The sequence below is a fragment of the Devosia limi DSM 17137 genome, from assembly GCF_900128975.1.
GTDB classification, from domain to species: domain Bacteria; phylum Pseudomonadota; class Alphaproteobacteria; order Rhizobiales; family Devosiaceae; genus Devosia; species Devosia limi.
Genome location: NZ_FQVC01000001.1, coordinates 114,947 through 345,632, shown reverse-complemented (window position 1 = coordinate 345,632; position 230,686 = coordinate 114,947). Strand labels below are relative to the sequence as shown.

Below are 230,686 nucleotides of genomic sequence, written 5' to 3'. Positions count from 1 at the left end.
CCATCGCCACCGGCTTCGGCCCGATCATCAAGCTGGCCGGCGAACTCTTCGCCCGCGTGCTCACCCTGTCGGGCCCAATCTCCGCCAATTCGCTGGTGGTCGCTGGCGGCATCGAGGATGAAGCGGCCTTCCTGCCGCTGGTGGTCGAACGCTTCGAGCGTCAGGTCATGGCCCTGCGTCGCCTCGCCGCGCTCGAAGGCATCCTCGCCGCTCAGGCCATGGACATCTCCGGCGATCGCCCCGGCAATGTCCCCGGCATCATCTACAATCTCGTCCGCACCCACGCCGACTTCTACGTTTCCGACCGCCCGCTCTCATCGGAAGTCGAAGCCGTGGAACTCGCGCTGGGGTCGGAGGCTTTAATGGATGAACTCATTTCACACTCTAGCATCATGGAATTAGATGAGTTTTTCGCTCTGGGTCCGCTGATGTAGAATTTCGGGCCTCGCTCAAATCTGACAAGACGTTACGGTAGGGATAGCCGGGTCACCAATCCGGACAACAGGGAGAATACCATGCGCCTGACAACCAAACTCCTGAGCGCTGTCGCTGCGCTCGCTCTGACGGTAACTGCGGCCAATGCGCAGGTCGTCGTGTCCTCCAAGATCGACACCGAGGGTGGCGTTCTGGGCAATATCATCCTGCAGGTCCTGCAGAACAACGACATCCCGGTCACCGACCGTATCCAGCTCGGCGGCACGCCGATCGTGCGCGAGGCCATCACCGCCGGCGAAATCGACATCTATCCAGAATATACCGGCAATGCCGCCTTCTTCTTCGAGAAGGCCGATGACCCGCTGTGGAACAACGCTGAATCGGCCTATGCCGAAGCCAAGAAGCTCGATTACGACGCCAACAAGATCGTCTGGCTGGCCCCGTCCCCGGCCAACAACACCTGGGCCGTCGCCGTCCGCAACGACGTTGCCGAAGCCAACAATCTCAGCACCTTCAGCGAATTCGGCGCCTGGGTTGCCGGTGGTGGCGAAGTCAAGCTCGCCGCCTCGTCCGAGTTCGTGAACTCGCCGGCCGCGCTGCCCAAGTTCGAGGAAGTCTATGGCTTCAAGCTCTCCCCCGAGCAGCTGATTACCCTGTCGGGTGGTGATACCGCCGCCACCATCGCCGCTGCTGCCCAGCAGACCAATGGCGTCAACGCCGCCATGGTCTACGGCACCGATGGCGGCATTGCCCCCTCGGGCCTCAAGGTTCTCGAAGACGACAAGGGCGTGCAGCCGGTCTACCAGCCCGCGCCGATCATCCGCGAAGCGGTGCTGACCGAATATCCGCAGATCGAAGAACTGCTGGCCCCGGTTTTCGCCAAGCTCGATCTGGTGACCCTGCAGACCCTCAATGGCCGCGTTCAGGTCGGCGGTGAAGCCGCCTCCGCCGTGGCCACCGACTTCCTGACCACCAATGGCCTGCTGAAGTAGGTCCTCGGATCACACGGTCACCGTGGCAGAATATCGCCACACGCACCGGACGGCACCTCCCCCGTGACGGGGGAGGTTGGGAGGGGGCGCCAGGAATTCTGGCCCGGAACCACCTCCCTGACCCTGTCGACTTCCGCATCGCTGCCTAGGCACCAGCCGTCCATGGCAACCCCCGGAGCCAGCATGAGCATCGCCGAAACCGCGCCCACCACCACGACACGACCCGCCTGGCTGGCGCTCGACAAGATCGGCGTCCTCATCGCGCTGGTTTCTGCTGCCGGCGCCGCCTTGCCCTTTGCCCTGTTCCGGGCCAATCGCATCGTTCTGGGCGAGCCAAAGTCATTGCTCGCCGCGCTGCCGGCCCCCGAAACCACCATTCTCGTCGCCGTCCTGCTGCTCGGCTTTGCCGCCGCCCTGCTGCGCTTCTCCGCCCGGATCAAGCTGACCATCGGCTTTCTGGTCCTCGCCGTGCTGTTCATATTCATGGGGTGGTCGGCTAGCTACCTGACGCCCGATGGCGATACCTTCGCCCGCGTTTCGCCCGGTGCCGGCTTCTGGATCCTCGCCTTTGCCTTTGCCCTGCTGGTCGCCGATGCGCTGACCCGGCTCAAATTCGGTCCCTGGCAACGCATTGCCATCCTGTTCGCCGTGGCCGCCGCCCTGGCCCTGCTGCTGTGGAGCGGCAGCTGGAATGATCTCTCCATTCTCAAGGAATATTCCACCCGCGCCGCCGCGTTCTGGAATGAGGCGCGCACCCATCTGGCGCTGGCCTTTGGCTCGGTGGCCATTGCCATCGTTGTCGGCGTGCCGCTGGGCATCCTCTGCTACCGCGTCAAGGCCGTGCGCGCCGTGGTGCTCAACACCCTCAATATCGTTCAGACCATTCCCTCGATTGCCTTGTTTGGCCTGTTGATCGCGCCGCTCGCCTGGATAGCCGCCAATGTCGCCGGCGCTTCGGCAATCGGCATCTCCGGCATTGGCACCGCGCCGGCTCTGGTGGCCCTGTTCGCCTATTCGCTGCTGCCCGTCGTGTCCAATACCGTCGTCGGCCTGCAAAGCGTTTCGCCCGCCGCCATCGATGCGGCCAAGGGCATGGGCATGACCGGCCGGCAGCGCCTGTTCGGCGTCGAACTGCCACTGGCCTTCCCGGTGATCCTCACCGGCATCCGCATCGTCCTGGTGCAGAATATTGGGCTGGCCACCATCGCCGCGCTCATTGGCGGCGGCGGTTTCGGCGTATTCGTGTTCCAGGGCATTGGCCAGACGGCGATGGATCTGGTGCTGCTCGGCGCCGTGCCCACCGTGGCTCTGGCATTCGCTGCAGCAGTGGTGCTCGACGCACTGGTTGAAATGACGTCGCGGGGAGGCAACGCGCCATGATCGAAATTGACGGCATCACCAAAATCTATGGCGAGACCCCGGTGGTCGATAACGTCACCCTGACCGTTGATCCCGGCACGATCTGCGTCGTGGTCGGCACCTCGGGGTCCGGCAAGACCACCCTGATGCGCATGATCAACCGGCTGGTCGAGCCCACCTCCGGCACCATCCGCATCGATGGCGAGGACACCCGCAACGTCCCCGCCTATGAGCTGCGCCGCCGCATCGGATACGCCATTCAGGGCCATGGCCTGTTCCCGCACCGCTCGGTTGGCCAGAACATCGCCACCGTCCCCAAGCTCCTCGGTTGGGACAAGCCGCGTATTGCCAACCGCGTCGACGAGCTGATGGACCTGTTCCAGCTCGATCCCGCCCAGTTCCGCGATCGTCTGCCCAATGAGTTGTCGGGCGGCCAGCAGCAGCGCGTCGGCGTTGCCCGCGCGCTTGCCGCCGAACCCAATATTCTGCTCATGGACGAACCCTATGGCGCGCTCGATCCGGTGATCCGTGCCAAGGCGCAGGAAGACCTTCTGGCCATCCAGCGCCGCTTCAAGACCACCATCGTGCTGGTCACCCACGACATGGAGGAAGCCATCCATCTCGGCAGCAAGATCGCGGTGATGGATAAGGGCAAGCTGCTGCAATATGACGTGCCCCAGCAGATCATCGCCCGCCCGGCCACGCCCTTCGTCGCCGAACTGATCGGCACCTCCGAGCGTCCCTTCCGCCTGCTGTCTCTCGGCAGGGTCGCCGACCATATCGAGCCCGGCGAAGCCACGGGCACCCCACTCGATGCCGGCGTCTCGCTGCGCGATGCCTATGCCGAATTGCTCTGGTCCGGCCGTCCGGCCCTGCCGGTCACCCGCGATGGCGCCGTGGTCGGGCAGGTGACACTGGCCCAATTGTCGCGCCTGGCGGCGCGTCCGCAATGAAGATCGGCCTCGTCGTCCGCCTGATCGTCCTGCTGCTTCTGCTGGCCTTTCTGGTCAGCCCGCAATCCTTTGCCGGCTTTTTCACCCTCCTGACCAAGAACAACCAGCCCCCCATCTACAATCAGGGCAGCCTGCTCGATCTGACGCTCAATCACCTGGCCATTGTCGGCATCGCCACCCTGGCCGCCACCATCATCGCCGTCGGCCTGGCCATTCTGGTCACCCGCCCCTTCGGCGCCGAATTCCTGCCGCTGTCGCGCTCGCTGGCCAATATCGGCCAGACCTTCCCGCCCGTGGCCGTTTTGGCGCTCGCCGTCCCCATGCTCGGTTTCGGCACCGCGCCAACACTGGTGGCGCTGTTCCTCTATGGCCTGCTGCCAATCTTTGAAAACACCCTGACCGGCCTCTCCAATCTGCCCTCCGCCGTCACCGACGCCGCCAAGGGCGTCGGCATGACCGGCTGGCAGCGCCTGCTCAAGGTCGAATTGCCGCTGGCCCTGCCGGTGATCCTCGCCGGCATCCGCCTCTCGGTGGTCATTTCGCTGGCCACCGCCACCATCGGCTCCACCGTCGCCGCCCGCACCCTGGGCGAAGTCATCATCGCCGGCCTGCTCTCGGGCAATACCGCCTTCGTGCTGCAAGGCGGCCTCATCGTCGGCGCCCTCGCCGTCCTCATCTACGACGCCCTCTCCGCCCTCGAACGCTTCCTCATGGCCCGCACCGGCCAAGCCGGGAGAGCCGCCGCGTGACGAATTCATCCCCGTTACCGCAGTCATCTACTGTGTTCACTCGCGACTTCGGTCCACTAGCGCGGACATCGCTCCTTTCGCCTCCCTCCCCCTTGAGGGGAGGGACCGAGGGTGAGGGTGCTGCGCCCACCCCCCGCTCGGCGTCCTGCCGGCCCCTCAGCCCCCCAGCCCCCCACCGGGCCGAAGAGGCCGGTGTCGGGCTCGCTGCAGCTGCCTTAGCAACTCACCGGGTCATCCCGGCGCAGGCCGGGATCCATTCTGAAGGCCATCCACGACACCCAGCCTGCAGAGCGATCAGTCCCGGTCTCGCCCCGGCCGTCCTCCCAGCTCACGACGTCATCCCGGCGAAAGCCGGGATCCAGTTTGCCGAACCATCCCGAAACTGGATTCCGGCTTTCGCCGGCATGACGGCGGTGGATGTGACCATTCCTGTGAAAGCCTGCAGCCATGTCTGATTTCGATCTCGTCCTCGCCGGCACCGTCGTGCTGCCCGATCTCATCGTCGAAAACGGCTATGTCGCCGTGCGCGATGGCAAAGTCGTTCATGTCGGCGAAGGCACGGCGCCCAGCGCCCACGAACGCCACGACCTTGGCAATGCCCTGATCCTGCCCGGTGCCATCGACGCCCAGACCCATTCGCTGAGCCAGAAAAACCAGGAAGACTTTATCTGGTCCACCCGCTCGGCCGCCGCCGGTGGCGTCACCACCATTGTCGATATGCCCTATGATGAGGGCAATCTGGTCTGCTCGGCCGAGGCCGTGCGCTCCAAGGTCGCCCACGCCTCCGGCCAGGCCCGCGTCGATTTCGCGCTCTACGGCACCATCGACCCGGAGGAGGGCGCTGCCCGCATTCCCGAGCAGGTCGAGGCCGGCGTCGCCGCCTTCAAGTTCTCGACCTTCGGCACCGATCCCAAGCGCTTCCCGCGCATTCCACCCGCGCTGCTCGAAGAGTGTTTCGCCGCCATCGCCCCCACCGGCCTCACCGCCGGCGTCCACAACGAGGACGATGAAGCCGTCCGCGCCGCCATGGACAAGGTCAAGGCGCTCGGCATCACCGATCATCGCGCCCACGGCCTCAGCCGCCCGCCGCTGACCGAATTGCTGGCCAGCCTGCAGATCTACGAAACCGGCGCGCTCACTGGCTGCCCGGCCCATGTCGTCCACTGCTCGCTCGGCCGTGGCTATGACATCGCCGCCAGCTACCGCGCCCAGGGTTTCGACGCCACCATCGAATGTTGCATCCACTACCTGACGCTGGATGAGGAGCACGACGTTGCCCGCCTCGGCGGCAAGGCCAAGATCAACCCACCGATCCGCTCCCGTGCCGAAGTCGAAAAGCTCTGGGAGCATGTCCGCAAGGGCAATGTCACCATGGTCTCGACCGATCACGTCTCCTGGTCGGAAAACCGCAAGACCAATCCCGACATGCTCGCCAATGCCTCGGGCGTACCCGGCCTCGAAGCCATGGTGCCGCTTTTCGTCAAGGGCGCGCTGGAGCGCGATATCTCGCTGACTTGGGCTGCCAAGCTGCTGGCAGCAAATCCTGCCCGCCATTTCCGCCTGCACCACCGAAAAGGCGCCCTGACTGCAGGCAAGGATGCCGACATTTCCGTGCTGTTCCCACGCCCCAAAATCTATGACGCGGCCGAGAGCGGCAACAATGTTGTCGGCTGGTCGCCCTATAACGGCATCGAACTGCCCTGGACCGTCGGCATGACCTATTTGCGCGGAAAACTGGCCTTTGACGGGGCTAATGTCATCACCGCCCCCGGCTCCGGCCAGTTCGTTCGCCCCGAGGTATCGGCATGATCCGCAACTTTTCCATCAGTACGGCCCGCATCGGCAGGGACATCGATGCACTGGCTTTGATCATCGAGCCCGACCGTCCATTCACCCGCCGCGCCTTCACGCCGATCTTTCTCGAAGGGCGGGCGTGGCTGCGGCAAGCAATCCAGCATGCTGGTTTTTCCAGCCATGTCGACGCGGCCGGCAATCTCATCGCCACCATCCCCGGCAAGCGCCCGGAATTGGGCTCGATCATGCTCGGCTCCCACTCCGATACCGTCCCCGATGGCGGCCGCTTTGACGGCATTGCCGGGGTCATCGCCGCCCTCGAAGTCGCCCGCACCCTCAGCGACCGCGGTATCCAGCTGGACCACACTCTGGAGATCGTGGATTTCCTCGCCGAAGAGGTCTCGATCTTCGGCGTTTCCTGCGTTGGCAGCCGGGGAATATCCGGCACGCGGCCGGCCGAATGGCTCTCCCGCCGCAGCGATGGCATCACGCTGGATGAGGGCATTACCCAGGTCGGCGGCAATAGCGCTACCGATGCGAAGCGCAGCGATATCAAGGCCTTCCTTGAACTCCATATCGAGCAGGGCCCGGTTCTGCAGGATGAAGAGCTCGAAATCGGCGTCGTCACGGCCATTGCGGGGATAACCCGGCTGGAGATCATCGTCGAAGGCCGTGCCGACCATGCGGGGACAACTCCGATGGGCTCGCGCAAGGATGCCCTCACCACCGCCGCCTGGATCGCCCTTGGCGTCGAGGAATTGGCCACCGCTCTGGCCGCTGGCGACGCCCATTTCGCCGCCACTGTCGGCGAGTTCGTCATGGAGCCAAACGCCGCCAATGTCGTCCCCGCCAAGGTCCGCATGCTGATCGACGCCCGCGCCGAACGCCGCGACGACATGGAACGCTTCGTTGAGGAGCTCCAGGCCGGCATTGCAGCCATTTCTGCCCGCACCGGCGTACCCGTCGGCCAGCCGCGCATTGTCTCGGACAATCAGCCAACCCCTTGTGATCCAATGCTTTTAGAGGTTCTGGACGCTGCCTGCGACAGCGCCGGCGCCACCCATCGCCGCATGGCCTCCGGCGCCGGCCACGACACCGCCTGGATGGCCCGCATCACCCGCAGCGCCATGATTTTCGTCCCCTGCGTCGATGGCCGCAGCCACTCCCCGGACGAGTTCGCCGCCACCGAAGACATCGCGCTCGGCGCCGCAGTCCTGCTCAATGCAGTGATCGCGCTCGACCAAAAACTGCAGAAGGAACAATAACATGGGTCGCATTCTGACCGAAAAGGACGTCGAGGCTGCCGTCAAGGGCGGCTCCGTCTATGCAGCGGGCGGCGGCGGATGGGCCGATCATGGCCGCATGCTCGGCTACGCCGCCGTCAGCGTCGGCAAACCCGAACTGGTTGATATCGACGAACTCGACGACAATGACTGGGTCGCCACCGCCGCCGCCATCGGCGCCCCGGCCTCCACCACCCCCTGGGAAATGCAGGGCGTCGACTACATCAAGGCCGTCTCGCTGCTGCAGGACGCCCTGGGCGAGAAGCTGACCGGCCTGATGGTCGGCCAGAACGGCAAGTCATCGACGCTAAATGGTTGGCTTCCCTCGGCAATTCTCGGCACCAAGGTTGTTGACGCCGTTGGCGACATTCGCGCCCACCCCACCGGCGACATGGGCAGTATTGGCATGGCCGGCTCGCCAGAACAGATGATCCAGACCGCAGTCGGCGGCAATCGCAGCGAAAATCGCTATATCGAACTGGTCGTCCGCGGCGCCACCGCCAAGGTCTCGCCCATCCTGCGCACTGCCTCCGACCAGTCCGGCGGCTTCATCGCCTCCTGCCGCAATCCCCTGCGCGCCAGCTATGTCCGCGACAACGCTGCGCTGGGCGGCATTTCGCTGGCCCTGCGCCTCGGCGAAGCGATCATCGCCGCGGAGGGCAAGGGTGGCACCGCCGTCATCGACACTATCGCCAAGACCACCGGCGGCACGATTTTGGTTTCCGGCAAGATCACCCGCAAGGCCGTGACCTATACCAAGGAAGCCTTCGACATTGGCACGGTGACGCTGGCCAGCGGCGACGTGCTGCATGTGATGAACGAATATATGGCGGTCGACACCAGGGACGGGCAGCGCGTCGCTACCTTCCCCGATGTGATCACCACGCTCTCGAGCGACGGCGAACCACTCAGCGTCGGGCAATTGCGCGAAGGCATGGAGATCTTCGTGCTGCACGTACCCAAGACGGTGATCCCGCTCAGTTCTTCGGTGCTTGACCCTACGGTCTATCCGTTTGTCGAAGAGCGCATGGGGATTGAGCTGGCCAAATTTGCGCTGGGGTAATCACCAGGCCGTCCAACAATTGGGAGCCACCTCCCGCATAGACAAAATGAGGTTCTCCATGCCCACACCCAATCCACGCCATCCCGATTTCCCAATTCCCGGCGGCCCCGAGCTGCGTGCCAAGGGCTGGCGCCAGGAAGCCTTGCTGCGCCTGCTGGAGAACGTGCTCAGCGTTGGCGAGAACCCGGATGAACTGATCGTCTATGCCGCTCTGGGCAAGGCCGCGCGCAACTGGGCCAGCCACAAGGCCATCGTCGAAACCTTGCTGCGCATGGACGAGGACCAGACGCTGATCATCCAGTCCGGCAAGCCCATCGGCCTACTCAAGACCCATGCCAGGGCACCGCTGGTCATCATGGCCAATTGCAACATTGTCGGGCAATGGGCCAAGGCCGAAGTGTTCTACGAACTGGAGAAGAAGGGCCTGATCTGCTGGGGCGGGCTGACCGCTGGCGCCTGGCAATATATCGGCAGCCAGGGCGTCATCCAGGGCACTTATGAGATTTTCATGCGCATCGCCGAGAACCGCTTCGGCGGCGACCTGGCGGGCCGATTTATCCTCACCGCCGGCCTCGGCGGCATGGGCGGCGCGCAGCCGCTAGCCGGTCGCATGGCCGGTGCAGCCATTCTCTGCGTCGATATTGACGCCGACCGGGCGCAGAAGCGCCAGGAGATCGGCTATCTCGAGGCAATCGCGCCGGACCTCGATACCGCACTGGCCATGATCGACAAGGCCGTCGCCGAAAAGCGGGCCACCTCGATTGGCCTCGTCGGCAATGCTGCCGAGATTTACCCCGAGATCGCCCGGCGCGGCATCGTCCCCGATATCGTCACCGACCAGACCTCGGCGCATGATCTGGTCTATGGTTACGTGCCCAAGGGCATGTCGCTTGACGAGGTAAAGCGCCTCCGCGTCGAAGGCCCCGGCCAACTCATGGCCGCCAGCCAGGCCTCCATCGTCGACCACGTTCGCGCCATGCTGGCCTTCCAGCAGGCCGGCTCCGAGGTCTTCGATAATGGCAATCTGATCCGCACCCATGCCAGGGCCGGAGGCGTTGAAAACGCCTTCGACATCAAGATTTTCACCGAAGCCTATCTGCGTCCGCTGTTTGCCCGCGCAATCGGCCCATTCCGCTGGATGGCGCTCTCGGGGGATCCGCAAGACATTGCCAAAATCGACGACAAGCTGCTCGAAATGTTCCCCGACAACAAGATCGTCACCAACTGGATCGCCTTGGCCCGCCAGCATGTGCCGTTTGAGGGCCTGCCGGCGCGGATTGCCTGGCTGGGACATGGCGAGCGCACCGCTTTGGCCCGCGCCGTCAACGCCATGGTGGCTGATGGAACGCTGGCTGGGCCGGTGGCTTTCAGCCGCGATCACCTTGATGCCGGGGCGATGGCGCATCCCAATATCATGACTGAGAACATGAAGGATGGCTCCGACGCCATCGCCGATTGGCCGTTGCTGGACGCGATGCTGCTCTGTTCGTCCATGGCCGATCTGGTCGTGGTTCACTCCGGTGGCGGCGGCTATGCGGGCTATATGACCTCGGCTGGTGTGACCGTCATTGCTGACGGTACGCCGGGTGGCGATGAGCGGCTGGAACTGTCGCTGACCAACGACACAGCCCTCGGCGTCATGCGCTATGCCGATGCAGGATATGAGGAATCTCTTGATGAGATCGCGATCAAGGAGATCGGGCATATCGCGGTAGGATAGCAGACGCCCACCGGGTCATTCCGGCCAAGGTCGGATTCTGTGTCCCCACGAGCGCCGCGATGGCGGGGATGGCCTTCAGCATGGACCCCGGCCTGCGCCGGGGTGACACGGTGGCGTTCTAACCTTCATTCCGCCAGCTGAATTGCGGTGAATAGCCCAGCATGCGCTTGGCCTTCTCGATGCTGAGCAGGGTGCTGTTGGCAGCGATATTTCCCTTCTGCGGGACGTCCGGAAACACCTCGGCGAGCAGCGACATGTTGGACCGGCTCATCACCGTATCGGCATTGGCGATGATGAAGGCTTCAAAACCGGTGAAATCGGCCTGGATGGCACGACGGACGGCCTGGGCGCCGTCGCGAGCGTCAATGTACCCCCATAAATTCCATTTACGGGTCAATGGGCTGGCGTCAAATGCCGGAAAGGCCTTGTAGTCCTCTGGGTCCATGACATTGGAAAAGCGCAATCCGCAGATGCGCAGGCTCGGGTCCCAGCGGCAGAATTGGGCCGCCATGGTTTCGTCGAGCAGCTTGCCGAGCGAATAGGCGCTTTCGGGGCGCGCAAAGTAGTCTTCATCGACGGGCACATAGGGCGGCGCAGTGTCGAAGGGCAGACCAAGCACGGTTTCGCTGGAGGCGAATACGATGTTTTTGATCCCCGCCAGCCGGCACGCCTCAAACACATTGTAGGTAGTCGGTACGTTATTGGCGAAGGTGCGGGCATTGGCGGCAAGGCCTGGCGCCGGGATCGCGGCCAGATGCACTACGGCATCGAACGGCCCGCCGCGTTCATCGACCCCACCCAGTATGGCTGATGCAACCTCGCCGAAATCGGTGAGGTCGATGCGTACTGTCTTGCAAATAGGGTCCGGCAAACCCTGCTGGTCGATGTTGAGAACACCGTAGCCATGCGCCACCAGATCGCGCAACACGGCGCGCCCCAGCTTGCCGCTGCCGCCGGTAACCAGAACCTTGGCCATCGAAATCTCCTCCAGTTCAGGCACTTGGCCGCGCCCTTCCAAAGCCAGCGTGACACAGCGCCATGCCCCTGCCAACCGGGTTGCTGGGCGGGTTCCGTCGGTTAACGGCTGATGAATGCGGCGCTCAGAGGCGGTTCAACGCAGGAGGGGCATAACTCTGGTCAACACCGGCCAAAACGGTCGGTAGCCAAACCGAGGAGAACCAAATGAACAAGCTGACATCAATCACCCTTATCGCCGGCCTTGCCACCGTGCTGACCACTTTTGGCGCCGCCGCTCAGGTTGCCGGCGGCCCAAACCGCTATCCGACGGCGCCATCGAGTGAATCGGAAGAGTTCTGCACCGAGGGGATGGGCTTCATGCGCAGCGTGTCGAAGGCCGACATCCAGGCTATCGGCAACCAGCAGCGCATCGCACTTGTCCCGGTCTGCGAGGACGGGTTGCGGGCCAGTCGCGAGCATTATGGAACGCTGTTCCTGGACGGCAATGTCAATCACCTGCGGGTGCAGATGGCGCACAACCCGGCGCTGATGACGGCGCTCAAGGCCCGCAACTACGACGAGCAGGATGTGATCTCGTTGCGCTATGGCGGTGGCAACACCATCATCCTCTACGTCCACCAGCGCGACCTGCGCTGAGCCTGAGACGGGGCTTGCCGGTAGATGAACGGATCCTGAATGGGGGTCTCAGGACCCGTTCAAGGCCGGGCGGGCAAGCTCCTCCCATCAAACGAACGCATTGCCGGGGAACACTGAAATGAACAAGCAACAGGAAAAGGTATTGGTCGCGGCACTCTGTGGCCTGGTGATCACCGCCGCCGGCGCCTTTGCAGTGCAGCCCGCCATGGCTGCCGGTTATCAGATGGACGTGCTGGCCAAGGTCAGCAATGTCGCCGAATGGGACCATCTCAATGTCCGCAAATGGCCAGCCTCCTACTCGCAGAAAGTCGGCGCCTTCCAGCCTGCGACCCATGTCTGGGTGGAGCGGTGCATCGCGGTCAAGAACAGTGCCGACTGGTGCCTGGTCGACCGCGGCCCGCTCAAAGGCTGGGTCAACTCCAGATTTTTGACCGTGGTTTCCAACTACGGCAACTAAGCCTTACGTGCCTGCCTCCGACCCATGCTGTGTTGACTTTTCCGGTCCGGTGCTGTTCGCAAGACAGTCTGGACCGGAGTTTTTGATATGACTGCCAATCCCATTCTGGCTGAAGTCGTGCGTGGCAATTGGGTGGAGAACCTGCATCGCGGCGCTTTTGTCGTCGTCGACGCGAACGGTGCCATCATTGCATCAGCAGGGGATATCGAGCGGGCAGTGTTCCCCCGTTCGGCCATCAAATCCATGCAGGCATTGCCGATCTTTGCGCAGCACGCCGACGAGAAATTCCACCATTCCGATGCAGAACTGGCGCTGGCCTGCGCGTCCCATCATGGCGAAGACGTGCATGTGAACGGCGTTGCCGGCCTGCTGAGCCGGCTGGGCCTTTCGGTTGCGGATCTGGAATGCGGCGCGCACGCGCCAACCAATGCGGCGGCACGCGACGCGTTGCGTGCGGCGGGGGTGGAGCCAAGTCCCCTGCACAATAATTGCTCGGGCAAGCATTCCGGGATGCTCAGCGTGGCGCTTGCCATGGGCGTCCCGACCGCGGGCTATGTCGGGCGCGAACATGCGGTGCAAAAGCAGGTCCGCGCTGCGGTAGAAACCGTGATCGGCGAACCGCTGAGTGAAGGTAAATGCGGTACGGATGGCTGCTCTATCCCCACCTTTGCTGCGCCGCTGCGGGCTTTCGCCTATGGTTTTGCGCGCATGGCGACCGGAACCGGTCTATCGCCCGAATATGCGGCGGCAGCCCGCCGCCTGTTCGACGCCGCCACCAAACACCCCCATCTCGTGGCTGGAACCGGCCATGCCGATACGCGGATCATGGAGGCCTTCAACGGCCGGGTGATGCAGAAGATCGGCGCGCAGGGCGTGCAATGTGGCGCCATTCGCGACAAGGGCTGGGGCTATGCGATCAAATGCGACGATGGCGACATGCACGCCTCGCAGGCCATGCTGGCGGGGCTGCTGCTGGCCATCGCCGAGCCCGATGCGGCGCAGCGCGAAGTGCTCGCCCGCTATGCCAATCAAACAATCAAGAGCGTGCGTGGCGCCGAGGTCGGGGTGCTGCGGGTGACCATGCCGGCCTGATCGTTCCGGCGGCGGAAATGCAACAGGCGCGGCCGGGGATGGCCGCGCCTGTTGCTATCAGCCCTTCGTCTGGCGCTTAGTGGCCGTGATGGCCGCTGGCGCCTTCGCCCTCGGGCTTGCGGACGAAGAGAGCCGCGACAACCGAAAACATTGCAATAACGGCGCCGACGGTGAAAGCCAGTCGAATGCCCCCGGCCAGCGCCTCTACGGTCCCTGCACCGCCAGCAACCAGGCTGGTACTCTGCAAGGTCATCAGCGCCACAAACAGGGCTGTGCCGGCGGCGCCGGCGACCTGCTGGGTGGTGCCGATCATCGCTGAGCCGTGCGAGTAGAAACGCGGCTGCAGCGAGCCCAGGCTGGCCGAGAACAGTGGCGTGAAGATCAACGACAGGCCGACGCTGAGCACCAGATGGGCGGCCAGCAGCCAATAGAACTGGGTGTGCTGATCGACAAGGCTCAATCCCCAGAGCGCCAGGCTCACCAGCGCGGTGCCGGGCACGAGCAGTACCGTCGGGCCGTGCTTGTCATAGAGCGAACCGACAACTGGCGCGAACAGGCCCATGACGAGGCCGCCGGGCAGCATCAGCAAGCCGGTCTGCAACGTGGTCAGGCCCAGTACGTTCTGCAGGTACATCGGCAGCAGGATCATGGCGCCGAACATCGCCATCATCGCGATAGCCATCAGGGCCACCGAGATGCTGAAGTTCTTCGAGGTCAGGGTACGCAGGTCGAGCAGGGCCCGATCCTGCTTCTGCAGCGCGAGCTGACGGAGCACGAACAGGCCGATGACGACGATGCCGATAACCAGCGGGATCCAGGCCGGAACAGCCGATGGATGCGAGGCGGCCTCACCGAGACCCGACAGGCCATAGACGAAGCCACCAAAGCCAACGGCCGAAAGCAGGACCGAGAGCAGGTCTAGCGGTGCCTTGGTGGGGGTGGTGACATTCTGAATGCGGGTTGCCCCCAGGGCGAGGCCACCCAGCGCGATCGGCAAGACCAGCAGGAACATCCAGCGCCAGTCCAGCACCGCCAGGATCAGGCCGGAAATGGTCGGGCCGATGGCGGGGGCCACGGAGATGACGATGGAGATATTGCCCATGGTCTTGCCGCGCGATTCTGCGGGCACCAGGTTCATCACGGTGGTCATCAGCAGCGGCATCATGATGGCGGTGCCGGAGGCCTGCACGACGCGGCCGGCGACGAGGAACGCGAAATCGGGCGCGATCGCGCAGATCAGCGTGCCGGTCGAAAACAGCGACATGGCCAGCATGAAGACGGGGCGGGTATTGAGGCGCTGCAGCAGGTAGCCGGTAATCGGGATGACAACGGCCATGGTCAGCATGAAGGCGGTGGTCAACCATTGTGCAGCGCTGGCGGTGATGTCCAGGTCGGCCATCAGGTGGGGCAGGGCGACGCCCATGATGGTTTCATTGAGAATCACAATGAACGCCGACACGAGCAGGATGGCGATGACCAGCTTGTTGCGCGAGGCGGTGTCCGCGTCGATGGCGGGCGCGGTGAAATTGGCGGTGTCGGTGGTCATGATATCCTGCAAGCAAGGTCGAAAAACAGTGGCGCCGTCGTGCGCCCGTGACGTGACGGACGCGAAGGCTCAAAATCTAAGACGGATGGGCACGCGTCAAAACGACAGGCCGACGCGAAATGCTATGCTGAGTTAAGGGAGCGCTCGTGCACTGACAAGAGCTTGTTCGGCATTTGGGCTATGCGTTACGGCGCAAGACCCACGCTATTGCCGGAAATGCTGACATTGTCGAAGCGGCCGGCATTGGTCGCAAGATCGGGTTCGACGATATCGGTCCAGGCAAGTCCGGCAATGGCATGCTCGGTGGCGTGGATGAGATTGCCGCTCACCTGCACCGGGCCGGTGCCCTCGACGACGCTGACGCCGACGCCAATGCGCGTGGCGGAAACCACGTTGTTGGCGACCAGAACATTGCGCAGGAACGCCCCGTAACCCGCAGCAATGCCGACGCCGGGGACGGTCTGGACGGTGTTGCCGGTAATGGCGGTATCGGCTTCGGCGAAGATGCCGACCGGCATGGTGTCGGGATTGACCGGCGAGGTGGGCGTGATGTTGCGCACGATATTGCCGGTGCAGGTGGCGAGGTGCCCGCCGCTATCGAGATTGGTGATGGAAATGCCGGTGGCGGCGCCATCAATGAGGTTGTTGGCGATCACCGAGCCGGAAAACGCGAACTCGGAAAAGATCGCTACTTCGCCCGAGCGCAGGCAGACATTGCCGCTGACGATGGTGTTCCTGGTTGTATTGAGGCGCACGGCAGTGAAGGCGCAATCGGACAGGTGATTGTCGGCTACGGTGACTTCGTCGGCCCTGAAGATATTGATGGCATTGCCATTCTGGCCATTGCCGCCGTCGCGCCAGTCGATATTGGCGATGCGGTTATTGCTGACGATGGACCGGTCCGGACCGGTCTGGGAGCGCCAGATGCGGATGCCGGCATTGCCGCAATAATCGATGCGGTTGCCGGTGATCAGCAGGCCCCGGCTGTCCATGGCATGAATGGCGGCGTCGTCCAGCTCGCTGAACCGGCTGTCCATGATAGTGACGCCCGAATCGGTGATGGCGACGCCGATGGCGCTATTGCGGAAGCTGCAGCGCTCCAGCGCAATGTCGTCGCTGAACTCAATGATCAGTCCGTTATTGCCGCCGGCAAAGTCGATATCGCGCAGCACGACATTGCCACGATCGGCTATGACAGCGGCATTGGTGTCGACGGGGGCCGTCAGCCGAGTGCGACCGGGAACACCTTCGACGATGATATTGCCGGGAACTTCGATATTGCGGACGCTGATGACGCCCGGGGGCAGGCGCAATGTCTGGCCAGCCGCAGCTGCCTGTTGCAGCGCCAGTTGCAGGGCGGGGCTCTGATCCGCGCCACTATCGCCGACCACGCCCAGACTTGTCGCATCAAGGCTCGATTGCGCCTGCGCCAGACGCGGCGCAAAGACGGGCAGCGCGAGGAGGGCGGCAACGATATGGCGGCGACTGGGTCGGGATAGCTGGCTCATGACGACCATTGTGCCGCGCCGAGACGGTCGTGGCCATTGGCAATGGAAAACAGAGTTACGAGTTGTTCCTGAGGGATGCGGACGGTAATAAGAACCAACACAAAAAGGGTCGCGCCATGCTAGCTGACGACAAGATCTTTCTCGGGGCCAGCACGCAGCCCGAATATCTCGCGCTCAAATATGGCAATCGCCATGGCCTCGTCACCGGCGCGACCGGCACGGGCAAGACGGTGACGCTGCAGGTGATGGCCGAAGGCTTTTCGGCTGCTGGCGTGCCGGTCTTTGCCGCTGACATCAAGGGCGACCTGTCGGGCGTCGGCAAGATGGGCAAGGCGCAGGGCTGGCAGAGTGAGCGGGCGCAGCTCATCGGGTTCGATGACTATAAGGATGACGTGTTCCCGGTGATCTTCTGGGACCTGTTCGGTCGCCAGGGGCATCCGATCCGCGCGACCATTTCGGAAATGGGCGCACTGCTGCTGAGCCGCATGCTCAATCTGAACGATACACAGGAAGGCGTGCTCAATATCGCCTTCAAGCTGGCCGATGATGAAGGCCTGCTGCTGCTCGATCTCAAGGATCTGCGGGCGCTGCTGGTAGAAATCCAGGAACGCTCCAAGGAAATCTCGACGCGCTACGGCAATGTTTCGGCCGCCTCTATCGGCGCCATCCAGCGCGCGCTGCTGGTGCTGGAACAGCAGGGCGCCGAGAATTTCTTTGGCGAACGCGCGCTGGAAATTGCCGACCTGATGCGGACGGACCGCGACGGCAAGGGCTTCATCTCGATCCTGGCCGCCGATGAACTGATGCGCTCGCCGCGCCTCTACGCCACATTCCTGTTGTGGCTGCTGAGCGAATTGTTCGAGGAATTGCCGGAAGTCGGCGATGTCGAAAAGCCCAGGCTGGTGTTCTTCTTTGACGAGGCTCACCTGCTGTTTGATGATGCCCCCAAGGTGCTGATCGACAAGGTCGAGCAGGTGGTGCGGTTGGTGCGGTCCAAGGGCGTCGGTGTCTATTTCGTCACGCAGAACCCGGTCGACATTCCCGAAACCGTGCTGGCGCAGCTGGCCAACCGCGTGCAGCACGCATTGCGGGCCTATACGCCGCGCGAGCAGAAGGCCGTGCGCGTCGCTGCCGAAACCTTCAGACCCAATCCAGCCTTCTCGACCGAGGACGCCATTACCCAGTTGGGGATCGGCGAGGCGCTGGTGTCGGTGCTGGAAGCCAAGGGTATTCCCTCCATGGTCGGACGGACGCTGATCCGGCCGCCATCGGCGCAAGTGGGGCCGCTACTGCCCGAGGAGCGTCGCGCCATTATCGCCAATTCGCCGGTGGCGGGCCTCTATGACACCGTGATCGATCGGGATTCGGCCTTTGAAGTGCTGGCGAGCAAGGCCAGGGCCAAGCAGGAAGCCGAGGAACGCCAGCGCATCGAGGACGAGCGCAACAAGGCCGCCGAGCGCAGGTATCAGGCGGATCGCCCGACCACGACGCGTCGCTCGACGCGGCAGACACCGACCGAGGCCGCGATGAATTCGCTGGCCCGCACCATGGCCAATCGCCTGGGAGACGCGCTGGTGCGCGGTATCCTGGGTGGGTTGAAGCGCGGACGATGAGCATGATGCAAGCTGAAGCGCCGGTTCTTGCCGTATTCGCCTCCGACAAGGGCCCCGGAGATCCCGAACGCTCAAGCATCATGAGCCAGGCCGGCACCTATCTGGCCAAGCGTGGGGCGCGGATCGTTTGCCTCGCCGAAAGCGGCGTCGTACCGGTGCCGCTGATTACCGCGGCGCGGGCGGCGGGTGGCGACGTGCTGATTATTGCCGACGCAACCGTCATGCTGCCACAGGCGCTGGCGGGGGTATCGATGGAGGTTGTTGCCGATCGAGCCGAACGTATGGCGCGGATTGGGCAAATGGCCGACGCCTATGTGGCGCTGCCGGGGTCATTGGCGTCGGTTTCGGGCCTGTTTGGCGCCTGGGCCGCCGGCAGGGCGCTGGGCAAGCATGCGCCTGTGGTTATGCTCAACCGGCACCGCGCTTACGATGCCGTGCGTGGCTTCGCAGCCGATGTGCTGTCCCACAGCCTGGCCGGACACGAGCGCGCCGTGCAGTTCTCCGACTCGATCGAGGATATGTGGAGTCGCGTCAGCCGGCTGGTGCACGAGGCGCGATAGGGCTGCCTGCAAGATGCGGACTGGCTCCCGCTGGCGTTGGCATGACACCGAAGACTGTGTCGGAACGCGCGCCTTAGCCTTCGACGTGATCCGGGAACAGCTGCACCACGTTGTCGGTGAAGCGCCGATTCGGGATGGGCATAGGCGGATACATCGGCAGGCGGTTACGGCGCTCGGGGCCGCGATAGCCGCTGGGGGGCGAGATCGATGGGCGTGGGATCAGGCGGGCTTGGACACGGCCAAGCAGGTGGCGCGGCGACATTGGCTTGATGATCACTTCGTCGATGCCGGCGCTGATCGATTGGTGGCGCATTGGCGGCGTGATGGCGCGGGTCAGTGCGATGACCTGCACGTCTTGCGAGATGATGCTGTAGTCCAGCCGGATAGCCTCGACCATTTCATAGGCAGGGCGACCTTCGCGGTCGAAATCGCAAACGAGGATATCGACCGGGGCCGTGCGCATATAAGCGAAAAGCTGCGCTTCATCATCGAACAGGTGCACGCGCAACCGCATGTCGCCGGCCAGGACCATCGTCAATATGGACGACAGGGCCGGTGTGGCGGCAATTACGGCGACAACCTTGCTCGTTTCGGACAACAGCGTTTCCCCAATAGTAAACAACCCGCTAACATGATCCGGGTCGCCAGATAAAGAGGCGTAGCTGGATTTGGACAGGAAGCCGGGGAAATCGGCTGCATAGAAAAGCCCGCCGACGCGAAGCGTGGCGGGCTCAATGGCTGGAAGCGTTTAGCGGGCTTCTTCGAACAGCAGTTCGACGTGTTCCCAGTTCACCAGATTGTCGAACCAGGCTTCAAGGTACTTGGGACGGGCGTTGCGGTAGTCGATGTAATAGGAGTGTTCCCAAACGTCGACGCCCAGCAGCGGATGCGCATTGTGAATCAGCGGCGACTCGCCATTGGCAGTCTTGGAGACTTCCAGCTTGCCGTTCTTGAGCGAGAGCCAGGCCCAGCCCGAGCCGAACTGGGTGGTGCCGGCGGCGATGAAATCAGCACGGAACTTGTCGAATCCGCCCAGATCTTCGTCGATCTTGGCCGCGAGCGCGCCCGGCAGCTTGTTGCCGCCGCCATTTGGCTTCATCCAGTTCCAGAAGTGCACGTGGTTGTAGTGCTGGCCGGCATTGTTGAACAGGCCGGCATTCTTGCCATAGGATTCCTTGACGATGTCTTCGAGCGCCAGGATTTCCAGGCCTGAACCTTCGAGCAGCTTCTCGCCATTGGTCACATAGGCCTGATGGTGCTTGTCGTGGTGAAACTCGAGGGTTTCGGCCGACATGTAGGGGCCCAGGGCATCATAGGCATAAGGCAGGGGCGGCAGGGTGAACTTGGTGGACATGAGTAGCCTCCGTTATGGGGTCGTCACTGAAAATTTCCGCGCAAAGCTATAAGCCGATTGTGACGACAGAACAATTCGTTACACCAATGATCGTTCCCGGGCGGCCGCACATAGAGCTAGGTTTTTGCAGCGCCGCCGGGAATGTGGACCTCACTTTTGGCACATACCCGCCGACGGTTGGCCGGCAGGGCGCGCTGAACGCCACGGGCTGCGGCCGCGCGGCGGACGAAGTGCGGGTCATGTCTCTATCTTAATGACCGTTCGTCCGCCGGGGCAATTGGGAGATCAGGCCTTGAGGCCGACGGCGTGGAGCGCGAAAGCATAGCACATCGCGGTTTCCTTCAGCCGGTCGAAGCGACCCGAGGCGCCACCATGGCCCGCGCCCATATTGGTCTTGAGATAAAGCGGGCTGGTGCCGCTCTTGGTGGCGCGCAGCTTGGCCACCCACTTGGCGGGCTCCCAATAGGTCACGCGCGGATCGGTGAGCCCCGCCAGCGCAAAGATCGGCGGATAGTCATGCGCGCCGACCTGCTCATAGGGCGCATAGGCGGCGATGCGGGCGTAATCTTCGGCCGAAGCCAGCGGATTGCCCCATTCGGGCCATTCCGGCGGGGTCAGCGGCAGGGTCTCATCAAGCATGGTATTGAGCACGTCGACAAATGGCACCTGGGCGAGGATGCCGCCCCATAGATCGGGACGCATATTGGCGATGGCGCCCATCAGCATGCCACCGGCCGAGCCGCCCTGAGCAACGACCTTGCCCTTGGACGTGTAGCCCCGCTCGATCAGCATTTCGGCCGCGGCAATGAAATCGGTGAAGGTATTGGGCTTGTTCTCGCGCCGGCCCTGGACGTACCAGCGGTAGCCCTTTTCCATCCCGCCGCGGATGTGGGCGGTGGCGTGGACGAAGCCGCGATCGACCAGCGACAGCGCCGAGATCGAAAAGGCCGAGGGCATCGACATGCCATAGGCCCCATAGCCGTAAAGCAGGGCCGGGGCCGAGCCATCCAGCTTGGTGCCCTTGCGGTACAGCACGGTGACCGGCACCGTCTCGCCATCGGGCGCCGTGGCGAACAGGCGCCGGGTCTCGTAATCGGCGGGGTTGTGGCCAGAGGGCACTTCCTGCTCCTTGAGCAGGGTGCGCGTGCCGCTGTCGAGATCGAGATCGAGATCATAGGTGCGCGACGGCGTGGTGGGCGAGGAATAAGTCAGGCGGAATGTCGCCGTGTCGAATTCGTACCCGACGGACATGCCGAGCGAATAGGCCTCCTCGTCGAAGCGAACGGTCTCCTCGGTGCCGGTGCGCAGGTCGCGCACGATGATACGCGGTAGCCCTTCATGGCGTTCGAGGCGCAACAGGTGGTTCTTGATGACGGTGCTGTCCAGGATGAGCACGCCCTGTTCATGGGCAACCAGATCGACCCAGTTCTCGTGGCTGGGCGCAGCGACTGGCGCGGTGACGATTTTGAAGTCTTCGGCACCATCGGCATTGGTGCGGATATAGAGCAGGCCATCGCGCTCATCGATATCGTATTCGCGGTCGACGACCCGCGGTGCGACGAGGCGCGGAGCCCCGCCGTGCTCGGCATCGATCAGCCAGCATTCCGACGTCTGGTGGTCATGCGCGTCGATGACGATGAACCTGTCCGAAAGGGTTCGCCCGACACCGACAAAGAAGCCGGGGTCCTTTTCTTCGAAGACGATGGCGTCATTGGCCTGGTCGGTGCCGATGACATGCAGGCGCACCCGGTAGGGGCGGTGATTGTCATCATACTCGGTGTAGTAGATCGCCTCGCTGTCATTGGACCAGACATAGCTCCCCGCGGTCTCGGTGATCACTTCGGCGCTGTCGATCCCGGTATCGAGGTCGCGGATGACGATGTCGTAATATTCCGAGCCGGCGCGGTCGGCGGCCCAGGCCAGATAGCGGTGCGAGCGGTCATGCTCGGCGCCGGCGAAGCCGAAATAGTCGTCGCCCGCTTCGATATTGCAGTCCAGCAGCACCGTCTCGGGGCCGCCATCGCGCGGCGTGCGCACGATCAGCGGATATTGCTTGCCCTCGAGCATGCGCGAATTATAGGCCCATGGACCATCGGGGCTGGCAATGCCGCTATCGTCTTCTTTGATGCGGCCGCGGATCTCCTTGTAGATCGTATCCTGCAGCGCCGCGGTGGGCTTTCCGAACTCGGCCTCGAAATAGTCGTTCTCTGCATCGAGATAACTGCGGATCTCCGGATCCAGCGTCTCTGGCTTCTGCATCACCTCCTGCCAGTTGTCCGCCCGCAACCAATGCCAGGGATCATCACGGACGATATTGTGGAACGTGGCAGAGTGCGGCTTCTGGGCCGCAAGTGGCGGAGTGGACTTGGACATGCATCGATCCGAATTGGTGTCAGGCGCGGGCGACCCTAATAGGGCGCGACGCGTTTGGGGAGGGCTGGGGAAGATGTAAGTGGTGGTGGGGGTGAATGCGAGGGGTAGGGGCGACTGAGTCTTTAGTTGTACGTGGGCGTTGGGCGCGGGATCGGCAGGGCGCCGGACCGAGCGATTGCCAGTGGACGGGCGTCGGTTTTGGTCCGTTTTGGCTTGTTCCCACCCTCCTGATGGTTAAGTTGGCGCCATCAAAACGGAGCCGGCCTGAGAGTCGGCAATGACTGGAGCGAGCGAGCCCATTGGGACCTTCCCTTGACGCAAGCATAGCACTGGCCGCACTCGGGCCTTTCCTGGCGGCAGCCCTTGCCCCCGTAGTACACCGCTTCGCCGGGCGCTATGCCGGCTGGGTGCTGGCTGTGGTGCCAGCCAGCATTTTCATCTTCCTGCTGGGCTTTATCGAGCCCATAGCATCGCGTCGCTTTGTGCAGGCGTCGTTGGAATGGGTGCCATCCTATGGGCTCAACCTGTCATTCTTCATTGATGGCCTGAGCCTGACTTTTGCACTGACCATTTCGGGCATTGGCGCGCTGATCATCCTCTATGCCGGCTCCTATCTTGCCGGCCATCCGCACCAGGGGCGTTTCCTCGGTTTCATGCTGGCCTTCATGGGCGCCATGCTGGGGCTGGTGCTGGCTGACAACATGCTGGCACTGTTTATGTTCTGGGAGCTGACTTCGGTCACCTCCTTCCTGCTGATCGGGTTCGATCATGCCCGCCAGGCGGCGCGACGCGGCGCCATCCAGGCACTAGTGATCACCAATATAGGTGGTATGGGCCTGCTCCTCGGCGTGATCCTCGTGCAGCAGTTGACCGGTACCTGGGAGATCAGCGGGCTGCGCGGCCTGGGCGATGGGATGCGCGAGCATGGGCTTTATCCGCTGGTGCTGATCCTGTTCCTGATGGCCGCTTTCACCAAGTCTGCGCAGTTCCCGCTGCATTTCTGGTTGCCCAATGCGATGGAAGCGCCGACGCCGGTGTCGGCATTCCTGCATTCGGCCACCATGGTTCAGGGCGGCGTTTACCTGCTGTCCCGGATGACGCCGTTTCTGGGCGGCACCGACATGTGGACGGTCACGCTGGTTTCCTTCGGTGGCGTAACGCTGATCTGGGGTGCCCTGGGCTCCATCCGCCAGACCGATCTCAAGCAAATGCTGGCACAGACCACCATTGCTTCGCTGGGTCTGCTGGTGCTGCTCATCGGGCTCGGCAATGAAGCGGCGATCGCCGCCGTGGTGGTCTATTTCATCGCTCATGCGCTCTATAAGGCCGGCTTGTTCATGGTCGCTGGCGCCATCGATCATGAAACCGGCACGCGCGACATTACGCTGCTGAGCGGGCTGTCCGACAAGATGCCGCTGACCTTCATCGGCGCAGCGCTGGCCGCGTTGTCCATGGTTGGCCTGCCATTGACTCTCGGCTATCTGGGCAAGGAAGAAATGTATCTGGCGCTGGCCGATGCTGACTGGCGGAGCTGGCTGCTGCTGGCAGTTCTGGTGATCGGCAATGCGCTGCTGGCCGGGGTGGCCATGGCGCTGGCGATCAAGCCGTTCCTGGGGCCGCTGGCGACAACGCCGAAATCGCCGCATGAAGCACCGATCGCCATGCTGATTGGGCCGCTGGTATTGGGCGGTCTTGGCATCGGCGTGGCGGTGATGACCGACTGGTTTGCCCATGACATTGTGGTTCCGGCGGCTTCCACCGTGCTTGATGTCGCGGTCGAGAGCCACCTGTCCCTCGCGCTGAAGCCCACTTCGATTCTGTTCTGGCTCTCGGTGCTGACCTGGGTGCTGGGCGTGCTGGTCTTCCTTCAAATGGCCGCTATCCGCACCACGCTGCGGCGCCTGGATGCGGCCATTGGCTGGACGTTGGATCAGGGCTTTGACAGCGTGATGTTCGGGCTGATCCGGTTTTCCGGTGCCGTCACCCGGTTCTTCCATCACGGCAAGCTCGAGCTTTATCTGGTCGTGGTTTTTGCCGGCCTGGCGCTGGCTGTCATGGTGCCGGTTCTGGGCATGGGCGGCATGGATGTGCTGCTGCCGACCCATGAACTGGGCGACTGGTCGGCCAAGCTGAGCTGGCCTGACCTGAGAATCTACGAATGGGGCGTCATCGCGCTGGCAGTTCTGGGGCTGGGCGCTTTGCTGACCGCGTCGAGCCGGCTGGTGGCAATCCTTGCGCTGGGCGTGCAGGGTACGGCGGTGGCCCTGATCTTCCTGCTGTTCGGGGCGCCCGACCTGGCCTTCACCCAGTTCATGGTTGAAATCCTCTCGGTGGTCATTCTGACCCTGGTAATGACGCGGCTACGATTGGACGAACGCGACCATCGCCAGTTCGAGGACTGGGCCCGCGACGGGACGCTCGCGATCGTCTGCGGTGCCGGCGTCTCGCTGCTGCTGATGGTGGTGCTGTCGGGGACACTCGATCCGCGCATGTCGGATTTCTTCACGGCCACCAGCGTGCCGATTGCGCATGGCCACAACATCGTCAACGTCATTCTTGTCGACTATCGCGGCTTCGATACCTTGGGAGAAATCTCGGTGGTCATGGCTGCCGGTATCGCCATCCTTGCCTTGATCCGCGGGAAGAAGAAGCCCGGCACACTTGCCCCCGACGTGGCCAAACGACAGCGCAAGAGCGCACTGAAGGCGGCAAAATGAACACGGTTATTTTCCGCACCATCGCGCCGCTGATCGTCTCCATCATGCTGGTATTCTCCGTCTATGTCTGTCTGCGCGGGCATAACGAACCGGGCGGAGGCTTTATCGGCGGACTGATTGCAGCCTCGGCGATTGCCATTTTCGGCATGTCGAGCGGAGTGGAGCGGGTCCGCGCCGCGATCCGTGTCGATCCGCTGTCGATTGCCGGGTTTGGCGTCTTCATCGCCGGGCTCTCGGGTCTGATGTCGCTGTTCACCGGCTCGCCTTTCCTGACCAGCATCTGGCTTTATCTCGACCTTGGCGAAACCGTGCTGCCGCTGTCGACACCCATGATCTTCGATATTGGCGTGTATCTGGTGGTTTTCGGCACCATTTCGGCCATTGCGCTGGCGCTGGAAGGCGAGGGGGGCGACATCTGATGGATTTTGTACTCGCCATTGTGGTTGGACTGTTCATCGCTACCGGCAGCTATTTCCTGCTGTCGCGCTCGCTGATCCGCATGTTGCTGGGGCTGACCGTATTCGGAAACGGGGTTAACCTCTTGATTTTTACCGCTGGGCGCCTGACCCGCGAGGTTGCGCCGATCGTGCCCACCGGTCTCGATCAGCCCGATGGCCCGATTGCCAATCCTCTGCCGCAGGCGTTGATTCTGACTGCCATCGTCATCGGCTTTGCCATGTTTAGCTTTCTGCTCGTGCTGGCCTATCGCGCCTATCAGTCTCTCGACGCCGATAATACCGACACCATGCGCGTGGCCGAGCCGGAAGACTCGCCGCGTCCGCCACTGAGTTACTGACATGGCCACTGCAACACCCTCCGTCGATCTGTCGGAAGCGATGATTACCACGGTCACGCCAGCAGCTGACTGGGTGATTGTTCTACCGCTCGTGCTGGCGCTGATGGGGGCAGCGCTGCTGCTGATGCTGCGCCAGAAGCGCGGCATTGCCCCAATCGTCGCCATGCTTGCAGTTGCTGGCATCATCGCCTGCGAGGTGATGCTGCTGGCCAAGGTGCTGCAGGTCGGCCCGGTCAGCATGACCATGGGCAAGTGGCTGCCGCCCTTCGGCATCAGTTTCACCGCTGATATCTTTGGCGCCGGCTTTGCATTGGCGGCGTCGATCGTGACGCTGATCCTCTTGGTCTATGTCCAGGGCGAGCGCGAGCCGGGCGATGGCAGCGACGGGTTCTATTCGCTGGTGCTGCTGCTGCTGGCCGGCGTCACCGGTTCGTTCCTGACCGGGGACCTGTTCAACCTCTATGTCTGGTTCGAGGTGATGCTGATTGCATCCTTCGGGCTGATCGTCATTGGCGGGCAGCCAATCCAGCTCGATGGCGCGATCAAATACGGCTTCCTCAATTTCCTGGCGACGTCATTCTTCCTGCTGTCGCTCGGCCTGACCTATGGCTTGCTGGGTACGCTCAACATGGCCGACATCATTCTGGTGGCGCCCTCGGCCAATCCGGCGGCGATGGCGGGTGTCGCGGGGCTGCTGCTGCTGGCCTTCGGGATGAAAGCAGCGGCATTTCCAGTCAATGCGTGGCTGCCGGCGTCCTATCACACGCCGCCGGCAGCGGTTTCGGCCTTGTTCGCTGGACTGCTGACCAAGGTTGGCGTCTACGCCATGATGCGGGCGCTGGTCGTGCTGCTGCCGGCCAGTCGCGATCTGCTGGAGCCGTTGCTGGCCAGTATTGCCATCGCTTCGCTGCTGATCGCGCCATTGGGCGCCATCGCCGAAACCAATCTGCGCCGTGCGCTTGGCTTCTTCGTCATCGGCGGCATCGGCGCCGTGATTGCCGGCATTGCCTTGCCATCGCTGCACGGCATTGGGGGCGCGGGTTTCTATATCCTCCACGCCATCCTGACCATGACAGCGCTGTATCTGGTGGCTGGACTGATCGAGCGGCTGACCGGGCAGACCGATAGCCGCCGCATGGGCGGAATCTATGCGGCCCATACACCAATCTCGATCCTGTTTTTCGTCCTGATGCTGGCAGCTGCTGGCGTGCCGCCGTTCCTGGGCTTCTGGCCCAAGCTGCTGTTGCTGGAGGCAGGGCTGGCCCAGTCCGGCCTGCGCGAAGGCGGCGCTGTCGATTATCTCAGCCTCGCCATCGTCGTGGCGCTGCTTGCCAATGCGGTGCTGACCCTGATCGCTGGATCGCGGCTATGGGCGCATATCTTCTGGCGGGCTGGGCCGGAAGGCGAGCTATCCGAACATCGCAGCGGCAAACTGCAACCGCTGAGCCTGCGTGAGGCACGGTTTGGACTCGGCGCAACAACCGTGCTCGTGGCGATTGTGGTTCTGGCGGGGCTGATGCCGGAGGACCTGTTTACGGCAGCGCGGATGGGTGCGGGCGATATGATCGATCCCTCGCGCTACATCGCCGCATTTGGACTTGCGGGAGGCACGCCATGAATCTGTTGCTGCTGACGATTGTGCTGGCCCTGATCTGGGCCGCCATCAGCGGATCATTCTCCGGACTGAACCTGCTGCTGGGGACCGCCATCGCCATCGTCGCACTGTACCTGCTGCGCGACTTCGTCACCAAGCCGCGTGCATTGCGGCAATTGCGGCGCATCGCCTCGCTGGCTCTGCTGTTCGTCTATGAGCTGGTCGTGAGCGCCATCCGGGTGGCTATCGTGGTGCTGACGCCCAATCTGCGCGCAGCGTTGCGGCCAGCCATCGTGGCAGTGCCGCTGACCGTCAAATCGGATGCGGAGATTACCCTGCTGGCCAATCTGATCACTCTGACCCCTGGCACGCTTTCCATCGACGTCTCGAAGGATCGCTCAGTGCTTTATGTGCATGTGCTGACCCTTTCCACCCGCGAGGCCCTGATCGCCGACATTGCCACCGGCTTTGAAGCCAAGGTGAAGGCGGTGTTCGCATGAGCGGTGCTGCATTCATGGATTTGGCGACTTCGATCGCGCTGGTCATGCTGGGAGTGGCGTTGCTGCTGAGTGTGATTCGCATCGTCATAGGTCCGACGCTGCCGGACCGCGTGCTGGCGCTCGATCTGCTGACCGTTGTCGCATTGGCCTTTGTGGGGGCGATTGCTATCCGCACCGGGCTGATGCTGTATCTCGATATTGCCATCGCGCTCAGCCTGCTCGGCTTTCTGGCGACTATTGCCTTTGCCCGCTACATCATGACGCGGCCCGCTCCGGGCGCGGCCGACCGGGAGAAGACGAAGTGATCGACGTCATGCTCTACCTCGGTGCGTTCCTGCTGCTGTGCGGCTCGGCCTTCACGCTCCTGGCTGCCATCGGAATTCTAAGGCTACCAGACCTTTACACTCGCATGCACGCCGCGTCGAAGGCCGGCGCTGTTGGCGGCGGCATGGTGTTGTTGGCTGTTGCTTTGGTGTGTTTTGAAGGTGCTGTAGCCCTCCGGGCAATCATCGGCGTGCTGTTTCTGCTGCTGACAACACCTGTTTCAGCACATCTTCTGGCCCGTGCAAGTCATCGTGCCGGATATATTCCGAACAAAATTACCGTGCTGGATGAAATTCAGACTATAAAGAAGTCACAATCTGGGCCTTGAATGGTAGTAATTGGTAACATGTTAATTCCAGTGGATCGGGTTGCATCTGCCAATAAACGGCCATAGGAGTTCACTAAGGCTGCGACTGCCACGTCATGAGCCTGAAAAGAATAATGAAAGGTTGAACTATGAACGAGTCCGCTGGCGCGGCGACAGGCTATGAGACCGACTTGATCGAGCTCAGTACCGAGATTGTTTCCGCCTATGTGAGCCACAATGCCGTAAGCCCGACCGATCTGCCCAAGCTGATCGCCGAGGTTCACGGCGCCCTGCGTGCTCTGTCCAACAATGAAGTCCTGGCTCCGGTCGAGGAACTCAAGCCCGCTGTTCCGGTGCGTAAATCGGTGGCCGCCGACTACATCATCTGCCTCGAAGACGGCAAGAAGTTCAAGTCGCTGAAGCGCCACCTGCGTACGCACTATAATCTCTCGCCAGAAGAATATCGCGAGAAGTGGGGCCTGCCGGCTGATTATCCGATGGTTGCGCCAAGCTATTCTGCGACCCGGTCCAAGTTGGCCAAGGATAACGGGCTAGGCCGCAAGGCCGTCTAGGCCCCATTACACCACGATACGTCGCGCTCGGTTTCGGGCCCCGGCGACAAAGCAAATTCAAACGGCCGCTCCCAAGAGCGGCCGTTTGAGTTTTCGGCCGGTTTTCGGCGATTTCACCACCTCTCCATCCGCACTTATCCCCCTCTGGATTTCGCCGTCGCAATATGTAGGAATAAATTCCTTGATTGCGGTGGAGAGAGACGATGTACAAGGCGTTGGAGACGCGTGGCGACAAGTGCAATACGCGCAGTCGGGCGCGGCGGAAGCGGACTGCGGCCGGCCATGACTGGGCCTGCGATCACGTGATCGCCCTGGTGGCACGGGAAAAATCTGTTTCGATACGCCTGCTTATGCATCGGTCTCGCTGCCGCAATGCCACTGCGCGGGCACGGCAATTGGCTATGTATCTCTCCCATGTGGTGCTAGGGCGCAGCCTCAAGGCGGTGGGCGACGCATTTGGTCGAGATAGGACAACAGTCTCACATGCTTGTGCCCTGATCGAGGATATGCGTGACGACCCGCGCTTTGACGATGAGGTTAGTGCCCTTGAACTGCGCATCGAAACGACTGTAGCCGGTCTGGAACGGGAGAGCTGCGATGCCTATTGAGACACGCACCCTGCGCTTCGTGCGAATGCTGCTGCCAGACCATGCGGCAGAGCGGATCGGTACGGGCTTTGAATTGCGCCGGGCCGATCGGTCGGCCCGGCTTGGGCTGGCGGCGGTCGCTGCCCTGGCGGGGGAGGGCGTGCTGATGGTTGGTGGTGGTAAATGCTGCGCTGGTCCGCGGGCACGCGATTGGCTCAAGGCCAATGGTGGGGTTGGCAGCGGCACCAAAGTGGCTGCGGCCCCCTTGATCGTCAGTGACGAAAGCCCGCTGGCGCGGCTGGCAGCCTCGGTTGATGGCGCGGCGCCATTCCTGCTCCCTCATCAGGTGGAGGCCGGCGAGCGGCTGCGGCGCCTGGTGGAGCGAGCCCGTCTCGGCCCGCGGGTCACCATGTCCTATGACCCCGCCCGCATTGCCAGCCGGGCAGCGTCGGGAAGCGGTGCGCCCGACCTGGCCGATAGCGCCATCGATGCGCGGCGCAAGCTCGATGCCATTGCGCAGTCGCTGCCGGCAGAATGCGGTGGGGTGCTGTTCGATGTCTGTGGCCTGCTCAAGGGATTGCAGGTTGTGGAGACCGAGCGGGGGTGGCCGCGACGCAGCGCCAAGCTGGTGCTGCGGATCGGGCTGGAACAGTTGGCGACCCATTTCGGGCTGACGCAGGTGGCGCAAGGGCGCCCCAGCGGGCGCACCCGAAGCTGGCTGCATGAGCGCTTGCCGCTGGACTAGCCGGGCAGCGGCGTTAACGACATCCGCAAGCGTAATGGCGGGCCTGACGCAGGGCATGATAATTACCGGGACATGCGGCACAAATTCATCTCGATTCAGTATTTGCGCGGGCTGGCGGCCATGCTTGTGCTGGCGTCCCACGCCCTGCTTTACCCGCTGGCCGATGAACAGCTGGGCTTTGGACGTCTGGGATGGCTTGGGGTGATCCTGTTCTTTGCCATCTCCGGTTTCATCATGGTGGCGGTGACCGGTGATGGGCGGTTCTCGGCCCTGGAATTTCTGCGGCGCCGGGCCATTCGCATTGTGCCGATGTATTGGGGCGCCACGTTGCTGGCAGCCATTCTGGCACTGCTGGCACCACAGATCTTCAAGACCACCGTCTATGATGGTGCCGAGCTGGTGATGTCGCTGCTGTTCATCCCGTTTTACAATCCGAGCAGCGGCGGCATCCATCCGCTCTACAAGCTGGGCTGGACCCTCAACTATGAGGTGTTCTTCTATGTGTGTTTTGCGCTGCTGGCGTTCCTGGGCGCGACGGCCCGGGTCGTCTGGCTGACCCTGGCTTTGGGGTCTCTGGCCGTCATCGGATTGGTGTTCCAGCCGCAAGGCGCGATCCCGCAATTTTATACCAGCTTCGTCCCCCTGGCCTTCTGCGCCGGAGCCTGGATCGGACTGGCGAGCTTGCGCGGTTGGCCGGAGCGGATCCCTGCGCACTGGCTTCTTGCGGTGCTGCTGTCAGGCGTGGCGGGTTTTGCCGAGGGTTTCTTGTGGGACCGCGGGCTGGTCGAGGACGGCGTGGCGTTTATCGGTTTTGTCGCGTTCGCGGTGGCGCTGATGCTGCTCGGTCTGCGGCTTGAGCCGCGAATGCCGCGCATCGCTCTGCTGGAGCGGATCGGAGACGCATCCTACTCGATCTACCTGGTGCACATTTACGAGGTGGCCGTTCTCTCCGGTGTCGCGTTCCTTGTGCTGGATCGCGCCAACATCTGGGCTGACTACCTCGTGGCTGCAGCCTCAATCGTCGGCGGTACCCTGGTCGGGCTGATGCTGTTTACGCTGGTAGAGCGGCCGTTGCTGCAAAAACTGTCGCAGTATCGTCAGCCGGCATCTGCCGAGCTGGCCGGCAAGCCGCTCAGCTGAGCGCCTTGCCTTCGCTGCGAATGCGGTTGACCATGGCGATCAGGCCATTGGAGCGCTGGGTGGTCAGGTGCTCGCGCAGGCCCATCTTGTCGAACAGGGCAATCGCGTCGGTCTCTGCAATTTCGGCAGCGGGGCGACCGGAATACAGCGCCAGCAAGATCGCCACCAATCCCTGCACGATCATTGCGTCGCTCTCCCCGCGATAGGTCAGAATGGTCTTGCCATCGCTCACGTCGCTATGGGCGGCGAGCCAGACCTGCGAGACGCAGCCCTGCACCTTGTTGACATCGGACTTCTCGGTGTCGTCGAGCCGTGGCAGCGCCTGGCCCAGTTCGATCAGATAGCGATAACGATCTTCCCAGTCATCGAGATAGGACAGGTTCTCGGCAATATCCTGGAAGGCTGGGGGCAAGGCTTGGGTGTCGGTCATGGACCTTACCTAGTGCAACTCAACTCAGTTTTCCAGCGCCGCGCGGCGCGGTGGCGGTTGAGACAGGATATGGGCGCGAAACTGACGGCCTCAGCAGTCGCAATCCGCCGGGACGCCCTCCACCTGACGGCTGAATGAAAAATGCCGCAAGCACGGGGCAGCGTGCTTGCGGCAGGGACCAGGGTCTGGAGTAGCGTTCCTGGGGTTAGGACCGCGACCGCTGGTTTTCGTTCGAGCGTTTGCGGCGCTCTTTATCCCGCCCGGCCCAGCCGTGGCATGGGGTAGGGGACCACGAGGACTGCTGGCGCGTCATGCATGGGAGAAGTGCCGGCGGACGGGGGAGTGGGAAGCACCGCGGCAAGAACAGCCTTGCCGCCGATGCACTGTATGGTGTCGCATTCGATGGTCTGAACCTGTTCGGCAACGATCTGCTGGCCGGCGGCCACGGCCTGGCCTGACAGCGCCGTAGCGGCATCGTGGAAATCCACGCCCGGCTTGATCACCACATAGGCGATGGTCAGCCAGAATATCGAGCGGAACAGGAGCATCGTCTCATCCAAAATTGCCTGGGCCATGTCTTGGCCTGCAATCGAGACAATAGGCGGGGCGGTTTAAGGGCGGCTGGCGCGATTGTGTAAAACTTTAATCAAATGCCGCCGCCGACCTTCATCAGGGCAACGCCTTGTTTACGCTAACCCCAGAAAGGACCTCCCCACATCACACGGCAAGGCGCTGCGGCAGCATGGTTTAATGCTGTCTTAGCTCTTGGGCCGCAGGGTGGGGCCAACAAAAACCTGAAGCCCATTCAGGCGGATGCGGTTCCAAACCGCCTGTGCCTGATGTCGTCGGCACAGCCCCAACCGGCGTCGTGGAAGTGAGTATTGCGTATGCGTAGCCTGTTCTCTTTCAGCGCAAGCAAAGAGATGTCCCTGGCCATGGCCGGGTCAGGTCATCGGCCTGAAATGCTGCGTCGCAAGACTCTTGCCAACAACGCGCGGCTGGTCATGCTGGCCAGCGCCCTGCTGATGCCGCTGGCCATGTATCTGCTGGTGGGCGGGGCAGCCTTGCCTTTCGTCATTGCAGCCATGGGGCTTGCCAGCGGCATGATCACATTGGCCCTGCATCAGCACGCCATGTATGAAGAAGCTGCGGCAGGCCAGGTCTATTCCATCATGGCAGTCGGCCTAGTGCTGACACTGGCGGATCCAAACCTGGCAGATATGGGGTTGGCCATCGCAGTGCTGGGCCCCGTGCTTGCTTCGCTGCTGGCCCGCGGGCCGTTGCGTCGGCAGGGCTGGCTGCTTCTGGGCGTGATCGGCGTCCTGGCAGTCGTTGCATCTTTGGTGCCGATGGCCAGCATCTCCATCAACGATCTCACGCTCAAGCTCGTCAGTGGCCTGACTTTGGCCGTGGTGGCAGGGATTGTTGCCCTGTCGGCCAATCGCATCCGCGGTGCCTATGACGTCTATGACAAGGCGCAGATGAGCGCCTATCGCCATCTGATCGAGCATGTGCAGGACGCGGTAATCCGTTTTTCCAGCAATGGCGAACTGTTGCTGGCCTCGCGCTCCTCCGAATCGCTGTTTGGCTGCCGGCGCTATGAGCTGAGCGGCGCCTCGCTGGGGGAGCGCCTGCATGTGCTGGACCGTCCCGCCTATCTGACCGCTTTTGCTGACGCCAACCAGGGCGGCAAGTCGCGCACGATCGAAGTGCGGATGCGCCAGGACGATCCAGTGGCCGGCGTGCGGGTTCCGCACTTCATCTGGGTCGAGATCAGCTTTTCGCCGGTGCTTGATGCCGCCAAGGGCGAACTGCGCTACGAGGTGGTGGCGCTGTTCCGTGACGTTACCGAGCGCAGGGACCAGCAGGCAGCAGTCGAAGAGGCGCGGCGCGTGGCCGAGGAAGCCTCCAATGCCAAGTCGCGCTTTCTGGCGACCATTGGCCATGAACTGCGTACGCCGCTCAATGCCGTTGTCGGCTTCTCCGAGATGATGAGCTCGGGCATTGGTGGCGATCTGTCGCCAACGCATAAGGAATATGCCGGTCTGATCCACCAGAGCGGCAAGCACCTGCTGGAAGTGGTCGGCATGCTGCTCGATATGTCCAAGATTGAAGCGGGCAAGTTCGAACTGCAGCCCGAGCCCTTCCTGCCCGATACGCTGGTCCATAATTGCTTCCGGTTGGTCGAAAACCTGGCGCAGGAACGCCAGATTCGGCTGGTCGGCGACATTTCCCGGCACCTGCCGATGCTGGTGGCCGACGAACGCGCCTGCCGACAAATCCTGCTGAACCTGCTCTCGAATGCCATCAAGTTCAGCCACGAAGGCGGCACCGTGACCGTAACGATGAAGCGCCAGGGCCAGTGCGTCAACATGAGCGTGGTCGACAACGGCATCGGGATGGCCCCCGAATCGCTGCAGCGCGTGGGCGAGCCGTTCTTCCAGGTTCAGGATGGTCTCAACCGTCGCTACGAAGGTACCGGTCTCGGCCTGTCCATCGTCAAGGGGCTAGTTGACCTGCATGACGGCACTTTGCGGGCGATGTCCGAAATTGGGGCAGGTACAATGGTCACCGTTCTGCTTCCTATAAACGGTCCAGCAATAAAGGTGGTGGAGACTGCGACAGTCACCCCCCTCCATCGCGAGCCCGCCCCCATCCAAGTTACCCCATGGCACGACGAAAAAAGAAAAGCGCAATGACGGCCACAACCTTCACGCGGCTGCCTCTGTTGGCAGGTAGCGCCGTTGCGACCTCGTTGGGTCGCTTTGGCATCTGGACCTTGACGCACTACATGCGCGCCCCGCTCGCCTCGACCGGCCTGCTCGCCATGGTGACGCTGACGGCCTTGGCCGGCAGTAATGCGCTATACTTTCAAACCGCGCGCCACCCCGCGCCGATGTTCGCGCCTTCGCCATTGGTGCCCGAAGCGGCAACGCTCGCGGCGCCGCAGCAATTGGTGTTGCCGGCCCCGGTGCCGATGCAGCAGACCGCCGTCACCCAGATGGTCACCAGCGAAACCACCGGCAGCGTCAAGCCGGCAGCGGTCCCCAGCAAGCCGGTGGGCAACAAAGACGTGTTCGCAGTGCAAAAGAAGCTGACAGAGATGGGGCTCTTCAGCGGCACCGTCGACGGCTATTACGGGCCGATGACGGCGCAGGCGATCCGCGCCTTTGAGGAACGCAATGGCATGACGCCCATGGGCGCAGTCAGCCGCGAGGTCATCGACGCCATTCTGCGAGCCGATGCGACCGGCATGCTTCCCGTGGTGGTACAGGCGGCCGCCGCGACGCCGCAACCGGCTCCCGCGCCTCGGCCCGCCGCTGCCCCGGCGCGGGCTCCTGATCGGGTCGTCGCGCGCCTGCCGGCGATCAGCCCGGCCGAGAACGTGATTGATACCGTCGGCAACGCGGCTGCCCAGACGATCGATTCAATCGTTGCAGCCGTCGATGGCGGACGCGCGACGCCGCCCCCTCCGGCTATCAAGCCAGTGCCAGCCATGCCGGTGATGGCGACCAATGTCCAACCGATGCCAGCGCCGGTGCAGCAGGTGGCATCGCTCGAAACCATTGTTCCCAAGCGTGAAGCAGCGACGATCGTGCCTGATCAGGTGCGCGCGGCCACTGTCAGGCCGGCCAATGACACCCAGTTGGTGTCGCAGGTGCAGCGCGGGCTGGCGAGCCTGGGCTTCTTCCATGCCCCCATTGACGGCAAGACCGGGGAAGCCACGGCAAAGGCCATTCGCTCGTTTGAAGTGTTCCACAATTACCAGATGACCGGTCAGGTTACCCCTGAACTGCCGGGCCTGTTGCGCGCTGCCGGCGCCGATATCTAGTGACTCGCCTCCGCTCCGATATCTGGTGCGGCGTCTTCGTGCGGCGGCACAATGACCTGGGCAATATGTGCGTCGTCTCGCGCCGGGGCGATCCGGTTGCCGGTCAGGTCTATGTCGAAATCGACCACCTTGATGGCACCGTGTCGTTGTTCACTCCAGCGCCCATGGTCAGCCGCAACGAGGAATCAGCCAATCTGGTGTTTCAGCGGCGCTTCAGCCATGTCGAACCGGCCATGGTGCGCGACCGCATTGTCCGGGAAGTCGAGTTTGACCCCGATCTCTGGGTGATCAGCCTCGATCTGCGTGGCGATGATCCGGGGATTGAGGTTGTCGCCTAGGGGCCGTTGTTCGCCCTGTTGCTGAGGTCCACCCGATAACCATGCTACTCACGCGCTGCCCGCAGACCTGCCCCTTGTCGTCGCGCCTCGAGGCGAGGCGCGACGACAAGGGGCAGGGCCTCCAGCCTTAGCTGGCGCGCTTGATCCCGATGCGGGCGAGGGCTTCAATGGCCTCTTCGACGATCGGGTTGTGGGTATTTTGCAGCGGAGTGCGACGGCTGTTTTCGATGAACGGCCGGTATTCGGGCTTGGCCAACTCCAGCAGGTTCACTTCACCGCGCCAGGCGCTCATCAGGTAGGCCATCGAATCGGCGGTGACATTACCGAACAGGGTGGCGAAATCGGCAAGGGCCTGGCTGCGCTCATTGTCATGGGCGGTGGCGTGGATCAGCACCTTGAGCCCGTCATAGGCCGAGCAGCCAAAGGCGCGGAGCACCACGAACAACGAGGCGCCGGTGACGTCATGGGCGATCTGGCCGCAGCGGACTTCATCAAGGCCGGTGATCTGACTGAGCAGCTTGGTGACTTCGGGACGACGGTTCTCGGAAAACAGCTTCATCAGCGCGCGGGTCAGTTCCTGATTGGCGACCGAGATCTGTTCGATGGTCTTCTTGATTGGAGCAAGTGGGGTTTCGCGATGAGCGAAGGCATGGATGACCTTGACCCGATCCTGATCGGACAGGTCGAAAAAGGCCGGGGCCAGCAGGGCAGCGTCGAAATCGCTGCGCTTGGCCAGCGACTCGGCGACGATATGATCCATCTGTGCCGACCGAGCGAGTGCGCTGAGATAGGCACCGCGCGGTACGATCGAGGTATTGTCGGCTAGCGCGCGATAGACCTTGCGCGAATTCATCTGGAACAGCTTGGCGAGAACCACGTTGGTCAGGTCCTGGCGCCGCGCCAGCGTGGCGGCGGCGGCGACGTCATAACGCGCGATAATGTCGAGCATGGTGGCTTCGGACAGCTCGGGGGCTGCTTCCAGAAACCCGATAAGGTCTTCACCGATATGGGCGACGACGAGGCCTTCGAGCAGGGGGGACAGCGTTTCGGCGCGGCCGAGAAGGGCGGCACCCTTGGCGCGCGCCTGGGCCCCGGCAACCGGGAACAGGCGGGCAGCCAATGTCTCGAATTGCTCCATTTCGGGACTGGTTGGCTTGCCGCGCCGCGCATAGGCATCGCAGGCAGCTATCAGCAGGGTGTTCGTGCGGTCCACGCCACCGGTCTCGATCAGGAGGTTGAACGTCTCGTAAGGTTGAAAACCGAGCATTTTTTGGGAACCGTCGACTCGCAAAGCGCCGGAATCTGGCGCGCCCCTACTCTTGCCGGCAATTCGTTAGCAGACTGTTAACCTTGACGATCTCTTAATGCACTCAAGCGCGAGGGGCGTCGCGCCGACTGATTTGCTTATGGAATGCTGCCCCCGTTGGGATGGGGGAGCCGCACAGAATTGGAGGCCAGCTTGGGAAAGCTCGTCAAATTCGATCGAGGGGGACACCCCATAGCCGCAGTGGCGAAGCCGCCCGGACCCGCCCAGATATTGATGTTTACCGGGGTGCGTTATGAACGCGGTACACCGCCGACGCCGACAACTCGCCTCGACCCGACGCGGCCAAAGCGCAAGCGTGGGTAAGTTATTTGCTGTTCTCGCCGGCACCGTGGCTCTTGCAGCGGTGATGGCTGGTTGTGTCGCACGGCCAGTCGGCGATTTCGGCCGGGCCCGGCCCAGTTTCACCCATGACGTGGCCATGCCAGCCGTGGGCGCCAGACTGGCTGCCTCGCGCGGCGAGCCGGTTTCGAACTTCAACCAGACCGATCAGGAAAAGCTCATGCATGATCGTGTATGGCGGTTCCTCGTGGCCGACCACGCCAAGGACTGGTTCTACAACTCTGCCGTCGAACTGCAGCGCACCCGCATCACCGCTGCGACCGACATGACATTTGCTATCGACCGCTATTATGGCTGGTTGAAACAGACGCATTTTCAATCGTCGACCGTTCGCTACTCACGGGTGGGACGCGATATTGCGGCTGATCTCGATACCATCCCTGCCACCTTCGCAGCGATTTGCGCCGTAGAGGAAATCGACCGGCAGCGCGCGCAGGCGCTGGCGGGGTTGAGTGGTATCGAGCCCGCAGTCGCGGCCAATGCGCGGGCGCGCCGGACCGAGAACGACATGCGGATCAATTGGTTCGCTCGGGCGCTGACCTATCGTTTCCAGTCCTATGACTATGCACTCGATCACTTGCTGGTGGAGACGCCCCATGATCAGTCGCTGGCCGTGGACGCCGCGCTGTCGCGGCTTTCCAATTATGTGAAGCAGGCGAATAGCCGCGATTTCTGCGCTCGCAAGAGTGGTCCGGGCTGGGCCGGCGAGATTGTGCTTCCCTCCCGCTATCAGACCAAGCCCATCGATACCGAAATCATCGATCAGAAGTAGATATCCAACTGGGTCGCACCGGTCGCCTGCTACAAGGCGGGGGGGCCGGAACACCTAGGGTTGGCGGGTTCCGCATTCGACGGCAGCCAGGGCCGCCTCGAAGCGCTGGCGCATGGCGTGGTGGGGCGGGGCGAGGCGGACGAGGATCAGCAACTCGTCCGATGCGCTCTCGACCACGAGGAGGCCCTCGGCGATGTCAAGTTGCTGCTGGGCAAGCAGGCGAGTCTGCGCAGCGTTGAAAATGCCCATCTCCAGGGTCTGCCCAATGCCGTCGCGATTGGTGGTCGAATAAGTGACGATGCCCTGCCTGTTGAACAATGCCACCGACCAAAAGGCGTCCGGCATGACGCCGCTGACATAGGCGGGGCCTTCGGCCAGATCGACGCGGCACAGTCCATAGGCAAGGTCCGGATCGAGGCCGAGTGGATTGGGCGTGCCCGGCTCGACCGGTGGCAGGATGAACATGCGGCTCTGTGCATCGAGATCGGCAACGCGGTCCCAGGCCGTTTCTTCGGCCAGCATCGGCAGGGTGAGGATCACCACGATATGGATGATGCCGCCAAGGATGAGGCCGCCCAGCAACCAGAGCAGGGTACGCATCATGCGCAATCTCCGCGCACGATGGCCGGCATGGCCTCGCGGGCCGTGCTGAAGCCCGAGAATGCCGTGGTATCGTAGAGCGTCAGCACCAGCTTGAACGGGCCGGTGCCGCTGAGTTCCAGCCAGTTTCGCGGCATCAGGCGCGTGCCGACATGGATGGCGATCGAACCATCATTGGGGCGGGCGAGACTGGTCGAGCGCATCGCGGCATCGCCGCCCGGGCGCGCGAGATTAGCCCCATCGGGATCAAGCGCGACCAGCGTCCAGAAGGTGGCGAGCGGTGTCTGTCCATTGACCGAATAGGTGCAGGCCAGCGTGAGCGGCTGCCCGCTGCTATCGGTGGAGGCGGTAAATTGCAGGCCTTCGCTCTGGCCCAGCTGCAAGCCGGCGACGCGGGTGAGGTGGCCGCGCGTATAGGGATTGGGCGCGGCAGAGCCGACATCGGGCCAGGCGGTCCAGGGGCCGACCTGTGCCGCGCCGAACAGGCGGCCATCGGTCAGCGCATAATAGCTCAGCCCGAACCCCACGCCGAGCGCGACTGCAATCATGAGCAGGAGATGGATGACGAAGCGCAAGGATGACCCGCCCGATTATGTCGATTTTGCCATGAACGAGCGGCCCCAGCGCAACTCCGTCCCTTGGCTATAGCAATGGGGGCCGGAGGGTGAAAGCGGAGATTGGGTTTCGCCACCAGGACCAGGATGCTCAGAGCCCAGTGGTTACAGGTGGGGTAGCCGTGCTGGCCTGATCGGAAACCGGGGTGGAACCGCGCAGGGTGGACTTGAGGCGGTCGGCGACATCGATCAGCTTGCGCGCGGCTTCGGGGGTCAAGGTCGGCGGGCGCTGGTCGGCCACATCGGGGATGGCGGCCGGATCGGCATCGGCGATGATGACCGGCTCTGGCGTGAAATCGACACCAAATACCGGCATGATGTCGATATTGGTATGGGCATAGGCCATGAACTTCTGCCAGGCGATGGTGGGCAGAAGTCCGCCGGTCAGGTTCTTGGTCGGACGGTAGTCGTCATTACCGAACCAGACAGCGGCCACGTAATTGCCGGTAAAGCCGCAGAACCACGCATCGCGATAAGATGTTGTGGTGCCGGTCTTGCCGACAGCAGGGACGCCCACGACATCGGCGCGCCTACCGGTGCCGCCGGTCACCACGGTGCGCATCATGTGGTTCATATTGGCGACGGTGGTTTCGGACAGGATGCGCTCGCGGGCCATATCGGTATCGGCCTCGAATATCCGCTCACCGGTGAGCGTGGTCACGCGGGTAATGCCATAGGCGGGCGTCTTGTAGCCGCCGCTGGCGAAGACCGCATAGGATGAGGTCATGTCCAGCACGGACACCGATGCCACCCCCAGAGCCAGCGAGCGGGTGACGGGATACTCGTTCTGGATGCCCATGCGGTGGCTGAGGTCGGCAATGGTGTCGCGGCCGGTCTTGATCGACAGCGTTACCGGGACGGTATTGATCGACTGGGCAAAGGCGCTTTCCAGCGAAACCTGGCCCTTGTAATTGCGGCCATAATTCTGCGGGCACCAATCACCGATGCAAACCGGACGGTCCGAAATGGTGTCGGACGGTTTGAGGCCGAGTTGCTCGAAGGCCTCGGCATAGACGAAGGGCTTGAACGCCGATCCGGGTTGCCGCGTGGAGACGATGGCGCGATTGAACTGGCTCTTGCCGTAATCGGTGCCGCCGACCATGGCGCGAATGGCGCCGTTGGTGTCGGTGACCACCATGGCGGCCTGATCGACATTGTACCGCTCGCCCTGTTCGCGCACGACAGAGACGATGGCGTCTTCGGCGTAGGTCTGCAGGACCGAGTCGATGGTGGTGCGGACCACGAAATTGTTGGAGCTGTGGTTTGACGCCTCGATGATCTTCTTGGTTTCGCTAAACGCCCAATCGAGGAAGTAGTTGGGGGAATTGACGTCTTCGGTGCGATCGATGGGCGAGGCGGGGTGGCGGCGGGCGGCAGTGACCTGGCCTTCGGTCAAAAATCCGGCGGCAACCATGTTGGAAAGCACCAGATTGGCGCGACCGCGGGCGGCGGCCAGGTCATTGTGGGGGGCATAGCGGGTTGGAGCCTTGAACAGGCCGGATAACATCGCGGCTTCGGCCAGATTGATGTCCTGAACCTTCTTGCCAAAATAGTAATCCGCGGCTGCGGTGACGCCATTGGCACCGCCACCCATATAGGCGCGGTCGAAATACAGCTTGAGGATCTCGTCCTTGCTGTAGTGCCATTCGAGCCAGATGGCGAGGAAGGCCTCGTTGATCTTGCGCTCGAGATTGCGCTCGGGGGTCAGGAACAGGTTCTTGGCCAATTGCTGGGTGATCGAGGAGCCGCCCTGCGTGCCGCTATCGCCTTGCGCATTGCTCATCAGCGCGCGCAGCGTACCGACAATATCGATGCCGAAATGCTCGTAGAACCGGCGGTCTTCGGTCGCCAGGGTGGCCTTGATCAGATAGTCGGGCATGTCGGCGAGCGGCACGCTGTCATCGGAGCGGATGCCGCGATGGCCGATCTCGTTGCCATATCGATCGAGGAACGCCACCGAATAGTCTTCCGCCTTGTTATACTCGCCCGAGGCAGTGGCATCGAAGGCAGGCAGGGCCAGGGCCGTCATCAGCACGGCGCCGATGGCACCGAAGGTGAAGGCATCCGAGGAGATTTCGACGACGAACCGCTTTATCCCCGAAACGTGGAAAATGGACATGAAGTCCTGAAAACGGGTATAGCCTCGGCCGAGCCACTGGCCGAATTCGTAAATCGATGAATCCAGCCAGGCGTCGGCAGCCAGCATGCTGGACTTCTTGCGACGCTTTTCTTTGGTGTAGAACGGATCCGACAACTTCGCCCTCGGCACTGGTTCGTGGACTGTTGGTCCGTTCACCCCGGCAACGCAACTCACTCGCTGGAATATGATCGACTATGGGCCGGCACAAGTGGGATTTCGGCCCTATAATTAAGCATTGCAAGGGTTAAGATGGCCTTCTGGGAAGACAAGACGCTCGATCAAATGTCCGAGACAGAGTGGGAATCGCTCTGCGACGGTTGCGGCCGCTGCTGCCTGATCAAGCTCGAGGACGAAGACAGCGGCATCCTGATCACCTCGGATGTGCGCTGCAAGCTGCTGGATGGCGATAGCTGCCGCTGCACCGATTATCCCGGACGCAAGGCCAAGGTGCCCGACTGCATCAAGCTGACGCCGGAAAATGTCACCGAGATAAAATGGATTCCCACCACCTGCGCCTATCGCCGCCTGGCCGAGGGCAAGGGGCTGGCCTGGTGGCATCCGCTGGTCTCGGGCGATCCGCAGACCGTGATCGATGTCGGGGTCTCGGTGAAGGGGCGGACGTTCCTTGAAACCGATGTCGAGCCTGGCGAGTGGGAAGAGCACGCTGTCGACTGGCCGGAATGGGAACCACCCGAGACGATCTAGGACCGCGCCAAGTCGCCTGGTAACCATCGGTTAACCATGTTGTGACCTGATTGGACGGTAAAGCGGCCCAAAGGCCGGCCCAGAACAGGCGTCACCAATGACCGATACCGCAATCAGCAAGGACGGCAGCGATCCGTTCTGGTCCCGCGTTCGAACGGCCCTTGGCGTGCTGCGCCCGGTGCGCCAGCAGCGTGAACGCGCGCCAGCCTATGGACAGGCGGCGATTGCACGGACGCTGGGGATGCGGACGCGGCTCGGCGCCAAGATCGACGAGGAACTGGCGCAATCCTGGACCCGTTCGGCCGAGCGCAATGTGTCCCTGAGCCTGCTGATCATAGAGATGGACCGCTCCAAGGAATATTTCACCGCCTACGGCAAGGCCTCGGCCGACGATTGTCTGTCGGCAATGCAGAGCGCCATCCGCCATTGCCTGCCGCGCGAGGGCGATAAATGCCTGCGGCTGGGGCGGAACGGCTTCGTGGTGGTGCTCCCCGACTTTCCGGCGCTGATGGCCCGTTCGATCGCGGCCCAGATTGCTGCTGCGGTGCGCAGCGAGGGCCTGGCGCATAAGGAAAGCCATGCCGGGATCGTCACCGCCTCCATCGGTGTGGCGGTGAGCAATCCGCAGGGCGGATACGACAAGAAGTTTTTCGAGACCGCGGCTGAAGCGCTGAAAAAGGCGCAGCGGCGGGGCATCGGCCGGATCGAGGCGGTGGATTTGCGGCCGGCCCAGCAGCGCAAGCGCAAGGCGGGATAGGGCGCGGTAACGCGCCTGCTCTCATTTAATCATCATGGGACGGCCCGCGGACTTGATCCGTGAGGGTGCTCTTCCTGCGTGCCGGGTTGAGAATGGCCCACGGGACGAGCCCATAGGCAGCGGGTGAGTGGGCGGGTGCTGCGGATCGGTCCCTTCGACTCTGCTGGCGAAGTGTGCTCCTGAACCTTCAACCATCGCCGGGCTGCCCACGGACTTGATCCGTGGGCCTCTCGTCGCGCGTGCATGGTTGAGAATGGCCCACGGATCAAGTCCGTGGGCAGCGCGGTGGGGGAGGCGAGATTGGGAGCGGAAGTGAGGCTTGCACACTTGCCCTGGTGCCCACGGCGTTATCCCGGCTTTCGCCGGGATGACGGCGAGTGAGGGGAGGGCGTGGTGAGATGTCGCCGCACCTATTGGGGGCTTTCCTCGCATCAACATAGTCGTTATGAGGGCCGTCCTCTCGCGCGCCGCAGGTCGGCGCAGCACTCGACGGAATCCGATCATGACCCTTGCTTGCGGCCTCGACTTTGGCACGTCCAATTCGACCATGGGAATTGCCGACGCGACCAACGCGCCGGCGCTGCTGGCGCTGGAGGATGGCAAGCCGACGATTCCGAGTGTGTTGTTCTTCAGCTTCGAGGATGACGCCATCCATTTCGGCCGGGCCGGCGTGGCTGAATATGTGACGGGGGCAGAGGGCCGGTTGATGCGCTCGCTCAAGAGCGTGCTGGGCACGGCGCTGATCGGCGACACCACAAGGGTCAAGGCCAGGACCTATGGCTTTCTCGATATTCTGGGCATCTTTGTCGGCGAAATGAAGCGGCGGGCCGAGACGGAACTGGGCGCGCCGGTGGATAGCGTCGTGGTCGGGCGGCCGGTGCAGTTTGTCGATGATGATCCGAAGGCCGACGCCGAGGCCCAGCGGCAGCTGGAGCAGGCCGTGCGGGCGCAGGGCTATAGCCGCATTGATTTCCAGTTCGAGCCCATCGCGGCAGCGCTCGACTTCGAGCGGCAGGTCGGCACCGAGAAGCTGGCGCTGATCGTCGATCTTGGCGGTGGTACCTCGGACTTTTCGGTGGTGCGGGTGAGCCCGGAGCGGGCGCGCGCCACCGATCGCAGCGGCGACATCCTGGCGACGGCGGGCGTGCATATCGGCGGTACCGATTTCGACCGGCTGCTGTCCATGGCCAAGGTGATGCCCGAACTGGGGCTGGGGACGATGACGCGCGACCGCAAGCGCTATCTGCCGGTGGCGCCCTATTATGACCTGTCGACCTGGCACCGGATCAACCGGCTCTATACCGCCAAGACCATTCGCGACCTGAGCAGCACCCGCAACGAGGCGCAGCGCCCCGAAATGGTCGAGACGATGATCGCGGTGGTCGAGCACCGGCTGGGGCATCGGCTGGTCGGGGCGGTGGAAGCGGCCAAGATCGCGCTGTCGGATGCCGATCTGCATCAGTTTGATTTCGATATCGAGGGCGTGCGGATCACCACCGAGATTTCGGTTGATGATCTCGGCGCGGCGCTGGAGAACTCGGTGGAGCGGATTACCGCGACCATCGGTGAAACGCTGCAGCGGGCCGGGGTAACAGCGGGCGATATCGACAGCCTGATCCTGACCGGTGGCTCGACGCAGGTGCCGGTGATCGTGGAGCGGTTGCGGGTGCTGTTTCCCGATGCCGAGATGGTGCGTACGGACGTGCTGGGCAGCGTGGGGCTGGGACTGGCCATGGATGCGCGGCGCAAGTTTGGGTGAGGGCTGATTTCAGCGGGTGGCGGTGATGGGGTAAGCCCGTTCCTGGGGACAGGGGCGGGCGTTTTTGTTTGCCGATACACGGGCTGCCCTGGGGCTTGACCCTAGGGCCACTCGTCGCGCGTGCCAGGTTGGGAAAGACCCACGGGTTACGCCCGTGGGCAGCGCGGTGGGTGGTGAGAGTTGGGTGGTTGGTGAGTAGGGCGGCGACGCGGAGCTGCTACCGACGCATGATCCATCACTGGGTCATTCCCGCGCAGGCGGGAATCCATTCTGTGGGTGGTGCGGATACCCCCACCTAACCTCCCCCTGACAGGGGGGGGGTTGCATCGGGTATGAGGCGGGATTCTACAGAGAACGCCGGCCACGCCCCTCCCCCTGTCAGGGGGAGGTTGGGAGGGGGTATCCGCGTGGAAAAGCATGGACTCCCGCCTGCGCGAAAATGACTCCGTGGGCGTAGTTTTCCTAAGCCATTGAACCCATTCCGCAATCCAACAACCTATCCTTCTAATCCCCGCGTGACGCTGGTCTGGTAGAGTTCTGGCATAGTCGAGAAATTGGGTCGGGATCGCAGCGAGCGGCGGTGGCAGGCGTTTCACGGCTCGCCTCAAAGCCCTATCCCGATGGACTGCCTGTGCGACAGGTCGCGCCGGGTGCAACGCGTTCCGCAAGGAGAGTTGGATGAAAAACGACCTGCGGGCAGCGCGGCTGGCCCGGGACTGGCCGACGATTCGCGACGCCTATGAAAACGGCACCGACACCATTGCCACGATCTGCGCGACCTTCGGCGTGACCAAGGGCTCGCTCGAGCACCGGATGCGCCGGGATCTGTGGCTGCCGCGCTCGGCCCAGTATGCGAGCAGCCGATCACTGCTGATGGCGCGCATCTACCGGGTAATGGACCGCCAGGTGCAGTGGCTGGAAAGCCTGGAACCCAACCAACAGACCGAAAAGGAAGCACGCGCTTTGAGCATCATCGTCAAGACACTCGAAAACCTGACCGACATGCAGCCGACGGAAACCGTTACGCCACCGAAACAGAAGAAAGACATGCGTGACCTCCGCGACAAGCTGGCCAAGCGCATTGACCAGTTCAAGCAGCGCTGAGAGCCGCGCCGAAGTCGCGGCGCTGTCCGACGAAAAGGTCGAAACGGAATATTACAAATGGAAACGCTGGGCCCATGCGGCGCAGCTGCCGCCTGAGGGCGACTGGACCACCTGGCTGTTCATGGGCGGGCGGGGCGCGGGCAAGACCAGGGCCGGCGCCGAATGGGTGCGCTCGCTGGCCGCCGAGCGGGTTTCGCCGATTGCACTGGTCGGCGAGACCATGACCGAAGCCATCGCGGTGATGATCCGCGGCGAAAGCGGGTTGTTCAATGTGCATCCTGACGACGATCGGCCCGTGCTCAAGGGCACGACCCTGATCTGGCCCAATGGGGTGGAGGGGATCGTGCTGTCGGCCTCCGATCCCGACCGGTTTCGGGGACCGCAATTTGCGGCGGCGTGGTGCGACGAGGTGGCGAAATGGCCGGACGCGGAGGCGGCGTGGGACATGTTGCAATTCGCGCTGCGGCTGGGGGATCGGCCGCGCCAGCTGGCGACGACGACGCCCAAGCCGACGCGTCTGCTCAAACGCCTGCTCGCCGATCCGCTGACCGCGGTGACGCGGATGAAGACGGCCAAGAATGCCATGCATCTGGCGCCGGGATTCCTCGAAACCGTGGTCGGGCGCTATGCCGGATCGGTGCTGGGGCGGCAGGAGCTGGACGGCGAAATGATCGAGGATCTGCCCGATGCCTTGTGGCAGCGGACGATGTTTTTACCGGCGGGACCGGAGGCACCGCAGCGCATTGTCGTGGCGGTGGATCCGCCGGTGACGGGGACGGAAAAGTCCGACGCCTGCGGCATCATCGTGGCGGGCCGGGTGGGTGATGGCGCAGTGGTGCTGGAAGACCGGACGCTGAAACCGGCCAGTCCGCTGGGCTGGGCAAAGCGGGCCGTGGCGGCGTTTCATGCGCACCAGGCCGACGCCATCGTGGTCGAGGTCAACCAGGGCGGCGATCTCGTGCAATCGGTGATTGCGCAGGTGGACGCGACCGTGCCGGTGCGCCCGGTGCGGGCCAGCCGGGGTAAGTGGCTGCGGGCCGAACCCGTGGCGGCGCTCTATGGGCGCGGACTGGTGCGCCATGTGGCGGGGCTGGGTGCCCTGGAGGACGAAATGTGCGGCTTTGGCAGCGATGGCAGGAGCGGTGGGCATTCGCCGGACCGCGTGGATGCGCTGGTGTGGGCGCTGACGGAATTGCTGCTGTCGGAGGGTACGCCACGGGTGCGGGGGATTTAGGGGCTTGTCGACACGGACAATCTGAGCACCCCGCCAGTGGATGTTGCAGCACCCCCACCCCGACCCTCCCCTCAAGGGGGAGGGCGGTCGACTGATGGCGCGGTGCGTAGGGGATAGGGATCAGGAAACATGCCGAATTGGGTCAGCCGCCTCCTGGGTGGGCAGATAAACACGCCTGCGGAAAAGAAGGACTTTGCCGGGCACAGTGTGCTCAGCCTCAGCCAGCTGGGAGCGCCGAACTGGAGCCATCGCGGCTTTGCCAGCCTGGTCAATCAGGGCTTTGCCAGGAACCCGGTGGTGTATCGATGCGTGCGCCTGATTGCCGAGGCGGCCAATCGGGTGCCGTTGACGGTGGTGGACCATGGCAGGCGGGTGGATGAGCATCCGCTGGCGGCGCTGCTGGGGCGGCCCAATGGGCGCCAATCGGGCGGGGAAATGCTCGAGGCGGTCTATGCCTATCTGCAGACGGCGGGCAACGCCTATCTGCAGGCGGGGCTGGTCGAGGGCGAGGTCAAGGCGCTGTTCTGTCTGCGGCCGGACCGGATGAAGGTGGTGGCGGGCGCCGATGGCTGGCCGATTGCCTATGATTATAGCGCCGGCGGGCAGACGCAGCGTCTTCGCCAGGATGGCGGGGCGCTTCCCGGCGTGCTGCATATGGCGCTGTTTCATCCGCTCGACGATCACTATGGCATGGGGCCGCTGGAGGCAGCGCAGACCAGCCTCGACATCCACAATGCCGCCGGGGAATGGAACAAGGCGCTGCTCGACAATGCGGCGCGGCCATCGGGGGCGCTGGTCTATTCCATGGGCGGCGGCAATCTGACCGCCGAGCAGTTCGAGCGGCTGAAAATCGAGCTGGAACAGGGCTTTGCCGGGGCAGCCAATGCGGGGCGGCCGATGGTGCTGGAGGGCGGGCTCGACTGGAAGACCATTGCGCTCAGCCCGCGCGACATGGATTTCATCGAGGCCAAGCATGCCGCGGCGCGCGATATCGCGCTGGCCTTTGGTGTGCCGCCCATGCTGCTCGGCATTCCCGGCGACAATACCTATGCCAATATGGCCGAGGCCAATCGCGCGCTCTGGCGGCAGACGCTGATCCCGCTGGTGCGGCGCGTCGCCGATGATTTGAGCAATTGGCTGTCGCCGGCCTTTGGCGGCGCGGTGATCGTGCCGGACTTCGATGCGGTCGAAGCCCTGGCCGAGGACCGCGCAGCGCTGTGGGAACGGGTGAGCAATGCCGGATTTCTGAGCGACGCCGAGAAGCGGGCGATGCTGGGGATCTAGGCGACGCGGACAGGCGAACCGCCGGCCAGTGGAGATTTTCAACATGGACGAGCTGACCAAAACCGTCATCGAGCGGGGTGATCTGGCGCATCTGGCGCTGTTTTTGTGGGCGAGCGGGGCGAGTGGGCTGCTGGTGTGGAGCCTGCGCGAGCTGGCGATGGCCAACCAGCGCTTCAACGACTTCGTCCATGAAATCGCCGCGCTCAACAACCTGTTCAAGAAGGGAGATTGACCCATGGCCAACAAGCAGAGCCGGGACAATGCGCAGCAGACTTTCCGGCAATTTGCCTGGAACATTGCCGGGACGCTGGCCAATGGCAAGGCGAGCGTCAAGCCGGCGGGCAAGCCGGGCGGCAAACGCTGATGGGGGCGATCCCGATTGATGCCGATGGCCGCTTTTCCGGCTATGCGAGCCTGTTCAACCGGCTCGACAGCGGGGGCGATATCGTCATGCCGGGCGCCTTTGCCAGGAGCCTGGCCAAGCGCCGCGACCGCATCCGCATGCTGTTTCAGCACGATCCCAAGGAGCCGGTGGGCATCTGGGAAGCCATTGGCGAGGACGGGCAGGGCCTGTTTGTCGCCGGGCGATTGTTGCCCGGGGTGCCGCGGGCCGACGCACTGCGCACCCTGATCGAAAACCGGGCCATCGATGGGCTCTCCATCGGCTTTCGCACCGTCAGGGCGACGCGCGAAGCCGGCAGCCGCAAGCTCTGGCAGCTCGACCTGTTCGAGGTGTCCATCGTGACCTTTCCAATGATGGAGGACGCGCGCATCGCCGCCTCCGCCAACCATTCGACCGGCGCCGCAATCGCGGCGGCGATTTCAGCCATCCGCAACTCCTGAAGGATTTTCCATGGACCGGACCGACGACAGTTTTGAAATCAAGGCAGGCACCGGCGGCGATGTCGCTGGCATGTTCAACGCGTTTTCCAGCGCGTTTGAGGAGTTCAAGCGCACCAATGACCAGCGCCTCAAGGAGATCGAAAAGCGCGGCAGCGCCGACGGCCTGCTCGAGGGCAAGCTGGACCGCATCAACCAGGCGCTGGATGGCCAGAAATCGGCCATGGACCGCGCCTTGGCCGACCGCGCCCGCCCGCTGCTCGACAGCAAGGCCGGCCAGCAGTATGACGAATACAAGGATGCCTTTTCGGCCTATGTGAAGCGCGGTGAGGAAAAGGCACTGTCGATCGGCGTCAATGCCGATGGCGGCTTTGTCGTCCCGGCCGAGACCGAGAGCGAAATCACCCGGCTGCTGACGGCGGTCTCGCCGATCCGCGCCATTGCCGGGGTGCGCCAGGTGTCGAGCGCCGTCTACAAGCGCCCGATCTCGCTGACCGGCCCGGCCGTGGGCTGGGTGGGGGAGACGGCGGCGCGCCCCGTTACCAATAGCCAGACGCTGGCCGAACTCAGCTATCCGACCATGGAACTCTATGCCATGCCGGCGGCCACCTCGGCCTTTCTCGACGATGCCGCGGTGGATGTGGGCCAGTGGATTGCCGACGAGGTCAATGCGGCCTTTGCGGCGCAGGAAACCACGGCCTTTGTCAACGGCGACGGCGTCAACAAGCCCAAGGGTTTCCTGGCTTCGACGACGGTGGCGGAAGCCAGCTGGAGCTGGGGCAATCTGGGCTATGTGGCGACCGGCGCGGCCGGCGCGCTGCCGACCAGCAATGCCAGCGACGTGCTGATCGACCTCGTCTATGCGCTCAAGGCCGGCTATCGCCAGAACGCCAATTGGGTGATGAACCGCAAGACCCAGGGCTCGCTGCGCAAGCTCAAGGATTCCGACGGCAATTACCTGTGGCAGCCGGCCCTGAGCGCCGATGGCCGCGCCCGCTTCATGGGGTTCGATCTCGTCGAGGCCGAGGATATGCCCAGTATCGGGGCGAACTCGCTGTCGGTGGCGTTCGGCGATTTCAAGCGCGGCTATCTGATCGTCGATCGCCAGGGGGTGAGCGTGCTGCGCGACCCGTTCAGCTCCAAGCCCTATGTGCTGTTCTACACGACCAAGCGCGTTGGTGGCGGGATCGCGGATTTCGATGCGATCAAGCTGTTGAAGTTCGCGGTGAGCTGAGGCGGCAGCGGTGCCTGGTTGAGGTTTCTCAACATTCGCACGCTGAAAGGTGGACCACCCGGACGAGCCGGGTGGTGACGGGGCGTGGGGTGGCATGACTGCTCGACTGAGCCACCATTGGCGCGTCTGGCGCGATGTTGGCCCCTCCCCCTTGAGGGGAGGGGTTGGGGTGGGGGTGCTGAGGATTCAATCAGCACGGGACTCGTGATGGGCGCAGCACCCCCACCCTTGATCCCTCCCCTCAAGGGGGAGGGAGATGACTGACGGGCTGGTCGCGCAATTAAGAGCTGGGCGCGGCGCGGGCGACGACGCCGGCCATCCAAACAAAAAGGCAAAACAGATGACTTCCTATCTTCTCGCGGGGCCCGCGGAGGAGCCGGTTTCGCTTGTCGAGGCCAAGGCGTATCTCAAGGTGGATGACACGGCCGAGGATGGCCTGATCACGACGCTGATCGCGGCGGCGCGGCTGCATATCGAGGGGGTGACGGGCAAGGCGCTGCTGGCGCAGAGCTGGCGCGTGGTGCTCGATGCCTGGCCGGAAAACCGGACAGTGCGGCTGCCGGTCAGCCCGTTTATCAGCCTCACCGGGATCAAGGCGTTTGACGCCGATGGCAATGAGCACGTGGTTGGGCTGGCTCAGTTCTGGGGCGAGCCGGACCGGCTGCTCTTGCCGATCAATGTGGCCGGGATGCCGGCGCTGCGGGAGCGGCAGGGCATCGAGGTCGAATATGTCGCCGGGTTCGGCACCGAACCGGGCGATGTGCCGGCCGATATCCGCCAGGCGCTGCTGGTGCTGGTTGGCTATTGGTTCGAGCATCGTGACGCGGTGATTATCGCCGGTTCGGGGGCGGTGGTGCCGTCGGGGTTCGACCGGCTGGTGGCGGGCCATAATCGGGTGCGGCTATGAGCGAGCGGGCGCCGTCGCTGGGCAGTTTGACCGACCGGGTGCAGTTGCGGCGGCGCGAAATGCTGGCTGAAGACGAGGGCGGGCACAGCGCGCTTTATGTGCCGATGGCGAATGTGTGGGCGCGGGTGCGCAGCCTGAGCGGGCGGCAGGGCGAGAGTGCCGATGGGCGCGCGGTGGCGATTTCGCATGCCGTGGTGCTGCGGTTCCGGCGGGATGTCGGACCGGGCGATCGCATCGTCTATCGCGGGCGCAATCTCGACGTCGTGAGCGCCGCCGATCTCAATGGGCGGCGGGCCTATCTGAGCTGCGTTTGCAGCGAAACCAGTATTACGGGGTAGGCCATGCATCCGATCGTGACGCTGCAAGGGGCGCTGCTGGGCGCGCTCAATGCCGATCCTGACCTGGTGACGCTGATCGGCACCAATGCGATTTTCGACGCCATGCCCAAGGGGCACCAGGCGCCTTATGGTGTGATCGACCGGCATGATCTGCGGCCCCGCGATGGCGATCTGGCGCCCGGATTCGAGCATCGCCTGGTGCTGCACTTCTGGCACCGGGACGCCAGCCGCAAGGCGGTGTTGGCGATTGCCGAGCGGGTGACGACAGTCGCGGTGTCGGCGGCGTTGAGCGGCGGCGGGCTGGCGGTGACCCATGCCAATGTGGTGCGCGTGGAAACCGGCATCGACGGCAAGACCGGGCAGGCCAAGGCGGTGCTGGTGCTGCGTTTTTTGAGCGAGCCGGGCTAGCTGGCATATCCACTACCAATCACCGCGCTGCCCGCGGACTTGATCCGCGGGTCTCTTGTCGCGCGTGCCGGGCTGGGAGAGGCCCACGGATCAAGTCCGTGGGCAGCGCGGTGGGTACGGCAAATGTCGCGCCGAATTACTTGCAAAGGAAAAGATCATGGCAGCCCAGAGTGGCAAGGACATGTTGCTGAAGCTCGACCAGACGGGGGCCGGGAGCTTCCTGACGGTGGCGGGGCTGCGGACGCGCTCGCTGGCGTTCAATGCCTCGAGTGTCGATACGACCGACCAGGAGAGCGCGGGACGCTGGCGTGAATTGCTGGCGGGCGGCGGGATCAAGCGGGCCTCGGTTTCGGGCTCGGGCATCTTCAAGGATGGGGCGTCGGATGCGGTGATCCGGGGGCTGTTCTTTGGCGGGACCATCCGCAACTGGCAGCTGATCATTCCCGATTTCGGCAGCGTGACTGGGCCGTTTCAGATCGTGGCGCTGGAGTTTTCGGCGGATCACGCCGGAGAAGTGACGTTCGAGCTGGCGCTGGAGAGTGCCGGGGAGATGGTTTTTGCGGTGATCTGACTCGCCCGGATGACCCGGTGGGTGGGGGTGTATCGAGAAAGGAAAGTGCATGGCCATTCCACAACGGGGTGAGATTGACGCTGACATTGGCGGGGAGCGGCGCACGCTATGCCTGACGCTGGGGGCCCTGGCGGAGCTGGAGGCGCGGCTGCAGGCCGGCGATCTGGTGGGGCTGGCGGAGCGGTTTTCCAGTGGGCGGGTTTCGGCGCGGGACCTGACGGCAATCCTGGGCGCAGGGCTGCGCGGCGGTGGCAATGCGATCACCGACGATGACCTGGCGCGGGTGTCGATCGAGGGCGGGCTCAAGGGCGCGGCCGAGATTGCGGCGCGGCTGCTGAAGGCGACGTTTGGAGAGAGTGCGTGACGCCGTTTCCCTGGGAGGCGGCGATGCGCTTTGGCTTTGGCGTGTTGCGGCTGGCCCCGGCGGCATTCTGGGCGCTGACGCCGCGCGAGTTGGCGGCGGCGTTTCGCGCGGTGGCTGGGGACCGGCAGGGGGCGCCGGGTCGGGGTGAGCTGGCGGCAATGATGGAGAGATTTCCCGATGGCCAATGATTTTCTGCCCGATGGGTTTCGTGACGAGCTGAGCGATGTATCGCTGGAACTGGACCGCATAGGGGCGCTGGCCGATGGCGTGGCGCGCTCGATCAGCACCGCGTTTCGCGGGGCGCTGGTGGACGGTAAATCGTTCAAGAGCGTGCTGGGCGATATTGCGCGCTCGTTTGCCGATATCGCGCTGAAGGCGGCGATCAAGCCGCTGGGGAGCCTGGTTGGCGGGCTGGTGGAAAACCTGTTCACCGCCACCAATCCGGCGGTGACGCCGTTTGCCAAGGGCGGGGTTATTGCCGCGCCGGGCTATTTTCCGCTGGCCGGCGGGCTGGGACTGGCCGGCGAGGCTGGGCCCGAGGCGATCATGCCGCTGCAACGGGGTAGCGATGGGCGGCTTGGCGTGGCCGGGGGCGGCGGCGGGGCGGTCAATGTGACGTTCAACGTGACGGCCAGCGACGCGCGCAGTTTTGTGGCGAGCGAGGCGGAGCTGAGCGCGATGTTGCTGCGGGCGGTGAAGCGGGGGTCGCGGGCGAGTTAGCGTCGACCGCAGCACCCCCACCCTATCCCTCCCCTCAAGGGGGAGGGGACCCTCTCGATCTACAAGCCATCCACACATTCAGCTGCTGCGGCTCTATCGCTCCCTCCCCCTTGAGGGGAGGGCCGGGGTGGGGGTGCTGCGGCTTTCCATGACCGGAGCATTCCATGGCATTTCACCCAATTCGCTTTCCGCTTGATGTGGCGCTGGGGGCGCGGGGTGGGCCGGAGCGCAGGACGGATGTGGTGACGCTGGCCAGTGGCGCCGAGGAGCGCAACAGCCGGTGGGCGCGGTCGCGGCGGCGCTACAATGCCGGCTATGGCGTCAAGTCGCGCGCCGACATGCAGGTCGTGCTGGCGTTTTTCGAGGAACGGCGTGGGCGGCTGCATGGGTTTTTGTGGCGCGATGGACTGGACCATTCGTCCAATAGCGGCGCGCCGACGGCATTGGACCAGGTCATCGGGAGCGGTGATGGGGTGCGGACCAGTTTTCAGCTGAGCAAGCGCTATGGCGCGAGCTTTGATCCCTATCAGCGGGCGATCACGCGCCCGGTGGCGGGCAGCGTCAGGGTGGCGGTGGCGGGTGTTGAACTGACGAGTGGTTGGACGGTCGATGGGGCGACGGGTGTCGTGGGGTTTTCGACGCCGCCGGCGCTGGGGGCGGCGGTGACGGCGGGGTTTTTGTTCGATGTGCCGGTGCGGTTCGATACTGATCGGCTGGATATCGAACTGACGAGCTTTGACGGAGCCGAGGCGCCGAGCATTCCGCTGGTGGAGATTCTGCCATGAGGACGCTCGATATTGGTTTTGCGGCGCATCTGGCGAGCGGGCAGACGACGCTGGCGCAGTGCTGGCGCATAAGGCGCAGCGATGGGGTGGTGCTGGGATTTACCGACCATGACCTGAAGCTGAGCTTTGATGGCACGGACTTTTTGCCGGCGCATGGGCTGGATGGGGCAGAAGTGCCGGCCAAGCTGGGTGGGCAGGTCGATACCAGCCAGGTGCTGGGCGTGCTGCATGCCGAGGCAATTGCCGAAGATGACATCCTGCTTGGGCGCTATGACGGGGCCGAGGTCGAGACCTGGCGGGTCAATTGGCAGGATGTGAGCCAAAGGGCCCTGCTGCGGCGCGACAGTATCGGCGAGATCGTGCGCGAGGACGGCGTGTTTCGCGCCGAACTGCGCTCGGCCCAGCAGGGGCTGAATGCGACGCGGGGGCGGATCTATCAGGGGCTGTGCGACGCCGAACTGGGCGATGGCCGCTGTGGGGTGAACCTGGCGGTGCCGGCGCTGCGTGGTTTTGCCAGCGTGGTGGCGGTGGAGGATCAATACCGGGTGCGGGTTAGCGGGCTCGAGGGGTTTGCCGAGGGCTGGTTCGGCTTTGGCCGGGTGGAATGGACCGATGGGCGCCGGCTGGGGCTGCGCGATGGCGTGGTTTCGCATGGGCGCGATGTGCTGGGTTTTGGCGTGGCGGTGGGCGACTGGGTCGCCGTGGGTGATACCCTGACGGTGACGGCCGGGTGTGACCGGCGGTTTGCCACCTGCAAGGCCAAGTTCGCCAACGCCGTCAATTTCCGCGGCTTTCCGCATATTCCCGGCAGTGACTACGTGCTGCGCCATCCGCGTGCCGGCGATGCGCTGGACGGGCGGGCGGTGGTCAAATGAACGGGGAAATTGTGGTTGTCGCGGCGCGGCAATGGCTGGGCACGCCCTATCGGCACCAGGCGGCGACGCTGGGGGCCGGCTGCGATTGCCTGGGGCTGCTGCGGGGCGTGTGGCGGACGCTTTATGGCGATGAGCCAATGGTGATGCCGCCCTATCGGGCTGATATGCGCGATGTGGCGCATGCCGGGGCGCTGGAGGCGGCGGCGGAGCGGTTTCTGCTGCCGGTGGGTGGGCAATTGCAGGCGGGGCAGGTGCTGCTGTTCCGGCTCAACGGGATGGCGGCGGCAAAGCACTGCGGGATTCTCGTCGGCCCGGATCGCTTCATCCATAGCCAGGAGCGGTTGGGCGTGGTCGAGGCCAGCCTGACCGAGGCCTGGGCGCGGCGCATTTCTGGCCGGTTCACCTTTCCTCCGCGCTGAAACAATCGACATTTCAATCTCTTGAGGAGCCGCAATGGCAACGCTTGCGCTTTCGCTGGCTGGGCAATTCGCCGGGGCGTTGATCGGCGGGCCGATTGGCGCCACCGTTGGGCGCGCGCTGGGGGCGCTGGCGGGCAGCGCCATCGACGGCATGCTGTTTGGCGGTGAGCAGAAGACCCCGACCGCCCATGACGTGCGGCTGCAAGGATCGTCCGAAGGCGCGGCGGTGCCGAGGCTCTATGGCTGGAGCCGGATGAGCGGCAATATCATCTGGGCACGCGAACTGGAGCTGCTGGGCAGCGAAAATGCCGGGGCCAAGGGCTTTGGCGAGCCGGAGCGCGAGGACGAAGTGGGCGCCAGCTTTGCGGTGGCGTTCTGCGAAGGCACTGTCCACCGGATGGGGCGGATCTGGGCCGATGGGCAATTGCTGGATACGCAGGGCCTGACGCTGCGGTTTTATCGCGGCACCGAGAGCCAGTTGCCGGACGGGTTGATCGAAGCGACGCAGGGGGTGGCCCCGGCCTATCGTGGGCTTTGCTATCTGGTGGTCGAGCAATTGCCGCTGAGCAAGTTCGGCAATCGTATCCCGCAGCTGACGGTGGAACTCTGCCGTGTGGTGGGGGAGCTGGAGCCGGCCATAAGGGCGGTGACGGTGATCCCGGGGGCGAGCGAATTTGGCTATGATCCGGTGCCGCGTGTGCGCATTGTCGGGCCGGGCGCGACTGTCGGCGAGAACACCCATGTCAGCCAGGGGCGCAGCGACTGGAGCTGGTCGATCGACGAGCTGGTGGCGCTGTGCCCGAACCTGACGCATGTGGCGCTGGTGGTGGCCTGGTTTGGCGATGATCTGCGCTGTGGATTCTGCACAGTGGGGCCGCGTGTCGAGGCGTGGGACCGGACGGTCGAGGGCGTCAGCTGGAGCGTGGCGGGACTTGGGCGCGAAAGCGTGCCGGTCGTGAGCCAGCATCGGGATGGGCCGGCTTATGGGGGTACGCCATCGGATGGGGCGGTGCTGGCGGCGATTGCCGACCTCAAGGCGCGTGGCATCGCGGTAACGCTCTATCCGCTGATCATGATGGATGTGCAGGAGGGCAATGGCCTGCCCGATCCATATGGCGGGGTGGTGCAGGCGAGCTATCCCTGGCGCGGACGCATCTGCTGTTATCCCGGGCCCGGGCGGGCGGGAACGCCGGACAAGACGGGCGCGGTCGATGTGCAGGTTGCCAGCTTCGTCAATGCCGGGTTCCGGCAGATGGCGCTGCATTATGCCGGACTGGCGCAGGCGGCGGGTGGCATCGATGCGATGCTGATCGGCTCGGAAATGCGCGGCATGACCACGCTGCGCGGCGCCGGCAACAGTTTTCCGTTTGTCAGCGCGCTGGTGACGCTGGCGGCTGATGTGCGGGCGATTGTCGGGCCGGGCACCAAGCTGACCTATGCCGCCGACTGGAGCGAATATTCGGGCTATCAGCCGGATGGCGAGAAGTTCTTCCACCTCGATCCGCTCTGGGCCTCGCCCAATATCGACGCGGTCGGCATCGACAATTACATGCCGCTGGCCGACTGGCGCGATGGCACCGGCCATGCCGATGCGGCACTGGCCGCTACCGGACTGGAGCTGAACTATCTCGGCGGCAATGTCGCGGCAGGTGAGGGGTTCGACTGGTATTATGCCAGCGATGCGGCCCGGTTGGCGGGTGCGCGAACGCCGATTGCCGATGGCGCTTATGGCGAGCCCTGGCTGTGGCGCTACAAGGATATCAGGGGCTGGTGGAGCCATTGGCACCATGACCGGCCGGGTGGCGTGCGCAAGACGACGCCGACTGCCTGGGTGCCCGGCAGTAAGCCGATCTGGTTCACGGAGCTGGGCTGTGGCGCGGTCGACAAGGGCGCCAACCAGCCCAATATTTTCGGCGACGACAAGAGCGGCGAGGGCGGGCGGCCATACTTTTCCAATGGCACGCCGGACCCGCTGTTGCAGCGGCAGTTCCTGCGGGCGCATCAACGCCACTGGCGCAATCCCGCCAACAATCCGGCCGGGATGGTGGATGTGGCGCGGATCTATCACTGGACCTGGGATTCCAGGCCGTTTCCGGCCTTTCCGGCGCAATCGGAAGTCTGGTCGGATGGTCCCAATCATCGCACCGGTCACTGGCTGACCGGGCGGCTGGGCGGCGTGGCGAGTGATGAACTGGCGACAGTGATCGCCGCGGAACATGGCGTAAGCCTGGTCGCAGCGACAGCGCAACCGCTGGTGCAGGGCTATGTGCTGGGCGGGGTCACCACGGCGCGCGAGGCGCTGGAGCCGCTGAGCGAGGCGACAGGCCTGAGTTTTCGCGATGGGCAGCAGGGGCTGCAAATGGGCTCGGCCCGACGCAGCGGGGCGACGCCGCTGGATCCCAACGCATTGGTGCTGGACGATGGCGCGGTGCTGTCGCGGCGGCGGAGCGATCCGGCGGAAACGCCGGGGCGGCTGGCGCTGAGCTATATCGACCGCGAGCGCGATTTTCTGGCCGGGACGGTGACGGCCCTGCGCGTCGGCGACGGACCGCTGGCGACTGGGGCGCTGCCGCTGGTGCTGGATGCCGGCGGGGCACGGCGGGCGGCGGAGCAGGGGCTGCTGGCGCGGAGGACAGAACGCGAAAGCCTCGACTTTGCACTGCCGCCGAGTGCGCTGGCGCTGGAGCCGGGCGATGTGGTGACGTTGGGCGACGAGCCGTTTGAAATCACCGAGCTCCGCGATGGGCTGACGCGGCGGATCACGGCGCGCGGGCTGCCGCCGCCAGTGCCGGTCTCGACGGCAGTGGATCAGCCACGCGCTGGTGGCGGCCCGGTGGCGCGGGCGCTACCGGTCGTCATCGCCGCGCACCTGCCGGGGACGGTGGAGGATCCAGCGCGGACGCGCGTCGTGCTGGGGGCCTATGCGCAGCCCTGGCCCGGCGCGGTGTCGGTGAGCGATGCCGGCACGTGCGCGACGCTGGCGCGGTTGATCCGGCGCAGTGTTATGGGCGAGACCATTGCGGCATTTGGCGCGGGGCCGCTGGGCGTCTGGGATCGCGGCAATGCGCTGACCCTGCGGCTGCATGGCGGCCACATTGCGGGGCTGGATGCGGAAGCGGTGCTGGCGGGTGGCAATCGGCTGGCGGTGGAGACCGATAGCGGCGAATGGGAAGTCATCGGCTTTCTGGCGGCTGAACTGATCGGGCTATCGACCTATCGGCTGACCGGATTGCTGCGCGGGCAGGAGGGAACGGCGGCGGCGATGGGGCCGGTGGCGGTCGGACGGCGGGTGATGCTGCTGGATACGCGCGTCATCGGTCTGCCGACCAGGAGCCAATGGCTCGGCGGGACGGCGAGCCTGCGCAGTTTTGCCGGCAGCAGCGATCTGACGGGCACGGTTTCGCAACTGCTGGCCAGCGTGGCGCCGGCACTGCCGCTCGCACCGGTGCATTTGCGGGCGCGGCGGCAGAGCGGTGGCGATATCGCGCTGGACTGGGCGCGGTGCAGCCGGGCGGATGGCGATGGCTGGGGCGCGGGCGAGGCGCCGCTGGAGCATCTGCCGGAGCGGTATCTGGTGACGCTGGGCGATGGGACAATTGTCCTCCGCAGCTTTGAAACGGCCGGTGCTGAGGCAGTCTATTCCGCGGCTCAGCAGGTGGCTGACTTCGGCGGCCCGGCGGGGCTTTTCACCTTCAGCATCGCGCAAGTGAGCCCGGTTCTTGGACCGGGGCATCCGGCGCAGGGAGCGTTCAATGGCTAGGTCGCGATTCGATATCTGCCTCGATGAGGTGCTGCGGCACGAAGGTGGCTTTGCCAATCATCCCAGCGACCCCGGCGGGGCGACCAATCTGGGGATTACCCGCAAGACGTTGGCGCGCTGGCGCAATATCTCGCCGTGGTGGGCGCTGGGCGTCGACCAGGTCAAGGCGCTCGGGCGAGGCGAGGCGGCGCGGATTTACCGCAGTCTCTATTGGGAGCGCGCCAATGCGACGAGACTGCCGCCGGGGCTGGATCTTGCCGTGTTCGATTTTGCCGTCAATTCCGGGCCTGACCGGGCGATCAAACTGCTGCAGCGCGAGCTGGGCGTGCTCGCCGATGGCTGGATCGGTCCGCTGACGCTGGCGGCGATCGGGTCCCGCAATGTCGCGGCGCTGGTGAATGCACTTTGTGACCGCCGGATGAATTTCCTCAACCGTCTCTCGACCTTTGCCACTTTCGGCAAGGGCTGGAGCGCCCGTGTCGCCGCGATCCGCAAGGCGGCGCTGGCGATGGCGGACAGCGTGCCTTTGACACCAACCAAACCAGACTGGAGCCAGACCATGGCCATTCTTGCCGGTTATCGAACCTACATCATTGCCGCCTTCATGCTGTTGGCGGGGCTGTCGCAAATGTTGGGCATTGATCTGCCTTCGCTGGAAGGCAGCAGCGCCGGTCAGCTGATCATGGAGGCACTGGCGGTTATCTTCCTGCGCCAGGGGCTTAAGGGGGATATCAGCCGCGCCTAGGCGACGGCTTGGCGGCGAACCGGTGGGCTCGCCGCCGAACCATTCAGACGGGCGTGAGCGCGGTGGCGCAGGCCAGGGCGAGGGCGCGGTTGGGGGCGTCAGCACCCATTGGCGTGGCCCAACCGGCCTTTTCGATCACGGTGCGACGGCCAGTCGAGGTGGCGGCGGTGAACTCGGCAAGGACGGCGACAGAATTGGCATCGGTACGCGAGCGTTCGACACAATAAGGCGTCAGGGCGAGAACAACATCAGCGGCGGAGCGTTTCGCAGCAATGTCCTGCGCGCTGCCCCCGGTGACCCAGCCGCCCCACATAAAGCCGACGACGGCCAGAAGAATAGCGCCAGCAACCGCGCCATAAAGTGCGGGTTTCGTCCAAGCGGGGATGTTCATTGATTTCCGATCTGTATCGGGACAGGCGGCAGTATTGCTCACCAGACCTGAACGCTAGCATGTGATTTTCGGTGCGCCGAACGGAAATGCTTGAATGCCGCGTCAGGGTGGCCATATCTCTGTACAAGCGCCAATTGTGGTTGTTTTGACATCTGCGCCGCATTCATGTCCCATTCAGCAACTCACCCGTAAGTTGCTCTCATGAAAAACATGACCCCAAAACCGTCCGCTTCGATCGCGCTGGCCCTGGCGCTTGCTATCGCCCTGGCTTCGACCGGGACGGCCAGTGCACAATCGTGCCTGGACAAGCGACAAATCCAGGAGGCAGTTTCGTCCGGCCAGATCATGTCGCTCGATGCGGTTCTAGCTTCCGCGGGCATTGATGGCAGCGTGGATATTCTCAACGTTCAGGTATGTGACGAAGGCGGCCGTCTGGTCTATATTATCGGGGTGCTAAGCTCCGATGGGGCGGCGCAGAACCTCGTTCTGGGCGCGCAATAGTCTGAACAGGTGCACGGGGGCGATCGATGCGGATTCTGGTTGTCGAGGACGATACCAATCTCAACCGGCAGTTAAAGGAAGCGCTGACCGAGGCAGGCTATGCCGTGGACGTGGCGTTTGATGGCGAGGAGGGACACTTCCTCGGCGATACCGAGCCCTATGACGCCATCGTCCTCGATATCGGCCTGCCGCAGATGGACGGGCTGTCGGTGCTGGAAAAATGGCGCAGGTCGGGCAAGACCACCCCGGTGATCCTGCTGACGGCCCGCGACCGCTGGAGCGACAAGGTGCAGGGCATCGATGCCGGCGCCGACGACTATGTCGCCAAGCCATTCCACATGGAAGAAGTGCTGGCCCGCGTCCGGGCGCTGGTGCGCCGCGCCGCCGGGCATGCATCCAACGAAATCGTCGCGGGATCGGTGCGCCTCGATGCGCGCTCGGGCAAGGTCACGGTGGATGGCCAGTCGGTCAAGCTGACCAGCCACGAATTGCGGCTTTTGAGCTATCTGATGCACCACAAAGGCAAGGTGATTTCGCGCACCGAGCTGACCGAGCATCTCTATGATCAGGATTTCGACCGCGACAGCAACACCATCGAGGTGTTTGTCGGGCGGCTGCGCAAGAAACTCCCCGATGAGTGTATCCAGACCGTGCGCGGATTGGGTTACCAGATTGCGGAAGACTGAGCTTGGGCCGGCCCTTGGCTGAAGGCCTCAGCACAGCGCGGAGCCAGGCTGTCTGATGCAAAAAGGCTCGATTACCGCATCGCTGTTCTGGTTATCGGCGGGTTGGCTGATCCTGGCGCTGGTTGCCACCGGCTTCCTGCTGTCCGACCTCTATTCGCGGGCGCTCGATACCAGCCTCACCGAAACCCTCGATTTCCATGTTGAAAGCCTGGCGGGTGCGCTGCTCGAGGCCGGCGATCCGCTGAGCAGCGACATTGCGCTGACCGATCCCCGTTTCGACCGGCCGCGTTCCGGCTGGTACTGGGCCATTCGCGACCAGAATGGCCAGCTCTACAACCTCTCGACCTCCGTGGTGGGCATCGACCTGCCGGTGGTGATGGGCCCGGCCGACAGCATGGGCCGCCGCACTGCGGTGATCGATGATGTGTTCGGCACGCGTATGCGCGTTGTCGAGCGGGCAGTGACCGTCGCCCCAACCACCTATCAGATCGTGGTGACCGGCAGTCTCAGCGAAATTCTCAAGCTGGTCGGCGAGTTTCGCGGGCAGGCCTTCATCGTGCTGGGGGCGGTGGGGGTGATGCTGGCGATCATGAGCGCCATCGTGGCCCGCATCGCCCTGCGCCCGATTGCCCGGTTGAGCGCGGCCATCGAAAGCGTGCGCGAGGGCGAAAGCGTCACCGTGGCCGGCACCTATCCGCGAGAAATCGCGCCGCTGGCCGAAGAGGTCAACGAATTGCTGCGCTCCAATGCCCAGATCATCGAACGCGCCCGCAACCAGGTGGGCAATCTGGCACATGGCCTGAAGACGCCGATTGCCGTGCTGCGCAATGAAGCAAGCTCGAAAAAGGGCGCACTGGCCGACGTCGTGCTGAGCGAGAGCGAGAAGATGAGCGCCATGGTGGCCACTTACCTGGAGCGGGCGCGGCTGGCCGCGCGCACTTCGGTGGTTGGCAAGAAGGCCGATGCCACCATGATCATGCTGCGGCTGACGCGGGTGATGCGCAAGATCCATCCCGACGTCACCATTGCCTTCCAGCGCCCGGATGCGTCCTTGCCCTGGTTTCGCGGCGATGAGGCCGATCTCGAGGAAATGGTGGGCAACCTGCTGGACAATGCCTGTAAATGGTCCAAGGGTCAGGTGGGGGTTCGACTGGATGCCGAGCGCGGACCGACCGGCACTATGCTGTTGATTCGGATAGACGATAATGGACCCGGACTGACGGACGAAGACGCCCAGAAAGTGTTGCGTCGCGGTGTCAGACTCGATGAGAAAACACCCGGAAGTGGACTGGGACTCGATATCGTCAAGGAACTGGTCGATGTCTACGGTGGTAGTTTGGCCCTCACACGTTCTGCTTTGGGTGGCCTGCTCGTGGAACTTCGCCTGCCCACAGCTCGTTTGGGAACGATGGCCAGAAGCCAGGCATGAAGTCGATGTGACGCACTTTCGCCGCAATGCAAAAACAAGAAGCCTAGACCTCAAGAGATCCCAGACATGAACCGTTTCGCCCTCTTCGCCACCCCACTCGTCGCGCTGACGCTTGCTGCATGCACCACTTCGGGTCCCGCCACCACCTTTGCCCAGGCACCGGTTATTGCGCCGGTGATCGCCGGTCCGACGCTGGCGAGCCCAGCCCAGACCACGCAGGTGGCGCTCGCGCAGACCAGCGTTGCCAACGGCTTCGTCGATCCGGCGGCGCTGGCGCTGATGACGGCCAAGGACTCCGCTGAGGCCAATAGCGCCCAGTTCTATGCGCTTCAGTTCGGCCGTCCCGGCGCGCCACGCCAGTGGGCCGGCGACAAGGGCGCGACTGGAACCGTGGCCGTTGGCCCCTATGTCCGCGTCAACAATCTCGATTGTCGCGACTTCACGCACACGGTCAAGGTCGCCGGGGCCGACTACGTCAAGAAGGGCACGGCCTGCCGCGAGCAGACTGGCAACTGGACCGTCGTCCAGGGCGCCTGACGATAGGGGTTCCTGACGGAGCCAAAGTGCCAGGCACTTGATGGCGCGTACATAAACATTGTTTACCAACACCGCGTAGGCTGGTGGGACGAGAGTTCCCCAGCCAGACAGCGTTTATGTCCCAAGCCGCCAACCTTTCAAAGACTGAGACCTCATTTTCCTCCCGCGTGCCCCGGGTGCGGGCGATCAAGCCGTTCGCCGGATTGATCGATGCCGTGCTGGTCGAAGGGCCTGTGGCCTTTCCCTTTGATGGATCAGTTGTACGCAGTGAGGCACTGGCCGGCTGGACCTGGGTGGTGCGCGATCTCTGCCCGGATCTGATTTCGTCCGATGCGCTCGAACGCGACAACCTGGAGGCTGCCGATGTCGAAACCATCATGCCCGAAATCCTGGCGCGAATGCGCGACGGCTATATGGCGGCGACGGGCGGCTTTGAGAACGGTCGGCGGCTCCGGGCCCAATTGGGTAGCCAGGAAGCCTATGACCACATGCCGGTGCTCCTGAACGCACTGCGCTGCCGGGCTCTGCTCGGCAAGGCGCAAGCGTTCGGCAAGGCCACCAATTCCATTACCGACGATGCCGCGCTCGGCGTGGCGCTGCAATCCATGCCGTTGCAGGATGCGCGTGTGGCCGCATTGCTGTTCCATGCCGCCATGGGGCAGGTGGCCAACCCGTCGCGGCTAGTGACGACCTTGGTGCGCAAGGCCGGGGGCGGCACCGAGGCGATGATCAGCCGGTCCGGCTTCGGTCCGCTGATCGACGCCATTCTGGCCCATGCCCAGAACCAGTTGCCGGTGCTGCAGCCGATTGGTGCCTTTGCCGATATCGACCTGACTTGCCGCGGCCTCGATCGCTTTCACCGCCTGGTCCGCTCGCTGACAGGCTATGTCGAATTTGAACGCGGCAGCCGCTGGACCATGATCCTGGCGGGACTGACAAGGCAGGTTTCCGAGCGCATCGAACCCCGGCTCAAGGATGTCGTATCAGACATGAACCAGGCCCTGCGCCGGGGCCGTGAAGGGGCCGACCGGCTCGACAACGACCGGCTGCTGGCCGCGCTGAACGGCGTCTATCTTCTGGCGACCATCCGCGAGTGCCGGGACTCGCTGGCGCTGAATGCCGAGTTCGACCTGGCCTGGGCACAGTCGGGACAGGCATTGGAATTGCACCTGCAGCGCAATCTGGAAATGCTGCGCCAGGATCCGAGCGATCCGGTCGCCGGCACGCGGGTGGAAGTTGGCATCAAGATGGCCGAGGTCCGCTTCAACATTGAATATGCCGATACGCTGCGCCGGGCGCGCGCCGCCGCCGAGCGCCGTATCTAGCGCGAATACGGCGCCACCAGCCGAACCGCGACCGGGCGGCCCTGTTCGCGCAGGGTAGCCCCCTCGCCGGGGACGATCGTGGGTTTGCCGATCAATGCGATGGCCGAATTTGCATCAGCGCGAACCACCGCGCCAATGGCCTGGTGTGGCTTGCTCTGATCCGAATTGACGAATAGCAGTCCGCCCACTTCTAGGGCACGGGGCTCCGCGGCGGTGATGGTCCAGAGCACGGGATGGGGACCAAAGCGGCCGATGAGATAGTTTGGCACCAACGGCAAGTCTGGCTCCGGCGCGCGCGGTGGCACCGTCTCCAAGGCGCCATGGATCGCTGAACGCTCCTGAGCCACGATGCCGGCGCTTTCGGCCGGGATGGCCTGCAATTGCACGCCCGCGGCGACATCGCCAATTGCCAAAGCATGCTTTTGTTCGGCCAGCGACCAGGTCGGCAGGGGAGAGGCGAAGGGCAGGAGGCGGCGCCAGCCTGGCCGCGTATCGACAGGCATGGCGATGCAGCTCAGTCCGCCATCGAGGTAACCGGGCGGCCCATCGATGCGCGGTGGTGCCATCGGCGTCGCGCCGTCAGGCGTTTCATAGATCGGATCGATCAGGAGCTCGCTAACCGGCTTGCGCGCACGATTGTACAGCGCTGCAACGGCGTCCTGGCCGCTTTGCAGGCAAGCCTGTTTGCTGAGATAGCCCGCGGCGCTGCCGGCGAGACGAATGCCCTCTGGTCCCTCAACCGCCTCAAGCCGCCGCCGTTCCGCATTCCAGCGACTTTGCCCGCCCGCCAGGTGCCAGAGCGACAAGTCCGGCTGCCAGCCGCCACAAACGACCAGCGTTTCGACGGCCTGCGCTGGCTCCAGCCTGCTGTAGTCACCGATCGCCAATTGCAGGGTGACCGACAGGCCCGATCGCGTCGTCTCGGCCATCACCGGCGCCAGGCCTGCGGCCAGCGGTATGCCATAGGCCTTGGAAAACTCGATGAAACGCGATTGCGGATCGGGGCGGGCGTCACAGATTTTCTGCACAATGATGCCGGCGTCGCTGGCCAGCATCGCCAACCGGTAAGCGGGACTGCTCGCGATGGCTAGCATCGCCGAGCGACCCGCCCAGACCCCATGGCGGTCTGCCCGGTGGAAAGCCTCAAGCGCGCCAATTACGCCCGGCAGGCGATTGCCGGGAAACACCGGCAGCCGCTCGTAGGCGCCGGTGGCGAGAATAATCCTCGGCGCCGTGATCTCGACGACATCGGCGGTGAGCTCGCCATCGTGCCGGACGACATGGACACGAACCCGTCCCGGGCGCACTGCAAACACCTCGGCGTCCAGCAGCACGGTGATCGCGTCCTTGGCCGCGACGGCGGCGGATAGCCTGGCGATGCTGGCGTCCGGGGATTCCTCTCCCTCCTGCGAGCCAAAGAAGCGGGCATTGCCGCCCAATACGGGCCCCGCCTCAAGCAAGGTCACCCGGTTGCCCAATTTTGCGGCGGCCAGTGCGGCGGCCATGCCGGCAACACCGCCGCCCACCACCACAAGATCGGCTGTTCCTGCACTGGTTGGAGCCGCGTCCAGCCATGGCCCGGCCATGCGGTGGGTGCCGTCGAGCCTGAGATCGAGAGACGTTGAGGGGCGCAGCAGCCGCATCGTGGCTTTGGCCCAGTGCGCGCGATAACCGTTACCGCCAACAGACACAAACTCGGCTCCATCGATGGCCGGGGTGCGGGCCATTGGCAGTGGCAGTCGCTGGTTCTGCGCCAGCGCAATTGGCGGAGCGAAGCGGCTGCTCAGCGCGAGTGGCGAACCATTGTGCAGTCCGACGCTGGCAATGCCCGAGGCAAGCGCGGCCGAAAGCACACTGTCGCCGGCGAACCCATTGATGGTTCGCCCATCGAGTCGGAAGCGGAGCGGCTTGCTGCGGTCAATCGCCGAGCCCTGCAGGTGGCGATCGGCGGTGTCGAGGCGATTGGGTTGACCGTTCATGCCCTGGCCTCGATCCCACCGGCATAGTCCGCCACCTGTGAGGGCGAGAGCGCTCGACCTGGAGCCCGCGCGGCGAAATAGGCTGCCTCTTCCTCCAGCGCGGCGCCAGACAGCCAGCGCGCCAGTGCCGGGGCCAGGAAGGCTCCGGACGGGCCGAGATCGCCGATGACAACCGGCCCCGCATTGTTGATCCGGCCAAGCACCGGGGCGCCATCATGGCTGGCCAGTCTGTCGAAACGGGATTGCCCAGCCCGATGCAGCTTTCCATGGGCGCCCAACAGCGCCGCGAGGCGCGGTGTGCAGGCCTCGATGGTGCCATGGGCGATGGCGACGACGCCGCCGGTATTACGTTGGAAGAGGCTCAATCCGGCATCGACCTGCAGCAGGGCGGGCGCGGCAAGCCCGCTCATGGGGTCGGTCAGGATCGCACAGGCCGGCGAGCTGACAAACACTGACGCGAGCACATTGGGCGCCAGATGCTGCAGCAGCGCTGCATCGTCGATCAGAACAACGCTGTCGGCTGTCACTGGCTGACCTTGCAGATCAATGATGGCACTGCCGTCGCGGCGCAGCGTTATGTCGGTCCCGGCCTGGGGCAGTCGGCGTACCTTGAGCTTGTCCAGCCAGTGATCCAGCGCCGGCTCCAGTTGCGTCCGCTGCAGCAGCACTGCATCGCGCATGACAATGCCATCGCGGTTGGGGCCCAATTGCCCCGGTGCCAGCGGTTCGATGGCATGGCCGAACCCGGCGGCCGAATTGCGCATATGCGCCAGGGCCATGCGCCCGGCTGCCGTCTCTGCGAACAGGATTGGATCGATGCGGCTCCAGCATCCTTTGCCCGCCACGCGCGCCAATAGCTTCAGGGTTTCGGGCAGGGCGTGGTCGAGCATCGACCAGCTTTCCGGTCTGGTGATCGGCGCCACAGACAGATCGATGCCATTGGGCAGGCGAAACGCCCCCTGGCTATCGCCAATGCTCACCACGGTCTTGCCATGAATGCTGGCCAGCAGCCCGGCCACCAGGCGAGCCAGGGGCGTCGAGCCCAGCACGGCAAAGTCGATGCGATTCACGCTCATACCGGGCTGGCTCGGACCGGTTCTGGCTGTTGCTGTGGCAATGCGTCCCCCTCAACGATGCGTGTTTTTGTGGTTTTTCGCCGCATTCCGCTTATAGATGCGGGTCTATTGCCGCGAGCCGGCCTCAGCGTTCAGGGCCCATGTTTTTCTGGTTTATTGCCACTGCCGTCACCACCATTGCTTGTGCTGCGCTTTATTACGCGGCCGCCCGACGCACGGTCAACGCAAGCGTGCCCGATTCGGCTGTATCCAACAGCCATTTTCGCCTTGTCCTTGCCGGCATTGATGCCGATCAGGCTGCGGGCAAGCTGGGTGAAGCCGAAGCCATTGCCGCCAAGGCAGAATTGGCGCGCGAATTGCTGCGTCAGGATGCTGAACTGAAAAAGCCGCACAGCGCTGGCCCAGACATGGGGCGAGGCGCGCTGCTGGCCTGCATAGCGGCTGTCGCGGTGATCTCGCTGGGTCTTTATGCCTGGCTCGGCAATCCCGATATGCCCGCCCAGCCGCTGGCCGAACGCCCCGAAATAGCAGCACAGGCGCTTGACCTCGATGCCGCCGTGGCGCGGATCGAAGCCCAGCTGGCGGCAAATCCCGATGACCTGCGCGGCTGGACCGTCATTGCCCCGGTCTACTTGCAGAGCGGCCGCTTTGCCGATGCGCAGAATGCCTGGCGCCGGGTGCTGGAACTGGGTGGGGCCAATGCCGATGTGCAAACCAAGCTGGCCGAGGCGCTGATGCTGGGCAATGGCGGCGACGCCACCGGCGAGGCCATGCAATTGCTGACCGCCGCTGCCGCCAGCGATCCCACCCATGTGATGTCGCGGCTCTATATTGCCGCAGAATTGACGCGGACGCAGCGCTACGATGAGGCGGTGGCTGCCTGGAACGCGGCTTTGGCGCTGTCGCAGGGCGGTGAGCCATGGCTGCAGGCCGCCCAGCAAGGCCTTGCCGTGGCGCAGAACCAGGGCGAACCGGCGACCAATGCCGCCGAGACCGAGATGATTGCCCAGATGGTAAGCGGCCTGGCCGATCGACTTGCCGCCGATGGCGGCACCATCACCGAATGGACGCAACTGGTGCGGGCCTATCTGGTGCTGGGTGACAAGGACAAGGCGCAGGCCGCATTTGACTCCGCCGTCGAGGCCTATCCAAAATCGTTCGATCGCGACGATCTGGATGCAATTGCCCTGGAAGCCGGTCTGAAACTGAACGGAGCTGCCCAATGACCATGCCCGCCGCCGTCCGCCGCAAGGGATGGAGCCGCAAGCAGAAACGCCTGGCGATCATCGCTGGCCTGGCTGTGGTGCTGGCCCTGGCGACGACGCTGGTGCTGGTCGCCCTGCGCGACCAGATCGTGTTCTTCTATTCGCCCAGTGACGTGGTGGCGCGCGAAGTCGCACCCGGTCAGGCCATCCGCCTGGGCGGTCTGGTCAAGGACGGCACCTGGCAGCGCGATGGACAGGACAACACCTTCGTCGTCACTGATGGGCGCACCGACGTCGTGGCGCGCTATACCGGCATCCTGCCCGATCTGTTCCGCGAGGGGCAGGGCGTGGTCGCCGAAGGCAGCCTGACCCCGGAAGGCGGCTTCATCGCCAGCAATGTGCTGGCCAAGCACGACGAGAATTACGTACCCAAGGAAGTCGTCGAAGCGCTCAAGGCGAGCGGCGAATGGCGGCCTGAAACCGCCGGGAGCAATTGATGTCGATTGAGCTGGGTCATTTTGCTCTCATTCTGGCCTTCGCTATTGCCAGCGTCTCGGTCCTTGGTGGCTATGCCTTCTGGCGCAGTGGCGAGCGCATTGCGCTGTTCCTCGCTCAGGGCGCGGTGCTGCAATTCGTATTGGTGGCCGTGGCCTTTGCCGCGCTGATCCAGGCCTTTGTGGTTTCCGATTTTTCGCTGGCCCTGGCGGTCAATAATTCGCATTCGCTCAAGCCGCTGATCTTCAAGATCTCGGGTGTCTGGGGCAATCACGAAGGCTCGATGGTCCTGTGGATCCTCATCCTCGTGGCCTTCGGCGCCATGGTGGCCAGCTTTGGCCGCCGCCTGCCGTCCGACTTGCTGGCGCTGGTGCTGACGACGCAAAGCCTGCTGGTTGCCGCCTTTGCCGGTTTCACGCTGTTCACCTCCAATCCCTTCGCCCGCATGGTTCCGGCGCCACTCGAGGGCAATGACCTCAATCCGGTGTTGCAGGATATCGGCCTGGCCATCCATCCGCCGCTGCTTTACGCGGGCTATGTCGGGTTTTCGATCTGCTTCTCCTTCGCCATTGCCGCGCTGATTTCCGGCCGCATCGATCAGGCCTGGGCCCGTTGGGTTCGCCCCTGGACCATGCTGAGCTGGACTTTCCTGACCCTGGGCATCGCCATGGGCTCCTACTGGGCCTATTACGAGCTTGGCTGGGGCGGCTGGTGGTTCTGGGATCCGGTGGAGAATGCCAGCTTCATGCCATGGCTTGCCGGCACGGCGCTGCTGCATTCGGCGCTGGTGATGGAAAAGCGTAACGCGCTCAAGATCTGGACGATTTTCCTCGCCATCATCACCTTTTCGCTGTCGCTGCTCGGCACCTTCCTGGTCCGCTCCGGCATCCTGACCTCGGTGCATACCTTCGCCAGCGATCCGACCCGCGGTCTGGTCATCCTGTCGCTGCTGGCGCTGGTCATTGGCGGTGCTTTCCTGCTCTTTGCCATGCGCGCTTCCTCACTGCGCAGCGGCGGGTTGTTTGCGCCGGTCAGCCGCGAAGGCGCGCTGGTGCTCAACAATCTGTTCCTCGCCACCGCCACCGGCGCTGTGCTGGTGGGCACGCTCTATCCGCTGGTGCTCGATGCGCTGGTGGGCACCACGATTTCCGTGGGTGCGCCATTCTTCGACCTGACCTTCGGCGCGCTGATGGCACCGCTGCTGTTGGTGCTGCCCTTTGGGCCATTGCTCGCCTGGAAGCGGGCCGATGTGGTTGCTGCCGCGCAGCGGCTGCTTTTCGCTGCGGCCCTGGCGATTTTCCTCACCATCCTGATCTCCGCCCTGGGCGGCGTCTCGATCTCGCTGGCGCCGATCGGCCTGCTGCTCGGCTTCTGGGTGGCGTTCGGCTCGGTCGCCGAATTGATCGACCGCAGCAAGCTCGGCCGCATTCCGCTGGCTGATAGCTGGCGCCGACTGGTCGGCTTGCCGCGCACCATCTGGTCGACAGCCATCGCCCATTTCGGCGTCGGCGTCACCGTGCTCGGTATTGTCGCCACCACCGCCTGGGAGACCGAACTGGTCACCACGCTCAACCCTGGAGAAACCACCGAGTTGTCCGGTTATGTGTTGACCTTCGACAGCTTCGAGCAAGTCCCCGGCGCCAATTTCATCGCCGAACAGGGCCATTTCACCATCACCGCACCCGGCGGCGGCACGCGGCCCATGGTCGCCGAACGCCGCACCTATGTCGCATCGGGCATGCCGACCACCGAAGCGGCGATTGAAACCTACGGCCTCTCCCAGCTCTATCTGCAACTGGGCGAGCCGCTGGAAAACACCCATGTCGTGCGCGTCTGGCACAAGCCCTACATCACGCTGATCTGGCTCGGCGCCATTCTGATGGCCGGGGCAGGGGTGCTCTCGCTGACCGATCGCCGCCGCCGCGTCGGCGCACCCCAGCGCGCGGCCAAGCCAATCGCGGAGCCTGCCGAATGACCTGGCTGCGTATTCTGCTGATTGCCCTGCTGCTGAGCGGACCCGCTTTGGCGCTGAGCCCCGACGAAATCCTTGACGATCCGGTGCTGGAACAGCGGGCCCGCGAGATTTCCTCGGGCCTGCGCTGCCTTGTCTGCCAGAACCAGTCGATCGATGACAGCGATGCCGATCTGGCCAAGGATCTGCGGGTGCTGGTCCGCGAACGCCTCGTGGCCGGCGACAGCGATGACGGCGTGCGCGACTACATCGTCGCCCGCTATGGCGAATATGTGTTGCTCAATCCGGTGGTCGCCGGCCATACGCTGCTGCTGTGGATCGCCGCGCCGGTCCTGCTGCTGATCGGCCTTATCGGCGTCGTCTTTGCCGCCCGCCGCCAGCGCGCGCTTCCGGCCGGCAATGGCCTGACCAGCGACGAGCAAGCCGCGCTTGACGCGCTCGCTGCATCCGACCGGGACAAGTAGGGCCAGGCCCAGGCAGTCTGCCCGCGCCTTCAAAGCACCCCCACGCACCGAGTCATTCCCGCGCAGGCGGGAATTGCCCTGCTGTGCCCAGCAACAGGAGAATTCCGCCTGCGCGGGAATGCCTCCGCGGTCACTAGCGCATTTCAGCTCAAACCCCAGTCATCCGGGCCCCCACGCGCCAATTGTGGTCCCAATCGGGCTCATTGCGCCCTAAAGCCGCCTGCAGGCTTACGAATTTTTAATGTCGACGCAACCTCCCCGAAAGGCAGATGCTTTCATAAGTATCCCCACAAGCTGTTGAGAGCTTCACTGAAGGAGACCTACTCATGCGTCCGACTGTTATTTCGCGTACTCGTCGCTGGCTCGGTGCTTCCGCCCTTGCGCTTATGGTTGGCGTTGGTGGTGTCAGCACGGCATTCGTTCTCACAAGCGGCGCGGCAAATGCCCAGGCCCAGAACGTTGCCCAGATTACCGTCCCCCAGGTTGTCCAGCCCGGCTTTGCCGACCTTGTCGAGGCGGTCAAGCCCGCCGTGGTTTCGATCCTTGTCGAAGCCCAGGAAAGCAATGATGGCCCGCGTTCGGTTCAGCGCGGCGGCGGCGAATTCAATTTCAACATGCCCGATCTGCCGGAGGGCCATCCCTTCCGCGATTTCTTCAATCAGTTCGGCAATCGCGGCGGCGGCCAGTCCGATAAGGCCCCCGCACCGCGCAAGTACATGGCTGCCGGTTCCGGTTTCGTCATCTCGGCTGACGGCTACATCGTCACCAACAATCACGTCGTCGAAGGCGCCACCAAGGTGACCGTCGTGTTTGACGATGGCACCGAACAGGTCGCCACCATTGTCGGCACCGACGAGCGTACCGACCTCGCCGTGGTCAAGATCGAAGGCACCGATCTGCCCTTCGTCAATTTCGAGGGCGATCCCAGCCGCGTTGGCGATTGGGTCGTGGCCGTCGGTAACCCGTTCGGCCTTGGCGGCACCGTCACCGTCGGCGTCATCTCTGGCTCGGGCCGCAATATCGGTGGCTCCAGCTATGGTGATTTCCTCCAGATCGACGCTGCCGTGAACACCGGTAACTCGGGTGGTCCTGCCTTCAACACGGCGGGTGAAGTCGTTGGCGTCAACACCGCCATCTATTCCCCGAACGGCGGCAATGTCGGCATCGCCTTCGCCATCCCGGCTGCCACGGCCAAGCAGATCGTCGGCCAGCTGATCGAAAATGGCTCGGTGACCCGCGGTTACCTCGGCGTGTCCATCCAGGACGTGACCAAGGACATCGCTGACGGCGTCGGCCTGCCTTCGGCCAAGGGCGCCATCGTGCGTGATCCGGCAGCCGATGGCCCGGCGCTTGCCGCTGGCATCAAGTCGGGTGACATCATCACCGCCGTTGATGGGGATCCAATCGATGACGCGCTCGACCTGAGCCGCACCATTGCCGGCAAGGCGCCCGACTCCACCGTCGAGCTGACCATCTGGCGTGATGGCGCCGAGACAAAACTCTCGGTCACCCTGAAGGTTCTGACTGAAGACGCCGCTGCCGCGCAGCCCGATGCTCCGGTTCCGCCCGCGGAAGTGGCGCCTGCACAGTCCAGCGTTGGCCTGACCCTCGTGCCGAATGCAGATGGTTCGGGCGGTCTGCTGATCCAGAACGTCGAGGCCGATAGCCCGGCTGCCCAGAAGGGTCTCGCCGTTGGCGATGCCATCCTGGAAGTCGACAACAAGCCAGTCGCAACCTTCGACGAGTTCGAAGCGGCTATTGCCGGCGTCAAGGAAAAGGGCCTCAATACGGCTCTGGTCAAGGCCAGCCGTGGTGGCGAAGCCCGCTTCATCGGTCTGCCGCTGAGCGAGTAAGCCTCAAACCGGCCCCGGAGCTTCGGCTCCGGGGCCCTGTCGTCTCAAAGCAACGGAGCTGCCGTCGTGAAGATTTTGCTGATCGAGGATGATCGCGAGGCGGCTAGCTACCTGATCCAGGCCCTGGACGAGGCCGGACACGTTACCCACCACGCCGCTGACGGCGAAACCGGCTACGCCATGGCTTCGGGCATGGATTATGACGTGCTGATCGTGGACCGCATGTTGCCGCGCCGGGATGGCCTGTCCATCGTTGAATCGCTGCGTGCCGAGGGCGACAAGACCCCCGTGCTGATCCTCTCCGCCCTGGGCGAGGTCGATGACCGCGTCAAAGGCCTGCGCGCCGGCGGCGACGACTATCTCACCAAGCCATACGCCTTTGCCGAGCTGCTCGCCCGCGTCGAAGTGCTGGCGCGTCGCTCCAGCCCATCCGAGGCCGCGACCAGCTATGAAGTCGGTGGACTGCAACTCGATAGGCTCTCCCGCAAGGTCGAGCGCGACGGCGAGGCCATCCTGTTGCAGCCGCGCGAATTCCGCCTGCTCGAATATCTGATGAAGAATGCTGGCAAGGTGGTCACCCGCACCATGCTGCTGGAAAATGTCTGGGACTATCACTTCGATCCCCAGACCAATGTCATCGATGTGCATATGTCCCGCCTGCGCTCAAAGATCGACAAGGGCCACGCCTCGCCGCTCCTGCACACCGTGCGGGGCGCCGGCTACATGATCCGCGAGTAAGTCGTGCACCGCTTCTCCCAGTTACTGCGCACCTCCACGGTCAGGCTGACGGCAACGTTCATCCTGATCTTTGTGCTGTTTTCCATCCTGCTGCTGGCGTTCATCACCTGGCAGTCCAGCGTTCAAATTCAGCGCCAGCAGGCTCAGGATATTGATCGCGAGGTGCGCCAGCTGCAGCGCATCGAGTCCAGCCAGGGCATTCGCGCCATGGCCTTCACCGTCGAACGCCTGGCGCGCCAGCCCGGTCCGGGCGTGTATTACCTCGGCGATGCCAGCGGTCAGTACCTGCTTGGCAATCTCACGGACCTGCCGGTCGAAGCGCTGCTGGAGCCCGGCATCTACACCTTCGACTATCAGCGCACCACGCCGCTGGACCAGACCGATGCCCGCGAACGCGAGGCGCGCCGGGGTGTCGCGGTGGTGCGCTCGGTCGAGCTGCCCAGCGGCATGCGCCTGGTCGTGGGCCGCGACGTGGCCGAGCGGCGCGGCTATTCGGCCATCATCGTGCAGAGCTTTCTGGTCGGCGTCATCGGCATCGTCCTGTTCTCGGTGGTGGCGGGAGGCCTGACCGCGCGGCGTGTGCTGCGCCGCATCGATACCATTCGCGACACCTCCACCAAGATCATGTCGGGCAACCTCTCCGAACGCGTCCCGGTGACCAGGCGCAATGACGAGTTTGATGGCCTGGCCACCAATCTGAACGCCATGCTCGACCGGATCGAGCAATTGCTGCAGGGCCTCAAGGAGGTCACCGACAATGTCGCGCACGATCTCAAGACGCCACTGACCCGCCTGCGCAACCAGGCCGAGTCCGCCCTGCGCGATGGCGCCACCGACGAGGCCCGCCAGAAGGCGCTGGAGACCACGATTGCCGAAAGCGATCGCCTGATCCAGACTTTCAATGCCCTGCTGATGATCGCCCGCGCCGAAGCCGGTGCCCCCTCGGGTGCCCTGGCCGATGTCGATGTCAGTGCCGTCGTCGCCGATGTGGCCGAGCTCTATGGCCCCGTGGCCGAAGACGAAGGCATCACCATCGAAACCGCCGTGACCGAAGGCGTCCACCTGCGCGCCAACCGCGAACTGATCGGGCAGGCCATGGTCAACCTGCTGGAGAATGCGGTCAAATACGCCAAGCCGGAAACTGGTGACGGCGGCCGCATCCTCGTGGGCCTCCGCCAGGCCAATGGCCGCGTCATCATCGAAGTCGCCGACAACGGCCCCGGCATTCCCGCCGAGGACCGCAAGCGCGTGGTCGAACGTTTCGTCCGGCTGGAAAAAAGCCGCACCGAAATCGGCTCCGGCCTCGGCCTTTCCCTCGTCGACGCGGTCACCCGCCTCCACGGCGGCACTTTCAGCATCCAAGACAACGCGCCCGGCGTTCGTGCCATCATCGACCTGCCGGCGGGGTAGGGGCGTTCCCTCACCGGGTTATGCCCGCGCAGGCGGGAAGCCATTCTTGCCTCTCCTGTCGTCCCTCCCGTCTAGCCCCATCCTTCCACACCGTCACCACCCGGCTTGTCCGGGTGGTCCATGGGAGCCTCCGCAGACCGGATTGGCCCCACTCCCCCCAGCGTCATTCCCGCCCGCGCGGGCATGACCCGGTGCAAACATCTCCACCTCTCGCCTTGCCCGCGCGCAAACGCCAAGCTATCCCTGCCTCTATGACCCTTACCCTGCGTCCGCTTCCCGTCATCGCCCATCCCCGCTTCGATGCCTGGCTGTCGAGCCTGCCCGCTGAGCAGCAGGCGCCGCTCGCCGCCGCCGCGCCGGCTTTGGGGCCCTTGCTGGAAACCGCGCCCTATCTCTTCGACCTCGCCGAGGCCAATGCCGATTGGCTGGTCGAGGTCTTCGCGCAGGGTGCCGACCCCGCCTTCGCCGCTGTGATCGCTACTGTCGCCGAGGCCGGCCTTGCCGCCGCCGACGAGGAGGCGCTCTCCCCGGTGCTGCGCATCGCCAAGGGCCGCACCGCGCTGCTCGCCGCTATCGCCGAAACCGGCGGGGCCTGGACCACCGCCCAATCCACTGCTGCGCTGTCCGATCTCGCCGATGCCGCACTCGATGCCGCGATCAATTTCCTGATGCGGCAGGCCGCACAAAAGGGCCTCCTCGCCATCCCCGCCGAGCAGGCCAGTGCCGCGAATTCCGGCCTCGCCATCTTCGCGCTGGGCAAGCATGGCGGCCGCGAACTCAACTATTCCTCCGATATCGACGTCGTCGCCTTCTTCGACCCCGACAAGGCGGTGCTGGCCGATCCCTCCGAGGCCACCAAGATCTACTCGCGCATGGTGCAGAAGCTGGTCGGCCTGATGGAGGACCGCCGCGCCTTTGGCTATGTCTTCCGCACCGATCTGCGCCTGCGACCCGATCCCGGCTCGACCCCGGTCGCGCTCTCTTTTGACGCGGCGCTGGCCTATTACGAGGTGCGCGGCCAGAACTGGGAGCGCGCCGCCTGGATCAAGGCCCGCGCCTGCTCGGGCGACCGGCAGGTGGGCGCCGCCTTCCTCAAGGAACTGGCGCCCTATGTCTGGCGCAAGCATCTGGATTTCGCCACCATCGCGGACATTCAGGCGATGAAGCGCCAGATCAACATCGCCAAGAATGTCGGCGATATCCGCGTCGAGGGCCACAACGTCAAGCTCGGCCGTGGCGGTATCCGCGAGATCGAGTTTTTCACCCAGACCCAGCAGCTGATCGCTGGCGGCCGTGATCCCGATCTGCGCGTCAAGCCGACGGCGCACGCCTTGGCCGCGCTGGCCAAAGCCAATTGGATCACCCCCAAGGCCGCCGCCGAACTGACCGAGACCTATTGGTATCTCCGCGCCGTCGAAAACCGCCTGCAGATGCTGCGCGACGAGCAGACCCATGTCATGCCCGCCACCGCCGACGAAGTCGCCGCCATTGGTCGCCTGATGGGCCAGCCCGACCTCGCCGTCTTCGAGGCCACCTACCGCGCCGCCCTTGAACGGGTCGTTGGCTATTATTCCGAGCTCTTCACCGAGGGCGAGACCCTGGGCAGCGGCGAGGGCAACCTGGTTTTCACCGGTAGCGATGACGATCCGGGGACGCTCGAAACCCTCTCGGCCATGGGCTTTGCCAAGCCCCATGTGGTGATCGAAACCGTGCGTAAATGGCATTATGGCAGTTATCCAGCCACCCGTGCCTCCGCGGCCCGCGCCCACCTCACCGAATTGCTCCCCGCGCTGCTGACGACGCTCGGCACCGCCGGCAATGCCGACGAGGCCTTGGCCAAGTTCGACAATTTCCTCTCGCGCCTGCCGACCGGCGTGCAGCTCTTCGCGCTGCTGCGCAACCACCAGCAATTGCGTACGCTATTGGTTCAACTGATGGCTTCGGCGCCCCGCATGGCCGAAGCCGTCATCCATCGCGCCCATGTCATGGACGGGCTGATCGACCCGGCCTTTGCCAATGACGTCACCCATCGCGACGTGCTGGTCGCCAAGGTCGATGCCTTCCTCGCCGAAGCGCGCTCCTATGAAGAAATCATCGACCGTGCCCGTATCATCGGGCAGGAGCAGAAATTCCTGATCGCCGCCGGCCTGCTCTCGGGCACGGTCAGTGCCACCGGGGCCGGTGAGCAATTCACTGCCCTGGCCGAAACCCTGCTCAACCGCCTGTTCGTTGCGGTCCGCGTCGAGTTTGAACGTCGCCATGGTGTCATCACCGGCGGGCAGGTGGCTCTACTGGCCTTCGGCAAGATGGCCAGCCGCGAGATGACGGTCACGTCCGACCTCGATTTCATCCTGCTCTATGATGCGCCGGACGCGGAATCGACCGGCGACAAGCCGCTGACCACCAATCACTATTACACCCGCCTGACCCAGCGCCTCGTTGCCGCCATCAGCGCGCCCACGGGCGAGGGCGTGCTCTACGAAGCCGATATGCGTCTGCGCCCCTCCGGCAATGCCGGCCCGCTCGCCACCAGCCTTGCGGGCTTCAGTGCCTATCACCGCGACAATGCCTGGACCTGGGAACATCTGGCCCTCAGCCGCGCCCGCGTCATCGCCGCCGATGGCGATTTCGGCCCGGCTGTCGATGCGGCCATTGCCGAGGTGATGGAGCGCCCCCGCGACGTCGCCAAGACCATCGATGATGTCGTCTCCATGCGCGCCCTGATGGCCAAGGAGCGCCCGACGCGCCACCCCTTCGATCTCAAGCTCGCCGAAGGTGGCCTGGTCGATCTCGAATTCATCGCCCAATCTGCCCAGCTCGTCGCTGGCCGTACCATCGGCCTGCCGCAGGCCCTGACCGCCCGCGTGCTCGCCCGCCTCGGCGAAACCGGGCTCGTGCCCGAGGGGGCTCGCCTCGCCGAAATCCACGAGGTCTATTCCACCGTGTTGCAGGTGATGAGCTCGGCTCTGGTCAATCCGTTCAAGGACGAAGCCTGGACCGCCGCCTTCAGGGAATTGCTGGCGGGCCTGACCCATTATCCCGACTTCACCCGCCTGGAACTCGACCTCAAGGCCATGCAGGCCGAAGTCCACGCCGCGTCCACTGCCTGGTACGCCAAGGCGCGGGGGCTATAGCCCCTGCGGGCGCGCGTTGGCACGGTGAATGGGCGGCGCTGACCGCTACCCCTTCCGCACCGGAACCACCTCGCCCCGCCGTTCCAGCTCGCGTTTGACGCTCTCCGGCATCTCCCGGCAGCCGCATTCGCGGGCGTGCTCCAGGTGCCAGTCTACCCGCTGCGCCAGCGTCGCCTTGGCCGGTATTGGATGCGCCTCGTGCCATGCCCGGTTCATCGTCGCTACTCCGCCGCCTGCATGACGTCCTGCATGGGTAGCGGCAGGGAGATGGCCACCGTCGTCCCCAGCGATGGGCTGGAATCGATGGCCATGCGTCCGCCGCTGAGTTCGGCAATGGCGCGGGCGATGGAGATGCCCAGCCCTGGGCCAATGCCCTCGCGGGTAAAGGTCGCATCACCCAGCGCGAAGGGCTGCGACAGGCTCGCCAGCCGTTCCTCGCTCATGCCCAGGCCGGTATCGGAAACTTCCAGCACCACGCCGTCATGGGCGGCGAAGGCGGCGAGGGTGACCCGCCCGCCGCTGGGCGTAAAGCGCACGGCATTCTCGATGATATTGCCCAGCATGCGCTGCATGCCCAGTCGATCCGCAGTGAGCACTGCGCCACAGGGTTCGCCAACGACCAGCGTCAGTCCGGCGCGGTTGGCCTGGCCGCGGAAGCGCTGCGCCATGCCGTCCAGCAGGTCATCCACCGGCACCGCATCGCTGCGCATCTGCTTCTGGCCGCCTTCGAGCTCCGCCAGATCGAGAATGGTGGCAAACGACGCCAGCAGGTGCTCGCCCGATGCCTTGATCGACTGCACATAGTCAGCGTAGCGGTCATCACCCAGCGGCCCATAGGTCTGGTGCTTCATCAGCTCGGCAAAGCCGATAATGTGGTTGAGCGGGGTGCGGATGTCGTGGCTGAGATGGGCCAGGAAATTGGTCTTGGAACGGCTGGCGGCTTCGGCCTTGAGCTTTTCCTCGTGATAGCGACGAGCCAGCAGGCGCTGTTCCTCGCGGATCGCATTGAGCAGCGTGTCCGTGCGCTTGGCCTCGGTCACGTCGGACACCAGCGTCATGAACCCGCCTTCCCCCAGTGGCCGCTCATCGATCATCAGGCAGGAGCCGTCTTCGCGGTGCAGTTCCAGCAGGCGGTTGTGATTGTCCTCGCTCAGCAGCTTGATATAGCCGCCCTGGATCAGCTGCTTGACCGCATCGTGATAGGTCACGGCGCTGCTGTTGAGGCTCAGTCGGTCTCGGTATTGCTGGTTGCAGACGATCAGCGAGCCAGTTTTGGTCCAGCAGGCAACGCCGAGCGGAATGGCGCTGGCCAGGGTCTGATAGGTGCGGCGCTGCCAGGCATCCGGCTTGTCGCCGGCCCCGGGACGGCGCCAGGTCAGCACCACGATCAGCAAGGCCAGCGCATAGGCGCCCAGGCCACGTTGCCAGATCCCGGCCAGTGCCTCGGTCTGGTCCAGTTCCAGCGACACGATACCATCGGGCCCTTCGGCAATATCATGGCTGACCAGCCCCACCGGCGCGCTGTCCGCGCTGCGCAGTGTCGCTGTCGCATCGGGACGGTAGGCGTGGATGGATTCGTTGAGGGTCACGACGATGGTTTCGGGCGACAGGTCCAGCAGGTCGCTGGCCATGGCGCGGCCAATCAGGGCGAGTTGTCCACGCGCATCTTGGATGGTGCGGACGGTGTCGAAGATGACAAAGACCGTGGCGCACAGCATAACCGACAACGCGACGGCGGCGGTGATCGGCGAAATGCGCTGGCGCAGGGATGTGGTGATATCGGACCTGGAAGATGACTCCTGGCGAGGCCTGTTTGTCCCCGCTTTGCCCACGCTGAATCGCTCAGCGCCGGCGCCGGATAAATCCGCCGACCGCATGAAAATCTCCGTAAATTCAGGGTTTTGGACCCGCCCGATTTGCCCTTAACAAACAATGAATCAAGCAGGCCCATCTTGTCCAGACCCACTCCGGCGCACTTCTGGTGCGCGCCGGAAAATCGTGAGTCTCCTGAATCACTTAGGCCGAAAGAAAAATTCTTCCAACGAAGCCGGAGATTTAGCTTGCCAGCATGCGAGTCAGGATATCCGCGCTGTTGCGGCTCAGGCTGCCCGCCGCCTGCAATGCGGTAAGGGCCGACCGCGCTGCCTCGCGCCGCTTCGGCTCCAGCAGCGGCCAGATGCGGAAGCCGGTCAGAACCCGCGCCGCGACCTGCGGATTGCGCGTATCCACATCGGTCACGAATTCGGTGACGAAGCGGAAACCGGCGCCATCGGCGCGGGTGAACTGCACCGGATTGCCCATCACGAACGTCCCCACCAGCGAACGCAGCCGGTTCGGGTTGTTCCTGGGAAAGCTCGGATCCGCCAGGATCGCGCGCATCCGCTCGATGACGCCGTCGTCATGGGCACTGGCCGACACCGTCAGCCACTTGTCGAAGACCAGTGGATCGCCGGCAAAGCGGGTGCGGAAATCGGCGAGCAGGGCCGGGGCCTCCGGCGTCCATTGCGCGCCGATCACCGCCAGCGCCGCCAGCCGGTCGGTCATGTTGGTGGCCTCGCCATACTGCTTGGCAGCCAGGGCCGCACCGCCATCGCTCGATTGCACCAGCAGCGACAGCAGCCGGTTGCGCAGCGAGCGGCGGCCCGATTGTGCGGTGTCGGGCGCATAGGGCACCGTGCTGGTCAAGCCGTGATAAGCCGCTTCCAGCGTGCTTGCGATGGGGGCGAACACTGCCCGGATCAACTCGCTGCGCACCGCATGCACGCGCTCGGGATCGACATCGCTGCCAATGGCCCGCGCGATCAGCGATTCATCGGGAATGGTCAGGGCCTGCGCCTTGAACGCATCGTCGAGGCTGTCATTGGCCAGTGTCTCGGCCAGGGCGCTGCGCAGCGCTTCGATCGCCGCATTGCCCCAGGCCTTGCCGCGCGCTGCGTCCACCATCAGCGCCGTGCTGACATCCTGCAGCGCCTCCCAGCGGTTGAACGGATCGCTGTCATGCCGTGCCAGGAACAGATTGTCCTCCTGGGTCAGGTCCGAATGCACCTGCACCGGGGCCGAAAAGCCACGGAACAGCGATGGCACCGGCTTGTTGGCTACCCCGCTGAAGGTCAGCGTCACGCTCTCCTGGTCGAGCACGATCATGTCGTCGCGCACGCTCCCGCCCGTGACCGCATTCCAGCCCATCGGGCTGCCATTGGGGCCGATCAGACCGAACTTGATCGGGATGACCAGTGGCGATTTCGTCGGCTGGCCCGGCGTCGGCTCGGTCTTCTGGCTGATGGTCAGCGTGTAGGTCTGGCTGGCTGCGTCATAGGCATCCTTGACCGTCACCTGCGGCGTGCCCGCCTGCAGATACCAGGTCTTGAACTGCTCGAGATCGACGCCAGTGGCGTCGGCAAACACGGTCAGGAACGCCTCGATCGTGGTGGCCTCGCCATCATGGCGCTCGAAATAGAGGTCCATACCCTTGCGGAAATCGGCTTCGCCCAGCAGCGTCGCCAGCATGCGCACGATTTCGGCGCCCTTTTCGTAGACCGTGGTCGTGTAGAAGTTGTTGATCTCGCGATACTGGTCCGGGCGCGGCGCATGGGCCAGCGGGCCACCATCCTCGGGGAATTGCGCGCTGCGCAGGTTCTGCACGTCGTGGATGCGCTGCACGGCGCGGCTGCGCTCATCCGACGAGAATTCCTGGTCGCGATAGACCGTCAGCCCTTCCTTCAGGCACAGCTGGAACCAGTCGCGGCAGGTGATGCGATTGCCGGTCCAATTGTGGAAATATTCATGCGCAATCACCCGTTCGATGCCCGCATAATTGGCGTCGGTCGCGGTCTCCGGCTTGGCGAACACCAGCCGGTCGTTGAAGATATTGAGCCCCTTGTTCTCCATCGCCCCGAAATTGAAATCGCTGACGGCGACGATGTTGAACATGTCGAGATCATATTCGCGCCCAAAGCGGCGTTCGTCCCAGGCCATCGAGCGCTTGAGGCTGTCCATCGCCCAGTCGCACTGGTCTTCCTTGCCGTGCTCGCAATAGATCGCCAGGTCCACCTTGCGGCCCGAGGCCGTGGTGAAGCTGTCGGTGATCGAGCCCAGATCGCCCGCCACCAGCGCAAACAGGTATGCCGGCTTGGGGAAGGGGTCCTCCCACACCGCAAAGTGCCTGCCGTCGCCGGCATCGCCTTTGGCGACGAGATTGCCATTGGCCAGCAGCACCGGCGCCAGCGCCAGCGGCGCCGTCATTGTCACCTTGAACGTGGCGAGCGCGTCGGGGCGGTCGAGATAATAGGTAATGCGGCGGAAGCCTTCCGGCTCGCACTGGGTGCACCAGACGCCGTTGGAGCGATACAGCCCCATCAGCTTGGTATTGCCTTCCGGCTGCAGCGAAACCTCGGTCTCCAGCACAAACCGGCGCAGCGGCGGCTCGACGATGGTCAGGCCCTGCGGACCCGCTGCATAGGCCGACAGCATCAGCGGTGCCCCATCGATGGCGATGGAGGACAGGCTCAATTCCTCCCCGTCCAGCACCAGCGGCGTGCCCGGCGCCGTTTCCGGGCGCGGCTCCACCGTCAGTTGCGCGCGCACCCGCGTGGCCTCTTCGCCAATGCGGAAATCCAGGTCGACGCTGACGATCCGGTATGGGCTCGGTGCGTAATCCTTGAGATAGATCGTGTGTTCGGTTTCGGTGCGCATTGAATGTTCCGGGTGTAACGTCTGGAAATTGATTGTGGCCGGGCCGCAACAGTCGACTCGGTGCTTTCGTGTATCCTAAGCAACTTGCGACTGCTGGGCACTCTCTTGTACGTCAATTGGGACGGCATTGGGGAGGGGCTGCCGCGGTTGCCAGCACGTGTCTCCTCTGCGTCAAATTGTGGGCGTATCGAGCGCGGTATCCAATATTGCTCGTCGGCTCGCTCGCGTAGGCCTTTGCGCCTGACCTCAAGCGCGCTTGAAGTCCCGCGACTCCCGCCCGCGAAATGCGCCGAAAGTATTAAACATGGTGAAGCCAATGTTGCGCTGGTTTGAACAGCGACTCGATCCCTATCCTCCAGCTGAGCCGGCCGAACCGCCTCAGGGCTTGCTGGCATTCTGCCTGCATTACAGCCATGGCGCCAAGAAGTGGCTGGCGCTGATGTCGGTGACGGCGGCGCTGATTGCCGCCAGCGAAATCCTGCTGTTCGGCTTCATCGGCGATATCGTCAACTGGCTGGCCGCTGCCGACAAGTCGACCTTCCTCGCCACCGAAGGCTGGCGGCTCGGGCTGATGGGGGCCTTCGTCGTGCTGGTCCTGCCGGCCCTCGTCACCATTGGCACCGCCACGACCAATCAGACGCTCCTGGGCAATTTCCCCCAGCGCATCCGCTGGATGAGCCATCGCTATCTCATCCGTCAGTCGATGAGCTATTTCCAGGATGAGTTTGCCGGCCGCATCGGTGCCAAGCTCATGCAGACCTCGCTCGCAGTGCGCGAAGTGGTGATGAAGCTGCTCGATATGCTGGTCTATGTGGTGGTGTATTTCACCGGCGCGACCATTCTGGCGGCGTCGACCGATTGGCGCCTCGCCCTGCCATTCCTGGGCTGGGTCATCGGCTATTCCGCGCTGATGTTCTATTTCATCCCGCGTCTGGGCAAAGTCTCCGAGGCACAGGCCGACGCGCGCTCGGTGATGACCGGCCGAATTGTCGATAGCTATACCAATATCGCCACGGTCAAGCTGTTCTCCCATTCCAATCGGGAGGAGCGCTACGCTCGCGAGGCCATGGATGGCTTCCTCGATACGGTCTATCGCCAGATGCGGATGGCCACCGTGCTCAACGTGCTTGTGGTGTGGCTCAATTCGCTGCTGCTGTTCTGCGTCGGTGCCGTCGGCATCTGGCTGTGGCTGGGCAATGCCATGTCGCCCGGCGCCATCGCCGTGTCGCTGGGCCTGGTCATGCGCTTCCAGGGCATGAGCCAGTGGGTCATGTGGGAAATGGCCGCCCTGTTCGAAAATATCGGCACGGTGCGCGATGGTATTTCGTCGATCTCGTTGCCGCGCATTGTCGCCGATGCCCCCGATGCCAAGCCGATCGGCACGGTCAAGGGTGACATCAGGTTCGACAATGTCAGCTTCCACTACGGCAAGAACAGCGGCGTCATCGAAGGGCTGAACCTACATATCCAGCCCGGCGAGAAGATCGGCCTTGTCGGTCGCTCCGGCGCCGGCAAGTCGACCATCGTCAACCTGCTGCTGCGCTTCTATGACCGGCAATCGGGCCAGATCCTGATCGATGGCAAGGATATCGCCACGGTCACGCAGGATTCCCTGCGCGCCAATATCGGCGTGGTCACCCAGGATACTTCGCTCCTGCATCGCTCGGTGCGCGATAACATCATCTATGGCCGCCCCGATGCGACCGAAGAGATGATGCGCGCAGCGGCCGATCAGGCCGAAGCGACGGCGTTCATCGAAACGCTGAGCGATCCCAAGGGCCGGCGCGGCTTCGATGCCCATGTCGGCGAACGCGGGGTCAAGCTTTCGGGCGGTCAGCGCCAGCGCATCGCCATTGCGCGGGTGCTGCTCAAGAACGCCCCGATCCTGGTGCTGGACGAAGCCACCTCGGCGCTCGACAGCGAAGTCGAGGCGGCCATCCAGGGGCAGCTGCAATTGCTGATGAAGGGCAAGACCGTCATCGCCATTGCCCACCGCCTGTCGACCATCGCCATGATGGATCGCCTCGTGGTGCTGGATAAGGGCCGCATCGTCGAGCAGGGCACCCACGCCCAGCTGCTCGAAACCGGCGGCATCTATTCCAGCCTCTGGCAGCGCCAGTCCGGCGGCTTCATCGACGCCGACCAGTCCGAGGAAGCCGCGCAGTAACCTTGGCGGGCTCCCCGCCGAGTGCGCCGCAAACACAATCTATTCCCTCCCCCTTGTGGGGGAGGGTTAGGGTGGGGGTGTCGTGACCTCCATAATCGCAGCACCAATCGGGGCGCACGACGCCCCAAATTCCGCCCTCCCATGGGGAAGGGCGCAATCAAACCAAGGAGACCCACGATGGGTGACAATACCGAAACGGCCATTACCGCAAGCGCGCATCCCGGTGCCTCACCGGTCCCCCTCGCTGCTCAACGTAAACCCGTGCACCGATACCGAACCTGACCTGAGCCCAGTCTCCGTCAGGCGCGGCTCAAAAAGAATGAGCTCAACATGTTCAACCGCGTCATCACCTATTTCGATCATCTCTATTCGCCCACCGCGCTCGCCGAAAATCGGCAACCGCCCATGGGCCTCAATGCCTTCCTGAAATATTTCATCGGCCAGTTCCGGGCCGCTTTCGCCATCCGCATGGTGCTGGTCGCCATCGGATCGGTCGCCGATGCCATGATGCCGATCTTTGTCGGTCTCGTCGTCGGCATGCTGGCGTCGACCAATCCCGGCGAAATCTTCGATGTCCATGGCCAGACCCTGCTCTGGATGATTGCCGTTGTCGTCGTGGTGCGCCCGCTCACCTTCATGCTCGATACGCTGATCCGCAATCACGCCATTGTCCCCAATCTGGTGGACCTGGTGCGCTGGCAAAGCCACTTTCACGTCATTCGGCAAAGCTGGACCTTCTTCCAGAACGACTTTGCCGGTCGCATCGCCAACAAGATCATCCAGGCCGGCGAAGCCATCGAGATCGGGGTGAACCTCACCATCGATGCGGCCTGGTATGCGCTGATCTTCGTGGTCGTCGCGGTGGTGGTCCTGGCCCAGCTCGATATCGTGCTGCTGGTGCCGATCGGCCTGTGGCTGCTGGCCTATGCGATCCTGTTCACCATCACCATGCCGCTGATCGCCCGCTATTCCGAGGAACTCTCGGAGAGCAAATCGGTGATGACCGGCCGCATCGTCGACAGCTACACCAATATCCAGACGCTCAAGACCTTCTCGACTGGCGGGCACGAGGATCGCTATGTCGCTGACTCGGTCAACGATCACGCCGTGTCGTTCCGCAAGCTCATGCGGGTCTTCACCTATATGTGGTCGACCCTGTTCCTGCTGAACGCGGCCCTGGTGGTTTCGGTCACCTGGCTGTCGCTCTCGGCCTGGAACAGCGGCACGCTATCCGCGGCTGCAGTGGCAACAGCCATTCCGTTCGCCCTGCAGATCATGAACATGAGCGGCTGGATCCTCGAAATCGGCTCCAGCATCTTCCGTCAGGTCGGCACCGTCCGCGACTCGATGGATACCATCGCCCAGCCGCTGACCATGCTGGACGCACCTGATGCCAGGGACATGGTCGTGCCCAGGGGCGAGCTGGTCTACGACAATGTCAGCTTCAACTATTGGCGCGGCAAGACCGGCAGCGTCATCGACAATTTCAACCTGACCATCCAGCCCGGCGAAAAGATCGGCCTTGTCGGCCGCTCCGGCTCGGGCAAGTCGACGCTGGTCAATCTCGCCCTGCGCATGTTCGACGTGCAGGACGGAGCAATCCGCATCGACGGGCAGGATGTGCGCCATGTCACCCAGGAAAGCGTACGTGCCGCCATTGGCCTCGTCAGCCAGGATACCTCGCTGCTGCATCGTTCGGTGCGGGAGAACCTCAAATATGGCCGCCAGTCGGCCAGCGATGAGGAGATGATCCGGGCCGCCGAGCAGGCCAAGGTGCATGATGTCATCATGGGCCTGGTCGATCCCAAGGGCCGCACGGGCTACGACGCCCATGTCGGCGAACGCGGGGTCAAGCTCTCGGGCGGGCAGCGCCAGCGCGTCGCCATTGCCCGCGTGCTGCTCAAGAACGCCCCGATCCTGGTGCTCGACGAAGCCACTTCCGCCCTCGACAGCGAAGTGGAAGCGGCGATCCAGGAACAGCTGACCACGCTGATGCAGGGCAAGACGGTGATCGCCATTGCTCACCGGCTGTCCACCATCGCCTCGATGGATCGCCTGGTGATCCTGGAAGCCGGCCAGATCGTGGAGGCGGGCACTCATGCCCAATTGCTCGCATCCGGTGGTCACTACGCCCAGCTGTGGGAGCGCCAGTCCGGTGGCTTCCTCGATCTCGAAACGGCGGCGCAATAGCTGCCATCTTGTTCGCCGATATATGTTGACAGTGATGGTCCGGTTTCTATCAAGAGACTGGACCATCGCCGTCCCTGCGCCGACACTGCGGTGCAACAGAATCGGAACCGACATGTCGCTGATCGATCGCCTCAATGCCCTGTTCGAACATTGGGTCGATCCGTTCCGCGCCAAGGCCGATCTGGAACCTCCCGCGTCGATGCCGGCCTTCTTCTGGCACTATATCAGTCAGGCCAGGCTCCCCTTCATTGCCCTGCTGATCCTGGGCGGCTCCGTCGCCCTGGTCGAGGCCGCGCTGTTCTACTATGTCGGCCGCATCGTCGATATTCTGGACAGCTCCAACCAGGCCGAGGGTTGGGACGGCCTGGTTGCCGGCTATGGCCCCGAACTGCTGACCATGCTGTTCGTCGCCCTCGTTGTCCGCTACCTCATCACCTGGCTTTCCGCCGCCGTTGAGGAACAGACGGTCAATCTCGGCTTCTACAATATGGTGCGCTGGCAGGCCTATGCCCATGTCATCCGCCAGAGCCTTTCCTTCTTCCAGAATGACTTTTCCGGCTCCATCGCCAGCAAGGTCTGGCAGAGCGGCGGCGCCGTCGGCGATGTCATGGTCAGCCTGCTGCAGGTGGTCTGGTTCATCGCCATCTATGTTGCCACCACGCTGGTGCTGGTCGGCCAGCTCGATTGGCGCCTTGCCGCCGCCATTGGCCTCTGGGTCGTGCTCTTCGCCTGCCTCGCCCGCTTTTACGTGCCGCGCATGCGCAAGCGCTCGACCGTCACCGCCGAGGCCGCCGCCGCCTTGACCGGCCGCATCGTCGATAGTTTCGGCAACATCCAGACGCTCAAGCTGTTCGGCTCCGCCGAGGATGACGACCGCTTCGTGCGCCGCGGCTTCGACCGGCTCCTGGCCGCACTGACCGAACTCGCCCGCACCCTGGTGGGCGTCCGCGCCGCCATGGGGATGCTGTCTGGCATCATGATCGTCGGCATTGCCGCGCTGTCGATCCACCTGTGGACCGAAGGCCAGATATCGGTCGGCGGCGTCGCCTTCACCATGGGTCTCGTCCTGCGCCTCTATACGCTGCTTGGCCGCATGATGACCCAGCTCAACGGCCTGATGCGCAATTACGGCACCGCGCAGAACTCCGCCGAGCTGATCGCCCGTCCGCTCGGCCTCATCGATGCCCCCGATGCCAAGCCGCTCGTTGTCACGGAGGGCCGCATCCATTTCGAGCGCATCGGCTTCCACTATGGCAAGACCAGCGGCATCATCGATGATCTCGATCTCGAGATCAAACCCGGCGAGCGCGTCGGCCTCATTGGCCGCTCCGGCGCCGGCAAGTCCACCCTGGTCAGCCTGCTGCTGCGCTTCTACGATCTGGAAAGTGGCCGCATCACCATTGATGGGCAGGATATCTCCAGGGTCACCCAGGCCTCGTTGCGCGCCAATATCGGCGTGGTCACCCAGGATACCGCGCTGCTGCACCGCTCGGTGCGCGCCAATATCATCTTCGGCCGCCCCGATGCCAGCGACGAGGAAATGATCTCTGCCGCCGAAATGGCCGAGGCCGATGAATTCATTGCCGCGCTGGCCGACTACAATGGCCGCACCGGCTACGAGGCCCATGTCGGTGAGCGCGGGGTCAAGCTCTCGGGCGGGCAGCGCCAGCGCGTCGCCATCGCCCGCGTCCTGCTCAAGAACGCCCCGATTCTCGTGCTCGATGAAGCCACCTCCGCCCTCGATAGCGAAGTCGAAGCCGCCATCCAGAGCCAATTGCACCGCCTGATGGCCGGCAAGACCGTGATTGCCATCGCCCATCGCCTGTCCACCATCGCCTCGATGGATCGCCTGGTCATTCTGGAAAAGGGCCGCATTGTTGAACAGGGCACCCATGCCGAGCTCTTGGCCCTGGGTGGTCATTATGCCCACCTCTGGCAGCGCCAGTCCGGCGGCTTCCTCGATCTGGACGAGGAAGCCCAGACCTGATCCCTCAGCTCGTCGCGTGCAGGTTAAGCCGCGGCATTTCATTGGCGCCCAGCCGTTCCCTGGCGCAATGCTCCAGCATCGCCGTCTTGCTCATCGGCCGGCCGAACAGATAACCCTGCATCACCGTGCCGCCCAGTCCGAGCAGGGCTTCCAGCTGTTCTTCGGTCTCGATCCCCTCGAACACGCAGGTAATGCCCAGGTTCCGGCACAGGTCGACCGTGGTCTTGATGATGGCGCGGCTGGTCGGGTTGCTGGTTACCTCGGCCACGAAGCTGCGATCCACCTTGATCCGGTCCAGCGGCAGGTTCTGGATATAGGTCAGGCTCGAATGGCCGGTGCCGAAATCGTCCAGCGCAATGCGTGACCCCAGCGCCAGCAGCGACACCAGCGCCGCATTGGCCTGCTGCAGGTCCCGCATGATCGATGTTTCGGTGATCTCGAAGTCGATCCGGCAGGGCGTGCCAGCCGCGCCGACCAGCGCCGCAATGCCCTCGATTGCCGTTGCCGAGCCGATATCGTGGGCCGACAGGTTCACCGACAGCCGCATCGGCGCCGGCAGCTCGTCCAGCACCGCCAGCGCCTTCTTCAGCACCGTCTGGGTGATCTTGGAGATCATGCCGCTGCGCTCGGCCATCGGAATGAACTCGCCCGGCGAAACCTCGCCCAGCGTCGGGCTGCGCCAGCGCGCCAGCACTTCGTAGCCCGTGGTGCGGTTGAACGCGATGTCGAATTGCGGCTGGAACAGGATGTAGATTTCCGCATCGAGATCGGCGGTATGCAGCGCATGCTCCATGCTGCGCACCTTGCTGATCTCGTCGGCATGGCGCTCATCGAACAGGACCGCTGCGCCGCGATAGCCGCGCTTGGCCACCGTCGATGCATAATCGGCCCGGTCATAGAGCGTTTCCGGCGTGTCATCGTCCCGCGATATCGCCAGGCCCATCGATACCGAGGCGCGCAGATTGGAACCCGGCAGCACGAATGGCTGGCGCATTGCCGCGCAGATCTGCTCGCCCCAGCGCGGCACCTGCTGGTCGGAAAAGGGCCCGTCGATGATCAGCCCGAACTGGTCGCCGCCCGTGCGGGCGACAAAGGTGGCGGTGCTGCAATGCGACAGGATACGCAGGCCAATTTCCGCCAGGACGCGATTGCCGTTGGCGTGCCCGAAAATCTCGTTGACCGCCTTGAAGCTGTCAACGTCCAGCCGTGCCACCGCAATCTCGCGGCCATCGAGGTGCGCCTGGGCCAGCATCGCGTTGAGCTGGCGCTCGAACGAGCGGCGGTTGGGCAGGTCGGTCAGGTCGTCGCGGTTTGCCAGGCGGTGGTTGGCGTCGGACAGCCGCTGCGTTTCAGCCTGGTTCTCGGCCATTTCGGCACGCGATGCGACCAGTTCGGCAAAGTTGCTGTTGTAGCGGAACAGGATCGACATCAGCGCCACGACCACGACGATCAGGTTGATCGTCATGGCGATCAGCACGCCATTGCCGCTGAGCAGGATGTAAATGCTGAAAGGTACTATGATGCTGGCGGCGGCGGCGACCGCTGCGGGGCGCAGATGGATCAGGCAGAACATGCAGCCAATGGTGGTGACTGCGATGAAGAAGGCAATCTGGGCTTGCTGGAAGCCATCCCCGTAAGGGTAGAGGCTGATCGCCCATCCCGAGAAGCCGAAGCCCAGGATTGTCGCCATCAAGACCATGCTGCGCAACATCGAGGACGCCTCGGTATCGGTGAAGCTGTGGTCTCGTTTGCTCCACCACATCACCAGTCGCGCCAGGCAGGTCGCGGCCAGCATCATCGGCAGATAGAGCGTGAGGAGCGGCGGGGCGACGTGGAAATGGGTGGCCGACAGGATCAGCACGTTGGTCAGGACCGTGGCGTACATTACCGGCACTTGCCGCGTGAACGCGTGCGCCTGCGATTGCGCAAGTTCGGAAGTGTCAGGAGGGGCGGCAAAGTACCGCCCCAGGATGGTCCGTAACGACATAGACGTGTAAGCCCCCGCTTATGTCGCAACGCTAACCGGACAATCCCTAACACAAATGTAAGCCCTTTCTTTCCTTCTGGTGGCGCGCCGCGTTGCATCGTTGCAATTCAGCGCTATTTTTGCGCCGGCCGGCCGCTCATGCCCATTGGAAGCATTTTGGAACCGGGCTAAGAACGCAGTGCAATCGATTTCGGTGCGTCAGCCCCGCTCATTTCATCGCATGCAGCCCGCGTTCCGTTCTGGACGCCAATGGAGGAACCATGTCCAACGCCGACCGCACCAGTTACGCCGCTCTCGATCTCGGAGGCACCTTCGCCTTGTCGTCGCCGACTCACACGGTGCGAACCGAAATCACCCTGCCGGGCGACGTGCATGGCGCCCTGCTGGCGGCGGGCGAAATCCCCGATCCCTACTTTGGTGAGAACGAAAAAACCGTCATGTGGGTCAATCAGACGCCCTGGACGGTCGAGCGCAGCTTCACCGCCACCGCCGCCGATATCGATGGCTACCTGACGCTGACCCTGGCCGAAGTCGACTGCATCGCCGCCGTGCTGCTGAATGGCGAGATCATCGCCAAAACCCAGAATGCCTTCATCCGCTACGATATCGACGTGACCGGCAAGGTCCATGCCGGCGACAATACCCTGCGCATCGAGTTCGCCGTGGCTCCTGATGTCGCCAGGGCCCGTGCGGACGCACACCCCTTTCCCATTCCCTTCACCAAGAACTACCAGACCAATGGGCTCGAAGGCATCCACATGAACTTCATCCGCAAGGCCGCCTGCCATGCGGGTTGGGATTGGGGCATCTGCCTCATGCCCATCGGGGTCTATGGCACCATGAGCCTGCGCAAGTCGCGGCTGGCCCGCCAGGACAGCGTCCAGGTCGATCAGGCCCATGGTGAGCATTCGGTTGAACTCTCGATAAAGACGCGCGTGTTCGCCTTTGCTCAGGGTTCGGTTGAACTTGCGCACAGCGTGGATGGCCAGCTGATCACCGATAAGGTCGCGGTGCATCCGGGCGAGAATGTCTTCACCCAAAACGTCACCATCCATGACCCCAGGCTCTGGTGGCCGGCGGGGCAGGGCGCCCAGCCGCTCTACGAATTGACCACCACTCTCGATGGCGAAAAGACCACCCGCCAGATCGGCCTGCGCAAGCTGGAATGGATCGTCGAGCCCGACGATATCGACCACACCTTCAAATGCCGCATCAATGGCCGCGACATCACCATGATGGGCGCCAACTGGATCCCCGCCGACGCCATCCCTTCGCGCATCACGCCGGCGGTCATCCGCGACCTGCTGGAAAGCGCCAAGGCGGCCAATATGAACATGCTGCGCATCTGGGGCGGCGGGCAGTATGAGCCCGATTATTTCTACGAGATGTGCGACGAACTCGGTATCCTGATCTGGCACGATTTCATGTTCGCCTGCATGAGCTATCCCTCCGATCGCCCCTTCCTGGCCGATGTCCGCACCGAGATCACCCAGCAGGTGCGCCGCCTCAGTCACCACGCTTCGATCGCGCTGTGGTGCGGCGATAACGAAGTCATTGGCTCGCTGCACTGGTATCCCGAGACCAAGGCGGCGCCGGAGCGCTACGTCGCCAATTACGACCGCCTGAACTCCATGCTCGGCAATATCGTCGAGGACGAGGATCCTGCCCGCCGTTTCTGGCCGTCCTCGCCCTCCATGGGCTATCTCGACTTCTCCGATGGCTGGCAGATGGATACCCGCGGCGACACCCATTATTGGGACGTCTGGCACTCGGCCAAGCCCTTCGAGGCCTATCGCAGCGTCAACCCGCGCTTTGCCTCCGAATTCGGTTTCCAGTCCTTCACCTCGATGAACGTCATCGAGACCTTCGCCGAGCCCAGGGATCGCAACCCGTCTTCTCCGGTCATGGAAAATCACCAGCGCAATGCCGGCGGCAATGCCCGCATTCTGGAAACCATGACGCGCTATTTCCGCTTCCCGCGCGATTTCGACCAGATGGTGTTCCTGTCCCAGATCCAGCAGGGGCTCGCCATCAAGACCGCCATCGAGTACTGGCGCTCCACCAAGCCGCGCTGCATGGGCACGCTCTATTGGCAGATCAACGACATCTGGCCGGTCGCTTCGTGGTCCAGCCTCGATTACGGCGGGCAGTGGAAGCTCCTGCAATATATGGCCAAGCGCTTTTTCCTGCCGGTCAACGTCGTCGCCGTGCCGGTGCATGAAACCGTGCCAACCAATTCACGCGGCACCCCGGTGGAAAACGCCGCGCCGACCAGCATCGTGTTCCGCGGCATCAACGACACGGCTGCTCCGGTCTCCATCGCGCTCGAAATCCGCGCCGTGAAGATCGGGGGTGGTGATCGCGTCGTGTTCTCCGGCGATGCCAGTGTCGGGCCGGACGGCGCCATCACCGTCGCCACCATGCCCTTCGCCGATCTGGCTGCAGACGAGTTCCTGTTCTTCTCCTGGCGCGACGCGCACGGCAATCTGCTCGGCGAAAACGACTATTTCCCCAAGCCCTACAAGGCCTATGAACTCCCCGAGCCCAAGATCCGAGCTGCCTGGTCCGAGGTCGATGGCCAGCTGGTTCTGACCCTCGCCACCGACAAGCCCGCCCTGTTCGTCACCGCATCGGTTGATATCCCCGGCTACTTCTCCGACAACGCCGTCACGCTCCTGCCGGGCCGCCAGACCGACCTGACCTTCACCCCCCGCCACGGCGCCACCCCCTCCGCCGCCGAACTCATCCAATCCCTCCGCGTCCGCAACCTCTCCGAAACCTTCTAGGGCAGGGGGATCGCATAGCGGCCAGGATCATCGCCCCCTCCCCCTTGAGGGGAGGGCCGGGGTGGGGGTCCCCGTGCCTAGATACTTATCCCGACAAGCCCCCAATCCCCCACCACGCTGCCCACGGGCTCGACCCGAGACCACTTTCCCCCGGCACAAGCGACGAGCGACCCGCGGATCAAGTCCGCGGGCAGCGCCGGTGTTTGGGGGAACGCGCTGTGACGCATCTAGACGCGCGGAGATACAGGCACACGGATTGCCTTCTTCCATACAAGTTTCTTCCGCCCCCGCATTGACTTGCGGGCCGCTATCTTCCAACGCTGTCTGACGATCACGCGGCCCTCCCGCGTGCACTTCCGGACTTGCCATGTCTTTGTTGTTTGCGCCCAGCCGCGACGCCGCGATCACCCACTGATGGTCCACATTGTCGCCCCCATCGAAAGCCGGGCCAATTACGCCATCATGCTGGTGCTGCTGTCCCAGCTCGTCCTGCTGGTGCTCGATATCTCGGCCAAGTGGCTGTCGGTCGAGGGCATGCCGACCACCGAGATCGTCTTCGTGCGCTATGGCATGCACCTGTTCCTGCTGCTCCTGCTGTTCCTGCCGGTCAGCGGCCGCAATCTGTGGGTCAGCAACAACTGGAAGCTCGAAGTCCTGCGCGGTGCCTGCCTGCTCTGCACCACCGGGCTGAACTTCCTTGCCATGCGCTATCTGCCGCTGACCGTCACCAGCGCCATCCAGTTCACCTCGCCGCTGATGATCTGCGCGCTCTCCGGCCCGCTGCTCGGCGACAAGGTCGGCTGGCGCCGCTGGGCCGCCATCGGCGTCGGTTTCATCGGCATTCTCATCATCGTCCGCCCCGGCTCCGAGGCGTTCCAGCCTGCCGCGCTGCTCAGCCTCGGTTGCGCCTTCTTCCTGGCCCTGTTCTCCATCCTGACGCGCAAGCTGGCCGGCGTGGACTCGGCGCTGACCCAGCAATTCTACGCCGGCGCCGTCCCGGTGATCCTCCTGGCCCCCATCGCGCTCACCGGCTGGGCCTGGCCCAGCCAGCCCATTTCATGGGTGGCCTTTGCGATCATGGGCGCGGCCGGTCTCTGCGGGCACTATCTCAATTCGGTGGCGCATCGCTATGCGACGCCCGCTACCCTGGCGCCGTTCAATTATCTCAGCCTGCTCTACCTCACCATGGCCAGCTGGCTGATCTTCAACCAGCCGCCGGACCAATGGTTCATCCTCGGCGCGGCCATCATCATCAGCAGCGGCCTCTATATCTGGCTGCGCGAAAAGTCCCTGCGCAAGCCCGCCATTTCGGTCGATGACGTCGGCGACCGCTAGGGCTTCTGGGGCGCCGTGACTTCCTTGATCGGCGCCTTGTTCTCCGCATCGCCCTGGGTGATCAACCGGGCGCTGCGCTGGCCGCTGAGATAGATCCACAGCCAGCTCAGCGCCACGAACACGCGGTTTTTGGTGTCGATGAGAAAATAGATATGGGCCAGACCCCAGACCCACCAGGCCAGCCAGCCCCTGAGCTTGGTCCAGCCAAAGTCGATCACCGCCTTGCTCTTGCCGATGGTCGCCAGGTCACCGGCATGCCGATAGCGGAACGCTCCCGGCGTCACACCGCCCTCGATCCGCGCCTTGATAACATTGGCCGCATGCCGCCCACCCTGCTTGGCCGCGTCACCCACCCCCGGCACCGGCTTGCCATCCGGCATGGTGATCGTCGCCGTATCGCCGACCACGAACACCTCTGGCAGCCCCGGCACGCTGAGATCGGGCGCGACCTTGACCCGGCCAGCCCGGTCCGGTTCCACGCCGAGCCAGCGCGCTGCCGGCGAAGCCTCGACGCCCGCCGCCCAGATGATCGTGCTGGCATCCAGCCGCTGGCCACCAAACACCACGCCTTTGGCGTCGATCAGCGTCACCGCCTCGCCCAGATAGACCTCGACCCCCAGCTTGCGCAGGGCCCGCAGGGTGTATTCCGATAGCTCCGGCGCAAAGTTCGCCAGCACCTTCTGCCCGCCCTCGATCAGCACCACCCGCGCATCATTGGGGCGGATCACCCGGAACTCGCCATGCAGCGTCAGTCGCGCCAGGTCCATGATCGCCCCGGCCATTTCCACCCCGGTCGGCCCCGCGCCGATCACCACAAAGGTCAACAGCGCCTTGCGCTTCTCGGCGTCGGGCTCGCGCTCCGCCGCCTCAAAGGCCAGCAGCAGCTTGCGGCGAATGGTGGTGGCGTCCTCCAGCGTTTTCAGTCCCGGCGCAAATTGCTCCCATTCGTCATGCCCGAAATAGGCATGCCGCGCCCCGGTCGCGAGGATCAGGCTGTCATAGGCAATGGTCTGCCCGTTCTCCAGCCGCACCGTCCTGTTGACCGTGTCGACTCCCATCACCGTGCCCAGCAGCGTCCGCACATCCCCGCGCTTGCGCAGGATATTGCGGATCGGCCAGGCGATTTCGGAGGTGCTGAGCGAGGCGGTGGCGACCTGATAGAGCAGGGGCTGGAACAGGTGATGGTTTCGCCGGTCGATCAGCGTGACGTCGGCATTGGCGCCCTTGAGGGTCTGCGCCGCGGATAAACCGCCGAACCCGCCTCCGACGATCACCACCCGATGCTTGTCAGCCCCAGCCATTCGCGCCTCCGTAGGTTACCCTGACGTAAGTGCGGCGACCTTGCCGCTCAAGCACTATCGGCGCAAGGCTCGCCTGCGCCCTGCGCTAGGCTCGCCTGCTAGAGCTCAGCCCGCCAGCGCGCGGCATAGGCGGCGAACCCTTCGGTCGCCAGCGGCTCCAGCACCGTGCCCGGCTTGGACACATGCCCGCCGCCAAACAGCATGCTGGCCCCCATGCTGGTCCCGGTCGCATCGCCCGACGCGCTCACCGGCACCCCGCTCAGTGCCGCCAGCGCCTGCCCAAACAGTCGATTGCGGGCCAGCGGCCCTTCGATGATGATCTGCTTGCCAATGCCCGCCAGCGCCAGGCACGCCGCCGTCACCAGCGCCAGATATAGCGAGACCGCCGCCGTCCGCTCACCCGCGCTCAGGCTCTCCGGCGGCTGCGTCCAGCGGCCCTTGGCATCGGGAAATGGCCCCACGCCCGGCATGAAGCCCGGCATCACCCGGACATCCCCGGTCATCACCCGCGCCACCTCATCGGTGCTCGGCTCCACCGGATTGGGCACCAGCATGTCGAATTCGCGCCCGCCCATGAACCGCGCCGTCGGCACCGGCCGGCCATAGGCGTCCACATTGGCGAGGCTATCGCGCTGGGGATCGAGCTTGCCGGTATCGCCGCCCACCGTCATTGCAATTGCCCAGGTCCCGGTCGACAGGATCGTGAACGGCGTCTCATGCGCGCCCAGATGCGGCAGCAGCGATGCATTGGAATCGTGAATGCCGCAGGTCACCGGGATACCAGCCGGCAGTCCCGCCGCCGCCGCAACCTCAGGCAGCACCGTACCCAGTACCGACGCCGCCGGCCTGACCGGCGGAAACAGCCGGTCCCAGCCCTGCCGGGTCACCAGGCTCGAAAACGCTGATGAGTCGGGCGCCCACAGGTCGGTATGGCAGCCCAGGGAGGTGACTTCGCTGGCGGCAATGCCGGTCAGCCGCCACGCCCAATATTGCGGATAGGTTAGGATCTGGGTGACGCCGGCAAAGGCCTCGGCATGCGCCTGGCTTTGCCAATAAAGCTGCGCCCCCAGATTGAGCCCATTGGGCAGGCGCGGCGACAGGCTCTCGGCAAAGTCGGGCCGGATCGCGCCATAGGCAGCGCCGGTTTCCTCGGGGCCATTATGCTCATAGTCCAGCACCGGCATCGCCAGTTCGTCGCCCGCGAGCAGCGCGGCCGTCGCCCCATGCGTGGTGATGGAAATGCCATCGATGCCATGCGCCGCTTGCAGCGCGCCCAGGCTCTCGATGATGAATTGCCACAGCCGCTCGACATCGGCATGGGGGTAGGGCGCGTCGCGCCTGATGCTGTTGGGCGTACTGCGCGCCGCGAGCTGCTCGCCGGTCTGCGCATCGACCAGCACGAGTTTCGCATTGGTCTTGCCGATATCGATCACGGCGATCAGGCGGGGTTCGGTCATCGTCGGGCACTCGGCGCTGGCGTCTCCGTCAGCGCTTACTGCATATTCGCCCACGATGCCATGGCTAACATGTTAGCTGGTCGTCCTTCCCTAGGACCTCTGCCATTCCCACGCGGTGTCACCTACTCCACGGAGTCATTCCCGCGCAGGCGGGAATCCATTCTTGCTACAGCGCTGAAGAGTGGATTCCCGCCCGCGCGGGAATGCCCCTGTGGTTCTGCGCGCCACTCAACCCCTATTTGACGATCAGCACCGGGATCGGGCTGTGCGCCAGCACTTCTGCCGCCTGGCTGCCCAGCAATAGGCGACCCAGCCCGCGCCGGCCATGCGAACCCATGACGATCAGGTCAGCGCCGCGCTCCGCCGACATCTCCAGAATACCGTCGGCCGTCTGCTTGTTGGGCACATGCACGCCCTCGATTTCGAGACCAATTTGTCGGGCCTCGCTGCGCGCATGGTCCAGCACCTGGCGGGCGCCTTCTGCCTTGGCCTTGTCCAGCTCTTCCACCACGGCGCCGGTATTCATCTGCATCATTTCGGCGCCGGGGGCGATGAACAGCGAAGGATCGGTCACGGTCACGGCGATTGCCTTGGCATCGAGCGCCTTGGCCAGCGTCAGCCCATGCTCCAGTGCCTTTGCCGAAGGCTCGGATCCGTCGACGGCGATCACAATCTTCTTATACATCGTTAGTCCCTCGTTTGCGTTCGTCGCTACCCTAGCGCGAATTGGGCCGCCGTCACCTTGATTTAGATCAGGCCCACCCATCAATCCCGCCCTTGCGTCCAGCGCAAAGGTCAATTGCCGCGTCGGGACTGCCTTGCGCCGCGCAATGTGCTAATCGGGGGCCATGAATTCGCCGTCAGCTCTTTCGATGATCGCCCCCGCAACCCGCGCCGTTCCCGACGTCGCGCTGGCGCGCCGGTTTTCCGTGGCCCCGATGATGGAATGGACCGATATGCGGTGCCGGTTCCTGCATCGCCTGTTGACGCGCCATGCCCTGCTGTTCACCGAAATGGTCACCAGCGCCGCCATCGTCCATGGTGATGCCGAGCGGCATCTGTATTTCGATCCCATCGAACAGCCCCTGGCCCTGCAATTGGGCGGCTCCGATCCCAGCGAGCTGGCCGCCGCCATTCGCCTGGCCGAGCCCTTTGGCTATGCCGAAATCAATCTCAATGTCGGCTGCCCGTCCGATCGGGTCCAGTCTGGCCGCTTTGGCGCCTGCCTGATGGCGGAGCCCGATCTGGTCGCCGAATGCGTCCGCGCCATGCGCGATGCCACCGACCGCCCGGTCACCGTCAAATGTCGCATCGGCATCGACGATCAGGACATTGAGGAAAGCCTCGATCGTTTTGCCGATACCATGGTCGCGGCCGGCGTCGATGCGCTTTACGTCCATGCCCGCAAGGCCTGGCTCAAGGGCCTCAGCCCCAAGGAAAACCGCACCATTCCGCCACTGGACTATGATCGGGTTCACCGCCTGCGCGCCCGTCTGACGCCGTTGCCGGTGATGATCAATGGCGGTCTCGAAACCATTGACGCTGCCGTGGCCGAAATGGAGTTCATGGACGGCGTCATGCTGGGCCGAGCCGCCTATCACACGCCCATGATCCTGGCCGAGGTCGATACCGCCTTCTTCGGTGACACTGCCGCCCCAATCACGCTGGAAGCCGTCATGGCCGCCATGGCCGATTATGCCGAAACCGAACTCAGCCGGGGCGGCCGTATCAACCAGATCACCCGCCACATGCTGGGCCTCGCCGCTGGCCTGCCCGGCGCCCGCCAGTTCCGCCAGATTCTCAGTGTCGATGCCTGCAAGCCCGGCGCCGGCCCCGAAGTCATCCGCCGCGCCATGGACGCCGTCCGCCCCCGCGACCGCATCGCCGTCTGATCGCGAGGAGGGCGAGGTACCGGCCCTTCGCCGCCCCCGCTCGTCCCGAACTGCGCCCGCAACCGCCCCGCATCCCTCCCCACCGTCACCACCCGGCTTGTCCCGCCGCGCCACAGCGTCCGTGGTCAGCCCGCATCCCTCCCCACCGTCACCACCCGGCTCGTCCGGGTGGTCCAGGGGAGCCCCGATCTTGGGCAAAGCGCGCGGGGGCTAGTTGGTCAGTTCCAGCGAATTGCTCGTCACGCTGTATCGCTGCAGCGTTTCCAGGAACGTCATCCCCAACAGGCTCGTATCCATCGCGCCGTCCTCCAGCACGAAGGCGCGGATGTCCTCCCGCACGATGCCGCCCACCTCGATCCGGTCCAGCGTCACCCGTGCCGCCTGGCCGGTGCCATTGGCTGTCGAAACCGGGATGACGTAGCGCAGGCTAGCCGTATCGATCCCGGCTGCCTCGGCATCATCCTTGGTCAACACCACGGCGGTGGCGCCAGTATCGAAAATCATCGGCGTCACATGGCCGTTGATATCGGCCTGCAGCTCGAAATGCCCGCCCATGCCACGCCGGAACACGGCCGTGCCCTGCTGGGCATCCACCACCGCCACGCCGGGCTGCAATTCCCCGGCCACGCGCCCGGCAATGCCCGTCAGCTCATCGCGATAGGCATAGGTCAGTCCCGCCACGGCAAAAATGCCGATCCACAGAATGACGCTGGTAAACAGTTCGGAGAATTTGCGCCGCCGGGAAAAGAGTCCGCCGGCAAAGACAATCAGGATCACCAGCAGCGGGATCAGCTGCGCAGTTTGCGCCTGGCTCAGCCCCACCAGGCTCCCGGCGTCGGCGCTGATCATCAGCGCCAGGCCCACGGCGATCAGAAGGGCAATGCCAATGAAGATCATAGGTTTGTCGCCCTCGCGCAGCGTGATGTGCCTGTCAGCATAAAGGCATTGCCCGCGGCAATTTCAAGGCTGCATCCCGCCACAGGCGCAAATGAGCGAAGGCGACGGTCGAGTCCGCCGCCCTCAGTTTTCTTCAGGCGACTGCCGCCTGCCTTGTAGCGCGCGGTGCCGGTGCCGCCAGGCTGCGCTGTCCGGCCAGGGCGCAGAGCAGGGCGATTGCCCCCGCCACCACCGAAACCCAGAAGCCATTGCTGGCTCCGAACTGGTCGATGACCCAGCCCGAGCTGAACGAGCCGACGGCCATGCCGATAGCGATGCCAGTCATCGCCCAGGTAATGCCCTCGGTGAGCTTGGCCGGCGGCACCAGCCGTTCAATCAGGCCAAAGGCGGTGATGAAGGTTGGCGAAATGGCCATGCCGCTCACCAGCAGCAACAGCGCCAGCACCGGTACAGTGTTGGCCATCAGCAGTGGCAACGTCGTCAACGCGGCAACGCCGATAGCGATGAGGAACTGGCGCGCCAGTGGCATTTTGGGCTTCATCGCGCCAAAGATCAGCCCGATGACCAGCGATCCCGCCGCATAGCCGCCCAGCACCAGGCTTGCCGCCGCCGGGGCACCCAATTCGCGGGTCAGCGCGATCACCGTGACCTCTGCCGTGCCGAAAATCGTGCCGACAGCAATCAGCGTTACGGTGATCAACTGCACCGGGCGCAGCGCAAATGCCGATCCACCCTGATGGCGCTCTACTGGCCGCACCTTGGGTTCAGTCGACTTCTGCGCCACGAACAGCACCATCCCGATGGCAAGGCAGATGGTCGATAGCAACACCCCCGCCTCGGGGAACAGCGTTACGCTGAGCCCCACCGAAAAGATCGAGCCGGTAATGTAGACCATCTCGTCAGCCACCGATTCAAACGCAAAGGCGGTGCCCAGCTGCGGCGTGTCCCGATAGATTTCCGACCAACGCGCCCGCACCATTGCCGGCATGCTGGGCAGCGCCCCGGCAAACAGCGCCGAGACGAACAATGTCCAGACCGGCCAGTCATAACGCGTCGCCACCAGCAGCGTGATGAAGGCGATAACCGTCACAATAGTCACCGGCACCAGCACGCGGCTTTGCCCCTTCCGGTCGATCAGGCGGGAAATCTGCGGCGCCAGAGCCGCATTGGTCAGCGCAAAGGTCGCCGATACGGCGCCCGCCAGCCAATATTCGCCATGGGTCTGCGAGAGCATGGCGACGATACCCATCGTGGTCATCGCCAGGGGCAGGCGCGCCAGAAAACCTGCCGCGGCAAAGCCCTTGGTGCCCGGCGCGCGGAATATTTCGCTATAAGGATTGGACATTGAAGATTCCTGGTCTTAGGAGTTTTCGCATTGAGATACGCGACGTATGCGATTACATAATTCGCATGCGCCGCGTATGTCAATTCACATACGACGCGTATGAACGAGGAATTTTATGGCGCATAAACCGCGTAAGGAGATGATTGCCGAAACCCGGGGCAAGCTGCTCGCCACCGCGCGGCAGGCCTTCGGCACGGTCGGCTATGCTGATGCATCCATGGATGATTTCACCGCCGCCGCCGGGCTCACCCGTGGCGCGCTCTATCATCACTTCGGTGACAAGAAGGGCCTGCTGGCCGCCGTGATCGCCGAGATCGACGCCGAAATGACCGAGCGGCTCAAGGTCATCACCGCCAATGCTACGACGCCCTGGCAGGCCTTTGTCGATGAATGCACCGGCTATCTCGAAATGGCGGTCGAGCCCGAAATCCTGCGCATCGTCCACCGCGATGGTCCCGCCGTGCTCGGCGATCCCTGGCAATGGGCCAGCCAGAACGGCTGCATCGCCGGCATGCAGCAAAATCTCACCGGCCTCGTGGCCGATGGAGCGATCATCCCGGTCGATCCGGAAGCCGCCGCGCGCCTCATCAATGGCGCCAGCCTCAATGCCGCCCAGTGGATCGCCAATTCCGACGATCCAGAGGCGACCGCCCGCAAGGCCATCGTTGCGTTCAAGGCCTTCCTGTCGGGCCTGCTGCTCGGCGCGCCTGCCTCAGACAAACAGCAATAGCGCCGTCAGCACCGCAATCTCCAGCAGCGCCATCAGTGCGCCGATGAGATCGCCCGTCTGCCCGCCCACCAGCCGCCGGCACACCGCCACCCATCCCGTCGTCACCGCGACCACGAGGATCAGCGCCACGGCGATGGCAAACAGGCTCGTCGGCGGCCCCGCCAGCAGGAACAGCAGGATCAGCGCAAACACCACGCCCACTGCAAAGCTGCGCTTGCTCAACTGCCCGGCCGCCGCCGCCGCGCCATCGCTTCGCGCCGGGGGCAGGACGCTCGCCAGCCACAGCGCCCCGGTCCGCGCCGTCACGCCTGCCGCCAGCCAGATCGCCCCCGCCGCCAGCGGGTTGATCGCCGCCACGCTGCCGATCCCCACCACGCGCAGCACGATGAACAGGCACAAAGCCGCCACCCCATAGGTGCCGTGCCGGCTATCCTTCATGATCTCCAGCCGCCGCTCGGTCGTGTGCCCGCCAAACAGCCCATCGGCACTATCGGCCAGCGCATCCTCGGCCATCGCTCCGGTCACGATCACCGCCGCGCCCACTGCCAGCGCCGCGGCGAAATAGGCCGGCAGCCCCAGCATTGCCACGCCGATCAGCAATAGCGCCGGGCCGATGCCGATCACCACGCTGGCCAGCGGCAGCGCCATGGCGATTCGATTGAGGTCGGGCTTCTGGTGCGGGCTATCTCCGCTCGGCAGCCGCGAGAAAAACCGCAGCGCCATCACGTAATCGGCAGTCAGCCCCAGGCTGGCAGCGGGCGCCTGCGGGCCGCTTGGCTGGCGCGCGGCATCGCCAATGGCATCATTGGGCAAGGGGGCAGGGCCATCGGCGTTCAATTGCTTTTCGCTCCCGATTGCGCAACAAGACGGCACTTTCCTAGCACCATCATGCCGGACCTGCCATGCCCGCCTCGCTCCACGCCGCCTATGCCGATGTCCTGGAATTGCTCACCATCGTCCCCGATGGCGACGAGGCGGCAGTTGCCGCCGTCCGGGCCCGCGAAGCCTGCCTGACCAAGCCGCAGGGCTCGCTGGGTTCGCTCGAAACCCTGGTGGAATTCCTCGCCCGCTGGCAGGGCCGCGCCAAGCCGCGCCTCGACAATCCCATGGTCACCATCTTCGCCGGCAACCACGGCGTTACCGATCAGGGCGTTTCGGCCTTCCCGCGCGAAGTCACCGCCCAGATGGTCGCCAATTTCACCAATGGCGGCGCCGCCATCTCCCAGATGTGCGCGCTGCACGAGATCAACCTGCGCGTGTTTGAACTGGCGCTCGAACTGCCCACCGGCGACATCACCCTGGCGCCGGCGCTCGACGACAAGATGTGCGCCGCCACCATCGCCTATGGCATGGAAGCCATTGCCGGTAAGCCCGATCTGATCTGCATCGGCGAAATGGGCATCGGCAACACCACCGTCGCCGCCGCCATCTATGCCGCGCTGTATGGCGGTACCGGCGCCGATTGGGTCGGCCGCGGCACCGGCGTCGATGATGCCGGCCTCGCCCGCAAGGCCGCTGCCGTCGACCGCGCTTTGGCCTTCCACGGCGACGAACTCAATCACCCGCTGGCCATTCTCGCCCGCGTCGGCGGCCGCGAGATCGCCGCCATGCTCGGCGCCCTGCTGGCCGCGCGCCACCAGAAGGTCCCGGTCATTGTCGATGGCTTCGTCGCCACGTCGGCCGCCGCCATCGCCCACGCGATCAACCCTGCCGCGATCGATCACTGCATCTTCGCCCATGTCTCGGCCGAAGGCGGTCACGCGCGCGCGCTCGCTGCCATGGACCAGAAGGGCCTGCTGGATCTAGGCATGCGGCTGGGCGAAGGCAGCGGCGCCGCCCTTGCCGCCATACTCGCCAAGACCGCTTTGCACCTGCACTACAATATGGCCACCTTTGAAAGTGCTGCCATCAGCGGCAAGGACGCCTGATCGGGGCGCGACGGTCGCGCCTCTGCCACCCGGCATCGGGTCTCGCAGGCGCCCTGCAAGCCTGAGTCCTCATCCCTGAGGGCCCAAGCCCAAGCCCAAGCCCAAGCCCAAGCCCAAGCATCGGCCCCAATCCCTCCCCACCGTCATTGCCCGGCTTGTCCGGGCAATCCATCCCGCCACGCCTGCTGAACCATGGATCACCGGGACAAGCCCGTTGATGACGCTGTGGGGGGGATGGGCCAAGGCAGGCAAGGACGTTCGCGGAGGCGGCCCCATTCTCCTCCAGCCGCCTAGCCAGCCGCCGAGTAGATCTCGAGGCGGTTCTTCTTTTCCACCACGGGAGCCAGCGCGTCCATGACGCGGGCGCGGGGGAAGGTGGCGATTACTTCGGTGCCGAAGCGCAGCTTGGAAAACAGGTCGAACCGGCCCTGATGCAGTTCCATGATCTTCTGCACGATCGGCAGGCCCAGGCCCGCGCCTTGCTCGGCGGTCTTCTGCGCCAGCGAGCCCTGACCGAACGAGGACAGCACGGTCTCGATTTCCTCTTCGGGAATGCCGGGGCCATTGTCCCTGACCGAAACCAGCTGCCCGCCATCGCTGCTGCGCGTCACCACCAGGCTCACCTTGCCATGCTGGGGCGTGAACTTGATGGCATTGGACAAAAGGTTCAGCACCACCTGGCGAATGGCGCGTTCGTCGCCCCATAGCCTGGGCAGGTTGTTGCCGAACGTATAGACCAGCTCGATCCCCCTGGACTTGGCGCGCAGTTCCATCATGCGGCGGCAGTCCTCGGCGATATCGACCAGCGACACCACTTCCTCGTTGAGCTCGTACTTGCCCGCTTCGATGCGGCTGAGGTCCAGCAATTCGTTGATCAGGTTGAGCAAATGCTGGCCGCTGCTGTGAATGTCGCCGGCATATTCCTGGTATTGCGGCACCTGGTGCGGCCCCAGCAGCTCCGACTTCAACACCTCGGAAAAGCCGATAATGGCATTGAGCGGCGTGCGCAGCTCATGGCTCATAGTCGCCAGGAATTGCGACTTGGCGATATTGGCCTGCTCGGCATGGCGGCGGGCCTCGTCCGACATTTGCCGCGCCTCTTCCAGCTCGCCGATCAGCGCGTCCTTTTCCGCCTGGTGGGTAATCGTCTCCAGCTCGGAGCCGTGCAACTGGCGCGCCAGGTAGACGAAGAAGAACTCGCCGCAAATGGCCACGGCAGCCAGTGTGTAGTTGAGCGTGCCGCCCAGCGCGATCAGGTTGATCGATACCGTCACGGTCACCGGCAGCGTGCTCATCAAGGTGGCCTGTGGCAGCGAATGGGTGGCCACGGCATTGGCAGCCACGCTGACCAGCAGCATGGCAAACATCAGCGGCGTCAGGCTGTCCGGGTCGGCAGCGAGCGTGAACAGCGCCAGCAGAGACCAGGCAATGCCATAAATCAGTTCGACCGCCACGAAGGTGGTGGTCCACTGGCCGGCATTGAAACGGGCGGGGTCGCTGCTCTTGAAGCGGCGGGCCACCAGCGCCACCAGCAGCAGGCTGGTCAGCACCAGGCTGGCCCACAGCACGGTGAACAGCACCGGCACCCAGAAGCTGGAAACCACGGACAGGATCACCACGATGGCGGCGAGGGGCAGGGCCGATGCCAGGCGCGAACCGGCATAGTCGTGCATCAGCTCAAAATCGTAGGATGCGCGCGTGCCCGAGCTCGAGGTCAGGCGCTGGCGCGCGTCGAGCACGGTCTTCTGGGCCGTGCGTTTGCTGTCGCGCCCCATGAGGGAACGAACATCAGCCTCGTATGCAGTCGGCTGGGACGGCATGAAACTCTTACTCGTTACTAAATGATGCGAACCGGATACGCATTCGCTACGCTCATTTGAAAACACTAGCGGCGGCGTAGTTAACGGGTGGTGAAATCCTGGGGCGTTATCAACATCAATGGCGACCCTTCCGGTCTGGCTCCGGAGCCGTGCTCGCAGTCCTGATTCTGGCCGTCGTGGCCGTGCTTGCCGCCTGGCTCGATCCTGAGCCCGGCCAGCTCTCCGGGCAGGCCAGGGTCAGCGATGGCGACAGCTTCCATCTCGGACAGGAGCGCGTCCGCCTGCTCGGCATCGATGCGCCCGAACTGGCCCAGACCTGCAAGACGGCCAGGGGCGGCGACTGGCCTTGCGGTCGCGTCGCGCGCGATCGCCTGTCGGCGCTGATCCGCAGCGGCACGCTGGCCTGCGATGCCGAAGGTCGCGACAAGTACCGCCGCATTCTGGCGACCTGCCGGGTTGACGGCCGCGACATTGCCCGGGCCATGGTCGTTGACGGGCTGGCCGTGTCATCGGATGATTATTGGCGCGAACAGCAAACGGCCAGGGCCAGGCGGCTTGGTCTTTGGCAGGGCGAGTTTCAACAGCCGCGTGCTTGGCGGGATCGCCAGGACGATCAGAAGAGCGACCCCTGGTCCTGGATCATGAGCTTCGCGGGTTGGGCTTAACTCTGGGTGAGGGGGCAAACGACTTGCATCGCGCAAGATTATTGCGCTCATGCGCTTAATGTGGCAGGTAATCTCCCAATTTGTGGGAAAATTCTTGCGATAGTCGCAAACTGATTTCACGGGGGCATTGATGGCGTTGGACAAGATCGACCGTAAGATACTGACGCTTCTACAGAAGGATGCGACCATGCCGGTGGCCGAGATTGGCCGCAAAGTCGGCCTTTCGACCACGCCATGCTGGCGCCGTATCCAGAAGATGGAAGAAGATGGCGTCATCAAGCGCCGCGTTGCCGTGCTGGATCCGGTCAAGGTCAATGCCGGGGTCACCGTCTTCGTTTCGGTCAAGACCAACGAGCATAGCGAGGGCTGGCTGCGCAAATTCGCCGCCACCGTCGAGGATTTCGCCGAGGTGGTGGAATTCTACCGCATGAGCGGTGACGTCGATTACCTGCTGCGCATCGTCGTGCCCGATATCGGCGCCTACGACACCTTCTACAAGAAGCTGATCTCGCGCATCGCGCTGACCGATGTCAGTTCGTCCTTCGCCATGGAGCAGATCAAATATACCACGGCGCTGCCGCTGGAATTCGCCCTGATCTCCGACGACGACAAATAGCCATGCTGGTCGGCTTCGAGCATATCGGCATGACGTCGGGCAATCTCGATGCCACCATCCACTTCTATTGCGAGCTGCTCGGCCTCAGGCTGGTGCTGCGCAAATCCCAGGTCCGGGGCGAACTGGCGTTTCTCGATGCCGGCGGCGGCATGCTTGAAGTCTTCGCGCCCACTGCCGACATCGCCCGCTCCCGCGATGTGCCGCCCCACGAAGCTGGTATGCGCCACTTGACCTTCGCCTTCGATGACATCGGCGCTCTTGTCGCCCGCTTGGCCGAAGCCGGGGTCGAGATCATCGAAGCACCACGCGCCGCCCACAATCTGGAAATGTTCAAGCGCGTCGCCTTCGTCCGCGACCCGGACGGCATCGTCGTCGAACTCGCCGAGCGGGCCGAAGGGCGCTAGTCTCGTCCCCGCAGGCTCTCCGCCGTCATCCCGATCCGCCCCGACCACCAGCCGTCATCCCGGCGAAAGCCGGGATCCAGTTTCCTTTGCACGCATTTGAGCGCGGAAGGCCATGAGAGCTACGCTCGAGTGGCGGGCCGGGGTGGGGGTGTCGGAAGCCGGAGCGCCCCAAGTCCAGCGTCTAACCACCCGTGACCGACATGTGCCGGCCCAGCGCCGGCTCGGGGCGGTTGCGGTCGATGACGAAGTCATGCCCTTTCGGCTTGATCAGCATGGCCTGGTCCAGCGCGGCATCCAGCGCCGGCAAACCGCCATCGCGCAGGGCGTCCCGCAGGTTCACCTGGTCGTCCTGGCCCAGGCACAGGAACAGCTGGCCAGTAGCTGTCAGCCTGACCCGGTTGCAGCTCTCGCAGAAATTGTGGCTCATCGGGGTGATAAAGCCCAGGACACCCCCGGTTTCCGCCACCCGGACATAGCGGGCCGGGCCCCCGGTCTTCTTGGTCAGCTTCTCCAGCGTATAGCGCCGGGACAGCCGGTCGTGCAGTTCGCGCAGTGGCAGATAGGTGTCGACCCGGTCGATCCCCACTTCGCCCAGCGGCATGCCTTCGATCAGCGTCAGCCCCATGTTCCGGGCATGTGCCCAGGCCATCATCGGTTCGATCTCGTCGTCGTTGACGCCGCGCATCGCCACCATGTTGATCTTGATTTCGAGGCCGGCCTCCTGCGCTGCGTCGATCCCGCTCATCACGTCTTCCAGGCGTCCGCGGCGCGTAATCGTGCGGAAGCGATCGGGGGATAATGTGTCGAGCGATACGTTCAGGCGGCGCACCCCTGCTTGAGCAAGAAATCCAGCATGCTTGCTCAATTGGCTGCCATTTGTGGTCAGCGTCAGCTCGTCCAGCCCATGCCCCAGATGCCGCCCCAGCGTGCGGACAAGGTCCATGATATCGCGCCGCACCAGCGGCTCGCCGCCGGTCAGCCGCAGCCGAGTCACGCCGCGTTTCACGAAGGCACTGGAAATTATGTCGATTTCCTCGAAGCTTAGCACTTCCTTCTTGGGCAGGAAGGTCATGTCCTCGGCCATGCAATAGACGCAGCGGAAGTCGCAGCGATCCGTCACGGAAATCCGCAGATAGGAAATATGGCGGCCATAGCGGTCAACAAGTGGCCGAGCCTGGGGATTATGCATCGTCATGCCCCGAACTTACCGCCCATTCCGCCGCTTTCAAAGCCTTGCCGAATAAAAAAGCCGCCCCGAAGGGCGGCCTTGAATGTCAGTATTTTCAAAGCCTTAGTGATTCACCACCACCAACGCGCCAACCTTGACGCGCTCGTAGAGATCGACAACGTCATCATTGGTCAGCCGAATGCAGCCCGAGGATACCGCCTGCCCGATGGACCAGGGTTCCGAGGTTCCGTGCAGGCGATAAAGGGTCGAGCCGATATACATCGCCCGCGCTCCAAGCGGGTTTTCCGGGCCGCCAGGCATGTATGCCGGCAGATCGGGGACACGCTTGCGCATCTGCGGAGGAGGGGTCCAGCCGGGCCATTCCGCCTTGCGGGTAATGCGATGGCTGCCCGACCAGGTGAAGCCGTCGCGACCAACGCCGACGCCGTACTTTACGGCCTTGCCGCCCTCGAGGACGAAATACAGACGACGTTCATCGGTTTCAACAACAACGGTGCCCGGCTTGTGATTGGTCGCGTATTCGACGACCTCTCGCTTGACTGGGCTGCCGCCTCTGTTGCGCGTCTTGGCGACAGATGCTTCTTCCCAGGTATTGGTGTCTGCATTGTACACGCGCGCCGCCATCGCTGGCATAATCGTGGTGAACGACAACAGTATCGACAGCGAAAGAGCCATCGCAGATTTCAACTTGAACATGTGTCGACTGGGCCTCTGACAGTTGAACTGGCCGCGTGATTCGGGCCGCTCAGTGTTGAATTTTGCATACGCGTTTCACATCAGCGCGGAAAGGGTGGGTGCCGCGTTTCCGCCACAGTCCCAGCACCTTGGCCAAATTGTGTTGCTGGCCGGTTACAATTCATGTTCACCAAGGTGTGAACGCCGGGTTGACAGGGGAGCACGCAGTCACCATGACGGCTGCACGAATTTGGAGGATTTCCAGTGAGTGAAGCATTGAAACGGCAGGCTGCGGCCATGGCGCTGACACAGGTCGAATCTGGCATGCGTCTCGGCCTGGGTACCGGCTCCACTGCCAAGCACTTCGTCGAACTGCTCGGTGAGCGCGTTGCGCAGGGCTTTGACTGCCTCTGCGTGCCCACTTCCGAAGTCACTGCAGCGCAGGCGCGTTCGCTCGATATCCCCCTGACCGACCTCGATACGATCGACCGACTGGACATCACCATTGATGGCGCCGACGAGCTCGATCTGGCGTTGAACCTGATCAAGGGCGGCGGCGGTGCGCTGCTGCGCGAGAAAATCGTCGCGGCGGCGTCCGATCAGATGATCGTCATCGCCGATGCTTCAAAGCTGGTCGAAACCCTTGGTCGTTATCCCCTGCCCATCGAGGTCAACCCCTTCGGTCTGGGCGCAACGCGCCGGTCGATCGAGGCGGTGCTTGTAGCGCAGGGCGCCGAAGGTGGGCTCAAACTGCGCCTTGCGGCGACCGGTGAGAGCTTCGTTACCGATGGCGGGCACCTGATCCTCGATGCATTTTTTGGCCGCATTTCGCAGCCAGAAGCCCTTTCAAGGGCTTTGCTGGACATTCCGGGCGTGGTCCAGCATGGGCTGTTCCTCAATATGTGCAAAAAGGCTTATGTGGCGACGGCGGATGGCGTAAGAACCATTCTCACCGAACGATAAGCAGGGCGTGGATAGAGCAAGGATGGGCGTTTCGATGAAGATGGGTTTCGCAGTGCGCGCAAAGGCGTTGGTTGCAGTGGTTCTGAGCGCTGGCATGATCGCTTTGGCGATGCCGGCTGTTGCTCAGGAAGTCGCACCCGAGCACCTGGCTCTGGCGCGTAAATATGTCGACCTGACCGACCGCTCGGCCATCTACGAAGTCACGATCGTTGAAACCGGCATCGAGACGATGCGCCAGATCGTGCAGCAGAACCCCGAGATCATCGATCAGACCGATGCGGTCATTACCAAGACCATCGAGGAATACAAAGGCCGCAAGGGCGAGCTGCTTGACCAGTTCGCGCGCATCTATGCCGTTCGCTTCTCGATGGACGAGTTGCAGCAGATCGTGAACTTCTACGAATCCCCGGTTGGCCTCAAACTGGCCCAGGCCAATGCGGAAGTGAACGTCGATCTGCAGCGCGTCATGGAAGTGTTCACCGGCAATCTGAAGCGCGAATTCTTCGCCAAAGTGCGTGCCGATTTGCGCGCCCAGGGTATCGAAATCTGATCGATCCCGACGCAGCGATACCGGACCCCGCCTTGTGCGGGGTCTTTTTTTATGCGAAGCGCGTCGCCACATTCATCGTAACATGCCGATATTACCCCGCCCAAGGAGCTCCCTATGTCCGATAGCTATGATCTTGTTGTTATCGGTGCTGGGTCCGGCGGCGTGCGCGCGGCACGGATGGCCGCCACTTACGGCGCGCGCGTCGCCATCATCGAGGAGTTCCGCGTCGGCGGCACCTGCGTGATCCGCGGCTGCGTCCCCAAGAAGCTCTATGTCTATGCCAGCCGCTTTGCTGGTCTGTTCGATGTCGCCTCCAGCTTTGGCTGGCAGGTCGATGCCAGCTTTGACTGGCCAACCCTTGTGGCCAACAAGGAAAAGGAAATCACCCGGCTCGAGCACGCTTACACCTCCAATCTGGAGAAGCCCGGCGTCGAAATCATCCGTGACCGAGGCGTCGTCACCGGGCCCAATTCGGTCCGTCTGGTCAATGGAGGTCGCGAACTCAGCGCGCGATACATTCTCGTCGCCACGGGCGGTCACCCCCATATTCCCGCAATTCCGGGCGCCGACTTGGCCATTTCGTCCAATGAAGCCTTCGATCTTGCCAAGCTGCCGCGCTCCATCCTGATCGAGGGCGGCGGCTATATCGCCGTGGAATTTGCGACGATCTTCGCCGGACTGGGTGTCGATACCACCATCATCTATCGCGGCGACTGCGTGCTGCGTGGCTTCGATGAGGACCTGCGGCGCGGGCTGGAAGCCGGGCTGCAGGATCATGGCATCAAACTGATCTACCAGACCACCATCACCATGCTGACCCGTGACGGCAACGACATTGCCGCCACCTTCAGCGACGGCGTCACCGCGCCCTATGAGCAGGTCATGTTTGCCACCGGCCGCACGCCGAACGTGCGCGGCCTCGGTCTCGAAACCGCCGGCGTCAAGCTGCATTCCACAGGCGCCATCGCGGTAGACGCCTATTCGCAGACGTCCTGCCCATCGATTTATGCCGTTGGCGATGTCACCGGCCGCGCCGCGCTCACCCCGGTTGCCATCCGTGAGGGCTGGTATTTCGCCGAGACCGTGTTCAACAACAATCCGCTGGCGGTCGATCACTCGCTGATCCCGACGGCGGTGTTCTCTGAGCCGGAGCTTGGGGTTGTCGGCCTGACCGAGCCGGAAGCCGCAACTCATGGCGATATCGACGTTTACGTCGCCCGGTTCCGCCCGATGATCAACACGCTGTCCACCAAGACCGAGCGCACCGTGCTCAAGCTGATCACCGAGGCCAATGGCGGCAAGGTACTGGGCTGCCATATCCTGGGGCCAGGCGCCGCCGAGATGATCCAGCTCGTCGCCATTCCCATGGGCATGGGCGCGAGCAAGGCTGATTTCGACCGTGCCATGGCGCTGCATCCCAGCACAGCCGAAGAGTTGGTGACCTTCAAGGCCCCCAGCTACGTCTACCGGGATGGCGTCAAGGTCTAGCCATGGCCGAAAGGCCGATAGGGCGGGTGCCGCAATTTGCTTGGCAGGGCCCGCCAGCCTTGGTAGACCGCCGCAGGCGATAAGTTGACCTGCGTGAACGAGACCTCAGATGACCACATGGACCCCGAGCAGCTGGCGCGATAAGCCGATTTCCCAGGTGCCGTTCTATCCGGACGAGGCCGCTTTGCAGGAGGCGGAGCGTCAGCTCGGGACCTTCCCGCCGCTGGTTTTTGCTGGCGAAGCCCGTGAGCTCAAGTCCCGGCTGGCTGCTGTTGCGCGCGGCGAGGCGTTTCTGCTGCAGGGCGGCGATTGCGCCGAGAGCTTTGCCGAACACGGCGCCGACCATATTCGCGACTTCTTCCGCGTCTTCCTGCAAATGGCGGTGGTGCTGACGCACGGGGCTTCCAAGCCCGTCGTCAAGGTCGGCCGGGTGGCTGGTCAGTTCGCCAAGCCGCGCTCGTCGGACACCGAAATCATCGATGGCGTCGAATTGCCGAGCTATCGCGGCGACATCATCAATTCCATCGAATTCACCGAGGGCGCCCGCGTTCCCGATCCCGATCGCATGCTGCAGGCCTATCGCCAGTCGGCTGCCACGCTGAACCTGCTGCGTGCCTTCTCGATGGGCGGCTATGCCGAACTGACCCGCATCCACGAATGGACTGTCGGGTTCATGAAGGGCTCGAACTGGTATCCGCGCTACGAGGAAGTGGCGCGCAAGATCGACGACGCCATCACCTTCATGGCGGCGCTTGGCCTCAACCCCGACAATACCCCGGCCTTGCGCCAGACCAGCTTCTTCACCAGCCACGAAGCCTTGCTGCTGGGCTATGAGGAGGCACTGACCCGCCGCGACTCCATCACCAATGACTGGTACGCCACGTCCGGCCACATGCTGTGGATCGGCGATCGCACCCGCCAGCCTGACGCAGCCCATGTCGAATATTTCGCGGGCATCAAAAATCCCATTGGCATCAAGTGCGGTCCCAGCCTGTCGGGTGACGACCTGCTGCGCCTGCTCGACCGGTTGAACCCCACCGACGAAGCCGGCCGCATCACATTGATCAGCCGTTATGGCTCCGACAAGATCCATGATCACCTGTCGCGCCACATCGAGACCGTCCAGAGGGCCGGCCGCACGGTCGTCTGGTGCTCCGATCCTATGCATGGCAACACCATCAAGGCCTCGACCGGCTACAAGACCCGCCCGTTCGATCGCGTGCTGTCGGAAGTGAAGAGCTTCTTTGAGATCCATCGCGAGATGGGCACCTATGCCGGCGGCGTGCATATCGAAATGACCGGCGATGACGTCACCGAATGCGTCGGTGGCATGTCGGCTGTGACGGAAGCCTCGCTGTCGGATCGCTACCACACCTATTGCGACCCGCGCCTCAATGCCAGCCAGGCACTGGAGCTGGCCTTCCTCGTCGCCGAGGAAGTGCATGCCCAGCGGCCGCCACGCCAGCAACTCGCCGCCGGAGAATAATTCGAGTAGAGTGTCGAACCGATTGGCAGGGCCGCGCGTTCTAACTCGCGGCCTTAGGTTTGCCAGCGCTGCCCTTATCCGAATCTCCAAAGTCGAGACCATACCTGCCCATGCCAAGGTCCCTGTTTCCTGCGGCTTCAGCTGAAACCCGAAACCGCCTCGAGCAGAGCCCCACGCTCAAGCTGATCAACGATTTTGACTGGTCGCAGACGCCATTGGGGGCGATCCCCAATTGGGCGGAAAGCCTCAAGGGCGCCGTGCGCGTCATGATGGCCTCGTCTTCGCCCATGGTCATGCTGATCGGGCCAGCCGGCGTTTTGATCTACAACGACGCCTATGCAAGTTTCGCGGGTAACCGGCATCCTCAGATTTTTGGCATGCCCGCCACCGATGCCTGGCCGGAGATTGCTGACTTCAATCGCGAGAAGATCGCCATGGGCCTGCGCGGCGAGGCCCTGACGCTGCGCGACCAGGAATTGGTGCTGAACCGCCACGGTCACCTGGAATCCGGCTGGATGGACCTGCATTACAGTCCCATACTGGGCGAAGACGGACTGCCGATGGGCACGCTCTGTCTCGTCCATGAAACCACCGAGCGGGTGCTCGCCGAGAAGGCCCTGGTCCGCAGCGAAGAGCGCCTGTCGCTGGCGTTGAGTGGCTCCAGTCTTGTTGGCACCTGGGATTGGGACGTGGTCAATAATGTCGTCACTGCCGATGACAAATTTGCCGAGATGTATGGCATCGATCCGTTGCGCGCCGGTCTCGGCGTAGAGATCGAGCAGTTTTTCGCAGCAATCCACCCGGATGATCGCGAACGGGTCAGCGCCGAGATCATGGCCGCCGTTGCCAATGGTTTGGACTACCGCTCCGAGTATCGCCTGCTTTGCAAGCAAGGAGGCGTTCGCTGGATCGTTGCATCGGGGCGGGCGCGCCAGGATGGGAATGGCAATGCCACCCGTTTCCCGGGGGTGGCAGTCGACATTACCGAGCAGAAGCAGATCAGCGAGGCGCTGGCCGAAAGCGAGCTGCGCTTCCGCACCCTCGCCGACACCATGCCGCAAATGGTCTGGTCGACCTTGGCCGATGGCTTCCACGACTATTACAATGCGCGCTGGTACGAGTTCACTGGCATGCCGGTCGGCTCCACCGATGGCGAAGCCTGGAATGGTGTGTTCCATCCCGACGATCAGTCGCGCGCCTGGGACGTCTGGCAGCGCTCGCTGGCAACTGGCGAACCCTACCAGATTGAGTATCGGCTGCGCCATCGCTCCGGCGACTACCGCTGGACCCTCGGACTGGCGCTGCCGGTTCGCGATGCCAATGGCACCATTGTGCGTTGGTTTGGCACCTGCACCGATATTCATGAGACACGTCTGGCGGCGGAGGAGCGCGAGCTCGTCGCCCAGGAGCTCAGCCATCGCATCAAGAACATCTTTGCGGTATTGACCGGTATCATCAGCCTGTCGGCACGCAATCGGCCCGAGATCAAGCCATTCGCCGACGAACTGCGCCAGCGCATTTATGCACTAGGTGAAGCCCATAACTTCGTGCGGCCTCACAGCCATATCTCGCGCCCCCCGGAAGGGCAGGGCTCGCTTCGCGTGCTGATCGAGCGGCTGTTGCAGCCCTATGAGGAAAACGATGCGGCCCGTATTGAGTTTGCGGGCGATGATGCGGAGATCGATGACGGCGCGGCAACGCCCATTGCTCTGCTGATCCATGAGCTTGGCACCAATGCAGCCAAATATGGCGCGCTGTCGCGCCATGGCGGCCGCGTGATGCTGATGGGCTCGCGCGATGGCGAGCGCTATCATTTGTCGTGGAAGGAGCTCGGTGGTCCCGCCTTGGACTCTGACGCAGGGGCGGCGGGCTTTGGCTCGCGCCTGATCTCGCTGAGTGTCGAGGGACAATTGCGGGGCAAGCTGGTGCGGGTGTGGGAGGCCGATGGCCTGCGCGTCGAAATCGATCTGCCGATCAACGCGCTATGCCGCGCAACGACACCGGAAGACGCAGAGGAATAACCGTGGCTGCCCGAATGGACGGGATGTCTTTCAGCTCGCCGCTCAGGCGGGATTGCCCCTGAGGGACGACCAGTTGAAGAGCTGCAGACGACGTGGTGGCGTAGCCTCGGCGTCGCGATGGCGCGCAACCGCATATTCAACCGCCTGCTTGAGCTCCCGATCCGTCACCGGCTTGGGCAAGACGCCCAGCGTGCCAGGAATGCCGCCCCCGAGCTGTGAAGGATTTGCGGTCATGAACAGCACCGTGACGCCATGGGTCTGGGCCAGAATGCGCCCGATGGAGAGGCCTGTTGGGCCATCCTGCAGGTTGAGATCGACAAGAGCGACGTCTGTGTCACCGGCATAACCAAGCGCGGTCCGCTGGTCTGCGGCGATACCGACCGGCTTGTGACCCATTTCGGCAATCACATGCTCGATTTCGGCAGCGACGAAAATCTCGTCCTCAACAATCAGTATATTGCAGGTCATAACCTCAGCTCTTTTAGTCACTTTTGCTTTCTGTCAGGACGGAACTCATCAAGTGGGCGATGGGTTGCGGGAAAATCACGCATGGCAGCGTTGTTGTGATCGGGATTATCCCCCTTGGGGGTTACCAAAATCCCAAGCCGTCAGTCCAGTCCGGGTTTAGCGGAACATTAACCCTAATGCGGCATGAATTGGACAAGACCTGAAAGGTCGTCAGTTTCGGAGGCATTCATGCTGCGCCCGCTCCATAGCATCGTCGCCCTGGCCGCCCTCTGCGCAGCGGCCCCAGCCTTGGCCGCCGATGCCAACCTAATGTTCCCGGACCTGCGCCCCGCTTATCCAACAAGTTGGGAAGACAGCCCGGAGAATCCGCTGCGCTTTGAAGCGGGCCTGCGCTACTGGTATGCCCTTGGCGAGCAGAACGCGGAGCTTGGCGGGCAGACCTTCAATACCAGGGATCGTAGCCATATCCTTGAAGCCCATTTCCGCATCGACGATGCATCGACCGATAGCTTCCTCAAGGGGCAGGCGGGCTATGCCGTCGCTATTGATGGCGAGCATCTGACCCATGCCGGCGTCCCCACCAACTTTACCGGCGGTCAGGTTGGTTACGCCGGTGCCGATTTCGGCTGGACCCCATTCGGCAACGAGACGGTCAAATTCGGCTTCATCACCGGCTACCAGTTCCTGCGCGAGTCGCCTGACCGGGCGCGATTTGACGTCCAGTCCATCGATGGCCTCAACATCCATGCCCTGCGCCTTGGCGTGACTGGCCGCGCCGAAATCAACGACATGTTCGATATCGAGGCCGAGATCGCTGCCGTCCCCTATGCCTTCGCTTCGGGTTCGACTGCAGAAATTCCGTCCGCCGATCAGGTCGTGCAGGGCGTAACGGTCAATCGGAGCAATTTCACTGCCACCGGCGCCCTCTATGGCGCTACTGGCCAAGTGATGGTTGGCGTGCATCCCACCGAAAACCTCACCTTCCGCTTCGGCGGCCGCGCCTCTGTGCTTACTGGCCCGAGCAGCATGCGGTTCAAGCAGTGGAACGCGGCGACGCCAAACTCCTATATCTACAGCGACACCTTGCTCAGCGGCTTCTCACTGGTGCGTTATGGTGTCGTCGCTGAAGTGACCGGCCGCTTCTAGGCTCTTGCAGCAACGCAGCTCTAGCTTTGGCCGCTTGCCCTGATCGGGGTGAGCGGCTAAGTCTTTGCCGCGCGCGGGCCTCCCTCGCCACGCCATAGTCCCCAGCGAACGGACCCATCCAAAGTGACAGATCGCCTCCGAATTGCGCTCGCCCAGCTCAATCCCAAGGTGGGTGATCTGCCCGGCAATCTAGCTCTGGCGCGTCAGGCACTTGCCGATGCGCAGGCGGCCAAGGCCGATATCCTGCTGCTCTCCGAACTGTTCCTGACCGGCTATTTCCCAGATGACCTGCTGTTCAAGACGCAGTTTCTCAAGGACGCCATCGCCACGGCCAAGACGCTGGTTGCCGATACGGCCGGAACCGGCGTCACGCTGATTCTGCCCACCGTCTGGGTGAAGAACACCGGACTGCACAATGCCGTCGTCGTCGCCGAGGACGGCGAGATCATTGCCACGCGCATCAAGCGCGAACTGCCCAACAGCGATGTCTTCTATGAGGAACGCTATTTCGCTGCCGGGCCATTGTCCGATCCAGTCATGATCAAGGGCGTGCCGGTCGGCATTCCGATCTGCGAGGACATCTGGCACCCATGGGTCTGCGAGCATCTGGTCCAGCGTGGTGCGGAAATCCTGCTCTGCCCCAATGGTTCGCCCTACTGGACCAACAAGCAGCATGTCCGCAAGGATCTGGTGCGTGCGCGGGTCGAGGAAGACCAGGTGCCCATGCTCTACCTCAACCAGGTCGGCGGCCAGGACGAACTGGTGTTTGACGGCGCCTCCTTCGGCATGGAGCCCGGCAACAAGCTGGTGTTTCAGGGCAAGTCCTTCGAGAATGACTTCATCGTTAGCGACTGGGTGCGCGGCGACGAGGGCTGGACCTGCGCCAGGGGCGATGTGGTCGAGCTGACCTCAGTCGACGAAGCGCCCTGGCGCGCCTGCGTGCTCGGCCTGCGCGACTATGTGCACAAGAACGGCTTCAAGCAGGTGGTGCTCGGCCTCTCCGGTGGCATCGATAGCGCCGTGGTGGCGGCCATGGCAGTCGACGCCTTCGGTGCCGAGAACGTCCACTGCCTGATGCTGCCCTATCGCTATACCTCCGAGGCGAGCCTCAAGGACGCCAGGGACTGTGCGGACCTGCTGGGCGTGCGCTACGACATCGTCTCGATTGGCGATCCGGTGGACGCAGCGCTCGTGCAGCTCGCCCCCATTTTCGGTGACCGCCCGCAGGACCTGGCGGAAGAGAACATCCAGTCGCGCATGCGCGGTGTGGTGCTGATGGCAGTATCCAACAAGCTGGGTTCCATGTTGCTGACTACCGGCAACAAGTCGGAAATGGCCGTCGGCTATGCCACCATCTATGGCGACATGAACGGCGGCTACAATCCGCTCAAGGACATGCTGAAAATGCAGGTCTACAAGCTCGCCGCCTGGCGCAATGCCAATCTGCCGGGCGATAGCCGTGGGCCCGCAGGCACAGTTATCCCGCAGGCGATCATCGACAAGGCGCCATCAGCCGAACTGCGCCCCAACCAGACCGATCAGGACAGCCTGCCGCCATACCCGGTGCTGGATGCTATCATCGAGGCGCTGGTCGAAGAGGAACTGTCGATCGGCGAGATCGTCGCGCGTGGCTTCGATCTGGCACTGGTGCAGCGCATCGAAAAGCTGATCAACATCGCTGAGTACAAGCGCCGTCAATCGGCTCCGGGCCCCAAGCTGACGCCCAAGGCCTTTGGCATTGGCCGCAAATATCCCATCACCAATGGTTACAAGGACCGCACTGGCGCATGACCATAGTTCGCTACGCACCGTCGCCCACCGGCCGGTTGCATCTCGGCAATGCCCGTCCGGCGCTGCTCAACTGGTTCTTCGCCAAGCGCCATGGCGGCCGCTATGTGCTGCGCATGGACGATACCGATCTTGCCCGCTCGACCCGCGAGTCAGCCGACGGGATCGAGGCCGATCTGGCTTGGTTCGGCGTCAAGCCCGACCTCCTGGTGCGCCAGTCCGAGCGCACCGCGCTCTATGACGCCGCCCGCGACGCGCTGATTGCCTCCGGCCGGCTCTATCCCTGCTACGAAACCGAGGACGAACTCAGCCGCCGCCGCGCGCGGGCGCGGGCCATGGGCAGGCCGCCGCTCTATGATCGCGCCGCGCTCAAGCTGACCGCCGAGGACCGCGCCAGGCTGGAGGCCGAGGGCCGCAAGCCACATTGGCGCTTCAAACTCGATGGCCGTCCCGTGCATTTCGATGATCTGATCAAGGGGGGGCAGACGGTTAATACGGCGTCGATGTCGGACCCGGTGTTGGTGCGGGAGGATGGCTCGTATCTCTACACCTTGCCGTCGGTGGTGGATGATATCGACCTGGGGATTACTCATGTGATCCGGGGCGAAGACCACGTTTCCAACACCGGGACGCAGATCGAGATTTTCGAGGCTTTGGGGGGCAGCGTTCCCCTGTTCGCGCATCATAATCTGCTGACCGACGCCGAGGGGCAGGGGTTCTCCAAGCGCCTGGGATCGCTGTCGCTTTCCGACCTGCGGGAACAGGGATATGAGGCGATTGCGGTGGCGATCATGGCGACCCTGACGGGGACCAGCCTGCCCATCCAGCCCTATGCTTCGCTCGATGAAATAGCCAGCATGCTGGACTTCTTGTCGATTTCGCTTGGTCCTGCCCGTTTCGACCCCGCCGAGCTCGACGGGCTCAATGCGCGCATCCTGCACACCATGTCCTACGAGACCGCAGCGCCCCGCCTGGCAGCGCTGGGAATCGAGGGCGAAGCCCTGTGGCTGCTGCTGCGCGAGAACCTGACCAAGTTCGCCGATATCGTCGAATGGTCCAAGCTGGTCACCGGGCCGGTGACGCCGGTAATCGCCGACGAGGACCGCGAATTTGTCAGCACCGCCCGCCAGCTACTGCCAGCAGAACCGTGGTCGGATGCAACCTGGGGTGAATGGACCAATGCACTCAAGGCTGCCACCGGGCGCAAGGGCAAGGCTCTGTTCCTGCCGCTGCGCATGGCGTTGACCGGCCGTCACGATGGCCCGGAACTCAAGAACCTGCTCGTACTGGTTGGGCGTAGGGCGTGTCTGGACCGACTACTCTGACGGTTCGATCGCCGAACTGAACCAGCCGCAGATTGGGCTCGCCGGCATCGGGGGCCACCGGCCGGGCAATTGGCGCTTCGCCGGGTGCGGCGGGGCGCGGCCGCGGCAGTGGGACGCTGATCAGCGTCGCCTCGACCGCCGCCACCGCAACCGGTGCTGCCGGTATCTGCCGGCGGGGGTCGCGCAGCGGCAGTGGAAAGCGCAAGCCTGAAACCTCGGCAATGGCCCGGTTCTGTCCACTGGCGTCCGTGGCCAGCGTGATCTGCCCGCCACCGGTCGGAGCGGCGTTGCACGAACTGGTCATATCAACGGCTTCGCGGTAGCGGAACGCATTGGGCAGCGCGCTATAGGGCGACCCATTCTGGTTGCGCATCTGCTCGGCTTCCTGGCCGGGATTGTCGTAATAGTAGAGCTCGACCGGCGTGTTTGGACACATCTGCTGGCACTGCGCGGCGTCATTGCCGAGATAGTCGGGCAGGGTGGCATAACTGATGGGCCAGAAATAGCCGTCGGTCAGCCGCACGCAGACGGTGCGGATGGTGGCATAGCCGCCATAACCCCAGTTTTCATCGCCGACAAATTGGCCATTGCTGAAATCGCCTTCGGAGGTCGTGCCGAAAATGCGGTCGAACAGGGTCTGGCGCTCATTGTTGAAAGTGGCGCTGGAGCCGCGCTCGGCGCTGCAGCCGAAACGGGCCATTTCCTGCAGGATCGCTTCGCGCTGCTGGGCGACGGCAGTGGCGGTGCCGACCGACTGGTTGACCTTGGCATAGTCGTCGCGCAGGCGCAGCACATCGCGCGCAATGCCCTGGCATTGACGGGTCAGCGTCCGGCCGGCCTTGGCGTCGTCATTGCAGCCATTGCGGACATAGGCGCTTTCGGCGCTCTGCACCTGGGCGGCAAGCCCGCGCGCGGCCTGGGAATTGTTCTCGAAATTGCGGAAGTCCGCATTGCGGTCGAACTGGCGCAGCGCCGATTGCAGGCGCGAGCAGCTGGAGGACTGGGCATAGGCGGTATTGACGTCGAGGCACAGGCTGAACGCTGCAATCAGCAGGAGCAGCGCAGCGCGCATATTGAGTTTGCCGGAAGTCACCATTGAGCCCTATTCGTCGCGATCACATAGGCCAGCGCGATTGCGCGGAAACCTTGGGCGCCCTTAAGACAACGCTAGGGGGCGTGGCGACACTATAGTGGCCGAACCCGTGCCGTGATAGCGCTCTGCTGTCACACTCCAGCGACGAGATGATCCCGATGAAGTTAGCCACCCTCAGGAATGGTCGCCCCGATGGACAATTGGTGGTCGTGTCCAGGGACCTGACGCGCTACGTCTCCGCCAGCCGCATCGTCCCCAATCTGCAGGCGGCGCTGGATGAGTGGAAGGCCCTGTATCCGGCGCTTTCTGCCCTTGCCGCCGAACTTGATGCCGGCGCCGTTGCCGGGCAGCCGTTCGATCCCGACATGGCTGCAGCACCACTGCCGCGCGCCTATCAGTGGATCGATGGCGCCGGCTATCTCAGCCATCTCGAACGCGTCCGCTCGCTCAAGGGCAGCAAGAATGCCGAGCTGCAAACCAGTCGGCCGCTGCTCTATCAGGGTGGTTCCGATTCGCTGTCCGGCCCCACCGACGCCATTACCGTACCCGAGGCCGACCTGGCGCTGGACTTCGAGGCCGAAGTCGCCGTGATCACCGGGCCGGTGCCGATGCGGGCGACGCGCGAGCAGGCCGCCGCCGCGATCCGCCTGGTGACGGTCTGCAATGACGTCTCCCTGCGCAAGCTGGTGGTCGACGACCTGCAGAACGGCTTTGGCTTCTTTCATGCCAAGCCATCGACCAGCTTTGCCCCAGTAGTGATGACGCCGGAGAGCCTGGGCGATGCCTGGCGCGACAACCGACTGCACCTGCCGGTGCGGGTGCAGATCAATGATGCGCTGTTCGGGCAACCCAATGCCGGGATCGACATGCATTTCGATTTCGCCGCGCTGATCGTCGAGGCCGCGCGCACCCGCAAGCTCGCCGCCGGCACCATTATCGGCTCGGGTACCATCTCCAACCGGCATGATGAGCCCTTGCCGACCCGCAGGGATGGCATTGGCTTTGCGTGCATTGCCGAGGCCCGCACGGTCGAAAAGCTCAAATATGGCCGCGCGCGCACGCCATTCCTCAAGCCAGGGGATCAGGTGCGCATTGCCGCCATCGGGCCAGATGGCCAGCCGGTCTTTGGCGAAATCGACCAGCGGGTGGTGCTGCTCTAGCGCCTGCAATAACTTTCCTGTGTAGGCGTTGGGCATTACGGTCAGGCATGCAAGGATGGTGTCGAGTGGTGACGGGGCTTCGTCATCCATCCAGTTTTCGATCGCCTCCAAAGCGATTGGGCGGCACCCAGGTGCCGCCCTTTTTTATGCCTGGCGCATATGGGGCTTGATTTCGGCACCGCGTGCCGCCATTGTCCCGGCCATGAAGACCCTCGTTAATCAGATTAACGGCTGCATTATTACCTGCTAACCACTCGTTGGCGGCGCGGTCTTCTTCATCCAAAATTCCTGATGCCCGAAGAGCCACCCGCCTAGCGCACACGCATGGCCAGGACGCTTTATGACTTCGGGATCGCCACAGCTTTCGCTCTACAACACCCTGACCCGCAAGAAGGAACCCTTCGTTCCCATCGATGCGGGCAATGTGCGCATGTATGTATGCGGGCCGACGGTCTATGACTTTGCCCATATCGGCAATGCGCGCCCGGTGATCGTGTTCGATCTGCTGTTCCGGCTGCTGCGCCATGTCTATGGTGCCGAGCATGTGACCTATGTGCGCAACATCACCGACGTTGACGACAAGATCAATGCACGGGCCGCGCGCGACTTTCCCGACCTGCCACTCAACGAAGCGATCCGCCGGGTAACGGAAAAGACCGCCCGACAGTTCGCCGCCGATGTGAAGGCGCTGGGCAGCCTGGAGCCGACCTATCAGCCGCGCGCCACCGATTTCGTGCTGCCGCGCCCGGATGGCAAGCCCGACATGGTGACGCTGATCGCCACGCTGATCGAGCGCGGCCACGCCTATGTGGCTGGGGGCGAGGTGCTGTTCGACGTGACCTCCATGCCCGATTACGGCGCGCTGTCGGGCCGCAACCTCGAAGACAATCTGGCGGGCGCCCGCATTGCGGTGGATGCCCACAAGAAGAACCCGGCCGATTTCGTGCTGTGGAAACAATCGAGTGCCGAGGAGCCAGGTTGGGACAGCCCCTGGGGCCGTGGCCGTCCGGGCTGGCATATCGAGTGCTCCGCCATGAGCGCGGCCTATCTGGGCGACGTGTTCGACATTCATGGCGGCGGGCTGGACCTGATCTTCCCGCACCACGAAAACGAGATCGCCCAATCGCGTTGCGCCCACGGCACCCATGAGATGGCCAGGGTCTGGATGCATAATGGCTTCCTGCAGGTCGAGGGACAGAAAATGTCCAAGAGCCTGGGCAATTTCGTTACCATCAATGACCTGCTGGAGACAGGCGCGATGGGCGGCCAGGCCTGGCATGGTGACGTGCTGCGGCTGGCCATGCTGATGACCCATTATCGCGAACCCATCGACTTTTCGGTGAAGCGGCTGGAAGAGGCGCAGTCCAAGCTGGTCGATTGGCAACGCGCGGCCCGCGATGGGCAGAGCACCGAAGATATCGGCCCCGACGCCTCGGTGGTCGAGATGCTGGCCGACGATCTCAATTTCCACCGCGCCAGCGTGGCACTGGATGCGATTGCCCGTCAGGCCAATCGCGAAGACGGGCAGGCGGCAAAGCAGGCACTTGGCGCAACGCTTGAATTTCTGGGCTTTGGCCGCGACACCCTTTTGACATCGGGCGATGGCTGGGAAGAGCCACCCCATATCGCTGCGGCGGTCGCGGCGCGCCTTGCGGCCCTCAACGGCAAGGACTTTGCCGAGGCGGATCGCATTCGCAACGAACTGGCCGAGCAGGGCATTGCCCTGATGGATTCCAAGGACCCCGAGACCGGGGAGCGCCGGACCAAATGGGAGGTGAAACGATGAGCTGTCCTGACCACATTTCTCTGAGTGCTGCCGATCCCGACGGGCACACTATCGAAGCGGTTTGCCATGTCCCGGACTAAGCCAAAAGACCTGACCGGCGGCTGCCAATGCGGCGCCGTGCGGTTCAAGGCGCGTCTCTTGGGGCGCGGCTCGATCTGCCATTGCCGCATGTGCCAGAAGGCCTTTGGCGGCTTTTTCGGTCCGTTGGTGACGGCGCATGACGCGCAATGGACCCGTGGCGAGCCAAAGTGGTTCCAGAGTTCCAACGCTGCCCGTCGCGCCTTTTGTGGCGATTGTGGCACGCCGCTGGCCTATGAAACCCGCTTCGGGCTGGAACTGGCCATCGGCGCTTTCGATGATCCGACCGTGGCGCCGCCGGTGATCCAGGTGAATATGGCCGACAAGCTGCCGTTCTTCGATGGGCTGACCAGCCTGCCGGCGCGCACCGAGATCTCGGACGAATGGCAGACCTTCCTCGCCGGCATCCATTCCAACCAGCATCCCGACCATGACACCCAGGATTGGCCGCGTCCGGAGGGAACCAAGTGAGCCAGGTTCGTACCGGCGGCTGTCAGTGTGGCGCCATCCGTTTTCGCGCCGCGTCGCTGCGTGACAATCCCCATGTCTGCCATTGCCGCATGTGCCAGAAGGCGACGGGCAATTTCTTTGCGGCGCTGATTGGCGTGCCGCTCGAGGACTTTACCTGGACGCGCGGCACACCCGGCAGCTTCCGCAGTTCGGACCATGTGCAGCGCGGCTTCTGCAGCCAATGCGGCACGCCGCTGTTCTTCCGGCATGACCAGAGCCAGCATATCTCCATGTCCATCGGGGCGTTCGACCACCCCGAGACCATCCCGCTGGCTTTCCAGCTGGGGATGGAAAGCCGCCTGCCGCAGGTGGACCAACTCTCCGGCCTGATGGACTACGGCAGCACCGAGGACAGCGATCCCGACGATTTTTCCGCGATCAAAGCCAGCAACCGCCAGCATCCCGATCACGACACGGCCACCTGGCCACCCAGAGACTGAGTATCGTTTGATGACCAAAGACCGCCTCTATATCTTCGACACCACCCTGCGTGATGGTGCCCAGACTGCTGGCATCGAGTTTTCCCTGGAAGACAAGATCTCCATTGCGGCCCTGCTCGAGGAGCTGGGGGTGGATTATATCGAGGGCGGCTATCCCGGGGCCAATCCGGTCGATACCGAATTCTTCAGCGAGAAGCGCACGCGCCGCGCCACCTTCACCGCCTTCGGCATGACCAAGCGGGCAGGGCGCTCCGCCGCCAATGATCCCGGCGTGCAGGCGCTGTTGAACTCGCGGGCCGATGCCGCCTGCTTTGTCGCCAAGGCCTGGGACCATCAGGTCAGGGTGGCGCTGGAAATCTCGCTGGAGGACAACCTCGACAATCTCCGCGATACGGTGGCGGCGGCGGTTGCCTCCGGCAAGGAAGCACTGGTCGACTGCGAGCACTTCTTCGACGGCTTCAAGGCTAATCCCGACTATGCCAAGGCCTGTATCGTCACCGCGCTGGAGGCCGGCGCGCGCTGGGTGGTGCTCTGCGACACCAATGGCGGCACCATGCCGTCCGAGATCCGCGACATTGTCGGGCAGGTGCTGGCCGTTGCGCCGGGGGATCGGTTGGGCATCCATGCCCATGACGATACCGGCCAGGCCGTGGCCAATACGCTGGCGGCGGTGGAAGCGGGCGTACGCCAGATCCAGGGTACGCTCAACGGCATCGGCGAGCGCTGCGGCAATGCCAATCTCATCACCATCATCCCGACGCTGGTGCTCAAATCGGCCTTTGCCGATCGGTTCGAGACCAGTATCGACGTCGCCCGGCTGGAGCGGCTGACCTCGATCTCGCGGGCCTTTGACGATCGGCTCAACCGCGCCCCGGCCCGGCAGGCGCCCTATGTCGGCGCCTCGGCCTTTGCCACCAAGGCGGGTATCCACGCCTCGGCGCTGCTCAAGGATTTTTCGACCTATGAGCATATCCCGCCCGAAAGCGTCGGCAATGAGCGCTCGATCATGGTCAGCCAGCAGGCGGGCAAGTCCAATCTGCTGACGGCTTTGGCGCGGCATGGGATCGAACTGGCCAAGGATGACAGCCGGCTGGAACGGCTCCTGGCGACGGTCAAGGAGCGCGAGGCGCGGGGCTATTCCTACGATGGCGCCGATGCATCCTTTGCGGTGTTGGCACGCCGGGTGCTGGGCACGCTGCCGGATTTCTTCCAGGTAGAGAATTACCGTGCCAGCGTCGAGCGGCGGCACAATGCCCAGGGTGAGGAAGTTACCGTCACCGAGGCGGTGGTGAAGATCCGTGTCGAGGATGAGTTGCTGATGTCGGTCGCCGAGGGCAACGGGCCGGTCAACGCGCTCGATCTGGCGATGCGCAAAGACCTCGGCAAGTATTCGAGCCGCATCGAGGATCTGGTGCTGGTCGACTTCAAGGTCCGTATTCTGGACGGCGGCACGGGCGCGGTCACCCGTGTACTGGTTGAAAGCCGTGACGGCACCGGCGAACGCTGGCACACCATCGGCGTTTCCCCCAACATCATTGATGCCTCGTTTGAGGCGCTGTATGAGTCGATAACCTACAAGTTGTTGAAGACTGAGGCGGCACAGGCGACGACAACTTAGAACTCTGCCCAAGGGCAGTACCGCGCTGACGCGCCCTGGAGGACAAACTGGCCGACCCCGCTTCGCAACACCCCCTGGCGCTCACCATCGGAGCAGCGGCAGTTACTCTCGTGGCTATCATAGGCGTGCTTGTCGGCCCCTCGATGGTCGCCTGCTTCAACAGTGCCGACGGCATGGGGCTGTGCCTGCGCGGCAAGATGGTCGAGGTGGGGCTCGTGCCGGCGCCGGACAGCGCCGTGGCATCAGCCCCGAGTGAAGCGGTGGCATCGGCGCCGAGTGAAGCGGAGGTCGTGCCCGAGGTGGACGCAACGACCACGCCGGTGCCGGAGAACCTCATCGCAGCCACCTTTGGCCTGCTGCGCGCCGAGCCCGATGGTTCGGTGGTGATCGCCGGCAGTGGCACGCCGGGAACCGAAGTCGCAGTCTATTCCAATGGCGACCTGCTGGGCCGCACCACGGTGGAGCCCAGCGGCGACTGGGTGCTGGTTCCCGAGCAGCCGATTGCGCCGGGCGGTACCGAACTCACCCTGGCCGAGACCGGCAAGGACGGCCGCGCCGCGCAATCCTTCGTCGTCGTCATCAATGAAGACAAGACCAGCGAGCCACTGGTGGTCGCCAGCACGCCCGGCGCCGCCAGCGAAATTCTGCAGGGCCTGCCGCGCCCGGCACCGGGTACCAGCGTCGCCGTCGCCGCGGCCAACCCGTCCGTGCCGGCTGAAGCAGCGGCCGAGGCGCTTCCGGCTGAACCCGCTGCTGCCCCTGAAGTGGCGCAGACTGCACCGGCACCAGCGTCGTCCGCGCCCGCTGCAGCGCCTCCAGAGCAGCCCGAAGTGGCGGCGACTGTAACGGCAACGCCAGCGGCGCCAGCTGCTGACGCGGCCCCGCAGCCTGTGGCCGATGCGCCTGCAGCCGAGGCCGAAGCCGAGCCTGCACAAGTTGCAGCGGTTGAGCCAGCAGCGCCAACGCCAGCTGCCGAGCCTGCTGCAGAGCCAACTGCCGAACCAGCCGTCTTGGCCGGCGCAGCACCAACCATTGATGCCATCGAGATCGAGGGCGCGCGGACCTTCTTTGCCGGTGGCGGTGCGGAAGGCGCCACGATCCGCCTCTATGTCGATGACAGTTTCATCGCCGATGCCCTGGTTTCGGACGGCCGCTGGCTGGTGGAGGCCGGGAACGTCCTGACCAAGCCATCGCAGCGCATCCGCATCGATATGCTGCAAGCCGACACAGCCGATGTCGCAGCGCGCGCCGAGGTCGACTTCGTCGTTGAACTGCCGGCGGAAGCACCGGTGGAAGCGCCGGTCGCTGCGCCGGCTGCGCCGGTCGCCGTTGCCGCTGCCGAGCCAACACCGGCCAGTCCGGCGGCCACAGCCGTTGCGCCGACTTCGTCAGCAGTCGCGCCGACTGCGCCAGAGGTTGCGTCCAGCGTGCCGGAAGCGGCCCCCGTGGGATCGGCAGTCGCGCCAACCGCCCCCGACGCCAGCCAACCTGCGATCAGTGACGGCGATAGTGCGACCCCGGCCGCTGAGCCAGCATCGGGCGCGCCTGCGGCGGCGATTGTGACGCCAGAGGCCGTGCCGCCAGAGGTCGTGCCGCCCGAGGCGGTCGCGACAGATGCACCGGCCAGCGATGTGCCGACCATGGTGGCGACGGCCGTTGGCGATCCCGAGGCGCAGCGCTTCGCCTCCGGCAAGGCGATCATCCGGCGTGGCGATAATCTGTGGACCATTGCCCGGCGCGTATATGGCGCCGGGATCAAGTACACCGCCATCTATGACGCCAACGAGGATCAGATCCGCGATCCCGACAAGATCTATCCCGGTCAGGTGTTTGCGCTGCCCGCCAGCGCCGATTAGTCCTTTCGCGACGTCTGCGGCCCGTTCCCCACAGGTGCGGGCCGCTTCCATGTCCATTGAACTTGCGCGCAACCGTCCCATCTTCTATCGTAAATCACCGATCATAGAAGTGTGCCATGCGCGACGACGATATTGCCACCATCATGCGGGCGCTCGGCCATCCGGTGCGCCTGAATATCCTGCGCATCCTGGCGACCCAGCAGCGCGGTGAGTGCTGCTGTGCGGATGTGACCGAGTCGCTGCCGCTGGCGCAGTCCACAGTGTCCCAGCACATCAAGGTGCTGCTCGATGCCGGGCTGATCAAGCGGCTGCCGCGCGGCACCCGCAATTGTTACATTGTCCAGCACGACCGCCTCGCGGCGCTGGGTTCAGCTTATTCCAGCATGGTCACGGGGCTGAACCCCGATGGCCGGAACGTGGAAACGGAACTGGTTTAATGACCATCGAACAGAGCAAGTCTAAAAAGCCCAGCGTCAGCGGGGACGAGGGCTCCTTGCTCTCGACCGTGAAGAATCTGTGGACCTATATGTGGCCCGAGGATCGCCCCGACTTGCGGTGGCGCGTCGTGCTGGCAATTGCTGCATTGCTGGTCTCCAAGGTGGCGACCACCCTTATTCCATTTGCCTACAAGGGCATTATCGACAGCCTTGATGGCAGCCGGGCCGGCAGTGCCGTGGTCATGGGCCTGGCGGTGCCCATCGTCATGGTGATCGCCTATGGACTGGGCAATGTCATCGACGCCGGTTTCCAGCAATTGCGCGACGTCTTGTTCGCCAGTGTCGGCCAGAACGCCGTGCGCAAGCTGGCGCTGCGGACGTTTCATCACCTGCATCGCCTGTCATTGCGCTTTCATCTGGCCAAGCGCACCGGCGGGCTGAGCCGCGTCATCGAGCGCGGCACCAAGGGCATCGAGACCATCGTGCGGTTCACGATGCTCAATATTGCCCCCACCATCGTCGAATTTGCCATCACCGCGGTGATCTTCGTCACCATGTTCGGCATCAGCTATCTCGGCGTGCTGGTGGTGACGATCTGGCTCTATCTCTACTTCACCATCAAGGCCTCGAACTGGCGCATCGGCATTCGCCGCGACATGAACGAGAGCGATACCGACGCCAATTCAAAGGCGATCGACAGCCTCCTGAACTTCGAGACGGTCAAGTACTTTGCCAATGAGAAGATGGAGGCCGAGCGTTTCGATAAATCGATGGCCGGCTATGAACGCTCGGCTATCCGCATCTGGACCTCGCTGGGCTTCCTGAACTTCGGCCAGGCCGTCATCTTCTATTCCGGCATGATCGTTATCTCGGTGATGGCGGTGAACGGCGTGCTCAACGGCACATTGACGCTGGGCGATTTTGTCCTGCTCAACACTTTCCTGATGCAGATCTACCGGCCGTTGAACTTCATCGGCTTCGTCTATCGCGAACTGCGCCAGGGGCTGACCGACATCGAAGAGATGTTCAAGCTGCTCGACCAGGACCCAGAGGTCATCGACAAGCCGACCGCCAAGCCGCTGGCCATTACCGGCCCGGTCATCCGCTTCGACAACGTCACCTTCCATTATGATCCGGATCGCCCGATCCTGAAGGGCGTCAGCTTCGAAGTGCCCGCCGGCAAGACCGTCGCCATTGTTGGCCCGACCGGGGCCGGCAAGTCGACCATTTCGCGGTTACTGTACCGGTTCTACGATGTGACCGGCGGCGCCATCACCATTGACGGGCAGGACCTGCGCGATATCACCCAGGCGAGCCTGCGCTCGGCCATCGGCATGGTGCCGCAGGATACAGTGCTGTTCAACGATACCATCGGCTACAATATTGAATATGGACGGCCCGGAGCGTCGACTGAGGAAGTGCGCGAGGCCGCCCGCATGGCCCAGGTTGGCGCCTTCATCGAGACGCTGCCCAAGGCGTATGATACCCCGGTCGGTGAACGCGGACTCAAGCTCTCTGGCGGCGAAAAGCAGCGCGTAGCGATTGCCCGCACCATTCTGAAGGCGCCGGCCATCCTGATCCTGGACGAGGCGACGTCGGCACTCGATACCAAGACCGAACGCGACATCCAGTCGGCGCTGGACCTGGTCTCGGCCAACCGGACGACAGTGGTCATCGCGCATCGTCTCTCCACGGTGATCAATGCCGACGAAATCCTGGTCCTGCGCGAGGGCCAGGTAGCGGAGCGCGGCACGCACGCCCAGCTGCTGGCCCAGGACGGCCTCTACGCCCAGATGTGGAACCGCCAGCGCGAGGCCACCGAGGCCGAAGAACAACTGCGCCGGACCACTGAAGACCCCGACGGCTTCGTCAAGCGCGGTATGCCCGCTGCCGAATAGGAAGCGTGGTGCTGATTGAATGTGACCCCGGCGAAAGCCGGGGTTTTCTTTTGGGAATGCCGGCTTAGCCGGGATGACGGGATGTTTGGCGGGCAGGGCGCATCGGTCCCGGCCTCGGTCCAATTCCCAATTCCAATCCGGTCCAAATCTCGATCCCAATCGCCAAAGCCATCCTAACCGACCACTGCCTCCGTGCCCATCACCGGGTCATTCCCGCGCAGGCGGGAATCCATTCGTTCTTCTTGCGCCAGAGCAAGAGTGGATTCCCGCCTGCGCGGGAATGACTTCGTGGGGGCGAAGAGGTCGTCGGCGCTGGATGTGGCACACAATGACGCCGAGGTGCTCGAACCGCAGCACCCCCACCCTGGCCCTCCCCTCAAGGGGGAGGGGACGCAAGGTGGCGAGGGCGGTTGGGTGGGGTTTTAGGCAGAGGCTGGTCCCGGCGCTTGCCATCTCCAACCGCTGCCTCCGTATCCATCACTGGGTCATTCCCGCCTGAGCGGGAATGATTTCGTGGGGGGCGAAGAGGTCGTCGGCGCTGGATGTGGCACACAATGACGCCGAGGGGATCGAACCGCAGCACCCCCACCCTGACCCTCCCCCTCAAGGGGGAGGGGACGCAAGGGGGCGAGGGCGGCTGGGTGGGTTGGGATTGGGATGGGGTCTCAGGCAGAGGCTGGTCGGGGCGGTTGGGTGGGGTGGGATTGGGATGGGGGCTCAGGCAGAGGCTGGTCCGGGCGCTTGCCATCTCCAACTGTTGTCTCCGTAGCCTATCACCGGGTCATTCCCGCGCAGGCGGGAATCCATTCGTTCTTCTTGCGCCAGAGCAAGAGTGGATTCCCGCCTGCGCGGGAATGACTTCGTGGGGGCGAAGAGGTCGACGGCGCTAGATGTGGCACACAATGACGCCGAGGTGTCCGACCGCAGCACCCCCACCCTGACCCTCCCCCTCGAGGGGGAGGGGACGCAAGGCGGCGAGGGCGGTTGGGTTGGTTGGGATTGGGGTGGCTCAGGCAGAGGCTGGTCCGGGCAGGGATGGGGACAGGGATCTCGCGGGATTGGTCCCTTACCAAACCCCCAACAAAAAAGGCCCGCATCGCTGCGGGCCTTTGGTTCGTTCGAACCGCCTACTCGGCGGCTTCGGGGCGGCTGACGACGGTGACGCCGTTCTTTTCCTTCTCCACCAGCCCGGCATCCGGGCTGACGATGTAGCGCTTGGAGCCATCGGCATCGTCGGGGATTTCGACGGCCATGCCATCGAAGCCGGCCGGGGCGGCCATAGCGTGGCCACGGCGGAAGGGGTTGCGGATCGAGGACAGCCCGATCTTGCCGCCCAGCCACTTGATCTGGCGCCAGACCACGGTCGGGGCCGTGACCATGACCGGCACCATGACCAGGGTCAGGGCGGTGGACACGAACAGGCCCGACACCAGCGCCGCCGACAGGTGGATGAACCACGAACCGGCAATGCCGCCCATGACGATCTCGCGGCGGATGAAGTCGAACTCGACATTCAGCGCCATCGGGATAACGCCGAGCGCCGTCACCGTGGCGGTGAGCAGGACCGGCCGGACACGCTGGCTGATGGTGATCAGCATGGCCTTGATCGGCTCGACATGTTCGTCGCGATGGTAGTGGTTATAGGTGTCGATCAGCACGATGCCGTTCTTCACCACGATGCCGGCCAGCGCCACGATACCCAGGCCCGTCATGATCGCCGAGAAACTCATCCCGGTAACCACCATGCCCAGCATCACGCCGGCAAGCGACATCACCACGGTCATCAGAGTGACGACCACCTGGTAGAAGCTGTTATATTCGATCAGCAGGATCATCGCGATCAGGGCCAGGGCCGCGAACAGGGCCGAGAAGATGAAGGCGTTGGTATCGTCGACCTGCTCGGCCGCGCCGCCATAGACGATCTTGACGCTGGCCGGCCATTCCTGTTCGGCCTGCCAGGATTTGATCTGCTCGATCTTGGCATCGGAAGCGACGTCCGGTTCGAGATTGGCAGCCACGGCCATCGAATAGACGCCATTGCGGCGGGCGATGTTGGCAACCTTGGGCACGGCAGTCCGTTCGATGAAGTTCGATACCGGCACCAGCCCCTGAGCCGTCACGATCCGCAGCGAGTCGAGAGCATCGAAGGTGCGCTCGGCTTCGGGCAGGCGGACACGGATATCGAGTTCGTCGCCACCGTCATCGGGACGGTAGCTGCCGAGCTTGACGCCCGATGTGACCAGCTGGACATAGGGGCTGAGCTCCCGCACGCCGATGCCGTATTTGGCCGCAGCTTCGCGATCGATCGTGATCTGCCAATCGATGCCGGGGGCAGGGCGGCCGTCTTCGACGTCGATGGTCTGACCCAGGTCATTTTCGATATAGTCCCGCAGCTTGGCGACGGCGGGGGCGATATCCTCATAGACCGTGCCTTCGACGCGCAGATTGATTGCCTTGCCGGCCGGGGGGCCGTCTTCCTGGGCAGCAATCTGCACCTCAAGGCCCGAGATATGGGCAACGCGTTCGCGGATGTCCTGAAAGATCTGCGCAGCCTTGACGCGGTCATTATAGGGCATGAGCTGCAGGTTGAACGAACCGATCGTGTCCGGAGGGCCACCGGCGCTCAGGGTATCGCCGCCACCGCCGAAGCTCATGATGACGTCCTGGATGCCGTTGACCTGCAGAATCTCGTTCTCGACCTCAACGAGCATGTCGCGGATTTCGATCGGCGAGTAATTGCCGCGGGTAATGACGTTGACCTTGCCGAACTCGGGCTCGGAGGCCGGGAAGGCCTCGGTGCCGGTCGGGTTGGCGATATAGGCCCAGAACATCAGGAAAACGAGGCCGAAGCCGACCGCCAGGGTCGGTATCGGTTGATGCAGCAGGTGCTCCATCGTGCGGACATACATGCCGGTGACGCCGCCGACCTTCTTGGGATCGAACTTGTCGGCATACATGACGATATCTGCGGCTTCCTTGGCCTTGGGGTCCACATGGGTCGAGGCAATGAAGGCGCCGATGATCGGCATGAAGATGAGAGCGGAGACGAGCGAGGCGCACATCACCACGATCACGATGATCGGCAGATAGCTCATGAACTTGCCGATAATGCCCGGCCAGAACAGCAGGGGGATGAACGCGCCCAGCGTCGTGAAGGTGGCCGCAACCACCGGCACGAACATCTTGCGGGCGGCCATGATGAAGGCCTCCTTCTTGGGCACGCCTTCCATCAGTTTGCGCTCGGCATATTCCACGACCACGATCGGGTCATCGACCAGCACACCCACCGCCAGCACGAGGCCGAACATGATCATCATGTTGATGGTCATGCCCATCATCTGCACGACAAGGAACGCGATCATGAACGAAATCGGGATCGACATGCCGATCATGATGGCGGGGCGCACGCCCAGCGTCGCGATACAGGTGATCAGCACCAGCGCGACGGCGGTCAGCACGGCTGCTTCCAGGGAGCGGAACAGCGACTTGGTCGAGTCAGCCTGATCGATCAGGAAGCTGGTTTCGATGCCCTGCGGCCAATCGGCGGTGAAGGCTTCGGTGGTGGCGCGCACGTCATCGGAGACGGTGATGACGTTGGTGCCCAGCTTCTTGACCACGCCCAGGGTGATGGCCGGCTGGCCGTTCACATGGGCATAGGAGGTGGCGTCTTCGAAGGTGCGGGTGATATTGGCGACGTCGCCGAAGGTCACCACGGTGTCGCCCGAGGTCTTGAGCGGCAGCGAATAGACGTCGGCGGCGTTCTTGATCAGGCCGGGCACTTCAACGTTGAACGAGCCCTGGCCGCTATCAAGGGTGCCGCCGGGAACAACCATGTTGTTCTTGGCCAGCGCGTCGAACAGCTGTGCGGCCGTCAGGTCATAGGCTTCCAGGCGGTTGAGATCGATGGTGACCTCAAGCACTTCGTCGCGCGAACCCGAAAGGGTCACGCTCTGCACGTTGCCCATGGCCTCAAGCTCTTCCTTGAGATCCTTGGCGCGCTTGACCAGCTCACGCTCCGGCACGGTGCCATAGACGGCAACCGAGATGGTGGGAATGTCGGTAAAGGAGATTTCCGACACGATGGGTTCTTTCGCGTCGTCAGGCAGCTCGGAGGAGATGCCGTCCATCTTCGCGCGAATATCGGAAAGCGCGCGGTCCTTGTCGGCATTCACGTTGAATTCGAGGAACACCGATGCGTGGCCGGTGGTCGCGGTCGATGAATAGTTCTCCAGCCCGTCGATTTCCTTGATGCGGTCTTCGATAGGCTTGGCCAGCAATTGCTCGGCATCGCGCGGTGACACCCCGGTCTGGGAGACCGAGATGTAGAAGTACGGGATGTCGATGGCCGGAAAGCTTTCCTTGGGCAGGGTGTTGTAGGCCATAAAGCCGGCACCCAGAAGGATCGCCATGATGGTCAGAACAACGCGCGGCATCCTGAGGATGCGTTCGATCAGGTCCAGCATGGCGATTAGCTCACTGTTACGTTGGTGGCTGCGACGGTCTGACCGTCAACGACATATTCCTGACCAACGGTGATGACATCGACGGACAGTGGCAGACCCAGCACCCAGACGCCTTCGCGCGTGTCGCTGGCAATAGTCACGGGGAGGAATTTCACGGCGCCATCGACCACGGTGCTGACCCCCAGCACGCCGTCATCGTTGAGCGTCAGCACAGATTGCGGCACCAGATGCGCCGGGGCCGCACCCATATTGACCGTAGCAGTGGCCGTCATGCCGTCACGGATGCTGCCATCGGGGTTCGGCAGTTCGATCTCGATCGGGAACGAACGGGTAGCCGCATCGGCTGTCGAGGAAATGAAGGTCACCTTGCCGGCCGATTCCTGGCCGGTAATGGTGCTGATCTTGGCTTCGAGCCCAAGTTTGGCGAGCTGAATGCGCGCTTCCGGGACCTGGCCGATAAAGATCATCGGGTCGAGCTGGACGATGGTGGCGCAGGGCTGCCCCTGAGCCAGCATGGCGCCAGCGGTCACCAATGGGTCCTGTACGACACCAGCCACCTTGGCATGGATTTCGGTGCGGTCGAGTTCGGCCTGGGCATTGTCCAGCGCCGCCTGAGCGGTGGTGACACCGGCCTTGGCCACGGTCAGCGCAACTTCGACGCTACGCGCGGTATTGGGAGCGGCGAGGCCCTTGTCACGCAGTTCTGCATTCGTGTCGTAATCGGCCTGGGCCTGATCGAGCGAGGCGTTGGCCTGCGCGATGCCAGCTTCCGCCTGGGCCACGGCCGCGGCGCGGGTGCCTTGGTCGAGTGTGCAGAGCAGGTCGCCAATCGCAACCTTCTGCCCCTTGGTCACGTGGACGGTGTCGACAATGCCGGGGGTTTCGGCAACGGCACCGACAGATGCCTTGGCCTGGGTTCGACCGCGCAGCTGGACTTCAATCGGCATCGGCTTGGCGACATAGGTCGAAGTGCGAACGGATTGGGCTTTGGTGGCCGCATCCGCGCCTGCCGCATTGCGCTGGGCAATGGTCAGGTGAGGATCAACCGCGTGGGTGGTCTCGTGCTGGGCCATGACACCGGCATTCTCCATCGTCGTGGCGATGGGGCCATGTTCCTTGCCCTCAATAACTGCAATGAGCGGCTTTTCGCCATTGCCGGGACCATTGCCGCCTATGACGAGCGAGCCAGTGGCAAACCAAGCCCCTGCGACCACGAGAATAACCAGAGCCACGCCGTAAGAAAATAGTGCACGCATAAAAGTATATCGCCCCTTATTCGGCCGCGACCTTCTTGGCCGGCTCCGCTCGCGCTAAAGTGATCAGCTCATGCATATGGGAGCGCAGGTGTTGCTCCGCAATATCCATAATTGCACGTCCGTAATTTATGACCCATGTGTCTGCGGCATTGCCGCCATGCTCGGCGAGGGCCTCGTCCAGCTTCTTTTTTTCCTCGATCCGCCGCTGTAGGTACTCGTTGCAGCGCGCTTCCACCACGTCGACGGGCAGGATGTGCGCGAAACGGGCAAACAGCAGAAACGGACTCCGGTAGACTTCGTCATCCAGTGGTTCGAGCAAGGCCTCGGTGAACGTTGCGCGCCCCGCTTCGGTAATCGAGTAGATCTTCTTGGCCGGCTTGCCATCCTGCTGGGCGACGCGGCTTTCCACGAGACCATCGTCCTCAAGCCTGGCCAGAGCCGGATAGATCGAGCCGAAGCTGGCCTCAATGAAATAGGCGCATTCACCTTCCACGCAGAGGCGGCGGATTTCATATCCGGTCGCCTCGCCCTCATAGAGGATCGAGAGGCAAAGGGTTCTTACATTCATATGGCGGGGCTCCGGCGTCCATATGCTGGACGGACATATGCCGGCTCTATATATGCCCGCCGGGCATGTCGCAAGCATTTCGCTCTGACTGCTCGATCAAATCAGTTAAGGCCTGGTTGCCTTAGCCCAGGATCCTCGTCATCTCCGAGGCGGCCTGCCGCGCCAGTTCCAGGCTCGATGCCGCAACGAAATACGGGTTGAGAAAGGCGAGGTCGGTCTTGCCATACCGTAGCCGCTCACCATCGAGCGTGACTACGGCACCGCCAGCGGCTTCTAGCACGGCTTGTCCGGCCGCGGTGTCCCACTCGCAAGTGGGGGTAAACCGCGGGTAAAGCTGCGCATCGCCCCGCGCCAGCAGGCAAAACTTCAACGAAGAGCCGACAGATACATCGGCGGCGACGTCCAGGGTCGAGCAGAGTTCGGCCAGCGCCACATGTCCATGCGAGCGGCTGGCGACAATGCGCAAGGGGTGAGCGCGCGCTACGGAAATCGGTGCCTTGCCATCGGCAAAGCCGGTCAGCGTATTGCAGGCAAAGGCCCCGTCGGCATCGCCGATAAAGGTCTCGCCTGTTGCAGGGGCCAGCACGACGCCCATCACCGGAACGCCATGCTCGATCAGCGCAATGTTGACCGTGAACTCGCCATTGCGCTTGATGAATTCCTTGGTGCCATCCAGCGGGTCGACGACGAAATAGCGCTCACCCAATAAGGGTATGATGCCGGCGGCGGCGCTTTCTTCGGCCAGCACCGGAATGCCGGTCGGCCGAAGGTGCTCAAGAATGATCGCTTCGGCAGCCGCATCAGCCTCGGTCACCGGCGAGCCATCGGCCTTTTGGGTGGCGGCGATGGGACGGCCATAGACCTCGTTGATGACGCGGGCGGCGGCAATCGCGGCAGCGAGCGACAGTTCGGTCAGGCTTTGCGTGGCGGCAGGAGCGGCATGCATGGTCAGTCCTGGCGTCCGATCTCGACATCCAGCCCCAGATCCAGCGGCTTGGCCGCCATGGTGATCTGGCTGGTGGAGATGTAGTTGACGCCGGTTTCGCCAATCGAGCGCACCCGCTCGAGGTGAACCCGGCCCGAGGCTTCAAGACGCGCCCGACCGGCATTGATCGTCACAGCCTGACGCAGCGTGTCATTGTCCATATTGTCGAGCAGGATGATGCGGGCACCCGCGGCCAGCGCTTCCTCCAGTTCGGCGAGGCTGGCGACCTCGATCTCGATGGCGACGAGATGGCCGGCAAAAGCTTCAGCAGCCTGATAGGCAGCGGTGACGCTACCGGCGACGGCGATATGGTTGTCCTTGATCAGGATCGCATCATCGAGGCTGTAGCGATGATTGGCCCCACCGCCGCAGCGCACGGCATATTTCTGGAAGGCCCGCAGGCCCGGCGTGGTCTTGCGGGTATCGCAGATCTGCGCGCCGGTGCCGGCGACGGCGTCGGCATAGATGCGGGTCAACGTGGCGATGCCACTGAGGTGGTTGAGGAAATTGAGCGCGACGCGCTCGGCCGACATGACAAGGCGCGCCGGGCCGGTAACCGTGGCGACGATGCCGCCGACCGCAACCCCATCGCCATCGTGCAGCTGCGGGGTGAAGCTCACGCCATCACCGACCAGACGGAACGCGGCTGCGGCGAGATCCAGCCCGGCAATGATGCCGGGTTCGCGCGCCGAGATCGTCGCAGTGGCCATGGCCTTGGGCGACAGGGTGGCCTGGCTGGTCAGATCCCCGGCAAGGCCGAGATCTTCCTCCAGCGCCGCAGCGACGGCGCGATCCACCAGAAGGCGGGGCAATTGGGCGGGCAGGCGCAGGGAATGCGGCATGGCTGGCTCTCGTTGCAGTGCCGGTCATGTACGCCCGGACCGTGGTGCTGGCAACACCGGGAAGCCACGGAGGTGAACTGATCCCGCTGGCGTGGAAAATGGAGCAAATGTTTGCGCGGAAGAGGGGGTGGTGGGTGAGGGGGGTGTGGGAGGGCGATTATGTGAGGGTATTGCGTGAGGGTATCGCGCCACGCCTTCACTCCCAACCGCCGCACATCCCCGCTCAACCACGGAGTCATTCCCGCGCAGGCGGGAATCCATTCGTACCTTCGCCACCGAAACAAGAATGGATTCCCGCCTGCGCGGGAATGACCCGGTGGGATGGCGGGAGGTGGGGCGTACGTGGGTGGGGACAGGCGCACGCACGTCGCCCTCGACAGCCTACCGCAACAGGCTCTGCCCACCATCGATCCACAACGGACTACCCGTTATATGCCTTGAGGCATCGGACGCGAGGAACAGCACGGCGTCGGCGACATCGCTGGCCTTGCCGGGTTTGCCGCCGGTCAGCGGGATATCGCCCTCGGGGAATTCCACTGGAACATCAGCCTCGTGGGTGTCGCGCTTGACGGTGTTCTCATCGATCTGGGTTTCGATGGCGCCCGGGCAGATGGCGTTGATGCGGATACGATGCTCGCCCAGTTCCAGCGCCAGCTGCTGCACCAGGGCCAGCTGTCCGGCCTTGGTGACCGAATAGGCGCTGGCACCAGCCGAGGTGAAAGTGCGGGTGCCGTTGATCGATGAGATGACCACAATCGAGCCGCCGCCCGCCGCGATCAGATGCGGCACGGCGTGGTGGATGGTCAGGTAAGTGCCACGCAGGTTGATCGCAATGGTCTGGTCCCACTCCGCCGGCCTGAGACTTTCAATAGGCGCCCAGACACCATTGATGCCCGCATTGGCAACGACGATGTCGAGCCGCTTGTGTCTGGAGATCAAGGCCTCGATGGCCGTGCGCATGGCCGCGTCATCGGAAATATCAGCGGTAAGCGCCAGTGCCGTGCCACCCGCGGCCGCGATTTCGGCGGCGGTCTCGTTGATCTCGCTGGCGGTGCGGCTGAGCACCCCGACCACGGCACCTGCCGCCGCAAGGTGCAGCGCCGCCGCCTTGCCAATCCCCGATCCGGCGCCCGTCACCAGCGCCACCTTGCCCTTGAGTTCATCCATCATGCGTCTCCATTTTGACGGAAACGCATGAGGACGGGGAAAGGTGCCGTGATTGGTGATGGGACGCGCCGGGCGAAACGACGCGTTTCCCAATTCAGGGGGGCATTCCCGCCTGCGCGGGAGTGACCCCGTGGGGGCACTGGGATGCGGGAGGAGGGGGGCGAGGAGCCGGTCCCACAGCCTCCCAAACCCCTTAGTGCTTCTTGTGATCGGTCTGGATGATCGCGTGGGTGAGGCTGCCGATGGGGGGATAGAGCGGGATCAGGCTGGCCTGCAGCGCGTGGTAGATATCGGGCTTGCCGGTGAACAGGCGCGAGCCGGGGGTGAGGTCTTCCTGCAGCTCGGCGCGCCAGCCGCCCTGTTCGTAATCGATGACGTGGTTGGCGGCAAAGTCCCAGAGGCGGCGGTACCAGACCTGGAAATACGGGTCGCGATCATAGGCGCAGAGGAACGCGGCGGCGCCGATGGCTTCGCTGACCGGCCACCAGAGCTTTTCGCGCATTACCGGCTTGTTGTCCCAGTCGAGCGTATAGAAGAAGCCGCCATGCACCTTGTCCCAGCCCAGATCGATCGACTGGCGGAACAGCTGGCGGGCGGAATCTGTCAACCAGGACAGGCGCTTGTCGCCCAGCACCCACAGCTGGACCAAAAGGCGCGACCATTCCAGCCAATGACCCGGCGTGGTACCGGCCGGGCGGAACATCTCGGAGCCCAGATAGGCCTTGTCGAGCACCCAGTTCTCGTCGAAATGCTCGGCCACCCGGTAGTCCAGGCTCGCGGCATGCTTGCCGATGATCAGTTCGGCAATGCGCTCGGCCTTGGTCAGATAGGCCTTGTCGCCGGTGGCCTCATAGGCGGCCATCAGCGCTTCTGTCAGATGCATGTTGGAATTCTGGCCGCGATAATTGCCGATGCTCGACCAGTTATTGGCGAACTCCTCGCGCACCGCGCCGACCTTGTCGTCCCAGAAGCGCTTGTTGATCACTTCGGTAATATCGGCCAGCATCGCATCGGCCAGCGGATGGCCGGCCAGCTTGGCGCTGGAGGCAGCGAGCAGCACGAAGGCATGGCCATAGGCCTGCTTGGTGTCATCGCGCGGGCCATGATCGTCCAGCGACCAGATATAGCCGCCATGCCTGGTGTCGCGGTGCTTGTCCCAGATATAGCGCATGCCGTGGTCGACGATCTCGTCGGAGCCGGGGCGCCCGATCAGGCTGCCAATGGCAAAGCAATGCACCATGCGGGTGGTGGAATGGATCTGGCGGATGCTGTTGACCGTCTCGATCGGATGGCCGGCGTCATCGAGATCGTAGAAGCCGCCCGCCGGATTGATCGAGGCGCGCTGAAAGAAATCGAACAGCCGATTGGCCTGCCGCATCAGGAATTGCTGATGGAACGGGCGGGCCGTCCAGGGGGCGGAATTGGTGGCGGGCAGGGTCAGCGTGGCGTCGGTCATATTGGCTCCCAACCAGCGCACCGGCGCCGGTCACTCGTATTCGGGAACCTCTATAATCGGCTTGTCGCAACGTTGCAATTTGGCGTGGCGAGAATGGTTTGCGGGACGTGGAAAACGCCCGCTGGGGAAAACTCTCAGCCTTGGGCGCGGTAATGCGCTTCGACGCGGGCGACTTCGTCGGCCGAGCCCAGGATCACTGGAATGCGCTGGTGGATATCTTGGGGCGGCACCTCGAGGATGCGGCCACGACCGGTGGTGGCGGCGCCGCCGGCGGCTTCGATGATCAAACCCATCGGATTGGCTTCATAGAGCAGGCGCAGGCGCCCGCCCTTGGCCGCGGTCTCGCTATCGAGCGGATACATGAAGATGCCGCCGCGCATCAGGATGCGGTGGATGTCGCCAACCATCGAACCGATCCAGCGCATGTTGTAGCGCTTGCCGGCAGGGCCGGTTTCGCCCGCGACATTCTCGGCGACATAGGCGCGTGTGGCCGCATCCCAGAAGCGCTCGCGGGCGGTGTTGATGGCATATTCTCCACTGGCGGCGGGGACGCGGACGGCGTCGGCCGAGAGCACGAAGACGCCATTGGCATCGAGCGTGAACACGGACACGGACTTGCCAAAGCTCAGCACCAGGCTGGTCGAAGGCCCATAGGCGGCATAGCCGGCAGCGAGCTGGCGGGTGCCGGCCTGCAGCAGTTCGGGATTTGCGGGGTCGACGGCCAATACCGAAAAGATCGTGCCGACAGTGACGTTTACATCGAGGTTCGAAGAGCCGTCCAGCGGATCGCAGGCAATGGCATAGGCGCCCTGATTCTGCATGTGAAGGGCTTCATCCAGCTCCTCGGACACCAGAATCGAAATGTCGGTGTTTTGGCGCAAGTGCTTGATGAATATGTCGTTTGAAATGACGTCGAGCTCTTTTTGAGCCTCGCCCTGCACATTGGTGGCGCCAGCCAGCCCGGTCTGCCCGGCAATCGGGGCGACGCGCAGCACAGCGGCAATTTCCACGCAGGCGGCGGCAACGGTAGCGATCGAGCCGGCCAGTTTGGGGGCCACGCCCTGCTGGGTGACGGCGGCGTCGAGCCATTGGGCGAGGGTCGTGGTCATGGAACGCTCATGCTGGAAAGGGAGGTGCCAGTGTCGCCATCAAGACGGTCAAGGCAAGGTCGACTTTCGAAGTAGGGGGTGTTTCATCCCTCTCACCCGCCGCGCTGCCCCCGGACTTGATCCGGGGGCCACTGACAACGCGTGCCGGGCTGATGATGGCCCACGGGTCAAGCCCGCGGGCAGCATCGGTGGGGAGGTAGGATTGGGGGCTGGAGGGAGGTTTGGGCAGAACACCCCTCACTTGCTCCACATGCCGCGCATCTGTGCCGAGATATCGATGCGCACGGGCGCGGGGGCGATTCCGGTAATCGAGGCGGGGGTGACGGCGGGCCACAGGATATCGTCGAACAATGGCACCAGCGCGCGCGGGATGAAGCGGCTGCGTTGGGCATAGATGTGGCGGTCGCCATGCTGGCTTTGCTGGGTGACGAAGAAACGCTGCGGCACAATGACGTGCAGGTCGTCGCGGGCGCGGGTCATCGCGACGTAAAGCAGGCGCCGCTCTTCTTCGAGCTCATGGGTGGAGCCGGTGCCCAGGTCGGACGGAATGCAGCCATCGACCACATTGAGCACGTGCACGGCTTTCCATTCCTGCCCCTTGGCGGAGTGGATGGTGGAGAGGATCAGATAATCCTCATCGAGCAGCGGCACGCCGGACTGGTCGCTGGTGGCGTCAGGTGGATCGAGGGTGAGCTCGGTGAGGAATTTCTCGCGGCTGGGATAGCCGCCGGCGATCTGTTCGAGCTGGAGAATGTCGGCCTGGCGAACCAGGGCGTCCTCATAGGTGTGCTCCATCAGCGGCTCATACCAGTGCCGCGCATAGCCCAGTTCCACCGGCCAGCCGGCCTGGCGCTGGCCCAGGCGCAACATCAGCTCCTGCAAATCCTTCCAGCCTTCGGCAGCGCGCGGTGGTGGTGGCGTATCGACAAAAACCCGCAGCGGGTCGGGCGCATCCAGCATCGCTTCCAGCACCTTGCCAGATGAAGCCGGGCCGACGCCGGGCAGCAATTGCAGCACGCGGAAACCAGCGACCCGGTCGCGTGGATTTTCTGCCCAGCGCAGCAGCGCCAGCAGGTCCTTGATATGGGCCGCATCGAGGAACTTGAGGCCGCCGAATTTGACGAAGGGAATGTTGCGGCGGGTCAGCTCGATTTCGAGCGGGCCGGAATGGCTGGAAGTACGGAACAGCACGGCCTGCGACTTGAGCGGGGTGCCGCCCTCGCGGGTCTCCAGCACGCGTTCGACCACGTAACGAGCCTGGTCAGTCTCGTCGCGGACAGTGACCAATTGCGGCTTGGCATTGGATTGGCGTTCGGTCCACAGGTTCTTGGTAAAGCGCTCGGTCGCCAGCTCGATCACCGCATTGGCGGCCGACAGGATCGGCTGGGTGGAGCGATAATTGCGGTCGAGCGTGATGATATCGGCCGGCGGGGTGAACGCCACGGGGAAGTCGAGAATGTTGCGAACGGTGGCAGCGCGGAACGAATAGATCGACTGCGCATCGTCGCCGACCACGGTGAGGCCGCGCCCCTCGGGCTTCAGCGCCAACAACACCGAGGACTGCAGGCGGTTGGTGTCCTGATATTCATCGACCAGCACATGATCGAAGCGCCCGGCGACTTCGGCTGCCATGGCCGGATTGGCCATCATGCCGGCCCAATAGAGCAGCAGGTCATCGTAATCGAGCACGTTCTGGCGCTGCTTGGCCTCGACATAGGCCGAGAACAGCCCGCGCAGCTGGTCGCCCCACATGGCGCACCAGGGGAAGACAGTTTTGAGCACCTCATCCAGATCGCCCTGCGCATTGACGACGCGCGAATAGATGGCGAGGCAGGTGCCCTTGGTGGGAAAGCGGCTCTTGGCATCCGACAGCCCCAGCTCGTGTCGGACAAGGTTCATCAGGTCGGCAGAGTCTTCGCGATCATGGATGGTGAAGGCCGGATCCAGCCCGATCTGGCTGGAATGCTCGCGCAGCAGTCGCGCGCCAATGCCGTGAAAGGTGCCGGCCCAGGCCAGCGCATCGGTCACCGCGCCCGAACTGGTGCCCATGACCTGGGCGGCGATGCGCTCCACCCGCCGACTCATCTCGCTGGCGGCGCGGCGCGAAAACGTCATCAGCAGGATGCGGCGCGGATCGGCGCCATTGACGATCAGGTGGGCCACGCGATGCGCCAGCGTATTGGTCTTGCCCGATCCCGCCCCGGCAATGACCAGCAGAGGTCCGGTGGCCGCGCCGACACCAACGCCATGCTCGACCGCGCGGCGCTGTTCAGGATTGAGCTTGTCGAGATAGGCGAGATTGGCGAGCAACGAATCGATTTCCTTGGAGCAGGGCTTAAGGGAGCACGTTTCTTGTTTTGTTCGCAATGGAGAGGGGCGTGGGGCTGGGGGCTGTGGGGTGAGCCGGCTGAGATGCAGTCATCCCCTCACCGGGTCATTCCCGCGCAGGCGGGAATCCATTCTTGGGAGCCACGAAGGGAAGAATGGATTCCCGCCTGCGCGGGAATGACTCAGTGGCGGAGCTTGGCTGTCCACGGGCTTGCCCCGTGGACCACTGGCCGCTTGTGCCGGGCCGAGAGTGGCCCCCGGATCAAGTCCGGGGGCAGCGCGGTGGGTGGGAGGGTGTGAGCGTGGAGACTGTGAGCGGGCTACGAAAATTTGCCCAAGAGGGCAAACCCGCCCCCCTCACTCCTGCGCCAGATCCGCCAGCAACCCGGCAGCAACCGACAGTCGTGACACGGTCAGCGTGCCCTGTGTCAGTTCGGCAACCGCAGCCACGGACCGGGCAATACCGGCCTGGCGGTCAGCCTGCCATGTTGCGAGGCGCTCAGTGATCGGGCCAGTGCCCGCGCTCAGCACATCAGCGGTCAGATCCCGCTGGGCGCGCATCACATTAGCCAGAGCCCGGTCGAGCGCCATACGGTCGAAGCGGTCGGCGAGCACGATGGTGCGGCCCTGTTCGATCACCGGCCACAGGTTGAAGATGGCGAATACGCCGAAGAAGGCGGTGGCGCCGTCTTCCACCGAAACCCCGGCGCGCTCGCTGACCAGCACGATGTCGCTGGCATAGGAGAGCACCGAGAGTTCGGCGATCTGGTGGGCGATGACTTCCGGCACGCCCTTGCCCGTCATCTCGGCCGTCGCAGCAGCGACGGCGGCGAAGAGCGGGCCGGGCACCGTGGTGGCGAGCAGCATGCGGAGTGTCTCTACACCGGCGGCATGGCGGGCGACGAGGCCCGACAGGCCCTGCGTCACATCGGCATTGCGCAGGAACCAAAGGGTTTCCTGGCGCAGCAGCGCCGCGACCTGGGCGTAGAGCGACAGCTGCACGTCACCATCGATCTGGCCATCCAGCCCATCGATCAGCGCATTGAGGCCAGGCAGGCCATAGGTATCGCGGGTGGCGGCATAGGCCAGTGCGACTTCGCCAGAACTGGCGCTGGTGGCTGCCGTCATTTCGGTGACGAAGGCCGGGCCGCCGCGATTGACCATGGCATTGGCCAGAACAGTGGCGATGACTTCGCGCTTCAGGCGATGGCCGGCCACCGCATCCGGGAACCGTTCGTGCAGCGTATCGGGGAAGTAACGCAGCAACTCGCCCGCCAGATAGGCGTCGTCGATCGAACGGCCCTCCAGCAGGTCGGCATAAAGCGTCAGCTTGGCATAGGCCAGCAGCACCGCCAGTTCCGGTCGGGTCAGTGCCGCGCCGCTTGCGGCACGCTCGTCGAGCGCTGCATCGCTCGGCAGGTATTCGACGGAACGATCGAGCAGGCCGCGCGCCTCAAGCCGTTCCATCAGCTCGCGATGGTCCGGCAGTTCGGCAAGGCCCGCTCGCTGTGCCAGCGACAGAGCCAGGGTTTGCAGGTAATTGTTGCGCAGGCAGAGGTTAGCCACTTCATCGGTCATGCTGGCGAGGAAGTCGTTGCGGCTGTGTTCAGTCAGGACCCCGGTGGCGACCAATGGGGCCACGGCGATCTTGATGTTGACCTCAAGGTCGGAGGAGTTGACGCCGGCCGAGTTGTCGATGGCGTCGGTATTGATGCGCCCGCCATTGAGCGCATATTCGATGCGGCCGCGCTGGGTGGTGCCCAGATTGGCGCCTTCGCCGACCACCTTGGCGCGCAGCTGCCTGCCGGTGACGCGGATGGCGTCATTGGCGCGGTCGCCCGCTGCAGCGTCGGTTTCGGTGCTGGCGCGCACATAGGTGCCGATGCCGCCGAACCAGAGGAGATCCACCTCGGCGGACAGGATCGCTGTCATCACTTCGGCCGGGGTCGCCGTCGGGGTCTTGAGGCCAAGCAGCGCCTGCATTTGCGGCGTGAGCGGAATGGCCTTGAGGCTGCGCGGGAAGACGCCGCCACCAGCCGAGATCAGCGATGCGTCATAATCCTGCCAGCTGGAGCGGGGCAGGTTGAACAGGCGCTTGCGCTCGATAAAGCTCGTCGCTGCATTGGGGGTCGGGTCGATGAAGATATCGCGGTGGTCGAAGGCGGCCACCAGATGGATCTGCGGCGACAGCAGCATGCCATTGCCGAACACGTCGCCCGACATGTCGCCAACACCGGCCACGGTGAACGCCTCGGTCTGGATATCGCGATTGAGCTCGCGGAAGTGGCGCTTGACCGCTTCCCAGCCACCACGGGCGGTGATGGCCATCTTCTTGTGATCATAACCGGCGGAGCCGCCCGAAGCGAAGGCATCGCCCAGCCAGAAATCGTGGCCGATGGCGATGGCATTGGCGGTGTCCGAGAAGCTGGCCGTGCCCTTGTCGGCGGCGACAACCAGGTATGGATCGTCACCGTCGCGGCGCACCGTATCGGCTGGTGGCACAACCGCGTTGTGCACGAGATTGTCGGTCACATCGAGCAGCGAGCCGATGAATATCTCATAGCTCGCACGGCCTTCGGCCTGGAACGCATCGCGCGGCATGCCGGCGACGAGGCGCTTGGGCACGAAGCCACCCTTGGCGCCGACCGGCACGATGACGGCGTTCTTGACCTGCTGGGCCTTGACCAGCCCCAGCACCTCGGTGCGGAAATCTTCCGGCCGGTCCGACCATCGCAGCCCGCCACGGGCGATGGCGCCAAAGCGCAGATGCACCCCCTCGACACGCGGCGAATAGACGAAGATCTCGCGATAGGGTTTGGGCGCCGGCATGCCGTCGACCGCTGCGCTATCGAACTTGATCGCCAGAGCCGGGCGATGTGAGCCATCTGCCTCGCGCTGGAAGGCATTGGTGCGCAGGGCGCTGTCGACCAGATTGAGGAAGCGGCGGACGATCCGGTCCTCGTCGAGCGAGGCCATGGCGTCGAGGGCAGCAGCAATGGTGTCGCGGGCGGCAGTTGCAGCCGTTTCACGATCCACGGCATGTGGATCATGCAGGGCCCGGAACAACGCTACGAGGGCCGCAGCGGCGCCGGACTGGGTGACCAGCACCTGCGCTATATAGCGCTGCGAATAGGACACGCCGACCTGGCGCAGATAGCGCGAGAACGCGCGCAGCAGGGCCGCATCATCCCAGGCGAGACCGGCCTTGGTGACCAGTGCATTGAGCCCGTCGCTTTCCGCGAGGCCATCCCAGACGGCGAGCAGGCCGCTTTCGACCGGCTCGGCGAGAGCTACAACATCGAAGGCCGCGCCATCGCCTGGTGCCAGCACCATGTCGTGGATGTAGCGCTCGGTCCCGTCGCGCGGGGTCAGCGTATAGGTGCGCTCATCGATGACGCGGAAGCCGAAATGCTCCAGCATCGGCACGCGATCGCTGAGCGGAATGGCACTGCCACGGTGATAGAATTTGAGCCCGAGGGCGCCATCATGGCCGGCGCGGCTGCGCAGGCGAACGGCGATGTGGGCGTCATCGGTCAGGCCGCGCAGCACGGCGATATCGGCCAGCGCATCGCTGGCGCTGTTGCGCGACTGATAGGCGGGCGAGAACGCATGGCGATAGTCGCTGATGAGGGCCGGGTCCTTGGCGGTGGCGGACAGCATATCGCCGAAATCGCGGGTCATCTCATCGACGCGGGCTTCCAGCTCGCTGCGCAGCGGACGCGGGGTCGGCCCGCCATTGCGCCCGATGATGACATGGACGCGGACCAGCTCACCCTCTGGGAAGTGCGGGTAATAGGCGGAAACGCGACCATCATAGGCCTGCGCCAGGTAACGGGTGATGCGGGCGCGGGCCTCGCTGTCATAGCGGTCGCGCGGCACGTAGACGAGGATCGAAACGAAGTTGTCGAAGCGATCGATACGCGGCAGCACACGCACGCGCGGCCGGTCATAAAGGCCGGCAATCGCGGTGGTGTAGTCGTAGAGTTCGTCGCTACCGATCTGGAACAGCTCGTCGCGCGGATAGGTGTCGAGGGCGCTGAGCAGGGCGCGGCCATCATGGCCCAACGGGTCGAGCCCGGAGCGGCGCATCACATCGCCGATCTTGCGGCGGATCAGTGGCACTTCGCTATGCGGGGTCGCCTGTGCCTGCGCGGTGAACAGCCCGACGACGCGCAATTCGCCGGTCGCCCGGCCATCGCTGCCATAGAGCTTGATGCCGACATAATCCATGTGAACGCGACGGTGGACCCGGGCGCGGATATTGGCCTTGGTGACGAGCAGCGGCTCGGGCGATGCCATGAAGGCGGAATGCTGCGGGGTCGTCTCGACGAAGTCGGGACCGCTGCGCAAGACCTTCAGCGTCGGATCGACCAGAATGCCGAGGCCGCTGCCATCGACCGGCACCAGTTCGGGCGTGCCCGGGAGCAGGGCGTATTCGCGCAGCCCGAGGAAAGTGAAGTTGTGCTCGATCAGCCATTCGAGGAACAGCACGGCTTCATCGCGCTGCGTGACTGTCGGCGCCGTGGCGACGCGCAGGTCTCCGGCGGAGCGGCGAAGGCGTTCCAGCATCGGCTGCCAGTCGCGCACGGCGCGGGTGACTTCGAGCATCGCCGCAGCGATCTCGGCATGCAGCGCGTCCATGTCGGCGACCGGGTCGCTGTGAATATGCAATACGCTGAGCGGCCGGCCGGTGATCTCGGAAACCGCGCCATTCTCGACGCGCACGACAGGGTGGGCAAACAGCCGCACCGTGCCACCGGCAGCGCGCAAGGCGGCCAGGGCACTATCGACGATGAACGGCATGTCGGGAGAGATGACGTCAATGACCAGCGGGGCACCGGCCCGCTGTGGGGGCACGAGGGTGATCTGGCTCTCGTCGCCAGAATGGGCCAGCACATGGGCATAGGATTGCCGCAGGATTGATTCGAAAGCTTCCGGGGCGAAACCCGCCAGGTCATCGGTGTCGGTTGCCTGCACGGCAGCCCGCAAGAAGCGAGCAAAACCAGGGTCTTCAACCGAAATCTTCTCGGCCCGGGCCAGAAGGATGTCCTGGCTCGAAGCGATTATATCCTGCACGTGAAATCTCCCACTCATGCGCCGTGCCGCAGTCTAGGCGGCAGGGTCGAAACTGTCTCCAGTCCTTTGGGAGCATATTGCGGTTTGACGGTGGCAGGATGACAGCGGAATGTCGCAGGGGATGTGATTGTTGGGGGATGTTTTCGGCGTGCCGAGGTATCGCAGGATGGCGCCGCAACAAGCTGCATAGCGGGCACCGGGCCACCCCCACCACCGGGTCATTCCGGCGCAGGCCGGAATCCATGCAGTGCATTCGCCTCACATGGGATGGCAAGGATGCCCTTCAGCATGGATCCCGGCCTGCGCCGGGATGACATCGGGGGTGGAATGGGGACGTGCCCTAGTGCAAAGTTGCTGGTTCCAGCGTCGTCAACGGACCCGAGCGCCCCCTGGGCGGCGGGGCAGCCCAAAAGACCACGTAGAGCAGTTCGGCGCCGGAGGCGTCGGTGATTTCGATGGAGCGGGGCTCGCGGGCATCGTCGCCATCGCTGAGGGCGCGGTCGAGGATGGCGCGGCCAAGTTCGGCGGCCTGGCGCTCGGCGGCGTCCAGATCGGGGTGATCACTGCCATCGGTGTCCCGGACGATACCGTCATCGGTGCGGTAGTGAAAATAGTACCTTGGCACGATTGCCTCCTTTCTCTGGAGGAAATGCCTTTGGCCCCGTACAGGTTGCCAGGGCCGGGCTGGATCGTTGCAGGCCCCAGCTTTGCAGAGAGCAGCGCCTCAGTCGAGCCCGTCAAGGCGATGGTAGCCATGCCGATGCCACAGCAGGGGGCTCTTGCTGGCGATGGTTTCAGCCTGGATGATCCCGCCGGCAAACAGGACATGGGTGCCGGTTTCGATTGAGCCGATAATCTCGCAATCCAGCGTGGTGACTGCGCCATGGAGCTGTGGATTGCCCGAGGGCCATTGGCCCCAGCTGCCGAAGCTGAAGCGGTCGATGTCGCCGAGCTTGCCGGCAAAGGCATCGCCGATGTCAGACTGATCCTGGGCCAGCATGGCAAGCGAGAACCGGCCCGACTTGGCCATCAGATCGGCAAGACGGCTTTCGATGTCGATGGAGACGAGCACCGAAGGCGGCGTGGCGGCGAGCGACATGACTGCGGTGGCGGTGCGGCCCAGAACCTCCCCGTCATGGCTGGCAGTGACGACCGAAACGGTCGAGGCCATGGATGACATCGCCGTGCGGAACTCGGCATTGCTCACCAGCGGCTGCTCGGTCGAGCGCAGGTCCATGGCGTCAGGCAGGGGGAAATCGGCAAGGGCCAAGGTCACGATCCCTCTCCGGGCGCTTCGGAAAACAGGTCACGGAGTTTGTTGGGCACACCCTCCATCTCCTTGGCATTGGCAGGTGGCTGGCCCATCTCGGTGATGTTGGGCCAGAGCCGTGAATATTTGCGGTTCAGTTCGATCCACGGCTCCAGCCCCGCATCCATATCGGGCTTGATCGCATCGATCGGGCATTCCGGCTCGCAGACGCCGCAATCGATGCATTCGTCGGGATTGATGACGAGCATGTTCTCGCCCTCGTAGAAGCAATCGACCGGACAGACAGATACGCAATCCATGTGTTTGCAGGCGATACAATCTTCGGTGACGACATAGGTCATGGGCGGTTCTGTTCGTGTCTATTGGTCGTTCGTGATCGAGCCGTCGCCGTGGCGACGGCCCGATGCGGTCAATCAGCCCAGATTGGCTTCGGCGAACTCGTAATTGGCCAGCTTGTCGAGGAAGTTGGTCACATAGTCCGGACGGCGATTGCGGAAGTCGACGTAATAGCTGTGCTCCCACACATCGAGGCCGAGCAGCGGCGTGCCTTCGCCCGTGGCGAGGGGATTGGAGCCATTGGGGGTCTTGGCGGTCTTGAGCTTGCCGTCCGTGCCCAGCACCAGCCAGGCCCAGCCCGAGCCGAACTGGGTGGTCGCGGCGGTCTTGAACGCGTCCTTGAACGCATCAACGCTGCCGAAGTCAGCGACGATCTTGGCTTCAAGCTTGCCGGGCAGGGCGCCACCCTTGGGCGACAGCGCGTTCCAGAAATGAATGTGGTTCCAATGCTGGCCGGCATTGTTGAACACCGGCGCCAGATCGGCCTTGCCATTGGCGAAGGCGATGATCTCTTCCAGTGACTTGCCCTTGAGGTCGTCGTTCTTTTCGACGAAGCCATTGAGCGCGGTCACATAAGCCTGGTGATGCTTGTCGTGATGCAGCTCCAGCGTCTCCTGGCTCATGCCGCGTTCGGCAAGGGCAGAATGGGCCCAGGGCAGGTTCGGCAGGGTGAAGGACATTGGTCGTTCCTCTCGTTTTCCGGCGGCGCACTTGCTTTTCGGCGCCGCTCCGTTTAATTTCCAAGCAATGACTTTGAAAACCCTTCCGGCAGATATGTCAAGTATGAGCTTGGAAAATGTCCAATGGTCGCCCCGCGGCCCCGGCGAACGCGTCCTGATGGTGCTGAAGATGCATGGCGCGCTGAACGCGGCAGCCATCGGCAAGCTCCTGGGCACCACCGGTGAGGCTGCACGCCAGCAGCTGGTGCGGTTGGCCGAAGAGGGGCTGGTGGACAGCTCCAGCGAGGCAAAAGGCGTCGGCCGCCCCACCCAGAGCTGGCACCTGACGCCGCAGGCGCAGTCGCGCTTTCCCGATACCCATGCAGCGCTGACGGTGCAGTTACTCGACATCGTGCGCGGCACGCTGGGCGAGGGCGTGCTGGACCAGATCATCGGCGTGCGCGAAGCCGAAACGCGGGCGCTCTATGAGGAGACCGTCGCCGACCAGTCAAGCTTGCGCGACAAGGTGGCGGCGCTGGCGCAGTTGCGCAGCAATGAAGGGTATATGGCGGACTGGCGCGAAGAAGCCGATGGCTCGCTGGTGCTGATCGAAAATCACTGCCCAATCTGCGCCGCCGCGACGGCCTGCCAGGGTTTTTGCCGGGCCGAACTGGAAGTGTTCCGCTCGGTACTCGGGCCTGAGACCGAAGTCGTGCGCGACGAGCATATCGTCGCCGGTGGACGTCGCTGCTCCTATGCCATCCGGGCGGTCAATACAGATGAGTGACAATCCCCGTCCGCCTGTCGGCACGCGCCTGACGCGTACCGGCTGGGACACGCCCGACGCCCTGACCGAAACCATGGTCCGCGCCGTTGTCGATGCCTTTTACGACAAGGCAAGGCGCGATGACGTGATCGGCCCGGTCTTCAACCGGGTGATTGCGCCCGAGCAGTGGCCGCATCACCTCGATACCATTACCGACTTCTGGTCCTCAATGCTGCTGGGCACCGGTCGTTATGGCGGCCGCCCCATGCCCAAGCACCTGGCGATCCCCGAACTCTCGGATGCGCATTTCCTGCGCTGGCTAAGCCTGTTCCGCCAGACAGCCGAGGAACTTTGCTCGCCCGATATTGCCGTGATCTTCATCGAACGCTCCGAACGCATCGGCAACAGCTTCCGCATGAACATCGCCATGCGCCGGGGTGAGGATATTACCCGGATGGGGCCGCTCGGGCGGGAATAGGTTGCTCTGACCGCGCTGCCCACGGACGTGATCCGTGGGCCCCTTGCCGCTCATGCGGCGCTGGAAGTGACCGCGGGTCAGGGGCGCAGGCAGCCGTGTCCTTGGCCTGCCAGCTGTTCGCCGGGGTCATCCTGGGACCAGTGTCTCCACGACGACAATGATCGGCTCACAACTGCCCCTACAACAGCCGCCCAAGCGCGAACGCGCTGAGATCGATCTTGCTCTGTCCGTCCACCAGCGTCTGCGCCACGGCCTCGCCAATCGCGGCGGAGTGTTTGAAGCCGTGGCCGGAGCAGGGGGATACAACAAGAATACTGGCGTAAACGGGATGGCGGTCGATCAGAAAGGCGCTGTCGGCCGTCGCGGTGTAGATGCAGGTCGCGGTGCGCACGGCCCGGGGAACAACATGTGCCAGGCGGCCCGCGAGATGGGCGGCATGCATGCGGGCGGAGTCCGCAGCCGGCACCACGCGGTCGATGGCATCGGGATCGGAGGCGGCGCCATAGTATTCATCGGCGGTCTTGAACGTCGCGCCATCCAGCGACGGGAAACCGTAGAAGAAGCCGTCGCCATCCTCGCCATGCGGCCACATGAATACGGGTGATCCTGCCCAGGCCTGGGTCAGGGCCGGGTCGATTTCGTACCAGTGCATCACCTGCCGTGTTGGCTTGAGAATGCTGGAGAATGGCTCGCCCAATAGCTGCCCCGCCCAGGCGCCGGCCGAAACCGCCACCTGACCGGCGAGGATCGTATCGGCGGTCGTGGTGATCCGCACACCATCGCCGTCGGGAACAATGGACAGCACTTCGGCGCCGAGCATGGTGATAGCGCCATGGCGGACGGCGAGATCGAGATTGGCGCCGACACAGCCTTCGACATTGAGGTAGCCGCCGCCCGGCTCGAAATAACCGATTTCGTCATCCTGCGGGGTGAAATGCGGATGGCGGCTGCGGATCTCGTCGGCCGACAGCACTTCGTGCTCGATGCCATAGTGCTGCGCCGCCTTGATCGAGCGGTCGATAAAGGCGGTGCGGCCCGGCCGCTCCACCATGTCGCCCGGCCTGGCAATGATCAGGCTGCCGATTTCGTGCAGCAGCGCCGCGCCGGTCTCGGCCTCGATTTCGCGCCACAGTTCATGCGAGCGCATGGCCAGCGGCACATAGGCTTCGCCCTCACCAATGCCGCGGCGGGTGATGCGGGTTTCGCCATGGGATGAACCCTGATTGTGCGGCGGCTCGAACCGGTCAATACCGACGACGCGGACGCCGCGCCTGGCCAGCTGATAAAGGCTCGCGCTGCCCATGGCACCAAGGCCCACTACGGCGAAGTCAAAGCTTTGCGTCAATTTCGGGCTCCTTGCGGCGCGGGCCGCGGTCGAAAAGATTGGTCAGCTGCAGCGCCACCAGAATGACGATGACGCCGAGCAGGGTGGTCCAGCCGGGGACTTCGTCGAAAAAGAAATAGCCGGTCAAGGCGGCAAAGACGATGGAGAGATAGCCCAGCGGCGCCAGCACATTGGCCGGGGTCGATTGATAGGCGCGCAGGAAGCAGTATTGCCCCACCTGTGCCAGAACGCCGATCGCGAGCAGCGTCGGCCAGTCGCCCAGCGCCACCGGCTCCCACACAAAGGCGGCGGGAATGGCGGTGAGGAGCGTCAGCCCGACCGTATAGAACACCATCAGCACGGTGGTGTTCTCTTCACGCAAGGAACGGGTCTGCACCACGGCGAGCGAGCCGAACAGCACCGAGCCGAAAGCGGCAGCTAACCCCAGATTGAGCGGGACATTGCCGGGCGCCACCATGACCAGCACCCCGGCAAAGCCGATAATGGTGCCGATCCAGCGGATCGGGCCAACCCGTTCGCCGAGCATGAACACGGCGAAGACCAGCACCACCAGCGGGCGCATGAAGCCGATGGCATTGGCCAGCGCCAGCGGCAGGGCAGTGAGCGCCGCAAAATTGCAGCTCAGCGCCAGCGTGTTGCAGCTGACGCGGACCAGATGGCCGCCCACCCGCCTGGTGCCGGCGATCTCGGCACGATGCCGCCAGGCCAGCGGCAACACGCTCACCAGCCCGATCAGCGAGCGGATGAACACCAGCTGGATTGCCGGATAATTGGCGCCCTCGATCTTGACCAGGACGGTCATCATCGTGACGAGCAGCATGTCACCCATCAACCAGGCCATGCCGGCCCGGTCGTCGGAACGCTGTGGGGCGGTCATGTCACGCCGGCTGAACCAGATTGGCCATCAGGCGGAAAGCGCCCGGCACCAGCCGATCGAGCTGATGATGCAGCACGAGACTGGTATGAGTGTGCCGTCCCTCGCCAATCCGGGCAGAAATCAGCGAGCCCTTGAGTGGTTGCTCGCCCTTGTCGTGCATGGCCAGCAATGGCTCATAGGCCGCGTCCCAATCGGCGGCGAAGTAGAGCCCGCGTTCCTTGTCCCAGCCCGCCCAATCATCAGGACCAATGGCATTGGGGCCAGTCAGCAGCGGATGGCTGGGTGCCAGCACTTCAACTTCCGCGTTGGGATTGGTGACGCGCCAGCGCAGCGATGGCGAACCGATCTGCAGCCGCCTCGGCGGCGTGGTATCGGCATTCCAATTGTCCCAGGGGCGGTGATAGAGCGTCAGCAGATGCCCGCCGGCCTCCACCCAGTCATGCAGCTTGGCAGTGGCCGCGCCGAGATCGGGACGCAGCCCGAAGGCGAAGGTGCCGACGACGATATTGGTAAAGCCCGAGAGATCGCCGCCCAACCCATTGGCATCGAGATCGGTGACGTCGAGGCCCATGGCGCGGAGCCAGTAACTGACCCGGTCACTCCCAGCGCCGATATAGCCGATTTTGGCATTGGCCGGCAGCGTCAGGTCGAGCGCCAGCACGTTCAGCGCCTGCGGCGCGACGTGATAATTCCGGCCGATATGAGGATAGGCGACAACAGTCTGCTTATAGGCCTGATCATTGCCGATACGCACCGGCAGGCGATGCAGCCCGGGCGCGATCTGGGCGGGCGGTGTCACGGCAAACCCGGTTTCTGTGCGGGCCACGCCCCAACCCTGGGGCGCGATCATGGCGATGTCGGCCTTGGGCGACTGGGTGCGTATCGCAACCGGGATGGCCGCAGGCTCCTGGCTGGCGCGCAGGATGATGGCTTCGGGCGCCAGCTCCAGCGAGTGCTCGGGGCCAATGGTAAAGGGCTCTTCGAGGTCAATCACCGAACGGACAAGGCGTCCACCGATTGTCGCCTGCAGTTCCACATTGAGCTCGCCATTGCCGCCCTGGCTGACAAAATTGGGCGGATACATATTGGACAGCGGCGCATCGGCAGCGACGGTGACCGGATACTGCACGATCGTGCCGGCAGTCGTTGCCGCGCCGATGATCAGATGCTCGCGGGCAATCGGAGCCACCGTCACCGCCACGGAGCCGGGCTCGAGGTGGATATTGAGGAGGCTGGTGCCGGCGGGAGCGACGCGGCTGGGCTCGGCCCAGGCGGTGGCCGAAACGCCCGACGCCAATAGCAGCGCAGCGTCAATCTCGATCAACTTGCGGGCGAGGCGATGGCCGTCCTGCTCCAAAGCTGAACCCGCATTGGCAACGGCGGTGTCTATTGCGGTAGCGGCCGCGACCAGTGCCTCGGTGATCGCCTTGCGATCCGGGAAGGCCAGCAGCGCCGCGTCGATCCGTGCCTGCGCTGACTTCAGCGCGCTGGCGGCTGCGTCCGGCAACCGCGTTGCGAGGTCGGCCAGCGTCGCCGGCAGAGCCTGACGAATATCGGTCTCCGCGCCGGAGCCGCCGATTTTCAGGTGCAGCGGCCATTCGACCGGCGCTTCGACCTTCCAATGGCCCATGCCCTGCGAGGCATGATAGGCGCGCGACCACTCGCCGATTTCGTCAAAGGCCGCACCGGTGGGCGCATCGCGGCCGGGCGCGAGTACGCGCACGCTGGCATTGGGCGGTGGCACTTCGTCATCATAGGTATCGCCGCCGCCGGACCATGCCGGCAGGTAATATTTGCCGACGCTCCAGGGCTCGAGGCCAGGCGTCAGATAGCTGGGATCGGCGGCTAGCGCGATCGCGGTTTCGGCTGCCTCGGTCATGGCGCGGTGATGTCCATGCTGGCCGGGCACGTCGAGGAAGGTCGGAATGACGATATCGGGTCGCTCGCTGCGATATGCGATGACCAGCCGCTCGATCGTGCGGTCCTTGCCCCAGCGGGCCAGGGTGTCCGGGCCATTCTTGGAGAAGCCGAAATCATGCACCGGATCATCGGGCCCGTGGCCCAGCCAGGCGATATCGGCGTCCAGCGTGCGGGCGGCTTCTTCCATTTCGCGGGTGCGCAGCACGCCGAGCGCGCCGGTGCGCTCGGGCCCAAGATTATTCTGGCCGCCTTCGCCGCGGGTCGAGCAGGCGACGACAACCCGCATGCCATAGCCAAAGCGCATTGCCGCGAGCATGCCCGAATGTTCGTCATCGGGATGCGCGCCAGTGTTCATCACTGTCAGCGTCGAGGTGAGGCGGCTCAGGGCGCGGTGCAGTTCGACAAGTGCGGGACGGGATTTCTGGCGGGCAAGGCGCTCGCGGGCGGTCAGCATGGCAGGCTCCGGCAATAGCGATGGCGGGCCTGAAAACAGCTTGGCCCGGCAACAGGCTATGTGCGCCTCAATAATAACTCAAGTAGATTATTGTATTGAAGGCGCTGTTCTTTTGATCGTCCAAACCTGCCGCAGCCAGACAACGGGATGGCCCTTCCCGGCGATGTCGGCCATATTGAATGTTCCGAGTCACGGTAATTAGAGAATATGCATTCCACCATTCAATTGATCGACCTTCTGGGCGCCGGGGCCCTGCTGCTCTGGGGCTTGCGGCTGATCAAGACGGGGGTGATGCGCGCGTTTGGCGCCTCCCTGCGTCAATGGATCGCCAAGGGCACCGGCAACCGTTTCACCTCGGTGCTGTCGGGCGTCGCGGCCACGCTGGCCCTGCAGTCGAGTACGGCCACGGCGGTTATCACCGCGTCCTTCGCGGCGCGTGGGGTGATCGATCCCAAAATGGCGCAGGCGGTGATGCTGGGCGCCAATGTCGGCACCTCGATTGCCGCCGTGATCCTGTCGATGAATGTCGAGTGGTTCGGCTCGGCGATGATCCTCGTCGGCGTCATGGTGTTTTCGCTGAGCAATTACGCGCGCGGCAAGGGCATTGGCCGGGCGCTGCTCGGCCTGGGCCTGATGCTGCTGGCGTTGCAGCTCGTGGGCAATGTCACTGGCCCGCTGCGCGAGTCCGAAGTGGTCATCACCGTTCTCAAGGGCCTTGGCGACGCGCCGGTCTTTGCGCTGATGCTGTCGGCATTCCTGGCCTTTGTGTCATCCTCAAGCCTGGCCGTTGTGCTTTTCGTGGCGCTGCTGGCTCAGGCCGGCATTGTCACCCCACCGCTTGCTGTCATCCTGGTGGCCGGCGCCAATCTTGGCGGTGCGGTACCGCCATTCCTGGCTGTGCTGTCCGAGGGCGCCCAGGCGCGCCGCCTGACACTGGCCAACCTGATCGTGCGGGCGCTGGGGGCCATTGGGCTGACCATTGTCGCCATTCCGGTCGCCAGTCTTCTGGCCAGTTTCCTGCCCGATACGAGAGCGCTTACCATTGCCGCACATATCGGCTTCAATGTTGCCCTGCTGCTCATCTTCCTGCCGCTGCTGGGGCCGATTGCCCGCTTGGCCGCGCTGATCGTTCCCATTCCGGCCCAGCCGGAAAAGGGCGCCAACTATCTCGATGAAACCGTGCTGGATACGCCCACCATAGCGCTGGCCGGCGCCGCCCGGGAAACCCTGCGCGTCAGTGACCTGGTGCTCAAGATGCTGGAGCGTAGCCGGGACGCCCTGCAGAAGTCCGCGCCTGACACCCGCACGTCGATCGGTCTGCTCGATGACGATGTCGATGCGCTGCACCAGTCGATCAAGCTTTACCTGACCAAGCTGGATCGCACCGAACTGGATGAGGAAGACGGCGCCCGTTCGGCTGAGATCATGAGCTATGCCATCAATCTGGAGCATGTCGGCGATATCATCGAAGGCGGGCTGGCCGAAATCGCGGCCAAAAAGACCAAGCGCCAGCTGGTGTTCACCGCCGAGGGCCTTGCCGAAATCATCGAGCTCTATGAAAAGACCATCGCCAATATGCAGCTTAGCCAGACCGTGTTCCTGACCCGCGATCCGCAACTGGCGCGTCGCCTGGTGGCCGAAAAGGTCGAGGTCCGTCGCCTGGAAGCGCAGTCCTCAAAGGCGCATCTGCAGCGGGTGCGCCAGCGCGTGCCCGAGGCGGTGCAGACCAGTTCGCTCCACCTCGATACCCTGCGCGACCTCAAGCGGATCAATGCCCACCTGGCCTCGGTTGCCTATCCGATCCTGGAAAGCGTCGGCGAATTGCGCGAGAGCCGCCTGCGCCCCACCGTCACCGCCGAAGCGCCCAAGACGGCATCAGAGTAATTCCGGAGGGGTCTTCATGCTGCAGTCTTACGAAGCCGTACTTGCGGACATGGTCGCCGTCGCCCGCGCGGCCGGGGCCCTGACGCAGGAATATTTCGCGCGGTTCCGCGACCTCGAAATCGGGGTCAAGGGCCCCGCCGATTTCGTCTCGGAGGCCGACATGGAATCCGAGAAGCTGATCCGCAAATATCTGTTCGCCCGCTATCCCGACTGGAGCTTCACCGGCGAGGAATTCGATCCGGTCACCGGCATCGACCCGCAATATCGCTGGCTGGTCGATCCCATCGACGGCACCACCAATTTCATCAATGGCCAGCACTACACCATCTCCATCGCGCTGCGGCGCGGCAATGAGACGGTCTGCGGCGCGCTCTACAATCCCGTCGCCGACGAGATGTTCACCGCCATCAAGGGGCAGGGTGCCTTCCTGAATGGCGAGCGCCTGCAGATCAGCCAGAAAACCGATATCGGCCAGATGATGGTCGGCACCGGCCTGCCGACCTCGGGCCTGTTCACCTTCAATGGCTTTTATGACCGGCTGGAAAAGCTGCGCGACCCGATCGGCGCCGTCCGTATCGTTGGCAGCTCCGCCAATTCCTGCGCCTTCGTCGCCTGCGGTCGCCTGACGGGCTATTTCGAGGAGTCCGGGCTGGTCGACTGGGCCGTCGGCGTGCTGCTGGTCGAGGAAGCCGGCGGCATCGTCACCGACTGGTGGGGCCGAGGCCCGGAGTTTTACGAAAGGACCGGAACGGTGATCGTCGCCAATCCCGCAACACATGCCTACCTGATCGAAATGCTCAAGGATGCGCCGCGGAAGGACCCGACGTAGGATCGGTCAGGTATGCGTCGTTGGGCCGGACACCGCCCTGGATCAGGCACGGCGCCGGGTCGGATTAGGTGCGGCGCTGCAAAGGTGCCCATTTCCAGCCTAAAGCGCCTCCGTCCCCACGCGACGCTAGTCAAACCACGGCGTCATTCCCGCCTTCGCGGGAATGACGCCGTGGAAAATGAAATGGCTGGTGGAGGTGCCCCGTCCGTGGAGTGGCACTATGCGTAGGCAAGTGATGCGCCACCCTCCAGTAGTCACCTCATATCCCGACACCCACCGCACTCCGAGCCCTACGCTCCCGCCACCAGCGCGACCACGCCCTCCGGGTCATCCGTCGTAATCTGGTCCGCCTTCAAGTCCAGCAACCGCAGCACTGCCGGCAGTGACGCCGCATCTGCCCGGTTGATCGTATAGGCATCGATCCGCTTCCCTGCTGCGTGAAACGCCGCGATCAGGTCAAACCCCAGCCGGTCAGCCTCCAGTATCAGGCCATGGTGGAGGTAGATCATTTCTGCCGAGGGCGATGCCGCGAGCGCGTCACGAACGAAGCCAGCGAAGTCATGCGATTGCTGCAACCGGTCCAATGCCCCGTCATGGCAGGGATCGTAGCCGATCCGCAGCCCATCGACGCCATCAGTCAGCAAGCCAACCGCTTCGGCATCGCCCGATGACAGGATCATGTGGCGGGCCACCGGGCCGACGCTGGCCTTGAATGACGCGATGGCTGCGAGGTCGAGTGCTTTGGCATCTTCCTTGTAGTCGAGCTGCAGCAGGGCCTCGGGATGTACTTCGCCGGCAGCCAGCAGCGCCGCCAGGTCCTCCAGCAGCATCACCCTGTCGGGCAGAGGGGCGCCATCATTGCCGCGCAGATGCAGTTGGCGCAGCTCCTCTGCATGCAGGTTCACCACCGGGCCAGTGCCGGTGGTTTCGCGTTCCACGGTGAGATCATGCAGTACCGCATAGCCCCGGTCGGCATGTACGACGAGGTCCACTTCGATGCTGGCGCCCAGACGCATGCCTTCAAGAATGCGCGCACCGGTAAACACCGGGTCGCTGGCGCGACGACGACCGCGGTGCCATTTCAGCCAGGTCCGGTGGCCGTTGCGAATAATCGAGATGGGGTCGGACATGTCAGCTGCGATGGATCAGGGCGTTGTCGCGATAGGCGGCGATAGCCGTTGGCTTGAGATCAACGGACTGACCATTGGAGAACATCTGCGGATGTCCAACCATGGCCTTGAGGCGTGCGCCATCGGGCAGTTCCAGGTCCACGAGCCCATGGGTGCCGAAATCGGTGACCCGATGCACCTTGGCCTGACCGGCACTAGCGCTGGGCGTCAGTTCCAGTGCCTCGGGGCGCACCGCGAGGGTGGCGGGGCCATCGGCGGCCGCCAGCGGTACCGAAAAGCCGGAGCGGGTGAAGACGCCATTGCTGACAATGCCCTCGACGAGGTTCATCGTGCCGATAAACCCGGCGACGAAGGGCGTGCGCGGTTCGCGATAGACCACGTCGGGCCGGTCGGCCTGTTCGGTCTTGCCATCACGCATCACGACGATGCGGTCGGCCAATGCCAGCGCTTCGTCCTGGCCATGGGTCACGAACAGCGTGGTGATCCTGAGCCGCTGCTGGATGTCGCGCACTTCCTCCCGCAGGCGTTCGCGCAAATGCTGATCGAGGCTGGCAAAGGGTTCGTCGAGCAGCAGGATCTTGGGTTCCAGCACCAGCGAGCGGGCGAGTGCCACGCGCTGCTGCTGGCCGCCCGAAAGCTGGTGGGTCATGCGCGTACCGTAACCGGCCAGGCCGACCAGTTCGAGCACCGCCTCGACCTTGTCCTTGATCTCGCCGGCCGGCAGGCGGCGCAGCTTGAGGCCGAAGGCGAGGTTCTTGAACACATTCATATGCGTCCACAGCGCGTGGCTCTGGAACACCATGCCGGTGGGGCGCTTTTCCGGCGGCAGATGGGTGATCTCCTCGCCATCGATAGTGATGCGGCCGCTGCTGGGGCGCTCGAAGCCCCCCACCATGCGCAGCAGGGTCGACTTGCCGGAGCCGGACGGACCCAGCAGGCAGACCAGCTCGCCATCGGCAACGTTCAGCGAGAAGCTGTCGACCGCCCGCACGGCGCCGAAGATTTTTGAAACATCAGTGATTTCAAGAACGGACATAGAGTTTTCCTAGCCGCCAAAGCCGCGGGCAAAGGCACCGCCGCCAATAACGCGACGCGCGAACAACAGGGCGACGAAAGATGGCACCCACAGGATCACCGACAGCACCGCGCCATACTGGATCACCATCTGGTTGTTGATGAACGAGATCATCAGCACCGGCATGGTGCGCACGGCCGGCGCCCCGATCAGCCAGGCGCCTTCGGTTTCGTAGAAGGTGCCGACAAAGCTGAGCAGCACGGCTGCGGCGATGGTCGGGCCCGCCTGGGGCAGGGTGATCGACCAGAACACCCGGAGCGGTTTGGCCCCCACATCGCGCGCCGCCTCCTCCATCCGCCGGTCCACCGACTGGAAGGCGGCGACCGGAATCCAGATCATGAACAGCAGCGTACCCACCAGCTGGATCAGCACGACACCCCAGAAGGTGCCGATCAGATTGAGCTGCAGGAAGATCGCCGCGATCGCCACCAGCAGGCCAAACTTGGGAAAGGCGTGGCCGACGAGAAACGAGAAGAACAGGATATCGCGCCCCGGAAATTTCAACCGGGCGAAGGCATAGGCGGCGGGCAGGCAGATCAGCGCCGACAGGAACGTCACCATGACCGAGAGGCTGAGACTGGTACGGAGCGCTTCCCAGACGTCGGCACGCGCCAGCGTCTGGTTCCAGAACCTGAGGCCGAATTGCTGCGGGATCAGCGCCGGAAAGCGCCAGACTTCGGCAAAGGCCCATGTGCCGACCACGAGCAGCGGGAACACGATGACGATGGTGAGCACGACGGCGAAGGCGACGCCCACCCAGTCAATGCGGGTTGCGGCAAGAGTTCTGGCCATATCAGGGCGTCCGGTTCTTGGCGACGGAGCGCACGTAGAACAGCCCGAACACCAGGCAGAACCCGAAGGCGATCACGGCCTGCGTGGTGGCATTGAGCGGATCGTAGAGGTCGCGGAAGGTACGCTGCATGAACGGGCCCATCATTTCCGGCGCTGCCGGGCCCAGCACATAGGGCAGGGTGAAGGCCGAAAACAGCCCAAGCACAGTGAACGACAGCGCCACCAGGATCGAATTACCGAGGCGCGGCAGGATGATGTCCCAGAACACCCGGATTGGCCCGGCGCCAACATCGCGCGCTGCCTCGACGGACTGGTTGGTCACAGCGCCCAGACCCGCGAGCAGGATCAGCACGGTCAGTGGAATATTGTCCCAGACCAGGCCAATCACCGGGCCCCAGGGCGTCAGGTAGGGCGTGCGGATCTTGGGTAGGCCCGCCGCATTGAGGATCAGGTCGACCATGCCATTGGGTCCGAGCACGCGGATGAACGCATAGCTCAGGATGATCGAGGGCACGAACATCGGAAAAATCGCCAGGCCCTGCACATAGGCGGGCAGCCGGCCAGCGGAGAAGCGCAGATAGAGCGCGATCGGCAGGCAGATGACCAGCAGCAGGATCGCGCAGATGCCCGTCGTCCACAGCGTCAGCGACAGGTTGTCGAGGCTGTAGCGGTCGGTGAAAAAGAAGATGTAGGTATCGAGATTGAAGCCATAGGCGCCGCTGGCATCAGGGCGCCAAATGGTGCGGACAATGGCGGAGATGATCGGCCAGACCACCATCCAGATCACGAGCACCACCGGCATGGCGACGAGCAGGAGGCCAATTGGCCTCCCACTCTCTTGCCGTGCGGCAGGCAGCGGCGCTGCAGGCGCCGGAGCGGAAACGGTCACGCGTTCGGATCCACATTCGGCGCGACGGTGCGATACCAGCCATCATTGATGGCCTTTTCCCAATCGCCGCCCGGAAAGACCGGGATCGAGGCCGGGATGACGTCCTTGAAACGCTCGCGCAGTTCTGGCGACACATAGTCCCAGGACACGCCGGGGAAACCGCCCAGTTCGGTCAACACAGCCGACTGGATTTCCTCGGAGAGCACAAAGTCCGCCAGCTTGAGCGACAGCGCGTGATTGGTGGCATTGGTCGGGATGGTGAGGCGGGTGAAGCCGCCGGGGAAGCCGAGATCGGACAATTGCACGAGACCGGTGGTTTCCGGCAGCACACCCTGGGCGATGGCCGACAGGGCCTGATCGGACCAGGCCGGGATCATGGTGACGGCCGACTGGCCGAGCAGCTGGATCGACTGGGTATTGCCCGAGGTATAGGCCCCGCCATCGAACAGCGACGGCGCCAGGTCCTTGAGAATGTCCCAGGCCGGGGTGAGCGCGGCTTCGCCGGCTTCGGCAGTGAAGTTGTCGACCTGGAACTTGGTCGGATCATTGCCATTGGCTTCATAGATGGCCCGCCGGACGAAATTGCCGCCCGAACCGCCCTTGTTGGGGCGGTTATAGATGAACTGGCCGGGATTGGCCTTGATCCAGGCGATCAGGTCAGCCCAGGTCTTGGGGGCATTGGCCGGGTCGAGCTTGGTGGTGTCATAGGCCAGCAGAACCTGCGAACCGCGATAGGGCATGTTCTGCGGGATATCGAGGGCCAGCGGATTGATCCTGGAATAGTTGGACAGGCCGGCAGCCGAAATATCGGTCCACAGCCCGGCATCGATGGCGCCGACCGGCTGGCGGGCGTCAAAGCCCTCGAAGAAATCGGCCTGCGGATCGGATTTGGTCTGCATGGCGGCCAAGGCGCGCTCGGCAATGGCCTGCAGGCCCGCATTGTCGCCGCCATCCACCAGATTGATGGTGATGCCGGGGTTAGCGGCCTCGAACTTCGGCTTGACCACATTGGTCCAGAAATCCATCACGTTCTGGTCCGAGCTGGTGTACCAGTCGATGACGCCCTCCGCGCCGAAAGCGATCCGAGGGATCATAAGAGCGCCGGCAGCGGTGCCGGCAGCAATCATAAAGTCGCGCCTTTTCATGGGTCTTCTCCCTGTTCATATCGAACGGATATTCCAACCGGCATCGCAATCGCCCGTCAGTTTTATCGATCTTGCGCCGACCTTCCGTAAACCAAGACTATTCACCGCCCGTGGAATTATGCAAGCGGAAAGCCGGGGGCCTGGAACAGGTCGTTTGCGAGCTTGGAAAGACCATAGTTTGACGACACTGATGTTACAGACGCGCTGATCCCATCACCGCGCCGGAATCAGCTGTTCTGCGTCACGCCGATTTGTAAAAATGCTCGCCTACAGCCTTGAAAAGTAACAGATCTTCCATCGAGTCTGTCAGCGTCGTCCTGGGGCGTTTTCCGCTGGTGACGCTCTCGTGGAAAGCGTTGAGTTCGATGCGGAACGGGTCCTCGTAGATCGGTCCGATGATCTCGGTGCCGGTCTCGGTATCGCTGGAGCTGGTGATTTCCAAACGCGTTGGCAGATTTCGAACATATGGTGTGTCGTAGTTCATTTTGAAATGTTTGTTCTGGGTTAGGACTTCGATGCCTGCATCGAACCTGGCGACGTCGTCGATCACCGCTTCATAGGTCGCGGTGAAGTGCCCGTAGTCGAACAGCACCACGACCGTCTCGCCACTATGCTGCACCGCGGCGGCAACCTTTTTGGGAGTGCCGAGCAGGTCGCGCATCGCCGAAAAGCTGTGCGAGGAGAGGCCGGTCAGCACCTGATAGGCGCGCAGGGCGTCGGGCGGGCAGTCCGCGCCCATCACCGAGCGCAGCATGGCCTGGGTGGTGGCGCGACCCTCGGCAATCACCGCGGCAGGCACGTCGTTGGCCCGGAAGATATTGCGCGTCTGGGCCACAAAGAACGGCGCTTCGCGGATGATGTCGCGCACCCGCACATGGCGGATGGTCTCGATCGGAGGCAGGCGCTTCTTGAGCTCGAGGAAAGCGCGCGAGAAACGGCGCATATAGCCGACAAACACGATCTTCTCATTGCTCTTGTCGAGCTCGAGGATCGGCGCCAGCTGTTCGGCGGAAAGGCAGGCCGGCTTTTCGATGAAGACGTGCTTTTTCGCCCGGATCGCCTCTTCCAGCAGGCTCGCATGCAGATGATCCGGGGTCAGGATGAACACCGCGTCGAGGTCGGGATCATTGATCAGCGCGGTGGCGTTGGCGGCCTTGGTCGGAACGCCATAGCGGTTGGCGATGTGATCGACGAGGCTGGGCGAAACGTCGGTGACAGCGGCGATTTCGAAGCGCGGATCGTCTGCCAGCAGGGGCAGGTGCATCAACTGGGCAACTTCGCCGAGGCCGATCAGGCCGACTTTGAGCTTTTGGGTCATGGGACGATAGCGTTCATGTAAGCGAGGTTGCGGGCAGCCAGCTGCAGCGGTGTTTCCGTGGCGTCGGCGGCGACGTCCTGTTCGACGACGACGGGGCCGTCATAGCCCTTGGCGGCGAGGAAACGCATGACTGCCTGGATATCGACAACGCCATCGGGCAGGGGGCACATGACGCCCTCGCCATAGGACTGGGCGACGGTGACTTCGCCATCCAGCACCAGCTGGCGCACGGCGCCATTGACGTTTTTGAGGTGCATATAGGCGATGCGGCCCCAGACCTTCTGCATATAGGCCAGCGGGTCCTGGCCCCAGAAGGCGTGGTGGCCGGTATCGAAGCACAGGTCGATATTGGTTTCGGCCAGCAGCCGGTCGATCTGGTCTTCCAGTTCCACGCCCGTGCCGACATGAGGATGGAAGCTGAGCTTGAGGCCGTATTCGCCTTCGACCAGCGCCTGGGCGTCGCGCACCATGCTGGTCAGCGCCCGCCAGCCGGCAACGTCGAGCACGCCTTCCTTGCCCGCCGGATACCAATTGCTCTCGTCCATGATGACGAGGTGCTTCGCCTGCAGGTCGACCAGCAGTGGCGCCAGCTCGCGCAGCGTCTCCATCAGGATATTAGCGGTGCTGGCATCGCCAAAGGTGTGGACATGAGTGGCGCCGATCATGGTCAGGCCGCGCTTGTCCAACTCGCTGGTCAGCATTGCCGGGTCCTTGGGCAGAAAGCCGAAGGGCCCTAGCTCGGTGCCGCGATAGCCAGCCGCTGCAACCTCATCGAGATATTGCTGCCAGGTGAATGAATTGCCGGTTGGATAGGTGATACCCCAGGAACAGGGCGCGTTGCCGATCAGCATGACGTGTACTCGGAGGTTATTCGTGTGGTCTTGATGGGCACGGGGGCATTCCCGCGCAGGCGGGAATGACCCTGTGTTGCGAGAGGACGGTGTGTTGGGGAGCCCACCCTAGCCATCCAAGTAAATCGGATTGCTCAGCGCCCGGCGGATCGGCTGCTTCTGCAGGTCCGCGCCGCGCAATTGCCATGGCAATTCCTTGCCTTCCAATGCACCGGTGAACTCCGCCACCAGCCGCTCGCGGCTCGCCTTGGCGATGATCTCGGCGCGAATGAACCCTGCAGTTTCGGCCGGTAGCGCGAAGTCATGCTGCCAGCGGTCACCAGCAATAGTCACTTCCTTGATCGGGCCAGAACTATCGATCCAGACCAGCAGATCACCCTTGGCGCCATTGACCTCTGCCCGCACCGCGCGGGCGCCGCTGACGGTCGAGCCCATTGGCTGGCCCTCGGCGGTGATGGAGAGATGCGGCCCGGACGGGCCTTCGGTGACATAACCACGGCCTGCCTTCATCGCGGCGAGCACGGCTGCTTCCGAAAGCTCGTCCAGCCACAGCACCGTGGTCGGCCGCGCCAGCACCAATGGCCCTTCGGGCAGTAGGCGATCGGGCTGGTGATAGTCCGATCCGCCAATGGCCGAGATCTTCAGGCCGGACGCGAGGCGTTCCTGATAGCGGGCCAGCGAAATCCAGTTCCATGCCATCCAGGTCGATTGCCACACTTCCATGCAGTCAATCTCAGGCAGATCATAATCCCAGGGAATGGTCGGCTTGTCGTGATTAACCGACAGCAGTCCGCCCCTGTCATGCACCAGTCTGGCCAGCGTGTGGGCATCGGCCGGCTTGGTCATGCGGAAGTCGATCCAGTCGTCGACGCCATAGACATTGGCGTGGCCGACAGCGGTGGTCACCTCCATGGCGCGCACGAACACCAGGTCCGGCGAGGATTGCGGATGGAAATAGCGACGCTGGGTGATGGTGTTGTGGTCGGCAATGGCCAGGAAATCCAGCCCAGCCTGTTTGGCCGCCGCATGCAGCAGCTCAGGCGAACCCTTGGCGTCCGAATGATAGGTATGGCAGTGCAGGTCCCCCTTGTACCAGCCGGCAGCCTGCCGCACGGGAAAAGTGCGCGGCGGCTGCGGGGCCAGTTCGCGCTCCGCCGTGTCGAGCGTCACCGTGATGGTCGCAGGTGCGCCGGCCTCCGGCACCTTGTAGAGCCCCAGAATGACATTCCAGCGGCCGGGCTGGATTTCGCCGTGGATATAGCCGGGCGTCGCATCATCGGTGGCAATGAAGAAGTGGTCGCGCGCGCCGCCGCTCCAGCCACGGAAGCCGTCATTGGTGGGATAGCCGGTGTCACGCGGATCGAACGCGCCGAGATCGATGACGCAATCCTCCGCCTTGGGATAGGCGAGGGCGACATCGATCCGGGTGGTGCCCGCCGGCACGTCGAACGGCACGTAAAAGTAGGGGTTAGCCGCCTGATCGGCTTGCGTCAGCGCGACCGTGATCGTCTGGGGGCTCATGCCAGGGGCGCCTCATTGTCCACCGGGATACGTTTGCCGGTGCTGTCGAACAGATGCACGTGCTCGGCAAGAAAGCTCAGCGTCACGTCTTCGGTCAGCTGGATATGGTCATCCGTGAAAATGCGGGCGGTTACCCGCGCACCATCGCCACGTTCAATGGTCACGAGGCTTTCCGGGCCCATATTCTCATTGGCGAACAGCTTGCCGCTGACTTTGTTGGGCGATCCCTCCGTGGCGATCAGCAGATGCTCCGGCCGCACGCCCAGCGTCAGCGTCTTGCCTGTCTCGAGCGCCTTGGCGATGCCGTTCGACATCGGCAGCGCGCCAATGGCCAGGCCTTCGGCCCGCAGCTGCAACTGGCCGTCGCCCTGTATCGCATCGACCGGCACCAGGTTCATCGGCGGATTGCCGACGAAATTGGCGACGAAGGTGGTGGCGGGGCGGCGATAGATTTCGATGGGCGGCGCGTACTGCACGATCTTGCCCTGATCCATCACCGCGATGCGGGTGGCCAGCGCCATGGCCTCGGCCTGATCGTGGGTCACGTAGACGGCCGTCATGCCCATGTCGCGCTGCAGGTGGTTGAGGAAACCGCGCGCTTCCAGCCGCAGCTTGGCATCGAGGTTGGAAAGCGGCTCATCGAACAGATAGACGCGGCTCGGATAGACCAGCGCCCGTGCCAGCGAGGTGCGTTGCTGCTGGCCGCCCGAAATCTGGCTTGGCAGGCGATCCATCAGGTTGCCGATCTTGAGGACGTCGGCCACTTCCTTGGCCCGGCCATGGCGCTTGGCGACGGCCTCGCCGCGTACCTTGAGCGGGTAGGCGATATTGTCGGCCAGGTTCATATGCGGATAAAGCGCATAATCCTGGAACACCATCGAGATCTGGCGATCCTTGGGATGCAGATAGGTGACGTCATCGCCGCCGATCATCACCTGACCGGATGTCGGGGTCTCGAGCCCGGCGATCATGCGCAGGCTGGTGGTCTTGCCGCAGCCCGAGGGGCCGAGCAGGCACACGAACTCGCCATCCCCGATGGAGAGGTTGATATTGGATACGGCGTTGAATTCGCCGAAGGACTTGGAGACGTTTTTGAACTCGACTGAAGCCATGAATCTGGTGCCTTAGGCTTTGATGCCGCCGAAGAACCGGAAACCGAATTTCCAGCTGACGAACAGGTAAAGGACAATGACGGGGAGCGAATAGATCAGCGCATAGGCGGCCAGGAGGGTCACAGTTGGCGTGCCGGCTTCCGAATAGAAGGAATAGATGGCCACCGACGCGGGCATGTTGGTGTCGCTGCGCAGCAGGATGAAGGGGATCAGGAACGAGCCCCAGATATTGACGAAGGCCCAGACCACCACGACGACAATGCCCGGCCGGATCACCGGCAATGCAACATCGAAGAACGCCTGTACCGGCGATGCGCCAGCCACCATCGCGCTCTCCTCATAGGATTTGGGGATGGAGTCGATGAAGTCGCGCAGGATGAACATCGCGGTGGGCAGCAGCCCGCCGGCAAACACCAGGATCACCGCCAGATGGGTGTCCATCAGCCCGGCTGCGGAAACGATCAGGAAAATCGGCACCATGGCGGCTGAACCCGACACCACCGAGGAAAACAGCAGCAGGACATAGGTCACCGCGCCCTTGCCGGGGATCGACGAGCGGCTGAGGGCATAGGCGGCCAATGTTGCCGCCGCACCGACAAGGATCACCCCGCCGACTGACTGGATCAGGCTGTTCCACAGCGCCTGCATGGCGAACTTGTTTTCAAACACCGTGAAGAAGTTCGACAGCGTCCACGGATTGGGGATCGCCAGCCCCAGCTCGGCCCGCGCATTGAACGGCGCGAACAGGAACCAGATCAGGGGCAGGGCGAAGACGACGCCGATCAGCGCGGCCAGAGCCGAGAACGCCATGCGGCCGAGAAAGGCGGGTACGGTCAGTTTCATGATGGCCTCACGCTTTCCGCTTCTTGCGGCCGAGGCTGAGATAGACCAGCGCAAAAGCCAGGTTGATGAGCATGATGATGACGCCGACCGCTGCGCCCTTGCCGAACTCGAAGTCGCGGAAGGCGACGCGGTAATTGTAGATCGAGATCAGTTCGGTCCGGTACGACGGACCGCCATTGGTCAGCAGGAACGGCGTGAAGGTGTTGAACGTCCACATGGTGATCAGGATCAGATCGGTGACGATGTGCCCGCGGATCAGCGGCAGCGCGATATCCTTGAACTTCTGCCAGGACGAGGCGCCGGCAACATCAGCCGCCTGGAAATAGCTGGGCGGGATCGACGAGAAGGCCGAGTTGAACAGCATCATCGAGAAGGCCGCGCCGCGCCAGGTATTGAAGAATACGATCACCCAGAATGGATGCTCGAGCAGGAAGTCTCCGGGCGGCAGGCCCACGCTGGTCAGCAGCATGTTGAGCGTGCCCTGATCGCGGTCGAGGAAGGCGAACCAGGCAAAGCCGATCACCACTTCGGGCAGGATCCAGGCGGCGATGACGAAGGTTTCGGTGATGCGCTTGACTGTCGGCGGCACGGTCTGGATCAACCAGGCCAGCAATAGCCCGAGCAACGCCTGCCCCAAGAGGGCGGAGAACAGCACGAACTGCACGGTCAGGATCAGCGAGAAGCCGAACTGGCCGCGCTGGAAGAAGTTGTCGAAATCGAACAGCGTCAGGTAATTGCCGAACCCGATGAACTCAGGATTGAGCGCGGTGCGGCCGAGCAGGGTCCGGTTGGTGAACGAGACAAAGATCACCCAGAAGAACGGCGCAATGACGAAGACTGCGACCAGCAGCCCTGCCGGGGTGAGGAATGCCGCGCCGGCACGCGGCGAGAGAAGCGCGAAGCCTTTGGTTTTGGGCTTCTCGGTGGTGGATTCAGTCGTCATGCCGTTTCCCTGATCTGGTCCAGTACGCGGTGTCGTTCCGGCGAAAGGCCGGATTCCATGCTGTGTTCCATCCATTCACTGGATGGCGCGCATGGCCTTCAGCATGGATCCCAGCCTATGCCGGGATGACGTCGTGGTGAGGAGAGCTTGATGTCCAGGAGTGTCCGACGCCCAGGGGCGCCGGACGGTCCGTGGAGGGACTTCGGTCAGAGGCTGACGGTGTTTTCTTCGCCGACGATCTTGGTGACCGAGGCCTTGTACTGGGCCATGGCCTCTTCCGGCGACAGTTCGCCCGAAACCACGCTTTCGGTCATGCGCTGGATTTCAGCAGAGACGGCGTTGTAGTCGGGATCGTTCGGGCGCGCGGTGGTCAGCGGCAGCAGCGTCTGGCTGGTCTCAGTCAGGAACGGGCTGTTCGGGATCGCTACGTCGGTACGGGCCGTGATGCGCGGCTGGATCGCCTGGAAGGCTTCCAGTTGTGCCGGCTCGTTCATGAACGAGAGCAGCGCCCAGGCTTCCTTCGGCGCGTCCGTTGCCGGATTGAGCACAAAGCCCGTGCCGCCCGAAATGGTCACGAAATCCTGGCCGCGGATACCCTTGCCGGGCTCCTGTGCCGGGATTTTGGCCCAGCCCATGACATTGTCACGGTCAGCCACGGCGAATTCGGAACCCTCTGGGGTGACCGAACGGTAGAAATAGTCGCCTTCCAGCAGCAGCGCCGTCACGCCGTCGCGGAAATTGGCGAAGCTGCGATTGCGGCCATCGGCCAGCAGCTGCGCGCGGGCGTCGCCGAGCTTTTCGTCGACATAGATGGTCTTGTAGAGATTGAGCGTATCGAGAATGCCGGGGCTGGAAACGATCCACTTGCCATCGGCATCCTTGACGGCTTCGCCGGTGCCCAGCAGTGCCAGCCAATAGCCCTGCATGGTGGTGGCTTCGCCCATGGCGACGCCGGCATTGAGCTGGATCGGGAAGCTGTCGGGCTTGAGTGCTTTTACCTTGCGGGCGGCGTCGAGGATGTCGTTCCAGGACGTGGGCTGCCAGGTATCGGCGTTTTCGACGCCGGCTTCGGCCAGGATGTCCTTGCGCGTATAGATCATGCGCACGTCGGTGCCGAGCGGAATGCCGTAGAACTTATCCTGATAGAGCATCAGGGCCTTCGAGCCGTCCGACAGGTTGGCCCAGCCGGTCCAGTCATTAACCTCGGGGCCAGCGACTTCGTCGAGCGACTTCAGCAAGCCGCCTTCCACAAAGCTCGGGATCAGGAAGCCGTCAAACGCCGAAACGTCAGGACCAGCGCCGGTCGAGAAGTCGAGCGCCAGCTGCTGGGTGAGCTGAGCGTCTTCCCCGCCAAACTGGTTGAGTTTGACGTTGACGCCCGGATTGGCAGCGACGAAGGCGGGGATGACGCTTTCCTCGATCCACTGCGCGGTGCCGCTGTTGACGCCGCCAATGACGCAGCGGCAAGTAATCTCCAGGTCAACCGCGAATACGGGGCCGGCCATAGCAGTGGCGCCGACCAGGCCAAACGCCAAGGCGCGCAGACGATTGCTCATCTTAGAACTCCTCCCATGTGGTGGCTCCGAATTCTCCGGTAGCCAAATTTGGTCCGCGTCGGGCCTCGGCCGTCGACAACGAACCGTTAAACAATGAACACGTTTTCATTATCCGTCAACGTGGAGAATTCACGTCGGTGCGGCGGATGCATTCGCTGCGCCGGCAAGTTGGCAAGGATTTGCAACGTCTGTATGACATTTTTCGCCGATAATGGGCTGCGTGCTGCGCCCGGCCTCGCTTGACACTCGGCTGGGTCCGGGCCAGAAGAAGTGAACACGATTACACTTTGAGCAGCAAAGCGGGGCGTCTTGACCAAGACCGGAAATCAGGCACGCGGCCGAGCGACTGCCGAGATGGTGGCGCGCTCCGCCAATGTCTCGCGGGTCGCCGTATCACGCGCTTTCAATCCACATACCTCGCTCAAACCCGAGAAGCGGGCGCTTATTCTCAAGGTTGCCGAGGAGCTGAACTACACGCCTGATCGCGCTGCGCGGGCGCTGGTCAGCGGCCGTTCGCACCTGGTCGGCGTCATTGTGCCCGACGTGTGCAGCCCGTGGGAAAGCCAGGAAATCGACGCACTCACGACTGCGCTGCAAAACGAGGGTTTTGCGACGCTGCTGTTCAAGACCCGCACCGATCTGAGCATGGATGCGACGCTGCTGACCTATATGAAGGGCTTTAATCCCGACGCGGTTATCGCCTTTGTCGAGAACGTCAAGCCGACGATTTTGGCCGGGGTGCTGGATCGCGCCGTGCCGATCTACGTGCATTATCCGCGCGAGACCGAGGCCGGATTCGACCGCCCCGATGCCGATGGTCCGCTCTATGACCGGCTGAACGTGCTGCAATATGCCGGTATCGAACAGGCCGTGGCGTTGATGCAGGGCTATGGCGCCAAGCGGCTTGCCTATCTCACTGGCGTCTATCGCTCCGGCGCCAGCACCGCTCGCGAGGACACGCTGCGTAAGGTCATGGCCGATCGGGGCCTGGGCGAGCCGATCATGGTGGTGGGCGATTTCACCTATGACACCGCCTATGCCGCGACCGTCGACCTGTTCCGCGTTGGCGACGGCGCCGATGCAGTCTTTGCCGCCAATGACGTCGGCGCCTTTGGCGTCATTGATGCGCTGCGCCATGAGCTCAAGCTGCGAGTGCCCGAGGACGTCAAGGTTGTCGGTTTCGACGATATCGAGCAGTCACACTGGAAAAGTTACAACCTCACCACCGTCAAGATCGACCTCGATGAGCGCGTCCGCGCCCTGGTTCGGCTGATCCTGCGCCGCCTCAGCAAGCCGAGCGCAGGTGCGCTCGAGGAAACCGTACAAACCCGGCTGGTCGTGCGTGGCACGGTCGGCTGATCGGAATAGTTATGACCACCCAGCGCATTCATCTGGTCTTCAAGACCCATCTCGATATTGGCTTTACCGACCACGCCGAAAAGGTGCGGCGGCAATACCACGACCAGTTCATTCCGCAGGCGATCAGCACGGCCGAGCATTTCTATGCCGAAAACCCCGAGGCCCCGGCTTTCATCTGGACCACGGGCGCCTGGCTGATCTGGGACCATCTGCAAAGCCAGGATGCGGCGCGCGTCGCCCGGCTGGAGCGCGCCATCGAGCGTGGCTTGATCCGCTGGCATGGTCTGCCCTACACCACCCATACCGAGCTGATGTCGCCGGCATTGTTCAGCGCCGGCCTCAGCTATTCGCAGGAGCTCGACAAGCGCTTCGGCAAGACCACCATTGCCGCCAAGATGACCGACGTGCCAGGCCATACTTTGGGCATGGTGCCGCTGATGGCCGAGGCGGGTATTCGGTTTCTGCATCTGGGCGTCAATACCGCCAGCCCGGTGCCTGATGTCCCGGGCATTTTCCGCTGGCATGCGCCCAACGGCGACGAAATTGTTGTGATGTATCAGGGCTCCTACGGAGAAACCGAATTCCCGGCGGGCGACGATGTCGGCCTGAGCTTTGCCCATACCAACGACAATGTCGGCCCGCAAAGCGTCGGCCAGACGGTCGAAGCCTGTCGCGGCATGTTCCATGCCCACCCCGGCGCGGAAATCGTCGCTTCCACGCTCGATGCCTTTGGCGCCGAGATGTGGGCGCGGCGTGCCGATTTCCCGGTGCTGGATATCGAAATCGGCGATAGCTGGATCCATGGCGCCGGCAGCGATCCGATCAAGATGGCCCGTTTCCGCCAGTTGCAGCGCCTATATGACAGCTTTGCCGAAAACGATCTGACACCGGAGCGGCTGGCCTTTGGCCGCGGCCTTGCCATGGTCGCCGAACATACCTGTGGCGTCGATATCAAAACCTATCTGCGCGATGAACTGGCCTGGGATCGGCCGGAGTTCACTCGTGCCCGGCGGGACGACTATCGCTTCGCCTATACCGAGGCCTCCTGGGCAGAGCAGCGCGCGTTTCTCGACGCGGCCGTTGCGGCGCTCGAGCCTGTGGACCGCGCCTTGGCGGTCGATGCATTGGCTGAACTGGGGGCAGGGGCTGCGCCTTCCGGGGCACTGTCCCCTGGCGTCGAACTGAGCAGCGATGGCTGGACGGCGACGCTCGATCCTGCGACCGGCGACATCGCTGCCCTGACCAGTCCGGATGGCATCACCATCGCTGGTCGCGACGGGGTGTTGCTCGGCTATCGCTATGAAAGTTATGACTTTTCGGCTCTGCAGACCCATCTCGATACCTATCTGCAGCACCGTGCCGAATGGGCTGTTCTCGACCACGACAAGCCCGGATTGGCTGGGGCTAGAACTGCCCGCACCGAAACCGATGTGCCTGCCTTTGCCGGGATCGCTGGGGGTGCGGGCGGGGCGGTGGCCATCGCCACTCTGCCTGCGGCCGCGCATGCCGAACTGGGGGCGCCGCGGCAGGTTGAATTCTCTATCCGGGGCCTGGATCGCCGGTCGGTGGAGATTACCCTTATCCTCCGCGATAAGCCGGCTAACCGTATGCCGGAAGCCAGTTTTTTGTCGCTGACGCCCGCTTATGCCAGTGCCTGGGACTACTCCAAGATGGGTCTTTGGCAGGACGGCGCCCGCATCGCCCGCAAGGGCGGTGGGCAATTGCAGGCGGTCAATGCTGTTCGTAGCAATATCAATGGCTTGAGCCTTACCGTGACCCCGCTGGATACGGCGCTGGTGGCGCCTGCCTCCAGCCCGTTCATGGCATTCTCGGCCAATCCGCCGGACCTTTCCGCCGGTCTGCGTTTCAATCTCCATAACAATAAATGGGGCACCAATTTCCCCATGTGGTGGGAGGGGGATTTCAAGACCCGGCTGGTGCTGACCCTGGACTAGCTGCCGGTCGCCAAAACGCGCTATCCCCCAGACGCACCACTGGGTTGTCCCCGGGCTTGGTCCGGGGTCACTCTCCACGCCTGCCGCGCTGATATTGGCCCACCGATCAAGTCCGTAGGCCGCACGGTGAATGTTGCACTTGTACGGCTCAAGGGTATTCATTCCAGCAATTCTCCCATGGCGTTCCGGCAACTTATGCACAGCTTGGCGGCCGCTTGACTCGATTATGGGACGCGCGGTAACGTTCCCACGACGCATAGGGTTCGGTCAGAAACTTTCGTCTTCCGTTCAGGAAGCGCGTCGCAGGGAAGAGTTCATGAGCAAGAGCCGCAATCGCCGGCCCACGATCATTGATGTCGCAGAGCGCGCCGGCGTGTCCAAAAGCACGGCCGCACGGGCGCTTGCCGGCTCTTCCAACATCACCGACGACACACGTGACCGCGTGCTCAAGGCCGCATCCAGCGTGGGCTATGAGCGCAATTCGCTCGCCGTCGGCATGCGTTCGGGGCGCTCTGGAATGCTGGGCCTGGTGATCCCCGATATCACCAATCCGTTCTGGGCCGAGGTGGCCCGGGGGGCTCAGGACAAGGCGGCCGAGAGCGGCTCGTCGCTGCTGGTCTTCTCCTCCGACTGGGATGCCGCCAAGGAGGCCGCACATTTGCGGGCCCTGCGTCAGGCCCGCGTCGATGGCGCCATCATCAATCCGGTGGCCGACAATTTCGACGACCTCGACCGGTTTGGCCTGCCATTCCTGCTGATCGGCTCCAGCGCCGAGCGCTTCGCCGAGACCTCAAGCGTCGGCTCCGATATCGCCCAGGCCGTGCAATTGGGCATGGATTTGCTGGTTTCCAAGGGCCATCCGGCCCCCAGCCTGATCCTTGGTCCCAAGTCCCGCCTCGCCCGCGCCCGGTTCCTGCGCGCCGTTCACGAACACTGCATTGCCCGGGATGTCGACCCGGCAATCCTCGATGTTGAAGACGGCGAATACACCGTCGAAGGCGGCCGCATCGCCATGCGCCGCCTGCTCGAACGCGACCGCGTCGGCCATGTCTGCGTCTTCGCCGCCAACGACATGATGGCCATCGGCGCCATGATGGCCGTGCGCGAAGCCGGGCTGCGCTGCCCCGATGACGTTTCCATTATCGGTTTTGACGGCATCCCCTCGGGCGAGTTCGCCTGGCCGGGGCTGACCACAATTGCCAAGCCGGGCCGCGATCTCGGCGCCCGCGCCGTCGAAGGTCTCTTCGACGAAATCGAACACCGGCCCGAACACCGCCGGATCTATTTGCCGTGCCGCCTGATAGAGCGAGGTTCACTCGCCGACCTGTCGGTACCAACCCCGAAACGAGTTTCCGGGGCAGGGAGGGGCTGACCATGGATACCAGTGCCGAGCAGCGCGCCAAGGATTTGGGCGCCAGTGGGAACGTTCCCAAGATCGCACGCGACCAGCATGCTGGACTGCTGGCCGGAAAGCTGGTTTTGGGGCTGCGCAAGTGGTGGCCCTATTACGTGATGATGGCGCCAGGCATTATCTTCTTCCTGGTGCTGCACTATTATCCGATCTGGGAAGCCAAGATCGCCTTCGAGCAGCTGCGCATCATCCCGCCCAATATCTGGGTTGGCTTGAAGCACTTCCAGACGCTGCTGGCTTCGCCGATTTTCTACCAGGTGCTGCTCAATACCCTGATCATTTCCGGCATGAAGCTGATCTTCGTGTTCCCGGTGCCGATCATGGTGGCGCTGATGCTGAACGAAGTGCGTGGGGGGAGCCTGCGCAAGTTCATTCAGTCGGCAATTTATCTGCCGCACTTCCTGTCCTGGGTGGTGATCGCCGGCATCTTCATTGCCGCGCTGTCGCCGAGCGATGGCGCGGTCAACCAGATCACCGGCTTCTTCGGCATGGCACCGGTCTCCTACATGACCGATAGCGGCTCGATCCGCTGGGTGCTGGTCTTCTCCGAAATCTGGCGCTCGGCTGGCTGGGACAGCCTGCTGTATCTGGCGGCAATCATTGCCATCGACCAGCAACTCTATGATGCCGCCGAAATGGATGGCGCCAACCGCTGGCAGAAAATCCTGCATGTCACCATTCCCGGCATCACGCCGACCATCGCGACCATCTTCATTCTCAATGCCGGCATGTTCCTCAGTGCCGATCTCAACCAGGTCATCAACTTCCAGAACGACGTTGTGCGCAGCCAGATCGATATCGTGGACACCTATGTCTATCGCATCGGCCTGCAGACCGGCGAATACTCGCTGGCCACTGCCGCCGGCCTGTTCAAGGCGGTGATGGGGATGATCCTGATCCTGATGGCGCACCTGGTGTCCAAACGACTGACCGGGAAGGGGGTCTGGTGATGTCCGGTTCCAACATTCGCCGCACGCCGCTCGAGCGCATTGAATATGCGATCATCGTGTCCACCCTGCTGCTGCTGGTGGTGATCACGGTGCAGCCCATTCTCAACCTGCTGGCCGTGTCGCTGTCCGACCCCAAACAGGTGCCGGGCATGGGCGGGCTGACCGTGGTGCCGCGCGGCTTTTCGCTCGATGTCTGGTCGCTGCTGATCCAGAATCCCAACGTGCTGCGTGGCCTGGGCAATTCGGCCTTCATCACCATTGTCGGCACGCTGCTGAGCGTGATCTTCACCGCCATGATGGCCTGGGGACTGAGCCGGCCCAAGCTGCCGGGCCGGCGCATCCTGTTCGTCATGGTGTTGATCACCATCGTGTTCGAGCCGGGCATGATCCCTGATTTCTTCGTCAACAAGCGCCTTGGCCTGATCAATACCTACTGGTCGCTGATCTTCTTCAAGCTGGTCAACGCCTGGTACCTGATCATCCTGATCCGCTTCTTCGAGGAAGTGCCCGAGGAATTGCTGGAAGCGGCCGAACTCGACGGCGCCAATGCCTTCCAGATCTTCTTCAAGGTCGTGTTGCCGCTGGCCAAGCCGGCTCTGGCCACCATCACCCTGTTCTACCTCGTCTTCCGCTGGAACGAGTTCTTCCGGGCCATGCTCTACCTCAACGACCAATCGATGTGGCCGCTGCAGCTGGTGCTGCGCCAGTTCGTGGTCGAGGGCGACAAGCTGGCCATGGTCGGCGTGCAGAACATGAACAACTACACCGGCGCCAGCCAGATCGACATGCGCGCCCTCAAGGCCGGCATCATCCTGCTGACCATCGCACCGGTGCTGCTGATCTACCCGCTGATCCTGAAGTTTTTCACCAAGGGCACCATGTCCGGAGCCCTCAAAGGGTGACGAAACCCAACAAGCAAAACACAATGGAGGAGACTATCATGCTTGCGAAACGCCTGTTGCTGACAACCACCGCGCTGGCCCTCGGCCTGGCGATGGCTGTTCCGGCCTTTGCCGATCCGGTGACCATCCGCATCGTCTCGAAGGACCTGCTGAACTCCAATCCGGCCGACGTCGCCCATATCGAGCGCATCGAGCAGGCATTGGCCGCGCAGGGCAAGGAAATCGATATCGAGATCGTCGAAGTCGCCAGCGCCGGCTATGCCGACAAACTGACCGCGATGATCCTGTCCGGCGATATCCCGGACCTGATGTACTTCCAGGGTGGCGACGCCAAGATCGCCGAACAGGGCGTGCTCGAGGACCTGACCCCCTGGATCGAAAAATCCGAATATCTCAAGGACGCGCTGTTTCCGCACAATGTCGAGCGCCTCAAGAACTACCCCTACCTGCTTTATGTGTATCCGGTCCGCATCCCGCAGCCGGTCATCCGCACCGACTGGCTGGAAAAGACCGGCCTCGGCCAGCCCGAGACCACCGAGGACTATGTCGCGCTCTACACCGCCCTGGCGCAGGGTGACTATGACGGCGACGGCACCGCCAATACCTATGGTGTGACCACCGCCGACAACACCAACGAGCTCGACGCCATCTATAACAAGGCCTTCGGCATCGAGACCACCTGGATGCAGAACGCCGCAGGCGAAGTGATCCATGCGCGCGTCTCCGACCAGGAAAAGGCCAAGCTGGCCTTCTACGCCCAGCTCAAGGCCGATGGTCTGTACGATCCCGAATACATCACGACCCCCTGGGATGTGAAGGAAGACAAGTTCTACACCGGCCGCGCCGGCACCATCTCGGGCTCGTCCATGGAAGTCATCGACATCTATGGCGGCAAGATGCGCCAGCTGCATGAGGGCGTCGGACTGACCCTGCTGAACCCGCCCAAGGGTCCAGCTGGCCAGGGCCTGCAGGCCGTCGACGTGTCCAAGGAAACCCGCGGCTTTGCCATCTCGGCCCTGTCCGAGAACAAGGAAGCCGCTTTCGCGGTGCTGGACTTCATGGCCAGCCCCGAAGGCCAGCTGATGGACCGCATGGGCTTTGAGGGTGAGCAATACACCAAGACCGGCGACACCTATGAAGTCACCGATGCCATGGCCACCTGGTATGCTCGCTTCATGGCTGCCGCAAACTGGACCCCGCCGGTGACCTGGCAGTCCGATGCAGCTCAGCAGTCGCTGAAGAACATCGCGACCTATTACACCTCGGACAATACCTTTGTCTGGCCGGCTGACTACGCTGCCGACCTCGACGCCACCGAAAACGTCTACCGCTCATGGGTCTACAAGTTCGTTTCCGGCGAAGCCGGCATGGACCAGTGGGACACCTATGTCGCCGAGTGGGAAGCCGCCGGTGGCAACCGCCTGAACGAGTACGCCCGCACTGTCCTGACGAAGTAGGCCACGATCTGCTCCTTCCCCCTTGCGGGGAGGGCTGGGGTGGGGGTGTAGCGTTCGGCCGACGCTGAGTTTGCTGAGACCGCAGCACCCCCACCCCCGATCCCTCCCCTCACGGGGGAGGGGAGTAGCAAGAAGAACGTCGATGCGCCCCCATCCTATCCGGGGGGGTCGGCAAGAAACGAAAGTCGATTGAGAATGCCAAACTCCCTACGCGGCCGCATCCGCGCTCTCATGCATGGCATCGCGCTCGGCGACGCCCTCGGGGCGCCGGTGGAAAAACTGTCGGCCCAGGACATTCGGGCGCGCTATGGGCGTGTGACCTCGCTCAATACCAAGTGGCACAAGATGGATCTTGATGCCGGAGCGCGCAATGGCCGGGTGCGGGGCAATGGCATTGTTACCGACGATACGCTGATGACGCTGGCGCTGACCGAGATTTATGGCGATGTGCTGCGTCATATCGATGCCTGGGACATGGCCGACGGCATGGTGCGCCAGATCGCCTGGACCCCGCGCTGGGTGCCCGAACTGCAGCGCGAGGCGATGCTGATCGACCGGCTATTCTACCCCGAGAAATGGATTTTCCAGCGGCACCAGCTGACCTCATGCGATCCCCGCCAGGGCGGTATCGGCAACATGGTCAATTGTGGTGCTGCCATGTATATCGCGCCGGTCGGCGTGGTGAATGCCTGCGATCCGCCCGCTGCCTATGAGGAGGCCATCGCCTTCGCCTCGGGCCACCAGGAAAGCTATGGCCTCGAAGCGGCCGGCGTCATGGCCGCTGCCGTCGCCGCCGCCTTTGTGCCGGGCACCGATATCGACACCGTGGTCGACACGGTCATCGGGCTCGCCAAGGATGGTACCCGCAACGCCATCATCGATATCGTCGCCGTCGCCCGCCAGCTGCGCGGCACCGGCGCCAGCCATGAAGCGGTCTGCGCGGCGTTCCACGCCGCCATCGCCAAATACTCGGCCATGGGCGACGACGTGACCCATATGCCGTCCAAGGTCGGCCGCCTGACCGACGCCTATCGGCCCAGCCGGCTCAATGCCATCGAGGAACTGCCGCTGGCGCTGGGCTTCTGCATTTTCAACGACGGCGCTTTCCGCACCGCAATCGAGGACGGCATCAATTCGGGCCGCGACACCGACTCCATCGGGGTCATGGCCGGCGCCATCCTGGGCGCCATGCATGGCGAAAGCGTCATCGACCCCGCGGATCGCGACCTGCTCGACAGCGCCAATCGCCTGAACCTGACCGCTTCCGCCGACGCGTTCACCGCCAGCGTGACCACCATTCTCGCCGCCGACCATAAGGCAGCTGAGGCCCGCGACAGCTCGCGCGCCGCCCTGGTTGCTTCCTGATCCTTCCGACCCCGAAAGACCGCTGATGCTCTCGAATACGCAAATCCTCGAAAAGATCTATGCCGGCTTCATTGGCAAGGCCATTGGTGTGCGCCTCGGCGCACCCGTCGAGCCCACCATCTGGAGCTATGACCGTATTCAGAAGACCTATGGCGAGGTCACCCAATATCTGCGCGATTTCAAGAACTTCGCGGCAGACGATGACACCAATGGCCCGGTCTATTTCATCCGCGCGCTGCGCGATTACGGGCTGAACGCCACGGCGGCCGATGTCGGCAAGACCTGGCTGAACTATGCGGCCGAAGAGCATGGCATGTACTGGTGGGGCGGCTTCGGCGTCTCGACCGAGCACACCGCCTATCGCAACCTGCGCGCCGGTATCCCCGCGCCGCAGTCCGGCTCGATTGCCCAGAATGGCGCGTCGGTGGCCGAGCAGATCGGCGGGCAGATTTTCATCGATAGCTGGGGCTGGGTGAACCCGGGCAATCCGCAGAAGGCGGCCGACATGTCGGCCATGGCCGCCAGCGTTGCCCATGATGGCGACGGGCTGAATGGCGCGCGCTTCTGCGCTGCCGCCATCGCCGCCGCGTTCGAGGCCAAGTCGATCGACGAGATCATTGCCACGGCAATGTCCACCATCGATGCGAACTCGACCTATGCCCGCGTCTGCCAGGCGGTGATCGACTTCTATGGGGCTAATCCCGACGACTGGCGCGCCTGCCGCGACATGCTGACGGCCGAATGGGGCTATGACCGCTATCCGGGCGTCTGCCACATCATCCCCAATGCCGGGGTGACCGTCATGTCGATCCTCTACGGCAAGGGTGACCTGCCGCGCACCGTCGAGATCGCCACCATGGCGGGCTGGGACACCGATTGTAACGCCGGCAATGCCGGTGCCATTGTCGGCACCTTTGAAGGCCTGCAGCCGGGCTGGGACAAGTATCGCAAGCCGATCAACGATTTCCTCGTGGCGTCGGGTATCGTCGGCTCGATCAACATTGTCGATATTCCGAGCTTTGCGCGCGAGCTGACCGTGCTGGCGCTGCAACTGGCTGGCCGCGACGTGCCGGCGCTGTGGCTGGAAGACATGACCCGTCGCGGCGTGCGCTTCGACTTCGATCTGCCGGGCGCCACTCATGGCTTCCGCACCGAGGGCTTCAACCAGATCACCCTCAAGGGATCGACCGAGCGCCACACCGAAGACTCCCGCGGTGCGCTGGAAATCCAGCTGGACCGGCTGGAGCGCGGGCAGGGCGGTCGGGTCTTCTGGAAGCCATTCTATCGCCGCAGCGATTTCGACGACGAGCGCTATCGCCCGATGTTCACCCCGGTGCTCGATGCGGGCCAGAAGGTCAGCTTCAAGGTGTGGCTGGACCCCTGGAATGGTGACGGCAATCTGCGTATCGCCCCCTATATCCGCCGCACCATGAGCGGCACGATCGAGGAAACCGGCGCCTGGCATGTGCCCTCGAGCGATGGCTGGCAGGAAATCAGCTTCATCGTTCCCGAGGGTGTCGAGGCCATCGACGAGGTCGGGATCTCGATTGAGTATTTCGGTCGCCTGAAGTTTCTGGGGCGGCTGTTCCTCACCGACTTTGCCATCGAGGGCGAGGGCACGACACGTATCGAGCCGGCCAATGAAATCCAGGAACTGGGTGCCATCACCCGCTTCACCTGGAACCGTGGGCACTGGACCAAGCAGAATGACCGCATCCATGGCCACACGGCCGGCGATGCCGATCTGTGGACCGGGCATTATTATGCGCGCAATCTGCGCGTGACGGCGGATGTGCAGCGGCTGTCGGGTATCTCCCAGCTGATCAGCGCCCGCGTGCAGGGCACCAGCCGCTTCTATGCGGCCGGGTTTGAAGGCGATGAAGTGGTCATCCTCAGGGAAGACTTCGGCACCACCGTTCTGGCGCGGGCACCGTTCGAGGTCGAAACCGGCAAGAGCTATGCCTTCACCTTTGCCCTCAATGGCGACAGCCTGACCCTCTCGGTCGATGGCAAGCCGCTGCTGGAGGCCAGGGATGGCCAATACGCATACGGCATGACCGGTATCCGCCTGGCTTCGGCTGGCCGGATCAGCGTCGGCAAGATCGAGATCGTCGAGCAGGCGTAAGCAAGAACCCTCACCCGGCCCTCGGGCCGACCTCTCCCCGGCGGGGAGAGGTAAGGAAGGAGACCAAAGTGTCTGAAATCGAACTCAGAAACGTCGGCAAGAACTACGGCCAGGTCATCGTGCTGAACGACATTTCGCTCGAAATGGGCGATGGCGAGTTCGTGGTGCTGGTCGGTCCTTCCGGCTGCGGCAAGTCCACTCTGCTGCGGATGATCGCCGGGCTGGAGGATATCACCTCCGGCCAGATCACCATCGGCGGCAAGGTGGTCAACAACATGCCGGCCAAGGAACGCGACCTGGCCATGGTGTTCCAGAGCTACGCGCTCTATCCGCATATGAAGGTGGCCGACAATATGAGCTTCGCGCTCAAACTTGCCGGCACCAGCAAGGCCGAGATCAAGAAGCGTGTCGACGAGGCCGCCGAGATTCTCGGCCTCGAAAAGCTGCTGGACCGGCTGCCGCGCGAGCTTTCGGGCGGCCAGCGCCAGCGCGTCGCCATGGGCCGCGCCATCGTGCGCAATCCACGGGCCTTCCTGTTTGACGAGCCGCTGAGCAATCTCGACGCCAAGCTGCGGGTCAAGATGCGCGGCGAGATCAAGCGGCTGCACCAGCGCCTGGGCAAGACCACGATCTACGTGACCCACGACCAGACCGAGGCCATGACCATGGCCGACAAGATCGTGGTACTGAATGGCGGCAAGATCGAGCAGGCCGGCGCGCCGCTGGAGCTTTACAACAATCCCGACAACCTGTTCGTCGCCAGCTTTATCGGCTCGCCCGAGATCAACCTGTTCGAGACCACCTATCAGGGCGGCACCGAGGTTGCCCTGCGCAATGGCGCCAGGTTGCCGCTCGGCCGCGAACTGGACATCCCGGCGGGCACCGAAATCGTCTATGGGGTGCGCCCGCAGCATATCACGCTGGATCAGACGGGCGTGCCGGCGACCGTGACCGTGGTTGAACCGACCGGCGACGCTCAGGAGGTTCTCGCCCGCATTGGTGAGCAGGACATTTCCATCGTCGTGCGCGATCATGATCTGCTGACCCAGGACCAGCAGATCCACCTGCATATCGATCCACCGCGGCTATTGCTGTTCCACAAGGCGACGGGGCTGCGGTTGCGGTGATTTGCCGACAATCGTCGGGGTTAAACTGGGTGCAGCTCCCTCCCCCTTGAGGGGAGGGCCGGGGTGGGGGTGCTGAGCTCTCAATGCACTCCATCTGATCTGATCAACTCGGACCGCAGCACCCCCACCCTAACCCTCCCCTCAAGGGGGAGGGAACCAGATCGGGGCTTTCGAGCCGCTGAGAACCAGGCAAATCACATGACCTTTACCACCAAGCATTTCAATCCCGCCGCAACCGGGCCGCTCACCGGCATTCGGGTGCTGGATCTGTCGCGGTTGATGGCGGGCAATATGCTCAGCCTGCAGCTGGCCGATTTCGGCGCCGATGTGATCAAGGTGGAGCCGCCAGCCGGCGATCCCTTGCGCGACTGGAAGGATGATGGCCACTCGCTGTTCTGGAAGACCTATGGCCGCAACAAGCGCTCGGTGGCGCTGAACCTGCGGCATGGGCCGGCCATGGATGCGCTGTGGGCAATGATCGATGGCGCCGATGTGTTCATCGAGAACTACCGGCCGGGCACGCTCGAACAGATGGGGCTGGCGCCCGAGGCGCTGCTGGCGCGCAATCCCATTCTCATCATCGTGCGGATCTCGGGCTTCGGCCAAACCGGGCCTTATGCGCAATTGCCCGGCTTTGGCACCATTATCGAGGGCATGAGCGGCTTTGCCGACCGGACCGGTTTCCCCGACCGGGAACCGGTGCTGCCGCCGCTGGCGCTGGCCGACATGATCGCGGGCGTTTACGGCGCTTCGGCCACCACCATGGCGCTTTATGCCCGCCAGCAGGGCCGGGCCGCTGGGCAGGTGATCGACCTGTCGCTGCTGGAGCCGATGTTCTCGATCCTCGGACCCGAGGCGGGCATCCATGCGGTGACCGGCAAGATCAAGCAGCGCGCCGGCAGCGCGTCCAATACTGCCTCGCCGCGCAATGTCTATCGCTGCGCCGATGGCAAGTTCCTGGCACTGTCCGGCTCGACCCCGGCCGTGGCCAAGCGGATATTCGAGATTATCGGGCGGCCCGAGATGAACTGCGATCCGCGTTTCGCCACCAATTCCGACCGGGTCAGGAACCGGACGCTGGTCGATGATGCGGTCGGCGGCTGGTTTGCCGAGCGCGACAGCGCCGAAGCGCTCGAGATCATGCGCAAGTCGGGTGCTACGGTCGGGCCGATCTACAATATCGCTGATGCCATGGCCGATCCGCATTTCGATGAGCGCGAAATCATCGTCGATGTCGATGATGCGGACTTTGGCACGCTGCCCATGCATAATATCGTTCCCCGCATGTCCGCGACGCCGGGCACCTGGCGGCTGCCGGCCCCCACGATTGGCCAGCACACGCGCGAGGTGCTGGCCGAAGCGGGACTGGACGCTGAAGCCATCGCCGCTGCGGAGGCAGGAGGAGACCAAGCATGATCCGCTCGCTGCTTTACGTTCCAGCCAGTTCCCCGCGCTTCATCGCCAAGGCGCATGAGCGCGGTGCCGATGCGGTGATCCTGGACCTGGAAGATGCGGTGGCGGCTGGCGACAAGCTGGCCGCGCGGACGGCATTGGCCGAGGCGGTGCCGGCGGTTGGGCGCAATGGCGCCAAGGTATTCGTGCGGATCAATGCCGAGCCGGAACTGATGCTGGCCGACGCCGAGGCGGCCTGCCGGGCAGGGGCCTATGGGCTTTATGTGCCCAAGGCGCGCGACCCCAAGGATTTTGCCGATCTGGCGGCGCGGCTGCACACGATCGAAGTCCCAATGCGCCGGGACGAGACCCGGTTTGTGGCGCTGATCGAAGATCCCGGCGCGGTGCTGGATGCCCGGGCCATCGCCAAGGCACCACGCGTCATGGCGCTGAGTGCCGGGGGCGAAGACCTGGCGCTGGAACTGGGCGCCCAGGCCGAGCCGGAGGTGCTGCGGTTTCCCAAATTGCTGATCCATTATGCGGCCAAGGCCGAAGGATTGCTGTCGTTTGGCCTGCTGCGGTCGGCGGCGGATTATGCTGACCACGAGGGGATCGTCGCGGCTGGGCGTGAGGCACGGTTGCATGGGTTCGACGGGGCCAGCTGCGTGCATCCGGCGGTAGTGCCGCTGCTGAATGCGGCGTTTGCGCCGGATGCCGAAGAACTGGCCTGGGCGCAGCGGGTGGTTGATGCGGCCGAGGGCGCGGCGGGCGCATTTGTGGTGGATGGCAAGATGGTGGATGCGCCGATTATTGCGCGGGCGCGGCGGGTGTTGGGGCTGGAATAGCGGGCGGGGGACTCGGTCCTCCGTTCTCGTCATTGTTCACCGGGTCATTCCCGCGCAGGCGGGAATCCATTCGTCTGACTCACATATTGTCCAAGAATGGATTCCCGCCTGCGCGGGAATGACCCGGTGGGTTTGAATGCCGTGGGTTAAACGCCGTGGATGGAACCCGTTGAATTCTGATGAAACAAATACCTGAACGTCGTCACCACCCGGCTTGTCCGGGTGGTCCAGCTTCGTGCGGTCAGGCAGGTGGATTGCCCGGACGAGCCGGGCAATGACGGCGGGGATGGATGGATTTTTCTGGGGGCCTGTCGAGGGAAGAATGGATTCCCGCCTGCGCGGGAATGACTCCGTGGGTGGGGAGTGGGTTCCGTGCGTCGGGCCTCGAGAATGGTCGCTCTAGCGGCGCACTTGCAGTCTGCGTTCCCTCCCCCTTGAGGGGAGGGCCAGGGTGGGGGTGCTGCGGCCTCCACAAACCCCGAGCATGGGAAATCGCAGCACCCCCCCCCCCAACCCCTCCCCTCAAGGGGGAGGGGAGCTAGGGCTGTGCCCGGGGCGCGATTCTCGTCGGTTGCATGGGTTCGACGGGGGCCAGCTGCGGGCATCCGGCGGTAATACCGCTGCTGAATACGGCGTTTGCGCCGGATGCCGCAGAACTGGCCTGGGCGCAGCGGGTGTTGCGGCTGGAATCGCGGCCCTTGCCCGGTGGGGCGCTCCCACCTGAACGTCGTCACCACCCGGCTTTTTGTGCGGAAGACAGGTGGATTGCCCGGACGAGCCGGGCAATGACGGTGGGGATGGATGGGTTTTTCTGGGGGCCTATCGAGGGAAGAATGGATTCCCGCCTGCGCGGGAATGACTCCGTGGGTGGGGAGTGGGTTCCGTGCGTCGGGCCTCAAGAATGGTCGGTCTGGCGGCGCACTTGCGGTCTGCGTTCCCTCCCCCTTGAGGGGAGGGCCAGGGTGGGGGTGCTGGGGCCTCCACAAACCCCGAGCATGGGAAATCGCAGCACCCCCACCCCCAACCCCTCCCCTCAAGGGGGGGGAGCCAGGGCTGTGCCCGGGGCGCGCGCCGGGGTGACGCAGGGTGCGTGGGCGCATCGCGCTAGATTTCCAGTTCTGGCCCTACCGCCAGCCCCGCGCTTCCAGCGCCGACTTGACCACCAGCGTGACCACGGCGATCAGGGCGAGCGTTGACGCCGCCGCAAAGGCGCCGGTGACGTTGAAGTCGTTGAACAGCAGCGAAATCTGCAAGGGCAGGGTATTGGTCTGGCCGCGGATCGAGCCGGAAACGACGGACACCGCGCCGAACTCGCCCATGACGCGGGCGTTGCACAAAACCGCGCCATAGATCAGTGCCCAGCGGATATTGGGCAGCGTCACATACCAGAACATCTGCCAGCCATTGGCGCCCAGCGACAGCGAGGCTTCCTCGTCCTCGCTGCCCTGCTGCTGCATCAGCGGGATCAGTTCGCGCGCCACGAAGGGCGCGGTGACGAAGAGGCTGACGAGGAAAATTGCCGTGACGGTGAACATCAGCTGGATACCGGCGCCCTGCAGGGCCGGGCCGAGCAGGCCCTGGCCGCCATAGAGAAACAGATAGGTGACGCCGGCGACAATCGGGCTGACCGAGAACGGGATTTCGATGACGGTGATCAGCAGCTGGCGGCCGGGAAACTTGAACCGCGTCACCAGCCAGGCAGCGCAAACTCCGAACACCACATTGATCGGCACCACGACGAGCGAGGCCAAGACGGTGAGGCCAATGGCATGGAGCGTATTGGGCTCGAAGATATTGCTGAAATAGGCGCCAAGGCCCTCGCGCAGGGCGGTGGCAAAGATGAGCAATAGCGGCACGACGAGGATCAGGACCGAGCCAGCAAGGGCCGTGGCGATCAAGACGCGTTCGGCTCTGCTGCGGGTGCGGTGACGGGTGATCGTGGTCATCTCAGCTTTTCCTGTCGGCGTAGCGCAGGTGCCAGGCCTGCAGCGAATTGGTCAGGAACAGGGTGAAGAAGGCGGTGGCCAGCAGCACCGTCGCGAGCCCGGCCGCGGCGGGATAATTGTATTCGTCCAGCCGGATATAGATCAGCAGCGAGACGATTTCGGTCAGCCCCGGCAGATTGCCGGCGATGAATACCACGGCGCCGAATTCACCCAGGCTGCGGGCAAAGGACAGCACGCAGCCGGTAATGAAGGCGGGCATGATGGCGGGCCAGACAACGCGGGAAAACACCTGCCAGGGCGTGGCGCCCAGGGTCATCGCGGCTTCCTCGATATCGGCCTCGACCTCTTCGAGCACCGGCTGGACGGTGCGCACCACGAAGGGGATCGAGGTGAAGACCATGGCGATGATGATGCCGAGCTGGGTGTAATTGACCTTGATGCCGAGCGGCTCGAGGAACTGGCCATACCAGCCATTCTTGGCGAAGAGCGTCACCAGCGTCAGGCCGGCGACGGCGGTGGGCAGCGCGAACGGCAGGTCGACCAGGGCATCGAGCGCCCGCTTGCCGCGAAACTCGTAGCGCACCAAGACCCAGGCCAGCAGCAGTCCGAAGGCGCCGTTGAAAACAGTGGCGACAGCAGCCGAACCAAAGGTGATCCGGTAGGCCGCCAGCGAGCGATTGGAGGTGACGATGCGCCAGAACTCGTCAAAGCCCAGGCTGGCCGTCTTGAACAGCATGGCCGAGACCGGCAGCACGATGATGATGACGACATAGAGCAGGGTGACGCCAAGCGTCAGCCCGAACCCGGGCAGCAGGTGTCGTTTGCGGGGGAGGGCGAGGGCCGTCATCTTGTTCCTGAAAGACTGGAGCGGCGCAGCCCCATGGCTCCGCCGCTCGTCGGCATTTTTGCGCAGTTTACTGGTTGAGGAAGACCTTATCGAGCAGGCCGCCATCGGCGAAATGCTCTTCGGACACCTTGGCCCAGCCGCCGAATGCGTCTTCGACGGTCACGAGGCGCACCGCGGGGAAATCGGCGGCGTGGGCGGCGGCGACGGTCTCGTCATGGACGCGGTTGAAATGGGCGGCGAGGATTTCCTGGCCTTCGGGGGTGTAGAGGAAATCGAGATAGGCCTTGGCGCTGTCCTGGCTGCCACGGGCATCGGCGACCTTGTCGACAATGGCGACGGGGAATTCGGAATAGAGGCTGACCGAGGGGACCACGGCGTCATACTTGTCGGTGCCCAGCTGCCTGCGGATCCCCTGCACTTCGGCCTCGAAGGTGATCAGCACGTCGCCCAGCTCGCGCTCGACAAAGGCGGTGGTGGCGCCACGGCCGCCGGTTTCGAACACCGGTACGTTGGCGAACAGCTTGGTCAGGAAAGCTTCGACCTGGGCGTCATCGCCCCCGAATTCTTCACCGGCCCAGGCGCGGGCGGCCAGATAGGTGTAGCGGCCATTGCCCGAGGTCTTGGGATTGGGGAAGATCACCTGCACGTCGTCGCGGGCCAGATCGCCCCAATCGGCAATGCCCTTGGGATTGCCGGCGCGCACGAGGAATGCGGGCAGCGAATAATAGGGCGAAGCGTTATTGGGGAATTCGGACTGCCATTCGGCGGAGACGAAGCCACTCGCGGCCAGCTTGTCGATATCGGTCACCTGATTGAAGGTGACGAGATCGGCCTGCAGGCCCTCGAGGATGGCGCGAGCCTGGGCCGAGGAGCCGGCATGGGACTGGTTGACCGTCAGTTCTGCGTCAGCCGACGCCTTGTAGGCCGGCACGAAGGCCGCGTTGACCGCCTCGAACAGCTCGCGGCCAATGTCATAGGAGACATTGAGAATATCGGTCGGCTGCGCCATGGCGGGACCGGCCGACATAGCCAGCGTCGCAATGGCTGCGGCGAGAAACTTCTTCATGATGCGGCGATCTCCAGGGGCGGGCGCTAGGCCGAATTTGATGCTCCAGCGTAACAGTCAGCTATGGAACGTCAAATCTAATCCATTGAAATGGATGACTAATTTACGTTCTCCGCTTCCGTCGCAATGCCGTTGCTCGCCCCGGCATTCCCACGGCAAAAAGTTGCGCCGGCGCTGTGCGATGTGGTGGGGCGATTATGGGCCGTGGGCCGCCTGGCTGTCGGTCGGCGCCTGGTCGCGGCGAGCAACCAGGCCATAGTCGCGCATCACGTCGGCGACGCGCAGCCGGTAATCGGCGAAGACTCCATCCCGGCCTGCGGCTTGCGTGGCACGGTGCCCGGCATGATTGCGCCAACGGGCCACGGCCGCCTCATCCTCGAAGAACGAGAGCGACAGGATCTTGCCGGGCTGGCTGAGGCTCTGGAAGCGCTCGACGGAAATAAAGCCTTCGATCTGCTCCAGTTGCGGTTTGAGCAGAGCGGCGTGTGACAGGTAGGCGTCCTGCTGGCCCGCGGCAGGGAGGACTTCAAAGATGACGGCGATCATGTTGCGGGCTCCACCTGGCGCAGGAAGGATCGCTCTTCGGTGAGAATGAACTGGCCGGCTTCCGCCAGCGCGAAATTGGCGACACTGGCGGGATCACTGCGCAGGCGCGCCCGATAGCTCTCATAGCTGGCGAGGCTATCGAAGGAGATGAGGCCGAAGGCGATATTGTTGGTGCCTTCGTGGGGCAGCCAATAGCCGATGAGGTCACCGCCACAGGCGGGAATGATGCTGAGCCAGTTGCGGGCATATTGCTCGAACGCGGCACGCTTGAATGGGTCGATCTGGTAGCGGATGAAAACGGTGATGGTCATGTAGGGCTCCGGGTTGCCCTGACCTTGCAACGTGAGAGCAGCGCGATGCTTCGGTTGCGGCCGAAGTGAGGCTAGTCCAGCACCACGCCGAAATGCTCGCGGAAGGCGGCTTCGCCCTTGCGGGTGATGGCGAGGGCGCGGCTGCCTTCGGATTGGCGGATCCAGCCGGAGGCGAGGCTGTGCTGGCAGAGGGCGGTGCCGACGGTGCCGGCCAGGTCGGGGCGACGCTCGCTCCAGTCGAGGCAGGGGCGGCAGAGGACGCGCTTGCTCCTGGGTGGCGTGGTCAGGGCGATGCCCATGCCGGAGAGGAAGGCCAGCCCCTTGGGCGTGATCAATGCGCCATCGCGGCTGATTTCGGCGTGGCCGCCTCTGACCAGCGCATCGGCCAGCGCGACGCCGAGGCGACCGGCAATGTGGTCGTAGCAGGTGCGCGCGGTGCGCAGCGCCTCATCTTTGGGGCCGGTGCGCACCGGCTTGCGGGCCGGACCGAGACCGGACGCGACCTGCATGATGGCTTCGACCATCTGGGCCACCTGCGCATTGGCCAGCCGGTGATAGCGATGGCGGCCCTGCTTCTGCACCAGAATCAGGCCGGCACTGGCCAACTGGGCCAGGTGGCCGCTGGCGGTTTGCGGGGTGATGCCGGCGACATTGGCGAGTTCGGTCGCTGACAGGGCGCGGCCGTCCATCAGGGCATCGAGCATGGCGGCGCGAGCCGGGTCTCCGGCCAGATTGGCGATCTCGGCAAACTGTGCGGTCGAGGCCATGGGCGCTCCTTGTTGCCGCGATCATGACGCGGCGGACGACGGCGATGCTACGGCCATGCCCGAACCATCGCTAGTGCAGCAGCGGCTGCAATTCCGCCTGCGCGGCGCGCATCTGCGGCAGATAGTGCGCCACCATGGCATCGACGCCGATGCGGGCGGCCTGGGCGCCGATATTGAGCGCGGCAATTGTTTCCCCGCGAGCGTTGAGCAGCGGCACGGCGATGGAGCGGAGCCCCAGTTCCAGTTCCTCATCAATCACCGCGTAGCCCTGCCGCCCCACGACAGCGAGCTCGTCCATCAAGGCGCCGATATCGGTCCTGGTCTTGGGCGTGTTGGCCAATAGTGCCGAGCGCTCGAGGACGCTGCGCGCGGCGGCTGCTGGCATGGCGGCCAGCAGCACGCGGCCCATCGACGAGCAATAGGCGGGCAGGCGGGTGCCGGGGCTGAGATTGATCGACATGACGCGGCGGAGCGAGGCGCGGGCAATGTAGAGAATATCGGTGCCATCGAGCACCGAGGCCGAGGCGCTTTCACCGGTGGCGGCGGTGAGGCGTTCGAGCACGGGCTGGATGATGCCGGGCAGGGGCGTTGCCGCCAGATAGGAATGACCCAGCCGCAGGACGCGCGGCGTCAGCATGAAGAACTTGCCGTCATAACTGGCATAGCCAAGGCTGGTGAGGGTCAGCAGGCACCGCCGGGCGGTCGCCCGCTCCAGCCCGGTCAACGCTGCCACGTCGGTGATGGACAGCCGCGCATGGGCGGCGTCGAACACCTCGATCACTGCCAGGCCCTTGGCCAATCCGTGAATGATGTCGCCTTCGCGCATCGCTGCCTCCGTCACCTATGGAGCCGACATTAGCATATTGGTTTGTGCGATAAGCGAACAAAGTGCGGTATTCGCACAATTTGATTGCTCGCCGACGAAGCGGGGTATTGATTGGCGCCATCAAAGGAGGATGCGATGGCCCAATTCCAGTCACTCGCCGATGCGGTGCGGGACAATCTCAAACATGGCGACACCGTCGCCTTCGAGGGCTTCACCCATCTCATTCCCCACGCTGCCGCGCATGAGGCGATCCGCCAGGGCATCACGGACCTGACGCTGATCCGCATGACGCCCGACATTGTCTATGACCAGATGATCGGCATGGGGCTGGCCAAGAAGGTGGTGTTTTCCTATGCCGGCAATCCCGGCGTGGGCCTGCTGCGCCGGATGCGCGATGCCATCGAAAACCAGTATCCGCGCGCCATCGAAACCGTAGAACACTCCCACGCTGCCATGGCCAATGCCTATGAAGCGGGGGCGGCGGGCCTGCCGGTGGCGGTATTCCGGGGCTATAAGGGCGCCGGGCTCAAGGCGGTCAATCCCGATATCAAATCGGTCATTTGCCCGTTCACCGGCGAGGAACTGGCGGCCATTCCGGCGCACCGAGCGGACGTCACCTTCATCCATGCGCAAAAGGCCAATGCCAAGGGCGATGTGCTGATCGAGGGCATCATTGGCGTGCAGAAGGAAGCGGCGCTGGCGGCCAAGCGCGTGGTGGTGACGGTCGAGGAAGTGGTGCCCGACTTCAAGGATCTGCACCCCAATCTCTGCATCCTGCCGCATTGGACGGTCAGTGCCATCGCGGTGGTGCCGGGCGGGGCGCATCCAAGCTACACCCACGGCTATTACGCGCGCGATAATGCCACCTATCTCGACTGGGACAAGATTTCGGCGGATCGGGAACTGTTCACGGCCTGGATGCAGGAGCATGTGCTCGACGCAACGCCAGAGGTGTTTGCCGAGCGGGTGAAGGGGCTTTGACCATGGTGTTGCCTGTGTTGCCCACCCCCACCCCATCCCTCCCCCTCGAGGGGGAGGGGGCGGATTGTGTTCGCTTCAATTTCGACATCTATGCCTTTTCGCCTGGCGTCGCACTTCCTCGGAGGATCGCAGCATGACTGACTTCACCCCGACCGAAATGATGACCATTGCGGCGGCGCGGCAGCTGACATCGAGGGATGTGTGCTTTGTCGGCATCGGCGCCCCATCGGCGGCCTGCAATGTGGCGCGGCTGACCCATGCGCCCGATATCACGCTGATCTATGAAAGCGGCACGATCGGCACCGCGCCGGATGTGCTGCCGCTTTCCATCGGCGATGGCGAGCTGTGCGAGACCGCAGTATCGACTGTCGCGGTGCCGGAAATGTTCCGCTACTGGCTGCAGGGCGGGCGCATTTCCATCGGCTTTCTGGGCGCGGCGCAGCTCGACAAGTTCGGCAATATCAACACCACGGTGATTGGCGATTATCACCACCCCAAGGTGCGGCTGCCCGGCGGTGGCGGCGCGCCCGAGATCGCCACGTCCTGCGGCGAGATTTATATCACGCTGAAGCAGGCGACGCGCTCGATGGTGGAGAAGATCGACTTCTACACCTCGTTTGGCCATGGCGATGGCGGCGATCACCGCGCGCGGCTGGGCATTACCACCAAGGGGCCGACGCTGCTGATTACCGACCTGGCCATTTGGCGGCCGGATCCGGTGAGCAAGGAATTCACCGTGGTCTCGCTGCATCAGGGTGTGACCCGCGACATGGTGCAGGAAACCTGTGGCTGGACGGTGCGCTTTGCCGACGATCTGGAGCAGACGCCACCGCCTACCGAACTCGAACTGACCACGCTGCGCGACCTGCAGGCCCGCACCGCCGCTGCCCATGGCGGCAGCAAGAAGGGGAACTGAAATGGCTGAGGCGTTCATCTGTGCTTACCAGCGCACCCCCATCGGCCGCTTTGGCGGCGCGCTGTCCTCGGTGCGTCCCGATGATCTCGGCGCTGTTCCGCTGCGGGCGCTGATGGAGCAGCACACGGGCGTCGATTGGGAGGCCGTGGATGATGTCATCTTCGGCAATGCCAATCAGGCGGGCGAAGACAACCGCAATGTCGCGCGGATGAGCCTGTTGCTGGCGGGGCTACCAGTCGGCGTGCCGGGCACCACCATCAACCGGCTCTGTGGCTCGGGCATGGATGCGGTGATCACCGCCGCCCGCGCCATCAAGGCGGGTGAGGGCGAGCTCTATATCGCCGGGGGCACGGAATCGATGAGCCGCGCGCCGTTTGTTATGCCCAAGGCGGACACGGCCTTTTCCCGCAATGCCGAAATCTATGACACCACCATCGGCTGGCGCTTCGTCAATCCGCTGATGAAGGCGCAATACGGCGTTGATTCCATGCCGGAAACTGGCGAGAACGTCGCTGCCGACTACAATATTTCGCGGGCCGATCAGGACGCGTTTGCGCTGCGCAGCCAGCACAAGGCGGCGGCGGCGCAGGCCAATGGACGGCTGGCGCGCGAGATCGTGGCAGTGACCATTCCGCGCCGGAAGGGCGATGCGCTTGTGGTCGATACCGACGAACATCCGCGCGGCGACACCACGCTGGAGGCGCTGGCCAAGCTGGGCACGCCGTTCAGGAAGGACGGCACAGTGACTGCCGGCAATGCCTCGGGCGTCAATGATGGCGCGGCGGCGCTGATCATTGCCTCGGAAGCGGCGGCGCGCAAATATGGGCTGACGCCGATTGCGCGCATTGTCGGTGGCGCGGTGGCCGGTGTACCGCCGCGCATCATGGGCGTCGGGCCGATCAATGCGACCCGCAAGCTCTGCGCGCGGCTGGGGCTGACGCCAGCCGATTTCGACATTGTCGAACTCAACGAGGCCTTTGCCAGCCAAGGCATTGCCGTGTTGCGCGATCTGGGGATCCCCGAGGACGCGGAATACGTCAATCCGAATGGTGGGGCGATTGCGCTGGGTCATCCGCTGGGCATGTCGGGGGCGCGGATCGCGGGCACGGCGGCGCTGGAATTGTCGCTGACCGGCAAGCAGCTGGCGCTGGCGACGATGTGCATCGGCGTCGGGCAGGGAATCGCGGTGGCGCTGGAACGGGTTTAGCGGCAGCAGTGCATCACGGCGCCAGCCGGTGTAACCTTTGTGTCGTCGCCATGCCGGAATGATCCTATGACCGAAACGAAGCCAAGCCTGCTGCAATCCCTTGTCGGCGATCCGGCCGTGGCCGAGCATTTGAGCGATGCCGCCGATCTTGCGGCAATGCTGCGCTTCGAGGGGGCGCTGGCCGAAGCGGAGGCCGATGCCGGGCTGATCGAGGCGGACGCGGCGCAGGCCATCATCGCGGCTATTGCCGGATTTACCCCCGATTGGGCCGATCTGGCGCGCGGCATGGCAAGGGATGGGGTCGTCATCCCGGCGCTGGTGCGCCAATTGCGCAATGCGGTGGGCGAGCCGCATGGGGTGCAGGTGCACAAGGGCGCGACGAGCCAGGACGCCATCGACACGGCGCTGATCCTGCGGCTGGCGCAGATTATCCCGATCTACGAGGAGCGTCTGGTGGCGCTGCAGGCTGCCTTGGCGGCGCTGTCGGCGCGCGATGGGGCGCTGTCGCTGATGGCGCATACGCGCATGCAGCAGGCGCTGAAATTTACTGTCGCGGCCAAGATTCGCACCTGGACCGAGCCATTGGAGCGGTTGCTGGCAGCGCTGACCGCGAGCCGGCGGCAATTGCTGGTGATTCAGCTGGGCGGGCCGATTGGCGACCGTTCGAGCTTTGGCGACAAGGGCGATGCGGTCGCGCGCTATCTGGCGGAGCGGCTCGATCTTGGGTTGGCCGAGCCCTGGCATGCGAGCCGCGACCCGCTGGTGGGGTTCGCCTCGCTGCTGTCGCTGATCACCGGTGCGCTGGGCAAGTTCGGGGCGGATGTGGCCCTTTTGGCGCAGAACGAGGTCGGGGCGATCCGGCTGGCCGGAGGCGGCACGTCCTCGGCCATGGCGCACAAGTCCAATCCGGTGAATGCGGAAGTGCTGGTGAGCCTGGCCCGCTACAATGCCGGGCTGGTGGGAACGCTGCATCAGGCGCTGGTGCATGAGAACGAACGCTCCGGCGCGGCCTGGACGCTGGAATGGCTGGCGCTGCCGCAGATATTGCAGACGACCGGGGCGAGCCTGCGGCTGGCCAATGACCTGGTGGGGCAGATTGGGTTTGAGGATCAAAGCCGCACTGGATAGGCAGTTTCCCCAATTGTGTGGGGGCCGATGGCCTTCCGGATGGATCCCGGCCTGCGCCGGGATAAGATTTTTGGTGGGTGGCCTGCGTGATCAATCGGGCTGCATGGACTATGCCTTGAGCGGCGTGTCTTCCGGAATGATCGGATCCACGCGGACCACCTTGAAGCCGGTAATGCCATAGAGCAGCGTCAGCAGTGGGCTGGCGATGTTGAAGATGGCGTAGGGCATGTAGAGCAGGGTCGGCACGCCAAGCACTGCCGCCATATAGGCGCCGCAGGAATTCCAGGGCACCAGCGGGGAGGTGACGGTGCCCGCATCGGCCACGGTGCGCGACAGGTTGGTGGTCGCCAAGCCACGTTTTTCAAATTCGACGCGGAACAGCCGGGCGGGCAGGACCAGCGCCACATATTGGTCACCGGCCACGATGTTGAGGCCGAGCGCCGTTGCCACCACGGTGCCGATCAGGCTGCCCGTGGTCTTGGCGCGCAAGAGGATTGGCGTCACCAGCTTGGACAAGAGGCCGAATTCGTCGAGCAGCGTGCCGAACACCAGCGCGCCCAGGATCAACCAGACGGTGAAGAGCATGCTGTCCATGCCGCCGCGCGACAGCAGACTATCCACCGGTGGAATGCCCGAGGCGGAATAGTACCCTGTCGCCATTACCTGCCAGATGCCCTTGATGAAATTGGCGGGAGCGGTCAGCGTCGGATCATCGACGAAACGCAGCACGGCATCGGGCTGCAGGAAACACGCAAGGATGCCGGCGACCAGCGCCGAGGCCATGATCGCCAGCACGGGCGGCACCTTGAAGACCGATAGTCCGATAAGCAGCGCCAATGGGATCAGGTTGAGCGGCGTGATCCAGAACAGCTGGTTGAGCGCGGACAGCTCGGAATTGACCACGGCTTCGCCCAGGCCGCTGGTGCCATCGAAAACACCGAACGCGGTGAAGACGATCATCGAAATGATGAAGGCGGGTATCGTGGTCCAGACCTGGGCGCGCAGATGGGTATGGATGTCATTGCCGGTGATCTGGGCGGTGAGGATGGTGGTTTCCGACAGGGGCGACAGCTTGTCGCCGACATAGGCGCCCGAGATGACCGCCCCGGCGGTGATGACCGGGGAAACACCGACCATCAGCGCCAGGCCGACGAGGCCCACGCCGATCGTGCCGGCGGTGGTCCAGGAACTGCCGATGCCGAGCGAGATAACGGCACAGATGACCACTGTGGCCAGGTAGAACCAGTCCGGATTGATCAGCTGGATGCCGTAATAGACCATGGTTGGGATCGTGCCCGACATGTTCCAGGTGCCGATAAGGGCGCCGACGGCGAACAGAATGAAAATGGCAGAGACCACCGATGAAACGCCGCGGCGTCCCGATTCAGCGATGGCGTCCCAGGGATGGCCGTTCTTCAGCACGATGGCCGCCGTCACCATCGCCGCGACCATGATGCCGACCTGCAACGGTCCCTCCATGGCATCCAGCCCGAACAGGGTTACGGCGCCACCGATCAGCAGCGCCAGCACCACGAGCGGCGCCAGGGCGTCGAAATAGGAAGGCTCCTTGATCGAGCGGGGAGGAGGGGTCGTGTCGCTCATGATCGCGCCTTTGCGTTTCGGCGGGCGCGCGAGGCGGTGATGTGCCTGCGCTAAAGCCACGCCATCGTTGAACCGAACCGTGGGGCAGACAGGGCAGGGGCGGTGGCCAGGCCACCGCCCGCAACGATACTCTAGAAGTCGACGGCGTCGCGAATGATCGGGCAGGTCATGCAGTGGCCGCCGCCACGACCGCGGCCAAGCTCGGCACCGGTAATGGTGATGACCTCGACGCCTTCCTTGCGCAGCAGGGTGTTGGTGTAGGTGTTGCGGTCATAGGCATAGACCACGCCGGGCGCCGCGCAGACCAGGTTGGCGCCGCTATCCCACTGGGTGCGCTCGCGCATATAGGCGTTGCCGCCCGTCTCGACCACGCGCAGTTTCTTGTAGCCGAGCGATTGGCCCACCACGTCGACGAACGAGCCCTTGTCCTTGTGCAGTTCGAGCCCGCCATTGCCATCGGGGCGGTAGGAGAACGCCTGGATCGAGTTGACGATATCGGGGTAGAGCAGCACGACGTCGCGATCCGCGAAGGTAAAGACCGTATCGAGGTGCATTGCGGCACGCAGCTTGGGCATGGCCGCCACGATGACGCGTTCGGCCGCGCCCCTGGCGAACAGTTCGGCCGCCAGCTGGCTGATGGCCTGGCGCGAGGTGCGCTCGCTCATGCCGATCAGCACATTGCCCTTGCCGATCGGCATGACGTCGCCGCCTTCAAGGGTGGCGAGGCCATGGTCCTTGAGGGGATCGCCGTACCAGACATTGACCTTGCCGGCGAAGTCCGGATGGAACTTGTAGATGGCGGTGGTGAGGATGGTTTCCTCGTGACGGGCCGGCCAGTACAGCGGGTTGAGCGTCACGCCGCCATAGATCCAGCAGGTGGTATCGCGCGTGTAGAGTGTATTGGGCAGCGGCGGCAGCAGGTACTCGTTGACGCCGGCGGCGTCGCGCACCAGCTGCATCATTTCCCCGCCATGGGTGTCGGGAAACTCATGAGTGGAGAGGCCGCCGATCAGCGTCTCGGCCAGTTCGCGATGCGACAGGCCCTCGAGATACGAGCGCACTTCATTGACGAGGCCAAGGCCGACCTGATCGGGCACCACCTGATTGTCGAGAATCCAGGCCTTGGCGTCCGGAATGGCCACCGTTTCGGCCAGCAGATTGTGCATCTCGAGGACTTCGATGCCGCGGTCGCGCATCTTGGTCATGAAGTCGAAATGGTCGCGCTTGGCGTTTTCGACCCACATCACGTCATCGAACAGCAAGTCATCGCAATTGGATGGTGTCAGCCGCTGGTGGGCCCGGCCGGGGGCGCAGACCAGCACCTTGCGCAATTGGCCGACTTCGGAATGCACGCCAAAGGGAGTTGTTGCGTCTACCATGGTATTTTCTCCTAGATCTGGAAGTAGCCGGTGAGCAGACCAGCAAGACCGGCAACGCACCCGGCGACGGTGATGCCGAAGATGATCCATTCCACCGGGGTAAACAGCAGTTTGCCCTGCTCGCGCCGCGCCCAGACATAAAGCAGGGTTCCGGGGACAAAGAGCACCATGACCATCAGCACGAATTGCAGGCCGGCGGCGATGAACATGAACAGGGTGTAGATGACGGCGATCGAGGCGAAGATCATGTCGCGGACGCGCGCCTGGGGCACGTCTTCATAACCATTGCCGCTGCGGGCCAGCAGCACGCCGTAACCAGCAACCAGCAGGTAAGGCAGCAAAGAGGTGACGCTGGTCATGTCGAGCATGAAGTTGAAGGCGTCGGCCGACCAGTAGGTCGAGATGATGAACAGCGAGACAACGATGTTGGTGGCCCAGAGCGCATTGGCTGGAACGCGATTGCCGTTCTGGGTCGCAAAGAGCTTGGGCATGTCCGAAGACTTGGCGGCAGCATACAGCACTTCGGCGCAGATCAGCGACCAGGCGAGATAGGCGCCCAGCACCGAGACCAGCACGCCGATGGAGATGAACACCGCGCCCCACGGGCCGACCACCGCCTCCAGCGCGCCCGCCAGCGATGGCTGCTGCATGGCGGCAATGTCGGCGCGGGCCATATTGGCATAGGGCAGCAGGGTCACCGCCACCATCAGGCCGGTTACGGCGACGAAGCCGAGGATGGTTGCCCTGCCGACATCAGCGCGCTCCTTGGCGAAGCGTGAATAGACGCTGGCGCCTTCTATGCCGAGGAAGACGAAGACCGTGATCAGCATCGTATCGCGGATCTGGGCGATCAGACTCTTCTCGGGCATGTCGAGTCCGCCGAAGAAGTTCTCGGAGAACTGCTGGAAATTGAAGGCGAAGACCATCAGCAGGATCGCCACCACCAGCGGCACGATCTTGGCGATGGTCACGACCATGTTGATGAAAGTGGCCTGCTCGACGCCGCGCAGGATCAGGAAATGGAAAGTCCAGATGCCGAGCAGGGAGACCACGATGGCGACGATGGTGCTGCCGTCACCGAACACTTCGGGGAAGAAGCGCCCCAGCGTCGAGCCGATCAGCACCCAGTAGAAGACGTTGCCGAGGCAGGAGCCGAGCCAGTACCCGAAAGCCGACAGGAACCCCATATAGTCGCCGAAGCCCGCCTTGGCATAGGCGAAGACACCGGAGTCGATGTCGGGGCGCCGCTCCGCGAGCGACTGGAACACGCGGGCCAGCATATACATGCCGGTGCCGGCGATAAGCCAGGCGATGATCGCGCCGAACGGGCCGGTTGCCGTTCCAAAGCGGCTCGGAAGGTTGAAAATGCCCGCTCCAACCATGGAGCCCACCACCATGGCGGTCAGGGCAAACAGCGACAGTTTCTGTGTTGTAGGCGTGGCCATGAACGATCCCCCGCAAGACAGACGGCAATCCATCTGCATTGCCAATAGTTTGGCATCCAATAGGGGTAGACCCTTCGCGCAGCCCGGCAAATGGTTACGCGTCCCGCTTTTATGCATTGTGTCCCAACTGCGACGAGGCGGAACCCGACGCGCAACTATTCCGCCCAGGGCAAGATTGGGATGATCTGCGTGTTATTGGGATGCTTGGTCAATCGTCGCAAAATCGGAACGCGCTATACTCTCATCTGCTGAACGAGTTAGTTTCGGCCGCGCCTGTCGCGAGGCGTGCAAAGTCGTCCGGCGTCGGTAAGCGATCAGCCGAAGTTGGCGCAGGACGGCAAGAGAGTAATTTTTGATGGGCTGGGCCGCGAGCGGCAGCGTCAATTTGGGAGTCTTCTGATGAGTTCGAATTTCTGGGAATTCTTGTGGCTGATCGTCTGGTCGTTCTTCCTGCTTGCCTACCTCATGGTGCTGTTCCAGATCATCGCCGATCTGTTCCGTGATCGCTCGATCGGCGGCTTCGCCAAGGCTATCTGGGTTATCGCCCTACTCGTGCTGCCCATGTTGACGGCGCTGATCTACCTCATCGTCCGTGGTGGTGGAATGCACCAGCGCCAGGTCGAGCAGGCTCAGGCCATGCGCTCCGAGGCCGATGCCTATATCCGCAATGTCGCCGGTGGTTCGCCGGCCGAGCAGATTGCCAGCGCCAAGGCGCTGCTTGATGCGGGCACCATCAGCCAGGACGAGTTCGCCAAGCTCAAGTCCAAGGCACTCGCCTAACCGAACCTGCGGGCGTGCGGATAACCAGCGCGCCCGCAGTCTGATTATGAGGGAGATTTTCATGTCGAAACGCTTCGCATACCGGGCCACGATGGTGGCTCTCGCCCTGGCCAGCCTGTCTGGCCCCGCCTTTGCGCAGATGCAGCAGGACCGCGCGATGGCCGGCGGCAATGCCAACCTTGCCGTAACCACCGACATCGTCAATGTCCGCAAGGGAGCCGGCATGAGGTTTCCGGTCGTCGACGTGCTGCCGCGCGGGGCACAGGTGCAGATCGTCCGCTGCAACAGCGATTTCTGTCTTGTCGATCAGGACGGCCCATCCGGCTGGGTTGCCCAGCAGTTCCTCAAGCGCCTGATCCTGCGCTAGGCCAGAGCAGCGGCGGAGCGGGCAGCAATTGGGCTGTGCCGCTGCGGGCGAAACCATCTCGATCAGCTATTTTCAGTGCACAGCGAGACCAATTGGCGGCTGCGCAATCGATGTCGATAGTTCATGAGCAATTAACATAGAGGTTTTCTTGCATCTCGACGTTGGCGTCACTTGGTGCTTAGCTCTCTATAGCCCCGAATTGAGGGCGATCTCGTCTTCTTATCTAGAGCGATCCGGAGCAGACATGGCCTGAGCGTCGCAATTATGCGGCGAAAACGGAACAAACACTGCAGTGCGTGGGAGCGTCGGACCTTGCACAGACTGTTGACGGAGCCGCTGGCCAGAGCGCCGGGCGGGTCGCCGCAAATCGCTAGTATGAGCCTTAGTACAAGGCACTTGCCAGAACTCTGTCAGTTCGCGGCGTGGCGCGACCTGGCCGCGCCCTATGTCGATATTCTTCCAGCGACGGCGTCCCCGCCCGGCTTTATCGCCGATCTCGAAATCTGGGACCTCGGCAGCGTCGCCTTCATGCATGGCCGCAGTCCTGCAATCGCCTATGCAAGGACCGCCCATCACTTGCGGGCCAATCCCATTGACCACTGGTTTCTGACCTTTGCCCGCAGCGGTAACAGCACCTTGCGCCCCGGGGGGCGGGCCTGGCGCAGTACCAGCGCGGCGCGCCGATTGAGTGTCGGCTCGCTCCGCGACACTTTTCAGGGCTCAACTGCCAATCTCGATGCGTTGATCCTGTTCCTGCCGCGCGACTTCTGTCGCGATGCGGCGGCAACGCTGGACGCGGTGATCAATACGCAGCTGACCAGCGGCCTTGGCCAATTGCTGGCCGACTACATGCTCGATCTCGACCGCCGCCTGCCGATGCTGACCGAGGCGGAACTGCCCAGCCTGCTGGCGGCGACCAGGGCTATGGTGCTGGCCTGCATCACGGCCGATCCCGACCGCCTGATGGAGGCTCAGCGCCCCATTGAGGCAACCTTGCTGGAACGGGCCAAGCAGTTGATCCAGGAGAATCTGCTGTCGCCAGCGCTGGGGGCCGATGAGTTGTGCCGCCAGCTCGGCGTTTCGCGCTCGCGGCTGTACCGGCTGTTCGAGCCGCTGGGTGGCGTGGTGCGCTATATTCGGTGTCGGCGCCTGCTGGATGCGCATGTAGCGCTCTGCGATGCCAATGACGATCGCCGCATCGCCGATATCGCCGCTGAACGGGGTTTTGTGGATGCGGCCGAGTTCAGCCGCGCCTTCAAACGCGAATTCGGCTACCGGCCGCGTGACGCCCGCAACGACGCAATGCCACGTCCCAGGGCGGAAATGGTGCCATTTGCCACCCCGCGCGGCGGCCTGTTTGGCAGTCTGATGGAGCGTCTGCAGAGCCCGGAGCCGACCGGGGCGATGGCTCGTCCCGAAGTGTCCCTGACCAAAATTCCGCTCCCCAATGCGGCGACTGCGCCCGTTGCGGCGACCCATTGGGTGAAATGAAAGAAACCAGTCCATGAACGACGCCAGCAGTGGCGCGCCCCCAGGCGCGGCCCAGCCGACACCGGGTCCGGCGGACGACAATCTGGAGCCAATCGAGCGCGTGGTCGCCGATGTGGTCGAGCGGCTGCGCATCCTGTCGGAAACCCCGGATGCCAAGCTCACCTGTAACAGCCTGATCGAGCTGATCGGCCCGGGCTCGCACGCCCTGGCGATCCTGATCTTTTCGCTGCTCAACCTGTTGCCGGGACCGCCGGGCTACAGCGTCGTCATCGGACTGGCGATCATCGCCTTCTCGATCATGATGGTGAGCGGGGTGCAGATGCGTCTCTGGGACTTCTTCGGTAATCGCCAGTTGCCGCTCAAGCTGCTGCTCAAGGTGCTGGGGATGATGCAGCGCTTTACCAAGATCGTCGCCAAGTTTTCGACGCCGCGACTGGCCTTCCTGACGGGCGCCGCAGCAACGCCGATCATCGGCTTTTTCGGCATCGTCATGGGGGCAGGCATGCTGGTGCCCATTCCCTTCACCAATACCCTGCCGTCTATCGGCATGGCGATCGTCTGTGTCGCGGTGCTCAACCGCGATGGCGTGGCCGCCATTGCGGGCGCGATTGTGGGAGTGTTTGGCCTGGCCGTACTGGCCACCTGTATCTGGCTGGCCTTCGTCCTGGTGTTCGTGGTCGGCGAAGTCATAGTCGAGGAGATCGACGAGTTGCTGCACTGATCGCAGGCAGAACCCCGGCGCCGAGTGGTGCGCCAGGCAAGTTTGCTCAGGACGCCAGCGTGCAGGTCTCGATCACGGTGGGGCTGGCGGCCGTATGGTCCATCAGCATTTCGCTCATGATCGCCTCGTCGCCATGCGTCCACCATTGCAGGCCATGGTCGGGCTTGAGGCCGGCCTCGGTCGAGAAGCGGGCGCCCGAGGCCGATATCACGTTGAACATGTCAAACACCGCGCCGGCATATTCCAGACGGGCCGTGGGGGCCATGGGGTCGCTGACATCGTAATGGGCGACAATTGTGGCGCCGCTTTCGCAGGTATAGGTGGCGCTTTCGCCAGGCAAGGGCAGCGGATCCATGCCATCGGCATGGGCAGAGGCAGTGCCAAGCGCCAGGATCAGGGCGATTGAGGCGGGGATCGTCAGTCGGGTCATGAGGCTGGTCTCCAAACTGCGGCAAGCTTAGCCGAGACAATCCAGCTTTGCGATGGGTGGTGCATCCCGGCTGTTGGCACCAGGTCCCAAACTGTGCTGCGGTACCTGTCGGGTGTGACGGCCAGGGCCATCTCTGACTTTTGCCTGCACGATCTTTCCAAACGGATGTTGCAGTCAGCGCCCTGGGCTTGGCATAAGCTGTTGCAACCGGAGGAGAACCGGATGGCTTCGCAGCCGGATATTGTCAGTAAGCGCATCTATGAGCCGGTCTCGCCCGAAGACGGGCAGCGCGTGCTCATCGACCGGCTCTGGCCGCGCGGCGTCAGCAAGGCCGAAGCCCATGTCGATCTGTGGTTCAAGGACATCGCGCCCAGCACTGAACTGCGCCAGTGGTTTGCCCATGATCCGGCGCGCTGGGAAGAAGTCCGCCGCCGCTACCGCGCGGAATTGCAGGCCAACCCCGATGCTGTCGCCCGCTTGCGGCAGCTGGCCGGCAAGGGCAGGGTGACGCTGCTCTATGCGGCGCGTGACGCGGCGCATAACCATGCGCTGATCCTGCTGGAATTTCTCGATCAACCGCCGGAAGACACGTTGCCGACAGGCTGACGGGTCCGGCATTTTGCGGCTATTGTGGCCGTGGCGCCGGCTGGCCGGTGGCGCTGTATTCGATCAAGGCCAGTGAAAGGAATATGAAGCATGAAGCTCGAAACGCTGGCCCTGCACCACGGATATACCGCTGAGCCGACCACCAAGGCCGCAGCCGTGCCGATCTATCAGACCACCTCCTACACCTTCGACAATACCCAGCATGGCGCTGACCTGTTCGACCTCAAGGTGCCCGGCAATATCTATTCCCGCATCATGAACCCGACCAATGCGGTGCTCGAGCAGCGCGTTGCCGAAATGGAAGGGGGCATTGCCGGCCTCGTCGTTGCCTCGGGCATGTCGGCCATTACCTATGCGATCCAGGCAATTGCCGGTGTCGGTGACAACATCGTCTCGATCAGCCAGCTCTATGGCGGCACCTATAACCTGTTCATGCACACCTTCCCCCGCCAGGGACTGGAAGTGCGCATGGCCGAGGCGGATGATTTTTCTGGGATCGAGGCCCTGATCGATGACAAGACCAAGGCGGTGTTCTGCGAGTCGATCGGCAACCCGGCCGGCAACGTCGTCGATATCGAACGGCTGGCCCAGATTGCTCACAAGCATGGCGTGCCGCTGATCGTCGACAACACCGTGGCGACGCCCTATCTGTGCCGTCCCATCGATTTCGGCGCCGATATCGTCGTCCATGCGCTGACCAAATATATCGGCGGGCACGGCAATTCGATCGGTGGCATCATCGTCGATAGCGGCAAGTTCGACTGGGTCGCCAACAAGGCGCGCTTCCCGGTGCTGAACGAGCCCGATCCGTCCTATCACGGCGTCGTCTACACCGAAGCACTCGGTGCGGCCGCCTATATCGGCCGCTGCCGTGTTGTGCCGCTGCGCAATACCGGGGCCGCCCTGTCGCCGCACAGTGCCTTCCTGTTCCTGATGGGGCTGGAAACGCTGGGCCTGCGCATGGAGCGGCACTGCGAAAACGCGCTCAAGGTGGCGCATTTCCTCCAGAGCCACCCCAAGGTCGGCTGGGTCAATTACGCGGCCCTGCCGGACAGCAAGTATAATGCCGTCGCCAAGCGCATCACCAAGGGGCAGGCCTCGGGCATTATCAGCTTCGGCATCAAGGGCGGCAAGGAAGCCGGTGGCAAGTTCATCGATGGCCTGCAGATGATCCTGCGCCTGGTCAATATCGGTGACGCCAAGTCGCTGGCCTGCCACCCGGCCTCGACGACGCACCGCCAGCTCAACCCAGAAGAACTGGCGCGCGCCGGGGTGTCCGAGGACCTGGTCCGCATCTCGGTGGGTATCGAGCATATCGACGACATCATTGCCGATATCGAACAGGCTCTCGCTCAGGCCTGATCCATTGCGCCGTCGTCCCTGGGGCGACGGCGCTTCTTACTGCTTGGGCATCTGGAAGGTGAATTCGGTCACTTCGGCGCTCGAGGTGGCGGTCAATGTGCCGCCATGCGCCTTGGCGATTTCGCTGGCGATGTAGAGCCCCAGGCCCAGTCCAGGCTGGTTCGGCCGCACACTGGCGCGCACGAAGGGCTGGAACAACTGCTCGATCAGGTCATCCGGTATCTTCTCGCCTTCGTTGGCGACCGACAAAATGAACAATTCGCCATCGATCCGGGCCCGCAACGTGACCGGGCCGGTCACCGCGCCGTGGGTGAGAGCATTGCCCAACAGGTTCGAGACCAATTGGCCGACGCGTACCCGATCGTAAGACAGCCGGCCCAACTCGCCGAATTGGGAAACGATCTCGCGCTCGGGATGGGCGCTGCGTAGCTCCGCTACCACCTGCTCGATAACCCGGTGGATTTCCTCATCCGCCGCCGTTTCCAGCACAATGCCGCCACCCAGCCGGCCGCGCGCCAGATCGAGGATGTTGTCGACCAGATTGTTCATGCGGGTAACGCTCTTGCGCATCAGCGTGACAATGGTCGTCGCCTTCTCGGTCAGCGGCGTCTTGGCCAAGAGGTTTGTGCCTGCCTCGATCGAGGCCAGCGGGTTCTTGAGGTCATGCCCCAGTACCGCCAGGAACTGCTCGCGTAGGTCAGCGGCGGACTTGGCATCCATCAGGTCGGCCCGGCTCTGGTTCAGCTTCTGATCGGAGTCCAGGTGGTGGGCAATCAGTTCGGCAAACAGCCGGAACATGCCGATGGTCGCATCATTGTTGGTTTTGGCCGGCTTGGTGCTGATGGCGCATAGCGTGCCGAAGAATGTACCGTCGGCCAGAGTGATTGGGACCGAGATATAGCTCTGCAAATTGTAGATTCGCGGCGTGTGGTGATTGGCATAGACGGGATCGTTGGCCACATCGGCGATGACGATTTCCCGTCCGGCCGAGCGGACTTCGTGGCAAAGCGTGGTCTCGACTTCCAGCTCGCCACCGACCGGCAGGCCGAAATCGACATTGTCCAGCACCTGGCAGGCGATCCAGCGCCCTTCAGTGACCCGCGCAACCGCAGCAAAGCCCATGCCGGTGGACTCGCACACGACCTTGAGGATCGAGGGAATCGCGTTGATCCGGCCTATCGCCTGGATATCGTCTTGAAAAGTCTGCTCCACGCCAACCTGCTTGCTCGTTTGGAGGGACTTTAACCAAGCGCCCAGTCAAAGTCATCGTGATTGCAACCGCTGGATCGTTGTGCCGTGCGACGCGTTGAATACTCACCGGCGTCATGATGGCGGCGCTCCAACAGAAAGCTTGCCCGATGGCTGCAGATATCCAGGTTCTGGTGGTGGAAGATGAGCCCCTTGTGCTCATGGAGATCGCGGATTTCCTGCGCGATGAGGGCTTTGTGGTGTTTGAAGCCGCCACCGCCGACGCCGCGATCGCGGTTTTGGAGGGCAATGCGGCGATCTCGATCCTGTTCACCGATATCGACATGCCCGGCAGCATGGACGGGTTGAAGCTGTCGGCAGCGGTGAGGAATCGGTGGCCACCGGTCAAGATTGTGGTCACATCCGGCCACCGGATGGTGGAGGTGACTGACCTGCCGGATGGCGGAGTGTTCTTTTCCAAGCCATATGACCATGGAAAAATTGCAGCATCCTTTCGTGATTTGATGCTCTCGCAACCGTGAATAGAGTAGGGAGGACGGGCGCTTCACGCTGTTGTTGTGCTGAGCGCGCCGCCGCTCAAATCGCTCGCCTGTTACCGCTCGCGATATTAGCCTTGCTTCGGACACACTAAACGATCATAGTGTATTTACGTTTTCAGCCAACGACGGCTGCCTGTCTGCTGGTTCTCCGGCCCCTGGCTCCTTCTCTTTCTTGCGAACGTCTTAGAGTCCTTCTGCATGTGTGGAAGGATAACCTGCTCGTTCGCTTCTTAGCCCGGGCTACAAGGACTATTATCATGGCAACCATCACCGGTACCGTTAAATTCTTCAACACCACCAAGGGCTTCGGCTTTATTTCGCCAGAAGGCGGCGACAAGGACGCATTCGTCCATATCTCCGCTGTTCAGAATTCGGGCCTGCAGGGCCTGTATGAAGGCGACAAGGTGACCTATGAGCTCGAATCCGGCCGTGACGGCAAGATCTCGGCTATCAACCTGACTCTCGTTCAGTAGTTCTTTCTACTGTAAAAAGTTGGCGGACCGCTTCTTAGCGGCGAGCAAAGAGGCTGCCGCGATGTTGAAAACGCGGCGGCCTTTTCCTTTTTTGGCGCTGGGATGTGTTGGTCAGGGAATGCCGTAACGCCTCAGCTTCGGCGTTTGCTGGTTGTTCCGTCCCCAAGATCTGTCCCCAAGATCGCCCCAACGTTTCTCCGATAATTTGAAATGTGTGGCATGGTTGCACGAATGCGACCGGCTCGTGTGGCTTGCGCGCTCCCGCAAGCACTCCAGTGTTGTAAGGCGCGGCGACAATTTCGTATGACAATGCCTGGGGATAGAGTCGCCCTCTATACGTCTTAAAGGGTCGGATGGAACGCCAGGCAAAGTTCGAAGGTAGCGAGGGAGCGCAGCCGCGTATCCGCTGTTCCGGCGACTGGACCTTCGCCACGGCGCGTTCGCTCGAAGCCGAGCTGGCGCAGCTTGCCGCGCCCGCAGCCACCGCCCCTGTCAATCTCGATATCAGCGGAATCGCCAAACTCGATACGGTCGGGGCCGCGCTGCTGACCCAGCTGCGTCGCAATCTCGGCAAGGCGGCGCACTTCGTCGGTGGTTCCGATCTGCATACGCGCCTGCTTGATCGCGTCGCCGCAGCGGAACCAACGCCGCCGCCGCCGCGCCAGGGCCCATCCATGCTGATGCAGCCCTTCGTGGCGATGGGCAAGCTGGTGTTTGGCGCTGCCGATGATGTGGGGTCGGCCAGTGGCGTGCAGGGGCGGATTCTTGCAGCCTTCGGGCGCACCATCACCCTGCAGGCGCCGTTGCGCTTCCCGGCCTTCGTGCACCAGTTTGAACAGATCGTGCTGCGGGCGATTCCTATCGTCGCGCTGATCTCCGTCGTGGTCGGAGCGATCATCACCCAGCAGACCATCCTGCAGTTGCGCACTTTCGGCGCGGTGATCTTCGTGGTCGATCTGGCGGCGATCCTGATGTTTCGCGAAATCGGCGTATTGCTGGCGGCAATCATGGTGGCCGGCCGCTCTGGCTCCGCCATCACCGCCGAAATCGGGTCCATGCGCATGCGCGAGGAGTTCGACGCGCTGCGGGTCATGGGCGTCGATCCCTATCAGGCGCTGGTGCTGCCACGCGTCGTTGCACTGGTGCTGGGGCTGCCGCTGCTGGCCTTTATCGGCGCCATGGCTGGCCTGCTGGGTGCTGCCATCGTTGCCCGCTTCTATGGCGATATTCCGTTCGAGGTGTTCATCGAGCGCCTGCGCGGCGCCATGACCATGACCAGCGTGTCGGTGGGGTTGATCAAGGCGCCGGTCATGGCGTTCCTGATCGGACTGATCGCCTCGATTGAAGGCATGAAAGTGCAGGGCTCCTCGGAATCGCTGGGCCGTCACACCACCTCCTCGGTGGTCAAGGCGATCTTCGTGGTCATCGTCGCCGATGGCCTGTTCGCCGTTTTCTTTGCAGCGATCGGATTCTAGCGCATGCAACAGGCTGCCGCGCCAAGCTCCGTCGTCGCCGTCAGCGATCTGGTCGTCACCCTGGGTGGCCGCAAGATCATCGATGGTCTGGACTTCGATGTGCGCCGCGGCGAAATCCTTGGCTTGATCGGCCCGTCGGGCTCCGGCAAGTCGGTCACCATGCGCGCCATAGTGGGGCTCTTGCCCCATACCAGCGGCGTGGTCGATGTGCTGGGGCGCGACTATGCCAGCCTCACGCGCAGCGAGCGCATGCAGACCGAGCGCAATTGGGGCGTCCTGTTCCAGCAGGGCGCGCTGTTCTCCTCGCTCACCGTGCAGGAAAACATCGAATTTCCCATGCGCGAACACCTGGACCTGTCGCCATCGCTGCGCCGCGAGGTCGCGCGCATCAAGCTCGATCTGGTCGGTCTGCCCGCCACCGCCGCCCAGCGTTACCCGTCCGAGTTGTCCGGCGGCATGATCAAGCGCGCTGCCCTGGCCCGCGCCCTGGCGCTCGATCCGCAAATCCTGTTCCTCGACGAGCCGACCGCCGGGCTTGATCCCATTGGCGCCGGCAAGTTCGACGAGTTGATCGTCACCCTGCGCGATACGCTCGATCTCACCGTGCTGATGGTGACGCACGATCTCGATAGTCTGGCCGCCGCCTGCGACCGTATTGTGGCGCTGGCCGATGGCAAGTTATTGATGGCCGGCACACTGGCGGAAATGCGCGCCAGCGATCATCCTTGGCTTCGCGAATATTTCCACGGCCCCCGCGCCCACAACCTCGAAGGCTAGACCATGGAAAACAACGCCAATTATGCGATTGTTGGAGCATTGGCCACCGCCGTGGTCGTGGCATTTTTCGGTTTCGTCTTCTGGTTTGCCGGCCCGTCCAGCAATGTCGCCACCAATCAATACGATGTGGTGTTCACCGGCACCGTTTCGGGCATCGGGCGGGGTACGGACGTGATGTTCAACGGCATCAAGGTTGGCCAGGTCAACAGCGTCGCACTCGATCCCAATGACACCGCACGGGTTGTGGCGCGCATTTCCGTCGATGCCAATGCCCCGGTCAAGGCCGACACGCGCGTGGTCATGGGCTTTCAGGGACTGACCGGCGCCGGCTCGCTGCAGCTGTCCGGCGGCACCAATGGGGCAGGGGCCCCGGTTCCGCCCCCCGGTAGCGATGTGCCGGTGCTCTATGCCCAGGTCTCCGATTTCCAATCGATCCTCGATGGGATGACCACCACGGTCAACGGCGTCTCGGCGGCGGTCAATCGCATCAATACGCTGCTCGACACCAATGATGCCAAGCTCAACGCGACCATCGCCAATGTCGAAACCTTCACCGCAGCGCTGGCCTCCAATTCCGAAGGCGTCGAGGGCTTCCTCGACTCGATTGCCGACGCCAGCCGCCAGATCGGCCCGATGGCGACCCAGATCGGCACGCTGTCCGATGACCTGCGGGCGCTGGTCGCCGCCGTGCCGCCGGAGGATGTTGCCAAGGCGGTCGCCGATGTCACCACCTTCACCGAGAGCTTGTCGCGCAATTCCGGGCAGATCGACGAATTTTTCGACACCACCTCGACCCTGGCCAATAACCTGACCGAGCTGACCAAGGGCCTCAGCGCCAGTGTCGGCGTGATCGACAAGGTTGCCGCGGAAATCGATCCGGCGGTAGTCGGGCGCGTGCTGGCCAATGTCGACACGTTCTCGACCGAGATGACCACGGTGACGGCCGAGCTGCGCACGCTTTTGGCGGCGATCCCGCCCGAGCAGGTCACCGAAGTGGTCGACAATGTCGCTGTGTTCACCAGTACGCTGTCGCGCAATTCCGGGCAGATCGACGACTTCTTCACCGCGACCTCGGGCTTGTCCAGCAGCATCACCGACATGATCGAGGGATTGAAGGCAAGCGTCGCCGTGATCGACAATGTCGTCGCCCAGATCGATCCCGATCTGGTGGGGCGGGTGTTGGAGAATGTCGACAGCTTCTCAACCGCCCTGGGCGACAATGCGGCCGGCGTCGATACCATCGTGGCCAATATCACCAAGGTCTCCGACAGTCTGATAGGTGCCGCCGAACGGGTCGATGCCATCCTGGCGCAGGTCGATGGTGCCGTGACCGGCGCCGAAGGGCAGGGTATGTTCGGCGAAATCGGCGAGGCGGCGAATTCGGTGCGGATCCTGGCTGACCAGCTGACTGCCAGCACGTCGGGTATCGCCGCCGGATTGAACAATTTCGCCAATCGCGGGTTACCTGAGTATTCCGCGCTCGCCGCCGAAGCCCGCGCAACCCTGCAACGGCTTGACCGGGTGGTGCGGAACCTGGAAAACAATCCACAGGGCCTGATCTTTGGCGGGGAGACGGTCCGTGACTACAATAAGCAGTAAGGCAATGCCGATGAACAAGACACGCCGCGCGTTTCTCGCTGCCGGTGCTTCCGGATTGGCATTGACCCTTGCCGGCTGCTTTGGTGGCCGCCCCCCGATCACCTTCGATCTGGATAGCGTCAATCACAGCCCGCTGAGCCGCCGCTCGTCGCGGGTGGTGGTGATCACCCTGCCCAAGACGGTGCAGACGTTTGACAGCCAGCGCGTCGTGGTGCGCGAGCCCGGCAATATCCTGAGCTACCTGCCTGAAGCACAATGGTCCGATACCTTGCCGCGGCTGGTACAGACCCGCATGTTGCAGACATTCGAGTCGAGCAATTTCCCCAATATCGGCCGTCCCGATGACCAGTTGGCGGTCGATGTGACCCTGGCGACCGAAATCCGGGCATTCGAAATCGACGTGGCGCGCGGCAATATCGCGACGGTCACCATGAACGCCAAACTGGTGGATGAACGCCGGGGACGTATCTTCGCCAGCAAATCGTTCACCGCCGAGCGTGCGGCCACGATGTCGCCGACCGCTGCCCCGATTGCGGCGCTGGATGAAGCCCTGCAGGATGTAATGAGCCAGATCCTGGTCTGGACAGCGCGCACGGCCTAGCGCGCTTCATCGGCTTTCACGATGGTGCCGCGGCGCTCCAGCATCAGCGCCACGGCGCTGCAGAGCAGGGCCCAGGCCGCGCCAAGGCACCAGCCCGCCAGCACGTCGCTGGCATAGTGCACGCCCATATAGAGCCGGCTGATCCCGACCATCAGCGTCAGCAGCAAAGCGGCCGAGATCGCGTAAAACTGCAGCGCCCGCGTCGGCGCCAGGCGGGCCAGCAGCGCTCCGATGGTCAGGAAGGTGACGGCCGACAGCATCGCATGGCCACTGGGAAAGCTGGCGGTGAACTGATGCGACATGGTCGCCAGATCGGGGCGCGGCCGATCATAGCCCATCTTCAGCAGGGTGCTGAGCACTGTGCCGCTCAGCACCGAAACGATGACCAGCAATGCCGCCGCCTGCATCCGCGCCAGCACCAGATAGATGCAGACGCCAACCACAATCAGGCCGAGCAGGGCGAAGCTGCCGAGCGCGGTGACGTCGCGCACCATCTCCTGCACCCAGAGCGGGCCGATGACCTGATTGACGTCGCCGGGCGTTCGGAACATCAGCAGGATGGCTTCATCGAAAGCCGCCGTGCCGCCCTCCTGCACCGCGTCGGCCAGACGCAGGAAGGCCAGCACCAGCCCGCTGATCAGAACAATTGCCGCGAGCAAGCCTGCTTCACCGACAATGAAATCGTGAATGCGCCGGTAAAATTTGCTGTCGGTGAGGCGCTGGCCCATGATTTGATTCGTTTCCCGTATTGCCAAGGCAACGTCCGTGCCGCCCGCACGTTGCCATAACACCACGGCATTTCGCCATGGCCGATGGAATTCCGCACTATGGTTTACCACGTCATCCTGAATGCCAATGCCGGCACCGCCAATGCCATTGGCGTCACAGAGGACGAGCTGGAGGCGCTGTTCAGCGCCAATGGCCTCGAAGCCACCATTGACGCGCGCAGTGCTGTCCCCATGCAGGAGCGTATCGACGCCGCCATGGCCAGCGCTGCCGAGGTGATCGTCGCCGCAGGTGGCGATGGCACGATCACCGCCCTGGCGGCGGCACTGGTCGGCTCCGACAAGGGCCTCGCCATCCTGCCGCTCGGCACGGTCAATGCCCTGGCCAAGGACCTCAAAATACCGCTTGAGCTGCCGGAAGCGGTTGCCGCGTTAGCGACCGGCGTCAGCCAGCGCATCGATGTGGGCGAAGTGAATGGACGGGTCTTCCTGCACAAGGTGGTCATTGGCCTGATCCCCGGCGTGGCCGCTGCCCGCGAACACATCAGGGGCCGGCGCGACGCTGGCGCCAAGATTGGCTTTCTGCGCCATTTCTTCCGGCGTCTCGCCCGGGCGCGCCGCATCGCTGTCGCCATGCAGACCAGTGACGGCGCCACGCGCGTCGAGCGGGTGCAGGCTGTTGCCGTGTCGAACAATGCCTATGACGAGGGGCCCGGGCAGTTCTTTTCGCGCCAGAGCCTGGATCGTGGCACGCTGACGCTATACGTGCTCAGCCATTTCACGGTCTTCGATTTTATCCGGCTGACGACAGGCATGTTGCTCGGCCGCTGGCGGCATGATCAGGTGCTCACCGTCGATAGCGTCACATCCGTTACCATCACCACGCGCAAGCCGTTGATCAAGGTCATGTTCGACGGCGAGGTCGAAATGCTGGAAACGCCCCTCGCTTTCAAAACCCGTCCCCTGGCCTTATCGGTTATCGTGCCTGCGGCGACCGATATGCTCGCCACAGCAGCGATTGTCGAAGCCGCCGGAGGTCCAACGCCTTGAAGCTCGTCCATATCTCCGACTTGCATTTCGGTCGTCACGACCCGGCGCTGGCCGCCGGTTTCGCCGCCGACATTGCCGCCCAGCATCCGGATCTGATCGTTGCCAGCGGCGACTTCACCCAGATTGGCAGCAAGGAAGAATTCGTCGAGGCCCGCGCCTTTCTCGATACGCTCGAGGCGCCGATCTTTGCCGTACCGGGTAATCACGATGTCCCCGCCGTCAATATCCTGCGCCGGTTTTTCGATCCTTATGGCCTCTACCGGCGGTATATTGCGGCAGACTTGGAGCCGTTCCTCGAAATGGACGGCGTGTGCTTTGTCGGCATGCGCACCTCGCGCCGGGCGCGTCTCGAATGGAACTGGGGGCATGGCACCATTTCGCGGGGGCAGCTCGAAGATCTGGAGGAACGCTTTTCCAAGGCATCGCCCGACGCCATCAGGGTGATCGTCGCGCACCATCCGCTACTGTTTCCAACGGAGCCGATGCTGCAGAAGACCCGGCGCGTCAAACGCGCCGACGAGGCGCTGGAACTGTTTTCAAGCCTTGGAGTTCGGCTGGTCATGTCGGGACACTTTCACCTCTCCTATGTGCGCAAGCACGAGAGCAAGGAAGCCGAGCGGCAGGGGGAGGCAATCGGGTTCAGCAAGTCCACCGCGGCGCCGATCCTGGTTGCGCAGGCGTCATCGGCGATTTCCACCCGCTTGCGAGGGGAATCCAACGCCTACAATCTCATCGATATTACTGCCGACAAGATCACCATCACCGTCCGTGAGTGGAAGGCTGACGCCTGGCAGACGCGGGACAAGGCGAGCGAGCCCCTGTAGGTGCGTGTTGACCGCAACCCTGTCCGGGCCCAGACTTGGCGTCCATTGGTCCTGAGGAGTGGCAAATGTCCGACCTGGAATATACCGGCACCGAGTTTATCGAGGGCTTCTTCATGGTTGCCGGGCTGTTGTGGCTGACTGGCGGAATCCTTCTGATCGCCATTGCCATCATCGGCGCCGGTACCGGCGCCACCCCGCCTGTCGCCTAGGCGCATTCCAAGCCTCGGCCGGACAGCGCTAACCCCGTCCAACCGCCAGCGCCATAGCGGCGCGAGCAGTGGTTTCGTCGCAGACCAGCACGTCGATCAGCCCCGAGCGCAGCACTGCGGCGATCGATTCAACCTTGTGGGCGCCGCCGGAACTAAGGATCACGTTCGGCACCTTGCGTAGCGCCTCGATGGGCAGGGCGATGGCACGATGGTTGATCTGGTGGTCAATCGGCTTGCCATCGGCATCGATGAACTGCCCGAGCAGATCGCCCTTGGCACCTGCGGCGGCAAGCATTTCCATGGTGACCTCGCGGGGCAGGCCATAGCGCACCAGCAGCGAGCGGTCGGTGAGGTCACCGACCGACAGCACGATCATGTCGTTGACGGCAATGCGCTCGAACGATTCCCGGAACACATCCTGATTCATGATCGCGTCGCGCGATTCCGGGCTCCCGGCGTAAATTGGCGCTGCCAGATAGGCGCATTCCGCGCTCAGCAGCCGCGCCAGATCGCTGGCAATGTCGAAGGTATTGATCTCGATGCCGCGCGTCAGCCCGCCCATGACGGAATTTACCGAGAGCTCGGGCCGCCGCAGCGCCGGCATATGGCGCACCATCTCGCGCATGGTGGCGCCCCAGCCCATCCCGATGCCGCGGATATCGGAGGAGGTCAGCGCCTGGCTGACATAGTCGGCGGTCGCTTGCCCCAGCAGAACTGGCACCAGGGCCGGATCGACCGGCGTCGGCACGATGATGGCGCGCGACAGGTCGAACCGGTCGCTGAGTGCCCGTTCCAGTTCGACGCAGGAGCTCAGCCGCGAATTGATCGTGATCGAGACGAGGCCCGACCGGCGCGCCTCGTTGATGATCCGATTGATCCGCAGCCGATTGGTCGACAGCAGGTCGGCGATTTCGCCCTGGGTGCGGCCCTCCATGAAATAGAGCCATGCCACCCGCACCTGCATCTGTTCATCGGGCGTCGTTGCGGCGTTATCCGATGTCATTGCGAGGTCTCCTGCGCCGGGTTTGTCTAATTGGAATGCCGACCTTAGCTTGTCAATTGTAACGCCGCGCCGACAGTCCCTGCCGCACTAGTCGGTGCGTTGTCCGCTGCTTTTGTTGAAGCAGTGCAGGTCGGCCGGATTGACATGCCAGGTTGCGGTTTCGCCCTCCGACAGCGGAGATCTGCCGGCGTGCGCTGCGATGACTGTCTGGCTCGATCCTTCGATCACAATATGCAGATGGCTCTCGCCGCCAATCGGTTCGATCAGTTCGATCATCCCCGTCAGCGGCACGCTATTGGCGGTGTTTTGGGTCAGGCTGAAGGCATCGGGGCGAATACCAACGACATCGGTATTGGGGGGCAGGCCCGGCCAGGTGACAGCGCCGCCGATCTTGTCGAGATCAACCAGGTTCATTGGCGGCGAGCCGATAAAGCCGGCGACAAACAGGGTTTCAGGACGCTCATAAACGTCAATCGGTGTGCCGATCTGCTCGATGCGCCCGCCATTCATCACCACCAGCCGATCAGCCAGCGTCATGGCTTCGAGCTGATCGTGGGTGACGTAAAGACTGGTGGTCCCCAGCCGCTTTTGCAGCTTGCGGATTTCCACGCGCATCTGCACGCGCAGCTTGGCGTCGAGATTGGAGAGGGGTTCGTCGAACAGGAACGCGGCGGGATTGCGGACGATGGCACGGCCCATGGCGACGCGCTGGCGCTGCCCGCCCGAGAGCTGTCGCGGTCGCCGTTCCAGGTAGGGTTCGATCTCGAGGATGGCGGCAGCATCGGTGACGCGCCGGGCGATGTCGTCGCGTTGGAAGCCGCGATTCTTGAGGCCGTATTCCAGATTCTGCCGCACCGACATGTGCGGATAGAGCGCGTAGTTCTGGAACACCATGGCGATATCGCGCTCGGCCGGCTCGACCCGGCTGACGTCGCGACCACCGATTTTCAGATGCCCGGACGTGATGGATTCCAGCCCCGCAATCATGCGCAGCAGAGTGGATTTTCCGCACCCCGATGGACCGACCAGCACGATCATCTCGCCGTCTGCGACAACGAGATTGATGCCTTTTACCGCCGGAACTGGACCGTAATTCTTTTTAATATCAATGAGTTCGATGTTTGCCATGTGCTCCTCCAGAACCACTGTCATACTAATGTAACAAGATATTGACATTTGTAACGGGCGGGCGCTAGCTTCTTTTTGTCGCCGCCGTGGAAGCGGCCCGCCAGGCGCTGTTACAGCCCTGGGAAGGAATTACGGCGATGCGAGAGGAGACAGAGATGAAACGCGAAGTTCACCAGCGGCGCCGTCATCGTGCGTCCAATAAGATCCTGGCTGCGGGAGTGGCGGTCAGCCTGCTGAGCCTGCAGATGGCCGGCTCGGCCTTTGCCCAGGAACGGGTCAAGGTTGAGTGGTGGCATGCCCTGGGTGGTCGCCTCGGCGATATCGTCGCCGAACTGGTCACCGACTTCAACGCGTCCCAGGACAAGTATGAACTGGTCGCCACCCACAAGGGCAATTACGAAGAGAACATGGCGGCCATGGTCGCTGCCTATCGTGTCGGCCAGCAGCCGACGCTGATCCAGGCCGCCGAACGCGGCTTCATGACCATGCTCAATTCGGGCGCGGTCATCCCGGTCCCCGAGCTGATGGAACAGCAGGGCTATGACATCGACTGGGATGATTTCGTCGCCCCGGTCTCGGGTTTCTTCCTCGTCGATGGTGTTCCGGCAGCATTGCCCTTCAACAGCTCGACGCCGATTTTCTGGTACAATGGCGACATGTTCAAGCAGGCCGGCTTCGATGCGCCTGGCGAAACCTGGCAGGACGTCGAAAAGCAGCTCTATGCGATCAAGGAGCAGGGCATCAGTTCCTGCTCGATGGCCCTCGCCAATGACTTCTTCTGGAGCCTGATCGAGAACTATTCGGCCATTCACGACCAGCCCTATGGCACCCTCGCCAATGGCTTTGACGGCCTGGCCACCGAGTTCGTCTTTAACAAGAGCCCGCTTGTCGTGGGTCAGCTCGAACGCCTCGCCAAGTGGATGGATGGCGGCGTGCTGCAGATCGCCGGGCAGGGCCTGTCACCCGAGCAGCTTTTCACCTCCGGCACCTGCGCCACCTATGTCGCCTCGACCGCCGCGCATGCGGGCATCTCCTCGACCGCTCCATTCGCCTGGAGCGCAACCTACCTGCCGCATGAGGAAGGCATCGAGCCCAAGAACAGCACCATCGGTGGTGGCGCGCTCTGGGTGCTGAAGGGCGAAAAGGACGAAGAATATGCGGGCGCTGCCGCCTTCATCGATTATGTCGCCTCGCCCGAAGTGCAGGCCTGGTGGAGCAGCCAGACGGGCTATGTGCCTGTAACCAACGCGGCTTATGACATGCTCAAGGCCGACGGCTATTTCGAGGAAAATCCGACCCGCGAAATCGCCATCCTGCAACTGGGCCGTGGCGAGCCAACCGAAAACTCGCGTGGCTTCCGCTTCGGCAACCACAATCAGTCCATGCAGATCCTGGTCGAAGAGATCCAGGGCGTGTGGACCGGCCAGCAGACTGCCCAGCAGGCCCTCGATAACGCTGCCGCCCGCGGCAATGAAATCCTGCGCCAGTACGAGCAGCTCCATGCCGGACAGTAACGTAACGACCGAGATGGGGGGCGCCACGGCGCGCCCCCCGATCGCCCTCGGCCTCGCTCTCACCCGGCTCCTGCCCAGGACCTCCGAATCCGGGCTCAAGACCGCCCATTTCCGCAAGCCCTGGATCGCTGCGGGCCTGCTCGCGCCGCAATTGCTGATCCTGCTGTTCTTCTTCTTTATCCCCTCATACAAGGCGCTTTCCCTCGCCTTCGTGCAGGTCGACCCGTTTGGCGCCCGCGAGATCTTCGTCGGTTTCGAGAATTTCAGCCGGCTGCTGATGAGCCCCGATTACCAGCGCAGCGCCTTCTTCACGCTGTGGTTCACCGCCGTGCAGGCGTTCGTCACCATCGCGCTGGCCATGCTGTTTGCCTTCGCCACCGACTTCGTCATTCGTGGCCGGGGCATCTACAAGAGCGTCATCCTGATGCCCTATGCCATCGCGCCGGTGATTTCGGGGGTGCTCTGGGCCTTTCTGTTCAATCCCGCCGTCGGCCCGATGGCGCAGTTCATTCATTCCCTGGGCCTGCCCTGGGACCCCAACCGTCGCCCCTTCGATGCCCAGATGCTGGTCATCGTCGCCACGGTCTGGAAGCACATCTGCTACGATTACATCTTCCTGGTCGCAGCCCTGCTGGCCGTGCCGCATTCGCTGCTGGAAGCCGCCAAGCTGGATGGCGCCCGTCCGGTGCGGCGCTTCTTCACCATCTCGCTGCCGCTGATCACCCCGACCATCTTCTTCCTCATCGTGATGAACGTCGTCTACGGGCTGTTTGAAACCTTCGGCATCATCGACGCGGTGACCAAGGGAGGGCCGGCCGGGGCCACCAATACGCTGGTCTACAAGGTCTTTCAGGATGGTTTCGTGCAGCTCAATCTGGGCTCGTCGGCTGCCCAATCGGTCATCCTGATGATCGTCGCCATCCTCTTCACCGTCCTGCAGTTCCGCGCGCTTGAGCGCAAAGTCAACTACCAGGTGTAGCCATGATCGAACGTAATCTGGGGCTGACGATCTTCTGCCACGCCGTTCTGCTGCTTGGCGCCGCGGCCGTCTGCCTGCCGCTCTATTTCGCTTTCGTCGCGGGGTCGCTGACCCTGCAGGAAGTCCAGCAAACCCCATTCCCCTGGGTGCCGGGTACGCATTTTTTCGACAATATCGTCAGCGCCTGGAACCAGGGCAATTTCTCGCGCCTCTATTTCAACTCGCTGGTGGTGACGATTGGCATCGTCATCGGCAAGCTGTCGATCTCGCTGATCGCCGCCTTCGCCATCACCTATTTCCGCTTTCCCTTCCGCATGACGGCCTTCTGGCTGATCTTCGTTTCGCTGATGTTGCCGGTCGAAGTGCGCATCATCCCCACCTATGAGGCTGTGGCCGATGCGGGCGCGCCGCTGCGCTGGCTGTTCAGCGCCACCGGTCTGTCCGGGCTGATCGAAACTGTCAGCGGCTATCGCATCGAGGCGGCGCTGCAGTGGAACATGATCAACAGCTATGGCGGCCTGATCCTGCCGCTCATCGCATCGGCGTCGGCGACCTTCCTGTTTCGTCAGTTCTTCCTGACGGTGCCCGAAGAGCTGTGCGAGGCGGCGCGGCTGGATGGGGCAGGGCCGGTCAAGTTCTTCTTCGATATCCTGCTGCCGCTGTCGCGCGCCAATATTGCGGCACTGTCGATCATCCTCTTCCTGTTCGGCTGGAACCAATATCTCTGGCCGCTCCTGTTCACCACGGACGACAGCATGGCCACTGCCATCCTTGGCCTCAAGGATCTGGTGCCCGTGGCCGACACGGCGCCCGCCTGGAATATCGCCATGGCCGCAGCCTTCTTCGTGATGCTGCCGCCAGCCGTGATCATCCTGGTGATGCAGCGCTGGTTCACCAAAGGTCTGGTGGATTCGGGCAAGTAGCTCCGCCACCACTGCAAAGGAAAAATACCCAATGGTACATATCATCGGCCATCGCGGCGGCCGCGATCTCTGGGCGGAAAACAGCCTGGCTGGATTTCGCGAACTGGCTGCCATGCCGGTCGAGGGCGTCGAGTTCGACGTTCACCCGACCGTCGATGGCGAGCTGCTGGTCATCCACGACCCGACCCTGGATCGAACCACCGACCGTACTGGCCCGGTGACCCAGCTGCGGGCCGGCGAGCACCGTGACGTGCGGCTCAGGAACAGCGATGCCCAGTGCATTCCGCTGCTCTCGGAAGTGCTTGCCGTCTATGCCGACACCACCATGGAGCTGCATGTCGAGCTCAAGGCCGATAAGGACGGCAATCCCTATCCAGGTCTTGAAGCCCAGACGGCCGCGATGCTCGACGCGCACGGCCTGGCCAAGCGCGCGATACTCACCAGCTTCAATCCTGCCGTACTGGCCGAAGTGCGCCGGGTCGCGCCCCATATCCGCACGCTCGCCTCGTTCGATGCCAAATCCTCCGAACGTTACGGCCTGCTCGACGGGCTGGAGGCTATCGCAAAGGTAGCCGACATCATCGCCATCGAGAAAAGCGTGCTGGACCGCTTCTGGGATGTGATCGCGCCGCGCCTGCCCAAGGAGCGGTTGGGCGTCTGGGTACCCAATGAAGAGGCCGATCTGACCTTCTGGCTCAACAAGCCAATCCGCCAACTCACCACCGACCGCCCCGACCGCGCTGTCAGCTTGCGCAGGACCTAAAGAGTGCTTGACCGTTCAACCCCACCACCCGCCGACCCGCTCGATGCCATCGGGCTCATTATCTTCGACTGCGACGGCGTCCTGATCGACAGCGAGCCCATTGCCAGCAGCACGCTGGCCGAAAGCATGCGCGCCATGGGCATCGCCATCACCGATCAACAGGCCCATGAGAAGTATACCGGCAACGCCATCCGCATCATTCGCGCGATGATCGAGCAGGAATATTCGGTCGATGGCGAGCCGCTGTTTGCGCTCTGGCACGACAAGCTGTTTCCCGCCTTTGCCGAGCGCCTCGCCCCCATGCCAGGCATGCTGGAGGTGGTCAGTCGGCTAGACCGCCCCAAGTGTGTGGCGTCGAACAGCGCCATGGATCGCCTGGAGCGCAGCCTCGGTCATCTCGAACTCTGGGCGCAGTTCGTCCCGCATGTATTCAGTGCCGATGCCGTCTCCCGGCCCAAGCCGGCGCCGGACCTGATGTTCTACTGCGCCGAGCAATTCGGCGTCGACCCGGCCAGCTGCGTGATGATCGACGATAGCCCGCACGGGATCGAGGCGGCGGTCGCCGCTGGCATGCTCTGTATCGGTTTTGTCGACCCGACCGATCCGCGCCCGGGTCGGACCAACCTGCTGATGGCGGTCGGCGCGCTGACCGTGGCGCATGGTGCCGATGAGCTTCCCGCTGCGCTGGCGCTCGCCAATCGCACTCTGGCAGAGCGCTTGGTCAAGCACGCGGCTCGCAGTTGAAAGGCATGAATATGGATCAGGATTTGAACGGCAAGGTAGCCGCCGTCACCGGCGCCGCCTCGGGTATCGGCCTCGAATGCGCGAAAATGCTGCTCGATGCCGGCGTCCGGGTTGGGCTGGTGGACCGAGAGGGCGACAAGCTCCACCACCTCTGCGCCGAACTGGGGCCCAACGCCTTTGCGGTGGTGACCGATCTCACCAATCCGGCCAGCGTCGCCAATATGCTGCCGCAGATTCTCGAAATGGCCGGCCAGCTCGATATCTTCCACGCCAATGCCGGCTCCTATGTCGGCGGGCCGGTGGCGGAGGGCGATCCCGATCAGTGGGACCGGATGCTCAATCTCAACGTCAACGCGGCGTTCCGCTCGGTCCATGCGGTCCTGCCCCACATGATCGCGCGCGGCAGCGGCGATATCATCATGACCAGCTCGATTGCAGGCCTGGTGCCGGTAGTGTGGGAGCCGATCTACACGGCCTCCAAACACGCCATCCAGGCCTTCGTCCACACCGTGCGCCGGCAGGTTGCGCCGCACGGAATCCGCGTCGGCGCGGTGGCGCCGGGTCCGGTCATCACCGCCCTGATCGCCGATTGGCCCGCCGAAAAGCTCGAAGCCGCCAAGGTCGCCGGCGACCTGATGGAGCCGGCCGAAGTAGCGGCGGCGGTCAAGTTCATGCTGACCCGCCCGCGCAATGTCACCATTCGCGACATCGTCATCCTGCCGCAGCGCAACGACCTCTGAGCTGGCTGAGCGTCTGACCCCGCAGTTCAACTGCTAGCTCACCAATCCGCCCTCGGCTCCCCGGTCCACCGGGGGGCCGATCTCGCATTTGGGCGAACCCCGCCTGCCATGTGGCAATTGCAGGGCTGGAGCAGCGTCGATTCGAGCTTTTGGACCCTTGGTCGATGCCCCGCGGGTGCGCGGCTTCTGCTGCATTCAGGAGTGGCGCACGCCGCGTCTGTGCTGGCCGTGGCGACCGG

At 63.6% G+C, this 230,686-nt stretch carries 205 protein-coding genes (1 of these 205 only partly in view); 132 read left to right on the top strand and 73 right to left on the bottom strand.

Annotation, left to right across the window (positions count from 1 at the left end; genetic code table 11):
- The 9 genes from BUA69_RS01540 to BUA69_RS01500 all read left to right on the top strand — a co-directional run.
- On the top strand, window positions 1-434 hold the 3' portion of the coding sequence (locus BUA69_RS01540; protein ID WP_046133655.1) for an aromatic amino acid ammonia-lyase. Its footprint begins 1,111 nt before the window's first position; only the last 434 of its 1,545 coding nucleotides appear in the window; its start codon lies beyond the left edge, outside the window; the stop codon is at window positions 432-434.
- Between the two features lie 81 nt (window positions 435-515).
- Complete coding sequence (gene osmF / locus BUA69_RS01535; protein ID WP_046133630.1) at window positions 516-1,427, top strand: glycine betaine ABC transporter substrate-binding protein OsmF; 912 nt, start codon at window positions 516-518, stop codon at window positions 1,425-1,427.
- Between the two features lie 183 nt (window positions 1,428-1,610).
- Complete coding sequence (locus BUA69_RS01530) at window positions 1,611-2,807, top strand: ABC transporter permease (RefSeq protein ID WP_046133629.1); 1,197 nt, start codon at window positions 1,611-1,613, stop codon at window positions 2,805-2,807.
- Window positions 2,804-3,739: an ABC transporter ATP-binding protein gene (locus tag BUA69_RS01525; RefSeq protein WP_046133628.1), complete on the top strand. Its 936-nt coding sequence runs from the start codon at window positions 2,804-2,806 to the stop codon at window positions 3,737-3,739. The genes BUA69_RS01530 and BUA69_RS01525 overlap by 4 nt, the downstream gene beginning before the upstream one ends.
- The gene (locus BUA69_RS01520) at window positions 3,736-4,488 is read left to right on the top strand and encodes an ABC transporter permease (RefSeq protein WP_046133627.1); all 753 of its coding nucleotides are present in this window, start codon (window positions 3,736-3,738) and stop codon (window positions 4,486-4,488) included. Before BUA69_RS01525 ends, BUA69_RS01520 begins: the two co-directional genes overlap by 4 nt.
- A gap of 447 nt (window positions 4,489-4,935) precedes the next feature.
- A complete protein-coding gene (locus BUA69_RS01515; protein WP_046136175.1) occupies window positions 4,936-6,297 on the top strand; it encodes a dihydroorotase in 1,362 nt (453 codons plus the stop codon).
- A complete protein-coding gene (locus BUA69_RS01510) occupies window positions 6,294-7,547 on the top strand; it encodes a Zn-dependent hydrolase (protein ID WP_046136176.1) in 1,254 nt (417 codons plus the stop codon). The genes BUA69_RS01515 and BUA69_RS01510 overlap by 4 nt, the downstream gene beginning before the upstream one ends.
- Before the next feature lies 1 nt (window position 7,548).
- A complete protein-coding gene (locus BUA69_RS01505) occupies window positions 7,549-8,628 on the top strand; it encodes a thiohydantoin desulfurase (RefSeq protein ID WP_046136177.1) in 1,080 nt (359 codons plus the stop codon).
- A gap of 58 nt (window positions 8,629-8,686) precedes the next feature.
- Window positions 8,687-10,348, top strand: a complete 1,662-nt coding sequence (locus tag BUA69_RS01500) for a thiourocanate hydratase (protein ID WP_046136178.1) — start codon at window positions 8,687-8,689, stop codon at window positions 10,346-10,348.
- A 118-nt stretch (window positions 10,349-10,466) separates the two neighbouring features.
- On the opposite strand, the gene BUA69_RS01495 is transcribed toward BUA69_RS01500, so the two are convergent.
- On the bottom strand, window positions 10,467-11,324 hold the full coding sequence (locus tag BUA69_RS01495) for an NAD-dependent epimerase/dehydratase family protein (RefSeq protein WP_046136179.1): 858 nt from the start codon (window positions 11,322-11,324) through the stop codon (window positions 10,467-10,469).
- 206 nt (window positions 11,325-11,530) lie between these two features.
- Between BUA69_RS01495 and BUA69_RS01490 the strand changes: the two genes are divergently transcribed.
- From BUA69_RS01490 to BUA69_RS01480, 3 genes are all read left to right on the top strand, one after another.
- On the top strand, window positions 11,531-11,962 hold the full coding sequence (locus BUA69_RS01490) for a hypothetical protein (protein WP_046136180.1): 432 nt from the start codon (window positions 11,531-11,533) through the stop codon (window positions 11,960-11,962).
- Between the two features lie 118 nt (window positions 11,963-12,080).
- Window positions 12,081-12,419 (top strand): SH3 domain-containing protein, encoded by a 339-nt coding sequence (locus tag BUA69_RS01485; protein WP_046136181.1) that lies wholly within the window; start codon window positions 12,081-12,083, stop codon window positions 12,417-12,419.
- A gap of 87 nt (window positions 12,420-12,506) precedes the next feature.
- On the top strand, window positions 12,507-13,511 hold the full coding sequence (locus BUA69_RS01480; RefSeq protein WP_046136182.1) for an asparaginase: 1,005 nt from the start codon (window positions 12,507-12,509) through the stop codon (window positions 13,509-13,511).
- 76 nt (window positions 13,512-13,587) lie between these two features.
- Here BUA69_RS01480 and BUA69_RS01475 read toward each other — a convergent pair whose 3' ends face one another.
- Window positions 13,588-15,057 carry an MDR family MFS transporter gene (locus BUA69_RS01475; protein WP_046136216.1) on the bottom strand — a complete coding sequence of 490 codons (1,470 nt, stop codon included), beginning with the start codon at window positions 15,055-15,057 and terminating at the stop codon, window positions 13,588-13,590.
- A 185-nt stretch (window positions 15,058-15,242) separates the two neighbouring features.
- Window positions 15,243-16,565: a TIGR03808 family TAT-translocated repetitive protein gene (locus BUA69_RS01470; RefSeq protein ID WP_046136217.1), complete on the bottom strand. Its 1,323-nt coding sequence runs from the start codon at window positions 16,563-16,565 to the stop codon at window positions 15,243-15,245.
- Between the two features lie 116 nt (window positions 16,566-16,681).
- Here BUA69_RS01470 and BUA69_RS01465 point away from each other — a divergent pair, with 116 nt between their 5' ends.
- Window positions 16,682-18,178: a helicase HerA-like domain-containing protein gene (locus tag BUA69_RS01465; protein WP_046136218.1), complete on the top strand. Its 1,497-nt coding sequence runs from the start codon at window positions 16,682-16,684 to the stop codon at window positions 18,176-18,178.
- A 2-nt stretch (window positions 18,179-18,180) separates the two neighbouring features.
- A complete protein-coding gene (locus BUA69_RS01460; RefSeq protein WP_046136183.1) occupies window positions 18,181-18,738 on the top strand; it encodes an LOG family protein in 558 nt (185 codons plus the stop codon).
- A 73-nt stretch (window positions 18,739-18,811) separates the two neighbouring features.
- On the opposite strand, the gene BUA69_RS01455 is transcribed toward BUA69_RS01460, so the two are convergent.
- The 3 genes from BUA69_RS01455 to BUA69_RS01445 all read right to left on the bottom strand — a co-directional run bounded on the left by BUA69_RS01455 (window position 18,812) and on the right by BUA69_RS01445 (window position 22,465).
- Window positions 18,812-19,336: a response regulator gene (locus tag BUA69_RS01455; protein WP_046136184.1), complete on the bottom strand. Its 525-nt coding sequence runs from the start codon at window positions 19,334-19,336 to the stop codon at window positions 18,812-18,814.
- A 150-nt stretch (window positions 19,337-19,486) separates the two neighbouring features.
- A complete protein-coding gene (locus BUA69_RS01450; protein WP_046136185.1) occupies window positions 19,487-20,092 on the bottom strand; it encodes a superoxide dismutase in 606 nt (201 codons plus the stop codon).
- 285 nt (window positions 20,093-20,377) lie between these two features.
- The gene (locus BUA69_RS01445) at window positions 20,378-22,465 is read right to left on the bottom strand and encodes a S9 family peptidase (RefSeq protein ID WP_046136186.1); all 2,088 of its coding nucleotides are present in this window, start codon (window positions 22,463-22,465) and stop codon (window positions 20,378-20,380) included.
- Between the two features lie 299 nt (window positions 22,466-22,764).
- Between BUA69_RS01445 and BUA69_RS01440 the strand changes: the two genes are divergently transcribed.
- The 11 genes from BUA69_RS01440 (at window position 22,765) to BUA69_RS01390 (ending at window position 31,747) form a co-directional block, all read left to right on the top strand.
- Window positions 22,765-25,182 (top strand): putative monovalent cation/H+ antiporter subunit A, encoded by a 2,418-nt coding sequence (locus BUA69_RS01440; protein ID WP_046136187.1) that lies wholly within the window; start codon window positions 22,765-22,767, stop codon window positions 25,180-25,182.
- Entirely contained in the window at window positions 25,179-25,601 is a 423-nt protein-coding gene (locus BUA69_RS01435) for an MnhB domain-containing protein (RefSeq protein WP_046136188.1), read from the top strand. Before BUA69_RS01440 ends, BUA69_RS01435 begins: the two co-directional genes overlap by 4 nt.
- Window positions 25,601-25,978, top strand: a complete 378-nt coding sequence (locus BUA69_RS01430) for a Na+/H+ antiporter subunit C (RefSeq protein WP_046136189.1) — start codon at window positions 25,601-25,603, stop codon at window positions 25,976-25,978. The genes BUA69_RS01435 and BUA69_RS01430 overlap by 1 nt, the downstream gene beginning before the upstream one ends.
- A gap of 1 nt (window position 25,979) precedes the next feature.
- Window positions 25,980-27,596 carry a proton-conducting transporter transmembrane domain-containing protein gene (locus BUA69_RS01425; RefSeq protein WP_046136190.1) on the top strand — a complete coding sequence of 539 codons (1,617 nt, stop codon included), beginning with the start codon at window positions 25,980-25,982 and terminating at the stop codon, window positions 27,594-27,596.
- Complete coding sequence (locus tag BUA69_RS01420; protein WP_046136191.1) at window positions 27,593-28,072, top strand: Na+/H+ antiporter subunit E; 480 nt, start codon at window positions 27,593-27,595, stop codon at window positions 28,070-28,072. The genes BUA69_RS01425 and BUA69_RS01420 overlap by 4 nt, the downstream gene beginning before the upstream one ends.
- Window positions 28,069-28,377: a cation:proton antiporter gene (locus BUA69_RS01415; protein WP_046136192.1), complete on the top strand. Its 309-nt coding sequence runs from the start codon at window positions 28,069-28,071 to the stop codon at window positions 28,375-28,377. Before BUA69_RS01420 ends, BUA69_RS01415 begins: the two co-directional genes overlap by 4 nt.
- A gap of 8 nt (window positions 28,378-28,385) precedes the next feature.
- On the top strand, window positions 28,386-28,724 hold the full coding sequence (gene mnhG, locus BUA69_RS01410) for a monovalent cation/H(+) antiporter subunit G (protein ID WP_072866451.1): 339 nt from the start codon (window positions 28,386-28,388) through the stop codon (window positions 28,722-28,724).
- 128 nt (window positions 28,725-28,852) lie between these two features.
- Entirely contained in the window at window positions 28,853-29,275 is a 423-nt protein-coding gene (locus BUA69_RS01405; RefSeq protein WP_046136194.1) for a Ros/MucR family transcriptional regulator, read from the top strand.
- A gap of 203 nt (window positions 29,276-29,478) precedes the next feature.
- Window positions 29,479-29,883 carry a helix-turn-helix domain-containing protein gene (locus BUA69_RS01400; protein WP_072866437.1) on the top strand — a complete coding sequence of 135 codons (405 nt, stop codon included), beginning with the start codon at window positions 29,479-29,481 and terminating at the stop codon, window positions 29,881-29,883.
- A complete protein-coding gene (locus BUA69_RS01395) occupies window positions 29,873-30,607 on the top strand; it encodes a DUF6456 domain-containing protein (RefSeq protein WP_052950662.1) in 735 nt (244 codons plus the stop codon). Before BUA69_RS01400 ends, BUA69_RS01395 begins: the two co-directional genes overlap by 11 nt.
- Window positions 30,608-30,679: 72 nt before the next feature.
- A complete protein-coding gene (locus BUA69_RS01390) occupies window positions 30,680-31,747 on the top strand; it encodes an acyltransferase family protein (protein ID WP_052950663.1) in 1,068 nt (355 codons plus the stop codon).
- Here the strand turns inward: BUA69_RS01390 and BUA69_RS01385 are convergent.
- On the bottom strand, window positions 31,740-32,177 hold the full coding sequence (locus BUA69_RS01385) for a SufE family protein (protein WP_046136195.1): 438 nt from the start codon (window positions 32,175-32,177) through the stop codon (window positions 31,740-31,742). The genes BUA69_RS01390 and BUA69_RS01385 overlap by 8 nt on opposite strands.
- Before the next feature lie 251 nt (window positions 32,178-32,428).
- Window positions 32,429-32,752, bottom strand: coding sequence for a hypothetical protein (locus BUA69_RS01380; protein ID WP_046136196.1), 324 nt, complete (start codon window positions 32,750-32,752; stop codon window positions 32,429-32,431).
- A gap of 387 nt (window positions 32,753-33,139) precedes the next feature.
- Here BUA69_RS01380 and BUA69_RS01375 point away from each other — a divergent pair, with 387 nt between their 5' ends.
- From BUA69_RS01375 to BUA69_RS01365, 3 genes are read left to right on the top strand one after another with little or no spacing between them, the layout of a single operon-like run.
- The gene (locus BUA69_RS01375) at window positions 33,140-34,876 is read left to right on the top strand and encodes a PAS domain-containing sensor histidine kinase (RefSeq protein WP_160300143.1); all 1,737 of its coding nucleotides are present in this window, start codon (window positions 33,140-33,142) and stop codon (window positions 34,874-34,876) included.
- Complete coding sequence (locus BUA69_RS01370; RefSeq protein ID WP_046136197.1) at window positions 34,873-36,009, top strand: peptidoglycan-binding domain-containing protein; 1,137 nt, start codon at window positions 34,873-34,875, stop codon at window positions 36,007-36,009. The genes BUA69_RS01375 and BUA69_RS01370 overlap by 4 nt, the downstream gene beginning before the upstream one ends.
- Window positions 36,009-36,347 (top strand): DUF1491 family protein, encoded by a 339-nt coding sequence (locus BUA69_RS01365; protein ID WP_046136198.1) that lies wholly within the window; start codon window positions 36,009-36,011, stop codon window positions 36,345-36,347. Before BUA69_RS01370 ends, BUA69_RS01365 begins: the two co-directional genes overlap by 1 nt.
- A gap of 127 nt (window positions 36,348-36,474) precedes the next feature.
- Here BUA69_RS01365 and BUA69_RS01360 read toward each other — a convergent pair whose 3' ends face one another.
- The gene (locus BUA69_RS01360; protein ID WP_046136199.1) at window positions 36,475-37,614 is read right to left on the bottom strand and encodes a DUF2336 domain-containing protein; all 1,140 of its coding nucleotides are present in this window, start codon (window positions 37,612-37,614) and stop codon (window positions 36,475-36,477) included.
- Window positions 37,615-37,969: 355 nt separating this feature from the next.
- On the opposite strand from BUA69_RS01360, the gene BUA69_RS01355 reads away from it, so the two are divergent.
- A complete protein-coding gene (locus tag BUA69_RS01355) occupies window positions 37,970-38,785 on the top strand; it encodes a hypothetical protein (RefSeq protein WP_143154372.1) in 816 nt (271 codons plus the stop codon).
- A gap of 54 nt (window positions 38,786-38,839) precedes the next feature.
- On the opposite strand, the gene BUA69_RS01350 is transcribed toward BUA69_RS01355, so the two are convergent.
- The 3 genes from BUA69_RS01350 to BUA69_RS01340 all read right to left on the bottom strand — a co-directional run bounded on the left by BUA69_RS01350 (window position 38,840) and on the right by BUA69_RS01340 (window position 42,205).
- The gene (locus tag BUA69_RS01350; protein ID WP_046136200.1) at window positions 38,840-39,388 is read right to left on the bottom strand and encodes a DUF1254 domain-containing protein; all 549 of its coding nucleotides are present in this window, start codon (window positions 39,386-39,388) and stop codon (window positions 38,840-38,842) included.
- Window positions 39,385-39,960 (bottom strand): DUF1214 domain-containing protein, encoded by a 576-nt coding sequence (locus BUA69_RS01345; protein ID WP_052950666.1) that lies wholly within the window; start codon window positions 39,958-39,960, stop codon window positions 39,385-39,387. Before BUA69_RS01345 ends, BUA69_RS01350 begins: the two co-directional genes overlap by 4 nt.
- Before the next feature lie 130 nt (window positions 39,961-40,090).
- Window positions 40,091-42,205, bottom strand: coding sequence for a transglycosylase domain-containing protein (locus tag BUA69_RS01340; protein ID WP_201777472.1), 2,115 nt, complete (start codon window positions 42,203-42,205; stop codon window positions 40,091-40,093).
- A gap of 183 nt (window positions 42,206-42,388) precedes the next feature.
- On the opposite strand from BUA69_RS01340, the gene BUA69_RS01335 reads away from it, so the two are divergent.
- The 22 genes from BUA69_RS01335 (at window position 42,389) to BUA69_RS01235 (ending at window position 60,948) form a co-directional block, all read left to right on the top strand.
- Complete coding sequence (locus tag BUA69_RS01335) at window positions 42,389-42,844, top strand: YcgN family cysteine cluster protein (protein ID WP_046136202.1); 456 nt, start codon at window positions 42,389-42,391, stop codon at window positions 42,842-42,844.
- A 97-nt stretch (window positions 42,845-42,941) separates the two neighbouring features.
- Window positions 42,942-43,601: a GGDEF domain-containing protein gene (locus tag BUA69_RS01330; RefSeq protein WP_046136203.1), complete on the top strand. Its 660-nt coding sequence runs from the start codon at window positions 42,942-42,944 to the stop codon at window positions 43,599-43,601.
- Between the two features lie 502 nt (window positions 43,602-44,103).
- Entirely contained in the window at window positions 44,104-45,360 is a 1,257-nt protein-coding gene (locus BUA69_RS01325; protein WP_046136204.1) for an Hsp70 family protein, read from the top strand.
- 678 nt (window positions 45,361-46,038) lie between these two features.
- Window positions 46,039-46,464 carry a hypothetical protein gene (locus tag BUA69_RS01320; RefSeq protein ID WP_046136205.1) on the top strand — a complete coding sequence of 142 codons (426 nt, stop codon included), beginning with the start codon at window positions 46,039-46,041 and terminating at the stop codon, window positions 46,462-46,464.
- Complete coding sequence (locus tag BUA69_RS01315) at window positions 46,442-47,698, top strand: DNA-packaging protein (protein ID WP_046136206.1); 1,257 nt, start codon at window positions 46,442-46,444, stop codon at window positions 47,696-47,698. The genes BUA69_RS01320 and BUA69_RS01315 overlap by 23 nt, the downstream gene beginning before the upstream one ends.
- A gap of 129 nt (window positions 47,699-47,827) precedes the next feature.
- Window positions 47,828-48,982: a phage portal protein gene (locus tag BUA69_RS01310; RefSeq protein WP_046136207.1), complete on the top strand. Its 1,155-nt coding sequence runs from the start codon at window positions 47,828-47,830 to the stop codon at window positions 48,980-48,982.
- Window positions 48,983-49,025: 43 nt separating this feature from the next.
- Window positions 49,026-49,214 (top strand): hypothetical protein, encoded by a 189-nt coding sequence (locus BUA69_RS01305; RefSeq protein ID WP_046136225.1) that lies wholly within the window; start codon window positions 49,026-49,028, stop codon window positions 49,212-49,214.
- A gap of 3 nt (window positions 49,215-49,217) precedes the next feature.
- Window positions 49,218-49,346, top strand: coding sequence for a hypothetical protein (locus BUA69_RS21390; protein ID WP_280136813.1), 129 nt, complete (start codon window positions 49,218-49,220; stop codon window positions 49,344-49,346).
- Window positions 49,346-49,825, top strand: coding sequence for an HK97 family phage prohead protease (locus BUA69_RS01300; RefSeq protein WP_046136208.1), 480 nt, complete (start codon window positions 49,346-49,348; stop codon window positions 49,823-49,825). The genes BUA69_RS21390 and BUA69_RS01300 overlap by 1 nt, the downstream gene beginning before the upstream one ends.
- Before the next feature lie 10 nt (window positions 49,826-49,835).
- Window positions 49,836-51,056, top strand: coding sequence for a phage major capsid protein (locus tag BUA69_RS01295; RefSeq protein ID WP_046136209.1), 1,221 nt, complete (start codon window positions 49,836-49,838; stop codon window positions 51,054-51,056).
- Between the two features lie 340 nt (window positions 51,057-51,396).
- On the top strand, window positions 51,397-51,963 hold the full coding sequence (locus tag BUA69_RS01290) for a head-tail connector protein (protein ID WP_046136210.1): 567 nt from the start codon (window positions 51,397-51,399) through the stop codon (window positions 51,961-51,963).
- Complete coding sequence (locus tag BUA69_RS01285; RefSeq protein WP_052950668.1) at window positions 51,960-52,301, top strand: phage head closure protein; 342 nt, start codon at window positions 51,960-51,962, stop codon at window positions 52,299-52,301. Before BUA69_RS01290 ends, BUA69_RS01285 begins: the two co-directional genes overlap by 4 nt.
- Before the next feature lie 3 nt (window positions 52,302-52,304).
- Window positions 52,305-52,709 carry a DUF3168 domain-containing protein gene (locus BUA69_RS01280; RefSeq protein WP_046136211.1) on the top strand — a complete coding sequence of 135 codons (405 nt, stop codon included), beginning with the start codon at window positions 52,305-52,307 and terminating at the stop codon, window positions 52,707-52,709.
- A 157-nt stretch (window positions 52,710-52,866) separates the two neighbouring features.
- Window positions 52,867-53,280 (top strand): phage major tail protein, TP901-1 family, encoded by a 414-nt coding sequence (locus BUA69_RS01275; protein ID WP_046136212.1) that lies wholly within the window; start codon window positions 52,867-52,869, stop codon window positions 53,278-53,280.
- A 49-nt stretch (window positions 53,281-53,329) separates the two neighbouring features.
- The gene (locus BUA69_RS01270; RefSeq protein WP_046136213.1) at window positions 53,330-53,644 is read left to right on the top strand and encodes a gene transfer agent family protein; all 315 of its coding nucleotides are present in this window, start codon (window positions 53,330-53,332) and stop codon (window positions 53,642-53,644) included.
- Window positions 53,641-53,832 (top strand): rcc01693 family protein, encoded by a 192-nt coding sequence (locus BUA69_RS01265; RefSeq protein WP_046136214.1) that lies wholly within the window; start codon window positions 53,641-53,643, stop codon window positions 53,830-53,832. Before BUA69_RS01270 ends, BUA69_RS01265 begins: the two co-directional genes overlap by 4 nt.
- The gene (locus BUA69_RS01260; protein WP_072866436.1) at window positions 53,822-54,364 is read left to right on the top strand and encodes a phage tail tape measure protein; all 543 of its coding nucleotides are present in this window, start codon (window positions 53,822-53,824) and stop codon (window positions 54,362-54,364) included. The genes BUA69_RS01265 and BUA69_RS01260 overlap by 11 nt, the downstream gene beginning before the upstream one ends.
- A 164-nt stretch (window positions 54,365-54,528) precedes the next feature.
- The gene (locus BUA69_RS01255) at window positions 54,529-55,149 is read left to right on the top strand and encodes a DUF2460 domain-containing protein (protein WP_072866435.1); all 621 of its coding nucleotides are present in this window, start codon (window positions 54,529-54,531) and stop codon (window positions 55,147-55,149) included.
- Window positions 55,146-56,024, top strand: a complete 879-nt coding sequence (locus BUA69_RS01250) for a DUF2163 domain-containing protein (RefSeq protein ID WP_046133560.1) — start codon at window positions 55,146-55,148, stop codon at window positions 56,022-56,024. The genes BUA69_RS01255 and BUA69_RS01250 overlap by 4 nt, the downstream gene beginning before the upstream one ends.
- Window positions 56,021-56,443, top strand: a complete 423-nt coding sequence (locus tag BUA69_RS01245; RefSeq protein WP_046133561.1) for an NlpC/P60 family protein — start codon at window positions 56,021-56,023, stop codon at window positions 56,441-56,443. Before BUA69_RS01250 ends, BUA69_RS01245 begins: the two co-directional genes overlap by 4 nt.
- A 34-nt stretch (window positions 56,444-56,477) precedes the next feature.
- On the top strand, window positions 56,478-60,203 hold the full coding sequence (locus tag BUA69_RS01240; RefSeq protein ID WP_046133562.1) for a baseplate multidomain protein megatron: 3,726 nt from the start codon (window positions 56,478-56,480) through the stop codon (window positions 60,201-60,203).
- Window positions 60,196-60,948: a glycoside hydrolase family 108 protein gene (locus BUA69_RS01235; protein WP_052950321.1), complete on the top strand. Its 753-nt coding sequence runs from the start codon at window positions 60,196-60,198 to the stop codon at window positions 60,946-60,948. The genes BUA69_RS01240 and BUA69_RS01235 overlap by 8 nt, the downstream gene beginning before the upstream one ends.
- A 43-nt stretch (window positions 60,949-60,991) precedes the next feature.
- Here the strand turns inward: BUA69_RS01235 and BUA69_RS01230 are convergent, their stop codons facing one another.
- Window positions 60,992-61,339 carry a hypothetical protein gene (locus tag BUA69_RS01230; RefSeq protein ID WP_046133563.1) on the bottom strand — a complete coding sequence of 116 codons (348 nt, stop codon included), beginning with the start codon at window positions 61,337-61,339 and terminating at the stop codon, window positions 60,992-60,994.
- Between the two features lie 201 nt (window positions 61,340-61,540).
- Between BUA69_RS01230 and BUA69_RS01225 the strand changes: the two genes are divergently transcribed.
- The 5 genes from BUA69_RS01225 to BUA69_RS01205 all read left to right on the top strand — a co-directional run bounded on the left by BUA69_RS01225 (window position 61,541) and on the right by BUA69_RS01205 (window position 65,817).
- The gene (locus BUA69_RS01225; protein WP_143154371.1) at window positions 61,541-61,840 is read left to right on the top strand and encodes a hypothetical protein; all 300 of its coding nucleotides are present in this window, start codon (window positions 61,541-61,543) and stop codon (window positions 61,838-61,840) included.
- Window positions 61,841-61,866: 26 nt separating this feature from the next.
- Complete coding sequence (locus BUA69_RS01220; protein ID WP_046133565.1) at window positions 61,867-62,526, top strand: response regulator transcription factor; 660 nt, start codon at window positions 61,867-61,869, stop codon at window positions 62,524-62,526.
- Between the two features lie 55 nt (window positions 62,527-62,581).
- A complete protein-coding gene (locus tag BUA69_RS01215) occupies window positions 62,582-63,955 on the top strand; it encodes an ATP-binding protein (RefSeq protein WP_052950322.1) in 1,374 nt (457 codons plus the stop codon).
- A gap of 66 nt (window positions 63,956-64,021) precedes the next feature.
- A complete protein-coding gene (locus BUA69_RS01210; RefSeq protein WP_052950323.1) occupies window positions 64,022-64,492 on the top strand; it encodes a hypothetical protein in 471 nt (156 codons plus the stop codon).
- Between the two features lie 116 nt (window positions 64,493-64,608).
- On the top strand, window positions 64,609-65,817 hold the full coding sequence (locus tag BUA69_RS01205) for a hypothetical protein (RefSeq protein WP_072866434.1): 1,209 nt from the start codon (window positions 64,609-64,611) through the stop codon (window positions 65,815-65,817).
- On the opposite strand, the gene BUA69_RS01200 is transcribed toward BUA69_RS01205, so the two are convergent.
- Window positions 65,814-67,796 (bottom strand): FAD-dependent oxidoreductase, encoded by a 1,983-nt coding sequence (locus BUA69_RS01200; RefSeq protein ID WP_046133567.1) that lies wholly within the window; start codon window positions 67,794-67,796, stop codon window positions 65,814-65,816. The two genes, BUA69_RS01205 and BUA69_RS01200, sit on opposite strands and share 4 nt — an antisense overlap.
- Window positions 67,793-68,872, bottom strand: a complete 1,080-nt coding sequence (locus tag BUA69_RS01195) for a hypothetical protein (RefSeq protein ID WP_046133568.1) — start codon at window positions 68,870-68,872, stop codon at window positions 67,793-67,795. Before BUA69_RS01195 ends, BUA69_RS01200 begins: the two co-directional genes overlap by 4 nt.
- A gap of 140 nt (window positions 68,873-69,012) precedes the next feature.
- Between BUA69_RS01195 and ccmI the strand changes: the two genes are divergently transcribed.
- From ccmI to BUA69_RS01155, 8 genes are all read left to right on the top strand, one after another.
- Window positions 69,013-70,098 (top strand): c-type cytochrome biogenesis protein CcmI, encoded by a 1,086-nt coding sequence (gene ccmI / locus BUA69_RS01190; RefSeq protein WP_046133569.1) that lies wholly within the window; start codon window positions 69,013-69,015, stop codon window positions 70,096-70,098.
- Window positions 70,095-70,574 (top strand): cytochrome c maturation protein CcmE, encoded by a 480-nt coding sequence (ccmE, locus tag BUA69_RS01185; protein WP_046133570.1) that lies wholly within the window; start codon window positions 70,095-70,097, stop codon window positions 70,572-70,574. Before ccmI ends, ccmE begins: the two co-directional genes overlap by 4 nt.
- A complete protein-coding gene (locus tag BUA69_RS01180) occupies window positions 70,574-72,547 on the top strand; it encodes a heme lyase CcmF/NrfE family subunit (RefSeq protein WP_046133571.1) in 1,974 nt (657 codons plus the stop codon). The genes ccmE and BUA69_RS01180 overlap by 1 nt, the downstream gene beginning before the upstream one ends.
- Window positions 72,544-73,008, top strand: a complete 465-nt coding sequence (locus BUA69_RS01175) for a cytochrome c-type biogenesis protein (RefSeq protein ID WP_046133572.1) — start codon at window positions 72,544-72,546, stop codon at window positions 73,006-73,008. The genes BUA69_RS01180 and BUA69_RS01175 overlap by 4 nt, the downstream gene beginning before the upstream one ends.
- Before the next feature lie 326 nt (window positions 73,009-73,334).
- On the top strand, window positions 73,335-74,861 hold the full coding sequence (locus BUA69_RS01170) for a Do family serine endopeptidase (protein WP_046133573.1): 1,527 nt from the start codon (window positions 73,335-73,337) through the stop codon (window positions 74,859-74,861).
- Window positions 74,862-74,927: 66 nt separating this feature from the next.
- Window positions 74,928-75,599 carry a response regulator transcription factor gene (locus tag BUA69_RS01165; protein WP_046133574.1) on the top strand — a complete coding sequence of 224 codons (672 nt, stop codon included), beginning with the start codon at window positions 74,928-74,930 and terminating at the stop codon, window positions 75,597-75,599.
- A 3-nt stretch (window positions 75,600-75,602) separates the two neighbouring features.
- The gene (locus BUA69_RS01160; protein ID WP_046133575.1) at window positions 75,603-77,009 is read left to right on the top strand and encodes a sensor histidine kinase; all 1,407 of its coding nucleotides are present in this window, start codon (window positions 75,603-75,605) and stop codon (window positions 77,007-77,009) included.
- A gap of 251 nt (window positions 77,010-77,260) precedes the next feature.
- On the top strand, window positions 77,261-80,143 hold the full coding sequence (locus BUA69_RS01155; protein ID WP_046133576.1) for a bifunctional [glutamine synthetase] adenylyltransferase/[glutamine synthetase]-adenylyl-L-tyrosine phosphorylase: 2,883 nt from the start codon (window positions 77,261-77,263) through the stop codon (window positions 80,141-80,143).
- A gap of 221 nt (window positions 80,144-80,364) precedes the next feature.
- Here BUA69_RS01155 and BUA69_RS01150 read toward each other — a convergent pair whose 3' ends face one another.
- Window positions 80,365-81,861, bottom strand: coding sequence for a sensor histidine kinase (locus BUA69_RS01150; RefSeq protein WP_160300083.1), 1,497 nt, complete (start codon window positions 81,859-81,861; stop codon window positions 80,365-80,367).
- On the opposite strand from BUA69_RS01150, the gene BUA69_RS20875 reads away from it, so the two are divergent.
- A complete protein-coding gene (locus tag BUA69_RS20875; RefSeq protein ID WP_178371384.1) occupies window positions 81,836-82,069 on the top strand; it encodes a hypothetical protein in 234 nt (77 codons plus the stop codon). The two genes, BUA69_RS01150 and BUA69_RS20875, sit on opposite strands and share 26 nt — an antisense overlap.
- Window positions 82,070-82,198: 129 nt before the next feature.
- On the opposite strand, the gene pepN is transcribed toward BUA69_RS20875, so the two are convergent.
- Entirely contained in the window at window positions 82,199-84,835 is a 2,637-nt protein-coding gene (gene pepN / locus BUA69_RS01145; protein ID WP_046133577.1) for an aminopeptidase N, read from the bottom strand.
- Window positions 84,836-85,151: 316 nt separating this feature from the next.
- On the opposite strand from pepN, the gene BUA69_RS01140 reads away from it, so the two are divergent.
- From BUA69_RS01140 to BUA69_RS01130, 3 genes are all read left to right on the top strand, one after another.
- On the top strand, window positions 85,152-87,002 hold the full coding sequence (locus BUA69_RS01140) for an ABC transporter ATP-binding protein (RefSeq protein WP_046133578.1): 1,851 nt from the start codon (window positions 85,152-85,154) through the stop codon (window positions 87,000-87,002).
- Window positions 87,003-87,332: 330 nt separating this feature from the next.
- Window positions 87,333-89,192 carry an ABC transporter ATP-binding protein gene (locus BUA69_RS01135; protein ID WP_052950325.1) on the top strand — a complete coding sequence of 620 codons (1,860 nt, stop codon included), beginning with the start codon at window positions 87,333-87,335 and terminating at the stop codon, window positions 89,190-89,192.
- Between the two features lie 112 nt (window positions 89,193-89,304).
- On the top strand, window positions 89,305-91,179 hold the full coding sequence (locus BUA69_RS01130; RefSeq protein WP_046133579.1) for an ABC transporter ATP-binding protein: 1,875 nt from the start codon (window positions 89,305-89,307) through the stop codon (window positions 91,177-91,179).
- 4 nt (window positions 91,180-91,183) lie between these two features.
- Here BUA69_RS01130 and BUA69_RS01125 read toward each other — a convergent pair whose 3' ends face one another.
- A complete protein-coding gene (locus BUA69_RS01125) occupies window positions 91,184-93,064 on the bottom strand; it encodes a putative bifunctional diguanylate cyclase/phosphodiesterase (protein WP_052950326.1) in 1,881 nt (626 codons plus the stop codon).
- A gap of 362 nt (window positions 93,065-93,426) precedes the next feature.
- Between BUA69_RS01125 and BUA69_RS01120 the strand changes: the two genes are divergently transcribed.
- Together BUA69_RS01120 and BUA69_RS01115 are read left to right on the top strand one after the other, a co-directional pair.
- On the top strand, window positions 93,427-95,952 hold the full coding sequence (locus tag BUA69_RS01120; RefSeq protein WP_072866432.1) for a beta-mannosidase: 2,526 nt from the start codon (window positions 93,427-93,429) through the stop codon (window positions 95,950-95,952).
- A gap of 414 nt (window positions 95,953-96,366) precedes the next feature.
- Window positions 96,367-97,287 (top strand): DMT family transporter, encoded by a 921-nt coding sequence (locus BUA69_RS01115; protein ID WP_046136254.1) that lies wholly within the window; start codon window positions 96,367-96,369, stop codon window positions 97,285-97,287.
- On the opposite strand, the gene BUA69_RS01110 is transcribed toward BUA69_RS01115, so the two are convergent.
- The 3 genes from BUA69_RS01110 to BUA69_RS01100 form a co-directional block, all read right to left on the bottom strand.
- Window positions 97,284-98,588 (bottom strand): NAD(P)/FAD-dependent oxidoreductase, encoded by a 1,305-nt coding sequence (locus tag BUA69_RS01110; protein WP_046136253.1) that lies wholly within the window; start codon window positions 98,586-98,588, stop codon window positions 97,284-97,286. The two genes, BUA69_RS01115 and BUA69_RS01110, sit on opposite strands and share 4 nt — an antisense overlap.
- A 98-nt stretch (window positions 98,589-98,686) precedes the next feature.
- Window positions 98,687-100,045, bottom strand: a complete 1,359-nt coding sequence (locus tag BUA69_RS01105) for an FGGY-family carbohydrate kinase (RefSeq protein ID WP_046136252.1) — start codon at window positions 100,043-100,045, stop codon at window positions 98,687-98,689.
- Between the two features lie 235 nt (window positions 100,046-100,280).
- Window positions 100,281-100,730 carry a universal stress protein gene (locus BUA69_RS01100; RefSeq protein WP_046136251.1) on the bottom strand — a complete coding sequence of 150 codons (450 nt, stop codon included), beginning with the start codon at window positions 100,728-100,730 and terminating at the stop codon, window positions 100,281-100,283.
- 187 nt (window positions 100,731-100,917) lie between these two features.
- Here BUA69_RS01100 and dusA point away from each other — a divergent pair, with 187 nt between their 5' ends.
- Complete coding sequence (gene dusA / locus BUA69_RS01095; RefSeq protein WP_046136250.1) at window positions 100,918-101,937, top strand: tRNA dihydrouridine(20/20a) synthase DusA; 1,020 nt, start codon at window positions 100,918-100,920, stop codon at window positions 101,935-101,937.
- 210 nt (window positions 101,938-102,147) lie between these two features.
- Here the strand turns inward: dusA and BUA69_RS01090 are convergent, their stop codons facing one another.
- The gene (locus tag BUA69_RS01090; protein ID WP_046136249.1) at window positions 102,148-102,834 is read right to left on the bottom strand and encodes a retropepsin-like aspartic protease family protein; all 687 of its coding nucleotides are present in this window, start codon (window positions 102,832-102,834) and stop codon (window positions 102,148-102,150) included.
- A 133-nt stretch (window positions 102,835-102,967) separates the two neighbouring features.
- A complete protein-coding gene (locus BUA69_RS01085; RefSeq protein WP_046136248.1) occupies window positions 102,968-104,179 on the bottom strand; it encodes an MFS transporter in 1,212 nt (403 codons plus the stop codon).
- Between the two features lie 115 nt (window positions 104,180-104,294).
- Between BUA69_RS01085 and BUA69_RS01080 the strand changes: the two genes are divergently transcribed.
- Entirely contained in the window at window positions 104,295-104,909 is a 615-nt protein-coding gene (locus BUA69_RS01080) for a TetR/AcrR family transcriptional regulator (RefSeq protein ID WP_046136247.1), read from the top strand.
- Here the strand turns inward: BUA69_RS01080 and BUA69_RS01075 are convergent.
- On the bottom strand, window positions 104,892-105,746 hold the full coding sequence (locus tag BUA69_RS01075; protein WP_052950677.1) for an adenosylcobinamide-GDP ribazoletransferase: 855 nt from the start codon (window positions 105,744-105,746) through the stop codon (window positions 104,892-104,894). The genes BUA69_RS01080 and BUA69_RS01075 overlap by 18 nt on opposite strands.
- A 65-nt stretch (window positions 105,747-105,811) precedes the next feature.
- Here BUA69_RS01075 and cobT point away from each other — a divergent pair, with 65 nt between their 5' ends.
- On the top strand, window positions 105,812-106,837 hold the full coding sequence (gene cobT, locus BUA69_RS01070) for a nicotinate-nucleotide--dimethylbenzimidazole phosphoribosyltransferase (protein ID WP_046136246.1): 1,026 nt from the start codon (window positions 105,812-105,814) through the stop codon (window positions 106,835-106,837).
- A 290-nt stretch (window positions 106,838-107,127) separates the two neighbouring features.
- On the opposite strand, the gene BUA69_RS01065 is transcribed toward cobT, so the two are convergent.
- Window positions 107,128-108,657 (bottom strand): sensor histidine kinase, encoded by a 1,530-nt coding sequence (locus BUA69_RS01065; protein ID WP_046136245.1) that lies wholly within the window; start codon window positions 108,655-108,657, stop codon window positions 107,128-107,130.
- Window positions 108,658-108,806: 149 nt separating this feature from the next.
- On the opposite strand from BUA69_RS01065, the gene BUA69_RS01060 reads away from it, so the two are divergent.
- The 3 genes from BUA69_RS01060 (at window position 108,807) to BUA69_RS01050 (ending at window position 110,342) form a co-directional block, all read left to right on the top strand.
- Window positions 108,807-109,322 (top strand): thermonuclease family protein, encoded by a 516-nt coding sequence (locus tag BUA69_RS01060; RefSeq protein WP_052950676.1) that lies wholly within the window; start codon window positions 108,807-108,809, stop codon window positions 109,320-109,322.
- A 136-nt stretch (window positions 109,323-109,458) separates the two neighbouring features.
- Window positions 109,459-109,938, top strand: a complete 480-nt coding sequence (locus BUA69_RS01055) for an Lrp/AsnC family transcriptional regulator (protein ID WP_046136264.1) — start codon at window positions 109,459-109,461, stop codon at window positions 109,936-109,938.
- Window positions 109,939-109,940: 2 nt separating this feature from the next.
- Complete coding sequence (locus BUA69_RS01050; protein WP_046136243.1) at window positions 109,941-110,342, top strand: VOC family protein; 402 nt, start codon at window positions 109,941-109,943, stop codon at window positions 110,340-110,342.
- Window positions 110,343-110,523: 181 nt separating this feature from the next.
- On the opposite strand, the gene moaA is transcribed toward BUA69_RS01050, so the two are convergent.
- Window positions 110,524-111,537 carry a GTP 3',8-cyclase MoaA gene (gene moaA / locus BUA69_RS01045; RefSeq protein ID WP_046136242.1) on the bottom strand — a complete coding sequence of 338 codons (1,014 nt, stop codon included), beginning with the start codon at window positions 111,535-111,537 and terminating at the stop codon, window positions 110,524-110,526.
- A 96-nt stretch (window positions 111,538-111,633) separates the two neighbouring features.
- Window positions 111,634-112,227: a L,D-transpeptidase gene (locus BUA69_RS01040; RefSeq protein ID WP_052950675.1), complete on the bottom strand. Its 594-nt coding sequence runs from the start codon at window positions 112,225-112,227 to the stop codon at window positions 111,634-111,636.
- Window positions 112,228-112,470: 243 nt separating this feature from the next.
- On the opposite strand from BUA69_RS01040, the gene rpiA reads away from it, so the two are divergent.
- The 5 genes from rpiA (at window position 112,471) to BUA69_RS01015 (ending at window position 118,714) form a co-directional block, all read left to right on the top strand.
- A complete protein-coding gene (gene rpiA / locus BUA69_RS01035) occupies window positions 112,471-113,169 on the top strand; it encodes a ribose-5-phosphate isomerase RpiA (RefSeq protein ID WP_072866431.1) in 699 nt (232 codons plus the stop codon).
- A 34-nt stretch (window positions 113,170-113,203) separates the two neighbouring features.
- Window positions 113,204-113,719, top strand: coding sequence for a DUF2059 domain-containing protein (locus BUA69_RS01030; protein ID WP_160300145.1), 516 nt, complete (start codon window positions 113,204-113,206; stop codon window positions 113,717-113,719).
- A 114-nt stretch (window positions 113,720-113,833) separates the two neighbouring features.
- Complete coding sequence (gor, locus tag BUA69_RS01025; RefSeq protein ID WP_046136240.1) at window positions 113,834-115,207, top strand: glutathione-disulfide reductase; 1,374 nt, start codon at window positions 113,834-113,836, stop codon at window positions 115,205-115,207.
- 109 nt (window positions 115,208-115,316) lie between these two features.
- Window positions 115,317-116,693, top strand: a complete 1,377-nt coding sequence (locus tag BUA69_RS01020; protein WP_046136239.1) for a class II 3-deoxy-7-phosphoheptulonate synthase — start codon at window positions 115,317-115,319, stop codon at window positions 116,691-116,693.
- A gap of 110 nt (window positions 116,694-116,803) precedes the next feature.
- Window positions 116,804-118,714 carry a PAS domain-containing sensor histidine kinase gene (locus tag BUA69_RS01015; protein WP_052950674.1) on the top strand — a complete coding sequence of 637 codons (1,911 nt, stop codon included), beginning with the start codon at window positions 116,804-116,806 and terminating at the stop codon, window positions 118,712-118,714.
- 42 nt (window positions 118,715-118,756) lie between these two features.
- Here BUA69_RS01015 and BUA69_RS01010 read toward each other — a convergent pair whose 3' ends face one another.
- The gene (locus tag BUA69_RS01010) at window positions 118,757-119,203 is read right to left on the bottom strand and encodes a response regulator (protein ID WP_280136814.1); all 447 of its coding nucleotides are present in this window, start codon (window positions 119,201-119,203) and stop codon (window positions 118,757-118,759) included.
- Between the two features lie 207 nt (window positions 119,204-119,410).
- Between BUA69_RS01010 and BUA69_RS01005 the strand changes: the two genes are divergently transcribed.
- The 3 genes from BUA69_RS01005 to gltX all read left to right on the top strand — a co-directional run bounded on the left by BUA69_RS01005 (window position 119,411) and on the right by gltX (window position 123,441).
- A complete protein-coding gene (locus BUA69_RS01005; protein ID WP_046136237.1) occupies window positions 119,411-120,328 on the top strand; it encodes a hypothetical protein in 918 nt (305 codons plus the stop codon).
- Between the two features lie 123 nt (window positions 120,329-120,451).
- Window positions 120,452-122,119 (top strand): NAD+ synthase, encoded by a 1,668-nt coding sequence (locus tag BUA69_RS01000; protein WP_046136236.1) that lies wholly within the window; start codon window positions 120,452-120,454, stop codon window positions 122,117-122,119.
- Window positions 122,116-123,441: a glutamate--tRNA ligase gene (gene gltX, locus BUA69_RS00995; RefSeq protein WP_046136235.1), complete on the top strand. Its 1,326-nt coding sequence runs from the start codon at window positions 122,116-122,118 to the stop codon at window positions 123,439-123,441. Before BUA69_RS01000 ends, gltX begins: the two co-directional genes overlap by 4 nt.
- Here the strand turns inward: gltX and BUA69_RS00990 are convergent.
- A complete protein-coding gene (locus BUA69_RS00990; RefSeq protein ID WP_160300144.1) occupies window positions 123,386-124,534 on the bottom strand; it encodes a DUF2865 domain-containing protein in 1,149 nt (382 codons plus the stop codon). The genes gltX and BUA69_RS00990 overlap by 56 nt on opposite strands.
- A 158-nt stretch (window positions 124,535-124,692) precedes the next feature.
- Between BUA69_RS00990 and BUA69_RS00985 the strand changes: the two genes are divergently transcribed.
- The 8 genes from BUA69_RS00985 to BUA69_RS00950 all read left to right on the top strand — a co-directional run bounded on the left by BUA69_RS00985 (window position 124,693) and on the right by BUA69_RS00950 (window position 134,317).
- Complete coding sequence (locus tag BUA69_RS00985; RefSeq protein ID WP_046136260.1) at window positions 124,693-125,694, top strand: fumarylacetoacetate hydrolase family protein; 1,002 nt, start codon at window positions 124,693-124,695, stop codon at window positions 125,692-125,694.
- A 340-nt stretch (window positions 125,695-126,034) separates the two neighbouring features.
- On the top strand, window positions 126,035-127,480 hold the full coding sequence (gene cysS, locus BUA69_RS00980; protein WP_046136233.1) for a cysteine--tRNA ligase: 1,446 nt from the start codon (window positions 126,035-126,037) through the stop codon (window positions 127,478-127,480).
- A 66-nt stretch (window positions 127,481-127,546) separates the two neighbouring features.
- Window positions 127,547-128,029, top strand: coding sequence for a GFA family protein (locus BUA69_RS00975; protein WP_046136232.1), 483 nt, complete (start codon window positions 127,547-127,549; stop codon window positions 128,027-128,029).
- Window positions 128,026-128,508 carry a GFA family protein gene (locus BUA69_RS00970; protein ID WP_046136231.1) on the top strand — a complete coding sequence of 161 codons (483 nt, stop codon included), beginning with the start codon at window positions 128,026-128,028 and terminating at the stop codon, window positions 128,506-128,508. The genes BUA69_RS00975 and BUA69_RS00970 overlap by 4 nt, the downstream gene beginning before the upstream one ends.
- Window positions 128,509-128,518: 10 nt before the next feature.
- Window positions 128,519-130,126, top strand: coding sequence for a citramalate synthase (gene cimA / locus BUA69_RS00965; protein WP_046136230.1), 1,608 nt, complete (start codon window positions 128,519-128,521; stop codon window positions 130,124-130,126).
- Window positions 130,127-130,236: 110 nt separating this feature from the next.
- Window positions 130,237-131,982 carry a LysM peptidoglycan-binding domain-containing protein gene (locus BUA69_RS00960; RefSeq protein WP_143154370.1) on the top strand — a complete coding sequence of 582 codons (1,746 nt, stop codon included), beginning with the start codon at window positions 130,237-130,239 and terminating at the stop codon, window positions 131,980-131,982.
- Between the two features lie 116 nt (window positions 131,983-132,098).
- Entirely contained in the window at window positions 132,099-132,419 is a 321-nt protein-coding gene (locus tag BUA69_RS00955) for an ArsR/SmtB family transcription factor (RefSeq protein WP_052950672.1), read from the top strand.
- Complete coding sequence (locus BUA69_RS00950) at window positions 132,419-134,317, top strand: ABCB family ABC transporter ATP-binding protein/permease (protein WP_046136229.1); 1,899 nt, start codon at window positions 132,419-132,421, stop codon at window positions 134,315-134,317. Before BUA69_RS00955 ends, BUA69_RS00950 begins: the two co-directional genes overlap by 1 nt.
- A 1,127-nt stretch (window positions 134,318-135,444) precedes the next feature.
- Here BUA69_RS00950 and BUA69_RS00945 read toward each other — a convergent pair.
- From BUA69_RS00945 to BUA69_RS00880, 14 genes are all read right to left on the bottom strand, one after another.
- Window positions 135,445-138,780 (bottom strand): efflux RND transporter permease subunit, encoded by a 3,336-nt coding sequence (locus tag BUA69_RS00945; RefSeq protein ID WP_052950671.1) that lies wholly within the window; start codon window positions 138,778-138,780, stop codon window positions 135,445-135,447.
- A 5-nt stretch (window positions 138,781-138,785) separates the two neighbouring features.
- Complete coding sequence (locus BUA69_RS00940; RefSeq protein ID WP_052950670.1) at window positions 138,786-140,036, bottom strand: efflux RND transporter periplasmic adaptor subunit; 1,251 nt, start codon at window positions 140,034-140,036, stop codon at window positions 138,786-138,788.
- A gap of 16 nt (window positions 140,037-140,052) precedes the next feature.
- Window positions 140,053-140,604 (bottom strand): PadR family transcriptional regulator, encoded by a 552-nt coding sequence (locus BUA69_RS00935; protein WP_046136228.1) that lies wholly within the window; start codon window positions 140,602-140,604, stop codon window positions 140,053-140,055.
- A gap of 121 nt (window positions 140,605-140,725) precedes the next feature.
- Window positions 140,726-141,550, bottom strand: a complete 825-nt coding sequence (gene cysQ, locus BUA69_RS00930; RefSeq protein WP_052950669.1) for a 3'(2'),5'-bisphosphate nucleotidase CysQ — start codon at window positions 141,548-141,550, stop codon at window positions 140,726-140,728.
- A gap of 2 nt (window positions 141,551-141,552) precedes the next feature.
- Window positions 141,553-142,431, bottom strand: coding sequence for a carboxylating nicotinate-nucleotide diphosphorylase (nadC, locus tag BUA69_RS00925; protein ID WP_046136227.1), 879 nt, complete (start codon window positions 142,429-142,431; stop codon window positions 141,553-141,555).
- Between the two features lie 381 nt (window positions 142,432-142,812).
- Window positions 142,813-143,598, bottom strand: a complete 786-nt coding sequence (locus tag BUA69_RS00920) for an SDR family oxidoreductase (protein WP_046136661.1) — start codon at window positions 143,596-143,598, stop codon at window positions 142,813-142,815.
- A gap of 193 nt (window positions 143,599-143,791) precedes the next feature.
- On the bottom strand, window positions 143,792-145,054 hold the full coding sequence (locus BUA69_RS00915; RefSeq protein WP_082093956.1) for an AGE family epimerase/isomerase: 1,263 nt from the start codon (window positions 145,052-145,054) through the stop codon (window positions 143,792-143,794).
- Between the two features lie 134 nt (window positions 145,055-145,188).
- The gene (locus BUA69_RS00910; protein ID WP_052950723.1) at window positions 145,189-146,163 is read right to left on the bottom strand and encodes a class 1 fructose-bisphosphatase; all 975 of its coding nucleotides are present in this window, start codon (window positions 146,161-146,163) and stop codon (window positions 145,189-145,191) included.
- A gap of 237 nt (window positions 146,164-146,400) precedes the next feature.
- On the bottom strand, window positions 146,401-148,473 hold the full coding sequence (locus tag BUA69_RS00905; RefSeq protein ID WP_046136662.1) for an ATP-dependent helicase: 2,073 nt from the start codon (window positions 148,471-148,473) through the stop codon (window positions 146,401-146,403).
- A gap of 375 nt (window positions 148,474-148,848) precedes the next feature.
- Window positions 148,849-153,567 carry an NAD-glutamate dehydrogenase gene (locus BUA69_RS00900; protein ID WP_244468677.1) on the bottom strand — a complete coding sequence of 1,573 codons (4,719 nt, stop codon included), beginning with the start codon at window positions 153,565-153,567 and terminating at the stop codon, window positions 148,849-148,851.
- A 340-nt stretch (window positions 153,568-153,907) separates the two neighbouring features.
- Window positions 153,908-154,192 carry a DUF6894 family protein gene (locus tag BUA69_RS00895; RefSeq protein ID WP_052950319.1) on the bottom strand — a complete coding sequence of 95 codons (285 nt, stop codon included), beginning with the start codon at window positions 154,190-154,192 and terminating at the stop codon, window positions 153,908-153,910.
- A 99-nt stretch (window positions 154,193-154,291) separates the two neighbouring features.
- On the bottom strand, window positions 154,292-154,843 hold the full coding sequence (locus tag BUA69_RS00890; RefSeq protein WP_052950318.1) for a flavin reductase family protein: 552 nt from the start codon (window positions 154,841-154,843) through the stop codon (window positions 154,292-154,294).
- The gene (gene fdxA, locus BUA69_RS00885) at window positions 154,840-155,178 is read right to left on the bottom strand and encodes a ferredoxin FdxA (protein WP_046133550.1); all 339 of its coding nucleotides are present in this window, start codon (window positions 155,176-155,178) and stop codon (window positions 154,840-154,842) included. The genes BUA69_RS00890 and fdxA overlap by 4 nt, the downstream gene beginning before the upstream one ends.
- Window positions 155,179-155,250: 72 nt before the next feature.
- Window positions 155,251-155,853 carry a superoxide dismutase gene (locus tag BUA69_RS00880; RefSeq protein ID WP_046133549.1) on the bottom strand — a complete coding sequence of 201 codons (603 nt, stop codon included), beginning with the start codon at window positions 155,851-155,853 and terminating at the stop codon, window positions 155,251-155,253.
- A 103-nt stretch (window positions 155,854-155,956) separates the two neighbouring features.
- Here BUA69_RS00880 and BUA69_RS00875 point away from each other — a divergent pair, with 103 nt between their 5' ends.
- Both BUA69_RS00875 and BUA69_RS00870 read left to right on the top strand, forming a co-directional pair.
- A complete protein-coding gene (locus BUA69_RS00875) occupies window positions 155,957-156,619 on the top strand; it encodes a helix-turn-helix transcriptional regulator (protein WP_201777424.1) in 663 nt (220 codons plus the stop codon).
- Window positions 156,612-157,076, top strand: a complete 465-nt coding sequence (locus BUA69_RS00870) for a group III truncated hemoglobin (protein ID WP_072866429.1) — start codon at window positions 156,612-156,614, stop codon at window positions 157,074-157,076. The genes BUA69_RS00875 and BUA69_RS00870 overlap by 8 nt, the downstream gene beginning before the upstream one ends.
- 178 nt (window positions 157,077-157,254) lie before the next feature.
- Here BUA69_RS00870 and solA read toward each other — a convergent pair whose 3' ends face one another.
- From solA to BUA69_RS00855, 3 genes are read right to left on the bottom strand one after another with little or no spacing between them, the layout of a single operon-like run.
- Window positions 157,255-158,421, bottom strand: a complete 1,167-nt coding sequence (solA, locus tag BUA69_RS00865; protein ID WP_046133547.1) for an N-methyl-L-tryptophan oxidase — start codon at window positions 158,419-158,421, stop codon at window positions 157,255-157,257.
- Window positions 158,405-159,298, bottom strand: a complete 894-nt coding sequence (locus BUA69_RS00860; RefSeq protein WP_046133546.1) for a DMT family transporter — start codon at window positions 159,296-159,298, stop codon at window positions 158,405-158,407. The genes solA and BUA69_RS00860 overlap by 17 nt, the downstream gene beginning before the upstream one ends.
- 1 nt (window position 159,299) lies before the next feature.
- Window positions 159,300-161,672: a PIG-L family deacetylase gene (locus BUA69_RS00855; RefSeq protein ID WP_046133545.1), complete on the bottom strand. Its 2,373-nt coding sequence runs from the start codon at window positions 161,670-161,672 to the stop codon at window positions 159,300-159,302.
- Between the two features lie 207 nt (window positions 161,673-161,879).
- On the opposite strand from BUA69_RS00855, the gene BUA69_RS00850 reads away from it, so the two are divergent.
- The gene (locus BUA69_RS00850) at window positions 161,880-163,556 is read left to right on the top strand and encodes a Na/Pi cotransporter family protein (RefSeq protein ID WP_046133544.1); all 1,677 of its coding nucleotides are present in this window, start codon (window positions 161,880-161,882) and stop codon (window positions 163,554-163,556) included.
- 16 nt (window positions 163,557-163,572) lie between these two features.
- Complete coding sequence (locus BUA69_RS00845; RefSeq protein ID WP_052950317.1) at window positions 163,573-164,385, top strand: inositol monophosphatase family protein; 813 nt, start codon at window positions 163,573-163,575, stop codon at window positions 164,383-164,385.
- Between the two features lie 290 nt (window positions 164,386-164,675).
- On the opposite strand, the gene BUA69_RS00840 is transcribed toward BUA69_RS00845, so the two are convergent.
- The 12 genes from BUA69_RS00840 to BUA69_RS00785 form a co-directional block, all read right to left on the bottom strand.
- Entirely contained in the window at window positions 164,676-165,515 is an 840-nt protein-coding gene (locus BUA69_RS00840) for a glycerophosphodiester phosphodiesterase (RefSeq protein WP_046133543.1), read from the bottom strand.
- Window position 165,516: 1 nt separating this feature from the next.
- Entirely contained in the window at window positions 165,517-166,551 is a 1,035-nt protein-coding gene (locus tag BUA69_RS00835; RefSeq protein WP_046133542.1) for an ABC transporter ATP-binding protein, read from the bottom strand.
- 9 nt (window positions 166,552-166,560) lie between these two features.
- Window positions 166,561-167,382 carry an ABC transporter permease gene (locus BUA69_RS00830; RefSeq protein WP_046133541.1) on the bottom strand — a complete coding sequence of 274 codons (822 nt, stop codon included), beginning with the start codon at window positions 167,380-167,382 and terminating at the stop codon, window positions 166,561-166,563.
- A 1-nt stretch (window position 167,383) separates the two neighbouring features.
- On the bottom strand, window positions 167,384-168,184 hold the full coding sequence (locus BUA69_RS00825; protein WP_082093670.1) for an ABC transporter permease: 801 nt from the start codon (window positions 168,182-168,184) through the stop codon (window positions 167,384-167,386).
- 83 nt (window positions 168,185-168,267) lie between these two features.
- Entirely contained in the window at window positions 168,268-169,416 is a 1,149-nt protein-coding gene (locus BUA69_RS00820; protein WP_046133540.1) for an extracellular solute-binding protein, read from the bottom strand.
- Between the two features lie 241 nt (window positions 169,417-169,657).
- On the bottom strand, window positions 169,658-170,734 hold the full coding sequence (locus BUA69_RS00815; RefSeq protein WP_046133539.1) for a Gfo/Idh/MocA family protein: 1,077 nt from the start codon (window positions 170,732-170,734) through the stop codon (window positions 169,658-169,660).
- Window positions 170,731-171,585, bottom strand: coding sequence for a sugar phosphate isomerase/epimerase family protein (locus BUA69_RS00810; protein WP_072866428.1), 855 nt, complete (start codon window positions 171,583-171,585; stop codon window positions 170,731-170,733). Before BUA69_RS00810 ends, BUA69_RS00815 begins: the two co-directional genes overlap by 4 nt.
- A gap of 108 nt (window positions 171,586-171,693) precedes the next feature.
- A complete protein-coding gene (locus BUA69_RS00805) occupies window positions 171,694-173,106 on the bottom strand; it encodes a CehA/McbA family metallohydrolase (protein WP_046133538.1) in 1,413 nt (470 codons plus the stop codon).
- Window positions 173,103-174,218, bottom strand: coding sequence for an ABC transporter ATP-binding protein (locus BUA69_RS00800; RefSeq protein ID WP_046133537.1), 1,116 nt, complete (start codon window positions 174,216-174,218; stop codon window positions 173,103-173,105). The genes BUA69_RS00805 and BUA69_RS00800 overlap by 4 nt, the downstream gene beginning before the upstream one ends.
- A gap of 12 nt (window positions 174,219-174,230) precedes the next feature.
- The gene (locus tag BUA69_RS00795) at window positions 174,231-175,061 is read right to left on the bottom strand and encodes a carbohydrate ABC transporter permease (protein WP_046133536.1); all 831 of its coding nucleotides are present in this window, start codon (window positions 175,059-175,061) and stop codon (window positions 174,231-174,233) included.
- Window positions 175,062-175,068: 7 nt separating this feature from the next.
- Window positions 175,069-176,004, bottom strand: coding sequence for a carbohydrate ABC transporter permease (locus BUA69_RS00790; RefSeq protein WP_046133535.1), 936 nt, complete (start codon window positions 176,002-176,004; stop codon window positions 175,069-175,071).
- A 206-nt stretch (window positions 176,005-176,210) separates the two neighbouring features.
- A complete protein-coding gene (locus BUA69_RS00785) occupies window positions 176,211-177,560 on the bottom strand; it encodes an extracellular solute-binding protein (protein WP_046133534.1) in 1,350 nt (449 codons plus the stop codon).
- Between the two features lie 354 nt (window positions 177,561-177,914).
- On the opposite strand from BUA69_RS00785, the gene BUA69_RS00780 reads away from it, so the two are divergent.
- The 11 genes from BUA69_RS00780 (at window position 177,915) to BUA69_RS00730 (ending at window position 192,448) form a co-directional block, all read left to right on the top strand.
- Complete coding sequence (locus BUA69_RS00780; protein ID WP_046133533.1) at window positions 177,915-178,919, top strand: LacI family DNA-binding transcriptional regulator; 1,005 nt, start codon at window positions 177,915-177,917, stop codon at window positions 178,917-178,919.
- Between the two features lie 11 nt (window positions 178,920-178,930).
- Window positions 178,931-180,874: a DUF5054 domain-containing protein gene (locus BUA69_RS00775; protein ID WP_046133532.1), complete on the top strand. Its 1,944-nt coding sequence runs from the start codon at window positions 178,931-178,933 to the stop codon at window positions 180,872-180,874.
- A gap of 316 nt (window positions 180,875-181,190) precedes the next feature.
- On the top strand, window positions 181,191-182,246 hold the full coding sequence (locus BUA69_RS00770; RefSeq protein ID WP_046133531.1) for a LacI family DNA-binding transcriptional regulator: 1,056 nt from the start codon (window positions 181,191-181,193) through the stop codon (window positions 182,244-182,246).
- Window positions 182,247-182,248: 2 nt separating this feature from the next.
- Window positions 182,249-183,235 carry an ABC transporter permease gene (locus tag BUA69_RS00765; protein ID WP_082093669.1) on the top strand — a complete coding sequence of 329 codons (987 nt, stop codon included), beginning with the start codon at window positions 182,249-182,251 and terminating at the stop codon, window positions 183,233-183,235.
- Entirely contained in the window at window positions 183,235-184,137 is a 903-nt protein-coding gene (locus BUA69_RS00760; RefSeq protein WP_046133530.1) for a carbohydrate ABC transporter permease, read from the top strand. The genes BUA69_RS00765 and BUA69_RS00760 overlap by 1 nt, the downstream gene beginning before the upstream one ends.
- Window positions 184,138-184,175: 38 nt before the next feature.
- Complete coding sequence (locus tag BUA69_RS00755) at window positions 184,176-185,594, top strand: extracellular solute-binding protein (protein ID WP_046133529.1); 1,419 nt, start codon at window positions 184,176-184,178, stop codon at window positions 185,592-185,594.
- A gap of 195 nt (window positions 185,595-185,789) precedes the next feature.
- Window positions 185,790-186,959 (top strand): ADP-ribosylglycohydrolase family protein, encoded by a 1,170-nt coding sequence (locus BUA69_RS00750; protein WP_046133528.1) that lies wholly within the window; start codon window positions 185,790-185,792, stop codon window positions 186,957-186,959.
- Between the two features lie 25 nt (window positions 186,960-186,984).
- Window positions 186,985-189,084, top strand: a complete 2,100-nt coding sequence (locus tag BUA69_RS00745; protein WP_046133527.1) for an ADP-ribosylglycohydrolase family protein — start codon at window positions 186,985-186,987, stop codon at window positions 189,082-189,084.
- Between the two features lie 68 nt (window positions 189,085-189,152).
- The gene (locus BUA69_RS00740) at window positions 189,153-190,211 is read left to right on the top strand and encodes an ABC transporter ATP-binding protein (protein WP_046133526.1); all 1,059 of its coding nucleotides are present in this window, start codon (window positions 189,153-189,155) and stop codon (window positions 190,209-190,211) included.
- Window positions 190,212-190,409: 198 nt separating this feature from the next.
- Window positions 190,410-191,627, top strand: a complete 1,218-nt coding sequence (locus BUA69_RS00735; RefSeq protein WP_046133525.1) for a CaiB/BaiF CoA transferase family protein — start codon at window positions 190,410-190,412, stop codon at window positions 191,625-191,627.
- Complete coding sequence (locus BUA69_RS00730; RefSeq protein ID WP_046133524.1) at window positions 191,624-192,448, top strand: HpcH/HpaI aldolase/citrate lyase family protein; 825 nt, start codon at window positions 191,624-191,626, stop codon at window positions 192,446-192,448. Before BUA69_RS00735 ends, BUA69_RS00730 begins: the two co-directional genes overlap by 4 nt.
- Before the next feature lie 1,124 nt (window positions 192,449-193,572).
- Here the strand turns inward: BUA69_RS00730 and cysW are convergent.
- The 7 genes from cysW to BUA69_RS00695 form a co-directional block, all read right to left on the bottom strand.
- Window positions 193,573-194,394: a sulfate ABC transporter permease subunit CysW gene (gene cysW / locus BUA69_RS00725; protein ID WP_046134404.1), complete on the bottom strand. Its 822-nt coding sequence runs from the start codon at window positions 194,392-194,394 to the stop codon at window positions 193,573-193,575.
- Window position 194,395: 1 nt separating this feature from the next.
- Complete coding sequence (gene cysT, locus BUA69_RS00720) at window positions 194,396-195,241, bottom strand: sulfate ABC transporter permease subunit CysT (RefSeq protein WP_046134403.1); 846 nt, start codon at window positions 195,239-195,241, stop codon at window positions 194,396-194,398.
- Between the two features lie 67 nt (window positions 195,242-195,308).
- Window positions 195,309-196,307 carry a thiosulfate ABC transporter substrate-binding protein CysP gene (cysP, locus tag BUA69_RS00715; RefSeq protein ID WP_046134402.1) on the bottom strand — a complete coding sequence of 333 codons (999 nt, stop codon included), beginning with the start codon at window positions 196,305-196,307 and terminating at the stop codon, window positions 195,309-195,311.
- 195 nt (window positions 196,308-196,502) lie between these two features.
- A complete protein-coding gene (locus tag BUA69_RS00710) occupies window positions 196,503-196,853 on the bottom strand; it encodes an antibiotic biosynthesis monooxygenase family protein (protein WP_046134401.1) in 351 nt (116 codons plus the stop codon).
- On the bottom strand, window positions 196,850-197,164 hold the full coding sequence (locus BUA69_RS00705) for an NIPSNAP family protein (protein WP_046134400.1): 315 nt from the start codon (window positions 197,162-197,164) through the stop codon (window positions 196,850-196,852). Before BUA69_RS00705 ends, BUA69_RS00710 begins: the two co-directional genes overlap by 4 nt.
- Before the next feature lie 71 nt (window positions 197,165-197,235).
- The gene (locus BUA69_RS00700) at window positions 197,236-197,931 is read right to left on the bottom strand and encodes an ArsR/SmtB family transcription factor (RefSeq protein WP_046134399.1); all 696 of its coding nucleotides are present in this window, start codon (window positions 197,929-197,931) and stop codon (window positions 197,236-197,238) included.
- 70 nt (window positions 197,932-198,001) lie between these two features.
- Window positions 198,002-198,757, bottom strand: a complete 756-nt coding sequence (locus BUA69_RS00695) for an IclR family transcriptional regulator domain-containing protein (protein WP_046134398.1) — start codon at window positions 198,755-198,757, stop codon at window positions 198,002-198,004.
- Between the two features lie 135 nt (window positions 198,758-198,892).
- Between BUA69_RS00695 and BUA69_RS00690 the strand changes: the two genes are divergently transcribed.
- The 4 genes from BUA69_RS00690 to BUA69_RS00675 all read left to right on the top strand — a co-directional run bounded on the left by BUA69_RS00690 (window position 198,893) and on the right by BUA69_RS00675 (window position 202,989).
- A complete protein-coding gene (locus BUA69_RS00690; protein WP_046134397.1) occupies window positions 198,893-199,738 on the top strand; it encodes a CoA transferase subunit A in 846 nt (281 codons plus the stop codon).
- A 133-nt stretch (window positions 199,739-199,871) separates the two neighbouring features.
- Entirely contained in the window at window positions 199,872-200,654 is a 783-nt protein-coding gene (locus tag BUA69_RS00685; RefSeq protein WP_046134396.1) for a CoA-transferase subunit beta, read from the top strand.
- A 1-nt stretch (window position 200,655) separates the two neighbouring features.
- Window positions 200,656-201,861, top strand: coding sequence for a 3-oxoadipyl-CoA thiolase (pcaF, locus tag BUA69_RS00680; protein WP_046134395.1), 1,206 nt, complete (start codon window positions 200,656-200,658; stop codon window positions 201,859-201,861).
- A gap of 66 nt (window positions 201,862-201,927) precedes the next feature.
- Window positions 201,928-202,989, top strand: coding sequence for a 3-carboxy-cis,cis-muconate cycloisomerase (locus tag BUA69_RS00675; RefSeq protein ID WP_046134394.1), 1,062 nt, complete (start codon window positions 201,928-201,930; stop codon window positions 202,987-202,989).
- A gap of 108 nt (window positions 202,990-203,097) precedes the next feature.
- Here the strand turns inward: BUA69_RS00675 and nhaC are convergent, their stop codons facing one another.
- From nhaC to BUA69_RS00660, 3 genes are all read right to left on the bottom strand, one after another.
- Window positions 203,098-204,591 (bottom strand): Na+/H+ antiporter NhaC, encoded by a 1,494-nt coding sequence (gene nhaC, locus BUA69_RS00670; protein ID WP_046134393.1) that lies wholly within the window; start codon window positions 204,589-204,591, stop codon window positions 203,098-203,100.
- Window positions 204,592-204,722: 131 nt separating this feature from the next.
- On the bottom strand, window positions 204,723-205,970 hold the full coding sequence (gene arcA, locus BUA69_RS00665; protein WP_046134392.1) for an arginine deiminase: 1,248 nt from the start codon (window positions 205,968-205,970) through the stop codon (window positions 204,723-204,725).
- An 11-nt stretch (window positions 205,971-205,981) separates the two neighbouring features.
- Entirely contained in the window at window positions 205,982-207,415 is a 1,434-nt protein-coding gene (locus BUA69_RS00660; RefSeq protein WP_046134391.1) for a basic amino acid/polyamine antiporter, read from the bottom strand.
- Between the two features lie 399 nt (window positions 207,416-207,814).
- Between BUA69_RS00660 and BUA69_RS00655 the strand changes: the two genes are divergently transcribed.
- The 4 genes from BUA69_RS00655 (at window position 207,815) to BUA69_RS00640 (ending at window position 210,774) form a co-directional block, all read left to right on the top strand.
- Window positions 207,815-208,195 (top strand): SHOCT domain-containing protein, encoded by a 381-nt coding sequence (locus tag BUA69_RS00655; RefSeq protein WP_046134390.1) that lies wholly within the window; start codon window positions 207,815-207,817, stop codon window positions 208,193-208,195.
- A 61-nt stretch (window positions 208,196-208,256) separates the two neighbouring features.
- Entirely contained in the window at window positions 208,257-208,562 is a 306-nt protein-coding gene (locus tag BUA69_RS20865) for an SH3 domain-containing protein (RefSeq protein WP_046134389.1), read from the top strand.
- Window positions 208,563-208,958: 396 nt separating this feature from the next.
- The gene (locus BUA69_RS00645) at window positions 208,959-210,053 is read left to right on the top strand and encodes a helix-turn-helix domain-containing protein (RefSeq protein WP_052950418.1); all 1,095 of its coding nucleotides are present in this window, start codon (window positions 208,959-208,961) and stop codon (window positions 210,051-210,053) included.
- 13 nt (window positions 210,054-210,066) lie between these two features.
- Complete coding sequence (locus tag BUA69_RS00640; RefSeq protein WP_046134388.1) at window positions 210,067-210,774, top strand: exopolysaccharide biosynthesis protein; 708 nt, start codon at window positions 210,067-210,069, stop codon at window positions 210,772-210,774.
- A gap of 46 nt (window positions 210,775-210,820) precedes the next feature.
- Here BUA69_RS00640 and BUA69_RS00635 read toward each other — a convergent pair whose 3' ends face one another.
- Window positions 210,821-211,204, bottom strand: coding sequence for an MliC family protein (locus BUA69_RS00635; RefSeq protein WP_046134387.1), 384 nt, complete (start codon window positions 211,202-211,204; stop codon window positions 210,821-210,823).
- A 222-nt stretch (window positions 211,205-211,426) separates the two neighbouring features.
- Between BUA69_RS00635 and BUA69_RS00630 the strand changes: the two genes are divergently transcribed.
- Window positions 211,427-211,810, top strand: a complete 384-nt coding sequence (locus tag BUA69_RS00630; RefSeq protein WP_046134386.1) for a DUF488 domain-containing protein — start codon at window positions 211,427-211,429, stop codon at window positions 211,808-211,810.
- Between the two features lie 90 nt (window positions 211,811-211,900).
- Window positions 211,901-213,172, top strand: a complete 1,272-nt coding sequence (locus BUA69_RS00625) for an O-acetylhomoserine aminocarboxypropyltransferase/cysteine synthase family protein (protein ID WP_046134385.1) — start codon at window positions 211,901-211,903, stop codon at window positions 213,170-213,172.
- Window positions 213,173-213,208: 36 nt separating this feature from the next.
- Here the strand turns inward: BUA69_RS00625 and BUA69_RS00620 are convergent, their stop codons facing one another.
- Window positions 213,209-214,384, bottom strand: a complete 1,176-nt coding sequence (locus BUA69_RS00620; RefSeq protein WP_046134384.1) for a GAF domain-containing sensor histidine kinase — start codon at window positions 214,382-214,384, stop codon at window positions 213,209-213,211.
- A gap of 146 nt (window positions 214,385-214,530) precedes the next feature.
- On the opposite strand from BUA69_RS00620, the gene BUA69_RS00615 reads away from it, so the two are divergent.
- From BUA69_RS00615 to BUA69_RS00590, 6 genes are all read left to right on the top strand, one after another.
- The gene (locus tag BUA69_RS00615; RefSeq protein WP_046134383.1) at window positions 214,531-214,902 is read left to right on the top strand and encodes a response regulator; all 372 of its coding nucleotides are present in this window, start codon (window positions 214,531-214,533) and stop codon (window positions 214,900-214,902) included.
- A 275-nt stretch (window positions 214,903-215,177) separates the two neighbouring features.
- Window positions 215,178-215,393, top strand: a complete 216-nt coding sequence (locus tag BUA69_RS00610) for a cold-shock protein (RefSeq protein ID WP_046134382.1) — start codon at window positions 215,178-215,180, stop codon at window positions 215,391-215,393.
- Window positions 215,394-215,746: 353 nt separating this feature from the next.
- On the top strand, window positions 215,747-216,868 hold the full coding sequence (locus BUA69_RS00605; RefSeq protein ID WP_046134381.1) for an ABC transporter permease: 1,122 nt from the start codon (window positions 215,747-215,749) through the stop codon (window positions 216,866-216,868).
- Window positions 216,869-216,871: 3 nt separating this feature from the next.
- Entirely contained in the window at window positions 216,872-217,645 is a 774-nt protein-coding gene (locus tag BUA69_RS00600) for an ABC transporter ATP-binding protein (protein ID WP_046134380.1), read from the top strand.
- Between the two features lie 3 nt (window positions 217,646-217,648).
- Window positions 217,649-219,244 (top strand): MlaD family protein, encoded by a 1,596-nt coding sequence (locus BUA69_RS00595; protein ID WP_046134379.1) that lies wholly within the window; start codon window positions 217,649-217,651, stop codon window positions 219,242-219,244.
- Between the two features lie 10 nt (window positions 219,245-219,254).
- Window positions 219,255-219,845 carry an ABC-type transport auxiliary lipoprotein family protein gene (locus BUA69_RS00590; RefSeq protein WP_046134420.1) on the top strand — a complete coding sequence of 197 codons (591 nt, stop codon included), beginning with the start codon at window positions 219,255-219,257 and terminating at the stop codon, window positions 219,843-219,845.
- Here BUA69_RS00590 and BUA69_RS00585 read toward each other — a convergent pair.
- Window positions 219,842-220,573, bottom strand: a complete 732-nt coding sequence (locus tag BUA69_RS00585) for a phosphatase PAP2 family protein (protein WP_046134378.1) — start codon at window positions 220,571-220,573, stop codon at window positions 219,842-219,844. The genes BUA69_RS00590 and BUA69_RS00585 overlap by 4 nt on opposite strands.
- A gap of 99 nt (window positions 220,574-220,672) precedes the next feature.
- On the opposite strand from BUA69_RS00585, the gene BUA69_RS00580 reads away from it, so the two are divergent.
- The 3 genes from BUA69_RS00580 to BUA69_RS20860 all read left to right on the top strand — a co-directional run bounded on the left by BUA69_RS00580 (window position 220,673) and on the right by BUA69_RS20860 (window position 222,653).
- Complete coding sequence (locus tag BUA69_RS00580) at window positions 220,673-221,620, top strand: diacylglycerol/lipid kinase family protein (RefSeq protein ID WP_072866427.1); 948 nt, start codon at window positions 220,673-220,675, stop codon at window positions 221,618-221,620.
- Window positions 221,617-222,444 carry a metallophosphoesterase family protein gene (locus BUA69_RS00575; protein WP_046134376.1) on the top strand — a complete coding sequence of 276 codons (828 nt, stop codon included), beginning with the start codon at window positions 221,617-221,619 and terminating at the stop codon, window positions 222,442-222,444. The genes BUA69_RS00580 and BUA69_RS00575 overlap by 4 nt, the downstream gene beginning before the upstream one ends.
- Window positions 222,445-222,509: 65 nt before the next feature.
- On the top strand, window positions 222,510-222,653 hold the full coding sequence (locus BUA69_RS20860; protein ID WP_160300110.1) for a hypothetical protein: 144 nt from the start codon (window positions 222,510-222,512) through the stop codon (window positions 222,651-222,653).
- Between the two features lie 28 nt (window positions 222,654-222,681).
- Here BUA69_RS20860 and BUA69_RS00570 read toward each other — a convergent pair whose 3' ends face one another.
- Complete coding sequence (locus BUA69_RS00570; RefSeq protein ID WP_046134375.1) at window positions 222,682-223,656, bottom strand: sugar-binding transcriptional regulator; 975 nt, start codon at window positions 223,654-223,656, stop codon at window positions 222,682-222,684.
- A gap of 87 nt (window positions 223,657-223,743) precedes the next feature.
- Window positions 223,744-224,784: a sn-glycerol-3-phosphate import ATP-binding protein UgpC gene (locus BUA69_RS00565; RefSeq protein ID WP_046134374.1), complete on the bottom strand. Its 1,041-nt coding sequence runs from the start codon at window positions 224,782-224,784 to the stop codon at window positions 223,744-223,746.
- 155 nt (window positions 224,785-224,939) lie between these two features.
- Between BUA69_RS00565 and BUA69_RS00560 the strand changes: the two genes are divergently transcribed.
- The 6 genes from BUA69_RS00560 to BUA69_RS00535 are packed head-to-tail and all read left to right on the top strand — an operon-like array spanning window position 224,940 to window position 230,447.
- Window positions 224,940-226,298 (top strand): extracellular solute-binding protein, encoded by a 1,359-nt coding sequence (locus tag BUA69_RS00560; protein WP_046134373.1) that lies wholly within the window; start codon window positions 224,940-224,942, stop codon window positions 226,296-226,298.
- A gap of 13 nt (window positions 226,299-226,311) precedes the next feature.
- Window positions 226,312-227,277 carry an ABC transporter permease subunit gene (locus BUA69_RS00555; RefSeq protein WP_082093739.1) on the top strand — a complete coding sequence of 322 codons (966 nt, stop codon included), beginning with the start codon at window positions 226,312-226,314 and terminating at the stop codon, window positions 227,275-227,277.
- A 2-nt stretch (window positions 227,278-227,279) separates the two neighbouring features.
- Window positions 227,280-228,200, top strand: coding sequence for an ABC transporter permease subunit (locus BUA69_RS00550; protein ID WP_046134371.1), 921 nt, complete (start codon window positions 227,280-227,282; stop codon window positions 228,198-228,200).
- Between the two features lie 31 nt (window positions 228,201-228,231).
- The gene (locus tag BUA69_RS00545; protein ID WP_046134370.1) at window positions 228,232-228,963 is read left to right on the top strand and encodes a glycerophosphodiester phosphodiesterase family protein; all 732 of its coding nucleotides are present in this window, start codon (window positions 228,232-228,234) and stop codon (window positions 228,961-228,963) included.
- 3 nt (window positions 228,964-228,966) lie between these two features.
- Complete coding sequence (locus tag BUA69_RS00540; protein WP_046134369.1) at window positions 228,967-229,707, top strand: HAD family hydrolase; 741 nt, start codon at window positions 228,967-228,969, stop codon at window positions 229,705-229,707.
- Between the two features lie 11 nt (window positions 229,708-229,718).
- Window positions 229,719-230,447, top strand: coding sequence for an SDR family oxidoreductase (locus BUA69_RS00535; RefSeq protein ID WP_046134419.1), 729 nt, complete (start codon window positions 229,719-229,721; stop codon window positions 230,445-230,447).
- Window positions 230,448-230,686: the final 239 nt, after the last annotated feature.

Coding starts and splice junctions, on each gene's coding strand:
- osmF (WP_046133630.1), top strand. CDS start 516: ATGCGCCTGACAACCAAACTCCTGAGCGCTGTCGCTGCGCTCGCTCTG.
- BUA69_RS01530 (WP_046133629.1), top strand. CDS start 1,611: ATGAGCATCGCCGAAACCGCGCCCACCACCACGACACGACCCGCCTGG.
- BUA69_RS01525 (WP_046133628.1), top strand. CDS start 2,804: ATGATCGAAATTGACGGCATCACCAAAATCTATGGCGAGACCCCGGTG.
- BUA69_RS01520 (WP_046133627.1), top strand. CDS start 3,736: ATGAAGATCGGCCTCGTCGTCCGCCTGATCGTCCTGCTGCTTCTGCTG.
- BUA69_RS01515 (WP_046136175.1), top strand. CDS start 4,936: ATGTCTGATTTCGATCTCGTCCTCGCCGGCACCGTCGTGCTGCCCGAT.
- BUA69_RS01510 (WP_046136176.1), top strand. CDS start 6,294: ATGATCCGCAACTTTTCCATCAGTACGGCCCGCATCGGCAGGGACATC.
- BUA69_RS01505 (WP_046136177.1), top strand. CDS start 7,549: ATGGGTCGCATTCTGACCGAAAAGGACGTCGAGGCTGCCGTCAAGGGC.
- BUA69_RS01500 (WP_046136178.1), top strand. CDS start 8,687: ATGCCCACACCCAATCCACGCCATCCCGATTTCCCAATTCCCGGCGGC.
- BUA69_RS01495 (WP_046136179.1), bottom strand. CDS start 11,324: ATGGCCAAGGTTCTGGTTACCGGCGGCAGCGGCAAGCTGGGGCGCGCC.
- BUA69_RS01490 (WP_046136180.1), top strand. CDS start 11,531: ATGAACAAGCTGACATCAATCACCCTTATCGCCGGCCTTGCCACCGTG.
- BUA69_RS01485 (WP_046136181.1), top strand. CDS start 12,081: ATGAACAAGCAACAGGAAAAGGTATTGGTCGCGGCACTCTGTGGCCTG.
- BUA69_RS01480 (WP_046136182.1), top strand. CDS start 12,507: ATGACTGCCAATCCCATTCTGGCTGAAGTCGTGCGTGGCAATTGGGTG.
- BUA69_RS01475 (WP_046136216.1), bottom strand. CDS start 15,057: ATGACCACCGACACCGCCAATTTCACCGCGCCCGCCATCGACGCGGAC.
- BUA69_RS01470 (WP_046136217.1), bottom strand. CDS start 16,565: ATGAGCCAGCTATCCCGACCCAGTCGCCGCCATATCGTTGCCGCCCTC.
- BUA69_RS01465 (WP_046136218.1), top strand. CDS start 16,682: ATGCTAGCTGACGACAAGATCTTTCTCGGGGCCAGCACGCAGCCCGAA.
- BUA69_RS01460 (WP_046136183.1), top strand. CDS start 18,181: ATGATGCAAGCTGAAGCGCCGGTTCTTGCCGTATTCGCCTCCGACAAG.
- BUA69_RS01450 (WP_046136185.1), bottom strand. CDS start 20,092: ATGTCCACCAAGTTCACCCTGCCGCCCCTGCCTTATGCCTATGATGCC.
- BUA69_RS01445 (WP_046136186.1), bottom strand. CDS start 22,465: ATGTCCAAGTCCACTCCGCCACTTGCGGCCCAGAAGCCGCACTCTGCC.
- BUA69_RS01435 (WP_046136188.1), top strand. CDS start 25,179: ATGAACACGGTTATTTTCCGCACCATCGCGCCGCTGATCGTCTCCATC.
- BUA69_RS01430 (WP_046136189.1), top strand. CDS start 25,601: ATGGATTTTGTACTCGCCATTGTGGTTGGACTGTTCATCGCTACCGGC.
- BUA69_RS01425 (WP_046136190.1), top strand. CDS start 25,980: ATGGCCACTGCAACACCCTCCGTCGATCTGTCGGAAGCGATGATTACC.
- BUA69_RS01420 (WP_046136191.1), top strand. CDS start 27,593: ATGAATCTGTTGCTGCTGACGATTGTGCTGGCCCTGATCTGGGCCGCC.
- BUA69_RS01415 (WP_046136192.1), top strand. CDS start 28,069: ATGAGCGGTGCTGCATTCATGGATTTGGCGACTTCGATCGCGCTGGTC.
- mnhG (WP_072866451.1), top strand. CDS start 28,386: ATGCTCTACCTCGGTGCGTTCCTGCTGCTGTGCGGCTCGGCCTTCACG.
- BUA69_RS01405 (WP_046136194.1), top strand. CDS start 28,853: ATGAACGAGTCCGCTGGCGCGGCGACAGGCTATGAGACCGACTTGATC.
- BUA69_RS01400 (WP_072866437.1), top strand. CDS start 29,479: ATGTACAAGGCGTTGGAGACGCGTGGCGACAAGTGCAATACGCGCAGT.
- BUA69_RS01395 (WP_052950662.1), top strand. CDS start 29,873: ATGCCTATTGAGACACGCACCCTGCGCTTCGTGCGAATGCTGCTGCCA.
- BUA69_RS01390 (WP_052950663.1), top strand. CDS start 30,680: ATGCGGCACAAATTCATCTCGATTCAGTATTTGCGCGGGCTGGCGGCC.
- BUA69_RS01385 (WP_046136195.1), bottom strand. CDS start 32,177: ATGACCGACACCCAAGCCTTGCCCCCAGCCTTCCAGGATATTGCCGAG.
- BUA69_RS01380 (WP_046136196.1), bottom strand. CDS start 32,752: ATGGCCCAGGCAATTTTGGATGAGACGATGCTCCTGTTCCGCTCGATA.
- BUA69_RS01375 (WP_160300143.1), top strand. CDS start 33,140: ATGCTGCGTCGCAAGACTCTTGCCAACAACGCGCGGCTGGTCATGCTG.
- BUA69_RS01370 (WP_046136197.1), top strand. CDS start 34,873: ATGACGGCCACAACCTTCACGCGGCTGCCTCTGTTGGCAGGTAGCGCC.
- BUA69_RS01360 (WP_046136199.1), bottom strand. CDS start 37,614: ATGCTCGGTTTTCAACCTTACGAGACGTTCAACCTCCTGATCGAGACC.
- BUA69_RS01350 (WP_046136200.1), bottom strand. CDS start 39,388: ATGATGCGTACCCTGCTCTGGTTGCTGGGCGGCCTCATCCTTGGCGGC.
- BUA69_RS01340 (WP_201777472.1), bottom strand. CDS start 42,205: ATGCTGGCTGCCGACGCCTGGCTGGATTCATCGATTTACGAATTCGGC.
- BUA69_RS01335 (WP_046136202.1), top strand. CDS start 42,389: ATGGCCTTCTGGGAAGACAAGACGCTCGATCAAATGTCCGAGACAGAG.
- BUA69_RS01330 (WP_046136203.1), top strand. CDS start 42,942: ATGACCGATACCGCAATCAGCAAGGACGGCAGCGATCCGTTCTGGTCC.
- BUA69_RS01325 (WP_046136204.1), top strand. CDS start 44,104: ATGACCCTTGCTTGCGGCCTCGACTTTGGCACGTCCAATTCGACCATG.
- BUA69_RS01320 (WP_046136205.1), top strand. CDS start 46,039: ATGAAAAACGACCTGCGGGCAGCGCGGCTGGCCCGGGACTGGCCGACG.
- BUA69_RS01310 (WP_046136207.1), top strand. CDS start 47,828: ATGCCGAATTGGGTCAGCCGCCTCCTGGGTGGGCAGATAAACACGCCT.
- BUA69_RS01305 (WP_046136225.1), top strand. CDS start 49,026: ATGGACGAGCTGACCAAAACCGTCATCGAGCGGGGTGATCTGGCGCAT.
- BUA69_RS21390 (WP_280136813.1), top strand. CDS start 49,218: ATGGCCAACAAGCAGAGCCGGGACAATGCGCAGCAGACTTTCCGGCAA.
- BUA69_RS01300 (WP_046136208.1), top strand. CDS start 49,346: ATGGGGGCGATCCCGATTGATGCCGATGGCCGCTTTTCCGGCTATGCG.
- BUA69_RS01295 (WP_046136209.1), top strand. CDS start 49,836: ATGGACCGGACCGACGACAGTTTTGAAATCAAGGCAGGCACCGGCGGC.
- BUA69_RS01290 (WP_046136210.1), top strand. CDS start 51,397: ATGACTTCCTATCTTCTCGCGGGGCCCGCGGAGGAGCCGGTTTCGCTT.
- BUA69_RS01285 (WP_052950668.1), top strand. CDS start 51,960: ATGAGCGAGCGGGCGCCGTCGCTGGGCAGTTTGACCGACCGGGTGCAG.
- BUA69_RS01280 (WP_046136211.1), top strand. CDS start 52,305: ATGCATCCGATCGTGACGCTGCAAGGGGCGCTGCTGGGCGCGCTCAAT.
- BUA69_RS01275 (WP_046136212.1), top strand. CDS start 52,867: ATGGCAGCCCAGAGTGGCAAGGACATGTTGCTGAAGCTCGACCAGACG.
- BUA69_RS01270 (WP_046136213.1), top strand. CDS start 53,330: ATGGCCATTCCACAACGGGGTGAGATTGACGCTGACATTGGCGGGGAG.
- BUA69_RS01260 (WP_072866436.1), top strand. CDS start 53,822: ATGGCCAATGATTTTCTGCCCGATGGGTTTCGTGACGAGCTGAGCGAT.
- BUA69_RS01255 (WP_072866435.1), top strand. CDS start 54,529: ATGGCATTTCACCCAATTCGCTTTCCGCTTGATGTGGCGCTGGGGGCG.
- BUA69_RS01250 (WP_046133560.1), top strand. CDS start 55,146: ATGAGGACGCTCGATATTGGTTTTGCGGCGCATCTGGCGAGCGGGCAG.
- BUA69_RS01245 (WP_046133561.1), top strand. CDS start 56,021: ATGAACGGGGAAATTGTGGTTGTCGCGGCGCGGCAATGGCTGGGCACG.
- BUA69_RS01240 (WP_046133562.1), top strand. CDS start 56,478: ATGGCAACGCTTGCGCTTTCGCTGGCTGGGCAATTCGCCGGGGCGTTG.
- BUA69_RS01235 (WP_052950321.1), top strand. CDS start 60,196: ATGGCTAGGTCGCGATTCGATATCTGCCTCGATGAGGTGCTGCGGCAC.
- BUA69_RS01230 (WP_046133563.1), bottom strand. CDS start 61,339: ATGAACATCCCCGCTTGGACGAAACCCGCACTTTATGGCGCGGTTGCT.
- BUA69_RS01225 (WP_143154371.1), top strand. CDS start 61,541: ATGAAAAACATGACCCCAAAACCGTCCGCTTCGATCGCGCTGGCCCTG.
- BUA69_RS01220 (WP_046133565.1), top strand. CDS start 61,867: ATGCGGATTCTGGTTGTCGAGGACGATACCAATCTCAACCGGCAGTTA.
- BUA69_RS01215 (WP_052950322.1), top strand. CDS start 62,582: ATGCAAAAAGGCTCGATTACCGCATCGCTGTTCTGGTTATCGGCGGGT.
- BUA69_RS01210 (WP_052950323.1), top strand. CDS start 64,022: ATGAACCGTTTCGCCCTCTTCGCCACCCCACTCGTCGCGCTGACGCTT.
- BUA69_RS01205 (WP_072866434.1), top strand. CDS start 64,609: ATGTCCCAAGCCGCCAACCTTTCAAAGACTGAGACCTCATTTTCCTCC.
- BUA69_RS01200 (WP_046133567.1), bottom strand. CDS start 67,796: ATGAACGGTCAACCCAATCGCCTCGACACCGCCGATCGCCACCTGCAG.
- BUA69_RS01195 (WP_046133568.1), bottom strand. CDS start 68,872: ATGAGCGTGAATCGCATCGACTTTGCCGTGCTGGGCTCGACGCCCCTG.
- ccmI (WP_046133569.1), top strand. CDS start 69,013: ATGTTTTTCTGGTTTATTGCCACTGCCGTCACCACCATTGCTTGTGCT.
- ccmE (WP_046133570.1), top strand. CDS start 70,095: ATGACCATGCCCGCCGCCGTCCGCCGCAAGGGATGGAGCCGCAAGCAG.
- BUA69_RS01180 (WP_046133571.1), top strand. CDS start 70,574: ATGTCGATTGAGCTGGGTCATTTTGCTCTCATTCTGGCCTTCGCTATT.
- BUA69_RS01175 (WP_046133572.1), top strand. CDS start 72,544: ATGACCTGGCTGCGTATTCTGCTGATTGCCCTGCTGCTGAGCGGACCC.
- BUA69_RS01170 (WP_046133573.1), top strand. CDS start 73,335: ATGCGTCCGACTGTTATTTCGCGTACTCGTCGCTGGCTCGGTGCTTCC.
- BUA69_RS01155 (WP_046133576.1), top strand. CDS start 77,261: ATGACCCTTACCCTGCGTCCGCTTCCCGTCATCGCCCATCCCCGCTTC.
- BUA69_RS20875 (WP_178371384.1), top strand. CDS start 81,836: ATGACAAAGACCGTGGCGCACAGCATAACCGACAACGCGACGGCGGCG.
- BUA69_RS01150 (WP_160300083.1), bottom strand. CDS start 81,861: ATGCTGTGCGCCACGGTCTTTGTCATCTTCGACACCGTCCGCACCATC.
- pepN (WP_046133577.1), bottom strand. CDS start 84,835: ATGCGCACCGAAACCGAACACACGATCTATCTCAAGGATTACGCACCG.
- BUA69_RS01140 (WP_046133578.1), top strand. CDS start 85,152: ATGTTGCGCTGGTTTGAACAGCGACTCGATCCCTATCCTCCAGCTGAG.
- BUA69_RS01135 (WP_052950325.1), top strand. CDS start 87,333: ATGTTCAACCGCGTCATCACCTATTTCGATCATCTCTATTCGCCCACC.
- BUA69_RS01130 (WP_046133579.1), top strand. CDS start 89,305: ATGTCGCTGATCGATCGCCTCAATGCCCTGTTCGAACATTGGGTCGAT.
- BUA69_RS01125 (WP_052950326.1), bottom strand. CDS start 93,064: ATGTACGCCACGGTCCTGACCAACGTGCTGATCCTGTCGGCCACCCAT.
- BUA69_RS01120 (WP_072866432.1), top strand. CDS start 93,427: ATGTCCAACGCCGACCGCACCAGTTACGCCGCTCTCGATCTCGGAGGC.
- BUA69_RS01115 (WP_046136254.1), top strand. CDS start 96,367: ATGGTCCACATTGTCGCCCCCATCGAAAGCCGGGCCAATTACGCCATC.
- BUA69_RS01110 (WP_046136253.1), bottom strand. CDS start 98,588: ATGGCTGGGGCTGACAAGCATCGGGTGGTGATCGTCGGAGGCGGGTTC.
- BUA69_RS01105 (WP_046136252.1), bottom strand. CDS start 100,045: ATGACCGAACCCCGCCTGATCGCCGTGATCGATATCGGCAAGACCAAT.
- BUA69_RS01100 (WP_046136251.1), bottom strand. CDS start 100,730: ATGTATAAGAAGATTGTGATCGCCGTCGACGGATCCGAGCCTTCGGCA.
- dusA (WP_046136250.1), top strand. CDS start 100,918: ATGATCGCCCCCGCAACCCGCGCCGTTCCCGACGTCGCGCTGGCGCGC.
- BUA69_RS01090 (WP_046136249.1), bottom strand. CDS start 102,834: ATGATCTTCATTGGCATTGCCCTTCTGATCGCCGTGGGCCTGGCGCTG.
- BUA69_RS01085 (WP_046136248.1), bottom strand. CDS start 104,179: ATGTCCAATCCTTATAGCGAAATATTCCGCGCGCCGGGCACCAAGGGC.
- BUA69_RS01080 (WP_046136247.1), top strand. CDS start 104,295: ATGGCGCATAAACCGCGTAAGGAGATGATTGCCGAAACCCGGGGCAAG.
- cobT (WP_046136246.1), top strand. CDS start 105,812: ATGCCCGCCTCGCTCCACGCCGCCTATGCCGATGTCCTGGAATTGCTC.
- BUA69_RS01065 (WP_046136245.1), bottom strand. CDS start 108,657: ATGCCGTCCCAGCCGACTGCATACGAGGCTGATGTTCGTTCCCTCATG.
- BUA69_RS01050 (WP_046136243.1), top strand. CDS start 109,941: ATGCTGGTCGGCTTCGAGCATATCGGCATGACGTCGGGCAATCTCGAT.
- moaA (WP_046136242.1), bottom strand. CDS start 111,537: ATGACGATGCATAATCCCCAGGCTCGGCCACTTGTTGACCGCTATGGC.
- BUA69_RS01040 (WP_052950675.1), bottom strand. CDS start 112,227: ATGTTCAAGTTGAAATCTGCGATGGCTCTTTCGCTGTCGATACTGTTG.
- BUA69_RS01030 (WP_160300145.1), top strand. CDS start 113,204: ATGAAGATGGGTTTCGCAGTGCGCGCAAAGGCGTTGGTTGCAGTGGTT.
- gor (WP_046136240.1), top strand. CDS start 113,834: ATGTCCGATAGCTATGATCTTGTTGTTATCGGTGCTGGGTCCGGCGGC.
- BUA69_RS01020 (WP_046136239.1), top strand. CDS start 115,317: ATGACCACATGGACCCCGAGCAGCTGGCGCGATAAGCCGATTTCCCAG.
- BUA69_RS01015 (WP_052950674.1), top strand. CDS start 116,804: ATGCCAAGGTCCCTGTTTCCTGCGGCTTCAGCTGAAACCCGAAACCGC.
- BUA69_RS01005 (WP_046136237.1), top strand. CDS start 119,411: ATGCTGCGCCCGCTCCATAGCATCGTCGCCCTGGCCGCCCTCTGCGCA.
- gltX (WP_046136235.1), top strand. CDS start 122,116: ATGACCATAGTTCGCTACGCACCGTCGCCCACCGGCCGGTTGCATCTC.
- BUA69_RS00985 (WP_046136260.1), top strand. CDS start 124,693: ATGAAGTTAGCCACCCTCAGGAATGGTCGCCCCGATGGACAATTGGTG.
- cysS (WP_046136233.1), top strand. CDS start 126,035: ATGACTTCGGGATCGCCACAGCTTTCGCTCTACAACACCCTGACCCGC.
- BUA69_RS00975 (WP_046136232.1), top strand. CDS start 127,547: ATGTCCCGGACTAAGCCAAAAGACCTGACCGGCGGCTGCCAATGCGGC.
- cimA (WP_046136230.1), top strand. CDS start 128,519: ATGACCAAAGACCGCCTCTATATCTTCGACACCACCCTGCGTGATGGT.
- BUA69_RS00955 (WP_052950672.1), top strand. CDS start 132,099: ATGCGCGACGACGATATTGCCACCATCATGCGGGCGCTCGGCCATCCG.
- BUA69_RS00950 (WP_046136229.1), top strand. CDS start 132,419: ATGACCATCGAACAGAGCAAGTCTAAAAAGCCCAGCGTCAGCGGGGAC.
- BUA69_RS00945 (WP_052950671.1), bottom strand. CDS start 138,780: ATGCTGGACCTGATCGAACGCATCCTCAGGATGCCGCGCGTTGTTCTG.
- BUA69_RS00940 (WP_052950670.1), bottom strand. CDS start 140,036: ATGCGTGCACTATTTTCTTACGGCGTGGCTCTGGTTATTCTCGTGGTC.
- BUA69_RS00935 (WP_046136228.1), bottom strand. CDS start 140,604: ATGAATGTAAGAACCCTTTGCCTCTCGATCCTCTATGAGGGCGAGGCG.
- cysQ (WP_052950669.1), bottom strand. CDS start 141,550: ATGCATGCCGCTCCTGCCGCCACGCAAAGCCTGACCGAACTGTCGCTC.
- nadC (WP_046136227.1), bottom strand. CDS start 142,431: ATGCCGCATTCCCTGCGCCTGCCCGCCCAATTGCCCCGCCTTCTGGTG.
- BUA69_RS00920 (WP_046136661.1), bottom strand. CDS start 143,598: ATGGATGAACTCAAGGGCAAGGTGGCGCTGGTGACGGGCGCCGGATCG.
- BUA69_RS00915 (WP_082093956.1), bottom strand. CDS start 145,054: ATGACCGACGCCACGCTGACCCTGCCCGCCACCAATTCCGCCCCCTGG.
- BUA69_RS00910 (WP_052950723.1), bottom strand. CDS start 146,163: ATGACCACGACCCTCGCCCAATGGCTCGACGCCGCCGTCACCCAGCAG.
- fdxA (WP_046133550.1), bottom strand. CDS start 155,178: ATGACCTATGTCGTCACCGAAGATTGTATCGCCTGCAAACACATGGAT.
- BUA69_RS00880 (WP_046133549.1), bottom strand. CDS start 155,853: ATGTCCTTCACCCTGCCGAACCTGCCCTGGGCCCATTCTGCCCTTGCC.
- BUA69_RS00875 (WP_201777424.1), top strand. CDS start 155,957: ATGAGCTTGGAAAATGTCCAATGGTCGCCCCGCGGCCCCGGCGAACGC.
- BUA69_RS00870 (WP_072866429.1), top strand. CDS start 156,612: ATGAGTGACAATCCCCGTCCGCCTGTCGGCACGCGCCTGACGCGTACC.
- BUA69_RS00860 (WP_046133546.1), bottom strand. CDS start 159,298: ATGACCGCCCCACAGCGTTCCGACGACCGGGCCGGCATGGCCTGGTTG.
- BUA69_RS00855 (WP_046133545.1), bottom strand. CDS start 161,672: ATGCTGACCGCCCGCGAGCGCCTTGCCCGCCAGAAATCCCGTCCCGCA.
- BUA69_RS00850 (WP_046133544.1), top strand. CDS start 161,880: ATGCATTCCACCATTCAATTGATCGACCTTCTGGGCGCCGGGGCCCTG.
- BUA69_RS00845 (WP_052950317.1), top strand. CDS start 163,573: ATGCTGCAGTCTTACGAAGCCGTACTTGCGGACATGGTCGCCGTCGCC.
- BUA69_RS00840 (WP_046133543.1), bottom strand. CDS start 165,515: ATGTCCGACCCCATCTCGATTATTCGCAACGGCCACCGGACCTGGCTG.
- BUA69_RS00835 (WP_046133542.1), bottom strand. CDS start 166,551: ATGTCCGTTCTTGAAATCACTGATGTTTCAAAAATCTTCGGCGCCGTG.
- BUA69_RS00830 (WP_046133541.1), bottom strand. CDS start 167,382: ATGGCCAGAACTCTTGCCGCAACCCGCATTGACTGGGTGGGCGTCGCC.
- BUA69_RS00825 (WP_082093670.1), bottom strand. CDS start 168,184: ATGCCGGTGGTGCTCGTGATCTGGATGGTGGTCTGGCCGATCATCTCC.
- BUA69_RS00820 (WP_046133540.1), bottom strand. CDS start 169,416: ATGAAAAGGCGCGACTTTATGATTGCTGCCGGCACCGCTGCCGGCGCT.
- BUA69_RS00815 (WP_046133539.1), bottom strand. CDS start 170,734: ATGACCCAAAAGCTCAAAGTCGGCCTGATCGGCCTCGGCGAAGTTGCC.
- BUA69_RS00810 (WP_072866428.1), bottom strand. CDS start 171,585: ATGCTGATCGGCAACGCGCCCTGTTCCTGGGGTATCACCTATCCAACC.
- BUA69_RS00805 (WP_046133538.1), bottom strand. CDS start 173,106: ATGAGCCCCCAGACGATCACGGTCGCGCTGACGCAAGCCGATCAGGCG.
- BUA69_RS00800 (WP_046133537.1), bottom strand. CDS start 174,218: ATGGCTTCAGTCGAGTTCAAAAACGTCTCCAAGTCCTTCGGCGAATTC.
- BUA69_RS00795 (WP_046133536.1), bottom strand. CDS start 175,061: ATGAAACTGACCGTACCCGCCTTTCTCGGCCGCATGGCGTTCTCGGCT.
- BUA69_RS00790 (WP_046133535.1), bottom strand. CDS start 176,004: ATGACGACTGAATCCACCACCGAGAAGCCCAAAACCAAAGGCTTCGCG.
- BUA69_RS00785 (WP_046133534.1), bottom strand. CDS start 177,560: ATGAGCAATCGTCTGCGCGCCTTGGCGTTTGGCCTGGTCGGCGCCACT.
- BUA69_RS00780 (WP_046133533.1), top strand. CDS start 177,915: ATGGTGGCGCGCTCCGCCAATGTCTCGCGGGTCGCCGTATCACGCGCT.
- BUA69_RS00775 (WP_046133532.1), top strand. CDS start 178,931: ATGACCACCCAGCGCATTCATCTGGTCTTCAAGACCCATCTCGATATT.
- BUA69_RS00770 (WP_046133531.1), top strand. CDS start 181,191: ATGAGCAAGAGCCGCAATCGCCGGCCCACGATCATTGATGTCGCAGAG.
- BUA69_RS00765 (WP_082093669.1), top strand. CDS start 182,249: ATGGATACCAGTGCCGAGCAGCGCGCCAAGGATTTGGGCGCCAGTGGG.
- BUA69_RS00760 (WP_046133530.1), top strand. CDS start 183,235: ATGTCCGGTTCCAACATTCGCCGCACGCCGCTCGAGCGCATTGAATAT.
- BUA69_RS00755 (WP_046133529.1), top strand. CDS start 184,176: ATGCTTGCGAAACGCCTGTTGCTGACAACCACCGCGCTGGCCCTCGGC.
- BUA69_RS00750 (WP_046133528.1), top strand. CDS start 185,790: ATGCCAAACTCCCTACGCGGCCGCATCCGCGCTCTCATGCATGGCATC.
- BUA69_RS00745 (WP_046133527.1), top strand. CDS start 186,985: ATGCTCTCGAATACGCAAATCCTCGAAAAGATCTATGCCGGCTTCATT.
- BUA69_RS00735 (WP_046133525.1), top strand. CDS start 190,410: ATGACCTTTACCACCAAGCATTTCAATCCCGCCGCAACCGGGCCGCTC.
- BUA69_RS00730 (WP_046133524.1), top strand. CDS start 191,624: ATGATCCGCTCGCTGCTTTACGTTCCAGCCAGTTCCCCGCGCTTCATC.
- cysW (WP_046134404.1), bottom strand. CDS start 194,394: ATGACCACGATCACCCGTCACCGCACCCGCAGCAGAGCCGAACGCGTC.
- cysT (WP_046134403.1), bottom strand. CDS start 195,241: ATGACGGCCCTCGCCCTCCCCCGCAAACGACACCTGCTGCCCGGGTTC.
- cysP (WP_046134402.1), bottom strand. CDS start 196,307: ATGAAGAAGTTTCTCGCCGCAGCCATTGCGACGCTGGCTATGTCGGCC.
- BUA69_RS00710 (WP_046134401.1), bottom strand. CDS start 196,853: ATGATCGCCGTCATCTTTGAAGTCCTCCCTGCCGCGGGCCAGCAGGAC.
- BUA69_RS00705 (WP_046134400.1), bottom strand. CDS start 197,164: ATGACCATCACCGTTTTCATCCGCTACCAGATCGACCCATTCAAGCGT.
- BUA69_RS00700 (WP_046134399.1), bottom strand. CDS start 197,931: ATGGCCTCGACCGCACAGTTTGCCGAGATCGCCAATCTGGCCGGAGAC.
- BUA69_RS00695 (WP_046134398.1), bottom strand. CDS start 198,757: ATGCGCGAAGGCGACATCATTCACGGATTGGCCAAGGGCCTGGCAGTG.
- BUA69_RS00690 (WP_046134397.1), top strand. CDS start 198,893: ATGGCCCAATTCCAGTCACTCGCCGATGCGGTGCGGGACAATCTCAAA.
- BUA69_RS00685 (WP_046134396.1), top strand. CDS start 199,872: ATGACTGACTTCACCCCGACCGAAATGATGACCATTGCGGCGGCGCGG.
- pcaF (WP_046134395.1), top strand. CDS start 200,656: ATGGCTGAGGCGTTCATCTGTGCTTACCAGCGCACCCCCATCGGCCGC.
- BUA69_RS00675 (WP_046134394.1), top strand. CDS start 201,928: ATGACCGAAACGAAGCCAAGCCTGCTGCAATCCCTTGTCGGCGATCCG.
- nhaC (WP_046134393.1), bottom strand. CDS start 204,591: ATGAGCGACACGACCCCTCCTCCCCGCTCGATCAAGGAGCCTTCCTAT.
- arcA (WP_046134392.1), bottom strand. CDS start 205,970: ATGGTAGACGCAACAACTCCCTTTGGCGTGCATTCCGAAGTCGGCCAA.
- BUA69_RS00660 (WP_046134391.1), bottom strand. CDS start 207,415: ATGGCCACGCCTACAACACAGAAACTGTCGCTGTTTGCCCTGACCGCC.
- BUA69_RS00655 (WP_046134390.1), top strand. CDS start 207,815: ATGAGTTCGAATTTCTGGGAATTCTTGTGGCTGATCGTCTGGTCGTTC.
- BUA69_RS20865 (WP_046134389.1), top strand. CDS start 208,257: ATGTCGAAACGCTTCGCATACCGGGCCACGATGGTGGCTCTCGCCCTG.
- BUA69_RS00640 (WP_046134388.1), top strand. CDS start 210,067: ATGAACGACGCCAGCAGTGGCGCGCCCCCAGGCGCGGCCCAGCCGACA.
- BUA69_RS00635 (WP_046134387.1), bottom strand. CDS start 211,204: ATGACCCGACTGACGATCCCCGCCTCAATCGCCCTGATCCTGGCGCTT.
- BUA69_RS00630 (WP_046134386.1), top strand. CDS start 211,427: ATGGCTTCGCAGCCGGATATTGTCAGTAAGCGCATCTATGAGCCGGTC.
- BUA69_RS00625 (WP_046134385.1), top strand. CDS start 211,901: ATGAAGCTCGAAACGCTGGCCCTGCACCACGGATATACCGCTGAGCCG.
- BUA69_RS00615 (WP_046134383.1), top strand. CDS start 214,531: ATGGCTGCAGATATCCAGGTTCTGGTGGTGGAAGATGAGCCCCTTGTG.
- BUA69_RS00610 (WP_046134382.1), top strand. CDS start 215,178: ATGGCAACCATCACCGGTACCGTTAAATTCTTCAACACCACCAAGGGC.
- BUA69_RS00605 (WP_046134381.1), top strand. CDS start 215,747: ATGGAACGCCAGGCAAAGTTCGAAGGTAGCGAGGGAGCGCAGCCGCGT.
- BUA69_RS00600 (WP_046134380.1), top strand. CDS start 216,872: ATGCAACAGGCTGCCGCGCCAAGCTCCGTCGTCGCCGTCAGCGATCTG.
- BUA69_RS00595 (WP_046134379.1), top strand. CDS start 217,649: ATGGAAAACAACGCCAATTATGCGATTGTTGGAGCATTGGCCACCGCC.
- BUA69_RS00590 (WP_046134420.1), top strand. CDS start 219,255: ATGAACAAGACACGCCGCGCGTTTCTCGCTGCCGGTGCTTCCGGATTG.
- BUA69_RS00585 (WP_046134378.1), bottom strand. CDS start 220,573: ATGGGCCAGCGCCTCACCGACAGCAAATTTTACCGGCGCATTCACGAT.
- BUA69_RS00580 (WP_072866427.1), top strand. CDS start 220,673: ATGGTTTACCACGTCATCCTGAATGCCAATGCCGGCACCGCCAATGCC.
- BUA69_RS20860 (WP_160300110.1), top strand. CDS start 222,510: ATGTCCGACCTGGAATATACCGGCACCGAGTTTATCGAGGGCTTCTTC.
- BUA69_RS00570 (WP_046134375.1), bottom strand. CDS start 223,656: ATGACATCGGATAACGCCGCAACGACGCCCGATGAACAGATGCAGGTG.
- BUA69_RS00565 (WP_046134374.1), bottom strand. CDS start 224,784: ATGGCAAACATCGAACTCATTGATATTAAAAAGAATTACGGTCCAGTT.
- BUA69_RS00560 (WP_046134373.1), top strand. CDS start 224,940: ATGAAACGCGAAGTTCACCAGCGGCGCCGTCATCGTGCGTCCAATAAG.
- BUA69_RS00555 (WP_082093739.1), top strand. CDS start 226,312: ATGGGGGGCGCCACGGCGCGCCCCCCGATCGCCCTCGGCCTCGCTCTC.
- BUA69_RS00550 (WP_046134371.1), top strand. CDS start 227,280: ATGATCGAACGTAATCTGGGGCTGACGATCTTCTGCCACGCCGTTCTG.
- BUA69_RS00545 (WP_046134370.1), top strand. CDS start 228,232: ATGGTACATATCATCGGCCATCGCGGCGGCCGCGATCTCTGGGCGGAA.
- BUA69_RS00535 (WP_046134419.1), top strand. CDS start 229,719: ATGGATCAGGATTTGAACGGCAAGGTAGCCGCCGTCACCGGCGCCGCC.